Origin of the sequence: Pseudomonas sp. 13159349 (assembly GCF_013305685.1) — a bacterium.
GTDB classification, from domain to species: Bacteria; Pseudomonadota; Gammaproteobacteria; order Pseudomonadales; family Pseudomonadaceae; genus Aquipseudomonas; species Aquipseudomonas asiatica.
Window position 1 is genome coordinate 260172 of record NZ_CP045553.1, and the last position, 227889, is coordinate 488060.

Annotated in this window: 200 protein-coding genes, 3 tRNA genes and 2 pseudogenes (2 of these 205 running past the window's edge); 105 read left to right on the forward strand and 100 right to left on the reverse strand. The window is 62.8% G+C overall.

Translation table 11 applies throughout. The annotated features are described in order from the left end of the window. Positions 1-384 carry the 3' portion of a disulfide bond formation protein B gene (locus GEV38_RS01155; RefSeq protein ID WP_015268544.1) on the forward strand. Its footprint begins 123 nt before the window's first position, so the window shows 384 of its 507 coding nt (coding positions 124-507); its start codon lies off the left edge, out of view; it ends in the stop codon at positions 382-384. A gap of 230 nt (positions 385-614) precedes the next feature. Continuing rightward, positions 615-1085 (forward strand): Rsd/AlgQ family anti-sigma factor, encoded by a 471-nt coding sequence (locus GEV38_RS01160; RefSeq protein WP_015268545.1) that lies wholly within the window; start codon positions 615-617, stop codon positions 1083-1085. 9 nt (positions 1086-1094) lie between these two features. Here GEV38_RS01160 and GEV38_RS01165 read toward each other — a convergent pair whose 3' ends face one another. After that, complete coding sequence (locus GEV38_RS01165) at positions 1095-1733, reverse strand: FKBP-type peptidyl-prolyl cis-trans isomerase (RefSeq protein WP_015268546.1); 639 nt, start codon at positions 1731-1733, stop codon at positions 1095-1097. Between the two features lie 380 nt (positions 1734-2113). On the opposite strand from GEV38_RS01165, the gene GEV38_RS01170 reads away from it, so the two are divergent. Further along, positions 2114-3232, forward strand: a complete 1119-nt coding sequence (locus GEV38_RS01170) for an AlgP family protein (protein WP_015268547.1) — start codon at positions 2114-2116, stop codon at positions 3230-3232. Here GEV38_RS01170 and GEV38_RS01175 read toward each other — a convergent pair. Then, positions 3208-3690, reverse strand: coding sequence for a TIGR02444 family protein (locus GEV38_RS01175; protein ID WP_015268548.1), 483 nt, complete (start codon positions 3688-3690; stop codon positions 3208-3210). The two genes, GEV38_RS01170 and GEV38_RS01175, sit on opposite strands and share 25 nt — an antisense overlap. A 50-nt stretch (positions 3691-3740) precedes the next feature. Here GEV38_RS01175 and GEV38_RS01180 point away from each other — a divergent pair, with 50 nt between their 5' ends. From GEV38_RS01180 to GEV38_RS01190, 3 genes are all read left to right on the forward strand, one after another. Then, positions 3741-5651, forward strand: coding sequence for an ATP-binding cassette domain-containing protein (locus GEV38_RS01180; protein ID WP_015268549.1), 1911 nt, complete (start codon positions 3741-3743; stop codon positions 5649-5651). Continuing rightward, on the forward strand, positions 5651-6238 hold the full coding sequence (locus GEV38_RS01185) for a mechanosensitive ion channel family protein (protein ID WP_015268550.1): 588 nt from the start codon (positions 5651-5653) through the stop codon (positions 6236-6238). Before GEV38_RS01180 ends, GEV38_RS01185 begins: the two co-directional genes overlap by 1 nt. Positions 6239-6441: 203 nt before the next feature. Then, positions 6442-7074, forward strand: a complete 633-nt coding sequence (locus GEV38_RS01190; protein WP_015268551.1) for a LysE family transporter — start codon at positions 6442-6444, stop codon at positions 7072-7074. A gap of 48 nt (positions 7075-7122) precedes the next feature. Here GEV38_RS01190 and GEV38_RS01195 read toward each other — a convergent pair whose 3' ends face one another. Together GEV38_RS01195 and GEV38_RS01200 are read right to left on the reverse strand one after the other, a co-directional pair. Continuing rightward, positions 7123-7875: a slipin family protein gene (locus GEV38_RS01195; protein ID WP_015268552.1), complete on the reverse strand. Its 753-nt coding sequence runs from the start codon at positions 7873-7875 to the stop codon at positions 7123-7125. Positions 7876-7877: 2 nt separating this feature from the next. Next, positions 7878-9224: a nodulation protein NfeD gene (locus GEV38_RS01200; protein ID WP_015268553.1), complete on the reverse strand. Its 1347-nt coding sequence runs from the start codon at positions 9222-9224 to the stop codon at positions 7878-7880. 98 nt (positions 9225-9322) lie between these two features. On the opposite strand from GEV38_RS01200, the gene GEV38_RS01205 reads away from it, so the two are divergent. The 3 genes from GEV38_RS01205 to GEV38_RS01215 all read left to right on the forward strand — a co-directional run bounded on the left by GEV38_RS01205 (position 9323) and on the right by GEV38_RS01215 (position 10793). Then, the gene (locus tag GEV38_RS01205; protein WP_015268554.1) at positions 9323-9781 is read left to right on the forward strand and encodes an aminoacyl-tRNA deacylase; all 459 of its coding nucleotides are present in this window, start codon (positions 9323-9325) and stop codon (positions 9779-9781) included. A gap of 61 nt (positions 9782-9842) precedes the next feature. Beyond that, positions 9843-10085, forward strand: a complete 243-nt coding sequence (locus GEV38_RS01210) for a DUF2789 domain-containing protein (protein WP_015268555.1) — start codon at positions 9843-9845, stop codon at positions 10083-10085. Positions 10086-10154: 69 nt separating this feature from the next. Beyond that, positions 10155-10793: a hypothetical protein gene (locus tag GEV38_RS01215; protein WP_015268556.1), complete on the forward strand. Its 639-nt coding sequence runs from the start codon at positions 10155-10157 to the stop codon at positions 10791-10793. 6 nt (positions 10794-10799) lie between these two features. Here the strand turns inward: GEV38_RS01215 and GEV38_RS01220 are convergent, their stop codons facing one another. The 6 genes from GEV38_RS01220 to GEV38_RS01245 form a co-directional block, all read right to left on the reverse strand. Then, positions 10800-11237 carry a CBS domain-containing protein gene (locus GEV38_RS01220; RefSeq protein WP_054573371.1) on the reverse strand — a complete coding sequence of 146 codons (438 nt, stop codon included), beginning with the start codon at positions 11235-11237 and terminating at the stop codon, positions 10800-10802. A 230-nt stretch (positions 11238-11467) separates the two neighbouring features. Continuing rightward, entirely contained in the window at positions 11468-13198 is a 1731-nt protein-coding gene (locus GEV38_RS01225) for a dipeptidase (RefSeq protein WP_015268558.1), read from the reverse strand. Between the two features lie 174 nt (positions 13199-13372). Further along, entirely contained in the window at positions 13373-13696 is a 324-nt protein-coding gene (locus GEV38_RS01230; protein ID WP_015268559.1) for a hypothetical protein, read from the reverse strand. 57 nt (positions 13697-13753) lie between these two features. Then, a complete protein-coding gene (locus tag GEV38_RS01235) occupies positions 13754-14284 on the reverse strand; it encodes a DUF5384 family protein (RefSeq protein WP_015268560.1) in 531 nt (176 codons plus the stop codon). Positions 14285-14295: 11 nt separating this feature from the next. Then, positions 14296-14799: a hypothetical protein gene (locus GEV38_RS01240; RefSeq protein WP_015268561.1), complete on the reverse strand. Its 504-nt coding sequence runs from the start codon at positions 14797-14799 to the stop codon at positions 14296-14298. Positions 14800-15015: 216 nt separating this feature from the next. After that, a tRNA-Arg gene (locus GEV38_RS01245) sits at positions 15016-15092 on the reverse strand. 208 nt (positions 15093-15300) lie between these two features. Here GEV38_RS01245 and GEV38_RS01250 point away from each other — a divergent pair. The 8 genes from GEV38_RS01250 (at position 15301) to GEV38_RS01285 (ending at position 22497) form a co-directional block, all read left to right on the forward strand. Then, on the forward strand, positions 15301-16050 hold the full coding sequence (locus GEV38_RS01250; protein ID WP_015268562.1) for a GntR family transcriptional regulator: 750 nt from the start codon (positions 15301-15303) through the stop codon (positions 16048-16050). Beyond that, positions 16047-17771 carry a fumarate reductase/succinate dehydrogenase flavoprotein subunit gene (locus GEV38_RS01255; protein WP_015268563.1) on the forward strand — a complete coding sequence of 575 codons (1725 nt, stop codon included), beginning with the start codon at positions 16047-16049 and terminating at the stop codon, positions 17769-17771. The genes GEV38_RS01250 and GEV38_RS01255 overlap by 4 nt, the downstream gene beginning before the upstream one ends. A gap of 63 nt (positions 17772-17834) precedes the next feature. Continuing rightward, positions 17835-18080: a ferredoxin family protein gene (locus tag GEV38_RS01260; RefSeq protein ID WP_008096634.1), complete on the forward strand. Its 246-nt coding sequence runs from the start codon at positions 17835-17837 to the stop codon at positions 18078-18080. Positions 18081-18198: 118 nt separating this feature from the next. Further along, the gene (locus GEV38_RS01265) at positions 18199-19605 is read left to right on the forward strand and encodes an ABC transporter substrate-binding protein (protein ID WP_054573372.1); all 1407 of its coding nucleotides are present in this window, start codon (positions 18199-18201) and stop codon (positions 19603-19605) included. Between the two features lie 15 nt (positions 19606-19620). After that, positions 19621-20403: an ABC transporter permease gene (locus GEV38_RS01270; RefSeq protein ID WP_054573373.1), complete on the forward strand. Its 783-nt coding sequence runs from the start codon at positions 19621-19623 to the stop codon at positions 20401-20403. Beyond that, complete coding sequence (locus GEV38_RS01275) at positions 20403-21254, forward strand: ABC transporter ATP-binding protein (RefSeq protein WP_054573374.1); 852 nt, start codon at positions 20403-20405, stop codon at positions 21252-21254. The genes GEV38_RS01270 and GEV38_RS01275 overlap by 1 nt, the downstream gene beginning before the upstream one ends. Beyond that, positions 21251-22216: a HEAT repeat domain-containing protein gene (locus GEV38_RS01280; protein ID WP_054573375.1), complete on the forward strand. Its 966-nt coding sequence runs from the start codon at positions 21251-21253 to the stop codon at positions 22214-22216. Before GEV38_RS01275 ends, GEV38_RS01280 begins: the two co-directional genes overlap by 4 nt. Next, positions 22216-22497 carry a gamma-butyrobetaine hydroxylase-like domain-containing protein gene (locus tag GEV38_RS01285; protein ID WP_054573376.1) on the forward strand — a complete coding sequence of 94 codons (282 nt, stop codon included), beginning with the start codon at positions 22216-22218 and terminating at the stop codon, positions 22495-22497. Before GEV38_RS01280 ends, GEV38_RS01285 begins: the two co-directional genes overlap by 1 nt. 189 nt (positions 22498-22686) lie before the next feature. Here GEV38_RS01285 and GEV38_RS01290 read toward each other — a convergent pair whose 3' ends face one another. Together GEV38_RS01290 and GEV38_RS01295 are read right to left on the reverse strand one after the other, a co-directional pair. Then, complete coding sequence (locus GEV38_RS01290; RefSeq protein ID WP_015268569.1) at positions 22687-23550, reverse strand: ABC transporter ATP-binding protein; 864 nt, start codon at positions 23548-23550, stop codon at positions 22687-22689. Continuing rightward, positions 23547-25136 (reverse strand): ABC transporter permease, encoded by a 1590-nt coding sequence (locus GEV38_RS01295; RefSeq protein WP_225903914.1) that lies wholly within the window; start codon positions 25134-25136, stop codon positions 23547-23549. The genes GEV38_RS01290 and GEV38_RS01295 overlap by 4 nt, the downstream gene beginning before the upstream one ends. Positions 25137-25433: 297 nt before the next feature. Between GEV38_RS01295 and GEV38_RS01300 the strand changes: the two genes are divergently transcribed. Then, on the forward strand, positions 25434-26471 hold the full coding sequence (locus GEV38_RS01300) for an ABC transporter substrate-binding protein (protein ID WP_054573378.1): 1038 nt from the start codon (positions 25434-25436) through the stop codon (positions 26469-26471). A gap of 37 nt (positions 26472-26508) precedes the next feature. Next, positions 26509-27414, forward strand: coding sequence for a TauD/TfdA family dioxygenase (locus GEV38_RS01305; RefSeq protein WP_015268572.1), 906 nt, complete (start codon positions 26509-26511; stop codon positions 27412-27414). Between the two features lie 129 nt (positions 27415-27543). Here the strand turns inward: GEV38_RS01305 and GEV38_RS01310 are convergent, their stop codons facing one another. Next, positions 27544-28458, reverse strand: coding sequence for a LysR family transcriptional regulator (locus tag GEV38_RS01310; protein WP_015268573.1), 915 nt, complete (start codon positions 28456-28458; stop codon positions 27544-27546). 156 nt (positions 28459-28614) lie between these two features. On the opposite strand from GEV38_RS01310, the gene GEV38_RS01315 reads away from it, so the two are divergent. The 5 genes from GEV38_RS01315 to GEV38_RS01335 all read left to right on the forward strand — a co-directional run bounded on the left by GEV38_RS01315 (position 28615) and on the right by GEV38_RS01335 (position 37321). Then, positions 28615-30987 (forward strand): TonB-dependent receptor, encoded by a 2373-nt coding sequence (locus tag GEV38_RS01315; RefSeq protein ID WP_371929273.1) that lies wholly within the window; start codon positions 28615-28617, stop codon positions 30985-30987. Positions 30988-31004: 17 nt separating this feature from the next. Beyond that, complete coding sequence (locus tag GEV38_RS01320; RefSeq protein WP_015268575.1) at positions 31005-32681, forward strand: aryl-sulfate sulfotransferase; 1677 nt, start codon at positions 31005-31007, stop codon at positions 32679-32681. A gap of 338 nt (positions 32682-33019) precedes the next feature. Beyond that, complete coding sequence (gene gabD, locus GEV38_RS01325; RefSeq protein ID WP_015268576.1) at positions 33020-34462, forward strand: NADP-dependent succinate-semialdehyde dehydrogenase; 1443 nt, start codon at positions 33020-33022, stop codon at positions 34460-34462. Between the two features lie 183 nt (positions 34463-34645). After that, positions 34646-35923, forward strand: coding sequence for a 4-aminobutyrate--2-oxoglutarate transaminase (gene gabT / locus GEV38_RS01330; RefSeq protein ID WP_015268577.1), 1278 nt, complete (start codon positions 34646-34648; stop codon positions 35921-35923). Between the two features lie 135 nt (positions 35924-36058). Continuing rightward, positions 36059-37321 carry a response regulator gene (locus tag GEV38_RS01335; RefSeq protein WP_054573380.1) on the forward strand — a complete coding sequence of 421 codons (1263 nt, stop codon included), beginning with the start codon at positions 36059-36061 and terminating at the stop codon, positions 37319-37321. 115 nt (positions 37322-37436) lie between these two features. Here GEV38_RS01335 and GEV38_RS01340 read toward each other — a convergent pair whose 3' ends face one another. Together GEV38_RS01340 and desA are read right to left on the reverse strand one after the other, a co-directional pair. Then, positions 37437-38465, reverse strand: coding sequence for a sensor domain-containing diguanylate cyclase (locus GEV38_RS01340; protein WP_015268579.1), 1029 nt, complete (start codon positions 38463-38465; stop codon positions 37437-37439). Between the two features lie 100 nt (positions 38466-38565). Continuing rightward, positions 38566-39750 (reverse strand): delta-9 fatty acid desaturase DesA, encoded by a 1185-nt coding sequence (desA, locus tag GEV38_RS01345; RefSeq protein ID WP_015268580.1) that lies wholly within the window; start codon positions 39748-39750, stop codon positions 38566-38568. A 146-nt stretch (positions 39751-39896) separates the two neighbouring features. Here desA and dibA point away from each other — a divergent pair, with 146 nt between their 5' ends. After that, positions 39897-41792, forward strand: coding sequence for a phosphodiesterase DibA (dibA, locus tag GEV38_RS01350; RefSeq protein WP_043935215.1), 1896 nt, complete (start codon positions 39897-39899; stop codon positions 41790-41792). A gap of 93 nt (positions 41793-41885) precedes the next feature. Here the strand turns inward: dibA and GEV38_RS01355 are convergent, their stop codons facing one another. From GEV38_RS01355 to tcyJ, 9 genes are all read right to left on the reverse strand, one after another. Then, positions 41886-42530 (reverse strand): methionine ABC transporter permease, encoded by a 645-nt coding sequence (locus tag GEV38_RS01355; RefSeq protein WP_008096606.1) that lies wholly within the window; start codon positions 42528-42530, stop codon positions 41886-41888. Next, positions 42520-43629: a methionine ABC transporter ATP-binding protein gene (locus GEV38_RS01360; protein WP_015268582.1), complete on the reverse strand. Its 1110-nt coding sequence runs from the start codon at positions 43627-43629 to the stop codon at positions 42520-42522. Before GEV38_RS01360 ends, GEV38_RS01355 begins: the two co-directional genes overlap by 11 nt. A 1-nt stretch (position 43630) precedes the next feature. Further along, entirely contained in the window at positions 43631-44431 is an 801-nt protein-coding gene (locus tag GEV38_RS01365) for a MetQ/NlpA family ABC transporter substrate-binding protein (protein WP_054573381.1), read from the reverse strand. Further along, positions 44424-45815 carry an LLM class flavin-dependent oxidoreductase gene (locus GEV38_RS01370; RefSeq protein WP_015268584.1) on the reverse strand — a complete coding sequence of 464 codons (1392 nt, stop codon included), beginning with the start codon at positions 45813-45815 and terminating at the stop codon, positions 44424-44426. Before GEV38_RS01370 ends, GEV38_RS01365 begins: the two co-directional genes overlap by 8 nt. Then, complete coding sequence (locus GEV38_RS01375; RefSeq protein ID WP_015268585.1) at positions 45815-46996, reverse strand: SfnB family sulfur acquisition oxidoreductase; 1182 nt, start codon at positions 46994-46996, stop codon at positions 45815-45817. Before GEV38_RS01375 ends, GEV38_RS01370 begins: the two co-directional genes overlap by 1 nt. A gap of 134 nt (positions 46997-47130) precedes the next feature. Then, complete coding sequence (locus GEV38_RS01380; protein ID WP_015268586.1) at positions 47131-48372, reverse strand: SfnB family sulfur acquisition oxidoreductase; 1242 nt, start codon at positions 48370-48372, stop codon at positions 47131-47133. A 326-nt stretch (positions 48373-48698) separates the two neighbouring features. Beyond that, positions 48699-49457, reverse strand: coding sequence for an L-cystine ABC transporter ATP-binding protein TcyN (gene tcyN / locus GEV38_RS01385; protein ID WP_013970435.1), 759 nt, complete (start codon positions 49455-49457; stop codon positions 48699-48701). Between the two features lie 2 nt (positions 49458-49459). Beyond that, positions 49460-50128: a cystine ABC transporter permease gene (gene tcyL / locus GEV38_RS01390; protein ID WP_003255849.1), complete on the reverse strand. Its 669-nt coding sequence runs from the start codon at positions 50126-50128 to the stop codon at positions 49460-49462. After that, positions 50125-50919, reverse strand: a complete 795-nt coding sequence (gene tcyJ / locus GEV38_RS01395; protein ID WP_054573382.1) for a cystine ABC transporter substrate-binding protein — start codon at positions 50917-50919, stop codon at positions 50125-50127. Before tcyJ ends, tcyL begins: the two co-directional genes overlap by 4 nt. Positions 50920-51311: 392 nt before the next feature. Here tcyJ and epsC point away from each other — a divergent pair, with 392 nt between their 5' ends. Both epsC and betT read left to right on the forward strand, forming a co-directional pair. Further along, positions 51312-52244, forward strand: coding sequence for a serine O-acetyltransferase EpsC (gene epsC / locus GEV38_RS01400; protein ID WP_015268588.1), 933 nt, complete (start codon positions 51312-51314; stop codon positions 52242-52244). Between the two features lie 333 nt (positions 52245-52577). After that, positions 52578-54539, forward strand: coding sequence for a choline transporter BetT (gene betT, locus GEV38_RS01405; RefSeq protein WP_173896059.1), 1962 nt, complete (start codon positions 52578-52580; stop codon positions 54537-54539). Between the two features lie 114 nt (positions 54540-54653). Here the strand turns inward: betT and tauD are convergent, their stop codons facing one another. The 4 genes from tauD to tauA are packed head-to-tail and all read right to left on the reverse strand — an operon-like array spanning position 54654 to position 58159. Beyond that, entirely contained in the window at positions 54654-55487 is an 834-nt protein-coding gene (gene tauD, locus GEV38_RS01410) for a taurine dioxygenase (RefSeq protein WP_015268590.1), read from the reverse strand. A 48-nt stretch (positions 55488-55535) separates the two neighbouring features. Then, the gene (gene tauC, locus GEV38_RS01415) at positions 55536-56375 is read right to left on the reverse strand and encodes a taurine ABC transporter permease TauC (protein WP_023660882.1); all 840 of its coding nucleotides are present in this window, start codon (positions 56373-56375) and stop codon (positions 55536-55538) included. Continuing rightward, on the reverse strand, positions 56372-57160 hold the full coding sequence (tauB, locus tag GEV38_RS01420; RefSeq protein ID WP_023660883.1) for a taurine ABC transporter ATP-binding subunit: 789 nt from the start codon (positions 57158-57160) through the stop codon (positions 56372-56374). Before tauB ends, tauC begins: the two co-directional genes overlap by 4 nt. A gap of 27 nt (positions 57161-57187) precedes the next feature. Further along, a complete protein-coding gene (tauA, locus tag GEV38_RS01425) occupies positions 57188-58159 on the reverse strand; it encodes a taurine ABC transporter substrate-binding protein (protein ID WP_041506346.1) in 972 nt (323 codons plus the stop codon). A 508-nt stretch (positions 58160-58667) separates the two neighbouring features. Here tauA and GEV38_RS01430 point away from each other — a divergent pair. From GEV38_RS01430 to GEV38_RS01465, 8 genes are all read left to right on the forward strand, one after another. Further along, on the forward strand, positions 58668-60002 hold the full coding sequence (locus GEV38_RS01430; RefSeq protein WP_015268593.1) for an OprD family porin: 1335 nt from the start codon (positions 58668-58670) through the stop codon (positions 60000-60002). A 165-nt stretch (positions 60003-60167) separates the two neighbouring features. Then, positions 60168-60806 (forward strand): peroxiredoxin, encoded by a 639-nt coding sequence (locus GEV38_RS01435; protein ID WP_013970445.1) that lies wholly within the window; start codon positions 60168-60170, stop codon positions 60804-60806. Positions 60807-61095: 289 nt separating this feature from the next. Further along, a complete protein-coding gene (ssuE, locus tag GEV38_RS01440; RefSeq protein ID WP_054573384.1) occupies positions 61096-61689 on the forward strand; it encodes an NADPH-dependent FMN reductase in 594 nt (197 codons plus the stop codon). A gap of 84 nt (positions 61690-61773) precedes the next feature. Then, complete coding sequence (locus tag GEV38_RS01445) at positions 61774-62739, forward strand: sulfonate ABC transporter substrate-binding protein (protein ID WP_054573385.1); 966 nt, start codon at positions 61774-61776, stop codon at positions 62737-62739. Positions 62740-62798: 59 nt separating this feature from the next. Beyond that, on the forward strand, positions 62799-63947 hold the full coding sequence (gene ssuD, locus GEV38_RS01450; RefSeq protein ID WP_054573386.1) for an FMNH2-dependent alkanesulfonate monooxygenase: 1149 nt from the start codon (positions 62799-62801) through the stop codon (positions 63945-63947). 10 nt (positions 63948-63957) lie between these two features. Next, positions 63958-64755: an aliphatic sulfonate ABC transporter permease SsuC gene (gene ssuC / locus GEV38_RS01455; RefSeq protein WP_039614250.1), complete on the forward strand. Its 798-nt coding sequence runs from the start codon at positions 63958-63960 to the stop codon at positions 64753-64755. After that, the gene (gene ssuB, locus GEV38_RS01460; protein WP_013970450.1) at positions 64752-65564 is read left to right on the forward strand and encodes an aliphatic sulfonates ABC transporter ATP-binding protein; all 813 of its coding nucleotides are present in this window, start codon (positions 64752-64754) and stop codon (positions 65562-65564) included. The genes ssuC and ssuB overlap by 4 nt, the downstream gene beginning before the upstream one ends. A 40-nt stretch (positions 65565-65604) precedes the next feature. Continuing rightward, positions 65605-65820, forward strand: coding sequence for a molybdopterin-binding protein (locus GEV38_RS01465; RefSeq protein WP_003255829.1), 216 nt, complete (start codon positions 65605-65607; stop codon positions 65818-65820). A gap of 127 nt (positions 65821-65947) precedes the next feature. Here the strand turns inward: GEV38_RS01465 and GEV38_RS01470 are convergent, their stop codons facing one another. The 4 genes from GEV38_RS01470 to GEV38_RS01485 form a co-directional block, all read right to left on the reverse strand. After that, positions 65948-66574 (reverse strand): TetR/AcrR family transcriptional regulator, encoded by a 627-nt coding sequence (locus tag GEV38_RS01470; RefSeq protein WP_054573387.1) that lies wholly within the window; start codon positions 66572-66574, stop codon positions 65948-65950. Next, a complete protein-coding gene (gene gshA, locus GEV38_RS01475) occupies positions 66574-68151 on the reverse strand; it encodes a glutamate--cysteine ligase (RefSeq protein WP_015268600.1) in 1578 nt (525 codons plus the stop codon). The genes GEV38_RS01470 and gshA overlap by 1 nt, the downstream gene beginning before the upstream one ends. Positions 68152-68304: 153 nt before the next feature. Then, positions 68305-68688, reverse strand: coding sequence for a PaaI family thioesterase (locus GEV38_RS01480; protein WP_003257433.1), 384 nt, complete (start codon positions 68686-68688; stop codon positions 68305-68307). Further along, positions 68688-71012, reverse strand: a complete 2325-nt coding sequence (locus GEV38_RS01485) for a Tex family protein (protein WP_015268601.1) — start codon at positions 71010-71012, stop codon at positions 68688-68690. The genes GEV38_RS01480 and GEV38_RS01485 overlap by 1 nt, the downstream gene beginning before the upstream one ends. A 217-nt stretch (positions 71013-71229) precedes the next feature. Here GEV38_RS01485 and ompR point away from each other — a divergent pair, with 217 nt between their 5' ends. Continuing rightward, a complete protein-coding gene (gene ompR, locus GEV38_RS01490) occupies positions 71230-71970 on the forward strand; it encodes a two-component system response regulator OmpR (protein WP_012270052.1) in 741 nt (246 codons plus the stop codon). 13 nt (positions 71971-71983) lie between these two features. Continuing rightward, positions 71984-73297: an ATP-binding protein gene (locus tag GEV38_RS01495; RefSeq protein ID WP_013970454.1), complete on the forward strand. Its 1314-nt coding sequence runs from the start codon at positions 71984-71986 to the stop codon at positions 73295-73297. Positions 73298-73411: 114 nt separating this feature from the next. Here GEV38_RS01495 and rimK read toward each other — a convergent pair whose 3' ends face one another. After that, a complete protein-coding gene (rimK, locus tag GEV38_RS01500; RefSeq protein WP_015268602.1) occupies positions 73412-74317 on the reverse strand; it encodes a 30S ribosomal protein S6--L-glutamate ligase in 906 nt (301 codons plus the stop codon). Further along, positions 74314-74796, reverse strand: coding sequence for an ATP-dependent zinc protease (locus GEV38_RS01505; protein WP_003257436.1), 483 nt, complete (start codon positions 74794-74796; stop codon positions 74314-74316). Before GEV38_RS01505 ends, rimK begins: the two co-directional genes overlap by 4 nt. A 109-nt stretch (positions 74797-74905) precedes the next feature. Between GEV38_RS01505 and GEV38_RS01510 the strand changes: the two genes are divergently transcribed. After that, on the forward strand, positions 74906-75307 hold the full coding sequence (locus tag GEV38_RS01510) for an RNA-binding S4 domain-containing protein (protein ID WP_013970457.1): 402 nt from the start codon (positions 74906-74908) through the stop codon (positions 75305-75307). Between the two features lie 194 nt (positions 75308-75501). Here the strand turns inward: GEV38_RS01510 and GEV38_RS01515 are convergent, their stop codons facing one another. Further along, positions 75502-76296, reverse strand: a complete 795-nt coding sequence (locus GEV38_RS01515) for a phosphatase PAP2 family protein (RefSeq protein WP_015268603.1) — start codon at positions 76294-76296, stop codon at positions 75502-75504. A 122-nt stretch (positions 76297-76418) separates the two neighbouring features. Here GEV38_RS01515 and hslO point away from each other — a divergent pair, with 122 nt between their 5' ends. The 3 genes from hslO (at position 76419) to GEV38_RS01530 (ending at position 79656) form a co-directional block, all read left to right on the forward strand. Beyond that, a complete protein-coding gene (gene hslO / locus GEV38_RS01520) occupies positions 76419-77318 on the forward strand; it encodes an Hsp33 family molecular chaperone HslO (protein ID WP_015268604.1) in 900 nt (299 codons plus the stop codon). Between the two features lie 179 nt (positions 77319-77497). After that, a complete protein-coding gene (locus GEV38_RS01525; RefSeq protein WP_015268605.1) occupies positions 77498-79039 on the forward strand; it encodes a phosphoenolpyruvate carboxykinase in 1542 nt (513 codons plus the stop codon). 176 nt (positions 79040-79215) lie between these two features. Further along, positions 79216-79656 (forward strand): thioesterase family protein, encoded by a 441-nt coding sequence (locus tag GEV38_RS01530; RefSeq protein WP_015268606.1) that lies wholly within the window; start codon positions 79216-79218, stop codon positions 79654-79656. A 55-nt stretch (positions 79657-79711) separates the two neighbouring features. On the opposite strand, the gene GEV38_RS01535 is transcribed toward GEV38_RS01530, so the two are convergent. The 3 genes from GEV38_RS01535 to fdhD form a co-directional block, all read right to left on the reverse strand. Then, positions 79712-80194: a glycine zipper domain-containing protein gene (locus GEV38_RS01535; RefSeq protein WP_015268607.1), complete on the reverse strand. Its 483-nt coding sequence runs from the start codon at positions 80192-80194 to the stop codon at positions 79712-79714. A gap of 317 nt (positions 80195-80511) precedes the next feature. Then, positions 80512-82857: an FdhF/YdeP family oxidoreductase gene (locus GEV38_RS01540; RefSeq protein ID WP_015268608.1), complete on the reverse strand. Its 2346-nt coding sequence runs from the start codon at positions 82855-82857 to the stop codon at positions 80512-80514. A gap of 5 nt (positions 82858-82862) precedes the next feature. Beyond that, positions 82863-83693 carry a formate dehydrogenase accessory sulfurtransferase FdhD gene (gene fdhD, locus GEV38_RS01545; protein ID WP_015268609.1) on the reverse strand — a complete coding sequence of 277 codons (831 nt, stop codon included), beginning with the start codon at positions 83691-83693 and terminating at the stop codon, positions 82863-82865. Between the two features lie 185 nt (positions 83694-83878). Here fdhD and lysM point away from each other — a divergent pair, with 185 nt between their 5' ends. Further along, on the forward strand, positions 83879-84319 hold the full coding sequence (gene lysM, locus GEV38_RS01550; protein WP_054573391.1) for a peptidoglycan-binding protein LysM: 441 nt from the start codon (positions 83879-83881) through the stop codon (positions 84317-84319). Positions 84320-84431: 112 nt separating this feature from the next. Here the strand turns inward: lysM and yrfG are convergent, their stop codons facing one another. Then, complete coding sequence (gene yrfG / locus GEV38_RS01555) at positions 84432-85094, reverse strand: GMP/IMP nucleotidase (RefSeq protein WP_054573392.1); 663 nt, start codon at positions 85092-85094, stop codon at positions 84432-84434. Between the two features lie 64 nt (positions 85095-85158). On the opposite strand from yrfG, the gene nudE reads away from it, so the two are divergent. Next, positions 85159-85725: an ADP compounds hydrolase NudE gene (nudE, locus tag GEV38_RS01560; protein ID WP_015268611.1), complete on the forward strand. Its 567-nt coding sequence runs from the start codon at positions 85159-85161 to the stop codon at positions 85723-85725. Continuing rightward, the gene (gene cysQ / locus GEV38_RS01565; protein WP_054573393.1) at positions 85722-86540 is read left to right on the forward strand and encodes a 3'(2'),5'-bisphosphate nucleotidase CysQ; all 819 of its coding nucleotides are present in this window, start codon (positions 85722-85724) and stop codon (positions 86538-86540) included. The genes nudE and cysQ overlap by 4 nt, the downstream gene beginning before the upstream one ends. A gap of 213 nt (positions 86541-86753) precedes the next feature. Here cysQ and GEV38_RS01570 read toward each other — a convergent pair whose 3' ends face one another. The 4 genes from GEV38_RS01570 to rfbC are packed head-to-tail and all read right to left on the reverse strand — an operon-like array spanning position 86754 to position 91014. Next, positions 86754-87209 (reverse strand): YiiD C-terminal domain-containing protein, encoded by a 456-nt coding sequence (locus GEV38_RS01570; protein WP_015268613.1) that lies wholly within the window; start codon positions 87207-87209, stop codon positions 86754-86756. Then, positions 87209-88615, reverse strand: coding sequence for a sigma-54 dependent transcriptional regulator (locus GEV38_RS01575; protein ID WP_015268614.1), 1407 nt, complete (start codon positions 88613-88615; stop codon positions 87209-87211). The genes GEV38_RS01570 and GEV38_RS01575 overlap by 1 nt, the downstream gene beginning before the upstream one ends. After that, positions 88612-90426, reverse strand: a complete 1815-nt coding sequence (locus GEV38_RS01580) for an ATP-binding protein (RefSeq protein WP_054573394.1) — start codon at positions 90424-90426, stop codon at positions 88612-88614. Before GEV38_RS01580 ends, GEV38_RS01575 begins: the two co-directional genes overlap by 4 nt. Before the next feature lie 42 nt (positions 90427-90468). Beyond that, positions 90469-91014, reverse strand: coding sequence for a dTDP-4-dehydrorhamnose 3,5-epimerase (gene rfbC / locus GEV38_RS01585; RefSeq protein ID WP_015268616.1), 546 nt, complete (start codon positions 91012-91014; stop codon positions 90469-90471). Between the two features lie 279 nt (positions 91015-91293). Between rfbC and aguA the strand changes: the two genes are divergently transcribed. Both aguA and GEV38_RS27520 read left to right on the forward strand, forming a co-directional pair. Beyond that, positions 91294-92400 carry an agmatine deiminase gene (gene aguA / locus GEV38_RS01590; RefSeq protein WP_054573395.1) on the forward strand — a complete coding sequence of 369 codons (1107 nt, stop codon included), beginning with the start codon at positions 91294-91296 and terminating at the stop codon, positions 92398-92400. Between the two features lie 186 nt (positions 92401-92586). After that, the gene (locus GEV38_RS27520; RefSeq protein ID WP_080563721.1) at positions 92587-92784 is read left to right on the forward strand and encodes a hypothetical protein; all 198 of its coding nucleotides are present in this window, start codon (positions 92587-92589) and stop codon (positions 92782-92784) included. A 132-nt stretch (positions 92785-92916) separates the two neighbouring features. Here the strand turns inward: GEV38_RS27520 and GEV38_RS01595 are convergent, their stop codons facing one another. Next, positions 92917-94995, reverse strand: a complete 2079-nt coding sequence (locus GEV38_RS01595) for a TonB-dependent siderophore receptor (protein ID WP_054573662.1) — start codon at positions 94993-94995, stop codon at positions 92917-92919. A gap of 502 nt (positions 94996-95497) precedes the next feature. Between GEV38_RS01595 and GEV38_RS01600 the strand changes: the two genes are divergently transcribed. Continuing rightward, positions 95498-96817 (forward strand): OprD family porin, encoded by a 1320-nt coding sequence (locus tag GEV38_RS01600; RefSeq protein WP_015268619.1) that lies wholly within the window; start codon positions 95498-95500, stop codon positions 96815-96817. 117 nt (positions 96818-96934) lie between these two features. Here the strand turns inward: GEV38_RS01600 and GEV38_RS01605 are convergent, their stop codons facing one another. The 3 genes from GEV38_RS01605 to GEV38_RS01615 all read right to left on the reverse strand — a co-directional run bounded on the left by GEV38_RS01605 (position 96935) and on the right by GEV38_RS01615 (position 100931). Beyond that, positions 96935-98602, reverse strand: a complete 1668-nt coding sequence (locus GEV38_RS01605; protein ID WP_054573663.1) for an FMN-binding glutamate synthase family protein — start codon at positions 98600-98602, stop codon at positions 96935-96937. 240 nt (positions 98603-98842) lie between these two features. After that, a complete protein-coding gene (locus GEV38_RS01610; RefSeq protein WP_054573712.1) occupies positions 98843-100210 on the reverse strand; it encodes an ATP-binding protein in 1368 nt (455 codons plus the stop codon). Between the two features lies 1 nt (position 100211). Then, entirely contained in the window at positions 100212-100931 is a 720-nt protein-coding gene (locus GEV38_RS01615) for a response regulator (protein WP_054573664.1), read from the reverse strand. Positions 100932-101071: 140 nt separating this feature from the next. Between GEV38_RS01615 and GEV38_RS01620 the strand changes: the two genes are divergently transcribed. After that, complete coding sequence (locus GEV38_RS01620; protein ID WP_054573665.1) at positions 101072-103369, forward strand: TonB-dependent siderophore receptor; 2298 nt, start codon at positions 101072-101074, stop codon at positions 103367-103369. A gap of 281 nt (positions 103370-103650) precedes the next feature. Here the strand turns inward: GEV38_RS01620 and GEV38_RS01625 are convergent, their stop codons facing one another. From GEV38_RS01625 to GEV38_RS01635, 3 genes are all read right to left on the reverse strand, one after another. Next, a complete protein-coding gene (locus GEV38_RS01625; RefSeq protein WP_015268624.1) occupies positions 103651-103857 on the reverse strand; it encodes a DUF3079 domain-containing protein in 207 nt (68 codons plus the stop codon). 152 nt (positions 103858-104009) lie between these two features. Next, positions 104010-104085: transfer RNA gene (locus GEV38_RS01630), tRNA-Thr, on the reverse strand. A gap of 98 nt (positions 104086-104183) precedes the next feature. Next, the gene (locus GEV38_RS01635; RefSeq protein WP_015268625.1) at positions 104184-104432 is read right to left on the reverse strand and encodes a hypothetical protein; all 249 of its coding nucleotides are present in this window, start codon (positions 104430-104432) and stop codon (positions 104184-104186) included. Positions 104433-104994: 562 nt separating this feature from the next. Between GEV38_RS01635 and GEV38_RS01640 the strand changes: the two genes are divergently transcribed. Then, a complete protein-coding gene (locus GEV38_RS01640) occupies positions 104995-105270 on the forward strand; it encodes a DUF3077 domain-containing protein (RefSeq protein WP_015268626.1) in 276 nt (91 codons plus the stop codon). A gap of 351 nt (positions 105271-105621) precedes the next feature. On the opposite strand, the gene GEV38_RS01645 is transcribed toward GEV38_RS01640, so the two are convergent. From GEV38_RS01645 to GEV38_RS01665, 5 genes are all read right to left on the reverse strand, one after another. Further along, positions 105622-106827 carry a methyltransferase gene (locus GEV38_RS01645; protein ID WP_054573666.1) on the reverse strand — a complete coding sequence of 402 codons (1206 nt, stop codon included), beginning with the start codon at positions 106825-106827 and terminating at the stop codon, positions 105622-105624. 128 nt (positions 106828-106955) lie between these two features. Further along, entirely contained in the window at positions 106956-107645 is a 690-nt protein-coding gene (locus GEV38_RS01650; protein WP_015268628.1) for an ABC transporter permease, read from the reverse strand. Further along, entirely contained in the window at positions 107645-108337 is a 693-nt protein-coding gene (locus tag GEV38_RS01655) for an ABC transporter permease (RefSeq protein WP_013970485.1), read from the reverse strand. The genes GEV38_RS01650 and GEV38_RS01655 overlap by 1 nt, the downstream gene beginning before the upstream one ends. A 54-nt stretch (positions 108338-108391) precedes the next feature. Next, positions 108392-109147 carry an ABC transporter substrate-binding protein gene (locus GEV38_RS01660; protein WP_015268630.1) on the reverse strand — a complete coding sequence of 252 codons (756 nt, stop codon included), beginning with the start codon at positions 109145-109147 and terminating at the stop codon, positions 108392-108394. 11 nt (positions 109148-109158) lie between these two features. Next, on the reverse strand, positions 109159-109932 hold the full coding sequence (locus GEV38_RS01665) for an ABC transporter ATP-binding protein (RefSeq protein ID WP_003257472.1): 774 nt from the start codon (positions 109930-109932) through the stop codon (positions 109159-109161). A 664-nt stretch (positions 109933-110596) separates the two neighbouring features. Here GEV38_RS01665 and gabP point away from each other — a divergent pair. Further along, on the forward strand, positions 110597-111982 hold the full coding sequence (gene gabP / locus GEV38_RS01670; protein ID WP_013970487.1) for a GABA permease: 1386 nt from the start codon (positions 110597-110599) through the stop codon (positions 111980-111982). 180 nt (positions 111983-112162) lie between these two features. On the opposite strand, the gene GEV38_RS01675 is transcribed toward gabP, so the two are convergent. Beyond that, on the reverse strand, positions 112163-112606 hold the full coding sequence (locus tag GEV38_RS01675; protein WP_013970488.1) for a hypothetical protein: 444 nt from the start codon (positions 112604-112606) through the stop codon (positions 112163-112165). A gap of 57 nt (positions 112607-112663) precedes the next feature. Then, positions 112664-113644, reverse strand: coding sequence for a polyphosphate kinase 2 (gene ppk2, locus GEV38_RS01680; protein ID WP_015268631.1), 981 nt, complete (start codon positions 113642-113644; stop codon positions 112664-112666). Between the two features lie 243 nt (positions 113645-113887). Here ppk2 and GEV38_RS01685 point away from each other — a divergent pair, with 243 nt between their 5' ends. Then, the gene (locus tag GEV38_RS01685) at positions 113888-114190 is read left to right on the forward strand and encodes an addiction module antidote protein (protein WP_054573667.1); all 303 of its coding nucleotides are present in this window, start codon (positions 113888-113890) and stop codon (positions 114188-114190) included. Positions 114191-114328: 138 nt separating this feature from the next. Here the strand turns inward: GEV38_RS01685 and GEV38_RS01690 are convergent. The 4 genes from GEV38_RS01690 to GEV38_RS01705 form a co-directional block, all read right to left on the reverse strand. After that, positions 114329-114404, reverse strand: a tRNA-Phe gene (locus tag GEV38_RS01690). Between the two features lie 90 nt (positions 114405-114494). Continuing rightward, positions 114495-114767: an oxidative damage protection protein gene (locus GEV38_RS01695; protein WP_003257478.1), complete on the reverse strand. Its 273-nt coding sequence runs from the start codon at positions 114765-114767 to the stop codon at positions 114495-114497. Next, on the reverse strand, positions 114764-115831 hold the full coding sequence (gene mutY / locus GEV38_RS01700; protein WP_015268633.1) for an A/G-specific adenine glycosylase: 1068 nt from the start codon (positions 115829-115831) through the stop codon (positions 114764-114766). The genes GEV38_RS01695 and mutY overlap by 4 nt, the downstream gene beginning before the upstream one ends. Beyond that, complete coding sequence (locus GEV38_RS01705) at positions 115828-118074, reverse strand: AsmA family protein (RefSeq protein ID WP_054573668.1); 2247 nt, start codon at positions 118072-118074, stop codon at positions 115828-115830. Before GEV38_RS01705 ends, mutY begins: the two co-directional genes overlap by 4 nt. A 305-nt stretch (positions 118075-118379) precedes the next feature. On the opposite strand from GEV38_RS01705, the gene GEV38_RS01710 reads away from it, so the two are divergent. The 6 genes from GEV38_RS01710 (at position 118380) to hisF (ending at position 123364) form a co-directional block, all read left to right on the forward strand. Next, on the forward strand, positions 118380-120041 hold the full coding sequence (locus tag GEV38_RS01710) for an OFA family MFS transporter (RefSeq protein ID WP_054573669.1): 1662 nt from the start codon (positions 118380-118382) through the stop codon (positions 120039-120041). A 283-nt stretch (positions 120042-120324) separates the two neighbouring features. Continuing rightward, entirely contained in the window at positions 120325-120918 is a 594-nt protein-coding gene (gene hisB / locus GEV38_RS01715) for an imidazoleglycerol-phosphate dehydratase HisB (protein WP_003255736.1), read from the forward strand. Next, positions 120919-121557 carry an imidazole glycerol phosphate synthase subunit HisH gene (hisH, locus tag GEV38_RS01720; protein WP_013970493.1) on the forward strand — a complete coding sequence of 213 codons (639 nt, stop codon included), beginning with the start codon at positions 120919-120921 and terminating at the stop codon, positions 121555-121557. Continuing rightward, a complete protein-coding gene (locus GEV38_RS01725) occupies positions 121558-121818 on the forward strand; it encodes a DUF2164 domain-containing protein (RefSeq protein ID WP_003257483.1) in 261 nt (86 codons plus the stop codon). 27 nt (positions 121819-121845) lie between these two features. Continuing rightward, positions 121846-122583 carry a 1-(5-phosphoribosyl)-5-[(5-phosphoribosylamino)methylideneamino]imidazole-4-carboxamide isomerase gene (gene hisA, locus GEV38_RS01730; RefSeq protein ID WP_015268636.1) on the forward strand — a complete coding sequence of 246 codons (738 nt, stop codon included), beginning with the start codon at positions 121846-121848 and terminating at the stop codon, positions 122581-122583. Between the two features lie 10 nt (positions 122584-122593). Further along, on the forward strand, positions 122594-123364 hold the full coding sequence (gene hisF, locus GEV38_RS01735) for an imidazole glycerol phosphate synthase subunit HisF (RefSeq protein ID WP_013970495.1): 771 nt from the start codon (positions 122594-122596) through the stop codon (positions 123362-123364). A gap of 120 nt (positions 123365-123484) precedes the next feature. Here hisF and choV read toward each other — a convergent pair whose 3' ends face one another. From choV to GEV38_RS01750, 3 genes are all read right to left on the reverse strand, one after another. Further along, entirely contained in the window at positions 123485-124663 is a 1179-nt protein-coding gene (gene choV / locus GEV38_RS01740) for a choline ABC transporter ATP-binding protein (protein ID WP_003257485.1), read from the reverse strand. Then, on the reverse strand, positions 124660-125508 hold the full coding sequence (choW, locus tag GEV38_RS01745; RefSeq protein WP_169774667.1) for a choline ABC transporter permease subunit: 849 nt from the start codon (positions 125506-125508) through the stop codon (positions 124660-124662). The genes choV and choW overlap by 4 nt, the downstream gene beginning before the upstream one ends. 81 nt (positions 125509-125589) lie before the next feature. Next, entirely contained in the window at positions 125590-126537 is a 948-nt protein-coding gene (locus GEV38_RS01750; RefSeq protein WP_015268637.1) for a choline ABC transporter substrate-binding protein, read from the reverse strand. A gap of 453 nt (positions 126538-126990) precedes the next feature. On the opposite strand from GEV38_RS01750, the gene GEV38_RS01755 reads away from it, so the two are divergent. Together GEV38_RS01755 and GEV38_RS01760 are read left to right on the forward strand one after the other, a co-directional pair. Beyond that, positions 126991-128367, forward strand: a complete 1377-nt coding sequence (locus GEV38_RS01755; protein ID WP_015268638.1) for an L-serine ammonia-lyase — start codon at positions 126991-126993, stop codon at positions 128365-128367. 457 nt (positions 128368-128824) lie between these two features. After that, positions 128825-129931, forward strand: a complete 1107-nt coding sequence (locus tag GEV38_RS01760; protein WP_015268639.1) for a GlxA family transcriptional regulator — start codon at positions 128825-128827, stop codon at positions 129929-129931. A gap of 118 nt (positions 129932-130049) precedes the next feature. On the opposite strand, the gene GEV38_RS01765 is transcribed toward GEV38_RS01760, so the two are convergent. From GEV38_RS01765 to choX, 5 genes are all read right to left on the reverse strand, one after another. Continuing rightward, positions 130050-130307: a hypothetical protein gene (locus GEV38_RS01765; RefSeq protein ID WP_003257487.1), complete on the reverse strand. Its 258-nt coding sequence runs from the start codon at positions 130305-130307 to the stop codon at positions 130050-130052. A 367-nt stretch (positions 130308-130674) separates the two neighbouring features. Beyond that, positions 130675-131151, reverse strand: coding sequence for a thioesterase family protein (locus GEV38_RS01770; protein WP_054573671.1), 477 nt, complete (start codon positions 131149-131151; stop codon positions 130675-130677). Positions 131152-131161: 10 nt separating this feature from the next. Beyond that, entirely contained in the window at positions 131162-132127 is a 966-nt protein-coding gene (locus GEV38_RS01775) for an L-carnitine dehydrogenase (RefSeq protein WP_139657352.1), read from the reverse strand. An 18-nt stretch (positions 132128-132145) separates the two neighbouring features. Then, a complete protein-coding gene (locus tag GEV38_RS01780; protein WP_015268642.1) occupies positions 132146-133030 on the reverse strand; it encodes a 3-keto-5-aminohexanoate cleavage protein in 885 nt (294 codons plus the stop codon). A 125-nt stretch (positions 133031-133155) separates the two neighbouring features. Then, positions 133156-134100, reverse strand: coding sequence for a choline ABC transporter substrate-binding protein (choX, locus tag GEV38_RS01785; protein ID WP_015268643.1), 945 nt, complete (start codon positions 134098-134100; stop codon positions 133156-133158). A gap of 147 nt (positions 134101-134247) precedes the next feature. Between choX and GEV38_RS01790 the strand changes: the two genes are divergently transcribed. Further along, positions 134248-135192: a GlxA family transcriptional regulator gene (locus tag GEV38_RS01790; protein ID WP_015268644.1), complete on the forward strand. Its 945-nt coding sequence runs from the start codon at positions 134248-134250 to the stop codon at positions 135190-135192. A 121-nt stretch (positions 135193-135313) separates the two neighbouring features. Here GEV38_RS01790 and GEV38_RS01795 read toward each other — a convergent pair whose 3' ends face one another. The 5 genes from GEV38_RS01795 to GEV38_RS01815 all read right to left on the reverse strand — a co-directional run bounded on the left by GEV38_RS01795 (position 135314) and on the right by GEV38_RS01815 (position 140050). Beyond that, positions 135314-135565, reverse strand: a complete 252-nt coding sequence (locus GEV38_RS01795; protein ID WP_015268645.1) for a bacteriocin immunity protein — start codon at positions 135563-135565, stop codon at positions 135314-135316. 2 nt (positions 135566-135567) lie between these two features. After that, positions 135568-137418, reverse strand: a complete 1851-nt coding sequence (locus GEV38_RS01800; RefSeq protein ID WP_081014017.1) for an S-type pyocin domain-containing protein — start codon at positions 137416-137418, stop codon at positions 135568-135570. A gap of 780 nt (positions 137419-138198) precedes the next feature. Then, a complete protein-coding gene (locus tag GEV38_RS01805; RefSeq protein WP_015268648.1) occupies positions 138199-138750 on the reverse strand; it encodes a hypothetical protein in 552 nt (183 codons plus the stop codon). A gap of 66 nt (positions 138751-138816) precedes the next feature. Continuing rightward, entirely contained in the window at positions 138817-139533 is a 717-nt protein-coding gene (locus tag GEV38_RS01810; protein WP_080958440.1) for a hypothetical protein, read from the reverse strand. A gap of 115 nt (positions 139534-139648) precedes the next feature. Then, positions 139649-140050: a lysozyme inhibitor LprI family protein gene (locus GEV38_RS01815; RefSeq protein WP_003257504.1), complete on the reverse strand. Its 402-nt coding sequence runs from the start codon at positions 140048-140050 to the stop codon at positions 139649-139651. 287 nt (positions 140051-140337) lie between these two features. Between GEV38_RS01815 and GEV38_RS01820 the strand changes: the two genes are divergently transcribed. The 7 genes from GEV38_RS01820 (at position 140338) to GEV38_RS01850 (ending at position 149579) form a co-directional block, all read left to right on the forward strand. Then, complete coding sequence (locus tag GEV38_RS01820) at positions 140338-141315, forward strand: dipeptidase (protein ID WP_003257506.1); 978 nt, start codon at positions 140338-140340, stop codon at positions 141313-141315. A 77-nt stretch (positions 141316-141392) separates the two neighbouring features. Beyond that, on the forward strand, positions 141393-141923 hold the full coding sequence (locus GEV38_RS01825; protein WP_013970507.1) for a DUF5943 domain-containing protein: 531 nt from the start codon (positions 141393-141395) through the stop codon (positions 141921-141923). Positions 141924-141938: 15 nt separating this feature from the next. After that, the gene (gene dgcA, locus GEV38_RS01830; protein ID WP_025337383.1) at positions 141939-143999 is read left to right on the forward strand and encodes a dimethylglycine demethylation protein DgcA; all 2061 of its coding nucleotides are present in this window, start codon (positions 141939-141941) and stop codon (positions 143997-143999) included. A 177-nt stretch (positions 144000-144176) separates the two neighbouring features. Continuing rightward, positions 144177-146129: a dimethylglycine demethylation protein DgcB gene (gene dgcB / locus GEV38_RS01835; protein WP_054573674.1), complete on the forward strand. Its 1953-nt coding sequence runs from the start codon at positions 144177-144179 to the stop codon at positions 146127-146129. Continuing rightward, positions 146129-147361: an electron transfer flavoprotein subunit alpha/FixB family protein gene (locus tag GEV38_RS01840; RefSeq protein WP_015268651.1), complete on the forward strand. Its 1233-nt coding sequence runs from the start codon at positions 146129-146131 to the stop codon at positions 147359-147361. The genes dgcB and GEV38_RS01840 overlap by 1 nt, the downstream gene beginning before the upstream one ends. Positions 147362-147371: 10 nt before the next feature. Continuing rightward, positions 147372-148142, forward strand: coding sequence for an electron transfer flavoprotein subunit beta (locus GEV38_RS01845; protein WP_003257512.1), 771 nt, complete (start codon positions 147372-147374; stop codon positions 148140-148142). Between the two features lie 768 nt (positions 148143-148910). Next, on the forward strand, positions 148911-149579 hold the full coding sequence (locus GEV38_RS01850) for an RHS repeat-associated core domain-containing protein (protein WP_232873974.1): 669 nt from the start codon (positions 148911-148913) through the stop codon (positions 149577-149579). Positions 149580-149612: 33 nt separating this feature from the next. Here the strand turns inward: GEV38_RS01850 and gbcA are convergent, their stop codons facing one another. Continuing rightward, positions 149613-150905, reverse strand: a complete 1293-nt coding sequence (gbcA, locus tag GEV38_RS01855; protein ID WP_015268653.1) for a glycine-betaine demethylase subunit GbcA — start codon at positions 150903-150905, stop codon at positions 149613-149615. Positions 150906-151199: 294 nt separating this feature from the next. Here gbcA and gbcB point away from each other — a divergent pair, with 294 nt between their 5' ends. From gbcB to GEV38_RS27965, 6 genes and pseudogenes are all read left to right on the forward strand, one after another. Further along, a complete protein-coding gene (gene gbcB, locus GEV38_RS01860; protein ID WP_015268654.1) occupies positions 151200-152300 on the forward strand; it encodes a glycine-betaine demethylase subunit GbcB in 1101 nt (366 codons plus the stop codon). 118 nt (positions 152301-152418) lie between these two features. After that, entirely contained in the window at positions 152419-153126 is a 708-nt protein-coding gene (locus GEV38_RS01865) for an RHS repeat-associated core domain-containing protein (RefSeq protein WP_239688303.1), read from the forward strand. 342 nt (positions 153127-153468) lie between these two features. Continuing rightward, positions 153469-153699 carry a hypothetical protein gene (locus GEV38_RS01870; RefSeq protein ID WP_003257514.1) on the forward strand — a complete coding sequence of 77 codons (231 nt, stop codon included), beginning with the start codon at positions 153469-153471 and terminating at the stop codon, positions 153697-153699. Continuing rightward, entirely contained in the window at positions 153696-153998 is a 303-nt protein-coding gene (locus tag GEV38_RS01875) for a cell division protein ZapA (RefSeq protein ID WP_003257516.1), read from the forward strand. The genes GEV38_RS01870 and GEV38_RS01875 overlap by 4 nt, the downstream gene beginning before the upstream one ends. Before the next feature lie 223 nt (positions 153999-154221). Continuing rightward, positions 154222-155250, forward strand: a pseudogene (locus GEV38_RS27960) (cache domain-containing protein); the annotation flags it as partial. Between the two features lie 135 nt (positions 155251-155385). Further along, complete coding sequence (locus GEV38_RS27965) at positions 155386-156114, forward strand: methyl-accepting chemotaxis protein (RefSeq protein WP_371867753.1); 729 nt, start codon at positions 155386-155388, stop codon at positions 156112-156114. A 303-nt stretch (positions 156115-156417) separates the two neighbouring features. Here the strand turns inward: GEV38_RS27965 and GEV38_RS01885 are convergent, their stop codons facing one another. Beyond that, positions 156418-157458: a low specificity L-threonine aldolase gene (locus GEV38_RS01885; protein ID WP_015268657.1), complete on the reverse strand. Its 1041-nt coding sequence runs from the start codon at positions 157456-157458 to the stop codon at positions 156418-156420. Positions 157459-157796: 338 nt separating this feature from the next. Between GEV38_RS01885 and GEV38_RS01890 the strand changes: the two genes are divergently transcribed. The 6 genes from GEV38_RS01890 (at position 157797) to purU (ending at position 165362) form a co-directional block, all read left to right on the forward strand. After that, positions 157797-159050, forward strand: coding sequence for a serine hydroxymethyltransferase (locus GEV38_RS01890; protein WP_013970518.1), 1254 nt, complete (start codon positions 157797-157799; stop codon positions 159048-159050). Positions 159051-159065: 15 nt separating this feature from the next. Beyond that, a complete protein-coding gene (locus tag GEV38_RS01895) occupies positions 159066-160316 on the forward strand; it encodes a sarcosine oxidase subunit beta family protein (protein ID WP_003255680.1) in 1251 nt (416 codons plus the stop codon). 14 nt (positions 160317-160330) lie between these two features. Then, positions 160331-160666 (forward strand): sarcosine oxidase subunit delta, encoded by a 336-nt coding sequence (locus GEV38_RS01900; RefSeq protein WP_013970519.1) that lies wholly within the window; start codon positions 160331-160333, stop codon positions 160664-160666. Further along, positions 160663-163680: a sarcosine oxidase subunit alpha gene (locus GEV38_RS01905; RefSeq protein ID WP_054573676.1), complete on the forward strand. Its 3018-nt coding sequence runs from the start codon at positions 160663-160665 to the stop codon at positions 163678-163680. The genes GEV38_RS01900 and GEV38_RS01905 overlap by 4 nt, the downstream gene beginning before the upstream one ends. Positions 163681-163859: 179 nt before the next feature. Continuing rightward, a complete protein-coding gene (locus tag GEV38_RS01910; protein WP_015268660.1) occupies positions 163860-164492 on the forward strand; it encodes a sarcosine oxidase subunit gamma in 633 nt (210 codons plus the stop codon). 12 nt (positions 164493-164504) lie between these two features. Beyond that, positions 164505-165362 carry a formyltetrahydrofolate deformylase gene (gene purU / locus GEV38_RS01915; RefSeq protein WP_013970522.1) on the forward strand — a complete coding sequence of 286 codons (858 nt, stop codon included), beginning with the start codon at positions 164505-164507 and terminating at the stop codon, positions 165360-165362. Positions 165363-165368: 6 nt separating this feature from the next. Here purU and GEV38_RS01920 read toward each other — a convergent pair whose 3' ends face one another. Further along, positions 165369-165701 (reverse strand): hypothetical protein, encoded by a 333-nt coding sequence (locus tag GEV38_RS01920; protein ID WP_054573677.1) that lies wholly within the window; start codon positions 165699-165701, stop codon positions 165369-165371. A 271-nt stretch (positions 165702-165972) separates the two neighbouring features. On the opposite strand from GEV38_RS01920, the gene fdhA reads away from it, so the two are divergent. After that, complete coding sequence (gene fdhA / locus GEV38_RS01925; RefSeq protein ID WP_015268662.1) at positions 165973-167172, forward strand: formaldehyde dehydrogenase, glutathione-independent; 1200 nt, start codon at positions 165973-165975, stop codon at positions 167170-167172. Between the two features lie 230 nt (positions 167173-167402). On the opposite strand, the pseudogene GEV38_RS01930 reads toward fdhA, so the two are convergent. Both GEV38_RS01930 and GEV38_RS01935 read right to left on the reverse strand, forming a co-directional pair. Then, positions 167403-167528 (reverse strand): annotated as a pseudogene (locus GEV38_RS01930) (DUF3077 domain-containing protein); the annotation flags it as partial. 176 nt (positions 167529-167704) lie between these two features. Further along, positions 167705-168688, reverse strand: coding sequence for an RHS repeat-associated core domain-containing protein (locus tag GEV38_RS01935; protein ID WP_081014018.1), 984 nt, complete (start codon positions 168686-168688; stop codon positions 167705-167707). 262 nt (positions 168689-168950) lie between these two features. Here GEV38_RS01935 and GEV38_RS01940 point away from each other — a divergent pair, with 262 nt between their 5' ends. Next, positions 168951-169931, forward strand: a complete 981-nt coding sequence (locus GEV38_RS01940) for an RHS repeat-associated core domain-containing protein (protein WP_081014019.1) — start codon at positions 168951-168953, stop codon at positions 169929-169931. Between the two features lie 977 nt (positions 169932-170908). Here the strand turns inward: GEV38_RS01940 and GEV38_RS27525 are convergent. Further along, positions 170909-171103: an RHS repeat-associated core domain-containing protein gene (locus tag GEV38_RS27525; protein ID WP_306130903.1), complete on the reverse strand. Its 195-nt coding sequence runs from the start codon at positions 171101-171103 to the stop codon at positions 170909-170911. A gap of 411 nt (positions 171104-171514) precedes the next feature. On the opposite strand from GEV38_RS27525, the gene GEV38_RS01950 reads away from it, so the two are divergent. Continuing rightward, the gene (locus tag GEV38_RS01950) at positions 171515-172096 is read left to right on the forward strand and encodes a DUF2780 domain-containing protein (protein WP_054573678.1); all 582 of its coding nucleotides are present in this window, start codon (positions 171515-171517) and stop codon (positions 172094-172096) included. Between the two features lie 214 nt (positions 172097-172310). On the opposite strand, the gene GEV38_RS01955 is transcribed toward GEV38_RS01950, so the two are convergent. Together GEV38_RS01955 and GEV38_RS01960 are read right to left on the reverse strand one after the other, a co-directional pair. Beyond that, on the reverse strand, positions 172311-173660 hold the full coding sequence (locus GEV38_RS01955; protein WP_003257525.1) for an APC family permease: 1350 nt from the start codon (positions 173658-173660) through the stop codon (positions 172311-172313). Between the two features lie 246 nt (positions 173661-173906). Beyond that, positions 173907-174794, reverse strand: a complete 888-nt coding sequence (locus GEV38_RS01960) for an acyltransferase (RefSeq protein ID WP_025337401.1) — start codon at positions 174792-174794, stop codon at positions 173907-173909. A 182-nt stretch (positions 174795-174976) separates the two neighbouring features. On the opposite strand from GEV38_RS01960, the gene GEV38_RS01965 reads away from it, so the two are divergent. The 4 genes from GEV38_RS01965 (at position 174977) to creD (ending at position 179353) form a co-directional block, all read left to right on the forward strand. Next, positions 174977-175477: an ATP-dependent zinc protease gene (locus GEV38_RS01965; protein ID WP_015268670.1), complete on the forward strand. Its 501-nt coding sequence runs from the start codon at positions 174977-174979 to the stop codon at positions 175475-175477. Between the two features lie 240 nt (positions 175478-175717). After that, positions 175718-176398 carry a two-component system response regulator CreB gene (gene creB, locus GEV38_RS01970; RefSeq protein ID WP_015268671.1) on the forward strand — a complete coding sequence of 227 codons (681 nt, stop codon included), beginning with the start codon at positions 175718-175720 and terminating at the stop codon, positions 176396-176398. Beyond that, on the forward strand, positions 176398-177834 hold the full coding sequence (creC, locus tag GEV38_RS01975; RefSeq protein ID WP_015268672.1) for a two-component system sensor histidine kinase CreC: 1437 nt from the start codon (positions 176398-176400) through the stop codon (positions 177832-177834). The genes creB and creC overlap by 1 nt, the downstream gene beginning before the upstream one ends. A gap of 190 nt (positions 177835-178024) precedes the next feature. Then, positions 178025-179353, forward strand: a complete 1329-nt coding sequence (gene creD / locus GEV38_RS01980; RefSeq protein ID WP_015268673.1) for a cell envelope integrity protein CreD — start codon at positions 178025-178027, stop codon at positions 179351-179353. Positions 179354-179502: 149 nt separating this feature from the next. On the opposite strand, the gene GEV38_RS01985 is transcribed toward creD, so the two are convergent. The 5 genes from GEV38_RS01985 to aceE form a co-directional block, all read right to left on the reverse strand. Next, positions 179503-180126, reverse strand: a complete 624-nt coding sequence (locus GEV38_RS01985; protein WP_015268674.1) for a glutathione S-transferase — start codon at positions 180124-180126, stop codon at positions 179503-179505. Between the two features lie 3 nt (positions 180127-180129). Beyond that, complete coding sequence (gene msrA / locus GEV38_RS01990) at positions 180130-180798, reverse strand: peptide-methionine (S)-S-oxide reductase MsrA (RefSeq protein ID WP_003257532.1); 669 nt, start codon at positions 180796-180798, stop codon at positions 180130-180132. Positions 180799-180966: 168 nt separating this feature from the next. Then, positions 180967-183657 (reverse strand): bifunctional diguanylate cyclase/phosphodiesterase, encoded by a 2691-nt coding sequence (locus GEV38_RS01995; protein WP_015268675.1) that lies wholly within the window; start codon positions 183655-183657, stop codon positions 180967-180969. 282 nt (positions 183658-183939) lie between these two features. Continuing rightward, positions 183940-185580: a dihydrolipoyllysine-residue acetyltransferase gene (gene aceF / locus GEV38_RS02000; RefSeq protein WP_015268676.1), complete on the reverse strand. Its 1641-nt coding sequence runs from the start codon at positions 185578-185580 to the stop codon at positions 183940-183942. A gap of 13 nt (positions 185581-185593) precedes the next feature. Continuing rightward, positions 185594-188239 (reverse strand): pyruvate dehydrogenase (acetyl-transferring), homodimeric type, encoded by a 2646-nt coding sequence (gene aceE, locus GEV38_RS02005; protein WP_003258640.1) that lies wholly within the window; start codon positions 188237-188239, stop codon positions 185594-185596. Positions 188240-188622: 383 nt separating this feature from the next. Between aceE and glnE the strand changes: the two genes are divergently transcribed. The 8 genes from glnE (at position 188623) to GEV38_RS02045 (ending at position 198741) form a co-directional block, all read left to right on the forward strand. Then, positions 188623-191556 (forward strand): bifunctional [glutamate--ammonia ligase]-adenylyl-L-tyrosine phosphorylase/[glutamate--ammonia-ligase] adenylyltransferase, encoded by a 2934-nt coding sequence (gene glnE, locus GEV38_RS02010; protein WP_054573679.1) that lies wholly within the window; start codon positions 188623-188625, stop codon positions 191554-191556. 224 nt (positions 191557-191780) lie between these two features. After that, positions 191781-192830, forward strand: a complete 1050-nt coding sequence (gene waaF / locus GEV38_RS02015) for a lipopolysaccharide heptosyltransferase II (protein ID WP_013970536.1) — start codon at positions 191781-191783, stop codon at positions 192828-192830. Beyond that, positions 192831-193889: a lipopolysaccharide heptosyltransferase I gene (gene waaC / locus GEV38_RS02020; RefSeq protein ID WP_015268679.1), complete on the forward strand. Its 1059-nt coding sequence runs from the start codon at positions 192831-192833 to the stop codon at positions 193887-193889. Further along, on the forward strand, positions 193889-195013 hold the full coding sequence (locus GEV38_RS02025; protein WP_015268680.1) for a glycosyltransferase family 4 protein: 1125 nt from the start codon (positions 193889-193891) through the stop codon (positions 195011-195013). The genes waaC and GEV38_RS02025 overlap by 1 nt, the downstream gene beginning before the upstream one ends. Further along, a complete protein-coding gene (rfaP, locus tag GEV38_RS02030) occupies positions 195010-195816 on the forward strand; it encodes a lipopolysaccharide core heptose(I) kinase RfaP (RefSeq protein WP_013970539.1) in 807 nt (268 codons plus the stop codon). Before GEV38_RS02025 ends, rfaP begins: the two co-directional genes overlap by 4 nt. Next, positions 195816-196550 carry a lipopolysaccharide kinase InaA family protein gene (locus tag GEV38_RS02035; RefSeq protein WP_015268681.1) on the forward strand — a complete coding sequence of 245 codons (735 nt, stop codon included), beginning with the start codon at positions 195816-195818 and terminating at the stop codon, positions 196548-196550. The genes rfaP and GEV38_RS02035 overlap by 1 nt, the downstream gene beginning before the upstream one ends. After that, the gene (locus GEV38_RS02040) at positions 196547-197299 is read left to right on the forward strand and encodes a lipopolysaccharide kinase InaA family protein (protein ID WP_015268682.1); all 753 of its coding nucleotides are present in this window, start codon (positions 196547-196549) and stop codon (positions 197297-197299) included. Before GEV38_RS02035 ends, GEV38_RS02040 begins: the two co-directional genes overlap by 4 nt. After that, positions 197299-198741 (forward strand): lipopolysaccharide kinase InaA family protein, encoded by a 1443-nt coding sequence (locus tag GEV38_RS02045; protein WP_013970541.1) that lies wholly within the window; start codon positions 197299-197301, stop codon positions 198739-198741. Before GEV38_RS02040 ends, GEV38_RS02045 begins: the two co-directional genes overlap by 1 nt. Here the strand turns inward: GEV38_RS02045 and GEV38_RS02050 are convergent. The 8 genes from GEV38_RS02050 to GEV38_RS02085 form a co-directional block, all read right to left on the reverse strand. Further along, on the reverse strand, positions 198702-201521 hold the full coding sequence (locus GEV38_RS02050) for a dermonecrotic toxin domain-containing protein (protein WP_054573681.1): 2820 nt from the start codon (positions 201519-201521) through the stop codon (positions 198702-198704). The genes GEV38_RS02045 and GEV38_RS02050 overlap by 40 nt on opposite strands. 66 nt (positions 201522-201587) lie before the next feature. Further along, entirely contained in the window at positions 201588-201773 is a 186-nt protein-coding gene (locus tag GEV38_RS02055; protein ID WP_054573682.1) for a hypothetical protein, read from the reverse strand. After that, on the reverse strand, positions 201770-202882 hold the full coding sequence (locus tag GEV38_RS02060; RefSeq protein ID WP_015268684.1) for a PepSY domain-containing protein: 1113 nt from the start codon (positions 202880-202882) through the stop codon (positions 201770-201772). Before GEV38_RS02060 ends, GEV38_RS02055 begins: the two co-directional genes overlap by 4 nt. Positions 202883-203011: 129 nt before the next feature. Beyond that, on the reverse strand, positions 203012-205447 hold the full coding sequence (locus tag GEV38_RS02065; RefSeq protein ID WP_054573683.1) for a TonB-dependent siderophore receptor: 2436 nt from the start codon (positions 205445-205447) through the stop codon (positions 203012-203014). Positions 205448-205666: 219 nt separating this feature from the next. Then, the gene (locus tag GEV38_RS02070; protein ID WP_015268686.1) at positions 205667-206623 is read right to left on the reverse strand and encodes a FecR domain-containing protein; all 957 of its coding nucleotides are present in this window, start codon (positions 206621-206623) and stop codon (positions 205667-205669) included. Then, positions 206620-207138 (reverse strand): RNA polymerase sigma factor, encoded by a 519-nt coding sequence (locus tag GEV38_RS02075; protein ID WP_015268687.1) that lies wholly within the window; start codon positions 207136-207138, stop codon positions 206620-206622. Before GEV38_RS02075 ends, GEV38_RS02070 begins: the two co-directional genes overlap by 4 nt. Before the next feature lie 281 nt (positions 207139-207419). Continuing rightward, positions 207420-208130 (reverse strand): PolC-type DNA polymerase III, encoded by a 711-nt coding sequence (locus tag GEV38_RS02080; protein WP_015268688.1) that lies wholly within the window; start codon positions 208128-208130, stop codon positions 207420-207422. Beyond that, on the reverse strand, positions 208127-210064 hold the full coding sequence (locus tag GEV38_RS02085) for a putative nucleotidyltransferase substrate binding domain-containing protein (RefSeq protein WP_054573684.1): 1938 nt from the start codon (positions 210062-210064) through the stop codon (positions 208127-208129). Before GEV38_RS02085 ends, GEV38_RS02080 begins: the two co-directional genes overlap by 4 nt. Positions 210065-210180: 116 nt before the next feature. Between GEV38_RS02085 and GEV38_RS02090 the strand changes: the two genes are divergently transcribed. Continuing rightward, complete coding sequence (locus tag GEV38_RS02090) at positions 210181-210720, forward strand: response regulator (protein WP_043935237.1); 540 nt, start codon at positions 210181-210183, stop codon at positions 210718-210720. A 139-nt stretch (positions 210721-210859) separates the two neighbouring features. On the opposite strand, the gene GEV38_RS02095 is transcribed toward GEV38_RS02090, so the two are convergent. Next, positions 210860-213037, reverse strand: a complete 2178-nt coding sequence (locus GEV38_RS02095; protein WP_054573685.1) for a malate synthase G — start codon at positions 213035-213037, stop codon at positions 210860-210862. Positions 213038-213487: 450 nt separating this feature from the next. Here GEV38_RS02095 and GEV38_RS02100 point away from each other — a divergent pair, with 450 nt between their 5' ends. Further along, a complete protein-coding gene (locus GEV38_RS02100) occupies positions 213488-214006 on the forward strand; it encodes a glycine cleavage system protein R (RefSeq protein ID WP_013970551.1) in 519 nt (172 codons plus the stop codon). Positions 214007-214338: 332 nt separating this feature from the next. On the opposite strand, the gene rarD is transcribed toward GEV38_RS02100, so the two are convergent. The 4 genes from rarD to GEV38_RS02120 all read right to left on the reverse strand — a co-directional run bounded on the left by rarD (position 214339) and on the right by GEV38_RS02120 (position 218035). Beyond that, positions 214339-215226 carry an EamA family transporter RarD gene (gene rarD / locus GEV38_RS02105; protein ID WP_015268692.1) on the reverse strand — a complete coding sequence of 296 codons (888 nt, stop codon included), beginning with the start codon at positions 215224-215226 and terminating at the stop codon, positions 214339-214341. 64 nt (positions 215227-215290) lie between these two features. Next, the gene (locus GEV38_RS02110) at positions 215291-216265 is read right to left on the reverse strand and encodes a serine/threonine protein kinase (protein WP_013970553.1); all 975 of its coding nucleotides are present in this window, start codon (positions 216263-216265) and stop codon (positions 215291-215293) included. Positions 216266-216366: 101 nt separating this feature from the next. Beyond that, positions 216367-217131, reverse strand: coding sequence for a TOBE domain-containing protein (locus tag GEV38_RS02115; RefSeq protein ID WP_015268694.1), 765 nt, complete (start codon positions 217129-217131; stop codon positions 216367-216369). 172 nt (positions 217132-217303) lie between these two features. Beyond that, positions 217304-218035, reverse strand: a complete 732-nt coding sequence (locus GEV38_RS02120; protein ID WP_015268695.1) for a ComF family protein — start codon at positions 218033-218035, stop codon at positions 217304-217306. Positions 218036-218124: 89 nt separating this feature from the next. Between GEV38_RS02120 and bioB the strand changes: the two genes are divergently transcribed. The 9 genes from bioB to GEV38_RS02165 form a co-directional block, all read left to right on the forward strand. Continuing rightward, positions 218125-219183, forward strand: a complete 1059-nt coding sequence (gene bioB / locus GEV38_RS02125; protein WP_013970556.1) for a biotin synthase BioB — start codon at positions 218125-218127, stop codon at positions 219181-219183. 1 nt (position 219184) lies between these two features. Further along, positions 219185-220357, forward strand: coding sequence for an 8-amino-7-oxononanoate synthase (gene bioF, locus GEV38_RS02130; RefSeq protein ID WP_054573686.1), 1173 nt, complete (start codon positions 219185-219187; stop codon positions 220355-220357). Next, positions 220350-221081: an alpha/beta fold hydrolase gene (locus tag GEV38_RS02135; protein WP_054573687.1), complete on the forward strand. Its 732-nt coding sequence runs from the start codon at positions 220350-220352 to the stop codon at positions 221079-221081. Before bioF ends, GEV38_RS02135 begins: the two co-directional genes overlap by 8 nt. Beyond that, the gene (bioC, locus tag GEV38_RS02140; protein WP_015268699.1) at positions 221074-221892 is read left to right on the forward strand and encodes a malonyl-ACP O-methyltransferase BioC; all 819 of its coding nucleotides are present in this window, start codon (positions 221074-221076) and stop codon (positions 221890-221892) included. Before GEV38_RS02135 ends, bioC begins: the two co-directional genes overlap by 8 nt. Before the next feature lie 10 nt (positions 221893-221902). After that, positions 221903-222583: a dethiobiotin synthase gene (gene bioD, locus GEV38_RS02145; RefSeq protein WP_015268700.1), complete on the forward strand. Its 681-nt coding sequence runs from the start codon at positions 221903-221905 to the stop codon at positions 222581-222583. A 230-nt stretch (positions 222584-222813) separates the two neighbouring features. Beyond that, positions 222814-223110 (forward strand): hypothetical protein, encoded by a 297-nt coding sequence (locus GEV38_RS02150; RefSeq protein ID WP_003258614.1) that lies wholly within the window; start codon positions 222814-222816, stop codon positions 223108-223110. Between the two features lie 286 nt (positions 223111-223396). Then, on the forward strand, positions 223397-225202 hold the full coding sequence (locus GEV38_RS02155; protein WP_054573688.1) for a phenylacyl-CoA dehydrogenase: 1806 nt from the start codon (positions 223397-223399) through the stop codon (positions 225200-225202). A gap of 269 nt (positions 225203-225471) precedes the next feature. Then, positions 225472-226755, forward strand: coding sequence for a diguanylate cyclase (locus GEV38_RS02160; protein WP_039613233.1), 1284 nt, complete (start codon positions 225472-225474; stop codon positions 226753-226755). 123 nt (positions 226756-226878) lie between these two features. Further along, on the forward strand, positions 226879-227889 hold the 5' portion of the coding sequence (locus tag GEV38_RS02165; RefSeq protein WP_054573689.1) for an acyl-CoA dehydrogenase C-terminal domain-containing protein. 768 nt of this gene lie beyond the right edge of the window; the window shows 1011 of its 1779 coding nt (coding positions 1-1011); the start codon lies at positions 226879-226881; its stop codon lies off the right edge, out of view.

Sequence of the window (227889 nt, forward strand, 5' to 3'; positions counted from 1 at the left end):
CAGCGGTTGCTGCTTGGAGTGTACGCAATGCTGTGCCTGGCGGCAGTGCTGCAGGCACCGGGTACGGCGGGCATTCGTTGTTATGCGCGGGCGACGCTGGGCTGTTCGCTGGCCGGGGCGTTGCTGGCAGCGCGACATGTGTGGTTGCAGGGGGATGACGGGGCCATCGCTGTCTGCCCGGTGCCGCTCGGGCGGCTGATCGAGCAATCCTGGGGCGAGGCAGCCCGGCAATTGTTGTTCGGCGGCCCGGATTGCAACTCGCTGACCTGGAGCTTCCTCGACCTGACCCTGCCCGAGTGGAGCCTGTTGGCGTTCCTGCTGCTGGCAATGCTGCCCTTGAGTTGTCTGCTGGCGTATCGTTTCCGCACCCTGGCGAGAACATGACTTGGCGCAAGGTTGCACCATTGGCACGACCAATGGCCGTGTAACTGGGTATTAAACACTTGTATGAACTTTGTCCGCTGCGTACCTTGAAGGGCAGCACGCGCGGGAATAATCTCCCTGCACGCATACCGAAAACACAACTGCTCGATGCCGCCTGCTGATGTCACCTTTGTGCTGCACGGTCGTGGTGCGAGGTGCAGCGGCATCTACCCAGAAGGGAAGAGATCGCCATGCTCGATAGTTGTCAGAACGCTCAGGAACGCTGGGGTGGGGTTCACAAACTGATCGACCGCTGGCTGGAGGAGCGCCAGGAACTGGTGCAGGCTTTCCGCGCGCTGCGCGATGCCAAGCCGGCCTTCGCCGACAAGGACACGAACGGGGACTTTTGCGCGCTCCTCGTTGACTACGTTTCGGCGTGGCATTTCGAAGTCTGCGAGCAGTTGGTCAGTGAGGCCAAGGCCTTCGGCGACGAGAAGGCGCTGAAGCTGGCCGAAGAGATCAACCCACGGATCAACGACAGTACTCAGGTCGCATTGGCCTTCAATGACCATTGCGCCAAGGGTGAGTGCAAAAACACCGAGCGCTTTGCCGAAAAGCTGGGCAAGCTGGGTGGCCTGCTGCACGAGCGCTTCGAACTGGAAGACTGCCTGATCGAAGTGTTGCACAACGCGCACAAGGAAGAAGGCGCATTACCGGCGTGAGTGTTGGCGTCAGTCGCCAACCGCCAGCAGTTCTATCTCGAACACCAGGGGGGTGTAGGGTGCAATCAGGTCGCCCGCACCCTCGGCGCCATACGCTAGCGCCGACGGGATCACCAGGCGCCATTTGGCGCCAGCGTGCATTTTTGGCAAGGCCACCTGCCACCCTTCGATGACTGAGTCCAGGCTGAACCACTGGGGCGTCTGGTTCTGGTCGAACACCGAGCCGTCTGGCAGCCTGCCCACATAGCGCACCTGCACCTTGCCACCGGCTTTGGGCTGCGCGCCCGTGCCTGTTTGCAGTTCGCTGTAGAGCACACCCTCCGGTAGTTCGTGCACGCCATAACGACCACGCTCGTTGGCCATGAAGCGTGTTTCGGCAGCTTGCAGCTTCTGCATGGCGGCATCGCCTTCCTGTGCTTCCTGCTGCTGGAGCAAAGCCTGCATGCGTGCCTTGTCGAGTTTCAGCGGTTGCCCCTGGTAGGACTGGCGCAGGCCTTCTACCAGCGCATCCAACTGCAGGCCCGGCATATCCTGGCGCAGCCGCTCACCCAGGCTGGCGCCGATGCTGTAGGCGAGGTCATGTTCTTCGCTGTCGGCCAGGGCGATGGGTGCCAGCAGGCATAAACCTAAAAGAAGATATCGAGGCATGGTCAGTTCCTGCGCCAATGAGCGGGGAAGTATGCCAGTGTTCCGATTTGTATTGTGTGCTCGCGGTCCCTGTAGGAGCGGCCTTGTGTCGCGACAGGGCTGCAAAGCAGCCCCGGCAATATCTGCGGTGGTGCTGAAATCAAGGGGCTGCTCCGCAGCCCATCGCGACACAAGGCCGCTCCTACAGGAGTGCTGTGCAATACAGATAACTGCCAAATATCAGCAATGATTTATTCAGCAACTACACTTGCTCGGAGCTGCAAGATAACAACTTTGCCCAGGCATGCAACGCGGCGTAAACAATACTGTCAACATGCCCTAGCGGCGGTAGCAGCAGAAGCATAGTATGAGCCGCAATCTCGTCAGCCAGGAGGTAAACCATGTCGGCTAAAAAGAAGCCAGTAAGCACGCCGTTACACCTGCTCCAGCAACTTTCGGGCAGCTTGCTCGAACACTTGGAAGATGCCTGCTCGCAAGCGCTGGCTGATGCGGAAAAACTGCTGGCCAAGTTGGAAAAGCAGCGTGGCAAGGCCCAGGAAAAACTGCACAACGGTCGCCTGAAACTGCAAGACGCGGCCAAGGCAGGTAAAGCCAAGGCGCAGACCAAGGCGCAAAAAGTCATTGGCGAACTTGAAGAACTGCTCGACTCCCTCAAGGAACGTCAAACCCAGACTCGTTCTTATATTCAGCAACTCAAGCGCGATGCCCAGGACAGCCTCAAGCTGGCCCAAGGTGTAGGCAAGGTTCGCGAAGCTGCAGCCAAGGCGCTTGACCAGCGTGCTGCCAAGACCTCCAAACCGGCAGCCGCCAAACCCGTCACCAAGGCTGCTGCGGCCAAACCTGCAGCCAAGCCGGCCGCCAAGGCCACTGCTGCTGCCAAACCTGCAGCCAAGCCAGCCGCCAAGGCCACTGCTGCTGCCAAACCTGCGGCCAAGCCAGCCGCCAAGGCCGCTGCTGCTGCCAAGCCTGCAGCCAAACCAGCTGCCAAAGCCACTGCTGCTGCCAAACCTGCAGCGAAGCCAGCCGCCAAAGCCACTGCTGCTGCCAAGCCTGCAGCGAAGCCAGCCGCCAAGGCCACTGCTGCTGCCAAACCTGCAGCCAAGCCAACTGCCAAGGCTACTGCTGCTGCCAAACCTGCGGCCAAGCCAGCCGCCAAGGCCACTGCTGCTGCCAAACCTGCAGCCAAGCCAGCAGCCAAAGCCACCGCAGCCGCTAAACCTGCAGCCAAGCCAGCGGCGGCCAAAACGCCAGCCAAAGCCGCTGCTGCCAAGCCGGCCGCGAAACCAGCTGCCGCCAAGGCCCCAGCACGTACGGCCGCCAAACCCGCCGCCAAGCCAGCAGCTGCCAAGCCTGTTGCCAGCAAGCCAGCCGAAGCCAAACCGGCTACGCCAGCCGCCAGCAATCTGGCCGCCGCGACCAACTCGGCCACCCCGGCAGCTTCGGTAGCGCCATCGGCACCTGCCAGCACCCCGGCTCAGGCACCGTCTTCGGCGTCCTGAAGCGCTGCCGCCGCGACGCGCAATCCAACCAGCGCGTCGTGGTGGCGGGCCTGGTCCGGCGCCAGCCGGGCCAGCCAGTCGTCCATGGGCTCATGGGCGCTTGCCGGCCATTGTCGCGAACGCTCCTGCAAGCGTTCCAGCAAGGCTTTCTCGGCCTGTAATTCCAACCCTTTAACCTGCTCACGCAACGCCGCCAGCTGCGCATCACTTTGCGCTGCTGCTCGCCACTGTTGGCGCAAGCTACGTAATGGGTTGACCACTTCGCGCTGCCAGGGCTCGGTAACCTCGCGCAATGCGTGTACGCGTTCGTCCCGCACGGCCACGCCACGCGCCTGCAGCCAGGTTGCGCACAGCAGCAGACAGACATCGCCACCCAGCGCCTGCAGTTCAAGGCAGGCGGCTTCCACGCCGGGCCTGGCGTACAGGGCCAGGGCGTGATTCCACAGGTCGGTGTGCATGGTTCCACTCGCGCTATGGGCCGAGGAAGCTGGTAGACTCCGCGACCATCATGATCAGACTATCCAACCTCACTTTACAGCGTGGTCCGCAGCGCTTGCTAGAAGGCGCCGAGATGACCCTGCACACCGGTCACAAGGCCGGCCTGATCGGCGCCAACGGCGCCGGAAAATCCAGCCTGTTCGCCTTGCTGCGCGGTGAGCTGTCGCCCGATGCCGGCGATTGCCAGCTGCCCGGTGACTGGCGCATCGCCCACATGCGCCAGGAGGTCGATACCCTCGACCGCCTGGCCGTGGACTATGTGCTCGACGGTGACGTGCGCCTGCGCAAGGTCCAGGCCGAACTCGCTGCGGCCGAGCAGGCCCACGACGGTACCGCCCTGGCGCGCCTGCACATTGAGCTGGATAGCGCCGACGGCTATACCGCCGACGCCCGCGCACGCAAGTTGCTGGCCGGCCTTGGTTTCACCAACGAACAGATGGACCGCCGCGTCGGCGACTTCTCCGGTGGCTGGCGGATGCGCCTGAACCTGGCCCAGGCCCTGATGTGCCCCTCCGACCTGCTGCTGCTCGACGAGCCCACCAACCACCTGGACCTGGACGCTATCCTGTGGCTGGAGGACTGGCTCAAGGGCTACCCCGGCACGTTGTTGCTGATCTCCCACGACCGCGACTTCCTCGATGCCGTGGTCGACCATGTGCTGCACGTCGAGCAGCGCAAGCTGAACCTGTACAAGGGCGGCTACACTGCCTTCGAGCGCACCCGGGCCGAGCGCCTGGCGCAACAGCAGCAGGCCTACGAGAAACAGCAGGCCCAGCGTGCGCACATGGAAAAGTACATTGCCCGCTTCAAGGCCCAGGCCACCAAGGCCCGCCAGGCACAGAGCCGGATCAAGGCCCTGGAGCGCATGGAGGAGCTATCGGCGGCGCATGTCGATTCGCCGTTCGACTTCGTTTTCCGCGAGTCGCAGAAAATCTCCAGCCCGCTGCTGAGCCTGTCCGAAGGCCGCCTGGGCTACGGTGACAAGGCGATCCTCGACAAGGTCAAGCTGCAGCTCACCCCCGGTGCGCGCATTGGCCTGCTCGGCCCCAACGGCGCTGGCAAGTCGACCCTGATCAAGAACCTCGCTGGCGAGCTCGAGCCACTATCGGGCCGCCTGGTGCGGGGTGAGAACCTGGCCGTGGGCTACTTCGCCCAGCACCAGCTGGACTCTCTGGACGACAAGGCCAGCCCGCTGCTGCACCTGCAGCGCATTGCTCCCACCGAGCGTGAGCAGACCCTGCGCGACTTCCTGGGCGGCTTCGACTTCCATGGCGATCGCGTCGACGAGCCGGTGGTGAACTTCTCCGGTGGTGAGAAGGCCCGCCTGGCGTTGGCCCTGATCGCCTGGGAGCGACCGAACCTGCTGCTGCTCGACGAACCGACCAACCACCTCGACCTGGAAATGCGCCTGGCGCTGACCATGGCCCTGCAGGAGTTTGCCGGTGCCGTGGTGGTGGTGTCGCACGACCGTCACCTGCTCAAGAGCACCACCGACGACTTCCTGCTGGTGGCCGACGGCAAGGTCGACATCTTCGATGGTGACCTGGACGACTACAGCCGCTGGCTGGTCGAGTACCGCCAGCGCAGCGCGCCGGCCAGTACCACCCCGGTCAACCCGGACAAGACCGACAAGAAGGCCCAACGCCAGGCTGCCGCAGCCTTGCGTCAGCAACTGGCCCCGCACAAGAAGGCTGCCGACAAGCTGGAAGCCGAGCTCAACCAGGTGCACGCGCAACTGGCCGAGATCGAGACCGCGCTGGGTGATGGTGGCCTCTACGACGCGTCGCGCAAGGACGAGTTGCGTGACCTGCTGGCGCGCCAGACCAAGCTGAAGCAGCGCGAAGGCGAACTGGAAGAGGCCTGGATGGAAGCGCTGGAAACCCTCGAAAGCATGCAGGCCGAGCTCGAGGCGCTGTCCTGATGGAGGAACTGCGTTCGCTGCTGCCAGGGCAATGGATGGACACCTTCTGGCTGGGCTTGCAGATACTGTTGATCCTGGTAGTGGCCTTCGTCCTGCAGCGCATCGTTGCACGCGGGCTGAGCCGCCTGAGCCAGCGTTACCCGTTGCCGCCGGAGCTGCTGGTGCCGGTGCGTGGTGGCCTGCGCTGGCTGATCATGGGCAGCGCGTTGCTGTTCGTGCTGGAGCGCCTGGGTGTATCGGCGACGGTACTGTGGACAGCACTGTCCGGCTTCGTCGCGGTGGCAGCAGTGGCTTTCTTCGCCATGTGGAGCGTGCTGTCCAACCTGCTGTGCGCGGTGCTGATCTTCACCGTCGGGCCGTTTCGTATTGGTGATGTGGTCGAACTGGTCGACACCCTCGACAAGCCGGGCGTCAAGGGCCGGGTGATTGCCATCAACCTGCTGTTCACCACGCTGATGGAAATGCCCGAGGCGGGCGGGGCGCTGGTGCAGGTGCCCAATAGCCAGTTCTTCCAGAAGTCAGTACGGCGCTGGCGCGGGGCTGAGGTGCAGTCCATGCACAAAGAGTCGTCCGCCGAGGTGGATTGATTAATCCTGTACGGCCCTCTTCGCGGGCTTGCCCGCTCCCACAGGAAATCCATAGCCTTTGAGAGCAGCGCAATACCTGTGGGAGCGGGCAAGCCCGCGAAGAGGCCGGTACTGACGGAGTAAATCCTGCAAAATTTACTGGTTATTTTTTCACCAACACCTTAGCTTAACGTTTTGCAACATATGTCCGAGCGAGGTGTGTGATGTCGATGGAAGTGTGGTTGGGCTTCTTTGCCGCCTGTTGGGTGATCAGCCTTTCACCCGGCGCCGGGGCGATTGCCTCGATGTCCAGTGGCCTGCAATACGGTTTCTGGCGTGGTTACTGGAACGCCCTGGGCCTGCAACTGGGCCTGATCCTGCAGATCGCCATCATCGCCGCCGGCGTCGGTGCTGTTCTGGCTGCCTCGGCCACGGCGTTCCAGATAATCAAATGGTTCGGTGTCGCCTACCTTGTCTACCTGGCCTACAAACAGTGGCGTGCGCTGCCCTTGGACATGAGCGATGAATCCGCCGTGCGTCCGATCGGCAAACCGCTGAGCCTGGTGTTCCGTGGTTTCCTGGTCAACGTCAGCAACCCCAAGGCGCTGGTGTTCATGCTGGCGGTGCTGCCGCAGTTCATCAATCCGCATGAACCGCTGTTGCCCCAGTATGTGGCGATCACCGTGACCATGGTCGCCGTGGATATGCTGGTGATGGCGGGGTATACCGGGTTGGCTGCGCGGGTGTTGCGCTTGCTGCGTACGCCCAAACAGCAGAAGCGTTTGAACCGGACTTTCGCCGGGTTGTTCATTGGCGCGGCCACCTTCCTGGCGACTCTGCGTCGCGCGCCAGTCTGACAGACCGTATGTAGGCCATTCGCGGGCTTGCCCGCGAATGGGCCACCTCTATTTCTGCTTGTCCACCAACCCCTTGAGCAAATCCACCGGCAGCGGAAAGACGATGGTCGAGCTCTTGTCCCCGGCAATCGTCCCCAGCGTCTGCATGTAGCGCAACTGCATCGCCCCTGGCTCCTTGCTCAGCATCTGCGCCGCCTGCATCAACTTCTCCGACGCCTGCAACTCACCTTCGGCATGGATCACCTTGGCCCGACGTTCACGCTCGGCCTCGGCCTGGCGGGCAATGGCGCGCACCATCGATTCGTTGAGATCGACGTGCTTGATCTCGACGTTGGCCACCTTGATACCCCAGGCATCGGTCTGTGCATCAAGCACCTGACGAATGTCCGAGTTCAGTTGCTCGCGTTCGGCCAACAGTTCATCCAGTTCGTGCTTGCCGAGCACCGCGCGCAGCGTGGTCTGGGCCAGCTGGCTGGTCGCCACGAGGAAATCCTCGACCTGGATGATCGCCTTCTGCGGGTCGAGCACTCGGAAGTAGAGCACGGCGTTGACCTTGACCGAGACGTTGTCGCGGGTGATCACATCCTGAGGTGGTACATCCAGCACCACGGTGCGCAGGTCCACCCGCACCATTTGCTGGATTACCGGGATCAGCAGGATCAGCCCCGGCCCCTTCACCTGCCAGAAGCGCCCCAGTTGGAACACCACGCCGCGCTCGTATTCGCGCAGGATGCGGAACGCCGACAGCAACAGCATCGCCAGCACGATCAGCACCGCGCCGAAGCCCAATTGCATGAACATGGTCATTCTCCTTGCGCCGCGGGCGCGGCGGCGCTCACTTCCAGCATGACGCCATGGCGCGCGGTCACCCGCACGTTCTGGCCCGCTTGCAGTGGCGTTGCACACTGCGCTTGCCATTGCTCGCCCTGGGCCAGCACAAAGCCACAGAACGGGTTGCCCGCCATCACCTGTGTGACGGTGACCAGGCTGCCGACCAGGCCGGCGTCACCGCTGACCAGCGCCCGTCGGCGGGCCTTGAGCGCCATGCCCAGCACACCGCCGATCAGCAGCGCCGAGAGCACCGCCAGGATGCCGATCAGGGCCAGCGGGATACCGAAGCCAGGGGCATCGGTGTCGATCAGGATCAGCGCGCCGACCACGAAGGCGACAATGCCGCCAAAGCCGACCACGCCGAAACTGGGCAGGAAGGCTTCGGCGATCATGAAGGCGATGCCGAGCAATATCAGCGCCACCCCGGCGAAGCTCACCGGCAACAGCTGCAGGGCATATAGCGCCAGCAGCAGGCATATACCGCCTACCACGCCGCCGACCGTCGAGCCGGGGTTCATGAATTCGAACAGCAGGCCGTACACACCGATCATGATCAGAATCAGCGCCACGCTGGGGTTGGTGATGACCGCCAACACCCGTGTGCGCCAGTCCGGCAGGTGCTCGACCAGGTTGGCGCCGGCGGTCTGCAGTTGCAGGGGCTGGCCAGCGACAGTGAGCGTTTTGCCATCGAGCTTGTGCAGCAGGTCACGCAGGTCATCGGCCATCAGGTCGATAACGTCAAGCCTCAAGGCCTCGCTGGCGGACAGGCTGACCGCCTCGCGCACGGCCTTCTCCGCCCAGTCGGCATTGCGCCCGCGCAGCTGCGCCAGGCCACGGATGTAGGCCGCCGCATCGTTGACCTGCTTGCGCGCGAGGGTATCGTCATCGCTGCCTTTGGCCTTGTCATCCTTGGGCGTGCCTGGCGGAGCACCGACCTGCACGGGGGTTGCGGCCCCCAGGTTGGTACCGGGCGCCATGGCCGCGACATGGCTGGCATAGAGGATATAAGTGCCGGCGCTGGCGGCGCGGGCTCCGCTGGGGGCGACGAAGGTTGCGACCGGCACTGGGCTGGCGAGAATCGCCTTGATCATCTGGCGCATGGCGCTGTCCAGCCCGCCCGGGGTGTCCATGCGGATAACCACCAGTTGTGCACCCTGTGCCTTGGCCTGGTCGAGGCTGCGCACCAGGTAGTCTGCGCTGGCAGGGCCGATGGCGTCATCGACACCCAGCACCCAGACTGCACCAGGCGCTGCCTGACCGCCTGGCGTAATGCCAAGCAGCAACACCAGCAACAGCCAGCGCCAGCAGCGGGCGATCACCTGTCGTCACCTCGTTTGCCTCTATTGCACAAGTTTAGCCCTGCCTGCTGGTACCCGGCCTAAAATTGGAAATTGGGGGGCGAAACCGGAGGTGCATCATGCGTATGGCAAAGACCCTGCAGGATCGCCTGGACAAGGCCAACTGCGATTACGACATCATTCCCCATCCACATTCGGCCACCAGCCTGGAGTCGGCCCGTACGGCCGGCGTGCCCGCCGAGCGGGTCGCCAAGTCGGTGATGCTCGATGACCGTCATGGCAACTACATCATGGCCGTGCTACCGGCCAACCGGCATCTGGACATGACCAAGGTGCGCATGTCCGGGGCCTGGCAACTGACCCGTGAAAGCGGCCTGCCGAGCCTGTTCGGCGACTGCGAGCGCGGTGCCGTACCGGCCCTTGGCGATGCCTACCAGATAAAAATGCTGGTCGACCCGAGCTTGACCCGCCAGGGCGATGTCTACCTGGAAGCGGGTGACCACGATCACCTGATCCACATGAGCATGGAGCAGTACATGAAACTGGTGCCGCACGCCGAAGTGCGCGAGCTGTGCTGATGTTTTCACACCAATGCCGGGCGGGCGTCGTGGACGGCTTGCCTGGCTCTCAGGAGGAACCATGGAAGCGCCGATTCATCCCTTTGCCGAGCTGTTCAAACAACTGGGCCTGCCTGACGATGCGGTGAGCATCGATCAGTTCATCGCCAGCCACTCGCCACTGAAGAACGACATCAAGTTGGTGGATGCGCCGTTCTGGACCGCTTCCCAGCGCGAGTTTCTCAACGACAGCATCAATGAGGATGCCGACTGGGCGGAGCCATTCGATCAACTCAACGAAGCGTTGCGCCGCCCTCGAAAATAAAGCGCCGAGTGGCACCTGACGAGTGATTGGCCGTTGCTATGCTCAGGAAAACAACAAGGGGATAGCGCGATGAAAGATCCCTACGCACCGGGTTTCTGGTGCTCCGTGACGATCCTGGGCACCCTGACGGCCAGTTACTTCTACGGCATCAGGCAATCGCAACAGATGAACCAGGCAGTGCACTTCCTGTATGCCGCTGCCGCCGTCACCGTGGCGGTTGCACTGGTGGCGCTGGCCTGGATCGCCTGGCAGCAACTGCACCTGAACAAGCGCGAGGTGGTGCAGGGGCGAACGTTGCTGACCATCTGGAACACCAAGGTTGCGCTGCGCCGCGTCGAGACGGTGTTCGACCGCTACTTCTGGGGCAGCTACTGGCATTCGGGGCGCACCTTCGAAGAGGTCATGGGCGAGCTCAAGGGCACGCCGCTGGAGCAGAGCCTGGATGCCCTGAAACGCCAGTGCCGCTTGCTCGACCGCGAAATTCATGACCACCACCACCACTGGCTGGCCAATGCCCGCGACCTGTCCAGCGTGGCCCAGGCCATGGCCCGTGAACGCTACCAGCTGGATCTGGGCGAACCAACCCGCAGCGGCAATGGCAACACTGCCGTGCTCAATCGGGATCTGGAAGTGCTGGTGTACACCTGGTCGGCGCGCCTGCGCAGCTTCGACCATCAGCTGGACGAACTGGAGCGCGCCTACCATTGAGGTGCTTCATTCACCGCGGATGTATTGCTCCAGTTGCAGGATCAGGCTGGCCTGTTCGGCGATGGTTTCCTTGACCAGGTCGCCGATCGACAGCAGGCCGAGCAGCTGGCCATTGTCGACCACCGGCAGGTGGCGCAGGTGGCGGTCGGTCATCAGGTTCATGCAGTAGTCGAGCTTCTGCTTCGGTTCCACGGTGACCACCGGCGCACTCATGATCTCGCGCACAGGGGTGGCGGCGGACGAGCGGCCCTTGAGCACCAGTTTGCGCGCATAGTCCCGTTCACTGACGATACCCACCACCTGGTTGGCCTCGACCACCGGGAGCGCACCGACGTTTTTTTCCGCCAGCATTTTCAGTGCTTCGAGTACCGAGTCATCCGGGCCGATGGTGTACACGGTCTGATGCTGGGACTTGGTCTTGAGGATTTGTTCGACGGTCTTCATACGGGCCTCTGCTGGGGAAAAAGCGATGTCTCGGAGTAAATAAAGCATCCGGCACGGCGCTCTGCACGGCAATGCAGGAAACGGCATCGAGTCGATTGAAAAACGTCATGAGTTGTCGCCTGTGCCGGCCTCTTCGCGGCTAAAGCCACTCCCACAGGGATAGCACCTGGCTCGAGGCCGATGCGGTCGAGGTGGGAGGCTTTAGCCGCGAAGAGGCCGGTAGAGTTGGCTCAGAGCTTCGGCATCTGCCCGATCCGCGCCACCATCTCGCTCACCACCTGCAAGTCCAGCATGAACTGCTCTACGGTCTTGAACTCGTTGTCGTTGTGCCCGGTGTACTTCACATCCGGCATGGCCAGGCCGAACTGCACGCCGTTAGGCAGGTCGTGTACCGAGGTAGCACCCGCCGAGGTGCCGAACTCGTGCTTCATGCCCAGGTTCTCGGTGGCAACGTCCAGCAAGGCCTTGACCCATTCGCCTTCGGGGTTGCGGTACATCGGCTCGTCCAGGCTGTAGTCGAAGGCCACCGAGGTATGGCTCTGCCGGGTCCATTTGCCCAGCTTGTCAGCCAGTTCGTCCTTGATCTTGGCAATGGGCTTGCCCTTCGGAATGCGCAGGTTCACCGCCAGTTTCAGGCCTTTTTCATCCACCCCGACAAAGGTCAGCGAGGCGGTCAGCGGGCCCATGAACGAATCCTTGAAGGCCACGCCGAGCTTGTTGCCCAGGTAGTCCAGGCCCCAGTTGTCGGCGGCATAGCGGGCGGCATCGGTGAAGTGGTTGTGCTTGAGCGGCACATCCTTGCCCAGGCCGTTGATGAAACCAAGCATGCGCGCCACCGGGTTGACCCCGGACTCCGGCTCCGAAGAGTGGGCGGAAACGCCGGTCACGGTGAGCAACACCTGCTTGCCATCGGCCTTGGCAGCGATGCTGAAGTCGCCGCCATTGCGCTTCACGTAATCGGCGCCGGCTTTTTCCAGCTGGCTGGCCAGCTTCGCCGGGTTGTCGGTGACCAGGGTCGCGACCGAGGTTGTCGGGATCTGGTTGGTGGCCAGGCCGCCGGTCAGGTTGACGATCTCGGCACCCTTGCCACTGGCCTGGCGCTTGCTGAAGCTGGCCATGATCGTGCCGTAGCCTTTCTCGGCGATGACCACCGGGTAGCCGCCATCGAGGGCCAGGTTGTAGTCGGGCGTGGGGTTGCGCTCGAAGTAGTAGGGGATGGCATCACCGCTGGTTTCTTCAGTGGTGTCGATCAGCAGCTTGAACTGGCGGGCCAGCGGCAGGTTTTCGTCCTTGGCCACTTTCAGCGCGTACATCGCCACGACAATGCCGTTCTTGTCGTCTTCGGTGCCGCGGCCGTACATGCGGTCACCGACCAGGGTGACCTTGAACGGGTCCAGGCGCGTGCCATCGGCCAGCTTCCAGTTGTCCGGGTTGACCGGCACCACGTCGGCGTGGGCATGGATGCCGACCACTTCCTTACCGCTGCCCAGCGAAATCTCGTACACCCGGTTGTCGATATTGCGGAAAGCCAGGCCGAAGCTGTCGGCCAGGGCCTTGATCTTTTCGGCGATCCTGAGGAACTCGGGGTTCTCGTGCTGCGGCGTGCCTTCGACATTGAAGGTGGGGATGGCCACCAGTTCACGCAGGGTTTCGCTGGCAGCCTTGCCGTACTTGATGCGGGTATACAGGCCGAGCAGGCGGTTGATCTCGTTCTGCTGCTCGGCGGCCAATGGCTTGCCGGCCAGGTAGGCATCCAGGGTTGCCGCGAGGTTGTCGGCCTTGGCCAGGTCGCTGCCTTTGAGCTTGCCGAGGAACTGCTTGAAGTCGCTTGGGTCGCTGCCGTCGAAGGCTTTGACGATGGCCGCGGACTGCTGCTGGGTAAGGTTGGCCTGTGCCGGTTGGGTGAACAGGCCGATGCTGGCCAGCAGCAGGGTGGTGGCGGTAAGTTTTTTCAGGTGCATGGTTGTGCGCATTCCTTCGCCAATCATTGTTGTGGGTTACCCGTCGGGAAACGGGAAGACGCCCACGCTAACACCAATGACCCGTGGCACGGGAGTGCCAGAAACGCGACATGTCGCACAAACGAAAAAGCCCCGGGCGCGTTGCCGGGGCCTTTCCAGTGCTTCCAACGGTGATTACAGCCCGTTGGGCAGGAACCTCGTGGCACCGCTGACATCGTCGATCTTCTTGATGCGGAAGGCCTTGATACAGGTTTCGTTGCGGGTATTGCTGTCCGGGCAGTATTGCTGGACGAAGTCGTTGAAGGCCATGTCCTGGCCATTCACGCTGAGGACGCGCTTGAAGTACTCGCCCTGGATGCCCTGCGCCTGACGCGATGCGGTCATTTCCTGGTCGACGACCAGGCGACCGTGCAGGTCGACGGTGGGGAACTTGGCTTCTTCCTGCAGGCAGCCGCTCAGCAGCAGGCCGGCCGTGGCCAGCATGATCAGACGTAGCATGATGTTGTCTCTGCAACGGGCGGTCACGGCCTGCGGGCCGGGACCGCACCTGGATGGTTACTCGCCGAACAGGCTGCCGGCGCGTTTCACTTCCGCCTTGCCGGCGTCCTCGAGCAGCGACTTGGCGCCCGAGGTGACGTTGCGTGCGGAGTCTGCATTGGACTGGATCACGTCGGTGCGTGCAGCGCTGTCGCGCAGTTCGGCATCGATGTAGTCGTTGGCGCGGGCGACCTTTGCCTTTTTCGCTTGCAGGGCCAGGCGACGCTCTTCCAGCTCCAGCGCACGCAGGTCGTCCTCGTAGGCTTCTTCGCGGGTCTGCACGCGCTTGCGCTCGGCTGCTTGCGCCTGCTGTTTCTCGGCGGCACGCTGCGCGGAGGCACGTTGGGCCGCTGCGCGCTGCTGGCGGGCAGCAGCTTCGCGAGCTTCGGCGCGCTGCTCGGCGGCGGCGGCCTGGCGCAGGCGTTCGGTTTCCAGGGCGGCTTCGGATTGCTTGGTCTGCTGTTCGATCTGGTAGAGCTGATCGAACTGGCCTGCCATGGCAGTGGCGGCAGACAGTGCGAGGGCGGTGCCCAGAACAATGTGCTTCATGTGCTCAGGCCTCAGCTCTTTTTCGGATCTGGGCAGGTCGCATTTGGCTGGATGCGGGTTTCGTTGGAGATGGTCATGACCATCAGGGAGATGCCCCCCACTTCGAAATCGCACGGGCGGCCAACCTGGGCGGAGGTGTAGATCTTGCCGTTTTCCGAGTAGCCGATCAGTACGCCGGGCACCAGCGAGGTATCGCTGACCAGGGACCCTGCCAGTGCGCCGGCGCCACCGCCTGCCACGCCGCCGATGATCGCGGTGTCCTTGTTGTGGCCTGCACCCAGCGCCGCGCCACCCAGCGCACCCAGTACACCACCCACCATCATTGCGGCTTTCTGGTTCTTCTCGTTGCTGACCTTGATCTTGGTCGGCGAGACCGTGATGATTTTCACGGTCTTGGCTTCCTGCTGGGTGTTTACCTGGCTGGCATCGAACACATCGGATTGGTATTGCTCACCGGTCGCCTGGCAACCCACGAGGGTGGCGGCGATGGTCAAGGCCAGACAGTGTTTCAGCATTTTCATTCCTGATTCCCTGGAGGGTATGGTTAACCTTGCGACGATCCATCTGAAGGATGAGGCATAATGCCACTATTCTAAGCAGATGGATCCAACCAGGTAAAGCCATCAGGACTAAAGCCGGCTTCAGTAAGCGCCAAACGAAATAACGCGAGCAGGCCGACACTGTCTTGCAGAAGCGACAAAGCCCGCGCAAGGCGGGCTTTGTGAGGGGTATGGCGCACTCGGCGGGATTCGAACCCACGACCCCTGCCTTCGGAGGGCAGTACTCTATCCAGCTGAGCTACGAGTGCAACGCGCACGCATGATACCCATCTGATCCGATGGCGTCCATCGCCTTGATCTGTAGCTGTTTTTACCTTTCGCCGAGAAGAGGCCGGCAGAAGCAATCACAAACGCATCTATCCATATGCGATATCGATATTTCCACGGCAGTTATTATGCCCTCTATTCTCTGGTCACAACTTGTTATAACAAGTATCCGATCAGCGAAGAGACCCCATGGCCGAACTGCTCCCCCTGTCCCCGGTACCGCTTTACACCCAGCTCAAGGAATTGCTGCGCGAGCGCATCCTCGACGGCACTTATCCATCGCATAGCCGCATGCCCTCGGAAAGCGAACTGGGCAAGGCTTTCGACGTCAGCCGCATCACCGTGCGCCAGGCGCTGGGCGACCTGCAGAAGGAAGGGCTGATTTTCAAGATCCACGGCAAGGGCACCTTCGTCGCCAAGCCCAAGGCTTTCCAGAACGTCAGTACCCTGCAGGGGTTGGGCGAGTCGATGACGCAAATGGGTTACGAGGTGATCAACCGCCTGCGCAGTTTCCGCCATGTGCCAGCCAATGCATTGGTGGCCGCGCGGCTGCAGGTCGAGGAGGGCAGCCTGGTCACCGAGATTCGTCGAGTACGGCTGATCAACCGCGAGCCGGTGTCGCTGGAGCTGACCTGGTTGCCCAAGGCCGTCGGCGAAAAACTGGAAAAGGCCGACCTTGTCACTCGCGACATTTTCCTGCTCCTGGAAAACGACTGCGGCATTGCCCTTGGCCACGCCGACCTGGCCATCGATGCCGTGCTGGCCGACAGCGACCTGACCCAGGCCCTGGATGTTGAAGAAGGCTCGCCGATCATGCGCATCGAGCGCCTGACCCATGCCGCCGATGGTACGCCACTGGACTTCGAACACCTTTACTACCGCGGCGATGCTTTCCAGTACCGCCTGCGCATCGACCGCCAGAAGGGGAGCAAGGCATGAGCATCCAGACCCAGGACTACGACATCATCGTCATCGGTGGCGGTACCGCCGGGCCGATGGCGGCGATCAAGGCCAAGGAGCAGGACAAAAACCTGCGCGTGCTGCTGCTGGACAAAGCCAACGTCAAGCGCAGCGGAGCCATCAGCATGGGCATGGATGGCCTGAACAACGCGATCATCCCAGGCCATGCCACCCCCGAGCAGTACACCAAGGAAATCACCGTGGCCAATGACGGCATCGTCAACCAGGCCACGGTGCATGCCTACGCTACCCACAGCTTTGAAACCATCGAGCAACTCGACCGCTGGGGGGTGAAGTTCGAGAAGGACGAGACCGGCGACTACGCGGTGAAAAAGGTTCACCACATGGGCGCCTACGTGCTGCCCATGCCCGAAGGCCACGACATCAAGAAGGTGCTGTACCGTCAGCTCAAGCGTGCCCGGGTCGAAATCAGCAACCGTATGGTCTGCACCCGTGTGCTGCTCGATGGTGAAGGCGCGGCCGCTGGCGTGCTGGGTTTCGATTGCCGTAGCGGCGAGTTTCGCGTGGTGCGGGCCAAGGCGGTGATCCTTGCCTGCGGCGCGGCCGGGCGCCTGGGCCTGCCGTCGTCGGGTTATCTGATGGGCACCTACGAGAACCCGACCAACGCCGGTGATGGCTACGCCATGGCCTACCATGCAGGTGCCGAACTGGCCAACCTCGAGTGCTTCCAGATCAACCCGCTGATCAAGGACTACAACGGCCCGGCCTGTGCCTACGTCACCGGCCCACTGGGTGGATATACCGCCAACAGCAAGGGTGAGCGCTTTATCGAGTGCGACTACTGGAGCGGCCAGATGATGTGGGAGTTCCATCAGGAACTCGAGGGCGGCAATGGCCCGGTGTTCCTCAAGCTCGATCACTTGGCCGAGGAAACCATCCAGAACATCGAAGAGATCTTGCACAGCAACGAGCGCCCCAGTCGTGGCCAGTTCCACGCCGGGCGTGGCACCGATTATCGCCAGCACATGGTCGAGATGCATATCTCGGAGATCGGTTTCTGCTCGGGGCATTCGGCGTCGGGGGTGTGGGTCAATGAAAAGGCCGAGACCAGCGTCAAAGGGCTGTATGCCGCGGGCGATATGGCAGCGGTGCCGCACAACTACATGCTCGGGGCCTTCACCTATGGCTGGTTTGCCGGTGTGAACGCTGCGCATTACGTGACCGGGCGCGAACTCGCCGAGGTCGATGCCGAACAGGTCGAGCGCGAGCGCGCGCGGGTGTTTGCCCCGCTGCAGCGTCAGCATGGCCTGCCGCCGGCGCAGGTCGAGTACAAGCTCAGACGCATGGTCAACGATTACCTGCAGCCGCCGAAGGTGACCAAAAAGATGGAAATCGGCCTGGAGCGCTTTGCAGAGATCGAACGTGACCTGGACCAGATGAAGGCCAGCAACCCTCATGAACTGATGCGTGCGATGGAAGTTTCGGTGATTCGCGATTGCGCCGAGATGGCGGCGCGGGCCTCGCTGTTCCGCGAGGAAAGCCGCTGGGGGCTGTACCACCACCGGGTGGACTTCCCTGAGCGCAATGATGGCGAGTGGTTCTGCCATTGCCATCTGAAAAAGGGCGAGAACGGTGAAATGACCAGTTTCAGGAAAGCGGTCGAGCCTTACCTGATTGCGTTGGACGCACAAGAGCAGACCGCCTACGACCAGCTGCGGGTAAAGGCCGATGCAGCCTAGGCGACGCTGTGTCCTGTGAACACTTCGAAGAACGAGGGCCGCAGGCCCCGAGGACTCCGTGAAATGGCCTACCAGCCGCAAGAAATCTTCTTCCGCAGCAGCGCCCCCGTCACCATCGACGAAGACAAGTGCATCGCCGAAAAAGGCTGCACCGTCTGCGTGGAGGTTTGCCCCATGGACCTGCTGGCGATCAACCCGGCCACGCAGAAGGCCTACATGGCCTTCGACGAATGCTGGTACTGCATGCCCTGCGAAAAGGACTGCCCCACGGGTGCGGTGAAGGTCGACATCCCATACCTGCTGCGCTGATTCATCCCGCCATCCGGCGCACCACCGGACGCCCTCCTGCTGTGCCCCTCGTTTCCCACCACCCAAGCCGGGCGGCGGAGACGACCCAACTCTTATAACGACTCGAGGGGAAACACCCATGCGCCTTGTTGCAACCGTGGCCGGCCTCGCGCTGGCGCTCACTGGCCTGAATGCCAGCGCCGAAACCATCCGCATCGCCATTGGCACCCAGGACACCACCATCAACTGCGCCACTGGTGGCCTGCTGATACGCGAGCTTGGCCTGCTGGACAAGTACCTGCCGCATGACGGCAAATACAAAGATGCCAAGTATCAGGTGGAGTGGAAGAACTTCACCAGCGGTGCGCCACTGACCAATGAAATGGTCGCTGGCAAACTCGACTTCGGTGCAATGGCCGACTTCCCCGGGTCGTTCAACGGTGTTGCTCACCTGGATGCCGGCAAGCGCAGCCTGTTCATAAGCGTGCTGTCGGGCAGCGTGCACGGCAGCGGCAATGGCATCGTCGTACCGGCGGCGTCCAGCGTGCAGTCGCTGGCTGAACTCAAGGGCAGGACCATTTCCGTGCCGTTCGCCTCCACCGCCCACGGCATGCTGCTGCGTGCCGTAGCAGCCCAGGGCTGGGACCCGCAGAAGGATGTGCGAATCATCGCCCAGGCGCCGGAAATCGCCGGTTCCGCCCTGCGTAGCAACCGCATCGAGGCCCATGCCGACTTCGTGCCGTTCGCCGAACTGTTCCCCAACCGCGGCTTCGCCCGCAAGATCTATGACGGCGCCCAGGCCAACGCACCGACCTTCCATGGCGCTTTGGTCGATGCCGATTATGCGAAGAAATACCCCGAAGTGGTCACCGCCTACCTGCGCGCCAGCCTCGAAGCCGATCGGCTGATCGCTGCGGAACCTGAGAAGTACAGCGAGTTGATCGAGAAAGTCACCGGCATCGAGGCCGAGGTCAATTACCTGTTCCATGGCCCGCTCGGCCTGCAGACCCGCGACCTGACATGGAAGCCTGAATACCGTCAGGCAGTCGCAACCTCCATCGATACGCTCAAGCTGCTTAAAAAGACCGACCGCGGCCTCGACACCGACAAGTTCATCGACGACCAATACATCCGTGCGGCCTTCAATGAGGCTGGCCTGGACTACGACAAGGCGCTGAAAGACTACGATCCGCAGCCACTCAAGGCCAATGACGCGCTGACAGGCAAACCGATCACCGACTTCAGCCGCCTGGCACAGATCTGGGTGCGCGGCGAAGGCAAGGTCCGCCACTACGCTTCGCCGGAGGCCGCGCTTGGCGCCTTGGCCCAGCTGGAGCACGAGGGCAAGGACATCCGCGCCATCTACGCCCAGGCCGCCGACAGCGGAATCAAGTTGCTGGCGAACCAGGCCTGGTTCGTGCGTAACGCCAAGGGTGAACTGGCGGCGTTCCTGCTCAAGGACCAGGCCGAGCAGTATGCCAAGGCCCATGGCGGTGAAGCGCTGGACTTCGTCAGCGCCAACCAGAAGCTGGTCGCCCAGCGCTGACCGGGAGGCACCGACATGACCTGCAACCTCAAGCGCTGGCCGGTGCGCCTGGTTTCGCTGCTGGCCTGCCTGCTGTTCTGGCAGGTCGCGGCGAGCGTGAAGCTGGACCTCGGGCTGCTGACGTTCACCTATGTCCCCACACCGAAGGCGGTGCTGGCAGCTGGCTGGCAGTTGCTGACCTCCAGCACCCTGCTGGCGCACCTGGGCAGTAGCCTGTCACGGGTGTTTGCCGGATATGGCGCCGCGGCGCTGATTGGCGTGGCCCTGGGGTTGTTGATCGGCCGCTCGAAATGGGCCGAGGACACCCTGCTGCCGCCACTCGAAGTGCTGCGGCCGATTCCGGCGGTGGCGTGGATCCCGCTGGCGATCCTGATGTTCCCATCATCGGAACTGTCGATGGTGTTCATAACGTTCACTGGCGCGCTTTTCCCGATCCTGCTGAACACCGTGCACGGCGTCGAGGCCATCGACCCGCGCCTGGTGGCGTCGGCGCGCAGCCTCGGTGCAGAGCGTTGGTCGATCCTGCGCGAAGTGGTGTTGCCTGGAGCGTTGCCAAGCATCGTCACTGGCCTGGCCATCGGCATGGGTACTTCATGGTTCTGCCTGGTCACCGCCGAGATGATTTCCGGACAGTTCGGTATCGGCTACTACACCTGGGAGTCGTACACCTTGCAAAACTACCCGGACATCATCGTCGGCATGCTGCTGATCGGCGTGCTGGGCATGGGCAGCAGCGCCCTGGTCAAGCGCCTTGGGGAGTTGGCCACGCCTTGGTACCGCACGCGGAGGGCCAGTTGATGAACAGTTATCAACCAGCACCAGGGCGTATCGACGGGCGTGGCCTGTCGATACGACTGGGGCATGGCAGCGAAGCATTCGAGGCGGTGCAGCGTCTGGACTTTGCCGTAGAGCCTGGCGAGTTCGTCTGCATCCTTGGCCCCTCCGGTTGCGGCAAGTCGACGTTGCTTGGCGCCCTGGCCGGGCACCTGGTGCCCAGCAGCGGCCAGTTGAGCGTGGATGGCCAGGCCGTTGGCGGGCCGTCACCACAGCGTGGCATGGTGTTTCAGCACCACACCTTGCTGCCTTGGCGTAGCGTGCTCGACAACGTGGCCTTCGGCCTGAAGATGCAGGGCCAGGGCCGCGCCGAACGTCGCCGGCAGGCTCGTGAAATGCTGCAACTGGTGGGGCTGGCCGACTTTGCCGGGCGCTGGCCCAGTCAGTTGTCCGGCGGTATGCAGCAACGGGCCGAGATTGCCCGGGTGCTGATCAACCGACCGCGCCTTTTGCTGATGGACGAACCCTTCGGTGCCCTGGATGCGCAAACCCGTGCACGCATGCAGGAGCTGTTGCTGGATATCTGGGCAAGCATCCGCACCACCGTGGTGTTCGTCACCCACGATATCGACGAGGCGCTGTTCCTGGCCGACCGTATCCTGGTGATGAGCCCGCGACCTGGCCGCTTTATCGAAGACCTGCACCTGGAGTTTCCGCGCCCACGCCGCGCCAGCCTGCTGACCAGCCCTGAATTCACTCACCTCAAGCGTCACTGTCTGGCCTTGCTCCGTCACGAGGAAGGCCGCGAACTCCCGCGCCTGACCCCGCTGGGCCTGCCGGACACTGAGCACCCACCGCTACGGATCGCGCTATGACTGAACGAATGACTGACAACCCCGATATCCTTGCTCTTCTGCCTCGCCTTGGTGCCGCTGATGCAGGCGTGCGCCGCATCGCCCTGATCGAACTGGCCGACCTGGAAGACCCGGATGGCTTGCCATGGCTCACCGATGCACTGCTGGTGGATGTCGCCGACGAGGTGCGTGCCGAGTCCGCGCGCCTGCTCGAGGCCTGGGAAGAACCCGAAGTTGTGCAGGCCCTGTGTGCTGCGCTGGCCGATGCTGCCGAGCCGGTACGGCTGGCTGCCGCCCAGAGCCTCAGCGAACTCAAGAGCCTTGAAAACGGTCAGCTGATCCTGCCATGGGTCAAGCATGCCGATGCCTTCGTCCGTGCAAGCGCCCTGCGTGCCTTGCGCGAGTTGCGCCTGGAAGATGCTGCAGAGCCTGCACTGCTGGCCCTGGCCGATGGCGACGCCGCGGTCCGGCGTGAGGCAGTGGGTATTCTTGGCTGGCTCAAGCACCAGCCGGCATTGCCAGCATTGGCAAAGCTTGCCGCAGACGAGCCGGACACCGAGGTGCGCCGCGCGGCCATTGGTGCGCTGGGCCTCGCCCGCGACAGCGCGGTGGTGCCAGCATTGGTGGCTGCATTGGCTGACAAGGCCTGGCAAGTGCGTGAAGAAGCCGCCACCACGCTAGGCAAGGTGGGCCTGGCCCCAGCAGGCCCGGCACTGGTAAATGCTCTTGCCGATGACTTCTGGCAAGTACGTCTGCGTGCGGCGCGGTCTCTGGGGCGGCTGCGTCACGTTGCGGCCCTGGACGCGCTTGGCGAGTTGCTTGGCCACGGCATTGCCAACCTGCGCAAGGAGGCGGCTCTGGCCCTGGGTGAGCTGGGCCAGGCGCGTGCCTTGCCGGTGCTGCAGGCCGCCGAGGCCGATAGCGATCCCGAGGTGCGCAAGGCTGTGCGGATCGCCATGGCGCAACTGCGCGGGGCCTACTGATGAAAGCCCCGCAAGCTATTCGCAACATGCGCGGGCCCGGGCAACTGGTGCTGCAATGGCAAGACGGCGAACACAGCCTCAGCCATGCCCGCCTGCGCGGTGCTTGCCCCTGTTCACAATGCCGAACGGCACGGCTGCAGGGGAGCATCAGTCTGGTGCGCGATGATGTGCGCGTGGTGCAAATCGAGCCGCAAGGATATGGCGTGCAGCTGGTGTTCAGCGATGGGCATGAACGGGGTATCTACCCTTGGGCTTACCTGCGTGACCTGATTGCCCTGTGAGTCTTCTTCGCGGGCATTCGCTGTCGCATAGAGACCTGAATTCGCAAGCGGTCCGCGTACCCTGTGGGAGCGGCTTTAGCCGCGAAGAATCCAACGCGGTGCATGGCACCGGCTGCGCCGGTGTTCGCGGCTAAAGCCGCTCCCACACGGTGTAGTTCTATGAGGAGGGGCATGCCCGCTCCCACAGGCTCAGAGCGCAATCAGCTCCGGCCTCAACCCTTCGACCCGGCGCACCGGCGGCGTCAGGTAGCCGCCATCCCCGGTGACCTGGTGCAGCACCTTCTCCCGCAGCTCGTGAAGTGCCGCGCCCGTACGCAACCGTGGGTGTGGCAGGTCGATCTCCACCACCGACTTGATCCGCCCCGGGCGCGGTTCCAGAACCACCACCCGGTCGGCCAGGTAGGTGGCCTCTTCGGCGTCATGGGTGACCAGCAGCGTGGTGATGCCTGCACGTTCGCGAATAGCCAGCAGCTCGTCCTGCAGTTGCTGGCGGGTAAGCGCATCCAGCGCGCCGAACGGCTCGTCGAGCAGCAGGATACGCGGGCTGGCTACCAGGCCTCGGGCGATCGCCACGCGCTGGGCCATGCCGCCGGACAGCTGGTGTGGGTAGGCTGACTCGAAGCCGACCAGCCCCACCAGTTGCACGAACTCGTGTACCCGCCGCGCGCGCTCACCCTGGGTGAGCGGTTCGTTGACCAGGCCCAGGGCAATGTTCTGTTCCACGCTCAGCCAGGGGAACAGCCGGTGCTCCTGAAACACGATGCCGCGTTCGCTACCAATGCCGCTGACAGTGTGGCCGTCCACACGGATGTTGCCGCTGTAGTCGGTATCCAGCCCCACCAGCAGGCGCAGCAGAGTAGATTTGCCACAGCCGGAAGCACCAACGATGGCGATGAATTCGCCTTGGTTGATCGACAGGTTGAAGTTGCGGATGGCTTCCAGCGGCTGGCCATCGACGCTGAACACTTTGCCGACCCCCTCGAAGCTGACCAGGGGTGGGGTGGCATCGGGCTGGTTGGCCGCGTGCAGGTGCGAGGTGTTGAAGGCGTTCATGCGGTTCTCCAGCGCGTGGCGCGCGATTCGAGGCGTTGTCCAAGGGTGCCGAGCAGGGCGCCGACCAGGCCGATCAGCAGCATGGCGGCCATTACCTGGTCCATGCGGAACAGCTGCTGGGCGCCGATCATCAGGCTGGCGATGCCTCCGTCCGAGGGCATGAAGTATTCGGCACCGATGGTGCCCAGCCAGGCGTAGATCAGCGACAGGCGCAGGCCGGCAAAAATGGCCGGGGCTGCGCCGGGTAGCACCAGCAGCCGCAGGCGTTGCCACAGGTTCAGGCGCAGGGTGCGCGCCGCTTCGCCCAGCTGTGGCGAGAGGCTGGCGATACCGCGCTGGGTGGCGATCAGCAACGGGAAGAACGCAGCCATGCCGACGAATACCTGCTTGGCCCCTTCACCCAGGCCGAACCAGGCTGTGAGCAGCGGCACCCAGGCAAACAGCGCCACCTGACGCAACGCCGACAGGCTAGGCCCGAAGATACGTTCGGCATTGGCCGAAAGCCCCAACAGCAAACCGGCCAGCAGGCCAGCGCTACCGCCCAGCAGCAAGCCGGCCAAAGCGCGCTGCAGGCTCAGCAGCAAGGCTTGCGGCAGCGAACCATCGGCCAGGCCGGTCAGCAGGGTGCGCAACACTTCAAGTGGTGAGGTCAGGATGTTGCTGTCTACCCAGCCAAAACTGCTACTGAACTGCCACAGGGCCAACAGTGCCAGTGGCAGCAGCAGGCTTTGCCAACCCCGCGGCACGGGGCCACGGTGCTGCTCCCCTGTGGCCGCTTGCGGCCAGTACAGCAGGCGCTTTTCCAGGGCCGAGAAGCCGCGCTCCAGCAGTGCGCCGACCAGGCCGATCACCAGGATGCACAGCAGCACCAGGTCGAGCATGAACAGCTGCCGTCCCCACACCATCAGGTAGCCAATCCCTTCGCTGGAGGCCAGCAGTTCGACCGCCAGCAGCGAGGTCCAGCCGGTGGCCAGGGCGAGGCGTACGCCGGTGAGGAAGGCGGGCAGGGCAGCCGGTAGCAGCAGGCGCAGGAACAGTAGATGGCGAGGCAGGCGCAGCACCGCAGCGGCCTCTCGCAGCTTGGGCTGGGCATCGCGTACACCGACCAGCGTGTGCAAGGTGACGGGGACCACCACGGCTTTCACCAGCACCACCAGCTTGAGCAACTCGCCGATCCCGAAGAACAGCATGAACAACGGGATCCAGGCCAGGGTAGGAATCTGTGCCAGCGCCACGAAGGTCGGCAGCACCAGCGTTTGCGCCCGCCGCGAAGCTCCCAGCCAAACACCCAGCAGCAACCCGCTGCCGATGCCGACCGCCAGCCCCCAGAACAACCGCTGCAAGCTTATCCACAGGTGCCCCCACAGCTCGCCGGAGCCAAACTCCACCGCGCTCTGCCAAACCAATGCTGGCGCCGGCAGAATCTGCTCGCTCATCCAGTGCTCCCGGCTGGCCACTACCCACAGCACGGCAATTGCTGCAGGCACCAGGTATGCGAGGCCTTTGTAGGAGCGGCCTTGTGTCGCGATAGGGCCGCACAGCGGCCCCCGGAGCCACCTCCGATTCCTGCTCAGAATTCCATTCATCGGCCATCTCTCAAGACGTTGTTAGATTATTCATTTATGGAATTAAAAATTCTGAAAAATGACTTTCAAGAGATAAGAGCATGCGTTTCATGCATACGGAAGCCCCCCGCCGTTGCGTTTTCCTCATATTTTCCATGCGCTTTTCGCAAGCCAGTCGCAGGCCCGCATGCCGCCTGATTTATGCCATTCAGTTACTGAAGAATGAATTTTCTGTCTTTGTAGGTTCTAGCCAGACCTGCCTAGCTTCTGGCCAAAGCGCCGGCCATCGCCGGTGGCAGCCTGCCAAGGAGCCTTGCCATGAAAATCCCGCTGCGCCACCTGATCACCGCCCTTGGGCTGGCCTTCACCCTCAGCGCCCACGCAGCTGAACCGGCCAAGCCAGCAAGCATCCGCATCGCCGTGCCCGACCTCAGCGCGGGCAGCAAGCCCAGCGCCGGTGGCGTGGTCGACGTGCTGCGTGACCAGCAACTGCTGGAGAAGGAATTCGCCAAGGACGGCATTCGCATCGACTGGCACTTCTTCAAGGGCGCCGGGCCGGTGGTGAACGAAGCGTTGGCCAACGGCCAGGCCGATTTCGCCTACCTCGGCGACCTGGCCGCCATCGTCGGCAAGGCCAATGGCCTGGATACCCGCGTGCTGTCGGCGGGGGTACGTGGGGTGAAGAGCTACCTGGGCGTGGTGCCCGGTTCCGGCATCAAGACCCTGCACGACCTCAAAGGCAAGCGCGTGGCGGTGTTCCGTGGCACCGCCAACCAGCTGTCGTTCGCCAGCGCCCTGGCCAGCCAGGGGCTTAGCGAGCGCGAGCTGAAGGTGATCAACCTGGACTTCAACGCCGCCAATGCCGCACTGGCCGCCAAGCAGATCGACGCCACCTGGGGCCTGTCCAACCTGCTGTCGCTGCGCGAGCGCGGGCTGGTAGAGCTACCGGTCAACTCGCGTGATCTGGAAGGAGCCGGCAGTACCCAGGCGGTACTGCTGGGCACTGGCGATTTCATCCGCAAATACCCCGAGCTGGTGCAGCGCCTGGTCAATGCCCAGCAACAGGCCAGCGCCTGGCTGCGCGACGAACACAACCGCGAGGCCTATGTCGAGCTGGTGGCCAGCAATGCCAACTGGCCGCGCAGCATCCTCAATGACGACCTGGCCAAGGAAGACCTGGCCCATTACTTCGATCCACGGCTGGACGCCGAATTCGTCGGCCAGTTGCAACAGGGTGTGGACCTGGCCGCCAAGGAGCGCCTGATCCGCCGTGGCTTCCAGGTGGCCGACTGGATCGAACCACGTTTCCTCGATGTTGCGCTGCAACAAAAACAGGCCGTGCAGGCCGCCCGCTGAACCCCGAAAACCCGACAATGACCGCAAGGACACGACCATGAGCAATGCCGCCCTGGCCACCGCGCCACAAACCCTCGAACTCGACATCCACCCGGTTGCCGGCCGCATCGGTGCCGAAATTCGCGGGGTGAAATTGTCCGCCGACCTTGATGCCGCCACCCTCGACGCCATCCAGGCCGCGCTGGTGAAGCACAAGGTGATCTTCTTCCGTGGCCAGACCCACCTGGATGACCAAACCCAGGAAGCTTTCGCCAAGTTGCTCGGTGAGCCGGTCGCCCACCCTACCGTGCCGGTGGTGGATGGCACCAGCTACCTGTTGCAGCTCGATGGTGCCGAAGGTCAGCGGGCCAACTCCTGGCATACCGACGTGACCTTCGTCGACGCCTACCCCAAGGCCTCGATCCTGCGCAGCGTGGTGGCGCCGGCATCCGGTGGTGACACCGTGTGGGCCAACACCGCCACGGCCTACCAGGAGCTGCCCGAGCCGCTGCGCGAGCTGGCCGACAAGCTATGGGCGGTGCACAGCAACGAATACGACTACGCCAGCGTGAAGCCCGATGTGGACCAGGCCAAGCTGGAGCGCTATCGCAAAGTGTTCACCTCCACGGTGTACGAGACCGAGCACCCGGTGGTGCGCGTGCATCCGATCAGTGGCGAGCGGGTGCTGCAGCTGGGGCATTTTGTGAAGCGCATCAAAGGTTATTCGCTGGCGGATTCGCAACACCTGTTCGCGGTGCTGCAAGGGCATGTGACGCGTCTGGAGAACACCGTTCGCTGGCGCTGGCAGGCGGGGGACGTGGCGATCTGGGATAACCGCGCGACGCAGCATTATGCGGTGGATGATTACGGGACCCAGCCGCGGGTGGTGCGGCGGGTGACCCTGGCGGGTGAGGTGCCGGTCGGGGTGGATGGCCAGTTGAGCCGCACCACGCGTAAAGGCTGATATCGCCGGGGCCGCTTTGCGGCCCTATCGCCGGCAAGCCAGCTCCCACAGGTACATCACAGGCCAGAAGGCTGCGGTGATCTTGTGGGAGCTGGCTTGCCGGCGATTCGGGGGCAAAGCCCCCGTCAGCTAAAACTCGGTATCGCAGGCAATCAACTGCCTGACCAGCCCCTGAGCCAACGGCGATAGCCCATACCCCACCCGGCTCACCACCCCATAACGGGTATAGAACGCTTCTTCCTGCTCCACCGTCAGGTCGGCCAGCTGCAATGCCACCAATCCCCCGTCACGCTGATACGGCCGCAAGTTGGCATTGCAGGCAATGCCGATGGTGTCCGAATGCATCACCACATTCAGCAGTGCATAGCCGTGCTCGCACTCTACCGTCGGCAGAAAATCCTGCCGCCCGCTGAGGTCGCTGAGGATCTTGCGGATGTTCGGCGGGCGGAAGGTCGTGGCCAGGGGGTATTCGAACAGGTCACGTGCCCGCACGCTCTCGCGCCCGGTCAACGGGTGCCCGACGCGGCAGCAGAAGTGCCAGCGCTGCGGCGCCAGCCTGTGCACCTGGTAGTCCGGGTCAGACTCGAACTGGCGGGTGTCGGCGACGAAGAACTCGATCTCCTCGGCAACCAGCTTGCGGTTCAGCGCCTGCCAGTTATCCACCTGGAAGCAGGTACGTGCCGCGGGGTATTCGGCGACGAAGCGTGCCACCGCCCGCGGTACCAAACCCCCTGCCGGCGCCGGGCCGGAGCCAAAGCGTACAACGCCGGTAGTGGCACCATTGAACTGGTGGATCTCGTTGACCAGGTTGTGCGCCCCATGCACCAGCCGCCGCGAATGCTCCAGCACCAGCAGGCCCTGGCGAGTCGGCGCCAGCTCCTTGCTGGCGCGGTCGACCAGGCGGCAGCCGATGTTGTGCTCGAGGGTCTGGATGCTGCGGCTGAACGCTGATTGCGACAGGTTCACCGCAGCGGCCGCAGCAACGAAGCTGCGGTGCTCGACAAGGGCGATGTAGTGGCGCAGCTGACGGAGATCGATATGCATTTTTTACATTGAAACTTTCGGTCGAATGCAATTGCTGACAAGGGTTAGCCCCCTTATAAAGGGAGTCACTTATTCCACAAAATATGAATTACAAATATTTATATCGCCTAAAAGAATATAAGCCCGACTGACCGCGATTCGGTTCCGCCAACGGAAATGCTCGCCAGGGCCCATGCCTCAAGGAGCATTTGCATGTCCGGAGTTTCCCGTTGGCCTGCGCGCGCGTCGCGTTTCACCTTGCAACCCCTGGCTGCCGGCGTGCTGCTGGCGGCGTCCTCTGCCAGCTTCGCCGAAGAGCCGGTCAGCGCCACCCCGGCGGTGGAGCAGGAAGCCAAGCTCGGCACTGTCACGGTCAATGCCCGCCGCCGCGAAGAAACCGCGCAAAGCGTGCCCACGCCGATCAGCGTGCTCGACAGCGAAACCCTGGAAACCCAACGCATCTACCGCGTGCAGGACCTGCAGCAACTGGTACCCAGCACCAACGTCGCCTACGTTCATGCCCGCCAGTCGAGCATTTCGATCCGTGGCCTGGGCAACAACCCCGCCAGCGATGGCCTGGAAGGCAGCGTCGGCATCTACCTGGACAACGTCTACCTCGGCCGCCCCGGCATGGCGGTGTTCGACCTGCTGGACGTGGAGCAGCTGGAGGTGCTGCGCGGCCCGCAAGGTACGCTGTTCGGCAAGAACACCACAGCCGGCGTGCTCAACATCACCACGCGCAAGCCCACCTTCCACCGCGAGGGCAGCATCCAGCAGTCGATTGGTGAAGACGGCTATCTGCAAACCCAAGGCAGCTTCTCGGGGCCGATCAGCGACACGCTGGCCGGGCGCATCAGCGCCTATCGCACCGAAGACGACGGCTATGTGAAGAACATCCACAACGGCGACGACCTCAACGGCGGCAAGCGCCAAGGTTTTCGTACCCAGCTGCTGTTCAAACCGAGCGAAACCTTCAACCTGCGCTGGATCGGCGAATACAACGAAGAAGACTCCGACAACGGCATCCTCAGCCTGTACAGCAACGGCCCTACCATCAATGGCGTCAACCGCTACGAAAGCCTGGCCGCCCAGGCCGGCGCGACGTTGGTGTCGGGCAAGCACCGCAAGGTCAACTTCGACGCCGACCAGCAGGTGACGGTGTTCCAGGGCGGCACCTCGGTGGAGGCCAACTGGACCCTGCCCAACGACTTCACCCTGACCTCGATCACCGCCTACCGCTGGTGGGACTTCACCCCGCGCAACGACGACGGCCTCAACGTGCCGGTGTTCTACAGCGCCGGGGTGTCGGTGCGCGACAAGCAGTACTCGCAGGAAATCCGCCTGGCTTCGCCCACCGGTGGTGCCTTCGACTACGTGCTGGGCGCGTACTACTTCAAGCAGGACCTGGACAACAAATCCTTCACTTTCTACGGGCCGCAGGCGGACATCTGGAACCTCACCCCGGCCGGCGCCCTGGCCAACGTCGACACCATTGGTAACGGGCACATCGACACGGACAGCTACGCGCTGTTCGCCCAAGGCACCTGGCACATCACCGACCGCCTGGACTTCACCGCCGGCGTTCGCGGCACCTATGAAGAAAAGAGCGCCTGGGTGACCCGCGATGCACCAACCGGCGGTGCGGCAGTAACCGGGGCCGCCGCAGCAGCACGCCAGGGCCGGGTAGGCGCCTACGATTCAGGCGACCTCAACCAGTACAGCTTCAGCCCCTCTGGCCTGCTGGGCCTGAGCTACCGCTTCAACGAGCAATTGCTGGGCTACGCCACCCTGACCCACGGCGAGAAGTCTGGCGGTATCAACCTTACCGTTGGCGCTGCGCCACGGCTGGGCACCGATTCGCTGCTGGTCGGCACCGAGCGGGTCAACAACGCCGAACTCGGCTTGAAAAGCTCGCTGTTCGACGACCGCCTGCAACTCAATACCAACCTGTTCTGGGCCGAAGTGCATGGCTACCAGGCCAACGTCTACGACCAGATCAACCGCGTGCAGTACCTGGCCAACGCCGGCCGCGTGCGCTCGCGTGGCCTGGAGTTCGAAGCCACGGCACTGCCGCTGCGCGGCCTCACGGTCAACTTCAACGGCTCGTGGAACGACGTGCGCTACACCGAGTACAAGGACGCCCCATGCCCGCCGGAAGTGAGCCTGGCCAATGCCACTGCCACCTGCGATTTGTCCGGCCACCAGGTGGTCGGCGCCTCCAAGTACATCGCCAACCTCAATACCCAGTACAAGTGGCAGGCCAGCGAGCACATCGAACCCTACGTCACCGCCAGCTACGCCTTCCGCTCCAAGGCGGTGGGCACCATCGACGACTCCGATTTCGGCCAGATCCCCAGCTACGCGCTGGTCAACCTCTCCGCCGGTGTGCGCCTGGACCAGGGCGACGGCGTGGTGGACCTGTCGCTGTGGGTGAAGAACGCCGGTGACAAGACCTACTTCACCAGCCTGTGGAACTCCGCCAACGGTGGCTATGCCGGCGTGCTCGGTACCCCGCGCACTTTCGGCGCCACCGCCCGTTACGACTTCTGAGCACAAGGAGCTTTGCCATGAATGCCAAGACCGAAACCCCTGTATTGCCTGAGGGCGCCTGCCTGACCGCCAAGGTCCCCGAACGTGACGAGGCGCTGCTCGGCGACGTGGTGGTCAACCCTTATCGCCTGGCGCCGCTGACCGCGATCATTCGCGACGGTGGGCGCAGCCTGAGTGCCGCGCACGTGCGCGTGCTGGGCCGGGGTGAGCGCGGTGTGGACATCGCCTACGAGGTGTCCGACCGTTCGTTGTGGACCTATGGCGGCATCCCGGTATTCGGCCTGTACCCGGACCACGTCAACCAGGTGGAAGTGACCTACAAGCTCGACGGCGAGCGCATCCGCGAGCAGTACCAGATCTACGCTCCGGCCGTGCGCCTGCCGGTGGTGGCCAGGCAGACCGCTGCCTTGCCTGAAGTGCAGCCAGTCAAGGTAGCGCCAGGTTTTGAACAGCGCCTGTACCTGTTCAACCACCTGCAGGGGGACATCCCGGGCGGGCGCGCCTTCAAGTGGAATGCCCTGGGCGGCGCGGCGGAATGGGACCAGGTGGGTAACAACTGGATCGCCGACAGCAATGGCGACGTGCGCTGGTACCTGGACATCGAGCAGATCCACGACTCCAACCGCCGCGATGGCCTGGGCGGCACCATGGGCTTCCAGCAGACCCGCGATGGCAAGCTGATCTGGGGCCAGGGCCAGACCTACTCCAAGTACGACCTGCTGGGCCGGCGCATCTGGCAGCGCAGCCTGCCCGACAAGTTTGCCGACTTCTCCCATGAAATCCGCGAGACCGCCAATGGCACCTACCTGCTGCGGGTGGGCACCAGCGACTATCGCCGGCCCGACGGCAAGCGCGTGCGCTCGATCCGTGATCACATCATCGAGGTCAACGAGGCCGGTGATGTGCTGGACTTCTGGGACCTCAACCAGATTCTCGACCCGTACCGTGGCGACCTGCTGGAAACCCTGGGCAAGGCAGCCATCCAATTGCCGGCCGGGGTGCAGAAACAGGACGAGCGGCTGGCCAACGAACTGGCCGAAGGTGACCTGCCCTTTGGTGACACCCCGGGCGTGGGCACAGGCCGTAACTGGGCACACGTCAATGCCATCGACTACGACGCCGATGACGACAGCATCATCGTTTCAGCACGGCACCAGGGCGTGGTGAAGATAGGCCGCGACAAGCAGGTGAAGTGGATTCTCGCCTCGCCTCAAGGCTGGCCTGAGCGTCTGCGCGAGAAGGTGCTGACGCCGGTGGCGAGCGAAGGCTTCGACTGGTCGTGGACACAGCACACCGCCTGGCTGACCGGCAAAGGCACGCTGACCGTGTTCGACAACGGCTGGGGCCGCGACTTTGCGCCGACCAGGCTGACGGGCAACTACAGTCGGGCGGTGGAATACCGCATCGACGAGGCCAAGGGCACGGTCGAGCAGGTGTGGGAATACGGCAAGGAGCGCGGCGACGAGTGGTACAGCCCGGTGACCTCGGTGGTGGCCTACCGGCCGGAGACCGACACCCAGTTCATTTACTCGGCGTCGGTGAACTTCCTGACCCCGGAGAAACTGACCACCACCGTGCTCAACGAGGTGCGGCGCGGGACCCAGGAGGTGCTGGTGGAGCTGAAGGTGCACAGCCGGCAGCCGGGCAGCGTGGGTTACCGAGCCTTGGTGATCGACCTGGCCAAGGCCTTCTGACCCATCCCTCCGGGAGGGCCGTCGGTCCTCCCATCACATTTCCTTCAGCTCGTTCGTCTAACCTGTACTGGCCCTATCGCCGGCAAGCCAGCTCCCACAGGGACCCCACAGGTGCTGAATTTTGTGGGGTCCCTGTGGGAGCTGGCTTGCCGGCGATAGGGCCGGTTGCTACGGCACAGAAATGTGAAATTTCCGCCAGGGTGTTCAACCATTCGTTCTTTTTTTCGAACAGCCTATTGTCCAACACCCCAGCAGCCGCTTAGCATTCGTTTGAGATTTCAAACGCTCGATGCCCTGCCTTGGGCGCTTTTCAACAATCAACAATTCGGGAAGCCGACATGCAGCTCAAAGACGCTCAGTTGTTCCGCCAGCAAGCCTACATCAATGGTGAGTGGCTGGATGCGGACAACGGCCAGACCATCAAGGTCACCAACCCGGCCACTGGTGAAGTCATCGGTACCGTGCCGAAGATGGGCACCGCGGAAACCCGCCGCGCCATCGAAGCCGCCGACAAGGCTCTGCCGGCCTGGCGTGCCCTGACCGCCAAGGAGCGTTCGGCCAAGCTGCGTCGCTGGTTCGAACTGATGATCGAGAACCAGGACGACCTGGCTCGCCTGATGACCACCGAACAAGGCAAGCCGCTGGCCGAAGCCAAGGGCGAAATCGCCTATGCTGCCTCGTTCATCGAGTGGTTCGCCGAGGAAGCCAAGCGTGTCTACGGTGACACCATCCCGGGCCACCAGCCAGACAAGCGCCTGATCGTCATCAAGCAGCCAATCGGTGTTACCGCGGCCATCACCCCGTGGAACTTCCCGGCCGCCATGATCACCCGTAAAGCCGGCCCGGCCCTGGCCGCCGGCTGCACCATGGTGCTCAAGCCTGCCTCGCAGACCCCATACTCCGCCCTGGCCCTGGTCGAGCTGGCCCACCGTGCCGGCATCCCGGCTGGCGTGCTGAGCGTGGTTACCGGCAGCGCTGGCGAAGTTGGCGGTGAACTGACCGGCAACTCCCTGGTCCGCAAGCTGTCCTTCACCGGCTCGACCGAAATCGGTCGCCAGCTGATGGAAGAATGCGCCAAGGACATCAAGAAGGTTTCCCTGGAGCTGGGTGGCAACGCCCCGTTCATCGTGTTCGACGACGCCGACCTGGACAAGGCGGTCGAGGGCGCGATCATCTCCAAGTACCGCAACAACGGCCAGACCTGCGTCTGCGCCAACCGTATCTACGTGCAGGACGGCGTCTACGACGCGTTCGCCCAGAAGCTGGCCGCCGCTGTTGCCAAGCTGAAGATCGGTAACGGCCTGGAAGAAGGCACCACCACTGGCCCGCTGATCGACGGCAAGGCTGTCGCCAAGGTCCAGGAACACATCGAAGACGCCGTTGGCAAAGGCGCCAAGGTACTGTCCGGTGGCAAGATCATCGAAGGCAACTTCTTCGAGCCGACCATTCTGGTCGACGTACCGAAGACCGCTGCCGTCGCCAAGGAAGAGACCTTCGGCCCGCTGGCGCCGCTGTTCCGCTTCAAGGACGAGGCCGAAGTGATAGCCATGTCCAACGACACCGAGTTCGGCCTGGCCTCGTACTTCTACGCCCGCGACATGAGCCGTGTGTTCCGTGTTGCCGAAGCCCTGGAATACGGCATGGTAGGTATCAACACCGGCCTGATCTCCAATGAAGTGGCACCGTTCGGTGGCATCAAGGCTTCGGGCCTGGGCCGCGAAGGTTCCAAGTACGGTATCGAGGACTACCTCGAAATCAAATACCTGTGCATCAGCGTCTGATAGCACGGTAAAGGCTTTACCTCTGCCAGCGGGGCGCGAGAGCGACGTCTCGCTGGCCTTTTTTACATCGCAGTACCTGGTGGCCAGGGCGTTCACGGCAGTCGATCAACGAATACTGTTCGCGAGCACTCCCAGCCACCCCCGAATAAAAGCGCCACTCCAGACCGGCGCAATGAGGGCATTATGAGCAAGACCAACGAATCCTTGATGCAACGTCGTGTCGCCGCCGTCCCACGTGGCGTTGGCCAGATCCACCCGATCTTCGTCGATACCGCGAAGAACTCGACCGTGATCGACGTTGAAGGCCGCGAACTGATCGACTTCGCCGGCGGCATCGCAGTACTGAACACCGGCCACCTGCACCCGAAAGTGGTTGCGGCCGTGCAAGACCAGCTGACCAAGGTCAGCCACACCTGCTTCCAGGTGCTGGCCTACGAACCCTATGTAGAGCTGTGCGAAAAGATCAACAAGCTGGTCCCAGGCGACTTCGACAAGAAGACCCTGCTGGTCACCACCGGCTCCGAAGCCGTTGAAAACGCCGTCAAGATCGCCCGTGCCGCCACTGGCCGCGCTGGCGTAATCGCCTTCACCGGCGGCTACCACGGCCGTACCATGATGACCCTGGGCCTGACCGGCAAGGTCGTGCCGTACTCCGCTGGCATGGGCCTGATGCCAGGTGGCATCTTCCGCGCTCTGTTCCCTAGCGAACTGCACGGTATCAGCGTTGACGACGCCATCGCCTCGGTCGAGCGCATCTTCAAGAACGACGCCGAGCCGCGCGACATCGCCGCGATCATCCTCGAGCCGGTACAAGGCGAAGGCGGCTTCCTGCCAGCGCCGAAAGAGCTGATGAAGCGCCTGCGCGCCCTGTGCGACCAGCACGGCATCCTGCTCATCGCCGACGAAGTACAGACCGGCGCTGGCCGTACTGGCACCTTCTTCGCCATGGAACAGATGGGCGTTGCGCCTGACCTGACCACCTTCGCCAAATCCATCGCTGGCGGCTTCCCGCTGGCCGGTGTGTGCGGCAAGGCCGAATACATGGACGCCATCGCTCCTGGCGGCCTGGGTGGTACCTACGCCGGTTCGCCGATCGCTTGCGCCGCGGCCCTGGCCGTGATCGAAGTGTTCGAAGAAGAGAAACTGCTGGACCGCAGCAAAGCTGTGGGTGAGCGCCTGACCACCGGCCTGCGCGAAATCCAGAAGAAGTACCCGATCATCGGCGACGTCCGTGGTCTGGGCTCGATGATCGCTGTCGAAGTCTTCGAGAAAGGCACTCACACCCCGAACGCAGCTGCCGTTGGCCAGGTTGTCGCCAAGGCTCGCGAGAAGGGCCTGATCCTGCTGTCCTGCGGTACCTACGGCAACGTTCTGCGTATCCTGGTTCCGCTGACCGCAGAAGATGCTCTGCTGGACAAAGGCCTGGCTATCATCGAAGAGTGCTTCGCTGAAATCGCCTGATGTGACCTGCTTCAGAAAAAACCCGCTTCGGCGGGTTTTTTTGTGCCCAGGAAAGCCTTGGGGCGCTATCGTTGTCGGAGGATTTGCTCAGGAAGCTGCGACGGACTGTGTGGCAGGGCTATTCAGGAGTTGGCGATGAACGCTGCAGACCCCACCCCACCAAGCGTACTTATTGTCGAGGGCGACCCCTGGGTACGTGACATGCTCAGCGAAATGCTGCTGAGCGTGCGCTGTGATGCCCGCCTGCAGCTCTGCGCCGACGGCTCGCAGGCCTTGAGCGCGCTGTCGAGCAAGCCCGACCTGATCATTGCCGCGCGCGAACTGGCAGGTGTCGATGGGCTCGACCTGTTGCGCAAGGTACGCGCGAAAGACTCGAGGTTGCCGTTCATCCTCATGAGCAACCGCATTGACAGTGCCAGTGTGCATGAGGCGTTGCCCCTGCACCCTACTGCCTACCTGAGCAAGCCGCTGAACCTGGAAACTCTTCGCAAGCGCCTGGAAGAGCTGCTGCTGGCGGTTGGCGAAGAAATCGCCTGCCCGGTGCCGGCCTTGCAGCCAGGTGCCAGCCTGCCGGCCTACCTCGAGCAGCGTCGCGCTACCGCCGATGGCGGGCCGCTGCTGGCCGATGTGCAGGTGGCGATCAAGCGCGCGCTAAACCCCCAGGGCCTGAACCTGAGAGTGCTCGAAGAGGAAGTGCAGGGCGACCCGCAGATCACCGCTGTGCTGATTGCGGCGGCCAACAGCGCAGCGCTGCACCGCGAAGCACCAGTGCAGACGCTGCTGCAGGCCTTGAACAAGCTTGGCAGCACCCAGAGCATGAACCTGATCCTGGGCATGACCCTCAAGCGCAGCGCTCGCCTCAGCGACCCGCTGCTGGCGGAGCATGCTTCCCGCTACTGGGAGTTGTCGCTGCACGCTGCCGAATATGGCCGCACCTTGGCACGCATGCTCGAGCTGGACGAAGGGCGTTGTTATTGCGCGGGGTTGCTGCATTGCCTGGGCGACCTGGCGGTGCTGCGCTGCCTGCAGGAGTGGCGGCTGGCCGGGGGCGAGCTGGATGAGGATCAGGTGCAGCTGTCGCTCAATGAGTTCGGTGCGGCGTTCGGCTCGGCGCTGCGTACGCGCTGGCGGTTGCCGCTGGGGTTGCGAGAGTTGATCGCGGCGATCTACCAGCTGGGCGGCGGGGTGTACTCGCGGGAGATCCTGGCCATGAACCTGGCCGGGCAGTTGTCGCGGCTGTCGGCCGAGCAGGGGCTGGAGAAGGTGGCCAGCAGCAAGACCGCGCGCCTGCTCAAGCTTGGCCTGCCGGAGCTGAGGCGGTTGCGTAAGGTGGAGAACCCGGAGGTGAAGCCGCAGCAGGAAGAACCGCCTTTAGCTGAGGGTGAAGTTTCGGGCTGAGGTCTTGGGGCCGCTTTGCGGCCCATCGCGACACAAGGCCGCTCCTACACGGGTACGCGGTTGCCGGTAGGAGCGGCCTTGTGTCGCGATAGGGGGGCAAAGCCCCCCCCAAGGCTCAGCCGCGGACGATCTGGTTCTTGCCCTGGCGCTTGGCCTGGTACATCGCCGCATCGGCCCGGGCATACAGGCTGTCCAGCGCCACATCCTCGTCAGTCAGCCCGGTCACCCCCTGGCTCACCGTCACCCCGTAGGTCTGCTCCCCATGGCTGAAGCTCAGCCGCTGGATCTGCCGCTGCAAGCGCTCGGCAATCTGCTCCGCGACCTGGGCACTACAGCCGGGGAACACTGCCGCGAACTCCTCGCCACCAATGCGCCCGAACAGGTCACCTCGGCGTAGCACGGCCTTGCCGCTGTCGGCGATCTGCTGCAACACCTGGTCGCCTTCCTGGTGACCGTAGCTGTCGTTGATGCGCTTGAAGTCGTCGATGTCCAGCAGCAGGAAGGCCAGTGGTGTACCGTCTTCGCGGGCGCTGTCGAAGGCTTGCTGGGCGCATTCGAAAAAGTGCCGGCGGTTGCTGCTCTGGGTCAGCACGTCGGTGGTGGCCAGGCGCTGCAGTTCACCTTCGAGCTGCTTCTTCTCGGTGATGTCTTCTGCGATGCCGACGATGATCACCCGGTCGCCATCGCGTTGCTGGTTGATGTAGCACTTGTCGCTCAGCCAGCGCAACTGGCCGTCGGCATTGAGGATGCGGTACTCGCGGTCTTCCACCGAGCCCTTGAGCAGTACCTGGGCCAGGCTGCGTTCGGCGAACTCCAGGTCGTCGGGGTAGATGCTGTCTCGCCACTCGTTGTAGTCGGCCAGCACCAGGCTGGCCGAGCGGCCGAAGATGCGTTCGTAGGCGGGGCTGACGTAAAGCACCTGACGGGTTTCCCAGTCGAAGGCCCATAGCACCGCATTGACGCTATCGAGCAGCGAGCTGAACAGCTGTTCGCGCTCGCTCAGGCGGGCAACCTCGCCTTGGGCGTGGAGTAGCGCAAGCAAGGTCTGGGCGGCTTCCGGAGGCGGGGTGCCGGGCAGTGTCGTCGGAATGTTCTTGGCCATGTGCACGGAGCAGATCTCGGCGTGAAAGCGTGCGGCCAGCATCTGGCCCGCCACGCGGGCGATGTGCCAGATATGAGTGTAAACGAGAGGGCGAAGTTCCGGGCGGCACGCCCAGCCAAAGGGGCGTGCCGATCAACGGCGGTCAGGCGCCGGTCGGGCGCAGGGAGTACGTCTTCAGCTGTGCCGCGAAGTCCCGCAGGGCGTGGATGCCGCTGGTTTCCGCCTCATGTACCCAGTCCTTCATGGCGGCCAGCATGTCGTGGCCGTTGGCGCTGGTGCGCGCCCAGATCTGCTGCAGGGCCAGGCGTTTTTCGTAGATGGTCTTCAGCGCCTGGCTGTGGGCGAGCATCGACTCGATGCGCACATGGTGACGGTCTTCCAGCAGGCTGGTCTCGCGCGACAACAGGCGCTTGGCGCGGCGGAAGTGATGGCGCAGCGAAGCATCGACGCGGGCCAGCTCCTGCTTGACCAGCGGGCCGATCACCAGCTTGCGGTACTGGGCCATGATCTGGAAGCGGTTGTTGAGGATGGCCATGGCGGTGTCCATGTCCAGGCTGGCCTTGCCTGCCACCCGGTGGGCGATGGGCGCCACGCGCTGTACCTTGGCCAGGCGCAGCAGGCAGAACAGGCGGATCCACGCCCAACCCATGTCGAACTCCCAGCGCTTGACCGACAGCTTGGCCGAGTTGGGGTAGGTGTGGTGGTTGTTGTGCAGCTCTTCGCCACCGATGACGATGCCCCACGGCACCAGGTTGGTCGCGGCGTCGCGGCACTCGAAGTTGCGGTAGCCGAGAGCGTGGCCCAGGCCGTTGACCACGCCGGCGGCCCAGAACGGAATCCACATCATCTGCACTGCCCAGATGGTGATGCCGATGGTGCCGAACAGCAGCAGGTCGATTACCGCCATCAGCGCGATGCCGCCCAGCTTGTAGCGCGAGTAGAGGTTGCGCTCGATCCAGTCGTCCGGGCAGTTCTTGCCATAGATGCGCAGGGTTTCAGGGTTGCGCGCCTCTTCCCGGTAAAGCTCGGCACCCTTGCGCAGCACCGTGCCCAGGCCCTTGTACAGCGGGCTGTGCGGGTCGTCGGGGGTTTCGCATTTGGCGTGGTGCTTGCGGTGGACGGCGGTCCATTCGCGGGTGTTCTGCGCCGTGGTCAGCCACAGCCAGAAACGGAAGAAGTGCTTGAGCGCGCCATTGAGCTCCAGGGCCCGGTGCGCGGAGTAGCGGTGCAGGTAGACCGTGACGCTGACGATGGTCACGTGGGTCATCAACAGTGTAATGCCGACCAGTTGCCAGGCCGAGAAGTCGAGCAGGCCGTTGTACCACATAGGTGTAAATACCCTCGGAATGCAGGAGGAGGGGCTGATTATCCCTTGGGCAGGAAATAAATACAGTTACCCGTTCAGATAGGAAGTCACGACATGTTTCAGCCTTTATAATGCCCCATCATTTTTCATGGGCAATTGCACCCGACATGTCTGTTTCCGTTCGCGACGCCTTGCGCATGGCCGCGCTGTATGTGGTGCTCTCGATCCTCTGGCTGACGCTGGCCGAGGTGGTGTTGCACGGCATGACCGACGACCCCCTGGCACTGACCGTGGGCCGGCAGATCAACGTGGTGGTCTGGGTGCTGCTCAGCGCCTTTCTGATCTATGTGTCGCGGGTGCGGCTGCTCGACTTCATCGGTGTTGGCGCGCGTATGCGTGGTGAAGACCGTGAACGCCTGCGCATGGCTGCGGCAGTGTTCGACAGCACCCTCGAAGGCGTGCTGGTGACAGACCGCCATGGCCTGATCGTGCACGTCAACCGTGCCTTCATGCGTATCACCGGCTACCAGCAGGACGAGGTCATCGGCCAGCGCCCGAACAAGTTCAAGTCGGGCCGCCATGGCCTGGCGTTCTACCAGCAGATCTTCGCCACTCTGGCGGAAAAGGGCGAGTGGAGCGGCGAAATATGGAATCGGCGCAAGAGCGGTGAAATCTACCCGCAATGGCAGACCATTTGCGCCATCCGCGACGATCAAGGCGAGCTCAGCCATTACGTGGCGGTGTTCAGCGACATCAGCGCGATCAAGCATTCTGAACAGGAACTGGCCTACCTGGCTCACCACGACCCGCTGACCGACCTGCCCAACCGCCTGCTGTTCAACGACCGGGTCGAGCAGGCGCTGGCCGCAGCCCAGGCGAACAAGCGTGGTTGTGCCCTGCTGTTGCTGGACCTGGACCATTTCCAGAGCATCAACGACGGCCTTGGCCACACCATTGGCGACCAGTTGCTGAAGCTGGTGGGCGAGCGCCTGGCAGAGGTGCTGCGCAGCGGCGTGACCCTGGCGCGCCTGGGGGGCGACGAATTTGGCGTGCTGGCGGAAAACTGCCATGAGGTTGGCCAGGCGGGCAAGCTGGCGCAGGGCATCATCGAGCGCATGCGCGAGCCGTTCCAGTTCGACGGTCACCGCCTGTTCATCAGCGTCAGCGTGGGCATCAGCCTGTTCCCCAGCGATGCCTTGAGTGCCGAGCAGTTGCTGCGCAATGCCGACTCGGCGTTGTACAAGGCCAAGAGCAACGGGCGGGCCTGCTATGCGCTGTACACCGAAGAACTGACCGCTCACGCCCAACACCGGGTCGAAACCGCCGGCGAGCTGCGCCGAGCCTTGGAGCAGGACGAGCTGCGGGTGTTCTACCAGCCGGTGCACGACCTGGCGACCGGCCGCCAGGTCGGCGTCGAAGCCTTGGTGCGTTGGCAGCACCCTGAGCGCGGCCTGGTTCCACCGGGCGAATTCATCCCGATTGCCGAGCGTACCGGGCTGATTGCCGAGATCGACGCCTGGGTACTACGCCAGGCGTGTCGGCAGATGGTGCGATGGCAGGGTGAAGGGCGGCAGTTGGCATTCGTGGCGGTGAACATTTCCAGCCGCCTGTTTGGCCAGCACGAGCTGTACCAGCAGGTGGCCGAGGTGCTGGACGACACCGGCCTGGCCCCGGCCTTGCTGGAGCTGGAGGTGACCGAGAGCGCAGTGATGGAGGACCCGGAGGTGGCGCTGGAGCAGTTGCATCGCCTGCGCGAGCTGGGGGTGACCTTGGCTATCGACGACTTTGGCACCGGTTATTCATCGCTGCTGCGGCTCAAGCGCTTGCCGGTGCAGAAGCTGAAGATCGACCAAGGCTTCGTTGCCGGGTTGCCGCTGGATGAGGACGATATCGCGATCGTCCGGGTGATCATCGCCCTGGCCCGCAGCATGGGTATGCAAGTGCATGCAGAGGGCATCGAGCAGGCCGAGCAGGCCAGCTTCCTGCTGCATGAGCAGTGTCAGCTTGGGCAGGGGTACTGGTTCGGGCGGCCGGTGCCTGCCGGGGATTTGTGCTGGGGTTGAAGGCCCCTTCGCGGGCATGCCCGCTCCCACAGGGATATCGTTGTATTCAAGCCCTGTGCAGTACCTGTGGGAGCGGGCGTGCCCGCGAAGAATTCAGCGCTTGTTCAAGCCTTTCGCCAACCGGTCTCCACCCAGTTGGATCAACGCCACCAACGCCACCAGCATGGCAATCACGGTCAGCATGATCTGGCTGTCGAAGCGCTGGTAGCCATAGCGGTAGGCGATGTCCCCCAGTCCCCCGGCACCGATCGCTCCGGCCATGGCCGAGGAGTTGATCAGGGTCACCAGGGTGATGGTGAAGCCCCCGACAATCCCCGGCAGCGCCTCTGGCAGCAGTACGTGCCAGACAATGTGCCAGCGCCGGCAGCCCATGGCCTGTGCAGCCTCCACCAGGCCGTGGTCGACTTCGCGCAGGCTGACCTCGGCAATCCGCGCGAAGAACGGAGTGGCGGCAATGGTCAGTGGCACCACTGCCGCCCACACGCCATACGTGGTACCCACTACCAAGCGGGTGAAGGGGATCAGCGCGACCATCAGGATCAGGAACGGGATCGAGCGGAACAGGTTGACGAATGCACCCAGCACCCGGTTCAGCAGCGGCGCCTCGAAGATCCCGCCCTTGTCGCTGGTGACCAGCAGCACCGCCATCGGTACCCCCACCAGCAGGGCGATCAGCGACGACACGCCGACCATCAGCAGGGTATCGAGCAAACCTTCCAGCAGGCGATCAAACCACATGGCCCAGTACCTCCACGTCCTCGGCCCAGCGGCGGGCGCGCTCCAGCAATTGATGGGTGTCGTGCGGCGAGTGCTGCACCGACAGGATCAGCTGCCCCAGGGCATGCTCGCCAATGGTTTCCACACCACCCTGCAGCAGGCGTACGCGGCCGCCAAGGTCGTTGAACAGGGCGGACAGTTCGGGCTCGCCGAGCAGGGTCAGCCTCAGCACCACGGCACTGTCGCGGCTTGCCGGGTTGGCCCGCAGGCTGGCTTGCAGCGCGGCTGGCAACCTGGCTTGCAACGGTGCCAGCAGGGTACGGGTGACTTCGTGGCGTGGTGAGCCAAACACCCGCCAGACCTCACCCTGCTCGACCACTTCTCCACGTTCCAGCACCACCACCCGGTGGCAGATATCGCGGATTACCGCCATCTCGTGGGTGATCAGCACGATGGTCAGGCCCAGGCGCTGGTTGATGTCGCGCAGCAGTTCGAGAATGGAAGCAGTGGTCTCCGGGTCCAGCGCCGAGGTGGCCTCGTCGCACAGCAGGATCTCGGGGTCATGCACCAACGCCCTGGCAATGCCCACGCGCTGCTTCTGCCCGCCGGACAGCTGCGCCGGGTACACGTGGTGCTTTTCCCGCAGGCCCACCAGCTCAAGCAGTTCGCGTACCTTGCGCTGGCGCTCCGCCTTGGCCACGCCGGCCACCTTGAGGGGCAGCTCGACGTTCTGCCACACGGTCTTGGCCGACATCAGGTTGAAGTGCTGGAAGATCATGCCGATACGCCGGCGCAGGGCTACCAGGTGGTCCTCGTCGAAGGGCGCGATGTCCACCTGGTCGATCAGCACCCGGCCCTGGCTGGGTTGCTCCAGGCGGTTGATGGTGCGCAGCAGCGATGACTTGCCGGCGCCGCTGCGGCCGATGATGCCGAAGATCTCGCCATGGCAGATGTTCAGGTCGATGCCTTGCAAGGCCGGTTGCGCCTGGCCCGGGTAGGTCTTGCCCAGGCCGATGAAGCGCACATGGGCTTCATTGACCTCCGGGCGCAGGGCCTGCTCCCTGGCCGTTGGCGGCAGTGGTTGTGTGGTGGGCGCCCGCAGCGCGCTGGCCTGGCTCATGTCAGCCCTCCCAACCGGCCTGGTAGAGCTTGCCGTGGGCTTTGTCCAAGGCTGCGCGCACCACTGGCGAGTGCTGGTAGATGTCGACGAACTTGGCCAGGCGTGGGTCGTCCTTGCTTTGCGGTCGAATGACGAACTGGATCACGTACTCCTTGTTCTCCAGGCCGTCGAACAGCAGTGCGGAGCCGGCGTCGAAGCTGTTGGCCAGGCGGATGTAGGCCGGGTAGCCCTGCACCAGGTCGGCGTCGTCATAGGCGCGAACCAGCTGTACGGCCTCGACCTGAAGGATTTTCAGTTTTTTCGGGTTGGCGACGATATCGTCCTCGGTGGCCTTGTAGCCGACCCCCGGCTTGAGGGTGATCAGCCCGGCCTTGGCCAGCAGCTGCAGGCCACGGCCGCTGTTGATCGGGTCGTTGGCGATGGCCACGCTGGCGCCTTCGGGCAGGTCGGCGAAGCTCTTGTACTTTTTCGAGTACAGGCCGACGTTGTTGATGATGCCCGGGGCGTAGGGCACCAGGTTGAAGCCTGCGGCTGCCTTGGCGTTTTCCAGGAACGGGATGTGCTGGAAGTAGTTCACGTCGATGTCGCCGCTATTGAGGCTGACATTGGGTGCGATCCAGTCGCTGAACTCGACCAGCTTCACTTCAAGGCCTTGCTTGTGCGCTTCTTCCACTGCGGCTTCCAGCGGGATGGCAAAGGCCGAGGTGGTGCCGATCTTCAGCGGTTCGGCAGCCAGCGCGCTGGCGGACAGACCGAGGGAGAGGGCAATGGCCGCGACGGGCCGGAACAATTTATCAAGCATGGTGCAGGGCTCCAGTCGGGGCAGGGGTAGAGGTAAAGCGGTAGGCCGAGCCAGGGTGGTCGGCGGGCAAATGCGGGTGGTCGGCCTGGAACAGTTTTTCGCGCAGGGTGCCTTCGGCATAGGCGGTCTTGTAGCGGCCACGCTGTTGCAACTGCGGGATGACCAGGTCGATGAAGTCCTCGAAGCTTTCCGGGGTTACGGTGCGGGTCAGGTTGAAACCGTCCAGACCGGTTTCATCGACCCAGGCGATCAGCTGTTCGGCCACCTGCTCGGGCGCGCCGACCAGGGTCACGTAACGGCCACCCAGGGCGTGCTGCTGCAGCAGGCGCCGGCGGGTCCAGACGTTGTCCTGCAACTGGCGCGTGGCCGACTGGATGGCGTTGCCCTGGCTGAAGGCAATCGGCTCGTCCAGGGCGTAGGCGGCGAAGTCGATGCCGGTGGACGCTGCGAAGTGCGCGACCCCGGCCTCGGCGCTGGCATGGCGCAGGTACTCGGCATGCTTGGCCTGGGCCTGCTGCTCGGTGGCGGCGACGATCACCGTGATGCCCATGAACACCTTGACCGCTTGCGGGTCGCGGCCAGCGGCTTGGGCGGCGGCGCGCACCTTGTCGACCTGGGCGCGGGTGGCGGCCTTGTCCTGGCCACTGATGAACACGCATTCGGCATGGTTGCCGGCGAAGGCCAGGCCACGCTGCGAGCTGCCGGCCTGGAACAGTACCGGTGTACGCTGCGGTGAGGGTTCGCACAGGTGGTAGCCGTCGACCTTGTAGAACTCGCCCTGGTGGTTGACCTTGCGCACCCTGTCGGGCCTGGCATAGACGCGCTGCTGGCGGTCGGCGACCACGGCATCTTCAGCCCAGCTGCCTTCCAGCAGCTTGTACAGCACCTGCAGGTACTCGTCGGCCTGGTCGTAGCGGCGGTCATGCTCGGGTTGCTGCGCCAGGCCCATGGCCCGGGCGGCGCTGTCGAGGTAGCCGGTGACGATGTTCCAGCCCACTCGGCCATGGCTCAGGTGGTCCAGGGTGGAAAGGCGGCGAGCGAACAGGTACGGCGCTTCGTAGGTGAGGTTGGCGGTAAGGCCGAAGCCCAGGTGGCGGGTGACGGCGGCCATGGCCGAGACCAGCAGCAGCGGGTCGTTGACCGGCAGCTGGATCGACTCCTTGAGGGTGACGTCCAGCGACTGGCCGTAGATGTCGTAGGTGCCGACGATGTCGGCGATGAAAAGCCCGTCGAACAAGCCGCGCTCCAGCAGCCGCGCCAGACTGGTCCAGTAGTCCAGGGTCTTGTACTGGGTCGAGGTGTCCCGTGGGTGGGTCCACAGGCCGTGGTTGATGTGCCCGATGCAATTCATGTTGAAAGCATTGAGCAGGATCTGCTTGGCCATCAGATGGTCCCCCGGCGTGGTGGGTTGGCATCATTGAGGTAGTAGTTGCCGATGGCGTGGTACTTCCAGCGCACCGGGTCGTGCAGGGTGTGCACGCGGGCGTTGCGCCAGTGGCGGTCAAGGTTGTGTTCGGCCAGTGTGGCCTGGCTGCCGCCCAGTTCGAACAGGGTGGTGCCGGCCGCGAGGGAAATCTCGGTGCTGATGGCGCGGGCCTCGGCCACCGCGATGGACGCGGCGGCCACGTTTTCGGCAGTGCTGTCGTCGCGGGCGCGGTCCAGATATTCGCCCGCGCGCTCCAGCAAGGCTTCGGCGGCGTGCAGACGGATCGCCAGATGGCCGAAACTCTTCAGCGTAAGCGGGTCATCGCTGGCCTTGTCCAGGCCGGAGTCGACCCAGGGGCGGCTGCGGGTGCGCACGAAGTGCAGGGCATCTTCGTATGCGGCGCGGGCGATGCCGGTGTCGATGGCGGCATGAAGGATCTGCGCCAGCGGGCCGACCGGGGTGGGGCGTTCGAAGGCGCTCTGGAACGGCACCACGTCGGCGGCACTGACATACACGTTATCGAACACCACCGAGCCGCTGCCGGTGGTGCGCTGGCCGAAGCCGCTCCAGTCGTCGATCACCTGCAGGCCCTGGCTGTCGGCCGGGACGAAGGCCAGGTGCTGCACGCCCTGCTCATCGACCACCGAAGTGGGAATGCGCTGGGCGTATATGGCGCCGGTGGAGTAGAACTTGCGGCCGTTGATGCGAAAACCATCGCCGTCGCGGGACAGGCGCGTGGTGCGGTCGTTGGCGGTCTTGGTGCCCAGTTCGGCCAGGGCGTTGCCGAAGCGGTTGCCCGCCAGTACTTCGGCGTAAAAGCGCTGTTGCTGTTCGGGTGTGCCGTTTACCCGCAGGACTTCCAGGCCGTAGAAATGGTTTTGCGGAATCTGCCCTAGCGAGCCGTCGGCCTGGGCGATGCGGGCGATTACCTTGGCCAGGGTGATGTTGGACACGCCGGCGCCGCCGAAGGCCTTGGGTACGCTGATGGCCCACAGGCCGGAGCGAGTGAACAGTTCCAGTTCGGCGTGCGGCAGACGGCGCTCGCGGTCGCGCAGGGCGCTGTCGCGGCGCAGGTGTCGGGCGACTTCTTCGGCAACTTTCAGGGCCTGGGTGTCGCTGGTGATGATGTTTGTAGTCATGGTGTTTCTCCGGGGCCTCGGGGCCGCTCTGCGGCCCATCGCGACACAAGGCCGCTCCTACAGGAGGTACGCGATCCCTTGTAGGAGCGGCCTTGTGTCGCGATGGGCTGCAAAGCAGCCCCAAGGCCCTTAAATCAGATCCAGGAATGCCGTGCAGGCAAGGTGCCGTTGAGGTGGTAAGCGCCAACTGCGTGGTACTTCCAGCGCACAGGGTCATGCAGGGTGTGCACCCGGGCATTGCGCCAGTGGCGGTCGAGGTTGAACTCGGCGAGGGTGGCGCGGCTGCCGGCCAGCTCGAACAGCTTTTCGCTGGCCTGCAGGGCAATCTCGGTAGTCAGCACCTTGGCCTCGGCCACCGCGATCGAGGCCCGCGCTGCGCTTGCTGCATCGATCGGCTCGGCGTTGACCTCGTCGAGGACCCGCGCGGCCTTGCGCAGCAGGGCTTCGGCGGCGTGCAGCTCGAGCTTCAGGCGGCCGATGTCGGCGATTACGTAAGGGTCGTCGCTGGCGCGGTCGACCTTGGCTTCGATCCATGGCCGGGCCTTTTCGCGCACGAAGCTGATGGCGTCCTCGATCGCTGCTTCGGCAATGCCAGCATCGATCGCCGCCTGGATCAGCTGCGAGGCAGCGCCCTGGATGTTGGGAATGTCGCGCTGGCGCCAGTTGTCGATCACCAGGTCGGCATCCACCGGGACCTGGTCGAGTAGCACGGTGCCGCTTGCAGTGGTGCGCTGCCCGAAACCGGACCAGTCATCGACGATGCGCAGCCCCGGGCTGCCTCGGCGGACGAATGCCAGGCGCTGGCGACCTTCGTCGTCCAGTGCCTTGACCGCCACCCAGTGGGCGAACAGGGCGCCGGTGGAATAGAACTTCTCGCCGCTGATGCGATAGCTGTCGCCGACGCGGGTGATCCTGGCCTTGAGGGTCAGGGTGTCCTTGGTGCCGCGTTCGGGGCCGGCATTGCCGATGCGCCAGCCATCAAGCACACTGCGGAAGATCACCGCCTGCTGCGCCTCGGTGGCAGTCAGGCGCAACAGTTGCAGCATGCCGAACTGGTTCTGCGGGATCTGCCCCAGGGCCGGGTCGGCGGCGCTGATGAGGCGGAACACTTCAGCCACGGTCTCGAACGACACCTCCGGGCCGCCATGTGCCTTGGGTACGCTGATGCTGCCAAGGCCGCTGCGGGTGAACAGTTCGATCTCGGCCCATGGCAGTTTGCGTTGCTGGTCGCGGCGGGCGGCCTGCTCGCGGGCGACCTCGGCCAGTTCGCGGGCTGCTTGCAGGGCTTCGGTGTCGTTGCGTAGAACCTTGGCCGGCAGCAGCAGGGGCGAGCTGTCGAGATCGCTGTGGAATTGGGTATCGGGTTGGCTGGACATCAGTACCGCTCCTTGGCTGCACTCAATGCCCTGGCGTTCCGCACTGGGGTGATCGTGATCCTGACCATTCCTGACCTCACAAATGAATTATGTCGCTAACAGCTGATCGCGACAGATGTGTGCTGGTCCGGTGGTCCGGTTTATATACCCTAATGCTTTATAAAAAGTTTATGAACTAACTCTTTGGAATATATATAGAAGGAGGGATTTGCTGTGGATGTACTGGCCCTATCGCCGGCAAGCCAGCTCCCACAGGACGCCACAGGTCTTGATTACTGTGGGGTATCTGTGGGAGCTGGCTTGCCGGCGATAGGGCCAGTGCAGGTTTACTCGGAGGCAGCAGTCCCCAGGAACTTGCGCAAGAACTGCCGGGTACGCTCTTCCTTCGGCGCCGCAAACAGCGCCTTGGCCTCGCCCTGCTCAACGATCACGCCCTTGTCGAAGAAGATCACCCGGTTCGCCACATCGCGGGCAAAGCTCATCTCGTGGGTAACGATGATCATGGTGCGCTTCTCCTCGGCCAGGCCGCGGATGGTCGCCAGCACTTCACCCACCAGTTCGGGGTCCAGCGCCGAGGTCGGCTCGTCGAACAGGATCACCTCCGGCTCCATGGCCAAGGCGCGGGCGATGGCCACCCGTTGTTGCTGGCCACCGGACAGGCGCCGCGGGTAGGCGTCTTCCTTGCCGGCCAGGCCGACCTTGGCCAGCAGGCGCCGGCCCAGTTCGATCGCCTGCTCGCGGGGTGTCTTCTTGACGATCACCGGCCCCTCGATCACGTTTTCCAGGGCGGTGCGATGAGGGAACAGGTTGAAGTTCTGGAACACGAACCCGGCCTGCTGGCGCAAGCGGCGAATCGCACTTTGCTGCCCACCCAGCGGGCGGTTGGCGTCGATGCTGATATCGCCAATCTGGATCTGCCCGGCATCGGGTGTTTCCAGCAGGTTCAGGCAACGCAGGAAGGTTGTCTTGCCCGAGCCGCTGGGGCCGATGATGGCCACCACTTCGCCGGGTTGTACTGTCAGGTCGATACCGTTGAGCACGGTCTGGCCTTTGAACCGCTTGGTCAGGCCTTTGACTTCAATCATGCTCAATGCTCCTGGTCATGCTGGTTGACTCGCGCTTCCATGCGGTTCTGGAAGTGCGCGAGGATGCTGCACAACACCCAGTAGATGACCGCCACCGCCACGTACATGGTGAACACTTCGAAGGTGCGTGCGGTGATCAGCTGGGCCTGGCGGAACAGCTCGGGCACCTGGATGGTTGCCGCCAGGGCAGTGTCCTTGACCAGCGAGATGAAGCTGTTGCCCAACGGCGGCAGTGCGGTGCGCAAGGCCTGGGGCAGGATCGCCCGGCGCATGGCCTGGACGCGGGTCATGCCGATACTGGCTGCAGCTTCCCACTGGCCACGGTCGATCGAGGAAATCGCCGCGCGCAGGATTTCGCAGATGTAGGCGGCCATGTTCAGCGACAGGCCGATCAGCGAAGCCGGGATCGGGTCGAGTTCGATGCCGATCTGCGGCATGCCGAAGTAGATGACGAACAGCTGCACCAGCAGCGGCGTGCCGCGGAAGAACGACACGTAGACCCGCGCCAGCCAGTTCAGGGGCAATATCTTCGACAACCGCATCAGTGCCAGGGCAAAGCCCAGCACCAGGCCGAAGAACATGCCGCCAACACTGAGCAGCACTGTATAGCCCGCGCCCTTCAGCAGGAAGGGCGCGGAGTCGACAACGAGTTGCAGGCTTTCAGCGATCATTTGGTGACATCGGCACCGAAGTATTTCTCGGACAGCTTGGCCAGCGTGCCGTCAGCCTTGAACTTGTCCAGCGCCTTGTTGATCGCTGCCAGCAGTTCCGGTTCACCCTTGCGCAGGGCCACGCCGCTTTCCAGGCGCGAGAAGGCATCGCCGGCCAGTTCGGTGTCCTTGGCTTTTTGCGCGTATTCCAGCGCGGCCAGGCGGTCGATCAGGATGGCGTCGATGCGGCCGTTGCGCAGGTCGGCGAACTTGCTCGGGTCGTCTTCATAGGTGCGTACATCGGCTTGCGGCACGTCCTTCTTGACCCATTGCTCGTAGTTGGTGCCCAGGCCTACACCGACCTTCTTGCCTGCCAGGTCTGCGGCCTTGTGGATGTTCAGCTGCTCGGCCTTCTTCTTCAGGATCAGCGCCTGGATGCCGGAGATAGTGTAAGGCTCGGAGAAGTCATACTTCTTCTTGCGCTCTTCGGAAATGGTTACCTGGTTGATCACCACGTCCAGGCGCTTGGATTCCAGTGCGGCGAGGATGCCGTCCCACTTGGTCGGCTGCACCTTGGCCTTTACCCCCAGCTCCTTGGCCAGCAGCTCGGACAGTTCCACTTCGAAGCCGGTCAGCTTGCCGTTTTCGTCCTGGAAGCTGAACGGTGGGTAGGTGCCTTCGAGGCCGACGTTGATCACGCCTTTTTCCTGGATGGTCTTCAGCTGCTCGCCAGCGAAGGCCTGACTGAGCAGGCCGGCACCCAGCAGGAGTGCCAGGCTGGCGTTGAGTAGCGGTTTGGCGAATTTCGACATTTCAGAGCCCCGCGCTTGTTGTGTAAGTAGTGGGTGGCGACTATAGGGTCGGCTGCTTAGGCCAGGAAATACTAAAAAATTATTTTGTTATTTCCTTTTGGTTTTTGCCAGGTGCTGGCTGCATTGAGGGTAGGCGAGGTTGCCTGCTCCGTCATCGCGGCTTATGCCTGACTTAGCGCAGGATGGAATAAAGCGTTGTTTTTTCCAAGGGATGGATTTGCCGTAGAGTGAATTGCATGTAGGCAGGTCCGGCCCTTTCGCGGGCTCGCCCGCTCCCACAGGTACTGCACAGGGCTTGGAATTTGTGCGGTCCCTGTGGGAGCGGGCGAGCCCGCGAAGAGGCCGGACCTGCAAATAAAAATGAGTTTGGCCTACTCAGGCAGGAGAAAACCGTGAGCGAACAATCTTCATCCGGGCACTGGCAGTTGCAGAGCATCGTCACCGGCCTGCGCGGCGCCCGTGAACAATGGCGCACCCGCAATGGCCGCAGCAGCGGCGAGCAGGGCGGGCGTGAGCTGCCTTCGCGCGAAGCGATGCGGCACATCCTGGAGCAACTGTGCGGCGCACTGTTCCCCATGCGCCTTGGCCCGGTCGACCTGCGCGAAGAAAGCGAAGACTTCTACGTCGGCCATACGCTGGATGCCGCCCTGACCGCCCTGCTGGCCCAGGCCCGCCTGGAGCTGCGCTACGCCGCACGACAAAGCAAGGGCGAACTGGCCGGCGTCGATGCTCATGCGCTGAGCCTGGTGCAGGGATTCGCCGCCGCCCTGCCGGGCCTGCGCGTGCTGCTGGACACCGACGTTCTGGCCGCCTATCACGGCGACCCGGCTGCGCGCAGTGTCGATGAAGTGCTGCTGTGCTACCCGGGCATCCTGGCGATCATCCACCATCGCCTGGCGCACCATCTGTACCAGGCCGGCCTGCCGCTGCTGGCGCGGATCAGCTCGGAGCTGGCGCATTCGGCCACGGGGATCGACATTCACCCCGGGGCGCAGATCGGCCCGAGCTTCTTCATCGACCACGGTACCGGCGTGGTGATTGGCGAAACCGCGATCATCGGCGAGCGTGTGCGCATCTACCAGGCGGTGACCCTGGGCGCCAAGCGCTTCCCCAGCGATGAATCGGGCACCTTGCACAAGGGGCTGCCACGCCACCCGATCGTTGAGGACGATGTGGTGATCTATGCGGGGGCCACGGTGCTGGGGCGGATCACCATCGGCAAAGGCTCGACCATTGGCGGTAATGTGTGGCTGACTCGCAGTGTGCCGGCCGAGAGCAACATTACCCAGGCCAACCTGCAGCTGGATTGCCAGGACAAGAACTGATCTGGCATTTCATTGGCCTGTACCGGCCACTTCGCGGGCTTGCCCGCTCCCACAGCTACTGCACAAAATTCAATGTTCGTGCGGTCCCTGTGGGAGTGGGCGAGCCCGCGAAGAGGTCAGTGCAGGAGGGCACCAATCAGCGCCCCAATTCGCATTGAAATCCGATCCATGTTTAACTTGAACGCTTGTTCAATGAAAAAACGCTGGTCCGCTGCCGGTGTTCAACAGGAGGATTCCTTTGCTGAACCCGTTCATTCCGAGCCTTACGTCATTCGACGAGGTGCGCCCCCAATGAGTGCACCGAACCCTTCCCTTGCCAATGGCAAGATCCGCATGAACCCCCCGGTGTTCTATTTCGCGGCAAGTTTCATCCTCATCTTCGGCCTCGTGGTCATTTCCTATCCACAAGCAGCAGGCGATTGGTTGCTGGCGGCGCAGAACTGGGCGGCCAACACGGTCGGCTGGTACTACATGCTGGCGATGACGCTGTACCTGGTCTTCGTGGTGGTCACCGCCTTGTCCGGCTACGGCAAGATCAAGCTCGGTGCCGACCACGACGAACCCGAGTTCAGCTACCTGTCATGGGCCGGTATGCTGTTCGCCGCCGGCATCAGTATCACCTTGTTCTTCTTTTGCGTGTCCGAACCCCTGACCCACATGCTGCAGCCGCCCCAGGGCGAAGCGGGCACGGCCGAGGCCGGGCGCCAGGCGATGCAGATCCTGTTCCTGCACTGGGGCCTGCATGGCTGGGGCGTGTTCGCCTTCGTCGGCATGGCCCTAGCCTACTTCGCCTATCGGCACAACCTGCCGCTGGCCTTGCGATCGGCGTTGTACCCGCTGATCGGCAAGCGCATCAACGGGCCGATCGGTTATGCGGTGGACGGTTTCGGCATCATCGCCACGGTGTTCGGCCTGGGTGCCGACATGGGTTTTGGCGTGCTGCACCTGAACGCCGGCCTCGACTACCTGTTCGGCATCGACCACAGCCAGTGGGTGCAAGTGCTGCTCATCACCCTGATGATGGGCGCGGCGGTGGCCGTGGCGGTCGCCGGGGTGGAGAAGGGCGTGCGGGTTATGAGCGACATCAACCTGTTCCTGGCCTGCGCGCTGTTGCTGTTCGTGTTGTTCGCCGGGCCTACCCAGCACCTGTTCAACACGCTGATCCAGAACCTCGGCGACTACCTGGGTGCCTTGCCGCGCAAGAGCTTCGACGTTTATGCCTACGGCGAGAACCGTGACTGGCTGGGCGGTTGGACGGTGTTCTACTGGGCCTGGTGGATTGCCTGGGCGCCGTTCGTGGGCCTGTTCATCGCCCGCATCTCCCGTGGCCGCACCATCCGCGAGTTCGTCTTTGGTGTGCTGTTGATTCCGCTGGGCTTCACCTTGGCGTGGATGTCGATCTTCGGCAACAGTGCCCTGGACCAAGTCATCAACCACGGCATGACAGCGTTGGACCAGTCGGCGCTGGATAACCCGTCGATGAGCCTGTACCTGCTGCTGGAGACCTACCCTTGGAGCAAGACGGTGATCGCCGTGACGGTGTTCATCAGCTTTGTGTTCTTCGTCACCTCGGCCGACTCGGGCACCGTGGTGCTGTCGACCTTGTCGGCCAAGGGCGGTGATGCGGACGAGGATGGGCCGAACTGGCTGCGTATCTTCTGGGGGGCGATGACCGCGCTGATCACCAGCGCGCTGCTGTTCGCCGGCAGCATCGACTCGCTGAAGTCGGCGGTGGTGCTGACCTCGTTGCCGTTCTCGCTGATCCTGCTGTGCATGATGTGGGGGCTGCACAAGGCGTTCTACCTGGAGTCGCAACGGCAGATCGCACAGATGCATTCGCTGGCCCCGTTCGCCCAGTCACGCCGCGGCCGTGGCGGCTGGCGCCAGCGCCTGAGCCAGGCGGTGCACTTCCCGTCGCGTGATGAGGTATACCGCTTCATGGACGACGTGGTCCGCCCGGCAATTGCCGATGTGCGTGAAGTGTTCGAGCAGAAGGGCCTGGTGCTGATTACCCAGGACGACCCGAGCCACGACAACGTCAGCCTGAAGATTGGCCATGGCGAGGAACAGCCGTTCATTTACCAGGTGCAGATGCGTGGTTACTTCACGCCATCGTTCGCCCTGGGTGGGCTGGGTACGCAAGAGTTGAAGAACCGCCGTTACTACCGGGCGGAGGTGCACCTGAGCGAAGGCAGCCAGAACTATGACCTGGTGGGCTACAGCAAGGAGCAGATCATCAACGACATCCTCGACCAGTACGAACGGCACATGCAGTACCTGCATCTGGTCCGCTAGATCGCTGGGGCCGCTTTGCGGCCCATTCGCAGCACAAGGCTGCTCCTACAAGGGATCGCGCTTCCCTGTAGGAGCAGCCTTGTGCTGCGAATGGAGGCCAAAGGCCTCCCAGTTTCAGAAGGGCGCATCCCCAAGGATGGTCGCCCGATGCATCACCCGCCGGTTCGGCCGGTAGTCATCCACCGCAAAATGCTGGGTCACGCGGTTGTCCCAGAACGCCACGTCATTCTCCTGCCACCGCCAGCGAATGCTGAACTCCGGCCGCGTCGCATGGGCGAACAGCAGTTTCAACAGTGCCTCGCTTTCCAGTTCGCCCAGCTCATTGATGCGCGTGGTGAACCCCTCATTGACGAACAGCGCCTTGCGCCCGCTCACCGGATGCGTGCGCACCACCGGGTGCGACAGCGGCGGGTTGTTCCGCCGGGTTGCTTCCCAGCGCGCCAGGTCTTCCGGCGTGGTACCAAAGCGCTCCAGCGGGAACGACTTGGTGAAGTCATGGGTGGCTGTCAGCCCGTCGAGCATCTCGCGCAGCGGCGCCGACAAGGCTTCGAAGGCAGCGATGCCGCTGGCCCAAAGGGTGTCGCCGCCGTAGGCCGGCAACTGCTTGGCGCTGAGTACCGCGCCCAGGGCCGGGGTCGGCAGGAAGGTCACATCGGTGTGCCACACGGCGTTGTCGCGCACATCGGTCACCGCCGTGTCGAGGATAAGCACCTGCGGGGTTTCCGGCACGTTGGGATAGATAGGGTGGATGTGCAGGTCGCCGAAGCGGGCGGCAAACCGCGCCTGCTGCTGCGGGTTGATCGGCTGGTCGCGGAAGAACAGCACCTGGTGCTGCAGCAGCGCCTGCTCGATGGCGTCTCGTTCTTCGACGGTGATATCGCGGCTGATGTCCACGCCGCTGATCTGGGCGCCGAGCGCCGGGCTGAGGGGGGTGATGGTCAGGCTCATGTCGGTCTCTTCAATCAGGCGCCAGGCTGCTGGCGTGGTCAACAGGATTCAGTGGCTCTGCCCGTGCCAAGGCACCAGTTTGCGTTGCAGGGCACGCAGGCTCATTTCCAGTGCGAAGGCGATCAGGGCGATCAGCAAAATCCCCAGCACCACCACATCGGTGACCAGGAACTGCGCCGCCGACTGCACCATGAAGCCCAGGCCGCTGGTGGCGGCGATCAGCTCGGCAGCCACCAGGGTCGACCAGCCAACCCCCAGGCCAATGCGGATGCCGGTGAGGATGTCGGGCAGGGCGCTGGGCAGGATCACGTGGCGGATCAGCTGGGCCTTGGTCGCGCCCAGCGACTGCGCGGCACGCAGCTTGGCCGGGTCGACCGTGCGCACGCCGGTGGCAGTGGCAATGGCAATGGGGGCGAAGATTGCCAGGTAGATCAGCAGCACCTTGGACAGCTCGCCGATGCCGCACCAGATGACGATCAGCGGCAGGTAGGCCAGCGGCGGGATCGGCCGGTAGAACTCGATCAGCGGGTCGAGAATGCCTCGGGCCACGCGGTTGTAGCCGATGGCGATACCCACCGGGATGGCGGTGAGGGTGGCGGCAAGCAGGGCCACGCCGATGCGCCCCAGGCTGGCACCCAGATGCTGCCACAGGCTGGCATCCATATAGCCTTGGGTCAGCAGGGTCCCGGCCTTGGCCAGGATGTCGGCGGGCGAGGGCAGGAATAGCGGCTCGATCCAGCCGGCCGCGGTCACCAGCCACCAGGCCAACAGCAGGCTGGCCAGGGTCAGGGTGCTGATCCAGCGGGTGGGCAGGGGGCGGCGCAGCTTGGTGGCTGGCCGGGGTTGGGTGTTGCGCTTGCCGGTGACCGGCAGGTCCAGGCTGCTCATGCGCGCTCCTGCAGGCTTTGGCGTTGAGAGAACACCCGCGCAAGTACGTGCTCGCGGGTTTCGATAAAAGCCGGGTCGGACTTGATAGCCCGCGCCGATTCACCCGCTGCGTAGCGCTGGCCGAAGTCCAGTTGCAGGCGCTCCACCACGCGCCCCGGGTTGGGCGCCAGCAGTACCAGTTCACTGGCGAGGAACACGGCTTCTTCGATGTCGTGGGTAATCAGGAACACCGGCTTGGCGGTGCGTTGCCATACCTGCAGCAACAACTCCTGCATCTGCTCGCGGGTGAAGGCATCAAGTGCGCCGAACGGTTCGTCCATCAGCAACACTCGTGGATCGGCTGCCAACGCCCGGGCCAGGCCAACACGCTGCTTTTGGCCACCGGACAATTGCCAGATACGCCGTTCGCCAAAGCCGTCGAGGTCGACCAGGGCCAGCATTTCGCGGGCCTTGGCCTCACGCTCGGCGCGTGGCACGCCGGCCAGTTCCAGGCCGAATGCGACGTTGCCCAGCACGTTCTGCCAGGGCAGCAGCGCATCGTCCTGGAACACTACGCCGCGCTCGGCGCCGGGGCCCTGGACGGGCACGCCGTCCAAGGTGATGCGCCCGCCGCTGGGGGCGACGAAGCCTGCGATGAGGTTGAGCAGCGAGGTCTTGCCACTGCCGGAAGGACCCAGGGCCACCAGCAGTTGGCGCGGCCCCAGGCTCAGGTTGATGTCGGCCAGTACCGGGGTTTCGGCACCAGGGTACTGTGCGCTGATGCGCTCCAGTTCGAGCAAGGCCATGGCAGGCTCCGGTCGGTTTCTACAGGCTTAGTTGGGGAGGTACTTGGCGCTGACGTAGGGCGAGTAGTCCGGCAGCACCGCGTCGACCTTGCCTTGCTGCTTGAGGAAGGTGGCCGTGTCGGTCAGCGCCTGGGTGGTCGGTGCGCCCAGTGCATTGGCCTGGTCGGCGGCCAGCGGGTAGACGTTGCCCTGCAGCAGCACCGGGATGTCGGCAGGCTTGGCGCCCGAAAGTTTGGCCAGCTTGCTCACGTTGTCGGGGTTTGCCAGCCAGGCTTGCGGGTTCTTGCGGTAGTCGGCGTAGGCGTCGAGGGTGACCTTGGCGAAGGCCTTGACCACGTCGGGGTGCTTGGCGGCGAAGTCCTTGCGCACGATCCATGCGTCGAAGGTCGGTGCGCCTTTCTCGGCCAGCTCGCCGGAGGTGATCAGCACCTTGCCGTTTTCCTTGGCCACACCCAGGGCCGGGTCCCAGACGTAGGTGGCATCGATGTCGCCGCGCTTCCAGGCGGCAATGATTGCCGGTGGCGCCAGGTTGAGGATCTGCACCTTGGCCGGGTCGATGTTCCAGCTCTTCAGCGCGGCCAGCAGGCTGTAGTGGCCGGTGGAGACGAAAGGCACGGCGACTTTCTTGCCGACCAGGTCTTGCGGAGTCTTGATGCTGTCGCGGGCGACCAGTGCTTCACCGGCGCCAATCTGCGTGGCGATCAGGAAGGTCTCGACCGGCAGCTTGCGGGAGGCTGCGGCGGCCAGCGGGCTGGAGCCCAGGTAGCCGATCTGTACATCGCCGCTGGCTACGGCGGTGATCACGTCGGCGCCGTTATCGAATTTGCGCCAGTCGATGCTGGCCTTGCTGGCTTTTTCGTAATCGCCATCGACCTGCGCCACCTTGGCCGGGTCGACGGTGGTCTGGTAGGCCACGGTCAGGTCAGCAGCTTGGGCCAACCAGCTGGCGCTGGCGAGGGTCAGGGCGGCGAACAGGCGCAGCGGGGCGTGCGGGATCATGGTGAACCTCTCGTCAGGCAATCGGTGTGGTGGATGACGAGAAGGCTAATTGATCTAAGAAATGTAAAATAAATAACTTTTTTGCATTAGCTTAGGAGCCAATGGTTTGAGACGCGTTAACAGGGAAACGCTGTGATTTCGCTCAATGGTGAAATCCGAGAGTGCTGCTAGGCTTTTTCGTCCCGATAGAACGATACGGAATTAGGTTATGAGCAAACGTTTGCAAATAACTATTGGTTATGAAAAGAATGCTGCTTCTAACGAATAGCAGTAATAATTCCTAACATATTCCTTAAAAATCTTACCAATTCATAAAACGGTCATTTTGGATTTATAGGATTGTCATTATCCTGTAGCGCAGCTGGCGTCTTAGACCAAAGTCGCGAAACGTTTAGAAACGATTGACTTTACGGTCACGCTTTGGGACTAAATCGCCAATCCACGGTGAGCGGGGCAGCAGATCCCGCCACCAGAGATACACAAGAATTAGAACGTAGAGGAGCAAAACATGTACAAGTCCAGCCTGGCCCTGGCCGTGGCACTGGGGGTTCTCGCCCAACAAGCAGGCGCTGCCGGTTTCGTTGAAGACAGCAAGCTGTCGCTCAGCTCGCGCACCATGTACTTCAACGATGACAACCGCGAAAGCGGTATCGACCAGAAAGAAAGCGGTCAGGGCTTCAAGCTCGACTACCTGTCTGGTTTCACCGAAGGCACCGTAGGTTTTGGTGTCGACGTCCAGGCTTTGTGGGGCATTCACCTGGATGGTGGCCGTGGTAGCCGTCCAGATGCCAACAACACCTTCTTCCCAAGCGACTCCGATGGTTCGGCAGTTCACGACTGGGCACGCATTGGTGGTAACGCCAAGGCTCGCTTCTCCAAGACCGAGGTCCACTACGGTAGCGCCCTGGCGCCTATGCTGCCGATCCTGGTCTCCAACGACGGCCGTCTGCTGCCGCAGACCTTCGAGGGTGGCACCCTCCAGTCGAAGGAAATCGACAACCTGACCTTCAACGCAGGTCAACTGACCCACGCCATGGGTCGTGCTTCGAGCAACCGTACCGGTCTTTCCGTTTCTGGCGCCTTCCGCGACAGCAACAAGTTCCAGTTCGCCGGTGGTGACTACAAGCTCACTCCCGACCTGACCCTGCAGTACTACTACTCGAACCTGGAAGACTTCTACAAGCAGCACTTCCTGGGTGCTACCCACGTCTTCAAGATCGCCGACAACCAGTCGTTCAAGACCGACCTGCGCTACTTCGATAGCCGCAGCGACGGCAAGAATGGCGAGACCGGTTACGCCTTCGACAACAACGGTGGCTACGCGAAGAACGGGGGCGAGGTCGACAACAAGACCTGGAGCGCCATGTTCACCTACACCCTGGGTGGCCATGCGCTGATGCTCGGTCACCAGCAAGTGGGTGACGATGGTGGTTTCGTCTGGCTGAACCAAGGTAGCGTCCGCAAGGACGGCGCCACTTCCTCGCTGGAAGGCAATGGCGGCGCAAGCTTCTACCTGTTCACCGACAGCATGATCAACCAGTTCGCTCGTGCCGGTGAGAACACCACCTTCGGTCAGTACTCCTATGACTTCGCGTCCCTGGGCGTTCCAGGCCTGAAGGCTTCGGTGGCCTACCTGCGTGGTGACGACATCCGCAACAAGTCGGGCGACGGCAGCTACAACGAATGGGAACGTGACGCACGCGTCGACTACACCATTCAGCAAGGCTCCCTCAAAGGCCTGGGCTTCAGCCTGCGTCAGGGTGTTTACCGTGGTAGCGGCGAAAGCATCGGGGACAAAGACCAGACTCGCTTCATCGTGAACTACACTTACAACTTCCTGTAAGCCGTAGCTGAACAAGAAGCCTCGCCTAGTGCGAGGCTTTTTTGTGTCTGCAATTTCGTATGTTTTTTGGTTATAAACAAATCAGTATTTATTCTTTTTGTTTTTAATCGAATGCAGGCACATTGAACCCACACGGTACAGAACCCAGCACAGGAGCCGCAGCCCATGAGCCTAAAACTCGGCGATATCGCCCCCGATTTCGAACAGGATTCCAGCGAAGGCAAGATCCGCTTCCACGAGTGGCTGGGCAACAGCTGGGGGGTGTTGTTCTCTCACCCAGCCGACTTTACCCCGGTGTGCACCACCGAGCTGGGCCTGACCGCCAAGCTGAAGGACGATTTCGCCAAACGCGGGGTCAAGGCCATCGCCCTGTCGGTGGACCCGGTCGATTCACACCACCGCTGGATCGATGACATCAACGAAACCCAGAACACCGTGGTCAACTTCCCGATCATTGCCGACGCCGACCGCAAGGTGTCCGACTTGTACGACCTGATCCACCCGAATGCCAGCGACACCCTGACCGTGCGCTCGCTGTTCGTCATCGACCCGAACAAGAAGGTGCGCCTGACCATCACCTACCCGGCCAGTACCGGGCGCAACTTCAACGAAATCTTGCGGGTGATCGACTCGCTGCAGCTGACCGACAACCACAAGGTCGCCACGCCAGGTAACTGGCAGGACGGTGACGACGTGGTAATCGTGCCCTCGCTGAAGGACGAGGAAGAGATCAAGCAGCGTTTCCCCAAAGGTTACCGGGCGGTCAAACCCTATCTGCGGCTGACTCCGCAGCCCAATCGTTAAAGGTTTCCTCGTTGCATTGCTCTTAGCCAAAGCAGGGATATTCGGGCCGTTTCGACGGCCCTTTTTTATGCCTGCTGAAACTGCGTGGGCTTCTTCGCGGGTAAACCCGCTCCCACAGGAATAGTGCAAGTCCCAGGCCTTGTGCGATCCCTGTGGGAGCGAGTTTACCCGCGAAAGGGCCAAAACAGGAGATTGATAAAAATGGAATAAACAAATGAAAAAATATGATTTCTAGATATATGCGGTGACTGTTAATGTCACCTCCAACAAAACACAAGGAAGCGCTGCAATGCTGGTCGTCTCAATCGGTGGTAGCCCCAGTACCCGTTCACGCTCCGGCGTGCTGCTGGAGCGTTCTCGCCAGTGGCTGCAGGACCGTGGCGTCGAGGTAGTAACGTTCCAGGTACGTGACTTTCCCGCCGAAGACTTGCTGCACGCCCGTTTCGACAGCCCGCAGGTGCAGCACTTCCAGCAGCTGGTGGCCCAGGCCGATGGCCTGATCGTCGCCACGCCGGTGTACAAGGCCTCGTTCGCCGGTGCCCTGAAAACCTTGCTCGACCTGCTGCCCGAACGCGCCCTGGCACACAAGATCGTGTTGCCGATCGCCACCGGCGGCAGCATCGCCCACATGCTGGCGGTGGATTACGCGCTGAAACCCGTGCTGTCGGCACTCAAGGCGCAAGAGACCCTGCAAGGGATCTTCGCCGACGACAGCCAGGTCGCCTACGCAGAAGGCTCCAGGCCCGCGCAGCTGGTAGCGGCGCTGGAAGAACGCCTGCAGGACGCGCTGGAAACCTTCCACGTTGCACTAGCCCGCCGGCCGCGCCCCGTGGCGCCCGGCATATTGAACGAACGCCTGATCAGCGCTCGCTGGAGCATCTGACCGGCCCAACCCGCTTCATCACCTTACTCGCCCGACAACGAGGCAAGCAGGTGCAACCCGAACCCACTCGCACAGGAGAGCGCCATGCGCACAGTCTTCTTGCGTCGCGGTCTGGTCGCCCTGTTTGCGGCGGCTGTGTCCTTCGGCGCCATCACCCAAGCCCAGGCCGAGAGCCTGCGTATCGGTTACCAGAAATACGGCACCCTGGTGCTGCTAAAGGCCAAGGGCACGCTGGAAAAGCGCCTGGCCGAGCAGGGCGTGCAGGTGCAATGGACCGAGTTCCCCGGCGGCCCGCAACTGCTTGAGGGGCTGAACGTCGGCTCCATCGATTTTGGCGTCACCGGTGAAACCCCGCCGGTGTTCGCCCAGGCCGCCGGTGCCGACCTGCTGTACGTCGCCTACGAGCCGCCAGCACCGCACAGCGAGGCGATCCTGGTGCCGAATGGCTCGCCGATCCAGTCGGTCAAGGACCTCAAGGGCAAGAAAGTCGCCCTCAACAAAGGCTCCAACGTTCACTACCTGCTGGTTCGCGCCCTGGAAGACGCCGGCCTGAAATACAGCGACATCCAGCCGGTGTACCTGCCCCCGGCCGACGCCCGCGCCGCCTTCGAGCGCGGCAGCGTGGACGCCTGGGTGATCTGGGACCCGTACCAGGCTGCCGCCGAGAAACAGCTGCAGGCTCATACCCTGCGTGACGGCAAGGGCCTGGTCGACAACCATCAGTTCTACCTGGCCACCCGCAACTACGCGACCCAGCACCCGGCGGTGATCAACACCCTGATCGAAGAAGTGCGTGCCGTAGGTGAATGGTCCCAGGCCAACCCGCAGGAAGTGACCGACCAGGTCGCGCCGCTGCTCGGCCTGCCCGCCGATATCACCCTGACTTCGGTCAAGCGCCAAGGCTACGGTGCCGCGCCGCTCACCCCGGAAGTGGTGGCCGCGCAACAGAAGATCGCCGACACGTTCCAGGCACTGAAGCTGATTCCCAAGCCGCTGAGCATCAAGGACGTGATCTGGACACCCCCGGCCAAGGTCGCCAGTGCGCCTTGATTGATTCGCCTGCGCCGGGGCGCCGCCCTGGCTGAGCCCCCCTTGAGGAGACAACTCCAATGAGCCTTGACATCTTCTGGTTTCTTCCTACCCACGGTGACGGCAAGTACCTGGGCACCTCCGATGGCGCGCGCGCCGTCGACCATGGCTACCTGCAGCAGATCGCCCAGGCGGCCGACCGGCTCGGCTTTGGTGGCGTGCTGATCCCTACCGGGCGCTCCTGCGAGGACTCCTGGCTGGTCGCGGCATCGCTGATCCCGGTGACCCAGCGGCTGAAGTTCCTGGTCGCCCTGCGCCCCGGGATCATTTCGCCGACCGTGGCGGCACGCCAGGCAGCAACCCTTGATCGCCTGTCCAACGGCCGCGCGCTGTTCAACCTGGTGACCGGTGGCGACCCGGACGAGTTGGCCGGTGACGGCCTGCACCTGAACCATCAGGAACGTTATGAAGCCTCGGTAGAGTTCACCCGTATCTGGCGCAAGGTGCTGGAAGGCGAGGTGGTCGACTACGACGGCAAGCACATCCAGGTGAAGGGCGCCAAGCTGCTCTACCCGCCGATCCAGCAACCACGCCCGCCACTGTATTTCGGTGGTTCCTCCGAAGCCGCACAGGACCTGGCCGCCGAGCAGGTCGAGCTGTACCTGACCTGGGGCGAGCCGCCGAGTGCGGTCGCTGAAAAAATCGCCCAGGTGCGTGAGAAAGCCGCTGCTCAGGGCCGCGAAGTGCGCTTCGGCATCCGCCTGCACGTGATCGTGCGGGAAACCAACGAAGAAGCCTGGGCCGCTGCCGACAAGCTCATCTCGCACCTGGACGACGACACCATCGCTCGTGCACAGGCCTCGCTGGCGCGCTTCGACTCGGTCGGCCAGCAACGCATGGCCGCCCTGCACAACGGTAACCGTGACAAGCTGGAGGTCAGCCCCAACCTGTGGGCCGGTGTCGGCCTGGTGCGTGGCGGTGCCGGTACCGCGCTGGTGGGGGATGGCCGGACCGTCGCGGCACGCGTCAAGGAATACGCCGAGCTGGGCATCGATACCTTCATCTTCTCCGGCTACCCGCACCTGGAAGAGTCGTACCGGGTGGCCGAGCTGCTGTTCCCGCACCTGGATGTGCAACGCCCGGAGCAAGCCAAGGCCGGCGGCTATGTGAGCCCGTTTGGCGAAATGGTGGCCAACGACATCCTGCCCAAGTCCGTTGCGCAGAGCTGAGGGCCAGGCCATGAGTCGTGCAACTTCCAACAACCTTGGCCAGCGCCTGGCGCCATGGGCGCTGCCGGTACTGCTGCTGGCTGCCTGGCAACTGGCGGTCAGCGCCGGCTGGCTGTCGACGCGCATCCTGCCCGCGCCCAGCGCCGTGGTCAGCGCCGGCGTCGAGCTGGTGCGCAGCGGCGAGATCTGGACCCACCTGGCCATCAGTGGCTGGCGTGCCGGGCTGGGCTTCGTCATCGGTGGCAGCATCGGCCTGGTGCTGGGCTTCATCACCGGCCTGTCGAACTGGGGCGAACGCCTGCTCGACAGCTCGGTGCAGATGATCCGCAACGTGCCGCACCTGGCGCTGATCCCGCTGGTGATCCTGTGGTTCGGTATCGACGAGTCGGCAAAGATCTTCCTGGTGGCGCTGGGCACGCTGTTCCCGATCTACCTGAACACCTATCACGGCATCCGCAACGTCGACCCGGCGCTGGTGGAAATGGCGCGCAGCTATGGCTTGTCCGGCTTCAGCCTGTTCCGCCAGGTGATCCTGCCCGGGGCATTGCCTTCGATCCTGGTAGGCGTGCGCTTTGCCCTGGGCTTCATGTGGCTGACCCTGATCGTTGCCGAAACCATTTCGGCCAATGCCGGCATCGGTTACCTGGCGATGAACGCCCGTGAGTTCCTGCAGACCGACGTGGTAGTGCTGGCCATCGTCCTGTATGCCGTGCTCGGCAAGCTTGCCGACCTCGCAGCCCGGGGCCTGGAGCGTGTGTGGCTGCGCTGGCACCCGGCCTATCAAGTGGCGAAGAAGGAGGGCGCATGACCGTACTCAAGGAACAGCCGCCACGCCTGCTGCGTGGCATCCCGCTGGCTTCCAGCGGCCTGCGCAAGACCTTTGGCCAGCGCGAAGTGCTGAAGGGGATCGAGCTGCATATTCCTGCCGGCCAGTTCGTGGCGATCGTCGGCCGTAGTGGCTGCGGCAAGAGCACCTTGCTGCGCCTGCTGGCCGGTCTCGACCAGCCCACTGCAGGCCAGTTGCTGGCCGGTGCCGCGCCGCTGGAACAGGCCCGCGAAGAAACCCGCCTGATGTTCCAGGACGCGCGCCTGCTGCCATGGAAGAAGGTGATCGACAACGTTGGCCTGGGCCTGTCTGGCGACTGGCGCCCGCGTGCGCTGGAAGCGTTGGAGTCGGTTGGCCTGGCCGATCGCGCCAATGAATGGCCGGCGGCTCTGTCGGGTGGCCAGAAGCAGCGTGTGGCCCTGGCCCGGGCGCTGATTCACCAGCCGCGCCTGCTGCTGCTGGACGAGCCGCTCGGTGCGCTGGATGCATTGACCCGTATCGAGATGCAGCAACTGATCGAACGCCTGTGGCGTCAGCACGGCTTCACCGTGTTGCTGGTTACCCACGATGTCAGCGAGGCAGTCGCCGTGGCTGACCGGGTGATCCTGATCGAGGACGGCGAAGTCGGGCTCGACCTCACTGTCGACCTGGCACGGCCTCGGGCGCGTGGTTCGCACCGCCTGGCCGCGCTGGAGAGCGAAGTGCTCAACCGTGTTCTGTCGGCCCCGGGCGCTGCGCCCGAGCCGGATCCTGTAGCCCCTTTGCCCACGCAACTGCGTTGGGCGCACTGACTCACTTACCAGACTGAAGCCATAGAGAAGGAATCAAATCATGACCATCAAAGCCATCAACGTTCGCAACCAGTTCAAAGGCACCGTGAAGGAAATCCTGGAAGGCCCGGTACTGTCGGAAATCGACGTGCAGACTGCCTCGGGCATCGTCACTTCGGTCATCACCACCCGCTCCGTGCGTGAGCTGGAGCTGCAGGTGGGCAGTGAAGTGATTGCCTTCGTGAAATCGACTGAAGTGTCCATCGCCAAGCTGTGATGGGTGTTGGCCATGGGGCTGCTTTGCAGCCCAATCGCCGGCAAGCCAGCTCCCATAGGTGCCCACAAGCTTCAGGCCTTGTGCTGTACCTGTGGGAGCTGGCTTGCCGGCGATGAGGCCATCAAATTTAACGCTTGGCCAGAAATGGCGGCAGATACAACCCCAGATACGCCTCGAACACTCGCTTGCCTTCCTCGGCCATGCGCGGGGTGATCGCCTCATGCAGCTGCACCGACCGCGCATACACCCGGTCACTCAATTCCATGGCCAGGGCAAACACGTCCACATCCACCGGCATCACGGGCAGATGAAAATGCTGGTCGAACAACTTGTGCATCAAGTCGCCCAGTTCCATGTCGTGCTGCCGGTCGGCCTGCACCACTTCGCTCAGGCCATGCTGGGCCAGGATCAGCTGCCGCGCCGCCGCGTCCTCGTTATAGATATTCAGCATCCGCTGCTCGATCAGCCGTGACAGCTCGTGCCAGGTGTTGAACGCACTGCTGTCGATCGGCGCGCTCAGCGCTTCCCGAAAGGCCCGGTGCACATCGGCCGTCAACGCCTCCAGCAGCGCCGGCACGCTGGCGAAGAAGTGGTACACCGACGACGGTGGTATCTGTGCGCGCTCGGCCACGCTGTAGATCGACAGGCTCGCCACCCCCAGCTCGGCCAGCAACTCGCGTGCAGCAGCCAGGATCGCCTCGATCCTGGCCTGGCTGCTGGCGCGCGGCTTGCGCGGGGTGGCAGTGCGGGTCATCAGTTGCTGATCGCCAGGATGCTGGCCTGGTAGGCGCCGACGAACAGGTCGAAGTCGCCGACTTCCTGCTGTTCCAGGCGCGACTGCTCGGCCAGCGAGTCGCGGGCGAGGGTTTCGAAGGCCTGCTGGCGTTCGACCGGCAGTGGCTGCTCGCGGAAGGTTTCGGCGTGAATACGACTCTGGCGCAGGGCGAACTTGACGAAGCTTTCGTTATGCTCGGTCATGCGCGCCAGCACTTGGGCCGACGGGGTCAGCGAGGCGTCGTCGACCTTGGCCTGCTGGGCATCCAGGGCATTGCCGTGCTCTGCACCGCCTTGCGCCTGGTCGAGCAGATCGGCCAGTGGCCGGATTCGCTCGATCAGCTCGCTGGCCCAGGTCTTCAGGCCGATCGGCTGGCCATTGCGGCGCAGTTCCAGGCCCGGGCGTCGGCCTTCCTTGACCACTGTCAGGAAGTTGTTGGTGCACTGGCCGCATTCGCCGTTGTCCAGTTGCGGGCTGTCTTCCAGCGCGCAGAACAGCAGGAACGCGTCGAGGAAGCGCGCCTCGGTCAGGTCGATGCCCACCGGCAGGAACGGGTTGATGTCCAGGCAACGCACTTCCACGTACTGCACGCCGCGCGAGGTCAGGGCCTGGATCGGCCGCTCGCCGGTGTAGGTGACGCGCTTGGGGCGAATGTTCGAGTAGTACTCGTTTTCGATCTGCAGGATGTTGGTGTTCAGCTGTACCCACTCGCCATCCACGTGCGTGCCGACTTCGACGTAAGGCGGGTAGGGCGTGCCCACCGCCTTGCGCAGGCTGTCGGTGTAGCTGGCCAGGTTGTTGTAGCACGGCGTGAGGCCGGCCTGGGCGTTGCTCTGGTAGCCAAGGTCGCTCATGCGCAGGCTGGTGGCGTAGGGCAGGTACAGGGTTTCGGCGTCCAGCTCTTCGAGCTGGTGCGGGCGGCCACGCAGGAAGCCTTTGTCCAGGGCCGGCGAGGCGCCGAACAGGTACATCAGCAGCCAGCTGTAGCGGCGGAAATTACGGATCAGCGCGATATAGGCCGACGACTGGTAGTCGCGGTCGCTCTCGCTGCCGCCTTCTGCGGCGCGCAGCAACGGCCACAGCGCTTCGGGCAGCGAGAAGTTGTAATGGATACCGGCGATGCACTGCATGGTGCGGCCGTAGCGCAGGGCCAGGCCCTTGCGGTAGACATGCTTGAGCTTACCGATGTTCGAGCTGCCGTACTCGGCGATCGGGATGTCCTCCTCGGCTGGCAGCGTGCAGGGCATCGACGGGCTCCACAGATATTCGTCGCCCAGCTTGCTGTAGACGAAACGGTGGGTCTCTTCGAGGCTTTCCAGCACCTTGGCCGGGTCGGGAAGGGCCGGGGTGATGAACTCCAGCAGCGACTCGGAATAATCGGTGGTGATCTGCTCGTTGGTCAGCGCCGATCCCAGGGCTTGCGGATGCGGGGTCTGGGCCAGGCGACCTTCGTCGGTCACGCGCAGACATTCGCGCTCAATACCGTGCAGGCACTGCTTGAGCAGGGGAAGATTGGCGCCGAGCAGGCTCAGGCGGCGGTTGAGGAGGTCGCTCAAGATGTATTCCTTCACGCGTCAGTCGCCCCAATATGGGGGTAGAGATAACGGTCTACAAGGGTAGGAAGAAAGGAACTGGCGTTGTCGCCTGGTTAACGCGGATCCAGCAGTGCCAGCGCACTGCTGAAAATACCGCAGATAATGCTTGGTGAGCTAGAGAACCGCGAAGGTTCCTTGCGCTTTCGCCACCAGCTTGTCGCCCTGAACTACGTCGGCGTCGACCACCAGGGTACGCCGCCCGGCGTGCAGCACGCGGGCGGTGCACAGCACCTCGCCGTCACTGACGGCGCGCATGTAGTTGATCTTGCACTCGATGGTGACGCTTTGCTGGTCAAAACCATGGCTGGCCGAGCAGGCCAGGCCCATGGCGATGTCCACCAGGCTGAAGATCGCCCCGCCGTGCAGCTTCTGGCCACGGTTGCGCAAGTGTGGCTCGAGCGCCAGGGCTACCTCGGCAACACCTGTCTCCAGGCGTTGCAGGCGGCAGCCGAGGAGCTGGCTGAAGGCGCTTTCGACGTATTCGCGTGGAACGTCCATCACTTCTTCTTCAGCTGCTTGGCGTTGGCGAACAGGGCTGCCATGGCGTTGTTGGCCGGTGCTGCGGTGGCGGTTTCGCGCTGGCGCGGCGCCTGCTGCTGGCGGTTGCCGCCATTGCCACGGTTACCGCCGCGGTTGCCATCGACCTTCTCGCCAGGGGTGTCGCTCATGCGCATGGACAGGCCGACACGCTTGCGCGGGATGTCCACTTCCATGACCTTGACCTTGACCACGTCGCCGGCCTTGACCGCTTCACGCGGGTCCTTGATGAACTTCTCGGACAGCGCCGAAATGTGCACCAGGCCGTCCTGGTGCACGCCGATGTCGACGAAGGCACCGAAGTTGGTGACGTTGGTCACCACGCCTTCGAGGATCATGCCCGGTTCCAGGTCCTTGAGGTCTTCGACGCCGTCCTGGAAGGTGGCGGTCTTGAACTCGGGGCGTGGGTCGCGGCCAGGCTTGTCCAGTTCTTGCAGGATGTCGGTGACGGTCGGCAGGCCGAAGGTTTCATCGGTAAATTTCTTCGGGTCCAGGCGCTTGAGGAAGCTGCTGTCACCGATCAGCGAGCGGATGTCACGGCCGGTATCGGCGGCAATCCGTTGCACCAGCGGGTAGGCCTCGGGGTGCACCGCGGAGGCATCCAGCGGGTTGTCGCCGTTCATCACACGCAGGAAGCCGGCGGCTTGTTCGAAGGTTTTCTCACCCAGGCGGCTGACCTTTTTCAGTGCCGCGCGAGTGGCGAACGGGCCGTTGGCATCGCGATGGGCGACGATGTTCTGCGCCAGGGTAGCGTTAAGGCCGGAGATGCGCGTCAGCAGGGCCACCGAGGCGGTGTTGACGTCCACGCCCACGGCGTTCACGCAGTCCTCGACCACGGCGTCCAGGCCGCGCGCCAGTTTCAGTTGAGACACGTCATGCTGGTACTGGCCGACACCGATGGATTTCGGGTCGATCTTCACCAGCTCGGCCAGCGGGTCCTGCAGGCGGCGGGCAATCGACACGGCGCCACGGATCGACACGTCCAGGTCCGGGAATTCGCGGGCGGCCAGTTCCGATGCGGAGTACACCGAAGCGCCGGCCTCGGAAACCATGATCTTGGTGATCTTCAGCGCTGGGTACTTCTTGACCAGCTCCGCCACCAGCTTGTCGCTTTCGCGGCTGGCGGTGCCGTTACCGATGGCGATCAGCTCCACCGAGTGCTTGGCGCATAGTGCAGCCATGATCGAAATGGTGCGGTCCCAGTCGTTCTTCGGCGCGTGCGGGTAGACCGTGGTGTGGTCCAGCAACTTGCCTGTGGCATCGACCACGGCGATCTTGCAGCCGGTACGCAGGCCCGGGTCGAAGCCCAGGGTGGCGCGCGGGCCGGCCGGGGCGGCCAGCAGCAGGTCGTGCAGGTTGTGGGCGAACACATTGATCGCCTCGCCTTCGGCGTTGTCGCGCAGCTCGCCGAACAGGTCGGTTTCCAGGTGGGTGTAGAGCTTGACCTTCCAGGTCCAGCGCACCACTTCGCCCAGCCACTTGTCGGCCGGGCGGTTGCGGTTCTCGATGCCGACGTGGTTGCCGATCATCAGTTCGCACGGGTGCAGGGTGCCGGGCAGTTCTTCGCCGACTTTCAGCGAGGCGCTCAGCACGCCTTCGTTACGCCCGCGGAAAATTGCCAGGGCGCGGTGCGACGGCGCGTTGCGCAGCAGTTCGTCATGGGCGAAGTAGTCACGGAACTTGGCGCCTTCCTCTTCCTTGCCAGGCACGACGCGGGCGCTGAGCACCGACTCCTGCTTGAGGAAGCTGCGCAGCTTGTCGAGCAGGGCGGCGTCTTCGGCGAAGCGCTCCATGAGGATGTACTTGGCGCCTTCCAGCGCGGCCTTGACGTCGGCCACGCCCTTGTCGGCGTTGACGAAGCGTGCGGCTTCGCTTTCCGGGGCAAGGTCTGGGTTGTTGAACAGGCCGTCGGCCAGCTCGCCGAGGCCGGCTTCCAGGGCGATCTGGCCCTTGGTGCGGCGCTTCTGCTTGTACGGCAGGTACAGGTCTTCGAGGCGGGTCTTGGTATCGGCCAGCTTGATCTCGCGGGCCAGTTCCGGGGTCAGCTTGCCCTGCTCCTCGATGCTGGCCAGGATGCTGGCACGGCGCTCGTCGAGTTCGCGCAGGTAGCGCAGGCGCTCTTCCAGATGGCGCAGCTGGGTGTCGTCCAGGCTACCGGTCACTTCCTTGCGGTAGCGGGCGATGAAGGGCACGGTCGAGCCTTCGTCCAACAGGCCCACGGCCGCCTCGACCTGCTGGGGGCGTACGCCCAGTTCCTCGGCGATACGGCTGTTGATGCTGTCCATGTAAACCACCTGACATTTGTGAATACGGGGGTCGCCTGTGGGCCTGTCGCCCGGCGGCGCTGGATGAAAGCCGCGCATTATACCCATCGCAAACGGCTTGCGGTGATGGCGCCCGGCCAGCCGGAACTGGCGCCGGGGGAAAAATCTGCTAACAATGCTCACGCAACGTGCAGCAATGGCTACGCCATAATGCGCGGCGATATCAGAGGAGTTATTCATGACCGGCACGCCAAACACCGCTGAAGGTGACAAGATTCTCATCGTCGACGACGACCCGGGGCTGAGCAGCCTGCTGGAACGTTTCTTCACCAGCAAGGGCTACCGTGCCCGCGCGGTGCCCAACACCGAGCAGATGGACCGCCTGCTGCAGCGTGAGGTGTTCAACCTGGTGGTTCTCGACCTGATGCTGCCCGGCGAGGATGGCCTGTCGGCGTGCAAGCGCCTGCGCCAGCAGAACAACCAGATCCCGATCATCATGCTCACCGCCAAGGGCGACGAGCTCAGCCGTATCAAGGGCCTGGAGCTGGGCGCTGACGATTATCTGGGCAAGCCGTTCAACCCCGACGAGCTGATGGCCCGGGTCAAGGCCGTGCTGCGCCGCCAGGCACCGAGCGTGCCGGGTGCGCCGGGTAGCGAAGACGAGTCGGTCACCTTCGGCGACTACGAGCTGTCGCTGGCCACCCGCGAACTCAAGCGTGGCGACGAAGTGCACATGCTCACTACCGGCGAGTTCGCCGTGCTCAAGGCGCTGGTGATGCACGCGCGCGAGCCGCTGACCCGCGACAAGCTGATGAACCTGGCGCGTGGCCGTGAATGGGATGCGCTGGAACGCTCCATCGACGTGCAGATCTCGCGTCTGCGCCGCATGATCGAGCCGGACCCGTCCAAGCCGCGTTATATCCAGACCGTGTGGGGCGTGGGCTACGTGTTCGTGCCGGACGGAAACGCCGGTAAATGATGCCGCGCCGTCGATGAAAACACCGCTCTGGTTTCCGCAAAGTTTCTTCGCCCGCACCCTGTGGCTGGTGTTGATCGTCGTCTTGTTCTCCAAGGCCTTGACCCTGGTCTACCTGCTGATGAACGAGGACGTGCTGGTCGACCGTCAGTACAGCCACGGTGTTGCGCTGACCCTGCGCGCCTATTGGGCAGCCGACGAAGAAAACCGCGACAAGATCGCCGAAGCGGCAGGCCTTATCCGGGTCACCGGCTCGGGCGTGCCCGAGGGTGAGCAGCACTGGCCCTACAGCGAAATCTACCAACGGCAGATGCAGGCCGAGTTGGGCGAAGACACCGAGGTACGGTTGCGCATTCATGCACCGCCGGCGTTGTGGGTCAATGCGCCAAGCCTGGGGCCGGGCTGGTTGAAGGTACCGCTGTACCCGCACCCGCTGCGTGGGCAGAAGATCTGGAACGTGCTGGGTTGGTTCCTGGCCATCGGCCTGTTGTCCACAGCTTCGGCCTGGATCTTCGTGCGCCAGCTGAACCAGCCGCTCAAGCGCCTGGTGTTCGCCGCCCGGCAACTGGGCCAGGGGCGCAGCGTGCGCCTGCCGATCAGCGATACGCCCAGCGAGATGACCGAGGTGTACAAGGCCTTCAACCAGATGGCTGAGGATGTCGAGCAGGCCGGGCGCGAGCGCGAGCTGATGCTGGCCGGGGTTTCCCACGACCTGCGCACACCGCTGACGCGCCTGCGCCTGTCGTTGTCGTTGCTGGACAGCGACAGCGAACTGAGTGACGACATGGTCCGCGATATCGAGGACATGGACGCGATCCTCGACCAGTTCCTGGCCTTTATCCGCGACGGCCGTGACGAGCCGGTTGAGGAGGTCGACCTGGCCGACCTGGTGCGCGAAGTGGTGGCGCCGTACAACCAGCCGGAAGAACGGGTGCGGCTGTGCCTGGAGCCGATCCCACCGTTCCCGCTGCGCCGGGTTTCGCTCAAGCGCATGCTGGGCAACCTGATCGGCAATGCCCTGCACCACGCCGGCAAGGGGGTCGAGGTGGCCGCCTATGTGTCGGGCGACGAGAGTGCGCCGTATGTGGTGCTGAGCGTACTGGACCGCGGGACGGGGATCGACGAGTCGGAGCTGGAGACCATCTTCAACCCGTTCATTCGTGGTGACCGGGCCCGGGGGGGCAAGGGCACCGGGCTGGGGCTGGCGATCGTCAAGCGGATCGCGGCGCAGCATGGCGGGAATGTGGAGTTGCGCAATCGGTCCGGGGGTGGGATCGAGGCGCGGGTACGGTTGCCTTTGGGGCTGTTGCTGCCGCGTAATGCCGTGTGATTGCCGGGGCCGCTTTGCGGCCCTTTCGCGACACAAGGCCGCTCCTACAGGGGGCGAGATCCCTTGTAGCAGCAGCCTTGTGCTGCGAATGGGCTGCGCAGCAGCCCCAAAATCTCAGCCCTTACCCTTGGTCCGAGTCTGATTAGGCCCGCCATTCTTCTCCAGATGCTCGATGATCATGCCGGCCACGTTCTTGCCGGTGGTCACTTCGATGCCTTCCAGCCCCGGCGACGAGTTCACCTCCATCACCAGCGGCCCGTGGTTGGAGCGCAGGATATCCACACCCGCCACACTCAAGCCCATCACCTTGGCCGCGCGAATGGCGGTCATGCGTTCTTCCGGGGTGATCTTGATCAGGCTGGCCACCCCACCGCGGTGCAGGTTGGAGCGAAATTCCCCCGGCTTGGCCTGGCGCTTCATCGACGCGATGACCTTGTCGCCGACCACGAAGCAGCGGATATCCGCGCCACCCGCTTCCTTGATGTATTCCTGCACCATGATGTTCTGCTTCAACCCCATGAACGCCTCGATCACCGATTCGGCGGCCTTGGTGGTTTCGCACAGCACCACGCCGATGCCCTGTGTACCTTCCAGCACCTTGATCACCAGCGGGGCGCCGTTGACCATCTGGATCAGGTCGGGGATGTCGTCCGGCGAGTGGGCGAAGCCGGTAATCGGCAGGCCGATGCCGCGCCGCGACAGCAATTGCAGTGAACGCAGCTTGTCGCGGGAGCGGGCTATCGCTACCGACTCGTTGAGCGGATACACACCCATCATCTCGAACTGGCGCAGCACTGCGCAGCCATAGAAGGTCACCGATGCACCGATGCGCGGGATCACCGCATCGAAGCCTTCCAGCGGCTTGCCGCGGTAGTGGATCTGCGGTTTGTGGCTGGCAATGTTCATGTAGGCCCGCAGGGTGTCGATCACCACCATTTCGTGGCCCCGCTGGGTACCGGCTTCGACCAGGCGGCGGGTGGAATACAGACGCGGATTGCGCGACAGCACAGCGATCTTCATGCAGCACCTGTGGCAGTAGAAAGGGTGGCCGGGAAGGCCGGTTTGTCTTGTACGTATTTGAGGCCAGGGTTGACCACCAGCTGACCATGGATCAGGGCCTTGGAACCCAGCAACAGGCGATAACGCATGTTCTTGCGGCAGGCCAGGGTGAACTCCACTTCCCACACACCGTCGCCCAGGGCCAGTGACGTGCGGATGACATAGCGGGTCTGGGCCTGGCCGTTGGAGCTCTTGATGGTTTTCATGGTCACCAGCGGTGCCTCGCAGCGGCGGTGGCGCAACTGCACCACCGAGCCAAGATGTGCGGTAAAGCGGACCCAGGGCTGGCCGTCGCGCTCGAACGGTTCCACTTCGGTGGCGTGCAGGCTGGAGGTGCTGGCACCGGTGTCGATCTTGGCGCGCAGCCCGGCCACTCCAAGGTCGGGCAGGGCGACCCACTCGCGCAGGCCGATCACAGTCAAATGGTCAAATGTCTTCACGAAACGCACCCTGCGGATGAGGTGGTGAACTGTAAGCACGGCGGGGATTTTTTGCATCCGATCGTTACGGTAGTACAGTTCGATGAAACACAGCGTTCGAGGTAACGGGATGGCACAAAAAGCCGAAGACGACGACAAGGTCCGCCTGGACAAATGGCTGTGGGCGGCACGCTTCTACAAGACTCGCGCGCTGGCCAAGGCTGCGATCGAGAGCGGCAAGGTGCATTGCCGGGGTGAGCGCTGCAAGCCGGGCAAGGAGCCGCGGGTGGGTGACGAGTTCGTGCTGCGCACCGGATTCGACGAGCGCACCGTGGTGGTGAAGGCTCTGTCGGTGGTGCGGCGTGGGGCGCCAGAGGCGCAGACGTTGTACGAAGAGACCGAGGACAGCGTGCGCCGGCGTGAACAGGCGGCGGAACTGCGCAAGGCCGGGGCGATGGGCGTGACCACCGATGGGCGGCCGACCAAGAAGCAGCGGCGGCAGATTCACCAGTTGCATGGGAGCTTCGAATAGCCGGGGCCGTTTTGCGGCCCATCGCCGGCAAGCCAGCTCCCACAGGTACTGCGCAAGCCCTGAAACTTGTGCAATCCCTGTGGGAGCTGGCTTGCCGGCGATGAGGCCACGGCAGCCAGCACAAGGCCTGAGGCCTGCGCCCCCCTGTAGGAGCGGCCTTGTGCCGCGATGGGCTACGCAGTAGCCCCAAGGATCTAGCGGGTCACCGCCAAGCGCCCGACCAACGGTAACTTGGCCGCTATCGCGAACAACGGCGCCGTCCAGCGCAGCAGCACTGCACTCCCCTTGGCCGCCAGCGGCGTATAGCAGCTCCAGCCCAACGCCAGCACCGCCATCAGCAGCCCGCCGATGTAGTCATCCTGCCCCCAGTGGGCACCGGCCACCAGGCGCGGCAACATGAACAATACCGCCAGCCCCCAGACCACCAGGTACTGCACCAGGCGGCGGCTGAACACGCTCATGAACAGCGCCCAGACCAGCAGTACCGAGGCATGATCCCCCGGGAAACTCTTGCTGGAACGGTCCTTGAGCTCCCAGGCCGCCTCCAGGTTCGGATAGTAGTCGCTGAGGTGCACCACCTCGTCGAACATCATCGACGGGCTCTTGTGCTGCCAGCCGGCTGCATCCACCCACTTGGAAAACAGCGCGCGAATCACCACTAAGAGGATTAGCGTGACCAGGAAGCCGAAAAAGGCCTGGCGCACCTGGGTTGCCTTGAACACCCAGTCACCACGGATAAGCACTGCCAGAAGGATCAGGCCGACGACGATGTCGAATGGGCGCAGGCTACCGACGGTCCAGATGTAGCGCCAGGTGGTGTTGTCGGCCAGCGGCGCATTCAGGCTGTGGAACAGCCACTCGTCGAAAGTCAGGCACAAGATCTGGCCAATGGGCCATAACCAGAAACACAGTAGAGCGATAGGAAGCAGCGTACAGGCTGCCAATGGCCCCCAGGACCACCTTGCTTGGAACAGTGGTCGATTGTCCATAAAATACCTCTATTGCAAACAGGAATCGGAGCGCCTTGTGAGCGCTCTGTCACGGGGTTCTCGCATGTTTTCCGACAACCCTTGTAACCATTTTGTCATCATTTTTCAGATAGCCAAAACCTATGAGCGACTTGCCTGATACCGATTTCACCCAACGTTTCATCTTCGACGAGCGCGATGTGCGCGGCGAGTGGGTGTCTCTCGATGACAGCTACGCCGCGGTGCTGGCGCGTCATGAGTACCCGCAGCCGGTGCAGGCACTGCTGGGCGAGCTGATGGCCGCCACCGCCTTGCTGGTGGGGGCGCTGAAGTTCGACGGCCTGCTGATTCTGCAGGCGCGTTCCGCAGGGCCGATCCCGCTGTTGATGGTCGAATGTTCGGGTGACCGGGACATCCGTGGCATGGCCCGTTACGAAGCGGACCAGATCCCGGCGGATGCTACCCTGTCGCAGCTGATGCCCGACGGCCACCTGACCCTGACCATCGATCCCGTCAAGGGCCAGCGCTACCAGGGCACCGTCGACCTCGACGGCGCCACCCTGTCGGAGTGCTTCACCAACTACTTCGTCCAGTCGCAACAGCTCAACACGCGCTTCTGGCTCAACGCCGAAGGCGGCAAGGCCCGTGGTCTGCTGCTGCAGCAACTGCCGCGCGATCGCCAGCCGGACGATGAAGAGCGTGAAGAAAGCTGGCAGCACGTTGTGGCATTGGCCACCACGCTCAAGGCCGATGAGTGGGCGCTGGACAACGAAACCCTGCTGCACCGCCTGTACCACGAAGATGCCGTGCGCCTGTTCGATATCCAGCCGTTGCGCTTCAACTGCAGCTGCTCTCGCGAACGTTCCGGCAATGCGCTGGTCAGTTTGGGCGAGCACGATGCCAAGGCGCTGGTGGAAGAATGCGGCGGGCAGGTGGAGATCGATTGCCAGTTCTGCAACGAGCGCTATTTCTTCGACGCCAGCGATGTGGCGCAACTGTTTGCCGGTGGCGGCACTGACGTAGCCTCAGAAACTCGTCACTGAAACGTTTAACTACAGGACAATCTCCTGTCGAATTGCGCAAAAGCGCAGTTCTGACAGGAGGGGCCTACTTTTTTTGGGCGTTTCTGGCATAATCCGGCCACTTTTTTCGCTGTAGTAGTTTTTTCAAGACAACTACAAAACGTTTGGAGCACTCGGCCTCGGGCCGGATGGGGTATCTCATGACGCAAGCCAACAACACCGTGTACACCGACCTGAGCGTCGATGAGCTGGTAAAAGAAGCGCTGCAACGCGGTGAAGGCGTACTAGCCGATACTGGCGCACTGGTCGTGGAGACCGGTCACCGTACTGGCCGTTCGCCGGCTGACCGTTTCATCGTCGAAGAGCCTTCCACCCAGGACGCCATTGCCTGGGGCCCGATCAACCGCAAGTTCCCGGCCGACAAGTTCGATGCCCTGTGGGACCGCGTCGAGGCGTTCAACAACGCCCAGGATCACTTCGTTTCCTACGTTCACGTAGGGGCGGCCGCCGAGCACTACCTGCCGGTGAAGATGACCACCCAGACTGCCTGGCAGAACCTGTTCGGTCGTTGCCTGTTCATCAACCCGGAGCAGTACAACCCGGCTGGCCGTGGCGAGTGGCAGGTCCTCAACGTCGCCAACTTCGTGTGCGAGCCTGAGCGTGACGGCACCAACTCCGATGGTTGCGTGATCATCAACTTCGCCCAGAAGAAGGTGCTGATCGCTGGCATGCGCTACGCCGGCGAAATGAAGAAAGCCATGTTCTCGGTGCAGAACTTCCTGCTGCCGGCTGCCGACGTGCTGCCGATGCACTGCGCCGCCAACATCGGCGAAGCAGGCGATGTGACCTTGTTCTTCGGCCTGTCCGGCACCGGCAAGACCACCCTGTCGGCCGACGAAAGCCGTTACCTGATCGGTGACGACGAGCACGGCTGGGGCGAGGGCGTGGTCTTCAACATCGAAGGCGGCTGCTACGCCAAGTGCATCGACTTGTCCGAGAAGAACGAGCCGGTCATCTGGAAAGCCATCAAGCATGGCGCCGTGTTGGAAAACGTCGTCCTCGACGCCAACAAGCACGCCGACTACACCGATGTCAGCCTGACCCAGAACAGCCGTGCGGCCTACCCGCTGGAGCACGTTGCCAAGCGTTCCGCAGCGAACCTGGGCGGCGAGCCGAACGCAGTCATCTTCCTGACCTGCGACCTGACTGGTGTTCTGCCTCCGGTTTCGATCCTGAACAACGAGCAGGCTGCCTACCACTTCCTGTCCGGCTACACCGCGCTGGTCGGTTCCACCGAAATGGGTTCGGGCAGCGGCATCAAGTCGACTTTCTCCACCTGCTTCGGCGCCCCGTTCTTCCCGCGCCCGGCTGGCGAGTACGCCGAGCTGCTGATCAAGCGTATCAAGGGCTTCGACTCGAAGGTCTACCTGGTCAACACCGGCTGGACCGGCGGTGGCTACGGCGTTGGCAAGCGCTTCAGCATCCCGACCACACGTGCCGTGATCGCTGCGATCCAGAGCGGCGCGCTGATCGGTGCCGAAACCGAGCACCTGGACATCATCAACCTGGACGTGCCTAAGGCCGTTCCGGGCGTTGATACCGAGCTGCTCAACCCGCGCACCAACTGGGCTGACAAGGCTGCCTACGACGAGGCCGCCAAAGGCCTGGCCAAGCTGTTCATCGAAAACTTCAAGAAGTTCGAAGTTTCCGACGCCATCAAGGCCGCTGGCCCGCAGCTGTAAGCTGCACCCGCCCGCAACGAGAAAGCCGCCCCTTGGGGCGGCTTTTTTGTTTTCTGATTCCCGGCGAGTGCAGTCTCTTGTAGGAGCGTGACCCGCGAAGAGGCCGGCACAAGCAGCGGAAATCCGGTTTTTCTGTTTCACTGTCAGCATTCATTGCGAAGACAAGAGCCAGCCAGATGACCGAATCCCCTCAGCGCACTGCCTTCTCCCACTTCCACCCCATCCTCACTCGCCCCCAGGACAATGACCTGAATGGCCACGTCGCCGGTGCCACCGTGCATGGCTTTTTCGAAACCGCCATCCAAGCGTTCCTCGTCGAACAGGCCGAACTGGACCTGCGTGACGGCGAGCTGGCGGCCTTCGTGGTCAGTTCGGCGGCGGATTTCTACGCGCTGCCAGGGTTCCCGGATGTACTGGAAGTGGGGCTGGGGGTGACGCGCCTGGCGGGCAGCACGGTGGAGTACCGCCTGGCCCTGTTCCGCCCAGGGGAGCCGGAGGCGTGTGCGGCAGGCACGGTGGTGCAGGTGTTCATCGAACGCGCCAGTGGCCGGCCAGTGGCATTGCCAGAGACGCTGCAGGTGATCCTGTCTGGTGTAGTGCTGGAACAGCAGGCATAAAAAAGCCCCGCTGGCAGGGGCGGGGCTTTTGTTGCCGGGGCAGGGCCCTCAGGCGTTAGTCGCGCCAGTGGCGCTTGTGCTTGCGATGGCCGTAATGATGGCCGCGGTCCCAGTGGCGGCGGTCGTCGTCATAACCACGACGGTAACGGCGGCCATCGTGGTAATCGTCTCTGTCGGCCTCTTTACCAAGGTAGTTACCCAGTGCGCCACCGGCACCACCGCCGGCTGCTGCGCCAATGTAGCTACCGGTAGTGCCGCCCACGGAGCGGCCGACCACGTTACCGCCTGCTGCGCCCAGCGCGCCGCCGATTGCGGCTTCCCCACGCTGACGCTTGTCGGCACCCAGGGCACCGCCAGCCGCGCCGCCCAGGCCGGCACCAATGGCGCCGCCGGTGCTACCACCGATGGAGTTGCCCACCACGGAGCCCAGTACCCCACCCAATGCGCCGCCAATGCCGGCCTCGGTGGTGCCGCCTGCCATGGCAACGCCGCTGAGCAAGCTGAAAGACAACAACAGTATCGAGGAGTACTTCTTCATCAAGAGAGCCTCATTAGGATGACGGGGCGATTTTTGAGCCTTACAGGCGCGGCTGGCAACGGAAATCCGACGAGTAACACGAGTTGTACACAATTCTCTAACTTACTGTATTTACTGTGAAACTTTATCGTTTTTTCGCTGTCTGAGACCTTTATGACGAAGCCCTGAACCGCTATGGAACAGGGCTTTTTTGATTTTTGCGCAGGGGCTTCCGGCCTCTTCGCGGGTAAACCCGCTCCCACAGGGATATCACCGCTCTCGGTCCTTGAGTTGCCTCTGTGGGAGCGGGTTTACCCGCGAAGAGGCCAACACCGTTCCTACAGGATGCGCCCGTCGTCCCGCGCCCGCTCCAGTTTGATGGCAATGAACTTCGACGTCGGCGTATGGCTGCCATCGCCAATGCTCTCCAGCGGCACCAGCGGGTTCACCTCCGGGTAGTACGCCGCCGCCTGCCCGGCCGGGATGTCGAAGGCCAGCAGGGTGAAGCCGTGCACACGGCGCACATGCTCATCCCCCCACAACGACACGATGTCGACCTGCTGCCCCGGCTGGAAGCCCAGGCGGATGATGTCGGCTTCGTTGGCGAACAGCACCTCGCGCTGGCCACGCACGCCACGGTAGCGGTCGTCCAGGCCGTAGATGGTGGTGTTGTACTGATCGTGCGAGCGCATTGACTGCATGATCAGGTCTGGCACCTGGCCGCTGGCCCGTACACGCTCGTCGAGCAGCGTGTCGGGCAGCAGGTTGGCCTTGAAGTTCGCGCGGCCGGTGCTGGTATTCCATTCGCGGCTGGCGGCGCTGTTGCCCAGGTAGAAACCGCCCGGCTCGCGCAGGCGCTGGTTGAAGCCGCTGAAGCCGGCGATGGTGTCGCCGATCAGCTCGCGGATACGGTCGTAGTCAGCCACCAGCCAGTGCCAGTCCACGGGCTTCTTGCCCAGGGTGGCGGCGGCGATACCGGCGATGACCGCCGGCTCCGAGCGCATCTGCGTTGACAGCGGCTTCAGCTGGCCATTGGAGGCGTGGACCATGCTGAACGAGTCCTCTACCGTTACCGCCTGTGGCCCTTCTGCCTGCAGGTCGATGTCAGTGCGCCCCAGGCACGGCAGGATCAGTGCCTGCTTGCCGTGCACCAGGTGGCTGCGGTTGAGCTTGGTGCTGATGTGCACGGTCAGCTCGCAGTTGCGCAGTGCCTGGGCGGTGCGCTCGGTGTCCGGCGTTGCCTGGGCGAAGTTGCCGCCCAGGCCGATGAATACCTTGGCCCGGCCGTCGAGCATGGCATGGATCGCCTCGACGGTGTTGTGGCCGTTGTGCCGGGGCACGGGGAAGCCGAAGCGCTGCTCGATGGCGTCCAGCAGGGCCACCGGCGGGCGCTCGTTGATGCCCATGGTGCGGTCACCCTGCACGTTGCTGTGGCCACGCACCGGGCACAGTCCTGCGCCTGGCACGCCGATATTGCCGCGCAGCATCTGCAGGTTGACGATTTCCTGGATGGTCGGCACCGAGTGGCGGTGCTGGGTAATGCCCATCGCCCAGCACATGATCACCCGCTTGCCACGGCAGTACATGCGCGCGGCCAGTTCGATGTCGGCCAGCGCCAGGCCGGACTGGGTCTGGATGTGCTCCCACGGGGTGGCATCCACTACCGCCAGGTAGTCGTCGACGCCATGGCCATGTTCGGCGATGAAGGCGTGGTCGAAGACTGCCGGTTCGCCGTTGGCCTGGGCTTCGCGTTCCCATTGCAGGACGAACTTGGCCATGCCGCGCAGCAGCGCCATGTCGCCGCCCAAGGCCGGGCGGAAGAATGCGGTGTTGGTCGGCCGGTCGCTGTTGGTCAGCATCTCCAGCGGGTTCTGCGGGTGCTGGAAGCGCTCCAGGCCACGCTCCTTGAGCGGGTTGATGCACACCACCTGGGCACCGCGCTTTACCGCATCGCGCAGCGGGTCGAGCATGCGCGGGTGGTTGGTACCGGGGTTCTGGCCCCAGACGAAAATCGCGTCGGCGTGCTCGAAGTCGTCGAAGGTGACGGTGCCCTTGCCGACCCCGACGCTTTGCCCCAGGGCCACGCCGCTGGCCTCGTGGCACATGTTCGAGCAGTCGGGGAAGTTGTTGGTGCCGTAGGCCCGCACGAACAGCTGGTACAGGTACGCTGCTTCGTTGCTGGCGCGCCCCGAAGTGTAGAACTCGGCCTGGTCAGGGCTGGCCAGCTTGTTCAACTCGCGAGCGATCAGGGTGAAGGCGGCTTCCCAGCTGATCGGCCGGTAGCGGTCGCTGGACGCGTCATAGACCATCGGCTCGGTCAGGCGCCCCTGGTACTCCAGCCAGTAGTCGCTCTGCTGCAGCAGCGAAGTGACGCTGTAGCGGGCGAAAAAGGCGGCATCGACGCGGCGCTTGGTCGCCTCCCAGTTCACTGCCTTGGCACCGTTCTCGCAGAACTTGACCATGCCGCTTTCCGGCGAGTCGCCCCAGGCACAGCCGGGGCAATCGAAGCCGCCGTTCTGGTTGGTCTTGAGCAGCGCGCGAATGTTCTTCAGCGCGTTATCGCTGCCAACCCAGGCCTTGGCCACGCTGCGCAGCGCGCCCCAGCCACCGGCGGGGCCGTGGTAGGGCTTGTAACGAGGTGGAGAGGCTGGGGCGTTGTCCGGGAGGTGTTGGTACGAGGTCACGACTGTTACGACTCCGCCGCTGGGCTGTAGACCCGCGGTGCGCTGTGCTTGGGCAGATGGATAAGGTTGAGGTTGTGCTTGCGCGCCCATTGCAGGGCAAGGCCGGTGGGCGCCGACAGGCTGACCAGGGTCTGGATACCGGCCCGCAGCACCTTCTGGATCAGCTCCAGGCTGCAGCGGCTGGTGACGATGGCCAGGCCACCCTGGCTGTCGATGTCTTGGCGCAGCAAGGCGCCGATCAGCTTGTCGAGGGCGTTGTGCCGGCCGATGTCTTCGCGGCCGAGCAGCAGTTCGCCGTGGCGGTCCATGAACAGCGCCGCATGCACCGCGCCGCAGTGTTGGCCGAGGGGCTGGAAGGCATCGATGCGCTCACGCAGGCCGACCAACCATTGCGCGGGTGGCAAAGGTGCGCCAGGCAGCTTGGCCAGCTCTGGCAGTGCCTGCTCCAGCGCTTCGACCCCGCACAGGCCGCAACCACTGGTGCCGGCCAACTGGCGGCGTTGGTTTTTCAGGTTCCAGAACGCACGGCTGGAAATCTCCAGGTCGGCGTACATTGCCGAGCCGCTGCCGGAGAGTTTCAGGTCGTAGATTTCCGTTGTGCCTTCGACTATGCCGCTGCCGACACTGAAGCCGACGGCGAAGTCTTCCAGGTCGGTGGGGCTGACCAGCATCACCGCCTGGTTCAGGCCGTTGTAGGCAATGGCCAGGGCCACTTCTTCGGCCAGGGGCGTGCTGTCGCGTCTGGCATCGTTGAGCTGGACGTAATCGTAGGTGTTGCTGGCGGCGGGCATGGTCAAGGGCGATGAGGCCGCGCAGACCGGAGGCTTGCTGTTCATCGGAGCTGACTGTTCATCGGGCTATCGGCAACTTTCAGATAGCACAAGCCTAGGCGTGCGGGCTGGCGGCGTCTAATCGCTAGGGTCTATGCCTTGATAGACCGCGTCGATTGGTCGCATGGGGCGCCAGGGGAAAAGCTGGCCTAGACTGCTGTGTCCGAGGTTTCGTCAACAAGGAGAGCGTTATGAGCTTGTTCAGTTTCGTCAAGGAAGCGGGCGAGAAGTTGATCGACCTGCTGACCCCCGGCAATGCCAATGCCGAAGAGCAACTGAAGAAACACGTGGAAAGTGTCGGCCTGGGCAACCCGAATATCACGGCCACTGTAGAGGGAGACACGATCATCCTCAAGGGTGAGGTGGCCAGCCAGGAGGAGAAGGAGAAGATCATCCTGGCGGCGGGTAACGTCGCAGGCGTTGCCAGTGTGGATGACCAGATCACCGTGACCGGACCGGTGGCCAAGGCCGCGCGGTTCGTGACGGTGGAAAAGGGTGATACGTTGAGCGCCATTTCGAAGAAGGTGTATGGCGACCCCAACAAGTACCAGAAGATCTTCGAGGCCAATAAACCGATGCTCAAGCACCCGGACAAGATCTATCCGGGGCAGGTGTTGCGTATTCCTGACTGATCTCTGCAGCCTGTACCGGCCCTATCGCCGGCAAGCCAGCTCCCACAGGATTACCACAGGCCTGAGGGCCTGCGAGGTACATGTGGGAGCTGGCTTGCCGGCGAAAGGGCCCTCACAGGCCTACCAATAATTCCCGGTAATCCTCCACCGCCGCAAACTCCTCGGTATCCCGCGGCCCTGCCTGGCTATCCGGCTGGCGCACCGCCAGCAGATGCCCCACGCCAAACCGTCGCGCACTGCGCAGAATCGCCAGGGTGTCATCGATAAAAAGGCAGCGCTCCGGTTCAAAGCCGATGTCCGCCTGCAACGCGTCCCAGAACTGCGGGCTTTCCTTCGGGTAGCCGTAGTCATGCGAGCTGATCAGCCGTTCGAAGTACGGCGCCAGCTCCACCCGCTCCAGCTTCAGTGACAGCGAATCCCGGTGCGCATTGGTGATCATCACCACGCGCTTGCCCGCGTCGCGGATCGCGGCAAGGAAAGTATCGGCATCCGGGCGCAGGGCGATCAGGTCGGCGATTTCCTGTTTCAGCTCACGGATCGGCAGCCGCAATTCGCGGCTCCAGAAGTCCAGGCAATACCAGTTAAGCGTGCCGGCATTGCGTTCGAACAGCGGCTGCAGTTCCATTTCCGCCATGGCACGGCTCACCCCGTGCAGCTCGGCATAGCGCTGGGGCAGGTGGTCCAGCCAGAAGCGGTTGTCGTAATGCAGGTCGAGCAGGGTGCCATCCATGTCCAGCAGGACGGTATCGATGGCGGACCAGGGAAGAACAGGCATGGGAAACTCTCGATCAGTCGGCAAGCCACGGTATAGTAACCCGTTCACGCCAAGGAGCCGCCCCATGCGCCAGAAACCCACCGTCCTCAGCCGCGAAATCGTCGCCAGCAGCCGCCTGTTTCGCGTCGAAGCCGTGCAATTGCGCTTCAGCAATGGCAACGAGCGTACCTACGAGCGCCTGGTGGGCCGGGGTAATGGTTACGGCGCGGTGATGATCGTGGCCATGCTCGATGCCGAGCACGCGGTGCTGGTAGAGGAATACTGCGGCGGCACCGACGAATACGAGCTGTCGTTGCCCAAAGGCCTGATCGAGCCGGGCGAGGACGTGCTGGCGGCAGCCGACCGGGAGCTCAAGGAAGAGGCCGGTTTTGGCGCGCGCCAGCTGGAGCACCTGACCGAGCTGTCGCTGTCGCCGGGCTACATGAGCCAGAAGATCCAGGTGGTGCTGGCCAGCGACCTGTACGAGGAGCGCCTGGAGGGCGATGAGCCGGAGCCGATGCGGGTCGACAAGGTTAACCTGCGCGAACTCTCGGCCCTGGCCATGCACCCACAGTTCACCGAGGGGCGTGCCTTGGCGGCGTTGTATCTGGCGCGTGACCTACTGATTCAGCGGGGGCTGCTGGAAGCATGAACGACCTGCAATTGATGCACGAAGTGGTCAAGCTGGCCCTTGCGGCGGGCGAAGCGATCTTGCCGTTCTGGCGCGCCGATGTGGCCGTGACCAACAAGGCCGACGATTCGCCGGTCACCGCCGCCGACCTGGCGGCGCACCGGGTGATTGCCGATGGCCTGCTGGCGCTGGCGCCGCAGATCCCGGTGCTGTCTGAAGAGGATTGCAACATTCCGCTGGCCGAGCGTCAGGGTTGGAGCCGCTGGTGGCTGGTCGACCCGCTGGACGGCACCAAGGAATTCATCGCCGGCAGCGAGGAGTTCACGGTCAACATCGCCCTGGTCGAAAACGGCGAGGTGGTGTTCGGCGTGGTATCCATGCCGACCAACGGGCGCTGCTACTTCGGTGGGCGTGGGTTGGGCGCCTGGCGTGCGGAAGCGGGTGAGGCTCCGCAGCCGATCCAGGTTCGCGACGCGCCGCCGGCAGGTGGGCGTTTCACCGTGGTTGCCAGCCGTCGCCATTCCAGCCCGGAACAGGAAGCGCTGTTGGCCGGGTTGGGGGCGGCGGTGGGTGAACTGGAGCTGGCCAATATCGGCAGTTCGTTGAAATTCTGCCTGTTGGCCGAGGGTAGCGCTGATTGCTATCCCCGCCTGGCACCGACCTCGCAGTGGGATACCGCGGCGGCGCAGGGCGTGGTGGAAGGGGCCGGTGGCCAGGTAATCGGGTTGGACGGCTTGCCGTTCCGGTACCCGGCGCGTGAGTTGTTGCTCAACCCGCATTTCCTGGCGTTGCCGGCAAATGCTGCTTGGCGCGAAGCCTTCCTGAGCCTGATCTGACGGGTATCATCACACTCTGTTGGAGCTCAGGACTTCAGCTTCGCCGCCTATATCGCCGGGGCCGCTTTGCGGCCCATCGCCGGCAAGCCAGCTCCCACAAGTACTGCGCAGACCTTCAGCATGGCGCTGCACCTGTGGGAGCTGGCTTGCCGGCGATGGGCTGCGCAGCAGACCCAACAGCACTAACTGACTGGCATCAGTACTTGCCCGCGGTCAGCGGTGCAGCACGTATTGGCCGCTGAAGGTAACAGCAGGCTCGTCACTACCGGCATTGCTCACCGTGGTCTCCAGCGTCAACCGTGCCCGCCCGCGCCGCTGGTACATGGTCAGGAACCGCTCCCAGGTCTTCTCATCCGGCGGCGCACAGCGCGCCACCGCCGCCCCGGTAACCGGCAGCGGATAACTGATCTGCCCTTCCTGGATGACGATATGCCCGTCATCGATACCCGACTCGCGCAGGCGCAGGTGCAGCCAGCCCCAACCCACCAGCACCGCGGCGCAGTACAGGCTGCCGCCGAACATGGTGCTCTTGTGGTTGACGTTGGCCGCCAGCGGCAATTGCAGGCGCAGGGTGTGCTGCTGCCAATCGAGCACTTCCAGGCCCATCTCGCGGGTCAGGGGGATGTCGCCGTGCAGGACGGTCTGCAGGTACTGGCTATCGGTGTTCATTAACGGTTGTCCTCTTGATCGTCATGTCCGCCGCTACCGCCATCAAAGCTCAAGCCATGCTTGCGCAGCTTGTCGTGCAAGGTTTTGCGGGGGATGCCCAGCGCCTCGGCCAGGCTGCGCATGGAGCTGTGTGGCTGGGCCAGTTCGGCAGCGATCAGCGAGCGCTCGAACTGCTCGACCTGTTCGCTGAGGTTGCCGCTCGGCATCGGTACCGAAGGCATTGCCGCCGGCGGCGCCTGACCGTCCAGAGCCAGTTCCAGGCCAAGGGCGAAACGCTCGGCGGCGTTCTGCAGCTCGCGTACGTTACCGGGCCAGTCGTGACGCAGCAGCATGGCGCGCTGGGCCGGCTGCAGGGCGTGTGGCGGCAGACCATGGCGCTCGCTGGCGGCGTCGGCGAAGTGCTGGAAAAGCACCAGGATGTCATCGCCGCGTTCGCGCAGCGGTGGAATACGCAGCGGCGCCACGTTCAGGCGGTAATACAAATCGGCGCGGAACCGCCCTTGGTCAGCGGACTGGCGCAGGTCCTCCTTGGTCGCGGCGATGATGCGGATGTCCAGCGGGATCAGCTGGTTGCCACCCAAGCGCTCGACCACCCGTTCCTGAAGCATGCGCAGCAGTTTCACCTGCACATCCAGGCTCATGCTCTCGATTTCGTCGAGGAACAGTGTGCCGCCGTTGGCGAACTCGAACTTGCCGATGCGGCGTTTCTGCGCGCCGGTGAACGCCCCGGGCTCATGGCCGAACAGCTCGCTTTCGACCACCGACTCGGCCAGTGCGCCGGCATTGATCGCCACGAACGGCCCGTCGCGGCGGCTGGACAGGTCGTGCAGGGCGCGGGCCACCACCTCTTTGCCGGCACCGGTCTCACCCAGGATCAGCACATCGGCGCGGGTGCCGGCCAGGGCGCCGATCTGCTCGCGCAGGCGCTGCATGGACGGCGACTGGCCCACCAGGCGGGTGGCCAATTGCTGACGGTCGCTCAGGGCCAGGCGCAAGCTGCGGTTGTCCAGCACCAGGCGGCGCAGGGCCAGGGCGCGGCGCACGCTGTCCAGCAGGGCGTCGCTGGCAAAGGGTTTTTCCAGGAAGTCATAAGCCCCGGCGCGCATTGCCTGCACCGCCAGCGGCACATCACCGTGGCCGGTGATCAGCAATACCGGCAGCTCGTTGTCACGGCCGTGCAGTTGTTCCAGCAGCTGCAGGCCATCGATACCCGGCATGCGGATGTCGCTGACCACCACCCCGGGCCAGTCGGCCTCGATGCGTTCGGCCAGGCCCTGGGCGTCGGCCAGGGCGACCACCTTGAGCCCGGCCAGGTCCAGGGTCTGGCTCAGGGCCTGGCGCAAGTGCGGGTCATCATCGACCAGGATGACCTGGGCTCGGCTGTCGATCAGTGTCTCGGTGGTCATGCCGAGGGGTCCTCCGAATTGGGCAAAGTAGCGCCAGGCGCGGCCACACGCAGCTGCAGGGTCAGTAGTGCGCCACCTTCCGGGTGGTTGGCCAGCAGCAGTTCACCGCCCAGGGCACGCATCAGGCTTTCGCAGATGGCCAGGCCCAGGCCCAGGCCCTGGGTGCGGGTCTTGGTGGTGAAGAACGGCTCCTTGGCGTGCTCCAGGGCCTGGCGGCTGAAGCCGGGGCCGTTGTCGCGAATGTACAGGTAGACGCAGTCATCGCGCTGTTCGGCACTTAGCCACAGGCGGCGCGGGTTGGCTTTTTCGGTCAGGGCGTCGAGGGCATTGGCCAGCAGGTTGCCGAGCACCTGGCGCAGGCGGGTCTCGCCGGCCTGTACCCACAAGGTGGCTTCCGGCAGGTCGCGGATCAGTTCCACGGCCATTGCCCGGCGGCGCTTGGCCAGCAGCGCCAGGGCGTCGTCCAGGGCCGGCTGCAGGGCCACGCTCTCCGGGGCATGGCGGTCACGGCGGGCGAAGGCGCGCAGGTGGGCGATGATCGAGGCCATGCGCCCGGTCAGCTCGCCAATCAGCTTGAGGTTGCCGCGGGCTTCTTCGGTTCGCTGGTGGTCGAGCAGGATCTCGGCGTTTTCCGCGTAGCTGCGGATGGCGGCCAGCGGCTGGTTGAGTTCGTGACTGATGCTGGCCGACATGGTGCCGAGCACCGACAGCTTGCCGGCCTGTACCAGTTCGTCCTGGGCGCGCACGGCCTCCTGTTGGGCGTTCTCACGCTCCAGTACGGCGCTCTTGAGCCGGGTGTTCAGGCCTTCAAGGTCGGCGGTGCGCTCGGCCACGCGTTTTTCCAGTTCCTGGCGGCCGCGTGCCTCGAAGTCGATGCGGTCGATGTAGTGACGGCGCCGCTGCATCACCAGGCCAGCCAGCAGTATCAGCACCAGCAGGGTGCCAGCGCCGATGGCCATGACGGTTTGCACCGAACGGTCGACCAGCATGCGCGGAGCGAGGATGCTGACCTGCCAACCGGTTTCCTTGATGTCGCGGGTCTGGCTGATCCAGGCGTCCGGGTTGAGTACCAGCGGTTGCGGGGCTTGGGTCGGGTAGGGCTGGATGGCGATGATGGCCTGGCGCTCGGCCTCGGTCAGCGCACGGGTCGCGCGGAAGCGCCAGTCGGGCCGCGAGGTCAGGATGACCACGCCATTGTGGTCGGTCAGCAACAGCTGCTCGGGGGTGCGGCCCCACAAGGTTTCGGTGTGGTCGAGGTCGACCTTGACCACCAGTACGCCAACGATGCGTTCACGGTCTCGCACGGCGGCGGCGAAGAAGTAACCGCGCTTGGCCGATGTGGTGCCCTGGCCAAAGAAGCGCCCCAGGCGGCCGGCCATGGCTTCGTTGAAATACGGGCGGAAGGCGAAGTTGCGGCCGACGAAGCTGTCACGCTTGTCCCAGTTGGAGGCGGCCAGGGTGTTGCCGCTGACGTCCATCAGGTACATCACCTCGGCGCCGGTCTGCTGGACGATGTCCTTGAGCAGGCGGTTGGCATTGGTCACCGCTTCCAGGCGGAACGGGTCGGCCAGCACCCCGCGCAGCGCCGGCAGGTCGCCGAGTATCTGCGGCAGGGTTTCATAGCGGTGCAGGGTACCGAGCAGGTTGGCGACATACAGGTCGAGGGTCTGGCGGTTCTGCGAGGCCAGTTCTTCCTGGTAGTAACGTTCGGCCAGGTGATGCAGGGGCCACAATAACGGGACCAGGCACACGGCCAACAGGGCCAGGCTGCGCCAGCGGGGACGGCGTGGGGGCGTGGGTTTTGCAATCATCACGTAAATGCGCCAGAAAAGTCTGCCGCAATTATGCGCTAGTTAAGGTAGCAGTTCCGCCTCTGCCAGCGGCAGGCCGAGCTTGTCCTTGTCCGACAGCACCGGTGGCTGCTGCAGCCCCCAGTCGATGGCCAGCGTCGGGTCATCCCAGCGGATGCAGCGGTCGGCACCCGGGTTGTAGTAGTCGGTGGTCTTGTAGAGGAACTCGGCCGACTCGCTCATCACCGCAAAGCCGTGGGCAAAGCCTGGTGGAATCCATAACTGGCGATGATTGTCGGCCGACAGCTGCACCGCGACCCATTGGCCGAAGGTTGGCGAGCTCTTGCGCACGTCCACGGCAATATCACGGATTTCCCCCTGCACCACGCGCACCAGCTTGCCTTGGGTGTTTTCCACCTGGTAGTGCAGGCCACGCAGCACACCCTTGATGGAGCGCGAGTGGTTGTCCTGGACGAACTCGGCCTTCACGCCGGTTTGCCGGGCGAACTCGCGGGCGTTGAATGCCTCGAAGAAAAAACCACGGCTGTCACCGAAAACCTTCGGCTCGATGATCAGTACTTCAGGGATCGCGGTAGGGATGATGTTCATGGCGGTTCGCTGGCCCGTTCTGCTCATGTATTGACCCTAGCCGGTCTGGCCGTTTTTTCCGCCTCGGGCTTCAACGGCATTCACAAGGGCTGGCTATGGTAGATGTCGTGCCGTTTCGCTCCTCGGCCAAGGTTGGGGTTGTATCGATTCTTATCGATTTAATTTCCTTGATCGCTCATGATTTTCCCGATTATCGGGCTTCAAATATCGATATATATCGGTTATAAATTGACAAACGCCCCAGCACAGTCCGGCTCAGGGCCATCACAGAGGTCAATCATGAAAACCCTCAACTCCACTCCCCGTGCCGATGGTTTCCACATGCCCGCCGAGTGGGCCCCGCAAACCCAGGTGTGGATGGTCTGGCCGGAGCGCCCGGACAACTGGCGCCTGGGCGGCAAGCCGGCGCAGGCTGCCCATGTGACCCTGGCCAAGGCCATTGCCCGCTTCGAGCCGGTAACCGTCGCGGTTTCCGCTGGCCAGTACGAGAATGCCCGCCGCCAGCTCGACCAGCCGAACATTCGCGTGGTCGAGATCAGCAATGACGATGCCTGGGTGCGTGACACCGGTCCGACCTTCGTCATCAACGACCAGGGTGAAGTGCGTGGTGTGGACTGGGGCTTCAATGCCTGGGGCGGCTTCGACGGCGGCCTGTACGCACCGTGGAACCGTGACGAGGAGCTGGCGGCCAAGGTCCTGGAAATGGAGCGCTGCCAGCGCTACCACACCGAAGGCTTCGTGCTCGAGGGCGGCTCGATCCACGTGGACGGCGAAGGCACGGTGATTACTACCGAAGAATGCCTGCTCAATCGCAACCGCAACCCGCACCTGAACCGCGAGCAGATCGAAGCGGTGCTGCGCGATCATCTGGCGGTGGACACCGTGGTCTGGTTGCCGGATGGCCTGTACAACGACGAGACCGATGGCCATGTCGACAACTTCTGCTGTTACGTGCGCCCGGGCGAAGTGTTACTGGCCTGGACCGATGATTCCAACGACCCCAACTATGCACGCTGCCATGCCGCCATGGAGGTGCTGAAGAACACCCGCGATGCCAAGGGCCGCGAGTTCATCGTGCACAAAATGCCGATCCCGGGCCCGCTGTTCGCTACTGCCGAAGAGTGCGCCGGGGTCGATCAGGTGGCAGGCAGCCAGGAGCGTGACCCATCGGTGCGCCTGGCCGGCTCGTACGTGAACTTCCTGATCGTCAACGGCGGCATCATTGCGCCTAGCTTCGACGACCCGGCAGATGCCGAGGCCAGAGCGATCCTGGCGAAGATTTTCCCCGACCACGAGGTGGTGATGATCCCTGGTCGTGAGCTGCTGTTGGGCGGTGGCAACATCCACTGCCTGACACAGCAGCAGCCGGCGCCGTTCAAGCGTTGAGCGCACGGTGAATGAAGAGGCCCGTCACATGACGGGCTTTTTTGTTTCCAGGGGCCGTCCGCAGGCCTGTACTGGCATATGTTTTGTATTGTTTTTCAGACAGATAGCTCGGCCATGCTGAGCTCTCGAATCTGTAACAATCCTTACGTAGATTAGCCGCTCACGGGCCAGGGAGTACGTGTAGAAATGAATGCAGCAAGTGAGTCGGCTTTGCGCCCATCGGCAGTGAATCACCAATCGCTCAGACTTGTGGCGAAGTGGTTGAAACACCATGGAAGCATCAGGGTCAGGACGACCGACCCACGACGTCTGCTTGCCGGACGATACCCCCAAGGGCTGATCAGCGAAGCAGAAATGCAGGCGCTGATGGCGGTGTGGCACTGATCGATTGCTTCAACCTGTGCTGGCCCCTTCGCGGCTAAAGCCGCTCCCACAGGTACCCCACTGGGCTCGATGCATGTGGGGTAGCTGTGGGAGCGGCTTTAGCCGCGAAGGGGCCGGCACAGGCATTAAAGATCAGAAGCTGTAGCTGCCAGTCACCACCAGGCTGCGCGGGTCACCCACCTGGATCTGCGCCGCACTGGTCGCCGAGCTGTAGTAGGTCTTGTCGGCAATGTTGCTCAGCGCCGCCCGCACATCCCAGTCATGCGTGCGGTACCCCGCCAGTGCATCCCAGCGGCCATACCCCGGCAGCACCGTGGTGTTCTGGTTGTCCGCATAACGCTCGCCTACCAACGTCAGGCCGGTTTCGGCGTACCAGCCCAGTTCCGGTTTCCAGGTCACGAACAGGCTGCCGTTGCGCTTGGCCACGTCATTGATGCGGTTGCCTTCCTGGCCGTTGTTGTCCTTGACGATGGTCGCGTCCTGCAGGCCGATGCCACCGCGCACGTACCAGTTGCCAACGATGTTGCCGGTGGCGGTCAGCTCGATACCGCGCGAACGCTGCATGCCGCTGAGCAAGATGTTTTCCGGGACAAGCGGGTCGCGGGTGCGGCGGTTGTACAGCTCCAGCTCGTAGATGGCCAGGGTGGTGGTCAGGCGCTGGTCGAGCCAGTCGCTCTTCACGCCGATTTCCTTCTGACGGGTTTCTTCCGGCTTGGCGTCGTTACCGTTGCCTTTTGCGCCTGGGGTGATGCCGATCAGCCCGCCGCCAACCGGCGAGAAGGTCTTGCTCCACGAGGCGTAGAACGAATGGTCGCGCCACGGTGTATAGACCACACCCAAGCGTGGGCTGGTGCTGTTGCTGTCCTGTGTTTCGCGCACGCCATCCTTGTTGGTGGTCTGCACGTCGAACTGGTCGAAGCGTACACCGGCAAGAACCTGCCACTGATCGTTCAGGCGGATCTGGTCTTGCAGATAAAGGCCGCGGCTATCGACCACGGTATGGTTGTCACTAAACAACGTCATTGGGCCATTGAGCTGCTGGTTGCGGCCGGGCTTGCCCAGGCCCTGGAGTTTCTGGTCGACCGCTTTGTACAGCACCGGGTCGCGCTTCTGGTTGCCGAACTCCAGGCCCAGCAACAGCTTGTGCTCCAGGCCCAAGGTGTCGAAGTCGCCCTCGGCCTCCAGGGTGTTGAACAGGTTTCTGGTGTTCAGGTCCTGCTGCCAGCGCTGGCGGGTCAAGGTGTCGGTGCTGGCGTCGTAGCCCGTGACGTAGGTGTTGTCGAACTCACTGTCGAGCTTGAACAGGCCAAGGGTATGGCGCAACTGCCAGGTTTCGTTCAGCTGATAGTTCAGGCGCGAGCGCAGCGACTGGGCGCGGTCGTCGATATAGTCGCGCTGTGTGTCGCCATAAGTGGTGCTGCGGCCGACATCGGCCGGGCGGCCGTTGACCCCGGGGATGCCTCGGTCCGGGGTGCGGTTGTAGCGGCTGTATTCGTATTGCACCAGCCAGTTCAGGTCGGGGGTGACCTGCCAGCTGATCGACGGGGCGAACAGCTGGCGGTTGCCGTCGATGCCGTCGCGGAAGCTGTTGTTGTCCTGGTTGCCCATGTTCAGGCGCAGGCTGACGGTGTCGCTGGGGTCGGCACTGAGGTCGGCATACAGGCTGCGCAGGTCTTCGCTGCCGGCCTGCGCCTCGATGCTCGAACGGCGGCCGTGCTCCGGCGCCTTGCTCACCCGGTTGACGATACCGCCCTGGCTGCCACGGCCATAAAGCACCGCTGCCGGCCCCTTGAGCACTTCGACCCGCTCGATGTTATGCAGGTCGCGGATGTACTGGCTGTCGTCGCGAATGCCGTCCAGGTAGAAGTCGTTGCTGGCTTCGAAGCCGCGGATGCGCACGCTGTCGAAGCGGGTGTCGGCACCGCTGCTGACGTTGGGGATGCCTTCCAGCGCCTTGCCCAGGGTGTTGCTGCCGTAATCCAGCACGTTGACGGTCTTTACCGTGTCGATGGCCTGCGGCACATAGCGTACCGGCGTCGAGGTGCGGGTCGCGGTGCTTACCTCCTTGACTCGCGGGTTGTCCTCTTCGCGCTCACTGTCGGCGGTTACCGACAGTTCCGGCAGGGTGGTGGTGGCGGCACTGGCCAGGCTGGCGCCGAACAGCAGCGACAGGCCAAGCGTCAGGGGTGAAAGACGGCAGGGTACAAGCATGGGCACATCCGGATCGAGCAGGTGAAAAAGAGATGCGGATGGTAATGCTTGTTATTTGCTATTGCTTGAGTATTTGTAAAGGCTTGTCATTACATCTGTGTCAGTTTGTTACGGTCTCCACCGCGCCGCGTTTCCCTGTAGGAGCAGCCTTGTGCTGCGAAAGCCCTCGCAGGAAATTGTCCATTCGATCAAAAGGCTATTTCTCACACGAGATAAATTGTCCGCTGATAGCGCAAACCTGCATGGAAATGCACCAGGCAAGCGCGCAATTTTGGTTATATCAACCTGCATTTCACGATTTTTTGACATTTGTAATCGCACACGGCTAGGATTCGGCCAACGCCTGCTGGCCATGATCTTGGCCATGCTGCTGCCAGAGGCCGCCGTGTGATTACCGGCAGGCCTTCCAGTCTGGATCCGCATAGCGTCGAACCTACGAAGGGGCGTTGGTTCCTGGCGTCATATTGCAGAGCGTTTTTGATTAAGAAATAAGGAAAACAACATGTTGAAAACCAGGATCAGCCTGGTCGCCCTGGCGATGATCGCCGCGACCCAGGCACAGGCCAATGATCAGGCCGACAGCAAAGGCTTCATCGAGGACAGCCACGCCAACGTCCTGCTGCGTAACGCCTACATCAATCGTGACAAGAAGCACGGCACCGACGACCAGATCGAATGGGGCCAGGGCGTCATCGCCAACTTCTCCTCCGGCTTCACCCAGGGCACCGTCGGTGTCGGCGTCGATGCATTCGGCCTGTACGCCGTGCGTCTGGATGGCGGCAAGGGCCACAACGGTGGCGCCGGTGTCGACTTCTTCAAGCCTTCGGACTTCAAGGACGAGAACGGCAACGCCAACTCGCCGCACAACCTGGCCCGTGGTGGCGCTGCAGTGAAGTTCCGCATCTCCAATACCGTGCTCAAGTACGGTGACCAGATGCCGGCACTGCCAGTGCTGCAGTACGACGACGCCCGTCTGCTGCCAGAAAGCTTCACCGGTACCCTGATCACCTCCAAAGAGATCCAGGGCCTGGAACTGAACGCCGGCCGCTTCACCCAGGAAGCGCGCAAGAGCGCCGAGCGCCGTGACGGTGGTGGCCTGAAGTCGATCAACGTCCTCGGTGGTAGCTACAAGTTCACCGACAACTTCACCGCTTCGCTGTACACCGCCGACAACGAAGACGTGATGAAGAAGCACTACCTGGGCCTGAACTACGTCTTCCCGATTGCCAACGACCAGTCCCTGACCCTGGACTTCAACGGCTACAAGTCGGACATCGACAACAAGTTCGTCAAGAGCGCCAAACTCAACGGCGACTCCAACACCATCTGGAGCCTGGCAGCGACCTACGCGTTCGGTGCGCACTCGTTCACCATCGCCCACCAGCGCAGCACCGGCAGCACCGGCTACAACTACGGCTGGTACCAGAACGAGGGTGGCGTGGGTGACGGTGGTTCGACCATCTACCTGGCCAACTCGTACTGGTCCGACTTCAACGCCGAAGACGAGCGCTCCTGGCAGCTGGGCTACGGCCTGGACTTCGGTGCCTACGGCATTCCGGGCCTGACCTACAAGCTGGCCTACGTGGTGGGTGACAACATCAACACCCGCAACGTCGACAACCCGCAGGGCTTCGGTGAAGGTAAAGAGCGCGAGATCTTCAACCAGATCCGTTACGTGGTGCAGGATGGCCCGGCCAAGGACCTGTCGATCAAGCTGCGTAGCTCGTTCGTGCGGACCAACAACGCCGTGCAGCAGAACGGTTACAACGACGACGGCAACGAAGTCCGCGTATTCGTCGAGTACCCGATCAGCATCTTCTGATCCTGATCTGATGGCCTAGGGGCTGCTTTGCAGCCCATCGCGACACAAGGCCGCTCCCACACGATTCTGTAGGAGCGGCCTTGTGTCGCGAAAGGGCCGCAAAGCGGCCCCCGGCTTTCAAGCCGTCTCCACCACTTCCCTGCGCCGCACACCAACAACCTTCACCTCTCCCTCCCCAGTCTCCGGCGCAAAGCTGTCACTACGCGCCATCCGCCACATCCGCGCATAAAACTCGCTTTCAATCGAGCCACTGAGCAATTCGCCCGGCTTGAGGAACGTGTGCAGGTCCGAGAACAGCCCGATTTCGCTAGGGCTGATACGCCGCGCCAGGTGCTTGGGCTTGAGTTCCGAAGGGTGCTCCAGGCCCGCGGCAGCCAACATTTCGGCCAACGTATGCAGCGTGTTGCGGTGGAAGCTGGCCACCCGCTCGGCCTTGTCCGGCACCACCAGGGCGCGCTGGCGCAGCGGGTCTTGCGTGGCCACGCCGGTCGGGCATTTGTTGGTATGGCAGCTCTGCGACTGGATGCAGCCAATGGCGAACATGAAGCCGCGCGCGGAGTTGACCCAGTCCGCCCCGATGGCCAGCACGCTGGCGATGTCGAAGGCGCTGACGATCTTGCCCGCCGCGCCAATGCGGATGCCGGCGCGCAGGTTCAGGCCGACCAGGGTGTTGTGCACGAACATCAGGCCCTCGCGCATCGGCACGCCCATGTTGTCGCTGAACTCGCGCGGCGCCGCACCGGTGCCGCCCTCCTTGCCATCGACGACGATGAAGTCTGGAGTGATGCCAGTGGCCAGCATGGCCTTGGCAATGCCCATGAACTCCCAAGGGTGGCCCAGGCAGAATTTGAACCCCACCGGCTTGCCGCCCGACAGCTCGCGCAGGCTGGCCACGAACTGCAGCAACTCGACTGGCGTGCGGAAGGCACTGTGCGCCGCTGGCGAGATGCAATCTTCGCCCACGCGCACGCCACGGGTTGCGGCAATTTCGGGGCTGACCTTGTGCCCCGGCAGGATGCCGCCGTGGCCCGGCTTGGCGCCCTGGCTGAGCTTGATCTCGATCATCTTCACCTGTGGCGAGCGCGCCTGCTCGGCGAATCGCTGCGGGTCGAAGCGGCCGTCCTCGGTGCGGCAGCCGAAGTAGCCACTGCCGATTTCCCAGATCAGGTCACCGCCATGTTCGCGGTGATATGGGCTGATGCTGCCTTCGCCGGTGTCATGGGCAAAACGGCCCATGCGTGCACCGCGGTTCAGGGCAGCGATGGCGTTGGCGCTGAGGGCGCCGAAGCTCATGGCCGAGATGTTGAAGATAGATGCCGAATAGGGCAGGCGGCATTGCGGCCCGCCAATGGCGATGCGGAACGATGCCGGGTCTGGCGTGGCCACTGGCAGCATGGAATGGCTGATGAACTCGAAGCCGGGCTTGTAGGCATCGTTGAGGGTGCCGAAGGCCTTCTCGGCGCTTTCGTTCTTGGCCCGGGCGTAGACCAGCGAACGCTGCGAGCGGGAGAACGGCAGCTTGTCGTCGTCGCCCTCGATCAGGTACTGGCGGATTTCCGGGCGGATGGTTTCGATCAGGTAGCGGATGTTGCCCAGGATCGGGTAGTTGCGGCGCACGGCGTGGTGGCTTTGCCGCAGGTCGTTTAGGCCGACCAGGCTGAGCAGCGCGGTGATCAGTGTCAACGGCCACAGCCAGGCATGCTGGGGTAGCAGCGGCAGGCTGGCGAAGGTGAACAGCAGGCAGAGGGCGAGGCAGGCGTAGCGGCTGGGTAGAGAGTGTTTCATGGGTCCATCGCAGGCAGGATGACCGGGCATAGGATAGGCAAAGGCGGGGAGGGGAAAACCTGGGTAATCGGTAAAAGACTGTTACCTGATTGTGGTTGTGTTGCCTGTGCTGGCCTCATCGCCGGCAAGCCTGCTCCCACCTCGACCGCACCGATTTCAAGCCATGCGCAGTTCCGGTGGGAGCTGGCTTGCCGGCGATGAGGCCAGCACAGGCGGCACAGTTCCTCCTCCACAAAAGTGTTAGCGAGGCAGCAACACGCTAACCCGCAACCCACCCCCCTCGCGGTTCGCCAGCAGCAACTCGCCCCCATGGCTGGCAGCAATCCGCTGGGCGATGCTCAACCCCAGCCCATACCCCCCGGACGCCTGATTGCGCGACCCGTCACCGCGCACGAACGGGTCGATGATGGTCGCCAGCAGGCCCGGCGCAATCCCCGGGCCGCGGTCATCGATATGGATGAACACCCCCGTGGTCGCCTGCTCCAGCGTGACCGAAACCTCCTTGGCATAACGCAACGCATTGACCAGCAGGTTCTGCAGGCAGCGCTGCAGCAGCAGGGCATCGGCCTGCAGGCTGCCCGCCTGGCCATGCACCGGCAGTGGCTCTTCGGCAGTGGCCAGCTCCGCGCACTGGCGCACCACCAGCCGGTCCAGGTCTACCTGTTGCAAGTTCTGCTGCTCCCCCGCGCGCAGGTAATCGAGCACCTGGCCGATCATGTTGTCCATCTGCGCGATGTTCTGCCGCAGGCGTTGCCGGTTTTCGTCGTCCGGCAAGCGCTCCAGGCGCAGGCGCATGCGCGTCAGCGGGGTGCGCAGGTCGTGGGACACGGCGGCCAGAAAGTAGGCCTTGTCGTTGACCATCGCGATCAGCCGCTGCTGCATGGCGTTGAAGGCTTGGGCCGCCTGGCGCACTTCCTCCGGGCCATCCAGCGCCAAGGGCGGCTGCTCGAGGTTGCTACCCAGGCCGCGCGCGGCATCGGCCAGGCGCCGAAGCGGGCGCAGGCACAGGCGCACGGCTATCAGGCACACCAGCAATACCGCGACGATGCGCAGCGCGTACACCCGCAACAGGTAATCGCTGATCAGCACCCAGGCCGACTCGCCGCTCCAGCCTTGCAGTTCCTGGCCCTCGATGGTCAGCCAGTGCCCATCGGCCAACGGCACCGCAAACTGCAGATGCGCCTGGGCCGTGCGCAGGCCGAACAGGCTGCGCCAGACGATCGGCTGGCCCTGTTCGTCGGTCAACTGCACCTTCATCAGGCGCACGTCCTGGGCATGCCCCAACTCGTACTCGAGGGCCTGGTGCAGCAACAGCTCGACACGCCTGCGCCCGCGGCGCTCGTCCTGCACCGGCGTGGGCAGGGCTTCGCTGCACCGCAGTTGGTAATGCGCTGGCGCCTGCAGTGCACCGGCACGGCAGTCGGCCTGGGCGATCAACGGAGCGCTGCGTGCGGCAATCAGCCGGACAGGGGCCTCGAGAACCTGGGCAAAACGCACATCGAACCAGATGCTGCTGGACATCAACTGGATCAGCACGGTGCCGCTGACCATTATCAGCAGCAACTGGCCGAACAACGTGCGTGGCCACAGCCGGCGCAGCCAGCGCATGTCAGGCATCGGCCCCGTTGGCGGCGATGCTCAGCAAATAGCCTTCGTTGCGGATGGTGAGAATTTGCGCGGCACCCGCCGGCGCGTGGCGCAGGTGCTGGCGCAGGCGGCTGACGCACATGTCCACCGAACGGTCGTCGGGCAGGTGGTCGCGGCCGAACGCACTGCGCGTCAGCTGGTCGCGGGACACCACGCGGTTGTTGGCTTCCAGCAGCTCGCGCAGTACGCGGTAGTCGGAGCGGGGCAGGGTCAGGGTCTCGCCATCGGGGCGGGTGAGCAGGCGTTTCACGTGTTCCAGGCGGAAGCCGGCGAACAGCTGGGCATCTTCTACCGGCTCTTCGGCGGGCGCATCCAGGCGTTGCGGACGACGCAGCACGGCCTTGATCCGGGCGATCAGCTCGCGTGGCTCGAAGGGCTTGGCCAGGTAGTCATCGGCACCCACCTCCAGACCGATGATGCGGTCCAGCGTGCTGCCCTTGGCCGACAGCATGATCACCGCCAGCCCCGGCGTGGCTTGCAGCTGGCGGCACAGGCTCAGGCCGTCTTCGCCCGGCAGCATCAGGTCCAGCACCACCAGCTCAACCTTGTGCCGGGCCAGTTGCTCGCGCATCTGCTCGCCGTCAGCCGCTGCCAGAACGTTATAGCCGGCATCTGTCAGGTAATCACAAAGAAGTTCGCGGATCTCGTCGTCATCGTCGACAACAAGCAAAGTTGTGCTCATGCAGAAAAACACCTGTTCGGTGAGGGCCGGTGGCGCTCGTTACGTTCGATTACATCCCCGTACAAGCCGGGTCTGGAGCCCGGGGGGCCGATCCCTAGAATCCTAACAAAAAATCATCTGCAAATACGAAGCCTTCCCAAATGAACTCCGAGAGCACCTCGAACACCTTCCCCTCCATCAGCCGAGGCGGCACACGCCTTAAACCGCTGGCCCTGTTCATTGCCGTGGCCGTCAGCGGTGGCGCGATGGCTGCCGACAGCAAGCCCCTGGAACTGGAGGCCACGCAGATCGAAGACAGCGCCCTGCTGCCTGCCGACGAAGCTGGTCAGCTGGGTTACACCGTCGAAAGCACCCGCAGCTCCACCGGCCTGGCCCTGACGCCGCGCCAGACGCCGCAGTCGGTCACCACCATTACCCGCCAGCAAATGGATGACCGCGACATCCACACCATCGAGGAAGCGCTGGAAACCACCCCAGGCGTGACCGCGAGCAAGTCCGAAGTGGGCGGGCGTACCGACTACCGTGCCCGTGGTTACTCGATCAGCAACTGGAAGGTCGATGGCCTGCAGTTCCAGGGCGGGTCCGATTTCAGTGGCGGCGGCAACGCACTGAACATGGACCTGTACGAGCGCATCGACATCGTGCGCGGCGCCAACGGCCTGCTGGGCGGTACCGGCGACCCGTCGGCCACCGTCAACCTGATCCGCAAGGCACCGACCAGGACGTTCGGCGGTAGTGCCTATGCCACCTACGGCAGCTGGGACAAGCGCCGCCTGGGCGCCGACCTCAACCTGCCGCTGTCCGAAGACGGCCGCCTGCGTTCGCGCTTCGTGATGACCCAGCAGGACGCCAACTCATTCCGCGACAACCAGTCCGAGCGCTCCCGCGCCGCGCTGGCCAACTTCGAGTTCGACCTGGACGACGCCACCACCCTTGGTGCCGGCTACCAGTACGAGTACAACAAGATTGTTGGCGGTGGCTGGGGTGCGAACATCCCGATCTGGTACAGCGATGGCAGCAAGACCGACCTGCCGCGCAGCACCAACGTGGTACCCAGCTGGAGCTTTGGCGAGTACACCACCCGCACCGCGTTCGGCTCGCTGGAGCACCGCTTCGACAACGACTGGACGCTGGACCTGAAAGCCGCCCAGAGCACCGCCGAAACCCTCAACCACCGCGGCCTGGCCAAGGTCAACTCGGCGGGCCGTGGCAGCTACGGCGGCTACTGGGACCAGGATGGCAGCGGCGCCGTGCTCAACGGCCTGCACAGCTCCACCGACACCACCCAGCAGTCGGCGCAGATCGACCTGTCCGGCCCGTTCCAGCTGTTCGGCCGTACCCACCAGGCGATGGTTGGCTACAACGACAGCCGCACCGTGGCCTGGTCGCCGGAATACACCTGCACCATGGTTGGCGACGGCATGGCCAGTGCGCCTGCGCTGGGTTGCCAGTTCCGCGCCAACAACGGCTTCCCGCTGACCGACTGGCGCAATGGCGTGGATGACGACTACAACATCATCGCCTCGCGCACCGGCCGCCACAGCAAGACCACCACCCGCCTGCAGGGCATGTACGCGGCAACCCGCCTGAGCATCACCGACCCACTGTCGGTCATCCTCGGCGTGCGCACCAGCAACTACTCGGCCACCACCCGCAGCGTGGCTGGCGCACGTACCAGCCAGGAAGAGAACGGCATCGTCACCCCGTACCTGGGCGCCGTGTACGACCTCAACGACAACTACTCGCTGTATGCCAGCTACACCGACATCTTCACCCCGCAAACCGCTGAAACCAGCAGCGGCAGCAAGGTCGAGCCGATTCGCGGGCAAAGCTACGAGACGGGTATCAAGGGAGAGTGGTTCGATGGCCGCCTGAACGCCTCGGCGGCGTACTTCCGCACCAAGCAGGAAAACAAGGCAGTGCTCGACGGCGACCTGACCACGCCCACCGGTGGCGACGCCTACAAAGCCGGCTCCGGCCAGGAAACCGACGGTATCGACCTGGAAATCGCCGGCGCCCTGACCCCCAGCTGGAACGTGTACGCCGGCTACACCTACCTGCACTTCCGCCGCGTCGACAGCGACGGCCGCAGCGACCCATCGCACCTGTTCAAGGCCTCGACCACCTACCGCCTTTCCGGCCCTCTCGACCGCCTGACCCTGGGCGCCGGGGTTACTGCGCAGAGCAACATCCGCGCAATCTCCAGCCCGGCAGGCCAGCCGAGCAATGGTGTGAGCACCGGTGCCACTGACGTGAATTGGTCCGGTTATGCCATCTGGAATGCCATGGCCAAGTACCAGCTGACCGACGACACCAGCGTCAGCCTTAACGCCAACAACCTGTTCGACAAGCACTACTACACCCGCTACGGGTTCTATGCCGGGGCAATTTATGGTGACCCACGCAACCTGTCGCTGACGGTCAGCACAGCGTTCTGATCAACCGCACCTGGGGCTGCTGCGCAGCCCATCGCCGGCAAGCCGGGCTCCCACATATACAGCGCATATCTTGAATCCGGCGCGCCCCGTTGGTAGCAACTGCCGTGCTCAATTTCTAACAGGTGGCGCGATCCCTGTGGGAGCGGGCGCGCCCGCGAACACGGGCGAAGCCCGTGCCATCCACCGCAGCACCTCATTCGCTGGGCCGCATCGGCCTCAAGGCATGCGCTGTACCTGTAGGAGCCCGGCTTGCCGGCTATGGGCCGCAAAGCTGCCCTGTTTCACCTAGGGCCAGTCTCTTGCTGGCGATCAACCGGCTTCTCCAGCCGGTCCTCGAAACTGTCCCAGTCCTCGCCAAACAGTTCCGCTGGGTGCATGGTCCGACTCGCCCCATTGCCACAGGCCAATGACTTGGCCGGGCAGTACAGGTCGCAGCCCCAGCAGATGCGCTCCGGGTGGCTGGGGGTTTTGGGGAATTTCTTGGCCATGGTTTCCTTCCCTCAAGGGCTGACTGATCTCAGGCTAAGCTGCGTGCCGGCGTCAGGCTTGATTGAGATCAATCTTGGAGGAAGGGATCATGCAGAGCGTGCTGGAAACAAAAAAGGCCCACCTTTCGGTGAGCCTTTTTTGATACTGCGTATGGTGCCGGCACCAGGAATCGAACCCGGGACCTACTGATTACAAGTCAGTTGCTCTACCATCTGAGCTATACCGGCAATGGGGCGTCATTATAACGATCGGTTGGCGCCTGTAAACCACTTCGTTGCGAATGTTCGCAAATGACCTAAGTCACCGACCTGAAAGAAGAATTTTCCTACCAGCCGCGATGGATGGTGGTGACGCTCGGCTCGGTTTTGCCCGGGTTGAAGAACAGCTTGTCATTGTCGCAGCCGCGCTTGCGGCAGGGGCTTTCGGTGCGCAGGGGCAGGCCGTTGTCGCCGCCCAGCTGCATGCCGGGGTGGTTCCAGCCCAGGCTGCTGGTGGGGTGGGGAGCGGTGCCGCTGGCGCAGCCGGTCAGGGCCAGGGCGAGGGTCAGCAGGGCGAGGGGCTTGGCTTGGGTCACGATGGTCGGGTCCGTTAGTCCATTGTCGGTTCTGGCGCAACACCAGAAGGTCGCGGGGCTGGCGGGTAGCGCGCGACGTCACTTTTTAATCATTTGGGGGCGGATGATACACCGTTGCGGCGGTCGGGCATTAGCTTTGTGTTGCTTGTGATGGCCTATTCGCGGGCTTGCCCGCTCCCACAGGATCTCCACAAGCCTTGAAACTGTGTAGTACTTGTGGGAACGGGCGCGCCCGCGAATAGGCCATCAGCTGTACGAAGATTCTGAACTTTAGGGCTAACAGCTTCAGGGGTTGGTGGCTTCGGAACTATCCTACGCGCGCCGCCGAAGTATCGCTGTTGTCGGGGAAATGGCTCACGGATACCGTTTTCGGGTCGCTCTGGCGACCGGGTGTGAGAACCCTGATCGAATAAGCGCTACCCATTTATGGTGGCCGTACGCGGGCAGACTTCGGTCTGGCCGGGCTTCCTTATTCGACCGGTTTCTCACCCCGCGTACGGCTGCCACCCAAATCCGTGAGAAAGATTTCTGGCAGTCCCCTCCCCGAGTAAGGATTTATGCCATGAAGAAAACCATCATCGAACCCATCACCACCGCAGGCGTGGAAACCTTCCTCGCAGCCGGCAACCCATCCCTCAATCTGCTACGCGTCGAGCCTGGCGTCCCCGTCGATGCTGCCTATGAGCATGTCTCGATCCTGATGGGCTACATCAAGCATCTGGTGCGCGAGGGGGATATGGAGGATGACCATAAATTCCTGGGCGCCGCCGATTATCTGTGCGACATGGCCAAGGCGCTGATGAACGATATCGAGATTGCCAAGAACAAGGTGCATTGAAAGTCGTAGGAGCGGGTACCGCATCGCATGGCACGGGCTTCGCCCGTGTTCGCGGGCACGCCCGCTCCCACAGGAATCGCGTAAACCTGCAGATTTCTGAGCAAGAAAAAGAACCCACAAAGGCCGTGCAAACAATGCTTGCGCCAACCACAAGAAATGTTTATGCACAAGTGGCATCGGCGACTTGCGCGAAAGGCATGCCGGATCGATACACCGCCGGTCTTTGCGCAAACGCCTGTTTTTACTGGCCTTGACGCGCAAGCCGGAATAAGCCAAACGCTTGAAATAGCGCTTGGATCCAACAGGTAATCACAAGCTTGTTCACAGAGTTATCCACAGGTTGTGCTGCGGCTAACGGTCGCGTTCGGCAAGGATTAGCAGGTTGCGCGGGGTGAGTGGGTAGTCGCAGAACAAGCCAAGGCGCACGTTGTAGCCTTGTTCTTCGAGGAACAGGGCCCGATCGAGTACCAGCCACAGCTCCAGCGGCCGGCGGAACAGGTTGCGCACGCGCTCCAGGTTGCGGACCTCGGCCAGGCGTTGCCAGCCGGCGGCTTCCAGGGCAGCCCAGTCCGGGTTGCCAGTCAGCTGCAATTGCTTGAGTTCGGCCAGGTCGCGGCAGTACTGCTCGAAGGGCTTCTCCAGCCAGGCCACGGGTAGCGACGGTGTCGGCAGGTACTCGTCGGTCTGGCGCTGCTGGCGTTGCAGCAGGTCGAAGCCCAGGCGCCGGGCCATCGAGGTGTCGCGCTGGCGCCGCACACGGGCGCCGGCGGTAACGGTTTCGCTCAGGGGCAGGCCCAGGTCGTCCAGTGACAGCCGCAGGCCGGAGGCTTGGGCGGCTGTGGATAACGCCTGGTATTGCTGCGCCGCGATGCGGTTGTAGCAGCAGGGCGCCACGGCCAGTTGTCGGCAACCTTGCTGGCTGGCCAGTTGCATCAGGCGCACATGCAGGTCGCCACAGGCGTGCAGGGCAACCACGCTTTTGTCGCCAGCCAGGTGGCGGGCGCTGTCGTTGGCCATCACATCCTGGTGCACATGCTGCGCCGGCAAGTGGTGGTGCGCGCTCAGGGCCTGGCCGGCGGCGACCAGTTCGGCGTCGTATTCCAGGCAGGTCAGTTGTTGGCCGGGTTGCAGCAGGCGGCGGCCCAGGTGGCCTTTGCCGGAGCACCAGTCCAGCCAGTGACGGGGCTGTTCGCGGAAGGCCAGGTGGCTGGCGAACGCTTCGATCTGCTGCCATTTGCGGCCGGGGACGGCTACGTCGAGGCGGTGCGCGGCGGGGGGCAGGTCGGTTTCCGGGAGGTTGCCGAGTGCCGAAAGCTGTCGGGCTTGCTGGGCCAGTTGCGGGAATGGGGCGGGCAACGGGGCAGCGGTGGTGTCGGTTTCGGCGTCTGCTAGGGAGCATTGGCGCAGGTGGGCGGCAAGCTCGGGGTGGGCGGTTTCCCAAGCCAGCTTCAGGCTGGTGAAGGGGCGGGGTTTCCACAGCTGCTGGTGCTCGATCAGGAACTGGTCGAGGGCCTGGAAGCGGGTGCTTAGGTGGGGGCTGTGGAGGTGGTTGGGCATGGCAAGGATGTGTGGTGGTTTTGAGGGCCTCTTCGCGGGCACGCCCGCTCCCACAGGTATAGCGCCACATTCAAGGTAGGCGCTACACCTGTGGGAGCGGGCGTGCCCGCGAAGCAGTCAGTGAGGTCTCAGCGGCCCTGGCACGCATCCACGCGCAACCAGCGCTCCAGCAGCTTGAAGCCCTGCACCAGCACGAACGAGATCACCAGGTAGAACACCCCGGCGGCAAAGAAGATCTCTACCGGCAAGTAGGTGCGGGCGATGATGGTACGGGCCATGCCGGTCAGTTCCAGCAGGGTCACGGTACTGGCCAGGGCGCTGGCCTTGAGCATCAGGATCACTTCGTTGCTGTACGCCGGCAGGCCGATGCGCGCGGCGCGTGGCAGCATGATGTAGAACAGCGTCTTGCCCCGCGACATGCCCAGCGCCCGCGCCGCCTCGATCTCACCCTTGGGGATCGACTGCAGCGCTCCGCGCAGGATCTCGGCGATGTAGGCAGCAGTGTGCAGGGTCATGGTCAGCACGGTGCACCAGAACGGGTCGCGCAGGTACGGCCACAGCGAACTCGAACGCACCGCGTCGAACTGCGCCAGGCCGTAGTAGACCAGGAACAGCTGCACCAGCAGCGGCGTGCCACGGAAGAAGAAGATGTAGCTGAACGGCACCGCGCGCACATACCAATGGCGCGAGGAGCGGGCGATGCCCAGCGGGATGGCCAGGATCAACCCGGCAACCACCGCGATGGCTACCAGCTCCAGGGTCAGGGTCGCACCCTGGGCCAGGCGTGGCAGCCATTTGATGATGACTTCCCAATTCATTATTCGGCCCTCGCAAAGCCGCGAGCGGCGCGTTTTTCCATGAAGTGCATGCCGGTCATGGCAATGATGGTCAGGCTCAGGTAGATGCAGGCCGCGACCATGTAGAAGGTGAACGGCTCTTTGGTCACGGTCACGCCGATTTGTGCGTGGCGCATGATTTCTTCCAGGCCGATTACCGACACCAGGGCGGTGTCCTTCATCAGGATCATGAACAGGTTGCCAAGGCCGGGCAGGGCGATGCGCCACATCTGCGGCAGGATGATCCGCGACAGGATGCGGCCCTTGGACAGGCCAAGCGCCAGGCCGGCTTCACGGTGGCCCTTGGGGATCGCCAGGATGGCGCCACGGAACACTTCGGTGGCATAGGCGCCGAAGCACAGGCCCAGGGCGATCACGCCCGCAGCGAACGCGCTGAGCTCCAGGCCCGGCATGTTCAGGGCTTCACCGAGGGCGTTCATCAAGCCGACGGTGCCGAAATAGATAAGCAGTACCCACAGCAGTTCGGGCACGCCGCGAACCAGGGTCGAATAGAAGCCACCAAGCCATTGCAGCGGCTTGATCGCGGAAGTCTTGGCCAGGGCGCCGAGCAGGCCCAGGACCAGGCCCAGCAGCAAGGCGCAAAGCGCCAGTTTTACGGTCATCAGGGTGCCGGCCATCATGGCCGGACCGAATCCGTGCAGGTCGATATTCATGGGCAGGTCATTCTAGGGACTGGCGCGCCGCAAGGGCGCGCCGGTCGGGGCGGATCATTCGATGCTGAACGGGAAGTACTTGTCGTTGATCTTCTTGTACGTGCCGTCGGCCTTGATTTCTGCCAGGGCCTTGTTCAGGTCGTCGCGCAGCTTGGTGTCACCCTTGCGCACGGCAATGCCGATCTTGTCGCTGTCCATCACTGGCTCGCCCTTGAACTCGAAGTTCGAGCCGTCTTTGCTCTTCAGCCACTCGTACTGCACGTACTTGTCGGCCAGGATGCCGTCGATGCGGCCGGAAACCAGGTCGAGGTAGGCGTTTTCCTGGGTGTCGTACAGTTTGATCTCTACGTCGTTACCGTAGTTGTCTTCCAGCCAGGTGCCAGCCAGGGTGGCGCGCTGGGTACCGATCACCTTGCCCTTGAGCGAGGCCTTGTCAGTCTTGAAGTCGACGTTTTTCGGCGCGATGAACTGCAGCTTGTTGGAGTAGTACGGCTCGGTGAAGTCCACGGCCTGTTTGCGCTCGTCGGTGATCGACAGCGACGACACCAGGAAGTCGAACTTCTTGGCGTTCAGGGCCGGGATGATGCCGTCCCAGTCGGAGGTGACGACCGAGCACTCGACTTTCATCTTGGCGCACAGGGCGTCGCCGATGTCTTTGTCGAAGCCGACCACGTTACCGCTGGCATCCTTGTTGTTGAACGGTGGGTAGGCGGCTTCGATACCCATGCGCAGTTTTTCTGCGGCCAGGGCGTTGGCCGACATTACCAGCGTGGCAGCAGCTGCCAGGAGGAACTTCTTGTAAGTGTGCATGTATTGCTCCGTTAGCGGTGGCTGGACATGAATTGCTTGCAACGCGCCGAGGTCGGGTTCTCGAAGACCTGCTGCGGCGATCCCTGCTCTTCGACCAGGCCCTGGTGCAGGAAGACGACTTCACTGGACACATGGCGGGCAAAGCTCATCTCGTGCGTCACCAGCAGCATGGTACGGCCTTCTTCGGCCAATGCGCGGATAACGTTTAGCACTTCCTGGACCATTTCCGGATCGAGCGCCGAAGTTGGCTCGTCGAACAGGATGACCTTGGGCTTCATGGCCAGGGTACGGGCAATGGCGGCGCGCTGTTGCTGGCCACCGGAAAGCTGGGCGGGGTAGCTGTGGCGCTTGTCGTAGATGCCGACCTTGTTCAGCAGGGCTTCGGCGGCTTCGATGGCCTCGGCCTTGCTCTGGCCGAGCACGCGGCGTGGCGCCTCGATGATGTTGTCGAGGATCGACATGTGCGGCCACAGGTTGAAGTTCTGGAAGACGAAACCGATCTCGCTGCGCAGGCGGTTGATCTGGCGGTTGTCGGCGGCGACCAGGTCGCCGTTCTTGGCGGCCTTGAGCTTGAGGGCTTCACCGGCAACCAGGATTTCGCCCTGGTGCGGGTTTTCGAGCAGGTTGATGCAGCGCAGCAGGGTGGATTTGCCGGAGCCGGACGACCCCAGGATGGAGATCACGTCACCGTCGCGTGCGGTCAGCGAAATGCCCTTGAGAATTTCCTGCTCGCCGTAGCGTTTGTGCAGATTGCGGATTTCCAGCGCGGGCGTGGCCTGAGCCATGTGCGGTCCTCATGTGTACGGGTGCGTTCCCAGCTGTTGGCGGCCTTCCTGGCGTGCGCCACGCTAGCATAGCGGCATTATCACGGCCAACAGGGTCGCTGGGGACTCGGGGCGCTGGTGGGGCAGTTTGTCGCATCGTTGCAGCGCAACGTCGCGCGGATGTCCGCGAAGGTGTCGCCCAGCACCAGAGCCTTGATGAAAAAAGGCGCGATGGTGCCAGCTTTGGCCCGCTCATGGAAGCGGTTTTAGACCTTTCGCGGGCACGCCCGCTCCCACAGGTTCTTTAAAAGGCTCAAATGGTTGCACCTGACTTGTGGGAGCGGGCATGCCCGCGAACGGGGGCGGCCAGGTCTTTAGGTTGTACCTCTAGGTTGCACTTTTTTGCATTGCAGCGGTGCACAGGTGTTACCGGGGAGCACCTTTGGTGCGTTTGTAAGTGGGTATTTCAGTAATCCGATGATTTGGTGGTCTTTCGGTCAGCCATTGGCCGAAAGCCCTCCAAACCGCGCGGTAAAAGGCCTGTCGGCATTTCTGACGAATGTATTCTGCACATGGCGCGCTTATTGCCAGCAGGAAACCGCCGATTGCAGCGACGCCCGGGTCAACCCCGGGCGCGCTCCGTAACCGCAGTCGGAGTGGTCCACTCCTTACAAAGGTAGTTTCAATGAGCGGTAACAATTCCAATGACCTCGCTCAGGGGCTCAAACAACGGCATGTGACCATGCTGTCCATCGCTGGCGTCATCGGTGCCGGCCTTTTCGTTGGCTCCGGCCACGCCATCGCTGCTGCCGGCCCAGCCGTGCTGCTGGCTTACGCTGCCGCCGGTACGCTGGTCGTGCTGGTCATGCGCATGTTGGGTGAAATGGCGGTCGCCTCGCCTGACACCGGTTCGTTCTCTACCTATGCCGACCGCGCCATCGGGCGCTGGGCCGGTTTCACCATTGGCTGGCTGTACTGGTGGTTCTGGGTACTGGTGATTCCGCTGGAGGCCAACGCCGCCGCGGCCATCCTGCATGCCTGGTTCCCTGCGGTCGACCTGTGGGCGTTCTCCCTGGTCATCACCTTGGCGCTGACCCTGACCAACCTGTGCAGCGTGAAGAACTACGGCGAGTTCGAGTTCTGGTTCGCTCTGCTCAAGGTTCTGGCGATCATCGGCTTCATCGCTGTGGGTTGTGCTGCCTTGTTCGGCTTTGTGCCGAGCAGCCAGGTAAGCGGTGCCAGCCACCTGTTCGACACCCAGGGCTTCATGCCTAACGGCCTGGGCGCGGTGCTGGCAGCCATGCTGACCACCATGTTCTCGTTCATGGGTACCGAAATCGTTACCATCGCCGCCGCCGAGTCGAAGGACCCGGGCAAGCAGATCAGCCGCGCCACCAACTCGGTGATCTGGCGTATCTGCCTGTTCTACCTGGTGTCGATCTTCCTGGTCGTGGCCCTGGTACCGTGGAACGACCCGGCCCTGGCCGAGACCGGTTCCTACCAGACCGTGCTGAGCCGCATCGGCGTACCGAATGCCAAGCTGATTGTCGACATCGTCGTGCTGATCGCCGTGACCAGCTGCCTGAACTCGGCGCTGTACACCTCGTCGCGCATGCTGTTCTCGCTGAGCAAGCGTGGTGACGCCCCGGCCATTGCCCAGCGCACCACCAAGTCGGCTACCCCGCATGTGGCGGTTCTGCTGTCTACCGCAGCGGCGTTCCTTTGTGTGTTCGCCAACTTCGTGGCCCCGGCCCAGGTGTTCGAGTTCCTGCTGGCCAGCTCTGGTGCCATTGCGCTGCTGGTGTACCTGGTGATTGCCGTATCGCAGCTGCGCATGCGCGCCCAGCGTGAGGCTCGCGGCGAGAAGATCACCTTCAAGATGTGGCTGTTCCCGGGCCTTACCTGGGCGACCATTGCCTTCATCATTGCCATTCTGGTGGTAATGGCGCTGCGTGAGGACCACCGCGCCGAAATCATCGCGACCGCGCTGCTGAGCATTGGTGTGGTGGCGGCTGGCTTGCTGGTGCACCGCAAGCGTGAAGCTGCCGGGCGGGTGGCGCTGGATAACTGATCCGCGCTGGCTGAAATGAAAAGGCCGCGTCCTGTGAAGGGCGCGGCCTTTTTTGTTGCCTGTTCCGGCTCTTTCGCGGGCTTGCCCGCTCCCACAGGGACGGCATTGCCTTTAAGCCTGGGGTGTACCTGTGGGAGCCGGCTTGCCGGCGATAGGGCCCGGGCAGGCTACACAGCCCTGTCAGCCAAATTGCTTCTGCTGCTGTTGCTGCTTGGCAACCAGCTCCGAAGCCGCCACGTAGGCGGCCTGGAACTCATCGCTCTCCAGCCAGGCCATGGTGGCTTCTTCGTCGGCCCCATCCAGCCATTTGCGGTAGGCATTGAACACCAGCACGATGTAATCGGTGGCGTGCTCTTCCTTGTGCCCCTTGAGCACCAGGGCCAGCAGAGGGTCTACCAGGAACACCGAAATCATCGGTACCAGGCCGCCTTCCTGGGCTTCCTTCATCTTCTTGAACAGCGGGTCGTAGCTGCCCGACTCCATGGCCTTGTTGTACACCTGCTCGATGCTGGCGCTGTCACCGGCACTGGCCTTGACCGCCTGGCCGCTGCGTACCATGCGGTTCTGCTTGGCCTTGCTGGCGGCGCGCTTGGCGCGTTTCTGTTGCTTGGTTGGGGTGGCCATGGTGAATCCTTGGTGGGGCGGAAATTGCGCGTATTGAAGCGCAGCAGGCACGCCGATTCAACTGGCCTGCGGCTCTGCCTCATCTTCCTCGAAGCCGTGGGACGCTCGCCCGACCAGTAGCGCATCCGGCGCATGCGCCACGCTGCGGTCCTTGCCCGGGTAGTCCAGCGAATGCAGGAAGTGCCGGATGCAATTGATCCGCGCACGCTTCTTGTCATCGGACTTGATCACCGTCCAAGGTGCATCGGCCGTGTCGGTATGGAAGAACATCGCCTCCTTGGCTGCGGTGTAGTCCTCCCACTTGTCCAGCGACTTGATGTCGATGGGGGACAGCTTCCAGTGTTTGAGCGGGTCGTCCCGGCGCGAGATGAAGCGGCGCAGCTGCTCTTCTCGGTTCACCGAGAACCAGTACTTGAACAACAGGATGCCGCTGTTGCACAGCATGCGCTCCAACTCCGGCGCCTGGCGCATGAACTCCAGGTACTGCAGTGGCGAGCAGAAATCCATCACCTTCTCGACACCGGCGCGGTTGTACCAGGAGCGGTCGAAGAACACCATTTCACCTGCCGTGGGCAGATGTTGGATGTAGCGCTGGAAGTACCACTGTCCTTTTTCCTGCTCGGAAGGCTTCTCCAGGGCCACGATGCGCGCGCCGCGTGGGTTGAGGTGCTCCATGAACCGCTTGATGGTGCCGCCCTTGCCTGCGGCATCGCGCCCTTCGAACAGGATCACCACGCGTTGGCCGGTTTCCTTCACCCAGCTCTGTACCTTGAGCAGCTCAATCTGCAGCGCATGCTTGGCCTTCTCGTAGTCCTGGCGACGCATGCGGGTGCGGTACGGGTAGCTGGTGGGCAAGCGGGCCGAGGTGCTGTCTTCGTTGCTGCCCTTGGGGGCGGTGGCGACTTCCAGTGCAGCAGGTTGCTGGCTGATGCTGGTGATCGTCGGCTCCGGCTTGCGCTGGCGTGGGCGGCGCGTGCGGGCTGGGGTGATGGCGGGCTCGCTGGGGGCGGGGAGTAGGAGGGGGGATTCTTCGCTCATGGAGGTCCTTGCGGGTCGGGTCGGATGTCCATCTGGCATTTTAAGTCGAGCGATTGGCGGCACTTTGATATCGGTCAACGGCGCTTCCACAAACAGTTCGAAACAGCGAAAAATTGAATGTAGTGTGAACTGTGGTTCACATTTTTTTATGTGCACACCCTCCTGGCGGGTGGCGATAAAACCCGCCAGGCCAGCGATATCAAATCTGCCCTCAAGCTGGCACGCGACCTTTAGGAGGCCGCCATGACAAATATCAAGCTGACCAAATGGGACGCTGTAGACCATTTGAAGACAGAGGAAGACATGGCCCTCTACCTTGAGGCCTGTCTTGAAGAAAACTATCCAGCACTGCTTGCTGCTGCCCTTGGTGATATCGCTCGTGCCCGGGGTATGGCTCAGTTGGCGCGTGATACCGGCCTGACACGAGAAGGGCTGTATAAGGCGTTGTCTGCGGAGGGTAACCCGAGTTTGGCGACCATCATGAAGGTGATGGCGGCCCTCGGGGTCAGGCTTCATGCCGAGGTGCTGCCGCGCGCGGCGGGGTAAGGTTTAGCGATCGGGAAGGGCAGTAACGGCAGGTAACTGCCAAGCCTCCAGCAAAAATGACAGACAACAAAAAACCCGCACTAGGCGGGTTTCTTGTTGTCGCTTCGGGTAACTTTGCAACCACCAGAAGCTTGAAGGTGGTGCCCAGAGACGGAGTCGAACCGCCGACACGAGGATTTTCAATCCTCTGCTCTACCGACTGAGCTATCTGGGCGACGAGGTGAATTAAATAGACTTTCAGACCGCTCGTCAACGACTTTTTGAAAAAATTTTAAATTAATTCCGTCGCTTACGTTCCGTGGGGTCATTCCGAGGGTGGAACGTAGCCTTCCGCCTGGGCGTATTCTTCGCCGGCGAAAAACTTGTCCATCTCGCCCTGGAGGAATTTGCGGTCCTCGGCGTTCATCATGTTCAGGCGCTTTTCGTTGATCAGCATGGTCTGGTGCTTCTGCCAGTCGGCCCAGGCTTTCTGCGAGATGTGTTCGAAGATGTCCTGGCCCTTGGCGCCGGGGTAGGGCGGGCGCTCCAGGCCTGGCAGTTCTTCTTTGTACTTGCGGCACATCACGGTGCGGGTCATCGGGCATCTCCTGCAATCAGTTCGTCGGCCGCGCGTTTGAGCAGCTTTTTCACCGGGGCGGCGAGGCCCAGGCGCGGCGGGGTGGCGAGGTTATACCAGAGCCAGTCGGCCTCGGCCACGTGCTGGCCGACCGGGTCGACGCGCACCAGCCAGGGTTCGATCGCCAGCTGGAAGTGGCTGAAGGTATGGGTCAGGCCGTCCATGGCGCGGCTGTCAGCCAGGCGCAGGCCGTGCTGGTAGGCCAGGTCGTCGAGCTGGGCAATGTCGTCCAGTTCCGGCAGGCTCCACAAACCACCCCACAGGCCGCTGGACGGGCGACGGTAAAGCAGGATGGCGCCTTCGTTGTTGGCCAGCAGCGGCATCAGCGTGCGGCGTTGCGGCAGTGCCTTGCGCGGCTTGGGCTCGGGGTAGCGGGTTTCTTCACCGTGCAGGTGCGCTTCGCAGCCGCGCTGCAGCGGGCAGATCAGGCAGCTGGGCTTGCTGCGGGTGCACAGCGTGGCACCCATGTCCATCATCGCCTGGGTGTAGTGGTTGGCGCGCTGCTGTGGGGTAAAGCGTTCGGCCGTGGCCCACAGCTGGTTGGCCACCTTGGGCTCGCCGGGGTAGCCGGCCTGGGCGGTGTAGCGGGCGAGCACGCGCTTGACGTTGCCGTCGAGGATCGGTGCGCGGATGCCCATGCTGATACTGGCGATGGCGCCGGCGGTGGAGCGGCCGATGCCGGGCAGCTCGGTGAGCTGCTCGACACTGCGCGGGAATTCGCCGCCATGCTGTGCGACCACGATCTTGGCGGCCTTTTGCAGGTTGCGTGCCCGGGTGTAGTAGCCCAGGCCCGTCCACAGGTGCAGTACCTCGTCCTCCGGCGCCTCGGCCAGGGCCTGCACGGTCGGTAGGGCCTGCATGAAGCGGTCGAAGTAGTTGAGCACGGTGCTGACCTGGGTCTGCTGCAACATGATTTCCGACACCCATACCCGGTACGGGTTGATGCCCTGTTGCCAGGGCAGGTCGTGCCGGCCGTGTTCGTCATACCAATCCAGCACTGCGCTGGAGAACTGCTCGGGGCTCATCGCTTGAACAGCCCCTTGAGCGCGTCTTTCAATTCCGGGCTCACTTTGTCTCCGAGTTTTTCATCGATCTTGTCTTGCAGACGGTTGCCGGCCACCTTGGCGGCAACCTTGCCCAGGCCGTCCTGGTCCAGACGGCAGGCTTTGGCGCCCAGCTCCAGCGGGCCGCGGCAGCGCAGCGGTATTTCGACACCCACATAGCGTTCGTTGACCTGGCAGGCCGGGTCCGGCATGGCGCGCTGGTCGCCTTCGACGACCACGCCAACGTTGTAGTCCATGCCCAGTACGCGCAGGTCGAGGTCACCATGGCCATTAACGGTAAGGCCCGGAATGCGCGCCTTGAGGTCCGGGTTGTTGGCAACGCCATTGCGTACTACCAGGCTGCCACGCAGTTCCTGGAACGGGGTGTCCTTGCCACGTGGCTCGCCGCTGAGCGACTTGCGGTTCAGCGTGGCGATGGCCTTGCACAGTTGCTGTTCCAGGTTGGCATTGACCAGCACGCCATCATTGATGACAAAGTTGGCGTTGCCGTTGAGGGTGTCGACCAGGGCCTTCTGGCTGTTGCCGGTGGCGGTCAGGTCGCTGGTCAGGGTCAGCAGGCCTTTGACCGGTGGCGTCTGCTCTTTGCCCTCGGTCTTGATGAAGTGTTCCACCGGCACCCGTTGGATGCTGGTGTTGACGCCCAGTTGCGGCACGGCAGGGCGCACATCGACCGTGCCCTTGGCCTCGAAGGTGCCGTTGTACAGTTCACCGCGCAGGGTTTGCAGGGTCAGCAGGCCGCCCTGGCCGATCGCCTTGAGCTGGGCGTCTTCGATCGGCAGTTTGTCCAGGGTCAGCGAGCCGAAGGCCAGGTCGGCTTGCAGGTCGAGGGCGCGCAGGCGGTCGACCGGCAGCAGCTTGTCGTCGCTCCAGGCGACCTGGGTCGGGGCGTTGGGGAGTGGCGTGGTGCCAGGGCCGGCGACCGCGGTGGCTTCCTGTTGCTTGACCTCGGCCTGACGCGCGGCGGTGGCGCCCTTGGCCTCTTCACTCTTGGCCGGCAGGTAGCGGTCGGCGTTGAAGGTGTCACCCTTGAGCTGCAGGCGCAGGGCCTGTTTGGCGAAGTCTTCGACGGCCACGCGGCCAGTGAAGGTGCTGTCGTCCAGCTTCACCGCCAGGTCTTCCAGGGCCAGGCTGTTCGGCGTGCCCTGCAGGCGGGTGACCAGTTCCAGCTTGGCGAAGGCCGCCGGGTCGTTGGTGGCCGGCAGCGGGCGGCCGATGCTGTCGAGGAAGGTGCGCAGGTCGAACTGGGCGATGGACAGGCCGCCGCTCAGCTGCGGTGCCTTGTCCAGGTCTCGCAGGTTCAGCTCGCCCAGGGCGCGCAGCTGGTTGGCCGAGACTTTCAGGCCGTTCCACGAGGCGACATTGGCGGCCAGGTCGACCAGCAATTGGCCTTGGGCGGCGAAGGTCACGGTCTTGCCGCCGGTGGGCTCACCCGAGGTTTCGCCCGACAGGCGCATGTCTTCGAAGTTGTAGCGCTTGAGCTTGCGGTCGAAGCGCAGCTCGCCGGCCAGTTCGGTGCGGGCCTTGATGTTCGGCTGGCTGGCGCTGAGGAAGGCGCTGGCCTTGAGTGGAATGTTCGCCCCTTCGTGGACCGGGCCGGTGCTCAGCTGGATGCTTTCGGCGCTGTAGCTCTGGCCGGTCTTGGCATCGGTGTATTGCACGCGGGCGTTGTTCACGGTCAGGCTGTCGATGTCCAGCTTGACGGCGCGTTCATTGCTGGCGACTGGTGCCGACGCCTGTTCGGCCGGTGCCTGGGCTGGAGCACTGGCCTGCCCATCGGCACTGGCGCCGTTCTGCGTGGGCAGCGGCTTGCCGATGTCTTCCCAGTTGCCATGGCCCTGTTCGTCACGGGCCAGGGTCAGGTTCAGGCCCTCGACGCGCACGTCGCTCATCTGCACTTCGCGGCGCAGCAGTGGCAGTACACGTACAGAAAGCCCGAGCATCTGCAGGTCGGCGAACGGCTCCTTGGGTTTGTTCAAGGTGGCGATGCTCGCGTCGTGCAACTCCAGGCCCAGCCACGGGAACAGACTCCAGCCAATGTCACCGTTGAGGGTCAGCTCGACGTGAGCCTTGTCACGTGCCAGCTGGCGAATCTCGTCTTTGTAGTCGTTGGGATCGAAGAGGTGGGTCAGGGCGAAGCCCAGCGCCACGATGATCAGCAGCAACCCGAGAAGCCCAAGTCCCAGGATTTTGCCGAACGCTTTCATGGGCGAGTCCTTGTAGTCCGTTTTTGAAATTCAAGCGCCAGAGTATAGCGCCGCAGTGGTTACCCCTGCGTATTCGACTAGAGATACGGGGCATTTCCTACGCGTACAGCAGATGGTACGGCTTTCGACAGCCATGATTTTGTCAGTTCCGAATGTGTGGCCTGTACCGGCCCTATCGCCGGTATAGGCAACATGACCGTTTCAGCCGAGCAAAAATTAACGATGTCAGATTGCTTTCACGCTACTTGATGCTGCTACCCTTGCGCCGCTTTGCCTGCACCCTCCCTATAAGAAGGATCTGATCCATGAGCAGTACCGTCGCGGCGGGGACCTTGGCCAGTGCGCCGGGCTTCCTGTCGAAGGAGCACATCATCGCCCGTCCGGGCTTCAACCGCTGGCTGGTCCCACCGGCCGCCCTTGCCATCCACCTGTGCATCGGCATGGCCTATGGCTTCTCGGTGTTCTGGCTGCCGCTGTCGCAAGCCCTAGGCATCACCGCCCCGGTCGCCTGCGCGGCGGACATGGGCTTCATGGCCCGTATGTTCAGCGCCGAATGCGATTGGCCGATTTCCATGCTGAGCTGGATCTACACCCTGTTCTTCGTCTTCCTCGGTTGCTCGGCGGCCGTGCTGGGTGGTTGGCTGGAACACGCCGGCCCGCGCAAGGCCGGCCTGGTGTCGGCGCTGTGCTGGTGCGGTGGCATGCTGATTTCGGCGATTGGCGTGAAAACCCATCAGCTGTGGCTGATGTGGCTGGGTTCCGGCGTAATCGGGGGTATCGGCCTGGGCCTGGGCTACATCTCGCCGGTGTCGACCTTGATCAAGTGGTTCCCGGACAAGCGCGGCATGGCCACCGGCATGGCGATCATGGGCTTCGGTGGCGGGGCCATGGTCGGTGCACCACTGGCCACCGCGCTGATGGGCCATTTCGGCAATGCGCAGGAAGTGGGCGTGTGGCAGAGCTTCGTCGTCATGGCGGCGATCTACTTCGTGTTCATGACCGCCGGTGCCCTGGCGTATCGCGTACCGCCAACCGGCTGGAAGCCCGAAGGCTGGAGCGCCCCAGTGAAGAAAGCTGGCAACACCATGGTCACCGACCGCCACGTGCACGTCAGCGTGGCCTGGAAGACCCCGCAGTTCGCGCTGATCTGGCTGGTGCTGTGCCTGAACGTGTCAGCGGGTATCGGCATCCTCGGCATGGCTTCGCCGTTGCTGCAGGAAGTGTTCGCCGGCAAGCTGCTGGGCAACGGGCTGAGCTTCAGCGAGCTGAACAGCGCCCAGCTGGCGCAGATTGCCGCGATCGCCGCCGGCTTCACCGGCCTGCTGAGCCTGTTCAACATCGGCGGCCGGTTCTTCTGGGCGTCGTTCTCGGACTACATTGGCCGCAAGAACACCTATTTCGCCTTCTTTGCCTTGGGCGTGGGCTTGTACAGCCTGGTGCCGAACATGGGGCACCTGGGTAACGTGGCGCTGTTCGTGGCGGCGTTCTGCATCATCCTGTCGATGTACGGTGGTGGTTTTGCCACGGTACCGGCCTACCTGGCCGACCTGTTCGGCACGCAGATGGTCGGCGCCATTCATGGCCGCCTGCTGACCGCCTGGGCGGCGGCGGGGGTGCTGGGGCCGGTGCTTATCACCTACCTGCGCGAGTACCAGTTGGCGGCCGGGGTGGAGCGTGCGGCTGCTTATGACATGACCCTGTACATCCTCGCCGGCCTGCTGGTGCTGGGCTTTGTCTGCAACATGCTGGTGCGACCGGTGGCCGACAAGCATTTCATGAGCGATGCCGAACTGGCTGCCGAGCGGGCGTTGAGCCATGACAAGGGCGCCGACGGGGCGCGCTCGCTGGAGTGGAAGGCGGCGCCGGGTAGCCTGCCGCTGGTGCTGCTGGCCTGGGCAGTGGTGGTCGTGCCGTTGGCCTGGGGCGTTTGGATTACCCTGCAGAAGACGGCTGTGCTGTTCCATTGATCAGTGGTAAAACCGGCTGACTTTGCTGGCTGTACTAGCCCTATCGCCGGCAAGCCAGCTCCCACAGGTATGCCACAGGCCTGGAAGATTGTGAGGCCCCTGTGGGAGCTGGCTTGCCGGCGATGGGCTGCAAAGCAGCCCCAAGCCATGCGGTTGTATAGACCTGTAACGGTATCCAGCCTGCGTAATTCCGCGTTTTGCCATATGTCATCCGCGTTTCAAGCCGGCGCGTTCTAGGCCTATAATAAAGCCCTTTTCGCCTAATGATTTTGCGGAGCTGGTGATGGTCGAACGTAAGGCTTCCGTCGAGCGCAATACCCTGGAAACCCAGGTCAAGTGCTCGATCAACCTCGATGGCAGTGGCAAGGCCCGATTCGATATCGGTGTGCCTTTCCTTGAACACATGCTGGACCAGATTGCCCGCCATGGGCTGATCGATCTGGATATCGAGTGCAAGGGTGACACGCATATCGACGATCACCATACCGTCGAAGACGTCGGCATCACCCTGGGCATGGCATTTGCCCAGGCCATCGGTGACAAGAAGGGCATCTTCCGCTACGGCCACGCCTATGTGCCGCTGGACGAAGCGCTGTCGCGCGTGGTTATCGACTTCTCCGGTCGCCCGGGCCTGCAGATGCATGTGCCGTACACCCGCGCCAGCGTCGGTGGCTTCGATGTCGACCTGTTCCAGGAGTTCTTCCAGGGCTTCGTCAACCACGCCCTGGTCACCCTGCACATCGACAACCTGCGTGGCCACAACACCCACCACCAGATCGAGACCGTGTTCAAGGCTTTCGGCCGCGCCCTGCGCATGGCCATTACCCTCGACGAGCGCATGGCCGGGCAGATGCCTTCCACCAAAGGGTGCCTGTAAATGCAGACGGTAGCCGTAATCGACTATGGCATGGGCAACCTGCACTCGGTGGCCAAGGCGCTCGAGCATGTAGGTGCCGGCAAGGTACTGGTCACCAGTGATGCCACGGTCATCCGCGAAGCCGACCGCGTGGTATTTCCGGGCGTGGGCGCGATTCGCGACTGCATGGCAGAAATCCGCCGCCTGGGCTTCGACAGCCTGGTGCGTGAAGTCAGCCAGGACCGCCCGTTCCTCGGCATCTGCGTGGGTATGCAGGCACTGCTCGACCACAGCGAAGAAAACGACGGTGTCGACTGTATCGGCCTGTTCCCCGGCCAAGTTCGCTTCTTCGGCAAAGACCTGCAGGAAGACGGCGAGCACCTGAAGGTGCCGCACATGGGCTGGAACGAAGTCGGCCAGACCAACGACCACCCGCTGTGGCACGACATCCCCGACCGTGCGCGGTTCTACTTCGTGCACAGCTATTACATCAATGCCGGCAAGCCGGCCCAGGTGGTCGGCCGCGGCCATTACGGTGTCGATTTCGCCGCTGCACTGGCCGATGGCTCGCGCTTTGCCGTGCAGTTCCACCCGGAGAAGAGCCATACCCATGGCCTGCAGCTGCTGCAGAACTTCGTCGCCTGGGACGGGCGCTGGTAAATGAGCAGGTCGAAGACCAAGGCCCCGGTCATCACCCTGGCCCCCGAGCAGGAGCGCGAAGCGCTGCACACGCTCAAGCGCTTCCTCGAAGATCGTTTCGAGCTGGAGCTGGGGTCGTTCGAAGTGGCCGAAGTCCTCGAACTGTTCAGCAAAGAAATTGCACCCCTTTACTACAACAGGGCGATTGCCGATGTTCAGCTGCACCTCAAGGAGCGGTTCGAGAGCATCGAAAGCGATCTGTGGGCGCTCGAGAAGCCCTGAAACCCCAAGAACAGACAGGTTCCCAAGATGCTGATTATCCCCGCTATCGATCTGAAGGACGGTGCCTGCGTGCGCCTGCGCCAGGGCCGCATGGAAGACTCCACGGTATTTTCCGACGACCCGGTGAGCATGGCCGCCAAGTGGGTCGAGGGTGGCTGCCGCCGCCTGCACCTGGTCGACCTCAACGGCGCCTTCGAAGGCCAGCCGGTCAACGGTGAAGTGGTCACTGCCATCGCCAAGCGCTACCCGACCCTGCCGATCCAGATCGGCGGTGGCATCCGCTCGCTGGAAACCATCGAGCACTACGTCAAGGCTGGCGTCAGCTACGTGATCATTGGCACCAAGGCGGTCAAGCAGCCGGAGTTCGTCGCCGAAGCCTGCAAGGCCTTCCCGGGCAAGGTCATCGTTGGCCTGGACGCCAAGGACGGCTTCGTCGCCACCGACGGCTGGGCTGAAGTGAGCTCGGTGCAGGTCATCGACCTGGCCAAGCGTTTCGAGGCTGATGGCGTCTCGGCGATCGTCTACACCGACATCGCCAAGGACGGCATGATGCAGGGCTGCAACGTGCCGTTCACCAAGGCGCTGGCAGAAGCCACCTCGATTCCGGTGATCGCCTCGGGCGGCATCCACAACCTGGGCGACATCAAGGCCCTGCTGGACGCCAAGGCGCCGGGCATCATCGGCGCCATCACCGGCCGTGCCATCTACGAAGGCACCCTCGATGTCGCCGAGGCCCAGACCTTCTGCGACAACTACCAAGGCTGAGGACTGAACCATGGCACTGGCCAAGCGCATCATCCCTTGCCTGGACGTGGACAACGGCCGGGTGGTCAAGGGCGTCAAGTTCGAGAACATCCGTGATGCTGGCGACCCGGTGGAAATCGCCCGTCGCTACGACGAGCAAGGTGCCGACGAAATCACCTTCCTCGACATCACTGCCAGCGTCGACGGCCGCGACACTACCCTGCATACCGTCGAGCGCATGGCCAGCCAGGTGTTCATCCCGCTGACCGTGGGCGGTGGCGTGCGCACCGTGCAGGACATCCGCAACCTGCTCAATGCCGGTGCCGACAAGGTCTCGATCAACACGGCCGCGGTGTTCAACCCAGAGTTTGTCGGCGAGGCCGCGGACCGTTTCGGTTCGCAGTGCATCGTCGTCGCCATTGATGCCAAGAAGGTGTCCGGGCCTGGCGAAGAACCACGCTGGGAAATCTTCACCCACGGCGGGCGCAAGCCGACCGGGCTGGATGCCGTTGAATGGGCGAAGAAGATGGAAGGCCTGGGTGCTGGCGAGATCCTGCTGACCAGCATGGATCAGGACGGCATGAAGAACGGCTTCGACCTGGGTGTTACCCGTGCGATCAGTGATGCGCTGGGTATTCCGGTGATTGCTTCGGGCGGTGTGGGTAACCTGCAGCACTTGGCTGACGGCATTCTGGAAGGGCATGCCAGTGCGGTGCTGGCTGCCAGTATCTTCCACTTCGGTGAGTACACGGTGCCGGAAGCCAAGGCCTACATGGCTTCGCGCGGGATCGTCGTTCGCTGACCCATTGTTGGGAGGGCTTTGCCCTCCTTTCGCGACACAAGGCCGCCCCTACAGGGATATGCGTTCCCCTGTAGGAGCGGCCTTGTGTCGCGAAAGGGCCGCAAAGCGGCCCCAATGGCATCAGCCGTGGTTCTTGCCGAGCAATGCGTGATAAAGCTCGGTATCCCCAAGTATCCCCACCACCTTGTCGTTATCCTGCAACACCAGCTTGTTGCCGGTCTGATAACGAATCTGCAGCGCCTCGCGCATTCCGATATCGGCATTTACCAACGTTGGGCGGCGGCCCAGCAGCTCCACATCCTGCCCTGGTGCCCAGTTCTGCAGGTCAAGCCCGTTCTGCCCCTGGCGTGCGCGCTTGATCGAGCCACCTTCGCCAAGGTCCAGCCACGAGTCGATGCCCGGGTCCAGGCACACCGAACCGTTCACCCGCTTGCAGTTGTCCAGGCTGCGCATCAGGCTGCGCCCGCACAGCACGTTCAGTGGGTTGGTATGGGCGACAAATGTACGCACATACTCGTCGGCCGGGTTGAGCACGATCTCTTCCGGCTTGCTGTACTGGATGATCCGCCCGTCCTTCATGATCGCGATGCGGCTACCCAGCTTCAGCGCCTCGTCCAGGTCGTGGCTGACGAAAACGATGGTCTTGCTCAGCTTGGCCTGCAGGCCAAGCAGCTCGTCCTGCAGGCCTTGGCGGATCAGCGGGTCAAGTGCCGAGAACGGTTCGTCCATCAGCAGGATGTCGGCATCCATCGCCAGTGCCCGGGCCAGGCCCACGCGTTGCTGCATGCCGCCAGACAGCTCGTCCGGCTTCTTGTTGCGCCACTGGGTCAGGCCCACCAGCTCAAGCTTTTCGTCGACCAGCTTGCGGCGTTCCTTTTCCGGGCGGCCCTGCATTTCCAGGCCAAAGCTGATGTTCTCGCGCACCGTCAACCACGGCATAAGGGCGAACTTCTGGAATACCATGGCAATGCGCTTGGTGCGCATCATCTTCAGCTCGGCCGGGGTGCAGTGGGCAATGTCGATGTGCTTGCCTTCATGCTCGACGAACAGCTTGCCGCGGCTGACGGTGTTGAGGCCGTTGATGCAGCGCAGCAAACTCGACTTGCCCGAACCGGACAGGCCCATCAGCACACAGATCTCGCCCTTCTGGATATCCAGGTTGGCCTTCTCGACACCCACCACCAGGCCGGTCTGCTTGAGAATCTGCTCGCGGGTCTGGCCTTGGTCGAGCAGCGCCAGCGCTTCGCGCGGCTTGTTGGAGAAGATGACGTCGACGTCTTCGAAACGAATGATGCTCATGCTTCACCCCTTACCGGCAGGTCCGGTTGCTTGCAGATACGGTCGAGCATGATCGCCAGCAGCACGATCGCCAGGCCCGCTTCGAAGCCCAGGGAAATATCGGCGGTGTTCAGTGCGTTGACCACAGGTTTGCCCAGGCCGTCAGCGCCGACCAGGGCGGCGATCACCACCATCGATAGCGACAGCATGATGCACTGGGTAACGCCGGCGGCGATGCTTGGCATCGCGTGCGGCAGTTCGATACGGGTGAGCAGCTGGCGCCGTGAGCAGCCAAAGGCCTTGCCGGCATCCATCAGCTCCTGCGGGACGTCGCAGATGCCCAGATAGGTGAGACGGATCGGGGCGGCGATGGCAAACACCACTGTCGAGATCAGCCCCGGCACCACACCCAGGCCGAACAGGGTCAGGGTGGGGATCAGGTAGACGAAGGTAGGTACCGTCTGCATCAGGTCGAGTACCGGGCGCATGGCGGTATAGAACATCGGTTTGTGCGCGGCGACGATGCCCAGTGGCACGCCGATGGCCACGCAAACCACCGTGGCGAAGGTGACTTGCGCCAGGGTTTCCATGGTTTCCTGCCAGTAACCAAGGTTGAGGATCAGCAGGAACGACAGGGCGACGAATGCGGTCAGCGCCCACTTGCGCTGGATGAAATGCGCCAGGGCGGCGAACAGAGCGATGAGCACGAACGGATTGAAGAAAGTCAGGGCACTGGTTACGCCATGGATCATGAACTCCAGGCCTTGCGCGATGGCGTCGAAGTAATTCGCGCCGTTCTGGGTCAGCCACTCGACGAACGACGCGATGTACTGGCCCAGGGGTATTTTCTGATCGATAAGCATGATAGCGAGCTTCCACCTGCATAGATTGAACTCAACCCGGGGCAGGCACGGTCCTGCCCCGAGGTAGCGCTATTGCGTATTTCGTTATTGCGTCAGCTTGGCCTTGGCCGCCTCAAGGCCGGGTTTGCCATCCACGGTGGTTACGCCGGCCAGCCAGGCATCCAGTTTGCCAGGGTTGTCCTTGAGCCACTTCTTGGCAGCCGCCTCGGGTTTCATCTTGTCGTCCAGGACATAGCCCATCATGGTGCTTTCATCCTTGAGCTCGAACGACAGGTTCTTCAACAGCTGGCCAACGTTGCTGCATTCCTGCACATAGCCCTTGCGGGTGTTGGTCAATACGGTCGCCTTGCCGAAGTCGGGGCCGAAGAATTCGTCTCCGCCGGTCAGGTACTGCATCTTGAAGCGGGTGTTCATCGGGTGCGGTTCCCAGCCGAGGAACACGATGGCCTCGCCGCGTTTCTGCGCGCGGTCGACCTGCGACAGCATGCCGGCCTCGCTGGACTGAACGATCTTGAATCCGGCGTCCTTCAGGCCGAAGGCGTTCTTGTCGATCATGCTCTGGATGGTGCGGTTGCCATCGTTGCCGGGCTCGATGCCGTAGATCTTGCCGTCCAGTTCCTGCTTGAACTTGGGAATGTCGCTGAAATCCTTCAGGCCCTTGTCATAAAGCGCCTGGGGCACGGCCAGGGTGTACTTGGCGTTTTCCAGGTTGGCGCGCACGGTTTCCACGGTGCCGGCGTCGCGATACTGCTTGATGTCGTTCTCCATGGTCGGCATCCAGTTGCCGAGAAACACGTCCAGGTCCTTGCCGGTGGCCAGCGACTTGTAGGTCACCGGTACCGAGATCATGGTGGTGTGGGTCTTGTAACCCAGTGCTTCGAGCACAACGCTGGTGGTCGCGGTGGTGACCGTGATGTCGGTCCAGCCGACATCCGAGAACCGTACCGTCTTGCATTGCTCGGGTTCGGCGGCCTGGGCCAGCAAAGGCGCGGACAGCAACGCAACCAGCAACAGCGAGGGTGAACCTTTCATGGATGGACTCCTGTGATTTTGTCTTCGGGTTCGCGTGGGTCGCCGGGCTTTCTCAGGGTCCGGTCGACCAGGCCTGCAGAGGGCAGGATGCGTGGCCGTGCTTTACGAGTCGCTTTCGATAATCCTCCAGCGCCGTGCAATCGCCTACTGGTGGGGTCGTAACCAGTACGGAACGGGTCGTATCCAGTATGGGCGATGTCGTTTATGGATTTTTCCACCCCCTCAGCCGCATTTTTACGTCACCAGGCCGCCGTAAAGCGGCGTGGCAAGGGCAGCTCCCCGGTTGAAAACAGCGCGGCGCTGCTGGACAAAAGTACGTCGGTTGCAGACGGCGAGGGGGTTGGTAAAAGCCCGATGATGCGTGCATTCAAGGCGGCCCGCTGCTTCAGCCTAGCAGTTACCCCGCCCTGCGCATGGCGCGCAGAGACAAGCCCAGCAAGAGGTGATTCGACAATGGCCATCAGCGTGTTCGACCTGTTCAAGATCGGTGTCGGGCCCTCCAGCTCCCACACCGTAGGCCCCATGCGTGCTGGCGCCCTGTTCGTCCAGGGCCTGCGCGAACGCGGCGAGCTGGAACGTGTGAAGCGGATCGAAGTGCGCCTGTATGGCTCGCTGTCGGCCACAGGTGTGGGGCACGGCACCGACAATGCCACCATCATGGGCTTGATGGGTGAATGGCCTGACGCCATCGACCCGACCCAGATCGCGCCGCGTATAGCCGACCTGCGCGAAACCAACACCCTGCAGCTGGACAGCCGCCTGCCCATCGAATTCGTCTGGGCCCGCGACATGCTGTTGCTGGACGAGAATTTGCCGTACCACCCCAACGCCATGACCCTGGTTGCCGAAGGCGAACAGGGCGAGCTGCACCGCGACACCTACTACTCGGTGGGTGGCGGCTTCGTGGTCGATGCCGCCCAGGCCGCCAGCGGCGTGCTGGATGCTGACCAGACGGTGCTGCCGTACGATTTCAATAGCGCTGCCGAACTGCTGCGCCTGTGCAAGCAAAACGACCTCAGCGTGTCGCAATTGATGATGGCCAACGAGAAGGTCTGGCGCAGCGAGGAAGAGATCCGCGCCGGCCTGCACAAGCTCTGGGAAGCCATGCAGGAATGCGTCAACAACGGCCTCAAGTACGAAGGCACGCTGCCCGGCGGATTGAACGTGCGCCGCCGCGCCGCCAAGCTGCACCGCAGCCTGCAGGAAATCGGCAAACCCAACGTGATCGGCTCGACCATGAGCGCCATGGAGTGGGTCAACCTGTTCGCCTTGGCGGTCAATGAAGAAAACGCTGCCGGGGGGCGTATGGTTACCGCACCGACCAACGGTGCGGCGGGCATCATCCCGGCGGTGTTGCACTACTACATGCGCTTCAGCGATGCGGTGGACGAGTCCAGCGTGGTCGACTTCTTCCTCGGTGCTGCCGCGGTGGGCATCCTGTGCAAGAAGAACGCCTCGATCTCTGGTGCCGAAGTGGGTTGCCAGGGGGAAGTCGGCTCGGCTTGCGCCATGGCAGCGGCGGGTCTTGCCGAAGTGCTGGGCGCGACCCCGCCACAGGTGGAGAACGCTGCCGAGATCGCCCTGGAGCACAACCTGGGCCTGACCTGCGACCCGGTTGGCGGATTGGTGCAGGTGCCGTGCATCGAGCGCAACGCTATTGCTGCGGTCAAGGCCATCAACGCAGTGCAGATGGCCCTGCGTGGTGACGGCGAGCACTTCATTTCCCTCGACCAGGTGATCCGCACCATGCGCGATACCGGGGCCGACATGCACGACAAGTATAAAGAGACTTCGCGCGGTGGTTTGGCGGTCAGCGCGATCGAGTGCTGATAGCTTGACCGGAACTCAAGGGCCTCTTCGCGGGTGAAACCGTGAAGAGGCCCTTGAGTTTGACGCAGGTGCAGCACAGCCCCCCCAATGCATCCTTATGGTGCAGCGCGACGCATACCAATCGTCGGGTGTCGTAATCAGTGCGGGCATTGTCGGTGACACTCAAGAGTGTCGTTTCTGGGCATCCTACACTGCGCGTGTCACCAAATTGCTCAGCCATTCCACGCACACCGCCTAGCACGCCCGTTCTACGATGATTGACCAACTCGATCAAAGCACCTGATTTGCCTAACAAAGGCGTCGTTTTCAGGTTTTTTTGGATGGCCGTTCAACTTCAGGCACGGCGTTTGCGTAGAGATTGGTACCAAGGCCCCCACACATGAAACCGGGGCCATACATAACAAGAAATCAGTGCTCGCCTGAGGCACCCCCTGCATTTGTGTGAGGAGAAATCGCGATGACGTCGTACACCTCCGGGAACCCAACCCAGAACCGCACAGCCCCCCAGTCCATCGGGTTTCTCCTATTGGACAATTTCACCCTGATTTCCCTGGCGTCGGCCGTCGAGCCGCTGCGCATGGCCAACCAGCTGTCCGGCCGCGAGCTGTACCGCTGGCACACCCTAACCGCCGATGGTGGACAGGTGTGGGCCAGCGATGGCTTGCAGATAACCCCTGACGCCGCGATGCACAGTGCGCCTCCCATCGATACCGTGATTGTTTGCGGCGGCGTGGGCATCCAGCGCAGTGTCACCCGCGAGCATGTCACCTGGTTGCAAACCCAGGCCCGCCAGTCGCGCCGCCTGGGCGCGGTATGCACCGGCAGCTGGGCCTTGGCCTGTGCCGGGCTGCTGGATGGTTTCGATTGCAGTGTGCACTGGGAGTGCCTGGCCGCGATGCAAGAGGCTTTCCCGCGCGTCAACATGAGCACCCGCCTGTTCACCCTCGACCGTAACCGCTTCACCAGCTCCGGCGGTACTGCGCCGCTGGACATGATGCTGCACCTGATCAGCCGCGACCACGGCCGTGAACTGTCGGCGGCGATCTCCGAAATGTTCGTCTACGAGCGCATCCGCAACGAGCAGGATCACCAGCGCGTGCCGCTCAAGCACATGCTTGGCACCAACCAGCCGAAGCTGCAGGAAATCGTTGCGCTGATGGAGGCCAACCTCGAAGAGCCGATCGACCTGGACGAACTGGCGGTATACGTGTCGGTATCGCGCCGGCAGCTCGAGCGCCTGTTCCAGAAGTACCTGCACTGTTCGCCGTCGCGTTACTACCTGAAGCTGCGCCTGATCCGCGCCCGGCAGTTGCTGAAGCAGACGCCGATGTCGATCATCGAAGTGGCGTCGGTGTGCGGCTTCGTGTCTACCCCGCACTTCTCCAAATGCTACCGCGAGTATTTCGGCATTCCGCCGCGTGACGAGCGCGTGGGCTCCAACACCGCGCAGCAGGTGGCGATGATGCCGATCCCGCAGGCCATGACCCTGTCGCCGCACAGCGGGCCGATGGCGGCCCTGAGCCAGGCGCGCAATGAGTCGACCTTTGCCAGTGTAAGGCTCTGAAACGGAGCCGGCCTCTTCGCGGGCTTGCCCGCTCCCAGGAGGTGCACAGTATTTGAACTCTGTGCAATCCCTGTGGGAGCGGGCAAGCCCGCGAAGAGGCCGGTGCAGGAAAACTCTGTCAGCCGCGCTTGTTGAACTGCGCCAACGCCGGCAACAGCTGTTTGTCGATGGCCTGGCGCACCGCCGGCAGGATCGTCGCACTACCGGTATACATCTGCTCCACCATCCCCTTCAGCGCCCGTGCATTGGGCTCGGTCAGCCCACGCACCACCGCTTCGCACGCCTGCTCGGCAGTAGCGCCGGCCGGAATCTCGAACCCGCGCGCGCGCAGGTGGCCTGCCAGATCGTCCTGGTCAATCAAATCCGCATGCATCATGGCTGTTGTCCCTTTTATCGCTAAGAGAGTGCTGCTGTGATTTACGACCGATTCTGTGACGCCGGCGACATGCCCGCAACAACAGAATGGCGCCATGGCTGCTTTGGCTAAGAACAGGTCGTTTACGGCTAAATCCAGTGTTCGGTAAGTGCGCAAACTCAAGCCATCTGCCGCAACGGAGGGTTTGGTCACCCTCGTTCGTGTACAGTGGATGTTGCTCGCTCTTGGCCCCGGATGCTCACGGCTTTCCGGGGTTATTTTTTGCCTGAATACATGACCTGTGGGAGCGGGCGTGCCCGCGAATGCGATGGTGGATTTACCGCCGCATTCGCGGGCACGCCCGCTCCCACAGGTTATATGTTGCTGCTCAGTTTGGTGTAGGCAGGGCTATCACACGGCCGACGAACTCAGCCGGGGGCACATCCTGCTGCTCATCCACCAACCCTTGCAGCAACCCGACACTACGCTCACTGAACGGCGCCGACCTCGGCCCCGCCAGGTCCACATGCAGCAGCATCTGCTCACTGGCCGCCAGCGCTTCGGCGAACCCTGCCCGGTGCAGGCTGTGGTACGCATGCAGGCGCTTGCGATCAAAGCCGATGATCTGCGTCTGCACCCATACCTCGGTGCCCAGCTTCACTTCATGCAGGTAGTTGATGTGCGCCTCCAGGGTGAACAGCGAGTTACCGCTCTGGCCGCGGCTGTCGGCATCCAGGCCGATGCGCTCCATCAGCGCGTCGGTGGCGTAGCTGAAGATCAGCAGGTAGTAGGCATCGCGCAGGTGCCCGTTGTAGTCGACCCAGTCCTCCTGGACCGGGGTGCGGTAGGTGATCAGTGCGGGCATCGCGGTCTCCTCAGTCGCCGAAAGCCATACCGTGGCTGGCCTTGCTGGTCTTTACCGCTTCCAGCACTGCCAACAGGGTGTCATCACGATAGCGCTCCAGCGCGGCGATGCTGCGATCCGCCAGTTGCTCGGAGGTCCCTTCGACCACATCGTCGATCAACTTGTCGGTGAGTTCCGGCGCCGGCAGGTAGGTCCAGGGCAGTTTCAACGCCGGGCCGAACTGGGCCATGAAGTGACGCATGCCCGCATCACCACCGGCCAGGGTGTAGGTGAGGAACGTGCCCATGAACGACCAGCGCAGGCCGGCGCCGAAGCGGATTGCATCGTCGATCTCGCCGGTGCTGGCCACGCCGTCGTTGACCAAGTGCAGTGCTTCGCGCCACAGCGCTTCGAGCAGGCGGTCGGCGATGAACCCGGGCACTTCCTTGCGTACGTGTAGCGGGCGCATGCCCAGGGCGGTGTAGATGGTCCGGGCCGCTTCGATGGCCTCGGGAGCGGTGCGGTTGCCGCCGACGATTTCCACCAGCGGCAGCAGGTACACCGGGTTGAACGGGTGGCCGACCACGCAGCGCTCGGGGTGGGTGGCCGACTCGTAGAACTCGCTGGGCAGCAGGCCCGAGGTGCTGGAACCGATGATCGTGTCGGGTTTGGCGGCGGCGCTGATCTTTGCGTGCAGGTCGAGCTTCAGGTCCAGGCGTTCAGGGGCGCTTTCCTGGATGAAATCGGCATCGCGGACGCATTCCTCGATGGTGGCGACGAACTTCAGGCGGTCTTGTGAGGCGCCTGGTGCCAGGCCTTGCTTTTCCAGTGCCGGCCAGGCGTTGGCGATGCGCTTGCGCAAGGCCTGCTCGGCGCCTGGCGCCGGGTCCCAGGCGACCACGTCCAGGCCGTGGGCCAGGGCGCGCGCGACCCAGCCGCTGCCGATCACGCCACTACCCAGCGCGGCGAAGGTCTTGATCTCGGTGATGAAGGTCATGTTGGGCTCCTGAAAGTGTCAGCGGCGTTTGAGGTTCATCTTTTCCCGGCCTTCGGCCGGGGTCAGCACACGGGCGCCAAGGCGCGAAATGATTTCCACCGCGCGCTCGACCAACTGGCCGTTGCTGGCCAGCACGCCACGGTCCAGGTAAAGGTTGTCCTCCAGGCCCACCCGCACGTTGCCGCCCAGCAGCACCGCCTGTGCGGCCATCGGCATCTGCATGCGACCGATACCGAACCCGGCCCAGGTGACGTTTGGCGGCAAGTTGTCGGCCATCGCCTTCATGGTGGTGGTATCGGCCGGAGCGCCCCACGGGATACCCAGGCACAGCTGGAACAGCGGGTCTTCGAGCAGGCCTTCCTTCATCATCTGCTTGGCAAACCACAGGTGGCCGGTGTCGAAGATTTCCAGCTCGGCTTTTACCCCCAGCTCGGTAATGCGCTTGGCGCCGGCGCGTAGTTGTGCCGGGGTGGAGACGTAGATCGAGTTGCCGTCGCCGAAGTTGAGGGTGCCGCAGTCGAGGGTGCAGATTTCCGGCAGCAGCGCTTCGACATGGGCCAGACGCTCCAGTGGGCCGATCAGGTCGGTACCCGCGCCGAATTCCAGTGGTGTTTCACCCGGGCCGATTTCCAGGTCGCCACCCATGCCCGCGGTAAGGTTGACGATGATGTCCACGTCGGCTTCGCGGATGCGCTCCATGACTTCTCGATACAGCGCCACGTCACGGCTGAAGCGGCCGGTTTGCGGGTCGCGCACGTGGCAGTGGACCACGGTGGCGCCGGCTTTGGCGGCCTCTACGGCAGACTCGGCGATCTGCTTGGGGGTGACTGGAACAAGGTGGCTTTTCGAGGCGGTGTCGCCGGCGCCGGTGAGGGCGCAGGTGATGATGACGTCGTGGTTCATGTCGGGGTTCCTTGAGAGAGCTGTGGTGGCCTTTTCGCGGGCATGCCCGCTCCCACAGGGTCTGCGCAGACCTTGTTCTATGCGCTGTACCTGTAGGAGCAGCCTTGTGCTGCGAAGGGGGGGTGTCAGTTGGCAGTGAGCTTGAGGTTGTCAGCAGCCGGCTTGCCATCGAAGGTGGTCACACCCTCCAGCCAGCGGGCCTTGTCCTCGGGGTGGTCCTTGAGCCACTGGCGGGCCGACTCCAGCGCATCCTTGTGGTCGAGCAGCGGCTGCATCATGCGGCTCTCGTCCTCGGCGCTGAAGTTCAGGTTGGCCAGCAGGCGGTGGGCATTGGGGCAGCGTTCGGCGTAGTCCGGCGCGGTCACCGTCCACACTGTCGCGCGGCCTTCGTCAGGGCCCAGGGCGTCCTGGCTGTCGCCCAGGTAGACCATGTCGATATTCACGTTCATCGGGTGCGGCGCCCAGCCAAAGAACACCACGGCTTCGTTGCGCCGCACCGCGCGATCGACGGCGGCGAGCATGCCGGCCTCGCTGGACTCGACCAGCTGGAACTTGCCCAGGCCGAACTGGTTCTTGGCGATCATCGCCTTGATCTGGGTGTTGGCGCCGGAACCCGGTTCGATGCCGTAGATTTTCCCGCCCAGTTCCTTTTCGAACTTGTGGATGTCGGCGAAGGTCTTCAGGCCCTTGTCGGCCAGGTACTTGGGCACCGCCAGGGTGGCGCGGGCGTCTTCCAGGCTGGGTTTGTCGAGCACCTTGACCTGCTTGGCGTCGACGAACGGGGTGATGGTCTGGGTCATGATCGGGTTCCAGTAACCCAGGAACATGTCCAGGCGTTTGTCGCGGATGCCGGCGAAGATGATCTGCTGCGAGGCGCTGGTCTGTTTGGTCTGGTAGCCAAGGCCATCGAGCAGCACCTGGGCCATGGCGCTGGTGGCGATGACGTCGGTCCAGTTGACCACGCCCAGACGGACGTTCTTGCAAGCCGCGGGCTCGGCGGCGAATAGTGGGGAAGTGGCGATGCTGCTCAGGGCAAGGGTCAACAGGCTGCGGCGGATCAAGCTGTGCATGGTGGCTCTCCATCGGCAGTGCATATTGTTATTGGGGTTCGACCTCTCTGGGTCGTATGAAGAAGCTACGCTGCTGTCAGGGTGGAAAATCGCACCCTGGCGACCAACATTTGCACGGAGGCGACCACCTTTGCCGTGGAGCATGCAATGCCGCAAATCATTCACTTCCTGTTGTTGCCCGGGTTCTCGGCCATGGGTTTCATCAGTGCCCTGGAACCACTGCGGGTGGCCAACCGCTTCAAGGGCCCATTGTATCGCTGGCAGGTGTTGAGCCTGGACGGCGGGGCGGTGCTGGCCAGCAATGGCATGTCGGTGAACGCCGATGCAGCGCTGGCGGCGGGCGAGCCTGGTGGCATCCTGCTGATCGTCGCCGGTTTCGAGCCATTGGCCTGTTATGGGCCGGCGCTGCAGCAGGCGCTACGCCGCCTGGACCATGAGGGGGTGGTTCTGGGTGGCATCGATACCGGCGCGGTGGTGCTGGCCGAGGCCGGCCTGCTCGACGGCCACCGCGCCACCGTGCACTGGGAGGCGCTGGAGGCGTTCAAGGAGCGCTATCCACGCTTGCAGGTGACCCAGGAGCTGTTCGAGATCGATCGGCGTCGCATCACCTGCGCAGGCGGTACCGCGTCAATCGACCTGATGCTTGACCTGATCGGCCAGGCCCATGGCAGCGAGCTGGCGGTGCAGGTGTCCGAGCAGTTCGTGCTCGGGCGTATTCGCCAGCGCCAGGACCACCAGCGCATGCAGATCGCCAGCCGTTACTGCATCAGCAACAAGAAGCTCGTAAAGGTGATCGGCGAGATGGAGCGAAATATCGAGCAGCCGCTCAACACCCAGGTGCTGGCCGATGCAGTGCAGGTGACTCGGCGGCAACTGGAGCGCCTGTTCCGCTTGCATCTGGACGACACGCCCAGTGGCTTCTATCTGCGATTGCGACTGGACAAGGCTCGGCAGCTATTGCGCCAGACCGACATGAGTGTGCTGGAGGTGGCGGTGGCGTGCGGGTTCGAGTCGGCGTCGTATTTCACACGCAGCTACCGGGCACGGTTCGAGCGGTGTCCGCGGGAGGATCGGTTGGCCCGGGTGGTGTGACTGGTCCTCGTGAGCCATTGAGGTTCAACTCTCGCCTCCTTGGAAAACTTGTTTGGTTAGACGAGGTGGGAGCCCCGATCAGTTATTTGACCGCCTTTACAACTGATCGGGGGGGCACATATTAGGGTTGAGCAAATCCTGGTTTGCCGTTTGCAGCACGCCAAGCCTTCACCTCGGCCACAATTTGCTCAGGGCTATCTTTCCCTTCCTCTGGGTAAAAAAGAAGATCTGATCCAGCAGGGTGCTCTGACAGTTGCTCAAATTTCTCCACAGCGCTACGGTGCGCTTCGTCGCTAGGGTAGTCAACTATGTATATTTTTTTTACAAACTCCAAAAAATCTGTTTCTTTAATATCGCTAATAGAATCATTCATTTTTAATTGCCTTGGTGAATTTGGATATGGAGGTCGGGAGTCGTAAGGAAAATGTTCTCTGCGTTGTACACTTCTCCGCCCCGAGAAATCAATGTTTTATGATGCAGTTCCACCACAACTCGTTTCCCGACACGAGCATTTTTGGGAACGTACGGAGCGAGCCCTTTTCTCATCCTAGAAATGTTCACCCGACTGAATTGTTTTGAAAGCATTTCGTCATTGCCAATTGCTTTCCAGATCGCTTCCCTCATGGACCGCCAATTTGGGAAGTTTCTCCCCCGCAGCAAGTCAGCAACCTGCATTGGAATGGGGGCTCCTTCACCTGTCGAAGCGCCTCTAGACCACGATTCGTCAACTTGAGGGCCGTACCCACTTGCCGTACCAGGATCTTCTCGCCGATCCCTGAACATTGTGTAGATTGGCGGCAGCCCCGAGTCTGCAGGAAAAACAACGATGTAGTCATCAAGGTTGGCGTCAGCAATACCTGGGTAGCTGTCAATCCTGATTTCAACCGGTAGCAATTCAGCTCCGGGATAAATCTTCGGAGGTTTTTGCTCAGAGGGCAGGCTGGTAGAGGAGTCTCCTGGTTTGTCGATAGGAGTCCAGGTGAGGGTCCGCGGCGGTGAGTCTGCGGTGGTCGCGGTATAGATGTTGCGTTGTGCGTCGAATGAAGCGGTAAGTACACGTACCTCAAATGGAACGGGGCCGCCGTTAGCTTTGACTACGAAAATTTCCGAGGCGCCCTCGGCCGTGGTCCGGGAGCTGAAACGGTAGGGCATCTCAGCTGTGCTGCTTATGCCTTCATTGGTTGCCAATGCTATGCTTACTTGGGGAGCTAGATCTGACAGCGGCGTTTGCAGGCTGTAGCGATCAGGGAGCTCACCATTACCGAGCCGAGGCGAGTAGAGCAAAGCCGAAACACCGACGATGAAACCCGAGCCTACAGCGACCGCATAACCTTCTAGTGCTCCAATCGCAGTTCCTAATACTGTGCGAAGTGAGAACAGGGGGGTATTACTCGACACTGTGCCTGCAGCCGTAAGCACGACCGAGCTGATTTGTGCAATGGAACCAGATGTAGAGTATGTATTTGCTGCTCGGACTGTGGCAGTTTCGGCGGCGATACGCTCGGCTTCGGCCTTCGCGGCAGCCTCGGCGGCGATACGCTCGGCTTCGGCCTTCGCGGCAGCCTCAGCGGCGATACGCTCTGCTTCGGCATTTGCGGCAGCTCTGGCTGCCATACGCGCGGCTTCTCGGGCTTGGACGCGGGCCCGTACTTGCTCTGTAGTGCTGCCCTGCAATTGTTGCGATAGATGATAAATCTGGAGTGCAATAAAGTCCCTAGTCTTAGAGTGGGCGTAGCTCTGTGTGGCTCTCTGAACGAAAAGGTCTGGGTTGTCGCTTATTTTTCCATATTTTTGCTCGTAACTGGAGATGACGGATGCAGAAGACCTCCATGTAGGATTGAAACCTAATAGTTGTCTGGCATTAGTGTCGAGAAGCGGTATCTCATCTAGTTTTTGTAGAATTAGGTCCTCCATTGCATATTTTCGCGCATTGATGTCATTTGCGTAGAGAGTGGCTGCCAGTTCCTCAACTTCTTCAGTTACTGATTGAATAATGTTGCCTAATTCAAATTTGCTGGTGTTCTCACTTCTGATTGCATCCAGCAGTTGCTCTGGTTTCGGGAGTGCCGTTGGAGAAGGAGTGGCAGGTGGTATATCAGAGATGAATGGGCCAGGCGCGGCATATGGCCAGTGAGGTAACCCAAAGGGATAAAGTGTGGGGAGTATTACTGGGATTCTATTTGTAGGATAGACATACTGGTCAGGTAGAACTAAAGGGCCCTGCATGTGACGCTCCAATTGAAAAGCAGCAGTTAGCTGCGGAGCTTGGAATCTTCGGCATTTGGCAGGGTTTAATGGAGAGAGATATAGTTCCCGGCTATCTGGTGTTTCTTGACTTAGCTTGGATTTCACGGCGCATCTAATGACCGTATTATTAGCTGTGTTGGGCTAGGGCGGCAGCCAATACTGAGATCGAGAGCTGAATTTCGCTTTTTAAGTCATCTCATGATGGTTGTTTTGATTTTTTACAATGTAAGTGAGGAGCGGTGCGTGATGACTGCTGCCCCATGGACTGCAGGTATTCCGAGCGGTCATTGCTGCGTTACGTAAAGCAAGTATCCCAGACCGCCTGAAGCGCCTTGTTGCCAGGCTTGTCGGCATAGGGCTCGACCTCTCGGTCAGCATCCCGCAGCTGCGCCAAGAGCTTTTCGGCTGCGTCCATGCGCCGACCAAGGCAGTGTCCTTGTCGCTTTGATCGGCATACTGGTCGAGAATGTGCTGGATTAGGTCGCGCAGCGCACCGCAATTATCGGGGCGGCGATGAAGGGGCTTTCATCGTCTCAGATATGGATCAGGAGTATCCGCTGTCTGAGGGGCTGAGCATGGCGCAATCGGTAGGAGGTATCGAGCGAATCGGCCAAGTTACCTACCGAACAGAAGCCAAACTGGGAAAAAGTAACTGAAATCTTTCGCGCGGCCCATGGAGGCTCTGTGCCGTGCGTTCTGGCGACCAATATTTGCACGGTGGCGACCACCCTCAGCCTTGGAGCGTGCAATGCCGCCTGGTTAGAACTGATCGAGGTCAGAAAGCGCCTGGAGGCGGTTTTCGACCTGTACTCGCCGCGCCTCGAAAGCCCGGGCGTCGAGTTTCGCGCCCATGTGGTCCAGTTGCAGGGCAAGGCGCGTACGTGGGGCATCCGGGTCGGTCGAACAGCACAGGTTGAAGACGATCGCCAGCGGGCTTCCGCTATCATCCAGGTCAAATTCGATGCGCAGGTGCGAGCTGGCCGAGGTGCTGCGCAGCAGGGCGAGGTCTGGCTGTTTCAAGCCATTAAGTATGTCGTTGGCAACCCGCTCGAACTTGAGGTTGCGACGCTGGGGCGCTGGAATCCAGCCGTTGAAGACGTCTTGAAACACAGCATCCGTGGGTACGCAGTTGATGCTTTTCGTTGTCCGCTCGATCAGTTCGACACCGCTGTTTTCCAGGCCCTGCAGAAAACGGTTGAACCAGCGCTGGCCATCCTGTTGGCGATCGTGAACCTGGTTGGCTTCCAGTTGCGCCAGGCGCAAGCAGGCATGAAGGTCTTCCCAGGGTTGGGTGGCAGGTTTGGTGGGCATGCTTCTGGCCCTCGCCGTAGGCGTAGGAAGGGGAACCTGGCGCCGCATGGCGGCGCCAGGCGCAGGTCAGATGTCCAGCGCCAGGATGTCGAACGCTTGGCTGGCCAGCTTCATCCTGACGGCTTCGCGCATGGCGTCGAAGTGGCGAACACTGAACGAGCCCTGCTGCGAGGCCCGGTATACCCTGGTGTTCGACTTGTCGATGATGCGGCCAGCGGAACCTGCGGTTTTCTCAGCCTTGTCATAGCTCAGCTGAACGCTGGTCATGTGCATGATCGGCAGGCCTTGCGGTGTCATCTCGCAGGCCGAAATCTGAATGGTGCTGGATTTGCCCGAAACGCTCACGCTGCTTTCTTCGAGCAGTTGCTGCGCCTTGGGTGTTTGCACGATCACTTCGAAGGAGCGTTTTACACAGCGGCTCAGGCGGTGGCTGGCGCCGATCTGGACGGTGACGATCTGCGGCACCAGGGTGGCCAGCGTGTGGGTGTCCTTGTCGATTGCCTCCTCGACATGGGCGGCGCCGGTCAGCGTCCAGCCGAACTTGCCCAGGCCGTCGTTGTAGAAGTTGTACCACTCGCGCTGCTGGGTTTCCTTGTCGAACTTCTTGTTTGCCGACAGGTTCATCAAGCGCATGCCATCGAGCACGTCTTCGGCAACGCTGGCAGGTACATCCGGGGCAAAGATGCAGACGGTGTTGGCAACCATGACGGCGCGTTCTTCGCCTTCTTTCTTCAGGGCGGCAATGGCGCTGTTCATGTCGGTCTTGCTGATAGTAGAGGTCATGTCTTGGTTTCCGATCGAGTTCATCATCGGCACCTCGGGTGAGGCGCCGGGGACGCACTTTGGTTCGGATCGTCAAGACAGATAAGCCGAAAGCCTTTCCTGCCGAGGAACTCCCTTACTGCTGGCCGATGGACTGCAGGTACTCCGAGCGGTCATCGCTGCGTTGTGCCACGCAGGTGTTCCACGCTGCTTCGAACGCCTTGCTGCCCGGTTTCTCGGCATAGGTTTCGACCTTGCAGTCGGCATCGCGCAGTTGCGTCCACAGTTTCTCGGCCGCCTCCATGCGCCCTGCCAAGGCGTCTGCCTTGTCGCCTTCGTCGGCGTACTGGTCGCGAATGCGCTGTATCAGGTCGTCATACGCCGACTTAAGTTCACGCTCGGCCGTCTGCTTGTTGAACGCCGCGCAAGCGAATGTCTGCTGGTCGGTCTCGACGTTGTCGCACGGGGTGCTTTCTTCCTCGCCGGCCTGGGCGCCCGATACGACAGCCAGCAGTACCAGCCATGCCATTGATTTCATCCGTTTTCTCCTCAACAAGGCTGACGAATCGGCTGGATTCTCGCTCAGCCGCCGACAAGACGATAGCTCCCTGAAGAAATGTTCATGAAACGGTCGGAAATGTCGTTATCGAGACTGTCTCTCATCGCCAGACGGCGCGCCAGAGGGCGCGATGTCGCGCATTGACGCTTTCGGCAAACCCCCTGTCGTTTTTGCATCGGGGCGCCTTTGGGCACAGGCATATGCTGGCCCCAAAGCGCCGGCAATAAGGTTTGGCGCAAACCCATTCAATAAAAGGGGACAGCCTGATGAGCCCAGCCGAACTTCACGCCGACAGCATCGTCATCGACGGCCTGATCATTGCCAAATGGAACCGCGAGCTGTTCGAAGACATGCGCAAAGGCGGGCTGACTGCGGCCAACTGCACGGTGTCGGTCTGGGAAGGCTTCAAGGCTACCGTCGACAACATCGCCGCCAGCCAGAAGCTGATCCGCGATAACAGCGACCTGGTGATGCCGGTACGCACCACCGCCGACATCCGCAAGGCCAAGGAACTGGGCAAGACCGGCATTCTCTTCGGCTTCCAGAACGCCCACGCCTTTGAAGACCAGATCGCCTACGTCGACGTGTTCAAGCAGCTGGGCGTGGGTATCGTGCAGATGTGCTACAACACCCAGAACCTGGTCGGTACCGGTTGCTATGAGCGAGACGGCGGCCTGTCGGGCTTCGGTCGCGAGATCGTTGCCGAAATGAACCGTGTCGGCATCATGTGCGACTTGTCCCACGTGGGCTCCAAGACCTCCGAAGAAGTCATCCTCGAGTCGAAAAAGCCGGTCTGCTACTCGCACTGCCTGCCTTCGGGCCTGAAAGAGCACCCGCGCAACAAGTCGGACGAAGAGCTGAAGTTCATCGCCGACCACGGCGGTTTCGTTGGTGTGACCATGTTCGCGCCGTTCCTGGCCAAGGGCATCGACTCGACCATCGACGACTACGCCGAAGCCATCGAGTACACCATGAACATCGTCGGTGAAGACGCCATCGGTATTGGTACCGACTTCACCCAAGGCCACGGCCAGGACTTCTTCGAATACCTGACCCACGACAAGGGCTACGCCCGTCGGCTGACCAACTTCGGCAAGATCATCAACCCGCTGGGCATCCGCACTGTGGGCGAATTCCCCAACCTCACCGAAACCTTGCTCAAGCGCGGCCACTCCGAGCGCGTGGTGCGCAAGATCATGGGTGAGAACTGGGTCAACGTCCTCAAGGACGTGTGGGGCGAGTAAGCCGCTCTCCAAGCCTGAAAGCCCCTGCCAGCAACGCCGGGGCATCCCGATAAAAAATTTTATGGAGTTGAGTTTCCATGGCCAAGATCGCCCCGCAATTGCCAATCGAAGTAGACAGCGAGACCGGTGTCTGGACCAGCGACGCCTTGCCGATGCTGTATGTGCCGCGCCATTTCTTCGTCAACAACCACATGGGCATCGAAGAAGTCCTGGGCGCCGACAAGTACGCCGAGATCCTCTACAAGGCCGGCTACAAGTCCGCCTGGCACTGGTGTGAAAAAGAAGCCGAGTGCCACGGCCTGGAAGGCGTGGCGGTGTTCGAGCACTACATGAAGCGCCTGAGCCAGCGCGGCTGGGGCCTGTTCGAAATCCAGGACATCGACCTCGACAAGGGCACCTGCAGCGTCAAGCTCAAGCACTCCGCGTTCGTGTACGTCTATGGCAAGTGCGGCCGCAAGGTCGACTACATGTTCACCGGCTGGTTCGCCGGCGCCATGGACCAGATTCTCGCTGCCCGCGGCAGCTCGATCCGCACCGTGGCCGAACAGGTCTATGGCGGGTCGGAAGAAGGCCACGAAGATGGCCTGTTCGTTACAAAGCCGTTGTAAGCCGGAGATAGCGTCATGGCATTCGAAGCAATGTTCCAGCCGATCCAGATCGGTAAACTGACCATCCGCAACCGTGTGCTCAGCACCGCGCACGCCGAGGTCTACGCCACTGACGGCGGCATGACGACCGACCGCTACGTGAAGTACTACGAAGAAAAGGCCAAGGGCGGTATCGGCCTGGCGATCTGCGGCGGCTCGTCGGTGGTGGCCATCGACAGCCCGCAGGAGTGGTGGGCGTCGGTCAACCTGTCGACCGACCGCATCATCCCGCACTTCCAGAACCTGGCCGACGCCATGCACAAGCATGGCGCCAAGATCATGATCCAGATTACCCACATGGGCCGTCGCTCGCGCTGGGACGGCTTCAACTGGCCGACCCTGATGTCGCCGTCGGGTATCCGTGAACCCGTGCACCGCGCCACCTGCAAGACCATCGAGGTGGAAGAGATCTGGCGCGTGATCGGCAACTACGCGCAAGCTGCCCGCCGCGCCAAGGAAGGTGGCCTGGACGGCGTGGAACTGTCGGCCGTGCACCAGCACATGATCGACCAGTTCTGGAGCCCGCGGGTCAACAAGCGTACCGACGAATGGGGCGGTACCTTCGAAGGCCGCATGAAGTTCGGCCTGGAAGTACTGAAGGCTGTGCGCGCCGAGGTCGGTGACGACTTCTGCGTGGGCATGCGTATCTGTGGCGACGAGTTCCACCCCGATGGCCTCAGCCACGAGGACATGAAGCAGATCGCTGCCTACTACGACGCCACTGGCATGCTCGACTTCATCGGCGTGGTCGGTTCGGGTTGCGACACCCACAACACCCTGGCCAACGTAATCCCGAACATGAGCTACCCGCCGGAGCCGTTCCTGCACCTGGCGGCCGGTATCAAGGAAGTGGTCAAGGTCCCGGTGCTGCACGCGCAGAACATCAAGGACCCGAACCAGGCCACGCGTATCCTCGAAGGTGGCTACGTGGACATGGTCGGCATGACCCGTGCGCACATGGCTGACCCGCACCTGATCGCCAAGATCAAGATGGGCCAGATCGACCAGATCAAGCAGTGCGTCGGTGCCAACTACTGCATCGACCGCCAGTACCAGGGCCTGGATGTACTGTGCATCCAGAACGCCGCGACCTCCCGTGAATACATGGGCGTGCCGCATATCATCGAGAAGACCACCGGCGCCAAGCGCAAGGTGGTGGTAGTTGGCGCCGGCCCGGCCGGCATGGAAGCGGCCCGCGTGGCTGCCGAACGTGGCCACGATGTGACCCTGTTCGAGAAGAAGGAGCAGATCGGCGGGCAGATCACCATCGCCGCCAAGGCCCCGCAGCGCGACCAGATCGCCGGTATCACCCGCTGGTACCAGCTGGAGCTGGCGCGCCTGAAGGTCGACCTGCGCCTGGGCACCGCCGCCGACGTGGCTGCCATCCAGGACCTGCGCCCGGACATCATCGTGCTGGCGGTGGGTGGGCATTCCTTCCTGGAGCAGAACGAGCACTGGGGCGCCGCCGAAGGGCTGGTGGTCAGCAGCTGGGACGTGCTCGACGGCAAGGTTGCGCCGGGCAAGAACGTGCTGGTGTACGACACCATCTGCGAGTTCACCGGCATGTCGGTGGCTGACTTCATCGCCGACAAGGGCAGCCAGGTCGAGATCGTCACCGACGACATCAAGCCGGGTGTGGCCATGGGCGGTACTACCTTCCCGACCTACTACCGCAGCATGTACCCGAAAGAAGTGATCATGACCGGCGACATGATGCTGGAAAAGGTCTACCGCGAAGGCGACAAGCTGGTGGCGGTGCTGGAAAACGAATACACCGGCGCCAAGGAAGAGCGCGTGGTCGACCAGGTGGTGGTGGAGAACGGCGTGCGTCCTGACGAGCAGCTGTACTACGCACTGAAGGAAGGTTCGCGCAACAAAGGCCAGATCGACGTGGAGGCACTGTTCGCCATCAAGCCACAGCCGATCCTCAGCCAGCCGGGCGAAGGCTACCTGCTGTACCGCATCGGCGACTGCGTGGCCCAGCGCAACGTGCATGCGGCGATCTACGACGCCTTGCGCCTGTGCAAGGACTTCTGATCGAGAAAAATCGTCGCCACCGGGCGCGGTCCCTGTGGGAGCGGGTTCACCCGCGAAAGCGTCAGCACAAGCAACAGAGTTGTCTGATCTGACGCATTCGCGGGTAAACCCGCTCCCACAAGGGGCCAATCCCACCTTCAGAGTGGCGCAAGAATCCAGCTGTTGTGGGAGCCTCCCATGTTGAACACCCTTCTACCTATCCTGCTGTTCGCTGCCCTTGGCCTGGCAGTGCTCGGCGCCCTGCGCCGGGTGCGCATGTGGCGGCGTGGCCGGCCGTCCAAGGTCAACCTGATCGGCGGCCTGCTGGCCATGCCGCGCCGCTACCTGGTGGACCTGCACCATGTGGTCGAGCGCGACAAGTACATGTCCAAGACCCACGTGGCCACCGCTGGCGGCTTCGTGCTGTCGGCCGTACTGGCGATCCTGGTGCACGGCTTCGGCCTGCAGAGCAAGATCCTCGGCTACGCGTTGCTGGTGGCCACGGTGATCATGTTCAGCGGCGCCATCTTCGTCTTCAAGCGCCGCCTCAACCCGCCTTCGCGCCTGTCCAAGGGCCCGTGGATGCGCCTGCCGAAGAGCCTGCTGGCGTTTGCCGTGAGCTTCTTCATCGCCACCTTGCCGGTCGCCGGCATCCTGCCGGCCAACACCGGTGGCTGGGTGATGGTGGGCATTCTCGGCCTGGGCGTGCTGTGGGGCGTGTCGGAGCTGTTCTTCGGCATGACCTGGGGCGGCCCGATGAAACACGCCTTCGCCGGTGCCCTGCACCTGGCCTGGCACCGTCGCGCCGAACGCTTCGGCGGCGGCCGTTCCACCGGCCTCAAGCCGCTGGACCTGGAAGACCCGAACGCGCCGCTGGGCGTGGAAAAGCCGGTGGACTTCACCTGGAACCAGCTGCTGGGCTTCGACGCCTGCGTGCAGTGCGGTAAATGCGAAGCCATGTGCCCGGCCTTTGCCGCCGGCCAGCCGCTGAACCCGAAAAAGCTCATCCAGGACATGGTCATCGGCCTGGCCGGTGGTACTGACGCGCAGTTTGCCGGCAGCCCATACCCGGGCAAACCGATCGGTGAGCATGGCGGCCACCCGCACCAGCCGATCGTCAATGGCCTGGTCGACGCCGAAACGCTGTGGTCGTGTACCACCTGCCGTGCCTGCGTTGAGGAATGCCCGATGATGATCGAGCACGTCGATGCCATCGTCGACATGCGCCGTCACCTCACCCTGGAAAAAGGCGCCACCCCGAACAAGGGCGCCGAAGTGCTGGACAACCTGATCGCTACCGACAACCCGGGCGGCTTCGCACCTGGCGGGCGCATGAACTGGGCCGCCGACCTCAACCTGCAACTGCTGTCGGAGGTGAAAACCACCGAGGTGCTGTTCTGGGTCGGTGACGGCGCCTTCGACATGCGCAACCAGCGCACCCTGCGCTCGTTCGTCAAAGTGCTCAAGGCGTCGGGCGTGGACTTTGCCGTGCTCGGCCTGGAAGAGCGCGACAGCGGCGACGTGGCGCGTCGTCTGGGCGATGAAGCGACCTTCCAGCAACTGGCCAAACGCAATATCCAGACCCTGGCCAAGTACAAGTTCCAGCGCATCGTCACCTGCGACCCGCACAGCTTCCACGTGCTGAAGAACGAGTACGGCGCCCTGGGCGGCGACTACCAGGTGCAGCACCACAGCACCTACATCGCCGAACTGATTGCGGCCAACAAGCTCAACCTCGGCCAGCACAAGGGTGGCAGCGTCACTTACCACGACCCGTGCTACCTGGGTCGTTACAACGGTGAGTACGAAGCTCCGCGTACCGTGCTCAAGGCCCTGGGTATCGAAGTGCGCGAGATGCAGCGCTCGGGCTTCCGTTCCCGTTGCTGCGGCGGTGGTGGCGGTGCGCCGATCACCGACATCCCTGGCAAGCAGCGTATCCCGGACATGCGCATGGACGACATCCGCGAGACCGAGGCCGAGCTGGTAGCTGTGGGTTGCCCACAGTGCACCGCCATGCTCGAAGGTGTGGTCGAACCGCGCCCGCAGATCAAGGACCTGGCCGAACTGGTGGCCGACGTGCTGATCGAAGAGGACGCGCCCTCTGCCCCAAAGCCGCAAACGGCCAAACGTGAACCTGCGGAGGTGCACTGATGAGCGACATTATCCGCCGCGACCCACGCGCCGAGTGGATCGCCCGTAACCGTCTGCACCCGCTGCATGCAGCGATGCAGACGCAGCAGACCAGCTGGATGGGGCCCAACGGCCTCATCCGCAAGAACCCCCATGCGATTGCCGCAGGCTTCATCGGCCCGGCCGGCATCAAGCGCATCGACCGCAGCGGCGCCCAGCAGGGCACCGCCGTGGGCGGGCGACGCACGGCGGCGGCCGAGGTCAAGCTGCCGCTGCACCAGGTGCCGGCGCCGGCGTTCTACATCGCCGTGGTGCCAGACATGGTCGGCGGCCGCCTGAGCAGCCACGACCGCGACCTGCTCGGCCTGGCCCACAGTCTGGCCGGCAGCGACGGTGCGGTGCTGGCAGTGGTGTTTGGCGAGCACAAGGAAAGCAACTTTTCCACAGCCGGGGTAGACCGCCTGCTGGTCATCGAAGGCGAGGCTTTCGAAGGTTATGCACCGGAGCAACTGGTACAAGGCTTGCGGGCTGTGGATAACCAGTTCACCCCGCGCCACTGGCTGCTGCCCGACAGCCGCACCGGTGGCGGCGAACTGGGCCGGCGCCTGGGCGCGGCACTGGGCGAGCGCCCGGCGACGCGGGTATGGCAGGTCAAGGACGGCCAGTGCATCGGCCGTGCCGGTGCCGGCCACCAAGACCTGCAGCGCGCCGTACCACGCTTGATCCTGGCGGCGGCCGAGTGCGCCGAGCCAGTCAGCGAAACCCGTCACGAAGCGCTGCCGGTGGAGTTGTCCACAAGCGTGGCGCGCAGCCTGTCGCGCATCGAAGACCTCGGCTCGGTGGCCGTGGACCCGGCCACCATTGCCATGGCCGAAGCCGAGTTCATCGTCTCGGGCGGCAACGGGGTCAAGGACTGGGACCTGTATCACAAGGCCACCGCGGCCCTCGGCGCCACCGAAGGCGCCTCGCGGGTGGCGGTGGACGATGGCTTCATGCCGCGCAACCGCCAGGTGGGTGCCACCGGTACCTGGGTTACCGCGCGGGTCTACGTGGCTGTGGGTATCTCGGGCGCGATCCAGCACCTGCAGGGCATCGGCGCCTGCGACAAGGTGGTGGCGATCAACATGGACCCGGGCTGCGACATGATCAAACGGGCCGACCTGTCGGTAATTGGCGACAGTTCGGCGATTCTCCAGGCACTGATCGAGGCTGTGGACAACTACCGCAGCGGCGGCCAGCGCGACGCGGCATAAGGGCACGAGCATGAGTACGAAAGTGATCAGCCTGGTTTCCATCGGTGCCCACCCCAGCTCCGGCCGCGCTCGCCGCGCCGAGCAGGATGCGCGCGCCGTGGAGCTGGGTTTGCAGCTGGCTGGGGATAACTTGCAGGTGGTGCATGCCGGCGACCCACGGGAAGAGGCGCTGCGCGCCTACCTGGGGATGGGCCTGGACCATCTGGATGTGCTGGAGCAGCCGGCTGGTGCCGACGTGCTGGGCGTGCTCGGGGATTACCTGCGCGATGCCGGGGCACAGCTGGTGCTGACTGGTAGCCAGGCCGAGACCGGCGAAGGGTCGGGCATGTTGCCGTTCCTGCTGGCCGAAAAGCTCGGCTGGCCGCTGATTGTGGGGTTGGCTGAAGTGGAGTCGATCGACAACGGCACCGCCCAGGTATTGCAGGCGCTGCCGCGCGGTCAGCGGCGTCGGCTGAAGGTGCGTCTGCCGTTGCTGGCGACTGTGGATAACGCTGCGCCCAAGCCGCGCCAGAGCGCTTTCGGGCCGGCGCGTCGGGGTGTGTTGGCGGCACGCAACGTGGCTATCGTCGAGGACGAACTGCTGGCCGAAGCCGAACTGCAGCCAGCCCGCCCACGGCCCAAGCGGCTTAAGGTGATCAAGGCCAAGAGCGGTGCCGACCGGATGAAGGCGGCGACGGCCAAGGCCAGTGGTGGCGGTGGCAAGGTATTGAAGGACGTTTCTCCACAGGAAGGCGCCGAGGCCATCCTCAAGCTGCTGGTGGAAGAAGGCGTGCTGCGCTAGAGCCTCACGCGGTCCCGGTGTAGGAGCGGCCTTGTGTCGCGATGGGCTGCGCAGCAGCTCCGGTTATCTTGATTCGTAGTCGAGATCCTGGGGCCGCGCTGCGGCCCATCGCGACACAAGGCCGCTCCTACATTCCATACACAGCCTCGATCGGTCGCTTTTGCCCACCGAATCTGTTCGCCAAGGTGTGGATAAAGTGTTGGCGCATGGCCGCAGCCCTTGTATGACGTGACCTCCAAGCTTTTGATCAAAAAACGATCAGTATTATCCCTGCCTTCGCATGCAAAGCACGGCAGCACCCTGCTGATTTGGCCCACAATCGCTGTTAGCCGGTCTGTGGATAATCTGTTCGGCATCACCTGTAAGCGGCGTAGTCAAAGGCTTTGGCAGATCTGTTCAAAAATTGAACAATCCCGCCCGGATGCTACGCGATGCCTGAAAATCAAGCCCTTGGGTCACTTATCAACAGGGCGATAGCAAAAAGCTCATTGGTTGCCCACAAAGTCTGTTGGTGTTTCTGTGGACAAGATGTATGAACTCCGCTGTAGCCCAGTTAATACGCGACCTTGGCTGATATGGTCAAATAATGATCAAGGTCCTACCTGACATTTTTGCCAGTACGCAAATGTTCAACCGACCATTACCGTATCCACAGGTCTTCGTATTTGTGAATAACTCATGGCGACATACCTGCTAAATGCCGATCGGCAGCACTCTGTACTGGGTACGTATCCCGGCGGCCCCCGTGCTTATGCGCCTTATGGAGTCATGAGCGCCGCCTGCGCACCAGGGCTGGCATTTTGTGGAGAGTATCGGGACCCAGTGACTGGGAATTACCCACTAGGAAATGGCCATCGTACCTACACACCCTCGCTCATGCGTTTCCAGTCACCCGACACGCAAAGCCCGTTCGGCGAGGGCGGGCTCAATGCTTATTTGTACTGCCTTGGTGACCCGGTCAACCACCGCGATCCCACAGGGCAGAAGGCAGAGGATTATGTACTGCCAGTGCTGAGTATCCTTACCAACGTGCTAGGTCTGTTTATCAGCGGGCTACGATTCAGAGCTTTCGTCAAGCAGGTGGGTGCTAGTCGAAGAATTGCCGTGGAAAGCCTTTCACCGTCGATTATGCCGCCAACACGACAGGATTGGGCTTTGTCCAGCGTGAGTGCGGTCGCTGGCGTTGCGGGGTTGACCATTGGTGTTGTGAGAACGGCCGATCCTGAAAACAACTGGCAGACATGGGCCTTGGCTACGCTGACCGTTGTGTCGCTCGCAACGACGGGCTATGAGGCATGGGGGCTGGCTCAGGAGAAGCCATGGAAACCGGATACGCCTGTCGCTGTGAGGCGGCGAGAATCTCCGCCTACCGCAGATGATGTGAACACTTCAGCGGCCGAGATCAGAGGCATGACCCCATCCCAGAAATACGGATAGCGACATCTGTCGCTATCCGCTTATCCCGGGCAGTTACTGCGCCTGCACTTCTTTCAGGTAAGGCGCAGGTTCCGCGCCCAGATTGTTCAGCAAGCGCTGGCTATACCAGTCAATGAAGTTGACCACGCCAAACTCGTAGGTCTTCGAGTAAGGCCCAGGCTGATAAGCAGTGGAGTTGATCCCACGCTGGTTCTCTTCAGCCAAACGACGGTCCTGATCGTTGGTTGCGTCCCAGACCTTGCGCATCTGCTCAGGGTCGTAGTCCACGCCTTCCACGGCATCCTTGTGTACCAGCCACTTGGTGGTGACCATGGTTTCCTGGGCGCTGATCGGCCACACGGTGAACACGATCATGTGGTCGCCCATGCAGTGGTTCCAGGAGTGTGGCAGGTGCAGGATGCGCATCGAGCCCAGGTCGGGGTTCTTGATGCGGCCCATCAGCTTCTTGCATGCCTGCTTGCCATCCATGGTCATCGACACGGTCCCCTTGAGCAGCGGCATGCGCACGATACGGTTACGCAGGCCATGGCTCTTGTGCAGGTACGGGATCTTCTCGGCTTCCCAGGCAGCGGCGGAGGCGGCTACGTGGTCCTTGAAGGCCTGGTCGGCGCGAGGGTCGTTGGTGTCGTCCCACTCCAGCAGGGTTTTCAGCAGTTCAGGGTGCGACCCATTGCAGTGGTAGCACTCGCGGTTGTTTTCCAGCACCAGTTTCCAGTTGGCCTTTTCCATCAAGGTGGTTTGTACCGCCACCTTGGTGTTTTCCATATCGTACGGTTCCATGTAGTGGTCCAGGGTGGCCAGGAACTCGTCGATGGCGGGCGGGTTTTCCGCCAGGCTGATGAAGATGTAGCCGCCAGCGACCTTCACGTTCACCGGCTTCAGGCCATACTGGTTCATGTCGAAGTCGGCGCCCATTTCAGTGCCGGCGAACAGCAAGCGGCCGTCCAGCTCGTAGGTCCACTGGTGGTAAGGGCAGACCAGCTTGGCCACCTTGCCTTTTTCGCTGGTGCACAGACGCGAGCCGCGGTGGCGGCAGACGTTATGGAAGGCATGCACCTTACCCTCGGCACCACGGATCACGATGATCGGGTTCTTGCCGATCTGCAGGGTCAGGAAGTTGCCCTTTGTCGGAATCTCGCTTACCAGCCCCGCGATCAGCCACTCCTTGTGGAAGATCTCCTGCATGTCGATCTGGAACAGACGCTCGTCGGTGTAGAAAGGCTGGGGCAGCGAGTAGGTGCGCTCGCGGGTCTGCAGCATCTCGGCGGTGGCCTTGCGTGCAGGTTCCAGTGGATCGCCCAGGCTCAGGGTTGCGGTGACGTCCATCGTGTATTCCTCGGGGCCGTGTGCGGCCGGCAAAAGGTGGCTAATCGTTGTTGTGGTGCCGCAAGGCTGCTCATCAGAAACAGCTAGTTGTTTTGCCGTGGAGTGTGCGTCCGAAGGCGTCATGAACCGTATCCATGGGCGACATGGCCGATTTGAATTACGACGCGCCAGCCCTTGCAGTGCGGGGCTGGTCGCGATAAGCACGCCGATGTCGCTGGCAGGAATGTACGTCGTCTTCAGCTTGCGCATTATCCAAGCCATAAAACGGCCAATAGTCGGCTGCTGGAGATGAACATGTCCGATACCTTCCTCAATCCGGTCACTACCCAGACCTGGGCCAACGGCCGCCACATCGTGCGCTGCGTCAAGGTCATCCAGGAGACCTGGGACGTGCGCACCTTCTGCTTCATGGCCGATCAACCGATCATGTTCTTCTTCAAGCCGGGGCAGTTCGTCACCCTGGAGCTGGAGATCGAAGGCAAGCCGGTGATGCGCTCCTACACCATCTCCAGTTCACCCTCGGTGCCCTACAGCTTCTCGATCACGGTCAAGCGCGTACCGGGCGGCCTGGTGTCCAACTTCCTTCACGACACCATGCACGAAGGCGCCGAGCTGCCGGTGCATGGCCCGGTGGGGCTGTTCAACGCCATCGATTTCCCGGCGCAAAAGGTGCTGTACCTCTCGGGCGGTGTCGGGATCACCCCGGTCATGTCGATGGCGCGCTGGTTCTACGACACCAACGGCAATGTCGACATGGTGTTCGTGCACAGCGCCCGTTCGCCGAAGGACATCATCTACCATCGTGAACTGGAGCAGATGGCCTCGCGCATCCCCAATTTCAGCCTGCACATCATTTGTGAAAAGCATGGCCTGGGTGAGCCGTGGGCGGGTTATCGCGGTTACCTCAACCAGCGCCTGATGGAGCTGATCGCGCCGGACTACATGGACCGTGTGGTGTTCTGCTGCGGCCCGACGCCATACATGACTGCGGTCAAGCGCATGCTCGAAGCGGTCGGCTTCGACATGAAGAACTATCACGAGGAATCGTTCGGTGCGACGCCGCCTGAGGCCAAGGCCGATGCGGTGGAGCATGCCGAGCAGGCTGCCGACGCGCCGGAACTGGATGCGGCCGACCTCAACCTGGTGGAGTTCATCGGCAGCGAGAAGAGCATCCGCATCGCCCCGGGCGAGACCGTGCACGCGGCGGCGGCCAAGGTTGGCCTGATGATCCCGAAAGCCTGCGGTATGGGCATTTGCGGCACCTGCAAGGTGCTCAAGCTGGGCGGCGAAGTGGAGATGGAGCACAACGGCGGCATTACCGAAGAGGACGAAGCCGAGGGCTACATCCTGTCGTGCTGCAGTGTGCCGAAAGGGGATGTGCGGATCGATTACTGATCCTGTGTTCCCAGGGCCGCAAAGCGGCCCTGTTCTGTTTCACAACTGGTATTTCCGACAGTTCCAGATTACCCGAGGTACCAAATAGAATTGCCTCAGTCCTCTTTGAGTATTGAGCATGAACCGTTGCCATTTGCTAGTTGTGGATATGAGCGGTTCAGTGTTTTACCGCAGCCACTGCAGAACACACGGCGCATATGACCCCTATGGTGCACATCCAGGCAATGCTGCTTGGGTACTCGCATTTAATGGCGAGCGCCGAGATAACCTCACAGGCTTTTATCTGCTCGGCAATGGCAGAAGAGCATATAGCTCCGCATCAAGGCGATTCTTGTCTGCAGACCAGCTGAGCCCATTTTCCAAGGGGGGTATCAATGCTTATGCCTATTGCTTGGGAGATCCGGTTAACAGGCAAGATCCGAGCGGAGCATTCAGCATTCTCTCGTTTCTCAAAAGCGCGATATGGCTAGGCTCGCGGATTAAAGCAGCTTGGGCTCGTCCAGCTGGATTGAAGGTGTTGGCTGAAGCGGCTAAATGGACGGCCGGTATCGGAGGCAGCCTGGCTTTTTACGGAGTACCTGGTGGTAAAGAGTTGGCGACTGCTGGGAGTATTGTGAAGGCCGGGTTAAAAGGATTTTCAGTCGGCAGGGCGCTGCAGAAAGAGGTTGAGAATAGTTTTGGGCCTCTCATGATGGATTTGGCTGGGGCTGAATTTTCGCCCTTCGTTGGCCCTACCACCGCCAGCGAGTCTCCAAGCCCCTTGGCGCTTGCTGAACAGATCAGGGCTGCATCTCGCCAACCCATTAAAGTCCAAGGCAAGGCGTGACAATTCTGCAATCACCGCACGGGCCTGTTGCGCCCCGGTAGCACTCTGCACCGACAGCTCATTGATGTTCGCCAGGTTGCGTCCACTTTCCGCGCCACTTCTTCCACAGCGCTGATCATCTCGATGAGGGGGCTGGCCGCCTGTTCGATTTCGTTGTTCTGCTGCTGGCCACGGGCGCTTTCGTCAGTCCTTTTCCTGACCGGCGGTTGATCCAGGTCGGAACAAGGGGCCGGCTACCCTGTCAATCTGCGGGTTAGACACTTTGTGAATCCGATATTTAATGGCGATGGGCCGCACTTTTCTTTATCGTGTGCGCCCCTCGCAACAACCTGAGATAGACCCATGCTGGAAGCTTCCCTGAATCAAATCGAGCAACTGGTCAGCGACCTGATGCAGAAGAACGCTCAACTCACCGAGCAGAACGCCGCCCTCGGTCAGGAACTGGCCCAGGCCAAGGAAGAGAACGAAACCCTGCAGCTGTCGCTGATGGAGCAGGAAGAGAAGAACGGCAGCACCGCCGCACGCCTGCAGGCCCTGCTCGAGCGCGCCAACGCCGGCGTCGTAGGCGCATGACACTGCGAGCGCAGCCGATCAATGTCGTGTCGATCCTCGGCAACGACTATTCGATCAAGGCGCCTGAAGGCCAGGAAGCGACCCTGGCCCAGGCGGTGCAGATGCTCAACACCGCCCTGGCCCAGACCAAGCGTCAGTACCCGACCCTGATCGGCGACAAGCTGCTGGTGCTGGCCGCGCTGAACCTGTGTTCGCGGCAGATCGAGCTGCAGGATGAGCACCGCAAGACGCTGGAGCGTACACAGGCGCAGATCGATGCCACGGTGGACGCCATCGTGCGGACCATAGCCGAACAATAAGGTCTTACATTGACCTCTGTGGGAGCGGATTCACCCGTGAATGCGTCAGTGCATTCAGCATCGCATTCGCGGGTAAACCCGCTCCCACAGGGTATCTGATTGCTTCAGGTCACTGGATTAACTGGATACGCAAGTGTATACACTTTCCGCAAAACAATAATTATGCGGGGAGTAGGGCATGCGTATCTGGCGTAAAAGCATCCAGTGGCAGTTGATTTCCAGCATGGGCGCAGCCCTGCTGGCGAGCATCCTGGTGGTGGTCATCATTTTCACGGTGGCGCTCAACCGTCTCACCGAACGCTACCTGGTCGATACCGCGCTGCCCGCCAGCATCGAGGCCATCCGCAACGACATCGAGCGCATGCTCGGACAGCCGCTGGTGGCGGCGGCAGATATTGCCGGCAACACCCTGCTGCGCGACTGGCTTGCCGCCGGTGAAGACCCCGCCCATGCCGCTCCATTCATCGAATACCTGACCGCCGCCAAGCAGCGCAACCAGGCCTTCACCACTTTGTTCGTCTCGACCGACACCGGCCACTACTACAACGAGAATGGCCTGGACCGTACCCTCAGCCGCAGCAATCCCAAGGACAAATGGTTCTACGGCTACATCGACAGCGGTGCCGAACGCCTGATCAACATCGACATCGACGGTGCCACCGGCGAGCTCGCGCTGTTCATCGATTATCGCGTGGAAAAGAATGGCCAACTGGTCGGTGTGGCCGGTATGGGCCTGCGCATGACCGAACTGTCGAAGCTGATCCATGACTTCAAATTTGGCGAGCACGGGAAGGTGTTCCTGGTGCGTAACGATGGCCTGATCCAGGTTCATCCGGACGCTGCCTTCAGCGGCAAACGCCAGCTCACCGAACAGCTCGGCGCGGATGCCGCCAAGGTGCTGATGACTGGCGGCGAAGGCCTGCGCAGCAGCCGCTTCAGCCGTGACGGCGAAAGCTACCTGGCGCTCGGACTGCCCCTTCGCGACCTCAACTGGACCCTGGTGGCCGAGGTGCCCGAGGAGGAAATCTACGCGCCAATGCACCAGGCGGTATGGCTGACCAGCCTGATCGGTGGTGCCGTGGCCCTGGTGTCGCTGCTGCTGGTGGTGCTGCTGGCGCGTGGCCTGGTGCGGCCGATCCGCCGCGTGACAGCGGCGCTGGTGCAGATTGGCAGCGGCGCGGGTGACCTCAGCCACCGGCTGGACGATTCACGCCAGAACGAACTGGGCGACCTGGCGCGTGGTTTCAACCGCTTCCTCGACAGCCAGCGCCGGTTGATCGGCGAGGTATTGCACACTTCCGAGCGGCTGCACCTGGCGGTCGAGCAGGTGACACAGGTGGTGGACAACACCGCCGAGCGTTCCGGGCGCCAGCAGGAAATGACCGAAATGGTCGCTACCGCCGTGCACGAAATGGGTTTGACCGTGCAGGACATTGCCCGCAATGCCGGTGATGCGGCCCAGGCCTCGCAGTCGGCGAGGGACGAAGCCCTGCAGGCGCGTGAAGTGGTGCAACGCTCGATCCGTGGTATCGAGGGGATGTCGGGTGATATCGGCAAGGCGGCCGATGCAGTCAGCCAGCTGGCCGAGGAAGTAGCTTCGATCGACGAAGTTCTTGCGGTTATCCGTAGTATTTCCGAGCAAACCAACCTGCTGGCGCTGAATGCCGCCATCGAGGCGGCCAGGGCAGGGGAGATGGGCCGTGGGTTTGCCGTGGTGGCCGATGAGGTGCGTACCTTGGCCCGGCGCACGCAGCTGTCCACCGACGAAGTGCAGCAGATGATCCAGCGCTTGAAGCAGGGCGCGGGTTCGGCTGTGAGTTCGATGCAGGCTGGGCAGCAGGCGACGGGTAGCGGGGTGGAGTCGAGCCAGCGCACCGGAGCGTCATTGGGGGCGATCACTGACCAGGTCGAGCACATCAGCGACATGAACCATCAGGTAGCTACTGCGACCGAAGAGCAGTCGGCGGTGACCGAGGAGATCAATCGTACGGTGCAGGGGATTTCCGACCTGGCGCGGGAGACCGCGGCGGAGGTGCAGGGCTGTCGTGAAGAGTGCCAGGCGCTGCGTGGCTTGGCGGATGACCTGGCGCGGCAGATGGGTGGGTTCAGGCTTTAGATCAGGGCTTCTTCGCGGGCTTGCCCGCTCCCACAGGTACTGCACAGCTCTCGACGGCTGCGATGTTCCTGTGGGAGATTGCCCAACCCTTTGGGCTGCGCTGTCGCGCAGAGAACCAATATCGCTCGTCTGACGCGTCCTTTGTAGGAGCAGCCTTGTGCTGCGAAGAGGCCGGTACAGCCAATAGACAGGCTTTGTCAGCCCCGGCCTCTTCGCAGCACAAGGCTGCTCCTACAGGGCCTCGCCGAACCAATGAGTCATGTGTTGCTCTATGAGAGCGGGCATGCCCGCGAATGCGGGCTGTCAGGCGCCGATGATGCTGCGGATATCCGCCGCCAGCTCGCGCACCCGCTCTTGCTCGGTATCCCACGAGCACATGAACCGCGCCCCGCCGCTACCAATGAAGGTATAGAACCGCCACCCCTTGGCGCGCAGTGCGTCGATCGCGTGCTCTGGCATCTGCAGAAACACCCCGTTGGCCTCGACCGGGAACATCAGCTCCACCCCCGGCAAGTCACTCACCAGCGAGGCGAGCAACTGCGCGCAATGGTTGGCATGCGTGCCATGGCGAAGCCAGGCGCCATCTTCCAGCAGGCCCACCCAAGGCGCCGACAGGAAGCGCATCTTCGATGCCAGTTGCCCGGCCTGCTTGCAGCGGTAGTCGAAGTCCTCGGCCAGTTGGCGGTTGAAGAACAGGATCGCCTCGCCCACCGCCATGCCGTTCTTGGTGCCGCCAAAGCACAGTACATCGACACCGGCCTTCCAGGTCAGCTCTGCCGGGCTGCAGCCCAGGAACGAGCAGGCATTGCTGAAGCGTGCGCCGTCCATGTGCAGGTTCAGCCCCAGCTCCTTGCAGGTGGCGCTGATCGCCTTCAGCTCGTCGGGGCGATAGACGGTGCCCACCTCGGTGGCCTGGGTAATGGTCACCACCCGTGGCTTGGGGTAGTGGATGTCCTGACGCTTCAGCGCCACTTCGCGGATCGACTGTGGTGTCAGCTTGCCGTTGACGCTGGGCGCGGTCAGCAGCTTGGAGCCGTTGGAGAAGAACTCCGGCGCACCGCACTCGTCGGTTTCGACGTGGGCGGTCTCGGAGCAGATCACGCTGTGGTAGCTCTGGCACAGCGAGGCCAGGGCCAGGGAGTTGGCGGCGGTGCCGTTGAAGGCGAAGAACACCTCGCAGTCGGTTTCGAACAGCTTGCGGAAGTATTCCGCGGCGCGTTCGGTCCACTGGTCGTCGCCGTAGGCGCGGTCGTGGCCATGGTTGGCCTTTTCCATCGCTGCCCAGGCTTCGGGGCAGATGCCGGAATAGTTGTCGCTGGCGAATTGTTGGCTCTTATCTGTCATGACACTGTCCTGTGAACGACGCAGAACAGCACTCTAAACCATCGATTCAGCAGTTGCCTATACAAGCGGTGCATCGGCTGATTTCAGCGGTGCCTGTACTGGGCCTATCGCCGGCAAGCTGGCTCCCACAGGTACTCCACAGGGCTTGAGAGCAATGTCATTCCTGTGGGAGCCGGCTTGCCGGCGATGAGGCCAGAGAGGCCAGTGCAAAACGAATGTCGTAAACGCGCCATTGCAAGGCGTGCGCAGGCATCTGACCCGCCCCGGCCAGTCATAACATCGCCACAAAGGGCCACAGTGCCCCACGACAAAAAACGATCGCTGCCGGGAGATACACGATGTTCAGCAAGCAAGACCAGATTCAGGGTTACGACGATGCACTGCTGGCGGCGATGAATGCCGAAGAACAGCGCCAGGAAGACCACATCGAGCTGATCGCCTCGGAAAACTACACCTCCAAGCGCGTGATGCAGGCCCAAGGCAGCGGCCTGACCAACAAGTACGCCGAAGGCTACCCGGGCAAGCGCTACTACGGCGGCTGCGAGCACGTGGACAAGGTAGAGGCCCTGGCCATCGAGCGCGCCAAGCAGCTGTTCGGTGCCGACTACGCCAACGTCCAGCCGCACTCCGGCTCCTCGGCCAATGCTGCGGTCTACCTGGCCCTGCTGCAGGCTGGTGACACCATCCTCGGCATGAGCCTGGCCCACGGCGGCCACCTGACCCACGGTGCCAAGGTGTCGTCTTCGGGCAAACTGTACAACGCTGTGCAATACGGCATCGACACCAACACCGGCCTGATCGACTACGACGAAGTCGAGCGCCTGGCTGTCGAGCACAAGCCGAAAATGATCGTTGCCGGCTTCTCGGCCTACTCCAAGACGCTCGATTTCCCACGCTTCCGCGCCATCGCCGACAAGGTCGGCGCGCTGCTGTTCGTCGACATGGCCCACGTAGCCGGCCTGGTTGCCGCTGGCCTGTACCCGAACCCGATCCCGTTCGCCGATGTGGTTACCACCACCACTCACAAGACCCTGCGCGGCCCACGTGGCGGCCTGATCCTTGCCAAGTCGAACGAAGAGATCGAGAAGAAGCTGAACGCCGCGGTGTTCCCAGGCGCCCAGGGCGGCCCGCTGATGCACGTGATCGCCGCCAAGGCCGTTTGCTTCAAGGAAGCGCTGGAGCCTGAATTCAAGGCCTACCAGCAACAAGTGATCGAAAACGCCCAGGCCATGGCCCAGGTGTTCATCGACCGCGGCTACGACGTGGTTTCCGGCGGCACCGACAACCACCTGTTCCTGGTCAGCCTGATCCGCCAGGGCCTCACCGGCAAAGATGCCGACGCCGCCCTGGGCCGCGCGCACATCACCGTCAACAAGAACGCCGTGCCGAATGACCCGCAGTCGCCATTCGTCACCTCGGGCCTGCGCATCGGTACCCCGGCCGTTACCACCCGCGGCTTCAAGGTCGCTCAGTGCGTGGCCCTGGCCGGCTGGATCTGCGACATCCTCGACAACCTCGGTGACGCAGACGTCGAAGCCGATGTGGCGAAGAACGTCGCGGCCCTGTGCGCAGATTTCCCTGTTTACCGCTGAGTGGAGTCACACACCATGCAACGTTACTCGGGCTTCGGCCTTTTCAAGCACTCCCTCAGCCACCACGAGAACTGGCAGCGCATGTGGCGCACGCCAACCCCTAAAAAGGTCTACGACGTGGTTATCGTTGGCGGTGGCGGCCATGGCCTGGCCACGGCCTACTACCTGGCCAAGGAGCACGGCATCACCAACGTCGCCGTGATCGAGAAGGGCTACCTGGGCGGCGGCAACACCGCCCGTAACACCACCATCGTGCGTTCCAACTACCTGTGGGACGAGTCGGCGCACCTGTACGAGCACGCCATGAAGCTGTGGGAGGGCCTGTCCCAGGACCTCAACTACAACGTGATGTTCTCCCAGCGCGGCGTGTACAACCTGTGCCACACCCTGCAGGACATGCGTGACTCCGAGCGCCGGGTCAGCGCCAACCGCCTGAACGGCGTGGATGGCGAGCTGCTCAACACTGCCCAGGTCGCGGCCGAGATCCCTTACCTGGACTGCTCGAAGAACACCCGCTACCCGATCCTCGGTGCCACCGTGCAGCGCCGTGGCGGCGTGGCGCGTCACGACGCCGTGGCCTGGGGCTTTGCCCGTGCCGCCGACGCCCTGGGCGTGGACCTGATCCAGCAGACCGAAGTGATCGGCTTCCGCAAGGAAAACGGCGCGGTCATCGGTGTGGAAACCAACAAAGGCTTCATCGGCGCCAAGCGCGTCGGCGTGGTCACCGCCGGTAACTCCGGGCACATGGCCAAGCTGGCCGGCTTCCGCCTGCCGCTGGAATCGCACCCGCTGCAAGCACTGGTATCCGAGCCGATCAAGCCGATCATCGACAGCGTGATCATGTCCAACGCCGTGCACGGCTACATCAGCCAGTCCGACAAGGGCGACCTGGTGATCGGTGCCGGTATCGACGGCTGGGTCGGCTATGGCCAGCGCGGTTCGTACCCGGTGATCGAGCACACCCTGCAGGCCATCGTCGAGATGTTCCCCAACCTCTCGCGCGTGCGCATGAACCGCCAGTGGGGCGGCATCGTCGATACCTCGCCGGACGCTTGCCCGATCATCACCAAGACCCCGGTCAAGAACATGTTCTTCAACTGCGGTTGGGGTACTGGCGGCTTCAAGGCGACCCCGGGTTCGGGCAACGTCTTCGCCGCGAGCCTGGCCAAGGGCGAAATGCACCCACTGGCCGCGCCGTTCTCCATGGACCGTTTCTACAACGGCGCACTGATCGACGAACACGGCGCCGCCGCCGTCGCCCACTAACCGGAGACACCGTCATGTTGCATATTTTCTGTCCCCACTGCGGCGAGCTGCGCTCCGAAGAAGAGTTCCACGCCTCTGGCCAGGCGCACATCGCCCGCCCGCTGGACCCTAACGCCTGCTCCGACGAGGAGTGGGGTACCTACATGTTCTACCGTGACAACCCACGCGGTATTCACCACGAACTGTGGGACCACGTTGCCGGCTGCCGCCAGTATTTCAACGTCACCCGCGACACCGTGACCTACGAAATTCTGGAAACCTACAAGATTGGCGAGAAGCCGCAAGTGACCGCCAGCGGCAAGCAGAACAGCGCCGCGTCGACCGTCAAAGGCCAAGGGGAAAAAGTATGAGCCAGACCTATCGCCTCGCCAGCGGCGGCCGTATCGACCGCAGCAAGGTCCTGAACTTCACTTTCAACGGCAAGACCTACCAGGGTTATGCCGGTGACAGCCTGGCTGCCGCATTGCTGGCCAACGGCGTCGACATCGTCGGCCGCAGCTTCAAGTATTCGCGCCCACGCGGCATCATCGCCGCCGGTACCGAAGAGCCGAACGCCATCCTGCAGATCGGCTCCAGCGAAGCCACCCAGATCCCCAACGTGCGTGCCACCCAGCAGGCGCTGTACGCAGGTCTTGTAGCTACCAGCACCAACGGCTGGCCGAACGTCAACAACGACGTCATGGGCATCCTGGGCAAGGTGGGCGGCAGCATGATGCCGCCGGGCTTCTACTACAAAACCTTCATGTACCCGAAATCGTTCTGGATGACTTACGAGAAGTACATCCGCAAAGCCGCCGGCCTTGGCCGCGCGCCGCTGCAGAACGACCCGGACAGCTACGACTACATGAACCAGCACTGCGACGTGCTGATCGTCGGCGCCGGCCCTGCTGGCCTGGCCGCCGCACTGGCCGCTGCCCGCAGCGGTGCCCGCGTGATCCTGGCTGACGAGCAGGAAGAGTTCGGCGGCAGCCTGCTCGACACCCGCGAAACCCTCGACGGCAAGCCTGCTACCGATTGGGTCAACGCCGTGGTCAAGGAGCTGGAAAGCCTGCCGGAAGTGACCCTGCTGCCACGTGCCACGGTCAACGGCTACCACGACCATAACTTCCTGACCATCCACGAGCGCCTCACCGACCACCTCGGCGACCGCGCCCCGATCGGCCAGGTTCGCCACCGCGTGCACCGCGTGCGTGCCAAGCGCGTAGTGCTGGCTGCCGGCGCCCACGAGCGCCCGCTGGTGTACGGCAACAACGACGTGCCGGGCAACATGCTGGCTGGTGCCGTTTCCACCTACGTACGCCGTTACGGCGTGGCCCCGGGCCGCAAGCTGGTGCTGTCGACCAACAACGACCACGCCTACCGCGCCGCGCTGGACTGGCACGACGCCGGCCTGCAAGTGGTCGCCATCGCCGACGCCCGTCACAACCCGCGTGGCTCGCTGGTCGAAGAAGCGCGTGCCAAAGGCATCCGCATCCTCACCTCCAGCGCCGTGATCGAGGCCAAGGGCAGCAAGCATGTTACCGGCGCCCGTGTGGCCGCCATCGACGTGCAGGCACACAAGGTCACCAGCCCTGGCGAAACCCTCGAGTGCGACCTGATCGCCACCTCCGGCGGTTACAGCCCGATCGTGCACCTGGCTTCGCACCTGGGCGGTCGCCCGGTATGGCGTGAAGACATCCTCGGCTTCGTGCCGGGCGATGCTCCGCAGAAACGCGAATGCGTGGGTGGCATCAACGGCGTCTACGCCCTGGGCGACGTGATCGCCGATGGCTTCGAGGGCGGCGTTCGCGCAGCCACCGAAGCGGGCTTCAAGGCCACCGTTGGCAGCCTGCCGAAAACCGTTGCACGCAAGGAAGAGGCCACTGTGGCGCTGTTCCAGGTGCCGCACGACAAAGGCACTGCCCGTGCACCCAAGCAGTTCGTTGACCAGCAGAACGACGTCACCGCAGCCGCCATCGAACTGGCCACCCGCGAAGGCTTCGAGTCGGTCGAGCACGTGAAACGCTACACCGCGCTGGGCTTCGGTACCGACCAGGGCAAACTGGGCAACATCAACGGCCTGGCCATTGCCGCCCGTTCGATCGGCATCACCATCCCGGAAATGGGCACCACCATGTTCCGTCCCAACTACACGCCGGTTACCTTCGGCGCGGTAGCGGGCCGTCACTGTGGTCACCTGTTCGAGCCCATACGCTTCACCGCCCTGCATGCCTGGCACGTGAAGAACGGCGCCGAGTTCGAAGATGTCGGCCAGTGGAAGCGCCCATGGTACTTCCCGAAAGCCGGTGAAGACATCCACGCCGCCGTGGCCCGTGAATGCAAGGCCGTGCGCGACAGCGTGGGCCTGCTGGACGCCTCGACCCTGGGCAAGATCGACATCCAGGGCCCGGACGCGCGTGAGTTCCTCAACCGCATCTACACCAACGCCTGGACCAAGCTCGACGTGGGCAAGGCCCGCTATGGCCTGATGTGCAAGGAAGACGGCATGGTCTTCGACGACGGCGTAACCGCCTGCGTCGGCGACAACCACTTCATCATGACCACCACCACTGGTGGCGCCGCCCGCGTGCTGCAGTGGATGGAGCTGTACCACCAGACCGAATGGCCGGAACTGAAGGTGTACTTCACCTCGGTCACCGACCACTGGGCCACCATGACCCTGTCCGGCCCGAACAGCCGCAAGCTGCTCAGCGAGCTGACCGACATCGACATGGACAAGGAAGCCTTCCCGTTCATGACCTGGAAAGAAGGCAACGTCGGCGGCGTACCGGCCCGGGTGTTCCGTATCTCGTTCACCGGCGAGCTGTCGTACGAAGTCAACGTACAGGCCAACTACGCCATGGGCGTGCTGGAACAGATCATCGAGGCAGGCAAGAAGTACAACCTGACCCCGTACGGCACCGAGACCATGCACGTACTGCGTGCCGAGAAGGGCTTCATCATCGTTGGCCAGGACACTGACGGCTCGATGACCCCGGATGACCTGAACATGAGCTGGTGCGTGGGCCGCAACAAGCCGTATTCGTGGATCGGCCTGCGTGGCATGAACCGCGAAGACTGCGTGCGCGAAAACCGCAAGCAGCTGGTGGGCCTGAAGCCGGTCGACCCGACCAAGTGGCTGCCGGAAGGCGCCCAGCTGGTGTTCGACCCGAAACAGCCGATCCCGATGGACATGGTTGGCCACGTCACCTCCAGCTATGCGTCCAACTCCCTGGGCTATTCGTTCGCCATGGGTGTGGTCAAAGGCGGCCTTAAGCGCATGGGCGAGCGCGTCTACTCGCCGCAGGCGGATGGCAGCGTGATCGAGGCGGAGATCGTGTCTTCGGTGTTCTTCGATCCGAAGGGTGAGCGGCAGAACGTTTGACTCCGGGCCCTGTGGGGGCAGGCCAGGCCCAATCGCCGGCAAGCCAGCTCCCACAGGATCGATGCAGCTTTGAAGGTTGGCGAGCTCCCTGTGGGAGCTGGCTTGCCGGCGATGAGGCCGGTAGCCCCAACACACAAGCTGCGTCGCATCGACGAACAAGAATTCAAGGCAGGTAAGAAATGAGCGCTATCAACGTCTTCCAGCAAAACCCCGGCGCCGAGGCCAAGGCCCAGTCGCCACTGCACCACGCCGACCTGGCCAGCCTGGTTGGCAAAGGCCGCAAGAACGCAGGCGTGACCCTGCGTGAACGCAAGTTCCTCGGCCACCTGACCCTCCGTGGCGACGGCCACGACCCGGAATTTGCCGCCGGCGTGCACAAGGCCCTGGGCCTGGAGCTGCCAGTGGCCCTGACCGTGGTCGCCAACAACGAAATGTCGCTGCAATGGATGGGGCCGGACGAGTGGCTGCTGATCGTCCCGGGGGGCCAGGAGTTTGCCGTCGAGCAGAAGCTGCGCGCGGCCCTCGAAGGCCAGCACATCCAGGTGGTCAATGTCAGCGGCGGGCAGAGCCTGCTGGAACTGCGCGGCCCGAACGTGCGCGAAGTGCTGATGAAGTCCACCAGCTATGATGTTCATCCGAACAACTTCCCGGTGGGCAAGGCAGTCGGCACTGTCTTCGCCAAGTCGCAACTGGTGATCCGCCGCACCGCCGAAGATACCTGGGAGCTGGTGATTCGCCGCAGCTTCGCCGACTACTGGTGGCTGTGGCTGCAGGACGCTTCGGCCGAGTACGGCCTGAGCATCGAGGCTTAAGGAGAACAGAACATGAGTCGGGCACCGGATACCTGGATTCTCACCGCCGACTGCCCGAGCATGCTCGGCACCGTCGACGTGGTGACGCGTTACCTCTTCGAGCAGCGCTGCTACGTGACGGAGCACCACTCCTTCGATGACCGGCTGTCGGGGCGTTTCTTCATTCGCGTGGAGTTCCGCCAGCCGGATGATTTCGATGAAGCCGGCTTCCGGGCCGGCCTTGCCGAGCGCAGCGAGGCGTTCGGCATGACCTTCGAGCTGACCGCACCTAACCATCGCCCCAAGGTGGTGATCATGGTGTCCAAGGCCGACCACTGCCTTAACGACCTGCTGTATCGCCAGCGTATCGGTCAGCTGGCCATGGACGTGGTCGCGGTGGTATCCAACCACCCTGATCTCGAACCCCTGGCACACTGGCACAAGATTCCTTACTACCACTTTGCCCTCGACCCCAAGGACAAGCCCGGGCAAGAGCGCAAGGTACTTCAGGTGATCGAGGAAACCGGCGCCGAACTGGTGATTCTTGCGCGCTACATGCAGGTGCTGTCACCGGAGCTGTGCCGGCGCCTGGATGGTTGGGCGATCAACATTCACCACTCGTTGCTGCCAGGGTTCAAAGGCGCCAAGCCTTATCACCAGGCGTACAACAAGGGCGTGAAGATGGTTGGCGCTACCGCGCACTACATCAACAACGACCTGGACGAAGGCCCGATCATCGCCCAGGGTGTGGAGGTAGTCGACCACAGTCATTACCCCGAAGACCTGATTGCCAAAGGGCGCGACATCGAGTGCCTGACCCTGGCGCGAGCTGTGGGGTATCACATCGAGCGACGAGTGTTCCTCAATGCGAACAGGACTGTGGTGCTCTGACCGCGTCTAGCTTTTATCGCGGGCATGGGCTTTCAGGGTTTCGCGGATGGCTGTAACGAACCTCTGGCGCATGTCCGCACCCAGTTTGTTACCTGGGATTGGTTCGCCGTCGCGGTCCACCCAGCCTGCTTTGAACTCATGAAGATCCATGCCTTCGGCTTCTTCGTCGAAGTCGTAGCCTGGACCATAAGCCGCGTAATAGAAGATCTTGTCGGCGTCCAGAAAGTACCGCTGTTTGCCGAACAATGCTGCTTCGATGTCTGGGTCGAAGCCCTGCTGCCTGGCAGCCTCGACCCAGTATGGCCAGAAGGCGTCCTCGGGGCGTTCAGTATCCGTCATGGTGGTTCTCCAGTTTGATAGACGATGGGTTACTGCATCCCTATCGAATCACTCGGTCGCCAACGTATTGCGGTAGATATTCATCGCCCCGGGCATGCGCTCGACCACCACCTGGCCGATTGCCGTTCAGAGGTATTTGCCTGTCGTTTCCAGTCAGCGCATCCGTCCCCATCAGGCCCACAATTCCCTGCATTCCAGTAACACATGCCGCCCACGGATGGCGGCGCGTTCAACCACCGCTGCATAAATATAAATCAAGCGAGGTAAGAGCATGTCTGGCAATCGTGGAGTGGTATATCTCGGCGCCGGCAAGGTCGAGGTGCAGAAGATCGACTACCCGAAAATGCAGGACCCACGCGGCAAGAAGATCGAGCACGGCGTGATCCTGAAGGTGGTCTCCACCAACATCTGCGGCTCCGACCAGCACATGGTCCGCGGTCGCACCACTGCCCAGGTCGGCCTGGTCCTGGGCCACGAAATCACCGGCGAGATCGTCGAGAAGGGCCGTGACGTCGAGCGCATGCAGATTGGCGACCTGGTCTCGGTGCCATTCAACGTCGCCTGTGGCCGCTGCCGCTCCTGCAAGGAAATGCACACCGGTGTCTGCCTCACCGTCAACCCTGCCCGCGCTGGCGGTGCCTATGGTTACGTCGACATGGGCGACTGGACCGGCGGCCAGGCCGAGTACGTGCTGGTGCCGTACGCCGACTTCAACCTGCTGAAACTGCCCGAGCGCGACAAGGCCATGGAAAAGATCCGTGACCTGACCTGCCTGTCTGACATCCTGCCTACTGGTTACCACGGTGCCGTGACTGCCGGCGTTGGCCCAGGCAGCACCGTCTACGTTGCCGGTGCCGGCCCGGTCGGTTTGGCTGCCGCTGCCTCGGCACGTCTGCTGGGCGCTGCTTGCGTCATCGTTGGCGACCTCAACCCAGCCCGCCTGGCTCACGCCAAGTCCCAGGGTTTCGAAGTGGTCGACCTGTCCAAGGACACCCCGCTGCACGAGCAGATCGTCGATATCCTCGGCGAGCCTGAAGTGGACTGCGCCATCGACGCCGTTGGCTTCGAGGCCCGCGGCCATGGCCACGAAGGTGCCAAGCATGAAGCGCCAGCTACCGTGCTGAACTCGCTGATGCAGGTTACCCGCGTTGCCGGCAACATCGGTATCCCGGGCCTGTACGTGACCGAAGACCCGGGTGCGGTGGATGCTGCCGCCAAGATCGGCGCGCTGAGCATTCGCTTCGGCCTGGGCTGGGCAAAATCGCACAGCTTCCACACCGGCCAGACCCCGACCATGAAGTACAACCGCCAGCTGATGCAGGCGATCATGTGGGATCGAATCAACATCGCTGAAGTGGTTGGTGTGCAGGTGATCAACCTGGATCAGGCGCCGGAAGGTTATGGCGAGTTCGATGCGGGTGTGCCGAAGAAGTTCGTTATTGACCCGCACAAGATGTGGGGGGCGGCGTAATCAGCGCCGATTAACAAGAGCCCCTCGAATCGAGGGGCTTTTTTGTGGCTGTTGCACTGATCTCAAGCCTGCACTGCCCTGTAGGAGCGGCCTTGTGTCGCGAAAGGGCTGCCAAGCAGCCCCAGGGTTTTGGCGCAAATGCACAAATTGCCGGGGCTGCTGCGCAGCCCTTTCGCGACACAAGGCCGCTCCTACAGCTGACCGCGCTAACCGGCCAAGCTATACAAGGCTCAGCGCATCATCCCCAGCTCGGCATCATCCATCAGCGCCTTGGCCAACGCGCTCAGGTAATGTGAAGCCCAAAGCAACTGCGGCTTGTTGTCCATCAGTCCGTCAATGGTCATATCCCGCACATACCGCTACGGCTTTCTGACCGTGCAACCGAAGTCCACTTAAATTAGGTGGACAGCATGGCCTTCGGCGGTTGCGGCAGGAAGATCTATTGGCCGGACGAATACAATAAATATGAGAAATGTATTGAACATTCAAAGCCGCTTGTAGAGGGCGGCTTTGAAGTGTTCGCTCTCATAATTTAATCAGCATCGAAGATGAGGTTCTCAAGGCTACCAGGTCGCTCTCTCCGGGCGTCTCGACGAGCTTGCTGTCGGCCATATCTGATCTCTCTCAAATAAATTCTTGCACCACCAAGAGATTCTATGCTGTTTATATCTTCTAATAGGTCAAGCCTTGCTACAGCGCTTCTGCTGAAATTACCCGGTACGCCGGAGAGTGTTCCCGCCCTCGCAGCGCTCATTGTTTGATCGCTTGTGGTTATTGCTTTTATGTATCTTTGAATGATTGGGGTGGTATAGCTATTAATGGATCTAGAAGTTTTTGAGAGTGCGGCTGCCTCTTGGGGGAGTAGATTGCTAATAATGGACTCGAATATATCGGGCTCCCTTATTTTATCAAAGTGATTAATGGGTTCAGGTGTGGCAGAGTAGCGTGGGGCGTTTGGACGCAATGCACTGGCATGCGAGGTGGTACGCTTGAGCGTGGAGGGCTTGAATCTATGAAACGCTACGGCAGCGTTCTTGCTCACCTTCATGACCTGGCCATTTTCCAAATGTACGAGTACATGACCTGTCGGGTCTGTATAGTTGACTGGATCTCCGCCGCAGTATGCGTAACAGTTCGTTCCACCCTTTCCAAAGGGGCTGAGGCTATCAGGTGATTGAAAACGCATTAGATCCGGGGAGTATGCTCTATACCCCAATCCAAGGTGATAGACTCCTAATAGTATATCTATGAATTCGCCATTGAATCCTTGCAACGTCCGTTTGGACGGTAGGTTTCTAGAATGCCCAAAAGCGGCATATGCATACTCTTCTTTTTTTGCACTGTCATGGGTGTACATTATTGAGTTTTTCGTATCTGTCGCTAACAGTTCAAGTTTTCGGGCGCTATCATTAGAGGATTCAGCGAAAATATGTTTGGTGGACCGGAAAGTCGAACGGTAATGATCGCCTATTTTTAAAGTGATGAGATTACCGCTTTGGTAGAAGAGGTGTGCCATGATAGTCCTCCAACAAATTGATTGAGCTAGCCTCGTGGCGCTTGGCGGTACGATGGCGGAGTCGCGGAAGTATAAATTAGACTAACTTCATCTATGTCGATTCTGCTACTGGCAAATTTGACAGTTGCTTTTTTGGAGCGACATGGCTCTCCGGCCCTTCTCTGAGGAAATGTCCGATTGCGCTGTGAGTAGCGCCATCAACTGATATTTTTGCTAGTAGACGGCATAACCTGATTGGGCGAGTGTATGGATAGAGGTGATCATGATGCTGGAGGTGATATCTATGCCTATTAAACCTGTACCTGAACAAGGAATGTCTGAAAAATATGATTCCAAGTTGGAACTGGCCTTCGCTCAGTATTTCTATCAAGGTGATAATCTACATGCAAAAATTCAAAGCTATAAATGCCAATCGATTTATAGGTTCGAGCACGGCGTGCTTGCCCAGCGTGAAATTCATGACGGTCGATACGAGATAGGACTGCTTTATCATGATGAAAAACTATCTGTTTCGCGTGTGCCGAAATATGGAGCGAAATTTGGAGTCGCCTACGCGCCCTATGGTTGTGCATCCTTAGAAAATTTAAAGGATGCTTTGCTTGGGTTCAGTGGTGAGCGATTTGATGAAGTCGCAGTTCGTTACTTATTAGGTAATGGATATCGTGCGTATAGTCCCAGTCTGATGCGATTTACCAGTCCGGATAACTTGAGCCCATTTGGTAGAGGGGGAGCGAATTCGTACGTGTACTGCATTGGTGACCCTGTAAACTTTACCGATCCGACAGGTCATGGGCGGATTTTCAACTTTTTTAGGAGTCTTCTTTGGTCCTCTAAAAGCCCTGGCGGAAAGCAGGCAGACCAAGACGTCCGGATTGGTTATCATGGTACAAGTAAGGCCGCAGCAAAGAAGATTTTGAAGGAAGGTTTTAAAAGCCCAACTGGCACATTGTTTGTGACCGATACGTACGAGAATGCGCTCAACTATGCAGGTTTAAAGAAAAAAGGTGCTGTGTTAGCGGTAAGTACAGTTGATTTTGCAGTGGTTAAGAAAGAATCCTCACGGGGAGTGGTACGGAGCAAAGGTATAAATGAACTGAGGATTCCTGGGGCGGCGCACCACGTACTTACGTTCAAGCGAGTTTCAAGTCCAGGCGAACCCACAGATTTTAGCAGGTTTATAACTTTGGAAGAGCAAATGGCGCGCGATATCAAGGCGCTCCGGCAAAGGATGGGGGACATCTGACTGTGCGGTGTCATCTCTTCCTTCACTGTGGGCAAAGCCGGCGCCTTTGGTTCAGCCTTCAGTCTGAAATTTTTGGACGTGTAGTGCAGGCCCTATCACCAGCGGCCGGCAGTTTTATCAGGTAGCGGGTGATTAGGGGCCGAGTCCTTTGAGTATCTGGATATCTGCTTTAAAAGTGAAACCATCGGAGTTGATCAGTCCCGAGTTGTTGGCGGATCTCTTCTGCTCTCCTTCCAATACGCTCAAAATAATTGCTGTATTCCTGAAATATCTCGGTGCCCGTCGCGACGTAACGTCGGTGTCTGCTGAAGGTTTGAATATGCCCGTCGGCGATCATCACTAGGCGTACTCCATGGTCTGGAGGATGCCGCCTTCAAGGGAGTGGGGATTATGGGGCGGATCAGAAACAGTTTTCAGCATGGTGTAACCCTCAATTTGCGATGAAGCCGCCGCCATTTGCTGTCAAACAAAGGGCGGCAGTTGTGCAATGGGTTGACAGACCGGTCAAATTGAGGGGCCCGGCGCACCCGAAGGTGCCCCACGCACAGTCGCCATGAAAGGCAGGGCATAGCTGGTAAATTTTCAATTTTCTGTATGACACTATTATGAAGGGCGCACTTACGTTTTGTGTTAATTGGAAGAATTCCCTCAACTTTTCCTTGGATTGCCGCAGGTACTATGTTTGCATCTAGTTTTTTGACATTTTTTATGGTTAATTCCCCAATCTCCAAGTGGAATGCCTTTGATGTGGAGGCAAGGTTCCCCAGGTCTTTTGCTGGAAGTTGACTGAATATTTTATCTCGTACACCTGGTTCATTGATGATGCTTAAGGTACCCCCTGGGTTGGATGAAGGCTTCCTCAATCCCGTAATATTACCGATCCACTTGGCAACGCTACGTAAATAATGGGGAATGTTCCCCGAGGGGGCTACTTTATTGATAGGGTCGTTCTGGCAGTAAGCGTAAGCATTCACACCTCATCTGTCGAAGGGGCTGAACGTGTCCGGACTGCCGAACCGCATCAGGCATGTGATGTATAGTCGGTGCCCATTGCCCAGTAGATATCCTTGAGTCAAAAGGTCTCGCCGCTGCCCATTAAATCCAAGCAGTGCTGCCGTTTTTTCAATATTTAGATAGCCATAGGGGGAGTACGACATTGTGTCACTCCGCATGCCAAGGACTGTATTGGCTTCATCGACTCTAAAAAGTTAGGCTCCTGAGTCTGGTCAAACTGAGCCATATGGGTGGCTTGCGCCCCGGAAACATGACAATAGCCTTGCGCAGATATCTCGGTAGTAAGTTTGCCATTTTTATAGAAGGTCATGGCGCTTCTATCTGAGACCTTTTGGGAGTGCGGGCTGATTGATGTTGAAACCAATTCTCTTCTATTTCCGGTGTTGTCCATCATAAATTTCTTCCTGGGCGCTTGCGATTTTGCGATGGCGCTTTACATTGCGCGCCATGTTTAGGTGGTGACAACTAGCAATTCTGCTAGGTAACGAACGGCTGGAACAAACCCCAAAACCATGAGTCAAACCCCTCGTTTCCCACGCCATCCCGGCCCACGAGGTCCCCCCCCCCCGATGAAAGCATTCACCCTGGCAACCCTGATGACCCTGGCCGCAAGCCCGGTGTTTGCCTTCAACCTCAGCGACGCCGCCAACGCCGTGTCGGCCATGCAGAACCAGAATCATAGCCAGCAAGGCCAGGTGCAGGCACCCGAGGCGCAGGCAAACCTGCTCAATACCTTGGGCAGCCAATTGAATATCACCCCGGAGCAAGCCGTGGGTGGTGCTGGGGCCATGCTTGGGCTGGCGCGCAACAACCTGAGCAGCGACGACTACGGCCAATTGACCAAGGCCGTGCCAGGGCTGGACCTGCTTGCCGGGGCCAATGCACTGGGTGGCTTGAGTGGCCTGGGTGAGTTGCTGGGCAAGAACAGCGAGAGCCAGTCGGCTTTGAGCAATGCGCTGGGCAACAATGTGGAAAACCGCAGCGACCTGGACAATGCGTTCAAGGCGCTGGGGATGGATACCGGGATGATCGGGCAGTTTGCGCCGTTGCTGCTGCAGTACCTGGGGCAGCAGGGGATTGCTGGGTCGTTGTTGCAGAACCTGGGGAGTTTGTGGACCACTCCTGCTCCATTGACTCGACCTTCGGTCTGAGGGTTTTGCCAGCATCACAGCCTTGAAGGCTTACGCTGTACCTGTAGGAGCGGCCTTGCGTCGCGAAAGAGGCGCGAAGCGGCCCCGGCAATCTGTGTGGTGACGCTGAAATCCTGGGGCCGCTTTGCGGCCCTTCGCGACACAAGGCCGCTCCTACAAAGGCCAGCGCAGGCCATGAGAATGGTGTATCCCGCAAACACGGAATCGCGTCCTGTCAGGTCGCTTCCGTAAAGTCTACCAGGCGTACCGGGCGGCGGAAGCCGGCGGTCAGTACTGCCAGGTACGCAAGACCCAGCGCAAACCAGCACAGGCCAATCACCAAGGTAAGCGCCGACAGGCTGGTCCACAGCCACAGTGTCAACCCCAACCCCACCAGCGGCACCAGGCCATAGCTCAGCAGCCCTTTGAGGCTGCGCTGCGAGGCATCGTCCACCAGGTGGGTCTTCACCACCGCCAGGTTCACCGCCGAAAACGCCACCAGCGCACCAAAGCTGATCAGCGAGGCAAGGGTCGCCAGGTCGATCACCAACGCCAGCAACGAGAACGCCGAAACCAGCAGAATGGCGAACACCGGCGTGCCAAAGCGCGGTGACAGGTAGCCGAACGTTCGCTGCGGCAGCACCTTGTCACGACCCATGGTGAATAGAATGCGCGACACAGCCGCCTGCGAGGCCAGCGCCGAGCCCAAGCTGCCAGCCACATAGGCCGCAGTGAAGAAGTTGGCCAGGAACTGCCCGCCCGCCTTGAACATCACCTCGTTGGCCGCCGCATCGGCATTGGCAAAGGTGGTGCCGGGTAGTACCAGTTGGCTGACATAGGCCAGCACGGTGAACAGCACGCCGGCGAACAGGGTGGTGAGGATGATTGCCCGTGGCACATCGCGGCGGGCATCGCGGCATTCTTCGGCCAAGGTCGAGACAGCGTCAAAGCCGAGGAACGACAGGCACAGCACCGCCGCACCAGCCATCAGCGCGCCGAAGCCCGGCTGCGAACCGTCGCCCAGCAGTGGTGAAAGCAGGTCGAGCGGTTGGCCGGCCAGGGACTGGCAGGACAGGGCGACGAACACCACGATGAAGACGATCTGTGCACCGACGATCAGGTTGCTGGTCTTGGCCACAGAGTGAATACCGACCACGTTGAGCACCGTGACCAGGGCGATAGAGGCCAGCGCGATCGACCACGCGGGGATGGCCGGAAAGGCGATGTTCAGGAACAAGCCGATCAGCAGGTAGTTGATCATCGGCAGGAACAGGTAGTCGAGCAGCAGCGACCAGCCGGCCAGGAAGCCAACGTTCGGGCCGAAGGCCATGTTGGTGTAGGAGTACGCCGAGCCCGCGACCGGGAAGCGTTTGACCATGAAGCTGTAGGAGGTGGCGGTGAACAGCATGGCCACCAGGGTGACGATATAGGCGCCGGCCGTGCGACCACCAGTAAGTTCGGTGACGATGCCGTAAGTGGTGAAGATGGTCAGCGGGACCATGTACACCAGGCCGAAGAACACCAGGGCGGGCAGGCCGAGGACACGGCGGAGCTGGACGGGGGTGGAGCTGGGGGGGTTGGCCATCGTTCGATCCAGAGCATTTTTTGTAGTTGTGCTTTGGTCGATTTTTATCCACTTAGGTGGGGTGTGACAAAGAAGTAATCCTAATGCTGATTATTAGCCAGGTTTTTAATCGGATTCTTGTAATGCCTGTACCTGCCTCTTCGCGGGCTCGCCCGCTCCCACAGGACCTGCACAGAATTCAAAAACTGTGGAGATCCTGTGGGAGCGGGCATGCCCGCGAAGAGGCCGGATCAGGCAGTAAAGATCTCAGCCCATCTCCACCCGCAGCTGCTCGATCCGCAAGTCCTTCTCCACCCACAACTGGTTCACCCAGGCCTGCACGGTCTGCCTGAACTCAGCATCATTCTCGTAATCCCCCGCCCACAGCATCGGGTCCAGTTCACGCACACGAATGTCGATAATCACCCGGCTGATGCTGCCATTGAGCAAATCCCAGAAACCAGGCGCCTTGTTGCCGGGGTAGACGATGGTCACATCCAGCAAGGCATCCAGTTGCTCGCCCAATGCCGCCAGCACGAACGCCACACCACCAGCCTTGGGCTTGAGCAGGTAGCGATACGGCGATTGCTGCTGCTGACGCTTGGCTTCGGTGAAGCGGGTGCCTTCCAGGTAGTTCACCACGGTCACCGGCTGGCGCTTGAACAGTTCACAGGCAGCCTTGGTGATTTCCAGGTCCTTGCCTTTCAGCTCGGGGTGCTTCTCCAGGAAGGCCTTGCTGTAGCGCTTCATGAACGGGTAATCCAGCCCCCACCAGGCCAGGCCCAGCAGTGGTACCCAGATCAGCTCCTTCTTCAGGAAGAACTTGAAGAACGGTGTACGGCGGTTGAGGCTCTCGATCAGCGCCGGGATATCGACCCAGGTCTGGTGGTTGCTGACGGCCAGGTACGAAGTGTCCTTGCGCAGGTTCTCGACGCCGCGGATATCCCACTGGGTAGGAATGCACAGGGCAAAGATGGCCTTGTCGATCTCCGACCAGGTCTCGGCCACCCACATCACCGCCCAGGAAGCATAGTCACGCCCACGCCCCGGAAGCACCAGTTTGAGCAGGGCGAAGACCAGCAGCGGGCAGATCAACACCAGGGTGTTGAGCAGCAGCAGGGTGGTAGTGAGGATGCCGGTCAGCAGGCGACGCATAAAGAGACTCTTGTTGTAGGAGATAAACGGTTGGCAATGATAAGCAGGGCCGTGCCCTACGCCAAATTTCCAGTGCCCTGCGGCGAGGACAAATGTTTCACATTATGTTGGATAGGCTTGTGACAGCGAACCTATCCTGCCAGTGCAGTCTAAGCACTGACCCTCCTCAAGGAAGCTTGCCTGTGAAACCTCTGCTTGCCCTGTTGTCGTTGTTGGCGCTGCCGGTCATGGCCGCCGAGCCCACAATCTATGGCCGTTACGAGAACATAGCCCTGCCCGAACTGGGCGAAACCCTGAAAGCCAAGATGGATACCGGTGCCTTCACCGCGTCGCTGTCGGCCAAGGATATCGAGCTGTTCACCCGTGATGGCGACGAGTGGGTGCGCTTCCGCCTGGCCACCAAGGACTCGGACGGCAAGGTGTACGAGCACAAGGTCTCGCGCATCAGCAAGATCAAGGGCCGTGCCGATGAAGAGGAGGAAGGCGATGCGCCGGAAATCTCCAAGCGCCCGGTGGTCGACCTGGAGCTGTGCCTGGGGGACGTGAAGCGCACCGTCGAGGTCAACCTGGTGGACCGCAGCAGCTTCAACTACCCGCTGCTGGTGGGTTCCAAGGCTTTGCGCGAGTTCAAGGCGGCGGTCAATCCGGCCAAGAAGTTCACCGCTGGCAAGCCAGGCTGCTGATCGCAAGCCACCTGTACCGGCCTCTTCGCGGGCACGCCCGCTCCCACAGGGATGGCGCGTGTCCTTGTGGGCTGCGCGGTACCTGTGGGAGCTGGCTTGCCTGCGATGGGGCGCATAGCGGCCCCACGATCTCAGCGCTGATGCAGAAATCGCCGGGGCCGCTCTGCGGCCCTTTCGCGACACAAGGCCGCTCCTACACAATAGTGCGTCGCCATAGATATCTGCACAGGCCCGGACGCCATGCCCCACATCCTCATCGTCGAAGACGAAGCCGCCATCGCCGACACCTTGGTCTATGCCCTGCAGGCCGACGGCCATAGCACCGAATGGGTAACCCTGGGCAGCGCCGCCCTCGACCAGCAGCGCCAGCGCCCGGCCGACCTGGTCATCCTCGATATCGGCCTGCCCGATATCAGTGGCTTCGAAACCTGCCGTCAGCTGCGCCGCTTCAGCGAAGTACCGGTAATGTTCCTCAGCGCCCGCGACGGCGAAATCGACCGGGTGGTGGGACTGGAAATCGGCGCAGACGATTATGTGGTCAAACCCTTCAGCCCGCGTGAAGTGGCGGCGCGAGTACGGGCGATCCTCAAGCGCATGGGCCCCAGGGTCGAGCCAGCTGTCGAGACCGCGCTGTTCCAGCTCGACACCTTGCGCATGCAGATCACCTACCGCGGCCAGCCACTCCCCCTTACCCGCCACGAATTCCGCCTGCTGCAATGCCTGCTCGAGCAACCGCACCGGGTATTCAGCCGCGAACAGCTGCTGGACGCCGTGGGCGTGGCCTCTGACGTTGGCTACGAGCGCACCATCGACAGCCATATCAAGAGCCTGCGCGCCAAGCTGCGCCAGGTGGCCAGCGACGCCGAACCGATCCAGACCCACCGTGGCCTCGGCTACAGCTACAGCCCGGACCATGCTTGATGCGCCTGGGCATCCGGATCTTCCTGGTGTACTTCCTGTTCGTCGGGCTGGCGGGCTACTTTCTGCTCAACACGGTGCGTGAACAGATCCGTCCGGTAGTGCGACAGTCCTCGGAAGAAACGCTGGTGGACACCGCCAACCTGCTGGCCGAGATCCTGCACGATGACGTCAAGGCCGGCACCCTGAACCAGAGCCGCTTGCCCGAAGTGCTCAAGGCCTACGGCTCGCGCAGCCCGGGTGCGCAGATCTGGGGGCTGGCCAAGAACCAGGTCAGCCACCGCATCTACGTCACCGATGCCAAGGGCACCGTACTGCTGGACTCCAGCGGCGAGGACCTGGGCAAGGACTACTCGAAGTGGAATGACGTGTACCTGACCCTACGTGGCCAGTATGGCGCCCGTTCCACCCGCAGCGACCCCGAAGATGAAAGCACCTCGGTGATGCATGTAGGCGCGCCGATCATCGACGATGGCAAGATCATCGGCGTGGTCACCGTGGCCAAGCCCAACAGCTCGCTGCAACCGTACATCGACCGCTCAGAACGGCGCTTGCTCACCTTGGGGCTGGGGCTGATCGGCCTGGGCCTGCTGATCGGTGCCGCGTTGTCGTGGTGGCTGGCGCGCTCGCTGCGCCGGCTGGCCCGCTACGCTCAGGCGGTCAGCGAGGGCGAGCGCGCCGCCCTGCCGCATTACAAGGGTGGTGAACTGGCTCACCTGGCCCAGGCGGTCGAGCACATGCGCACCCAACTGGAAGGCAAGGCTTATGTCGAGCGGTATGTGCATACCCTGACACACGAGCTGAAAAGCCCGCTGGCGGCCATTCGTGGCGCTTCCGAGCTGTTGCAGGGCGATGACATGCCGGCTGACCAGCGGGCGCGCTTTGCCGGCAACATCGAGCGCGAGAGCGAGCGTTTGCAGCAGATGATCGAACGCCTGCTCAACCTGGCCCGGGTCGAGCAGATGCAGGCGCTGGAGGATGAGCAGCAGGTGGCGCTGGCGGCATTGGTGGACGAGTTGCTGTTGGCCCATGCGGCGCGTATCGAAGGTGCCGATTTGCAGGTGCGTCAGCGGGTGCCGGCTGGTTTGCGCCTGTTGTGTGACCCGTTTCTGATGCGCCAGGCGCTGGCCAACCTGCTCGACAACGCGTTGGACTTCACCCCGGAGGGCGGCGCGCTGCTGTTCGACCTGGAGCGCGATGGCGAGCGGGTGGCGCTGAGTGTGTTCAACCAGGGGCAGGCGATACCTGCCTATGCCATTGGGCGGGTGAGCGAGCGGTTCTACTCGCTGCCGCGGCCGGGGAGTGGGCGCAAGAGTACCGGGCTGGGGCTGAATTTCGTGGCCGAGGTGATGCAGCTGCATGGCGGGGCGTTGGCGGTGGATAACGTCGATGGTGGGGTGCGGGTGAGGTTGTGGCTGCCGGTGCGGCGTATCAGCTGACATTGCCGGGGCTGCTGCGCAGCCCATCGCGACACAAGGCCGCTCCTACAAGAGCGCGCGTCCTCCTGTAGGAGCGGCCTTGTGTCGCGATGGGCCGCAAAGCGGCCCCAAAAACACACAATCTCCACACCATCTCCCCGAGGCCTCCACGCAAGGCGCAGACACTGCGCCCACTGCCACAGGAGGCCCCATGAACAAGACCCTCGGTTTCAAACTCGGCATGATCGCCGTATTGATCTTGCTGCTGCTCGTCCCGCTACTGCTGATCAGCGGCCTGATCGGTGAACGCCAGGCCCTGCGCGACACTGTGCTGCGCGATATCGCCCAGAGCGCTAGCTTCGACCAGCAACTCAGCGGCCCGCTGCTGGTGGTGCCCTACCGCAAGTACCAGCGCCGCTGGATCGAAAAGGACGGCGAGCGCACGCAAGAAACCAGCACCATTGCCGGTCACCTGTACTTCCTGCCGGAAACCTTCGACGCCGACCTGGGCGTGGACACCGAACTGCGCGCCCGTGGCATCTACCAGGCCCGGCTGTTCCACGCCAAGGGCCGTATCAGTGGCCGCTTCAAGCTCCCGGAACGCTGGGGCATCGACAAGGACTTCGACGACTACCGCTTCGACAAGCCGTTCCTGGTGGTGGGCATCAGCGATATCCGCGGCATCGAGAACGGCCTTGAGCTGAGCATCGGCGAGCAGAAAGTACCGTTCGAAGCCGGTACCCGGCTCGACTGGATGCGCGGCGGCGTGCACGCCAGCCTGCCGGGGCTGGACGGCTTGCAGGCGCGTGAATTCAGCTATGGTTTCGATCTCGCACTGCAAGGCACCGGCCAGCTGCACGTAGTGCCGGTGGGCCGCACCAGTGCCGTGGACCTGCGTGCCAACTGGCCGCACCCGAGCTTCGTCGGCAACTACCTGCCCAGTCGCCGCGATATCGACGCCCAAGGCTTCAGTGCCCACTGGCAGACCTCGTTCTTTGCCACCAACCTCGAAGACGCCCTGCGCCAGTGCGCTACCGCCGGGCAGTGTGCGGACTTCAGCGAGCGCAGCTTCGGTGTCAGCTTCGTCGACCCGGTGGACCAGTACCTGAAGAGCGAGCGGGCGATCAAGTACGCCTTGCTGTTCATCGCCCTGACCTTCGCCGGCTTCTTCCTGTTCGAAGTGCTTAAGAACCTCAGCGTACACCCGGTGCAGTACATCCTGGTGGGGGTGGCGCTGGCTTTCTTCTACCTGCTGTTGCTGTCGTTGTCCGAGCACATCGGCTTTGGTTTGGCGTATGGGTTGTCAGCTTCGGCGTGTGTGCTGCTGATCGGCTTCTACCTGAGCCATGTGCTGCGCAGCCTGGGGCGTGGGGTGGGCTTTGCGGTGGGGTTGGCGGCGTTGTATGCGCTGCTGTACGGGCTGCTGAGTGCCGAGGACTATGCGCTGTTGATGGGCTCGTTGCTGTGCTTTGGCCTGCTGGGGGTATTCATGGTGCTGACCCGGCGGCTGGATTGGGCCCGGGTGGGGAGGGTGGCATGAGGGAGGACAGAGAGATCGGGCGGTGGTTGGCCCTCAGGATCGGGCAGTTGTTTCCTGTGATACCGAGGTGAGGCATTCGCAGCACAAGGCTGCTCCTACAGGGGAGCACGAGTGCCTGTAGGAGCAGCCTTGTGCTGCGAATGGGCCTGTCAGGCTGCCGGTGCTGTTGCCACCATCGACGGCCGCTTGGCCACCTCGGCATACCACGCCGCCAATCCAGGCTGGTGTTCACGCCAGCCAAACTCGGGCTGGCGCAAATCCAGATACCCCAGCGCACAGGCCACGCCAATCGCTGCCAGGTCGAACCCGGACATCAACTCGGGCAAATGCTCCTGCTCCAGATTGGCCAGGCTACGGCGGATCTTGTCGCCCTGTGCCTGCAGCCAACCATCCCAGCGCTTGTCTTCAGGGCGCAGGAAACTCTCGTAGCGGCTCGATACCGCCGCATCCATGATGGCATCGGCCTGCGACACCAGCGTCATGCGCCGCCAGCGTGCCGAGCCTTCGCGCGGCAGCAGCGGCAGGCCGACGTGCTGCAGGTCGAGGTACTCGCAGATCACCCGGCTGTCATGCAGAACGGTGCCGTCTTCCAGGCGCAGGGCCGGGATCTTGCCGATCGGGTTGTCCTGGTTGAGCTGTGGGTCGCCGCTGACCGGGCTGATGTTCACCGGCTGCAGCTGCACGCGCTCAAGTTGGCCGGTCTCGTGCAACACCACCATGACCTTGCGCACGAAAGGCGACAACGGCGAGTGGAACAGAGTCATCGTGCTCATGCTTCAGTTACCCTGCAGGCTCGGTGGCAGGCACACGCCGGTACCGCCGATACCGCAGTAGCCGTCCGGGTTCTTGGCCAGGTACTGCTGGTGGTAGGCCTCGGCGAAGTACACGGTCGGTGCCTGGTCGATTTCGGTGGTGATCTCACCGAAGCCGGCCTTGCTCAGTTCGGCCTGGAAGGCGTCGCGGCTGGCCTTGGCCTGTTCCAGCTGTTCAGGGCTGGTGCAGTAGATGGCCGAGCGGTACTGGGTGCCGATGTCGTTGCCCTGGCGCATGCCCTGGGTCGGGTTGTGCAGCTCCCAGAACATCGCCAGCAGCTCGCGGTAGCTGACTCTGTCCTTGTCGAACACCACCAGCACCACTTCGGTGTGGCCGGTCAGGCCCGAGCAGACTTCTTCGTAAGTGGGGTGGGGGGTGAAGCCGCCTGCGTAGCCGACCACGGTGCTTACTACGCCTTCACGTTGCCAGAAGCGACGCTCGGCGCCCCAGAAGCAACCGAGGCCGAAGATGGCGAAGTCGATGGCGCCTTCGAAGAAAGGGCCGAGCAGCGGCGTGTCTTTGAACACGTAGTGGAACTCGGGCAGGCTCATTGGCGTTTCGCGGCCAGGCAGGGCCTGTTCCGCGGTTGGCATGACGTTTTTGTTCACCAGGATTTCCGAACGCAGGACCATGGCCGTTCCTCTGTGTTTATTCAGTTGGATAGGTGGTGGGGCCATCGCCGGCAAGCCAGCTCCCACAGGGATATCACAGATTTTGAGATATGAGCGGTCCCTGTGGGAGCTGGCTTGCCGGCGATAGGGCCCGAATGGGTTCTATAGTGCCCGAGGTTTGCGCGGCTGTCAGGCCACTGGGCCACGCGGATAGCGCTTCAGCCGTTCAGCCAGCTCGCGCCCCGGAATCGGCCGGTCGAACAGGTAGCCCTGGCCCACGTCGCAGCGGTGCCGGCGCAGGAACGCCAGCTGCTCCGGCGTCTCGATACCCTCGGCTACCACCTTCAGCTTGAGGTTGTGAGCCATGGCTACCACCGCCGAGGTGATTTCCATGTCGTCCTGGTTGTCCGGGATCTCGTTGATGAAGCTGCGGTCGATCTTGAGGATGTCGATCGGAAACTTCTTCAGGTAGCTCAGCGACGAATAACCGGTGCCGAAATCGTCCATGGCCAGGGTCAGGCCCAGGGCCTTCAGTTCATCCAGCTGGCGGTGGGTATCTTCTGTGGCTTCCAGCAGCAGGCCTTCGGTCAGCTCCAGCTCCAGCAGGTGCGGGGGCAGGGCTTCTTCCTCTAGGATCGTGCTGATCGATGCCACCAGGTCCGGGTCGGAGAACTGCTTGGGGGACAGGTTGATGGCCACATGCAGGTTGCCCATGCCGGCTTCGCGCAGTTGCTGGCTCATGCGGCACGACTGGCGCACCACCCATTTGCCGATGGGGATGATCAGGCCGGTTTCTTCCGCCACGCTGATGAACTGGTCCGGGCGGATCATCCCGCGCTCAGGGTGGTTCCAGCGCAGCAGCGCTTCCAGCCCCAACAGGCGGCCGCTGCGCAGGCACAGCTTGGGCTGGTAGAACACCTCCAGCTCGTTCTGGGTCAGGGCACGACGGAGGTTGTTCTCGACGAACAGCTTGTAGCTGGCTTCGGCATTGAGCACTTCGGTAAACACCTGCACCTGATGCTTGCCGTTGGCCTTGGCCTTGTGCAGCGCCAGGCCGGCGTTCTTCATCAGGCTGGCCGGGTCGGCGCCATGCAGTGGCGCGCAGGCCAGGCCCACCGAGGCGGTGACGTTGATCAGCTGGTTGTCGACGAACATCGGTTTGTCGAGGGTGCGCAGCAATTGCTGGGCGACCCCCTGGCCATCTTCAAGGCTTGTATCGTCGAGCAGTACCGCGAACTCGTTACTGGCAAAGCGCGCCAGGATACCGCCCGAGTGCAGGCTGTTGCGCAGGCGCCGGGCCAGGCTGATCAGCAGCTTGTCGCCGGTCTGGTGGCCGAGGCTGTCGTTGATGCGCTTGAAGTTGTCGATGTCCACCAGCAGCAGACACATCGAGTATTCGCCATCACGGGCAAAGCGCTCGTCCAGGCTGCGAATGAACGCCGGGCGGTTGCCCAGGTTGGTCAGGTTGTCGGTATAGGCCAGGCGCTCGATGCGCTGCTGGGCCAGCTTGGTCTGGGTGACGTCTTCGTAGATGCCGATGTAGTGGGTCAGCTCACGGTTGTCGCCATATACCTTGGAAATCGAAAGCTGGCCCCAGTAGGGTTCGAGGTTCTTGCGCCGGCTCTTGAACTCGCCCTGCCAGCTGTTACCCATGGCCAGGCTCGACGGAGAGTCGAACAGCAGCTCGCTCAGGTTCTCCAGCGCTGGCAGCTCAGCCAGGTGGCGGCCTTGCACTTCTTCGGTGCTGTACTGGGTGATGGCAGTAAAGCTGGGGTTGACGTATTCCACCACACCGTCGCGGTTGACCAGCAGGAAGGCGCTGGCGCTTTGCTCGACTGCGCGCTGGAACAGGTGCAGGGCGCTGGCGGCGGTGCGCCGGTTGTGGTTGGTGATGACCTGGGCGAACTGGTCGGCCAGTTCGCCGGCAAAAGCGATTTCGTCCGACTGCCAGGCCCGTGTCTGGCCGGTCTGCTCCAGGCACAGCACGCCGACGACCTGGCCATCGACACGGATACTGGCATCGAGCATGGCCTTGTTATCCGGGCACAGGCTTTGTGTCAGGGCTCGGGTCCGCGGGTCGTGGCCGGCATTGTGGGCGTCGATGGCGCGGCTGGCGTGCAACGCGTCAAGGTAGTCGGGGAAGCGGCTGGCATCGATGGCTTCGGGCTGGCGGTGTTCTTGCGCGTCCCGGTACCAGGCGATGATCGGCTCCAGGCGCTGGTCTTCAAGGTGCCAGATACTCGCAATATCGACCTTGTAGATTTCGCAGGCGCTCTGGGTAATCAGCTGGGCGGCTTCCCGCAGAGAGTTGCCTGCGCTGTAGCGCTGGCGGGCCAGGCGCAGGATCAGGTCTTGCTGGCCACGTACCCGTTCCAGGTGTTCGAGTTGTTCCTGCTGCGCGCGCTGGTTCAGTTGCAGGGCTAGTTGCAGGCGGTTGTTGCGCGATTCCAGGTCGCTGGCACCGGCCTCGCTGGTTTCTTCGGCCTGGTCGTCGAGCACGCTCAGGTAGCCGCGCAACAGATGGCGGTTGTGCTGCTTGTAGGCTTCCCCAGCCTCCAGCAGGCGTAGCGAAGCAGTTGGCGTGTGCAAGGTGTAGCGCACGCGGTAGTACCCGCGCTGGGCCAGTTGCAGCTGGATCTCGTCGTGTAGCCGGTAGCGGGCCTCGGGTTCCATCAGGCTGGCGTAGGGTGCGTCTACCAGGGCGCAGAGGTCGCCAGCGTGCAGGCCGAACTGGCGCTCGCAGGCCGGGTCGAGGTAGAGCATGGCCCAAGTGGCTTCGTTGAGCCTTTCGAAGCGCAGCATGCCGAGCCGCGAGGGCACGGGTAACTGCGTGACGACCTCGGCCGCCACACGGCTGGCGGCATCGGGTTGGCTTTTCATCGAAGACTCGCTTGAAGAGGAAACGCGGCCTTTGGGGGCGGCAGGTCTGGCAAGGTTGCATCATGTCCCGGGGGCTGGCAAGCAGCCATGCGTGATGCTGTGGACGGGTTATCGGCTGGTGGGTGGGAATCTGTAGTCTGGCTGATATTTCCGGGGCCGCTTTGCGGCCCCAATGTGCCTTATGCGAGGCAAAAAAAAGCCCCGCCAATCGACGGGGTTGAGGTACGAGCGTGGCAGCTCGAAAAGCATACTGCCCCTCGCAGGGAGGGGCAGCGGGCTGCCTTACAGCAGCATGGTGCGGATATCGCCCAGCACGTCGCCCAGGCGCTTGGTGAAGCGCGCGGCGGCAGCGCCGTTGATCACACGGTGATCGTAGGACAGCGACAGCGGCAGCATCAGCTTCGGCTGGAAGGCCTTGCCATCCCAGACTGGCTGCATGGTCGCCTTGGAGACGCCCAGGATCGCCACTTCCGGCGCGTTGACGATCGGCGTGAAGCCGGTGCCGCCAATGTGGCCGAGGCTGGAGATGGTGAAGCAGGCGCCTTGCATCTCGTCGGCCGACAGCTTCTTGGTGCGGGCTTTCTCGGCCAGCGCAGCCGCTTCGGCAGCCAGTTGCAGCAGGCTCTTCTGGTCGACGTTCTTGATCACAGGGACCAGCAGGCCGTCCGGGGTGTCCACGGCAAAGCCGATGTGCACGTACTTCTTGCGGATGATGGCCTTGCCGCTTGGCGCCAGCGAGCTGTTGAAGTCTGGCAGTTCCTTGAGCAGGAAGGCGCAGGCCTTGAGCAGCAGGGGCAGCACGGTCAGCTTAACGCCAGCCTTCTCGGCCACGGCCTTCTGCGCAACGCGGAAGGCTTCCAGCTCGGTGATGTCGGCGGAGTCGAACTGGGTCACGTGCGGCACGTTCAGCCAGCTGCGGTGCAGGTTGGCAGCACCGACCTGCATCAGGCGGGTCAGGGCCACTTCTTCCACTTCACCGAACTTGCTGAAGTCCACGGCAGGGATTGGCGGGATGCCGGCGCCACCGGTTGCGCCGGCGGCTGCCGGTGCCTCCTTGGCTTTCTGCATCATCGCCTTGACGTAGACCTGCACGTCTTCTTTCAGGATGCGGCCGTGCGGACCGGTCGCGGCAACCGCGCCCAGGTCGACGCCGAATTCACGGGCCAGCTGACGAACCGCCGGGCCTGCGTGAACCTTGGCGTTGCTACCGGCAGCCGGTGCGGTAGCAACCGGTGCAGGGGCAGCAGCCGGGGCTGCAGCGGCAGGTGCGGCGGCCGGAGCCGCTTCAGCCTTGGCCGGGGCAGCAGCGGCAGGTGCCGGAGCAGCAGCCGGGGCAGCGCCCGCGACTTTCAGCTTGAAGATCAGGTCGCCAGTGCCGACTTCGTCTTCCAGCTTGCACAGGACTTCTTCGACCACGCCGGCAGCCGGCGACGGGATTTCCATGGAGGCCTTGTCGGACTCCAGGGTAATCAGCGACTGGTCGGCTTCGACGGTGTCGCCGACCTTTACCAGCACTTCGATGATCTTGGCCTTGCCCGACGAACCGATGTCCGGCACGTGGATGTCCTGCACGCTGGCGGCAGCCGGGGCTGCTGCCGGAGCTGGGGCAGGGGCGGCTTCGGCGGCCGGAGCCGGCGCAGCAGCCTGGGCCGGAGCGGCGGCCGGAGCCTCAGGGGCCGCTGCAGCGGCGCCCTCGGCTTCCAGGACCAGCAGCTCGTCGCCTTCTTTCAGGCGGTCGCCCAGCTTGACCTTCAGTTCCTTGATGACGCCGGCTTTCGGGGCCGGGATCTCCATGGAGGCCTTGTCGGACTCCAGGGTCAGCAGGCTCTGGTCAGCCTCGATACGATCACCGACCTTGACGAACAGCTCGATGATTTCACCTTCACCGCTGCCGATGTCAGGTACGCGAATGAGTTCGCTCACTTAAAAATACTCCTCAGCAGTCCAGTGGGTTGCGCTTGTCCGGGTCGATACCGAACTTGACGATAGCGTCTGCAACAACCTTTGGTTCGATCTCGCCGCGGTCAGCCAGGGCTTCCAGGGCAGCCAGCACCACGAAGTGGCGGTCGACTTCGAAGAAGTGACGCAGCTTCTTGCGGCTGTCGCTGCGACCGTAACCGTCGGTACCCAGGACCTTGAACTCTTTGCTCGGTACCCACTGGCGAATCTGCTCGGCGAACAGCTTCATGTAGTCGGTGGAGGCGATGACCGGGCCCTTGCGACCGTTCAGGCACTGCTCGACATAGGTCTGCTGTGGCTTCTGGCCAGGCTTCAGGCGGTTGGCGCGTTCCACGGCCAGGCCGTCGCGACGCAGTTCGTTGAAGCTGGTGACGCTCCACACGTCGGCACCGACGTTGAACTCTTCACGCAGGATCTTCGCTGCTTCGCGGACTTCGCGCAGGATGGTGCCGGAGCCCATCAGCTGTACGTGGTGCGCGGCTTCGCGGGTGTCTTCTTCCAGCAGGTACATGCCCTTGATGATGCCTTCCTCGACACCGGCCGGCATGGCTGGCTGCTGGTAGGATTCGTTCATCACGGTGATGTAGTAGAAGATGTCCTGTTGCTCTTCGGTCATCTTCTTCATGCCGTCCTGGATGATCACCGCCAGCTCGTAGCCGTAGGTTGGATCATAGGTGCGGCAGTTCGGGATGGTGCCCGCCATCATGTGGCTGTGACCGTCTTCGTGCTGCAGGCCTTCACCGTTGAGGGTGGTACGGCCGGCAGTACCGCCGATCAGGAAGCCACGGGTGCGGCTGTCGCCAGCGGCCCAGGCCAGGTCGCCAATACGCTGGAAGCCGAACATCGAGTAGAAGATGTAGAACGGCAGCATCGGCTGGTTGTGGCAGCTGTACGAGGTACCGGCAGCGATGAACGACGACATGGCGCCGGCTTCGTTGATGCCTTCCTCGAGGATCTGGCCCTTCTTGTCTTCGCGGTAGAACATCACCTGGTCTTTATCGACTGGCTCGTAGAGCTGGCCGACCGACGAGTAGATGCCCAGCTGGCGGAACATGCCTTCCATACCGAAGGTACGGGCTTCGTCCGGGATGATCGGGACGATGCGCTGGCCGATTTCCTTGTCCTTGACCAGCTGCGCCAGAATACGCACGAAGGCCATGGTGGTGGAGATTTCGCGGTCACCCGAGCCGTCCAGGATCGCTTTCAGCGTTTCCAGTGGCGGGGTCGGTACGCTGAAGCTCTTGGCGCGGCGCTGTGGCACGAAACCGCCCAGGGCAGCACGGCGCTCGGCCAGGTACTTGGCTTCGGCAGAACCTTCTTCCGGCTTGAAGAACGGCAGGTTCTCCAGGTCGGCATCCTTGACCGGGATGTCGAAGCGGTCACGGAAGTGACGCAGGCTGTCGACGTCGACCTTCTTGGTGTTGTGCGCGGTGTTCTTGGCTTCGCCGGCACCGGTACCGTAACCCTTGATGGTCTTGGCCAGGATGACGGTAGGCTGGTCCTTGTGGTTGACCGCCTGGTGGTACGCCGCGTAGACCTTGTACGGGTCGTGGCCGCCACGGTTGAGCTTCCAGATCTCTTCGTCGGACAGGTCTTCGACCATGGCCTTGAGCTCTGGGGTGTTGAAGAAGTTCTCACGAACGTACGCGCCGTCTTTGGCTTTGTAGTTCTGGTACTCGCCGTCGATGACTTCGTCCATGCGGCGCTGCAGGGCACCGTTGGTGTCCTTGGCGAACAGTGGGTCCCAGAAGCGGCCCCACACGACCTTGTTGACGTTCCAGCCACCGCCACGGAACACGCCTTCGAGTTCCTGGATGATCTTGCCGTTGCCGCGAACCGGGCCGTCGAGGCGCTGCAGGTTGCAGTTGATGACGAAGATCAGGTTGTCCAGCTTCTCGCGGCCGGCCAGCGCGATTGCGCCCAGGGATTCCGGCTCGTCGCACTCGCCGTCGCCCATGAAGCACCAGACCTTCTGCTTGCCGGCCGGGATGAAGCCACGGGCTTCCAGGTACTTCATGAAACGTGCCTGGTAGATGGCCTGGATCGGGCCCAGACCCATCGAAACGGTCGGGAACTGCCAGAAGTCAGGCATCAGCCATGGGTGCGGGTACGAAGACAGGCCGTTGCCGTCCACTTCCTGACGGAAGTTGTTCATCTGGTCTTCGCTGATGCGGCCTTCCATGAACGCACGGGCGTAGATGCCTGGCGAAGCATGGCCCTGGAAGAAGATCAGGTCGCCGCCGTGTTCTTCGGTCGGGGCCTGGAAGAAGTAGTTGAAGCCGATGTCGTACAGGGTGGCGCTGGAGGCGAAGCTGGAGATGTGTCCGCCCAGGTCCGAGTCTTTCAGGTTGGTACGCATGACCATGGCCAGGGCGTTCCAACGCACCATCGAGCGAATGCGGCGTTCCATGAACAGGTCGCCAGGCATGCGTGCTTCGTGGGTGACAGGGATGGTGTTGCGGTATGGCGTGGTGATCGCATACGGCAGCTGGGAGCCACTACGGGTGGCCAGCTCGCCCATACGGGTCATCAGGTAATGAGCGCGGTCTTCGCCTTCTTTGTCGAGGACCGACTCCAGGGCATCCAGCCATTCCTGGGTTTCGATTGGATCGAGGTCTTGCATGGCTTGCTCCAGGGCGGAAAGGCAACCAGAATCGATTGCCTGAGATTGCGACTGGCCTTATGGGCAGACGTCGTGAATTCTTGGATTACCGGGGTGTCCTCCGGCGCCGTGTAGTTTTACTACATTTGCTTTCGCATTTCATGCTTTTACACGACACGAGTAGTAGTAAAACTACATTTGTGCGACGTTTCGTCGCATGTTGGCTTGTGAGGAAAAACGTTCATGTTGGTTGGAATTGTGTCGCGAACGGGTAATTCTTGATGTTTGTTGCCATTTTTTCGCTTCTTTCAGCTATTTCCAACTTTTGTACGACAGTCCAACCGTGGTCCGGCTTCCCCTTGGCCGCTTCTTCCCCTCTATTTCACGCCGATCAAGGATAGACCATGCGCCTACCTTTGCCGTCCGATCTGCCCGCTTCCCTGCAGCCACTGGTCGCTCGCAACCAGCAATTCATCAGCGATGCCGTGGCTGCCCACCCGGAACTCGACCCCCAGGCCTGGAGCCCTCTGCACCGGCAACAGTTCGACCAGGTAGCCGCCGCCAGCGACTTCGTGCTCGGCCTGGTCCGACGCGAGCCAGCGATGCTGTTCGGCCTGCTGGCCAGTGGCGAGCTGGATCGGAGTTACGCCGCGGGTGAACTGTGCGGGCACATCGCTGCAGCCGCCCAGGCGGCGCAAAGCGAGGAGGAGCTGGCGCGCAACCTGCGCCGCGAGCGCAACCGCCAACAGCTGCGCATCATCTGGCGCGACATCACCCGCCAGGCCGCGCTGGGCGAAACCTGCCGCGACCTGTCCGACCTGGCCGACGCCGCCATCGACGAAGCCTACCAATGGCTGTACCCGCGCCACTGTCAGCAGTTCGGCACGCCTGTCGGCAACCGCAGCGGCCAGCCGCAGCACATGGTGGTGCTGGGCATGGGCAAGCTGGGCGCGGTGGAGCTGAACCTGTCGTCGGACATCGACCTGATCTTCGCCTTCCCCGAAGGCGGCGAAACCGAAGGGGTGAAGCGCTCGCTGGACAACCAGGAGTTCTTCACCCGCCTGGGCCAGCGCCTGATCAAGGCGCTGGACCCGGTCACCGTCGACGGTTTCGTTTTCCGCGTCGACATGCGCCTGCGCCCGTATGGTTCGGCCGGCGCGCTGGTGCTCAGCTTCAATGCCCTGGAGCAGTACTACCAGGACCAGGGCCGTGACTGGGAACGCTACGCGATGATCAAGGCGCGGGTTGTGGCCGGCGACCAGGCGACCGGGGCACAGTTGCAGGAGATGCTGCGGCCGTTCGTGTACCGCCGCTACCTGGACTTTTCCGCGATCGAAGCGCTGCGCAGCATGAAGCAGCTGATCCAGCAGGAAGTGCGGCGCAAGGGCATGGCCGACAACATAAAGCTGGGTGCCGGGGGGATTCGTGAGGTGGAATTCATCGCTCAGGCTTTCCAGCTGATCCACGGCGGGCGCGACCTCAGCCTGCAACAGCGGCCGCTGCTTAAAGTGCTGGCCACCCTCGAGGGCCAGGGCTACCTACCGCCAGCCGTGGTCGCCGAGCTGCGCGAGGGTTATGAGTTCCTGCGTTATACCGAACACGCCATCCAGGCCATCGCCGACCGCCAGACGCAGATGCTGCCGGACAACGAGATCGATCAGGCGCGGGTGGCCTACATGCTTGGCTATGCCGACTGGCAAAGCTTCCATGACCAGCTGACGCACTGGCGTGGCCGTATTGACTGGCACTTCCGCCAAGTGATCGCCGACCCGGATGATGAAGACGGCGAGGGCGAGCTGGTGGTGGGGGGGGAATGGTCACCGCTGTGGGAGCAGGCACAGGATGAAGATGCGGCTGGCCGTCAGCTGCAAGAGGCTGGTTTCCAGCAGCCTGCCGAAGCCCTGCGGCGCCTGGCCGCGCTGCGCTCCAGCCCGCAGCTGCGTTCGATGCAGCGGATTGGCCGTGAGCGCCTGGACGCCTTTATCCCACGGTTGCTGGCCCAGGCTGTGGAACATGACAACCCCGACCTGGTGCTCGAGCGCGTGCTGCCGCTGGTCGAGGCCGTGGCACGGCGTTCCGCCTACCTGGTGCTGCTCACCGAAAACCCCGGGGCCTTGCGCCGCTTGCTGACACTGTGCGCCGCCAGCCCGTGGATTGCCGAGCAGATTGCCCGCTACCCGCTGCTGCTCGACGAGCTACTTAACGAAGGCCGCCTGTTCAGCCCGCCACTGGCGCCGGAGCTGGCCAGCGAACTGCGCGAACGCCTGACACGCATTCCCGAGGACGACCTGGAACAGCAAATGGAGGCGCTGCGCCACTTCAAGCTGGCCCACAGCCTGCGCGTGGCCGCTTCGGAAATCAGCGGCAACCTGCCGCTGATGAAAGTCAGCGACTACCTGACCTGGCTGGCCGAGGCCATCCTCGACCAGGTACTGGCCCTGGCCTGGCGCCAGACCGTGGCCCGCCACGGCCAGCCCAAGCGCAGCGACGGCAGCCTGTGCGACCCGGGCTTCATCATCATCGGCTACGGCAAGGTAGGTGGCCTGGAGCTGGGTCACGGATCGGACCTGGACCTGGTATTCATCCATGACGGCGACCCGCAGGCGGAAACCGACGGCGCCAAGCCGATCGACAGTGCGCAGTTCTTCACGCGCCTCGGCCAGCGCATCATTCACCTGCTGACCACCCAGACCAACTCGGGCCAGCTGTATGACGTGGACATGCGCCTGCGCCCGTCGGGTGCCTCGGGCCTGCTGGTGAGCTCGCTGGGAGCGTTCGAGCGCTACCAGCAGAACGAGGCCTGGACCTGGGAGCACCAGGCCCTGGTGCGGGCCCGGGTGCTGGTGGGCTGCAAGCAGGTGGGCACGGCATTCGAAGGCGTGCGCGCCAAGGTGTTGGGCCAGGCCCGCGACCTGGAAAAACTGCGCAGCGAAGTGAGCGAAATGCGCGCCAAGATGCGCGACAACCTCGGCACCAAGGCCACCGCTGCCGGTACCGCAGCCAACGCCTTCGAGGCCGGTGTGCCGTTCGATATCAAGCAGGATGCCGGCGGTATCGTCGATATCGAATTTATGGTGCAATACGCCGCTTTGGCCTGGTCCCACGACCACCCGGCCATACTCCGATGGACCGATAACATCCGCATTCTGGAAGAGCTGCAGCAGGCGGGTTTGATGCCGGCCAGTGACGCGGTGCTGTTGCGTGAAGTGTACAAGGCGTTCCGCTCGGCCTCGCACCGCCAGGCCCTGCAGAAGCAGGCCGGGGTTATCGATGCGGCGCAGTTTGCCGATGAACGCCGCGAAGTGCGGCGGATCTGGGGTGAATTGGGTTTGACTTGAGATTGCTGGGGCCGCTTTGCGGCCCATCGCGACACAAGGCCGCTCCTACAGGAGATCGCATTCCCTTGTAGGAGCGGCCTTGTGTCGCGATGGGCTGCAAAGCAGCCCCAAAGGCTCATGCCTCACCACCGGTGGTACACTGTCCGCCACATAGCCTGAATATAAAGAGGGGAGGCCAGGCTGTACCGCAGCCTGTAGCCTCCCCGAGCGTTTCTGGACTAAGCATGAGAATACTGATCATTGGCCCCAGCTGGGTCGGCGACATGGTGATGGCGCAGACCCTGTTCCAGTGCCTGAAACAGCAGCATCCCGACTGCGTGATCGATGTGCTGGCCCCCGAGTGGAGCCGGCCGATCCTCGAACGCATGCCCGAGGTCCGTCAGGCCCTGAGCTTCCCGCTCGGCCACGGCGCACTGGAACTGGCCACGCGGCGACGCATCGGCAAGTCCTTGGCCGGCCAGTACGACCAGGCCATCCTGCTGCCCAACTCGCTGAAGTCGGCGCTGGTGCCGTTCTTTGCCGGTATCCCCAAGCGCACCGGCTGGCGCGGCGAAATGCGCTTCGGCCTGCTCAACGACGTGCGCAAGCTGGACAAGGCCCGTTACCCGCTGATGATCGAGCGCTTCATGGCCCTGGCTTACGCACCCGGCGCCGAGCTGCCGCAGCCGTACCCGCGCCCCAGCCTGCAGATCGAAGCGCAAAGCCGCGACGCCGCCCTGGCCAAGTTCGGCCTGGAGCTGGACCGCCCGGTGCTGGCGCTGTGCCCCGGTGCCGAGTTCGGCGAGGCCAAGCGCTGGCCGGCCGAGCACTACGCCACCGTGGCCGATGCGATGATCCGCCAGGGCTGGCAGGTGTGGCTGTTCGGCTCGAAGAACGATCACCCGGTCGGTGAGCAGATTCGCGATCGGCTGATCCCGGGCTTGCGTGAAGAGTCGTCCAACCTGGCCGGCGAAACCTCGCTGGCCGAGGCCATCGACCTGATGTCCTGCGCCCATGCCGTGGTGTCCAACGACTCGGGCCTGATGCACGTGGCCGCCGCGCTGAACCGCCCGCTGGTGGCGGTGTACGGCTCGACCTCGCCGGGCTTTACCCCGCCGCTGGCCGAGCACGTGGAAGTGGTGCGCACCGGCATCGAGTGCAGCCCGTGCTTCGACCGCACCTGCCGCTTCGGCCACTACAACTGCCTGCGCCTGCTGGAACCGGGCAAAGTCATCGCTGCCCTGCACAGCCTGACCGGGCCGGACCTGATCGATACCGTGGCCGAGGTCGACTAAGTGCGGGTACTGATCATCAAGACTTCGTCGCTGGGTGATGTGATCCACACCTTGCCGGCGCTTACCGATGCCGCCCACGCCATCCCGGGCATCCGCTTCGACTGGGTGGTGGAAGAAGGCTTCGCCGAAATCCCCAGCTGGCACCCGGCGGTCGACCAGGTGATCCCGGTGGCCATTCGCCGCTGGCGCAAGAACCTCTGGCAAACCATCAAGAGCGGCGAGTGGAAGGCGTTCAAGCAACGTGTACGCGAGCGCAAGTACGACCTGGTGATCGACGCCCAGGGCCTGGTCAAATCGGCCTGGCTGACCCGCTACGTGAAGGCTCCGGTGGCCGGCCTGGACCGCTATTCGGCCCGCGAAGGCTGGGCCAGCCGCTTCTATGACCGGCGCCTGTCGGTTGCCACCGGCCAGCACGCGGTGGAGCGGGTGCGCCAGCTGTTCGCCATGGCCCTGGCCTACGACCTGCCGGAAGGCATCGGCAACTACGGCCTGGACCTCGAGCGCCTGCAACTGCCGCCGGCCGCCCCCTATGTGGTGTTCCTGCATGGCACCACCTGGGCGACCAAGCACTGGCCCGAAGCCTACTGGCGCGAACTGGCCGAGCGCATGGGCCGGCGCAAGCTGGAGGTGCGCCTGCCGTGGGGCAACCCGGCCGAGAAGGCGCGGGCCGAGCGCATCGCCCAGGGCTTGAACAACTGCCAGGTGCTCCCCAAATTGAACCTTGCCGGCGTCGCACGCGTGTTGGCGGCGGCAAAAGCCTGCGTGGCGGTCGATACCGGCCTCGGCCACCTGGCGGCGGCACTCGATGTGCCCACCATTTCGCTGTTCGGCCCTACCAACCCGGGCCTGACTGGCGCCTACGGACGGACCCAGATTCACCAGGCCAGTGACTGGCCCTGCGCGCCCTGCCTGCAGAAGAAGTGCACCTACAAACCGAGCGCCGACGACCTGCGCCGGTTCGATCTGAAACGCGAGTGGCCATTGTGCTTCACTCGCCTGAATCCCGAGCATGTGGCGAGCCGCTTGAGCGCGTTGCTGCTGGCTGAGGATGTCCGTTGATGCAACTGGCTTTCGTGCTTTACAAATATTTCCCCTTCGGCGGGCTGCAGCGCGACTTCATGCGCATTGCCCTGGAATGCCAGAAGCGGGGCCACCAGATCCGTGTGTACACGTTGATCTGGGAGGGTGACATTCCGCCGGGCTTCGAAGTGCTGGTGGCGCCGGTGAAGGCGATTTTCAACCACCGCCGCAACGAGAAGCTCAGCGCCTGGATGGCCGCCGACCTGGCCAAGCGCCCGGTCGACCGCCTGATCGGCTTCAACAAGATGCCTGGGCTGGATGTGTACTACGCCGCCGACGGCTGCTTCGAGGACAAGGCGCAGACCCTGCGTGGCGGCCTGTACCGCCGCTGGGGTCGTTACCGGCACTTTGCCGAATACGAACGCGCGGTGTTCGCCAAGGACGCCCATACCGAAGTGCTGATGATTTCCGAAGTGCAGCAGCCGCTGTTCATCAAGCACTACGGCACCCCGGTGGAGCGTTTCCACCTGCTGCCGCCGGGCATTTCCCAGGACCGCCGCGCGCCGGCCAATGCCGGCGAAATCCGCACCGAGTTCCGCAAGGAATTCAACCTGGGCAATGACGACCTGCTGCTGGTGCAGATTGGCTCGGGCTTCAAGACCAAGGGTGTTGACCGCAGCCTGAAGGCCCTGGCCGCACTGCCGTCGACCCTGCGCAAACGCACCAGGCTGATGGTGATCGGCCAGGATGACCCCAAGGTGTTCCAGCTGCAAAGCGCTACCTTGGGCCTGGGCGAGCAGGTGCAGTTCCTCAAGGGCCGCAGCGACATCCCGCGCTTTCTGCTTGGCGCCGACCTGCTGATCCACCCGGCGTACAACGAGAACACCGGCACGGTGCTGCTCGAGGCACTGGTGGCCGGCCTGCCGGTGCTGGTCTCCAAAGTATGCGGCTACGCCCACTATATCGCTGAGGCCGACAGTGGCCTGGTGCTGGACGAGCCGTTCGAGCAGGAACAGCTCAATGGCTACCTGCAGCGCATGCTCGAAGACCAGCAGGCCCGCGCCAGTTGGTCGCGCAACGGCCTGGCGTTTGCTGAAACCGCCGATCTGTACAGCATGCCGCAGCATGCCGCCGACGTGATCCTGGGGCAGGAGTCCGCATGAAGCTGATACTGGCCGAACCGTTCAAGCGCCTGTGGGCCGGGCGTGATGCCTTCGATGCCGTGGAGGCGCTGCAAGGCGAGGTCTATCGCGAACTGGAAGGGCGCCGCACGCTGCGCACCGAAGTCGCTGGCGAGGGCTTTTTCGTCAAGATCCACCGCGGCATCGGCTGGGGCGAGATCTTCAAGAACCTGCTCACCGCCAAGCTGCCGGTACTCGGCGCCGGCCAGGAATGGCAGGCCATACAGCGCCTGCACCAGGTTGGCGTGCCGACCATGACAGCCGTCGCCTATGGCGAGCGTGGCAGCAACCCGGCCGCGCAGCACTCGTTCATCATCACCGAAGAGCTGGCGCCGACCATCAGCCTGGAAGACTTCAGCATCGACTGGGTCAGGCAGCCGCCCGAGCCGCGCCTGAAGCGCGCGCTGATCGCCGAAGTGGCGAAGATGACCGGCGGCATGCACCGCGCCGGGGTCAACCACCGCGACTGCTACATCTGCCACTTCCTGCTGCACACCGACCGCCCGGTGACGGCGGAAGACTTCAAACTGTCGGTAATCGACCTGCACCGCGCGCAGACCCGGGCGAAAATCAGCCGCCGCTGGCGCGACAAGGACCTGGCCGCGCTGTACTTCTCGGCGCTGGACATCGGCCTGACCCAGCGCGACAAGCTGCGCTTCCTGCGCGGTTACTTCCAGCGCCCGCTGCGGCAAGTCCTGAAGGATGAAGCCGCGCTGCTCGCCTGGCTGGAGCGCAAGGCGCAGAAACTCTACGATCGCAAGCAACGCTATGGGGATGCACTCTGATGGCGGGGTGGACACTGGCGCCGGGCTACGAACACCTGGCGGCGGACTTCGGCAGCCTCGATGCTGTATTTGCCCTGCAAGGCGAGCGCCTGACCCGCGACCCGCTCAGTGAGGTGGTGCGTATCACGCGTGACGGGGTCAATTATTACGTCAAGCGCTACACCGGGGCCGGCAAGCACATGCGCCGTTACCTGGGCCGGCCGCGGATCAAGGCCGAATGGCAGAACCTCAAGCAGTTCGCCAAGTGGGACATCCCCACTGCCGAAGTGGTGGCCTGGGGCCTGGAGCGCAATGGCCTGGCCTTTGGCCGGGGGGCCATGATCACCCGCGAACTGCCGCATACCGAAGACTTGTCGGCGCTGGCCGAGCGCAACGATGCACGCCTGGCCGATCGCGCCTGGGTCGGGCATGTCAGCAGCCAGCTGGCGCGCCACACCCGGGTCATGCACCAGCACCACTTCGCCCATAACGACCTGAAATGGCGCAACTTGCTGGTCGACGACCAGGGCACGCTATTCTTCATCGACTGCCCCACCGGCGATTTCTGGCGCGGCTTCATGTGGCGGCACCGGATGATCAAGGACCTTGCATGCCTGGACAAAGTGGCCAAATACCATCTGTCGGCGACCCAGCGCCTGCGTTTCTACCTGCAATATCGTGGCCGCGATCGGCTGAATGTGCGTGACAAGAAGCGCATTCGCCAGGTGGTGAGCTTTTTCGAGGGAAGGGAATGACCGATTACCTGGCCAGCGCGGACCTCGCGCTGCTCAAGCGCCATGGCCTGGACGACTTCGAGGCGCTGTGGGCGCTGCAACTGGATGCCGTGGACGAACCGAACACCGGCCGCGGTGGCTGGAGCAGCGTGTACCGCCTGGAACTCGAGGGCAAGGGCTACTACCTCAAGCGCCAGAGCGACTACCTGACCCGTACCCTGCACCGGCCATTCGGCGAGCCGACCTTCGCCCGCGAATTCCGCAACATCAGCCGTTACCAGAAACTGCAGATTCCGGCCTTGCAGGCGGTGTTCTACGGCGAGCGCAAGAAAGGCGGCACGCACCGGGCGATCCTGATGACTCGTGCTCTGGACGAATGGGCCGACCTCGACAGCTTGTTGGCCCGGTGGCCACAACTGAGCGATGCCGAACGCAATGGTGTCCTGCAGGCCTGCGGCCAGCTGGCGCGCACCCTGCACCGTGCCGGCCAGGTGCATGGTTGCTTCTACCCCAAGCACATCTTCCTGCGTCAGCGCCGCGAAGGCTGGGACGCGCAACTGATCGACCTGGAGAAGACCCGACCCCTGCTGTTCGGCATGCGTGACCGCCTCAAGGACCTGGAGCCGTTGCTGCGCCGCGCACCGGTCTGGGGCGAGCGCGATGTACGTACCTTGCTGGCCAGCTACCTGGCGCAGCCTGCCGATGGCACGCTGGTCGATACCTGGCTGCAACGCCTGACGCAACGCCGTCGTGAAAAAGAGGCCCGCTGATGCGTTTGTCTGAATTGAAAGAGGCCGGGCGCAGCCCCTCGTTGCCCCTGAGCATCACCCTGGCCGATGCCGCCGGCACGGCCGACCTGCAATTGCTCAGCCTGCTGCGCGTGCTGCCGGGCCAGCGCTATGTGGGTGCCGGCGTGTGGCGCGGTACCCCGGTGCTGGCCAAGCTGCTGGTCGGTGGTAACGCTGCACGGCATTTCCAGCGCGAATTGCAAGGCGTGAAACTGCTGGCCGAGCAGGGCCTGACCACGCCGAAGCTGCTGGCTGACGGCCTCAAGGAAGGCGAGGGCGGCTGGCTGCTGTTCGAATTCCTCGACGGCGCCGAGAGCCTGGCCGATGCCTGGGCGGCAGTGGAGAGCTTGCCGGTACTGGCCGACGAGCAGCACCTGGTGCTGGGCGAGGCGCTCACCGCAGTGGCGCACATGCACGCCCGGGGCCTGTGGCAGGAAGACCTGCACCTGGACAACCTGCTGCGCCACGGCGGCAAGCTGTACCTGATCGACGGCGCCGGCATCAAGGCCGAAACGCCTGGCCAGCAGCTGTCACGCCCGCGTGTGCTGGAAAACCTGGGGGTGTTCTTCGCTCAGCTCCCCAAGCGCCTGGAGCCTTTCATCGAAGAATTGCTGGTGCACTATCTGCTGGCCAACGCCGAGCATGCGCTGCCGCTGGAAGCCCTGCAGAAGCAGGTAGACAAGGTGCGCAGCTGGCGCCAGAAGGATTACCTGGAAAAGGCTGGTCGTGAATGCAGCCTGTTCAGTGTCGAGCGCAGCCTTTCGGGCTTGCGGGCAATCCGCCGCGACGAGGTCGAAGCCATGCTGCCGGTACTGGAGCAGGCCGATGCGTTGATCGACCAGGGTCACCTGTACAAGACCGGTGGTGCGGCCAGTGTGGCGCGCATCGAGGTTGGCGGCCGCACGCTGGTGCTCAAGCGCTACAACATCAAAAACACCGCGCACTGGTTCAAGCGCTTCTGGCGCCCGAGCCGGGCCTGGCATTCCTGGATCGAAGGCCATCGCCTGGAGTTCCTCGACATTGCCACGCCGCGTCCACTCGCGGTGCTGGAGCAACGGGTGATGGGGCTGCGAAGCCGTGCCTACCTGGTCACCGAGTATATCGATGGCCCAGATCTGGCCGAATGCTTCGCGCCCTACGTGGATAACGGCGATGCGCCCGAGGAGCAGGTGGATGCCCTGGTGCATGTGATGCAGCAGCTGATTCGCGAGCGTATCAGCCATGGTGACTTCAAGGGCCACAACCTGTTCTGGCACAACGGCCAATGGTCGCTGATCGACCTCGACGCCATGTGCCAGCACGCCACCCAGCTCAGCTTCGCCCCGGCCTACGCCCGTGATCGAGCGCGGCTGCTGCGCAACTGGCCGAGTGGCAGTGCCTTGCATCAGCGGCTGGACCGGCTGCTGCCCAAGCTGGCCGAGTAATCCGCCGGTAGTGCCAGCCAGTCGCTGCTGCGGCCTGGCTGGCGCACGCGAATGCGCCATTGGCCGCCCTGTTGGCGCAATACTGCCCAGGCGTGGACTGCGCCCAGTGCCTTCTCGGGCAGCAGCAAATGGTATTGCCCGGCAAGCAGGTGCCGTCGAACCGGCAACTGATGGTTACCCAACTGCAGATAGAGTTGCCCCCCAGCGTCGTGCAGGTCGGCGTCCCCTGCCACCGGTTCGCCCGCTAATGGTTGTTGCAGGCGTACCTCTTCCAACAGGTGGGCTATGTCAGGTAACCCGTCATGCCAAAGCACGATGGAATCGACCACCCAATTGCCGTTGCGCAGCCGTTTGATCGGCAGTTGCGCATAGGCATCCGGCTGCCTGGGGTCGAGTACCCGCCACCGATAGCCGTCGAAGTGGACGTTGTACAACCTCCCCTGGCTGTCCTTGACGAAGTACCGGTCCGGGCCTGGCACGCTGTTGATCTGTTCGTACACTTCCTCGCCATGAACGCCGTCGATCCGGTAGCGCAGCTTGCTCACATCCACGGCCGCTTCGTGGGTATTCGGCAGTGGGCGCGGAGGTTGCGGCGGCAGGCCGCGCATCGCCCGGCGCATGAGGGGCGAACCAGCGAAACTGGACAACCCGTCGGCGCTGTGGCTCAAAGCAGCCATGGCGTGGTGGAAGGTCGCTGCATAATCCTCTTTTTCCAGGGCTTCGAAGCCGTCCCACAGCGAAATCGACATACGGCCGAAGGCCAGGGCTGACATTGTCGGGGCCGGTAGCACGAGGCTGATCATGTCGAGAACCAGGCGCAGCGTCGACAGCCCGTACTCGCCGAGCAGCTCGCGGTTGCTGCGGCTGTTGGTATCGGCCTCGGCGATCATGGCGTGGACCTGGGCCTTGTAAAGGGCATCGAAGAGGTTGCCGTTGATCATTGGTCTTTGCACATATGGCCCGAGGCGGCCTTTGCGCACCAACTTGTCGAGCCGCTTGCCATCAGCCAGAGGCGCGCGCTGGATCAGGTACTTTCGCAAGGACGGCGTGCTGCGAAGGGTTCTGAGCAGCGCCCGGGTATCGGGGTATTCACGCCATGCGCGCCGGTCGGGAGCGTCCGGCGTATACAGCACCAGCGACGGCTGGTTGTCGCTCTCGGCATTGAGCAGCAGTACCCCTTGCAGCGTGTGCCCGTCGATGATCAGTTGGCGCACCGCGATACGATGCTCGTCGATGGTAGGGCGCCAATTGTTGTCGGGGTGGTCGGTGACGGCTTTGACCCAGCGATAGCCCCGCTCGTGGGTATCGTTCAGAAAGTGCCTGGCATAGCGGGCCTTGGCCGCCTCGGCGCGCATGCGGGCGCGGTTCATGTTGCCGTGGCATTGCATGCGCCAGCGCGCACCTGGAGACTCCAGCAGGTGGGTTCGCAGGTAGCGGATGTAGCCACTGCCGGCGTCTAGCTCACGCACCAGGCGCTTTACCCCTTCCGCGGATATTGATTCCAGCGTGGAGCCGTCTTCGTGGTGTATTCGGGCAGTCAGCCAGTAATCGACGTCGAACCAGCCGATGTTCAACAGGGCCAGCTCGTCCAGGCGGTAGGTGGTGGTTACCAGCTCGATGGTGTCACCGACATGGCGACGGTTGGCAACGGCCACGTAACCCGAAGGTGCCAGCGGGTTGATCAGCGGGCCGGTGCGGTGTGCAAGCGTGACGGTTATGCAGATTTTTTCGGCAGGCAATTCGATGGAGAATTCGCGCCGCAGCGCCTTGCCGAGGCGTTCGCGCACCCATGCCAGCAGGTGGTGGCGACTGCCGAACGCCTCAAGGGTCAAAAGGCCGGGTGCAGCGGCCTGTGTGATGGCCCCGGCGAGCTCCTGGATCGTTTGCATGATGTGCGTCAGGCTTTGCGTGGAGCTCTGGCGCAGCCAGGCGGGCAGGTGTTTTTCCAGCAGCAGCGCATAACGGGTGGACAACGCATATTGGCTGCCCATGAGATCGGTCAGTGACTGCTGTTTGGACAGGGTGCTTTTCAGTGCCGGTAGATCCGGGTTCTGGTCAAGCACCCAGGCGGCATGCCAGGCGATGGTAAGCCGTTGATGCTGCGCGTCGATCACGTCAGTGGCCTGTTGTTCGACCAGGTCGCCGGTAAACCACTCGTAGCGCAGCCGGTCGGCACACCGGACCAGTTGCTGGTCCTGCAGGCGGGGGAGCAGTTGCAGCATTGGCCGGCTTTGCATGGGGTCGTCCAGGCGCTCGCACAGCTCCCTATGCAGTTCAGCCAGGTTGGCGAAGCCTTCAACGCCATGAGAAACGCTGCACAGCAGTGCCTGGCCTGTGGCTGTTGCAGGCTCGGCAACGGCCCCTTCCGGTGCGTCTGCCACCAATACCAGCACGCCGGGTAACGGCAACCGGCCATGGGGGCTTGAACGGTTGAATACCGGCCGATAAACCTGGGCCCGGTGGGTGTCTGGCAGGTGGTTGCGCTGCCAGGGTAGCGGCAGCTCCAGTGAGGTGCGCAGCAGGCTAATGTGGCTGTAGTCCAGGGTCTGGTCGGCGAGGCGCAGTTCCAGTTCGGCCAGAAGTTGCTCATGACGCAGTTCGCGCAGTTGCCGGACGCGGCTGTGGCCTGTTTCGACAGGGTCGTTCCAGAACGCTGCCAGGTCACCAAAAAAACGCTGGCGCAGGGCGGCCGGTTCCGTTTCGCTCGCCAGTTCGGGTTTGCCTTGCTCAAGGGCGATGAGTTGTTGATCGAGCGCTTCGAGGCGCTGCAAAGGTGTCATGGTATGGCTCCTTGGAAAATGGCAGCCAACCATGTCGCGGCAAAAGAGGGTGCGGGTATTATCCGGTTACTGCCGTGGACGAGGGTAGAAACCTTGCAGGCCGAGAGCCGTCGACACCCCCAGGCCGAGCCAGGCCAGGCTGTCCCAGACCCCGTCCCCCAGCAAGGCGGCAAACAGCCCCACGGCAGTGAGCAAGGCCACGACCATCGGCCAGATGAAGATGCGCCAGGTCGGCTGTGACTTGTGGCTCATGCCCGCGCCTCCCGCTTCGTGCGTTGTTTGCCCCACCACAGGTACAAGCCGCTGCCGAGGACGATGATGGTCAGCACATCGAGTAGCGCCCACAGGATTTGCATTGGCCGGCCGCCGTAGTCGCCGAAGTGCAGTGGTTGCGACAGGCCCATGGCATCCATGTACCAGGGGCGTTCGCCGACGGCGGTCACCGCCAGTGTTCGCGCATCGATCAGCACGGGCGTGAGCAAGTGCGAGGTCAGGTGCGTGGCGCCCTTCATGAACACCGCATAGTGGTGCTCACTGGAAAAGCGGGTGCCGGGGAAGGCGATGAAGTCCGGGCGCATGCCGGGGGCGGCCTGTTCGGCGATGGTCAGCAGGTGGGTGGCCGGGGCGCGCTCGGTGAGCGGTGGGGCATCACGGTATGGGGCAACCATGGCGGCCAGGCTGTCGTTGCGCCAGGCGGCGATGACCAGGTCCGACAGCGCGCTGATGACACCGGTCACGCCTACCGTCAGTGCCCAGGCCAAGGTGACCACGCCGATCAGGTTGTGCAGGTCGAGCCAGCGCAGGCGACGGGATTTGCCGTGGCGCACCGTGCCGAAGTCCAGACGGCGCATGAACGGTGCATAGAGCACGGTGCCGGAGATGATCGCCACGACGAACAGCACGCCCATGAAGGCGAGCAGCAGCTTGCCGGGCAGGCCGGCGAACATGTCAACGTGCAGGCGCAGCATGGTCATCATGAAGCCGCCGTTGGCGGCCGGCATGGCCACGGCTTCACCGGTGCGTGCGTCGAGCATGAAGGTGTGCGACGAATTGGGTTCGGTGCCGGCGGTGGCGGCGGTGATGGCCACTACGCCGTTGGCTTCGTCCTCGTCGTAGCCGAAGTACTGCATGACCTCGCCGGGGCGGTGCTGCTCGGCCTTGATCACCAACTGCTGCAGGTCCAGGTGTGGGGTATTGGCCGGCATTTCCCGCAGTTCAGGGGCATCGCCCAGCAGGTGTTCGAGTTCGTGGTTGAAGATCAGCGGCAGGCCGGTGACTGCCAGCAATAGCAGGAACAGGGTGCAGACCAGGCTGCTCCAGGTGTGGATCACCGACCAGCGGCGGATGGTTGGGCTTTTCATCACGGTACCGATTTTTGCCTGTTGGAAGCTGGGGCTGCTGCGCAGCCCTTTCGCAGCGCAAGGCTGCTCCTACAGGGACCGCGTTGGCCGTTGTAGGGGCAGCCTTGTGCGGCGAATGGCCCGGCTCACTCAGAACTTGTAATTGACACTGGCCACCACGTTGCGCTCGTCGCCGTAGTAGCAGTAGTACCCGTCACAGGTAGACAAGTAGTCCTTGTTGAACAGGTTCTTCGCATCCACGGCTACGGTCACCCCCTTGAGGGTGCTGTTCAGGCGGCCCAGGTCGTAGTGCACCGATGCGTCGTAGACGGTGTATGACCCCACATGGCCCCAATCGGTATTAGTGGTATTACCGTAGGTATCGCCCACGTAGCGCACGCCAACGCCGACCCCGAACCCATCCAGTGGTCCGCTGTGCCAGGTGTAGTCAGCCCAGGCAGTAGCCTGGTTGCGCGGCACCTGCGCCATGCGCTTGCCTTTCTCGTCACTGGTGCCTTTGATGATTTCGCTGTCGTTGTAGGTGTACGAACCCACCAGTTTGAGGTTCTCGGTCACATCCGAGGTAGCCTCCAGCTCCAGGCCTTTGACACGCACTTCGCCTACCTGGCGGGTGACACCACCCTCGGTCACCGACATGTTCTCCTGTGTCAGGTCGAACACAGCAGCGGTGAACAGGCTATTGCTGCCTGGAGGCTGGTACTTGATGCCCAGTTCGTATTGCTTGCCTTCGGTCGGTTTGAAGGTATCGGTGCTGTTGACGGTGGAACCGGTGGCAGCCTGGAACGACTCGGCATAGGAGATGTAAGGAGTCAGGCCGTTATCGAATACATAGCTGAGAGCTGCGTTACCACTGAACTTCTTGTCGCGTTGGGTGTTGGTTGCGTCGCCTTGGTTGTGGAAGGTGGTGCCGGTGTGCACCCAGTCCTCACGGCCACCAAGGGTAAGGCGCCAGTTGTCCAACGCCATCTGGTCCTGGATATACAGGCCGGTCTGCTGGGTTTTCTGGTCGTAGTCGTACATGTCGAAGTACTGAACGTTCGAGAAATCCTGACCGTAGATGGGGTTGTGGATATTGCTCGGTGGCACACCCGCCGAGCCCCAGCGCCAGCGGGCATTACTGTCCGAGCGCTGGTGGTCTAGCCCCAGCAGCAGGGTATGGGCAACCTGCCCGGTCTGGAAGTCGGCCTGGAAGTTGTTGTCCAGGGCGAACTGTGAGATGTCCTCCTCGACGATACCGGCGGTGCGTTGCACGGTGCCATCGGCGCTGACAGCTTCGTCCGGGCCGGCTGGCCAGATCGAACCACCGGCGGTAATGCCCTTGAAGTCCAGTTCGTTACGCGCGTAGCGCAGGTTCTGACGGAACTGCCAGGTGTCGTTCAGGCGTGTTTCGAACGCATAGCCCAGGTGGTAGTAGGTGCGGTCGTAGGACTCCCAATCCGGGTCGCCCAGGTTCTTGTGGTGCGAAATCTTGCCTGCGGGGCTATCCAGTTTGGTGCCCTGCAGTGGCAGGAACTGGCCGGTGATGCCGGTGTCATCGCGGGTGTACTGGCTGATGAAAGTCAGCTTGGTGTCGTCGTTGATGTTCCAGGTCAGACTGGGCGCGATGTTGTAGCGCTTGTCCGGGATGTGATCGACCGGCGAACCGCTGTCACGCACGGTGCCGCTCACTCGGTACAGGAACTGGCCTGCATCGTCGAGCTTGCCGGTGCTGTCGAAGTTGATCTGCTTGTGGTTGTTGCTGCCAACCTGGGCTTCGACTTCGTGGCTGCTTTCCAATTGCGGCCGACGGCTGGTCATGTCAAGCAGGCCGCCTGGTGGAGTCTGGCCGTAGACCGAAGAGGCCGGGCCACGCAGTACGGCGATGCGCTCCAGGTTCCAGGGCTCGATCTTGGGGGTGGCGTAGTTGCCCTTGGGCAATGGCAGGCCATCGAGGAACTGGGTAGGCACAAAACCCCGTACCAGCAACCAGTCGCTGCGCGAGTCGGATCCATAGCCGCTGCTCTGCACGCCAGCGGTGTAGCGAAGGGCGTCGTTCAGGCTGAGCACCGGCCGGTCTTCCATCTGCTGGCGGGTGATCACGCTTACCGAGCGGGGAAGTTCGGCGATGGCGGTGTCGGTCTTGGTGCCTGCTGCTGTCCGGGTAGCGGTGTAACCCTCTACCGGTCCCCAGGCGCTTTCATAGCTGGAAGTCGCATTGATCGCAGTCTCCGGCAACGCCAGTGTCCCTTCCGGCGTAGCCACCAGGCTGTAGCTGCCCACGCTGCTTTGCTGCAGTTGCAGGCCGGTGCCGCGCAGGGCGGCCTGCAGGGCACCAAGGCCATCGTACTGCCCGCTCACCGGGGCCGAGGTGCGACCGCTGACCAGTGCCGGGTCGATGGCCAGGGTGATGCCGGCCTGGCTGGCGATCTGGTTGAGAGTGGTGGCCAGCGGGGCGCTGGGCAGGTCGTAGGCGCGCTGAGCGGATTGCTCGGCGGCGAACAGGGCAGGGCTGGCCAATGGTGCGGTCACGGCGATGGCCAGGGCCATCAGGCTGGGGCGCAGGATACGATCAACAGCACGGGACATGCAGAGGCTCCTCGACGGATAAGTGCTTTCTGCTTCCTTGCCGAGCGAGATTTGAAAAGTGACAGGGCGAATCTGAAAAAAATTGAGAATTATTTGAAGTTGGCTTTTGCCTGTACCGGCCCTTTCGCGGGTAAACCCGCTCCCACAGGGATCGCGGGGGCTTTGAGGCTGGTGCAATCCTGTGGGAGCGGGTTTACCCGCGAAGAGGCCAGTGCAGGCCTACTTGGGACCGACGGTCACCCACCACTGGGTATGCCGCTCGACCTTCACCGGCAGTGCCGGCACCAGCGACGACAGCGCCAGGTCGGTATCGTTCAGCGGGAAGCTGCCGGTCACCCGCAGGTCGGCGACCTGGTCGTCTACCCCAAGGTAACCGCTGCGGTACTGGCCAAGCGTGGCCAGCAGGTCAGCCAGGCGCACGTTGTCCACCACCAGCATGCCGCGGGTCCAGGCGTCGGCACCGGCTGGCACCGTGCCGATCCGGCCAAGGCCGTTGGCGTTCATCAGAACCTGCTGGCCTTCGCGCAGCACCTGTTCGTCGCCGCTGTTCAGCGGCATGGCGGCGACCGAAGCTTGCAGCACTTCCAGGCGCGTGCCGTCGTCCTCGCGGCGCACCAGGAAGCGCGTGCCCAACGGGCGCAGGCGGCCATCGTCGGTGCGCACCAGCAGCGGGCGCGGGTCCTGATGGCCGGTTTCGACCGAAATCTCGCCTTGGTGCAGCACGATCACCCGTTGCTTGCCGGCGTAGTCGATATCCACGGCCGTGTGGCTGTTCAGGCTCAACAAGGTGCCGTCTTCCAGGCGCAGGGTACGCAGTTCGCCGGTGGCGGTACGCTGGTCGGCCAGCCAGTAGCTCGGTGCCAGCGATGGTGCGCCGACCCAGGCCAGCAGCGAGCTCAGCAGAAACATGCCGGCCAGCCCGCCGCCGACCTTGCCGATACGTCGGCGCAGCCCGGCGCGCGATTGCAGCAGGGCCTGGCGTGCCGGGCCGGCAGCGGCGCTCACGCGCTGGTCCATGGCACCGAGTTGGTGCCAGGCGCGGGCATGCTCCTCGCTGGCGGCATGCCAGCGCATGAATTCGCTGCGCTCGTCAGGTGTGCCGCTGCCGTTGTCGAGGCTGAGCTTCCAGGCAATGGCGGCTTCCAGCACCCGGGACGAAACCGGTGAACTGCTCACGTCGGCTCCCCGTACAGGGCCACGTAGCACTGGCGCATGCCCTGGGCGATGTACTGGCGCACCCGCGAAACCGAAACCCCCATGCGCTCGGCGATTTCGGCATGGCTCATACCGTCCAGGCGATTGTGCAGGAATGCTGCGCGGGCCTTGCTCGACAGCTTGCCTAGCAGGCGGTCGATGGCCTTGAGGTCCTCGAGGATCAGGTGTTGCACTTCCGGGGAAGGTTGTTCGGCTTCCGGCATCAGGGCCAGTTCAGCCAGGTAGGCTTGTTCTAGCGCGGCGCGGCGGAAGTGGTCGAACATCAGGCCCTTGGCCACGGCGGCCAGGAACGCGCGGGGTTCGCGGGGCGTATCCAGTTGCGCACGGCCGAGCAGGCGCACGAAGGTGTCCTGGCTCAGGTCTTCGGCACGTTGGCGGCAGGCCATGCTGCGTTGCAGCCAGGCGAGCAGCCAGCCGCGATGGTCGCGGTACAGCGCACCGACCAGATCGGCGTGTGGGCTCTGTGCAGAAGACAAGCAGCGTCCCCCCGGAACGAATGCATTAACTAACGATAATTATTCGCGATTGTTGCAGAGGGGAGGGGGTGGGTGCAATGGACGCTTATCGGATGGCCATCATGGAAAAGGCAGGTGGCCGTTCAGCAACTCGGTCGTTGTAGGAGCGGCCTTGCGTCGCGAAAGGGCTGCATAGCAGCCCCGGCCATATCTGCGGCGAAGCTGAAAATGTGGGGCCGCTGCGCGCCCCTTTCGCGACACAAGGCCGCTCCTACAAGATCTTCACCCGTGCTGGCGGAATGTTACAGGCCGTGGTTGTGCACCTTGCGCCTGCGCCACCCGCGCAAGCGCTGCTCCAGCTGCAGCGGGCTGTCCAGCTGCTGGCGCCGGGCCTGGCTGAACAGGATCAGCGCCAGTTCGGCGGTAACCAGCGCATCGGCGCTGGCGTGATGGCGCTCCTCTACCTGCAGGCCAAACCGCGCCACCCAGTCATCCAGCCCGGCCTCGCGCAGCACTGTGTCGGGGTTGAGCATCGGCGCCAGCTCGGCAACATCCAGGAAAGGTGACTGCAAGCGATAGCCCAGGCTTTCCTTCAGCGCGCGGGCGAGCATGCGCTGGTCGAACGGCGCATGGAATGCCAACACCGGGCTGTTGCCAATGAAGTCGAGCAGATCGAGCAAGGCCTCGGCCGGGTCGCAACCGGCAGCCAGGGCACTCGGGCCCAGGCCGTGGATCAGCACGCTGGCGTTGGTCTTCTGCAAAGGCCGGTGCAAGGTGCGTTCGAATTGCTGGGCAAAGTCGATGGCGCCGTCTTCGATGGCGACGGCACCAACCGATAACACCTGGTCACGGTTGGTGTTCAGGCCGCTGGTCTCCAGGTCAAGCACCACCCAGCGCTGCTCGCGCAGGGTACACACCCCCAATGGCGCTGACTTGGGCAGCCGGGCCAGGCGCTGGCGCGTGGCGTGGTCCAGTTCCGGCGCGCTGGGGCGCAGCCAGGCGAACAGGCTCATAGCTGGTACCGCAAGGCCAGGCTGCTTTGCAGGCGCTGGGCCTGGCGCAGGGACTCGCGCAGGATGCGCCGGTCCAGGTGGTTGAGGCTGTCCGGGTCCAGGCGGTTGGAATAGGGCAGGTTGTCGCGGGTCTGGCGCTGGTGCTGCTGCATGCGGGTTTGCTGGATGAAGTGGTAGGCCTCTTCATACGCTGCGCCATCCAGTGCCTCGATCACGCCCTTGGCCACGAGCTGGCGCAGGCGCTCCAAGGTATTGCAGGCACCGATGCCGTTGGCCAGGGCCAGCAGCCGCGCACCATCGACGAAGGGCGTCAGGCCCTGGACCTTGAGGTCGAGGGTGGCGGCCTTGTCGTTACCCTGGCGGGTCAGCACGAACTCGCGCAGGCGGCCCACCGGCGGGCGCTGGCGCAGGGCGTTGTCAGCCATCATGCGCTGGAAGATGCGGTTGTCGGCCACCTGCTCCAGCAGGCCCTGGCGCAGTTGCTCGCAACCTTGCTCGTCGCCCCACACCACACGCAGGTCGAAATAGATGCTCGAGCTCAGCAGGTTCTCCGGGCTGGCTTCACGGACAAAACTGGCAAAACGCCGCGCCCATTCAATGCGCGACAGGCACAGCTCGGGGTTGCCGGCCATGACGTTGCCCTTGCACAGGGTGAAGCCGCACTGGGCCAGGCACTGGTTTATGTATTGCGCCAGCGGCAGCAGGCGTGCGCGGATGGCGTCTGCTTCGATGCTGTCGGCGGCTTCGAAGAGGATGCCGTTGTCCTGGTCAGTGTGCAGGGTTTGTTCTTGTCGCCCCTCGCTGCCAAAGCACAGCCAGCTGAACGGCACGCCCGGGTCACCGCGCTCGGCCAGCGCCAGTTCGATCACCCGGCACACGGTGTGGTCGTTGAGCAGGGTGATGATCTGGGTAATCTGCGTGGAGGATGCGCCATGGGCCAGCATTCGCTCGACCAGCTGGCTGATTTCGCCGCGCAGCGAGACCAGGGTATCCAGGCGTGGCGCATGGCGGATGGTGCGTGCCAGGTGCACCAGGTCGACCCGTTGCAGGGAGAACAGGTCGCGCTCCGAAACCACACCGCACAGGCGCTGGTTTTCCACCAGGCATACGTGGGCGATGTGCCGCTCGGTCATCGCCATGGCTGCGTCGAAGGCGCTGGCCTGGGGGCTGAGGTAGAACGGCTGGGCGGTCATGTGGCGCGCGATGGGTGCACCCAGGTCGGCATCGGCCGCAGCCACCACCTGGCGCAAGTCGCGCAGTGTGAAGATACCGGTGGGGTAACGCTGCTGGTCGACCACTACGATACTGCCGACCTGCTGCTCGTGCATCAGTCGCACGGCGTCTCGCAGAGGCGTTTCGGGGCTGCACACCACCGGATGGCGCATGGCCAGTTCACCCAGCGGCGTGTTCAGCGAATACTGGGTGCCGAGGGTTTCCACCGCGCGCTGGCGTACCTGCTGGTTGACCTGGTCGAGCAGGCTGCTGACCCCGCGCAGGGCAAAATCCCGAAACACTTCCGACATCGAGAACACGCGGATGAACGCGGCCTTGTTCAACTGCAGGCAGAAGGTGTCCTCACCTGCCAGATGCTCGGTGCGGGTCGCCCGCTCGCCGAGCAGGGCAGCCAGCGGGAAGCATTCGCCGCTGGTGATCTCGAAGGTAGTCTCCACACCAGGTTTGACCAGATGCTGGCGTTCGCCGACCACGCGGCCCTGCTTGACGATGTAGAAGTGCTCGACCGGCCCATCGGCAGGTTTGACGATGCTTTCGCCGCTGGCATAGAAGCGCAGCTGGCACTGTTCGACCAGGTAGGCCAGGTGGCTGTGTTCCATCTGGTTGAACGGCGGAAAACGCTGCAGGAACTGCAGGGTGCCCTGGATGTTCTGCAGCACTGCTGTCCTGCCCGCCTGGGTGTAGGCGTCCTTTTTGCTCATGAAACTGACCGTATCGCTATGCCGAACTATATATCTATATATATAGGTGCCGGCCATGTTGTTCTCTGCCTCCATGGTCGGCTTGCGGCGGGATGGTGCCCATTGGACGTAAGTCTATGAGCGCCCCTGTCAAAGACCCGACGAAAGGCCAACCGGGTTACGCAAGTTCTGCGGTCCTAATGCTGAAGCGGAATTTTTTTGACGAGATGAGCATGCCTGAGCAACACGACATCCTGAGTGACGCCGAGCGCGAGGCATTGGCCCTCGTAAGTGCGCCCGTGGTTGCCAAGCCCCTGGTGCTGGTGGTGGATGACAATGCGGTGAATCGTGAGGCGCTGATCCTGTACCTGAAAAGCCGGGGGATTGACTGTGTCGGGGCGGATGGGGCCGAGGAGGCCAGGCTGTACCTGCACTACCAGCAAAGAATCGGCTTGATGATCACGGATTTGCGCATGCAGCCCGAGGATGGCCTGGACCTGATCCGCAAGGTTCGCGAATCAGAGCGGGCGGCGTTGTCGATCATCGTGGTGTCGGGCGATACCGACGTGAAAGAGGCGGTGGACGTGATGCACCTGGGGGTTGTGGATTTTCTTCTGAAGCCGGTCGACCTGGACAGGCTGCTGGAGCTGGTGAAGAAAGAACTGCAGATCGGTTAGCTGAGGAGCCTGTTCCGGCCTCATCGCCGGCAAGCCAGCTCCCACAGGGACCGCACAGCGTTTGGGGCCTGTGCAGTCCCTGTGGGAGCTGGCTTGCCGGCGATTGGGCCGCAAAGCGGCCCCCTGTCGCAGATGTCGCTTACAGCCCGTTACGCGCCTTGAACTCGCGGCGACGGCGGTGCAGTACCGGCTCGGTATAGCCGTTCGGCTGCTTGCCACCTTCCACCACCAGTTCTACCGCCGCCTGGAACGCGACGTTGTCGTCGAAGTTCGGTGCCATCGGGCGGTACAGAGGGTCGCTGGCGTTCTGCTGGTCCACCACCACGGCCATGCGCTTGAGGCTTTCCAGCACCTGCTCCAGGCTGACCACGCCATGGCGCAGCCAGTTGGCCAGCAGCTGGGCCGAGATGCGCAGGGTGGCGCGGTCTTCCATCAGGCCGACGTTGTTGATGTCCGGCACCTTCGAGCAACCTACGCCCTGGTCGATCCAGCGCACCACGTAGCCGAGGATGCCCTGAGCGTTGTTGTCCAGTTCGTTGCGGATCTCTTCGGCCGACCAGTTGGTGTCGGCGGCCAGCGGGATGGTGAGGATGTCATCCACCGACGCGGGTGTGCGCGAAGCCAGTTCACGCTGACGCGCCTGTACGTCCACCTTGTGGTAGTGCAGGGCATGCAGGGTGGCTGCAGTCGGCGACGGCACCCAGGCGGTGTTGGCGCCAGCCAACGGGTGGGCGATCTTCTGCTCGAGCATGGCTGCCATCAGATCGGGCATGGCCCACATGCCTTTGCCGATCTGCGCACGGCCTTGCAGGCCGGTGGCCAGGCCAACGTCGACGTTGTTGTTCTCGTAGGCACCGATCCACTTCTCGTTTTTCATGGCGCCCTTGCGCACCACGGCGCCGGCTTCCATCGAGGTGTGGATTTCATCGCCGGTGCGATCGAGGAAGCCGGTGTTGATGAACACCACGCGCTCGGCTGCGGCCTTGATGCACGACTTGAGGTTGACCGTGGTACGGCGCTCCTCGTCCATGATGCCGACCTTGACGGTATTGCGCTTCATGCCCAGCAGGTCTTCGACCTGGCTGAAGATTTCGGCGGCGAAGGCTACTTCCTCCGGGCCGTGCATCTTCGGCTTGACGATGTACACGCTGCCGGTGCGGGTGTTCTTGCGGCTGGTGTTGCCATTGAGGTTGTGCAGGGCGATCAGGTTGGTGAACAGGCCGTCCTGAATACCTTCGGGGATTTCGTTGCCTTGGGCGTCGAGGATCGCCGGGTTGGTCATCAGGTGGCCAACGTTGCGCACGAACAGCAGCGAACGGCCATGCAGGGTCACGCTACCGCCGTTGGGCGCGGCGTACTCGCGGTCCGGGTTCATGGTGCGGGTGAAGGTTTTGCCACCCTTGCTAACGCTTTCTGCCAGGTCGCCTTTCATCAGGCCCAGCCAGTTGCGGTAGACGATCACCTTGTCGTCGGCGTCAACGGCTGCAACCGAGTCTTCGCAGTCCATGATGGTGGTCAGCGCCGATTCCATCAGGATGTCTTTCACGCCGGCGGCGTCGGTGCTGCCGACCGGGGTGCTGGCGTCGACCTGGATTTCGAAGTGCAGGCCGTTGTGCTTGAGCAGCACGGCGGTCGGCGCAGCGGCATCGCCATGGAAGCCGATCAGCTGGGCATCGTCACGCAGGCCGCTGTTGCTGCCGCCTTTCAGGGCAACTACCAGCTTGCCGCCTTCGATGCGGTAGCCGGTGGAGTCGACGTGCGAGCCGGCCGCCAGTGGCGCGGCTTCGTCGAGGAAGGCGCGGGCGAAGGCGATGACCTTGTCGCCACGTACCTTGTTGTAGCCCTGGCCTTTCTCGGCGCCGCCTTCATCGCTGATGGCATCGGTGCCATACAGCGCGTCGTACAGCGAACCCCAACGGGCGTTGGCGGCGTTCAGGGCGAAGCGGGCGTTCATCACCGGTACGACCAGCTGCGGGCCGGCCATGTGGGCGATTTCTTCGTCCACGTTCTGGGTGGTTGCCTGGAAATCGTCGGCTTGTGGCAGCAGGTAGCCGATTTCCTGGAGGAATGCTTTGTAGGCTACGGCGTCGTGGGCCTGGCCTTTGCGTGCCTGGTGCCAGGCGTCGATCTTGGCTTGCAGCTCGTCGCGCTTGGCGAGCAGGGCTTTGTTCTTTGGAGCGAGGTCATTGATGATCTTCTCTGCACCGGCCCAGAACTGCTCGGCGACGATGCCGGTCCCTGGGATGGCTTCGTTGTTCACGAAGTCGTACAGGACCTTGGCGACCTGAAGGCCACCGACTTGAACGTATCCAGTCATTGCTTGCCTCACTCTGCTCAGCTATTTCGCTCTTCTGTATTAAGCCTGTAGCGCTTCTCTAAACACGGCACCAGTGCATGCCCCCGAGTAAACCCCGAGCGCGGCTGGGTGCGGCCTGCCAGACCGGCTGGCAGACAGTGTGCGTATTTTCACAGGCGCCTTGGCAGACATCCAAACGACGTTTTGTAGTCCGCGCCACGGGATACTACATGAAGCAGTAGGCGGGGCAAAATCAGACTAAAAGCGCCGTTATGCGACCCGTTGGTCGCGTATGGTCACGCTGGGAGTGAGTATGTTCGCAAAAAACAGGTGGATTGTTCCAGATAAATCTTGAAACAGTACACGATTCGTTGTGCGGATTGCCCTGCGGCAGGTTGCCGCGCCTTGCCTATACTGAGTCGATCCCCCGATTTTCTGCCGCACGGCGCGGTCCGACACGAGGAAGGGCTTGTGGATCATCTTGTACTGACTGTGATTGCCCCTGACAAGGCCGGCCAGGTCGAGCGCATTGCCCAGTGCATCGCCGACCACAGTGGCAACTGGCTGGAAAGCCGCATGTCGCGCATGGCCGGGCAGTTTGCCGGCATCCTGCGGGTGGCGGTGCCGGCGGAAAACTACGACGAGCTGGTGGCTTCGCTGCAGGGGTTGGTCCGATATGACATTCGCGTGCTGATCGCCGAGAGTGGCATCGAGCCTTCGTGTACCTGGAAACCGATTGCCATGGAGCTGGTAGGGAATGACCGGCCGGGGATCGTGCGTGATATCACCCGTTTGCTGGCTGAATTGCAGGTGAACGTCGAGCGGTTTTCAACAGAAGTGCGGCCGGCGCCGATGAGCAGCGAGCCGTTGTTTCATGCAGATGCGTTGTTGGCTTTGCCGCTGACTCTACCGCTCGAAGAACTGCAGCAGCGACTGGAGAGTCTGGCGGATGACTTGATGGTGGAGTTGAAGCTGCGGCCGGAGGATTGATCCGAGATTGCCGGGGCCGCTTCGCGGCCCATCGCGACACAAGGCCGCTCCTACAAGGGTTACGCGTTCCCCTGTAGGAGCGGCCTTGTGTCGCGATGGGCTGCAAAGCAGCCCCCTGCGGTTATCCCGATATCACGGGGAAGGCCCTGTGGATAACCTGGGGGTTCCCCTCTCCAGCCCAGGCCGCGCGCGCCTTACACGGCTTTGATCAAAAAACACCCAAAAATCAGCAGCTTGTGCACAAAGCACGGGGACGAGGGTGTGGATAACCTTTGGAGATGTCTCTGCAGGCCATGAACTACAGGGGCCGCAGAGTTGTGATCATTTTTTGATCAGCTGCGCTTGCGCAAACTGACCCACGCATCGACGCTGTAAATCGCCAAACCCGCCCAGATGAACATGAACGCCACCAAGGTGCTCGGCGACAAATGCTCATCGAACAGCAGCACCGCCTGCAGCAGCACCAGGGTCGGCGCCAGGTACTGCAGGAAGCCCAGCGTGGTGTACGGCAAGTGCCGCGCAGCAGCGTTGAAGCACACCAGCGGCACCAGTGTCACCGGCCCCGCAGCCATCAGCCACAACGCTTCGCTGCTGGTGTAGAACGCGCCTTGGGCACTTGTCGCCGCCGGATGCAGCAATAGCCAGCCAAGCGCCAGCGGTACCAGCATCCAGGTTTCCACCACCAGGCCCGGCAGCGCCGCCACCGGTGCCTGCTTGCGAATCAGCCCGTAGAAGCCGAAGCTCAGCGCCAGTACCAGCGACACCCACGGCAGGCTGCCCACCTGCCACACCTGCTGAGCCACACCCACCGCGGCCATGGCCACGGCCAGCCACTGAAGCCGACGCAGGCGCTCGCCAAGAATCAGCATGCCCAGCAGCACGTTGATCAGCGGGTTGATGTAGTAACCCAGGCTGGCCTCGAGCATGCGCCCGTTGTTCACCGACCATACGTAGGTCAGCCAATTGCCGGCGATCAGCGCCCCGCTCAGGGCCAGGATGCCCAACCGGCGCGGGTTGTCACGCAGTTCACGCCACCAGCCGGGGTGTTTCCACACCAGTAGCAACAGCGAGCCGAACAGTGCCGACCACAGCACCCGGTGGACAATGATCTCCACCGCCGGAACGCTCTGGATTGCCTTGAAGTACAGGGGGAAAAGACCCCAGATGATGTAGGCGCTGAGGCCCAGTAGGTACCCGCGACGCGGGTTTGCGGCGTGCATGCAGAATCCTTGCTTAGGTAGCTAAATAAAGCGACGCCTATTGTAGACAGAGGCGGGCGTGCTTCTAGAACAATTTCAGCGGCGCTTCATCCAGTGCGGCCATTTGCTCGCGCAGGGCGAGGATCTGGTCTCCCCAGTAGCGTGGCTGGCCGAACCAGGGGAAGCTCGGCGGAAATGCCGGATCGTCCCAGCGCCGCGCCAGCCAGGCGCTGTAGTGCAACTGGCGCAGGGCGCGCAGGGGCTCGATCAGGGCCAGCTCGCGCGGGTCGAAGTCGTGGAACTCGTTGTAGCCGTCGATCAGTTCGGCCAGTTGCCCCAGGCGCTCCTCGCGGCTGCCGGCCAGCATCATCCACAAGTCCTGCACCGCCGGGCCCATGCGGCAGTCGTCGAGGTCGACCACGTGGTACACCTCGTCGCGGTGCATCAGGTTGCCGGGGTGCAGGTCGCCATGCAGGCGGATGAGCTTGTGCGGGGTGCGGGCATAGATGTCCTCCACTCGCTTGAGCAGGTCGCGGGCCACCGATTCGAACGCCGGCAGCAGTTCGCGAGGGACGAAATCGCCTTCCAGCAGGGTATTCAGCGAGGCGTGGCCGAAGTTGTCCACAGCCAGCGCTTCGCGGTGCTCGAACGGTTTGCTGGCACCCACGGCATGCAGGCGGCCGAGCAACTGGCCAAGACGGTAGAGCTGGTCGAGGTTACCCGGCTCTGGCGCGTGGCCGCCGCGGCGGGGGAACAGGGTGAAGCGGAAGCCCTGGTGTTCGAACAGGGTGCGGCCGTCGTGCTGCAGCGGGGCGACCACCGGCACTTCGCATTCGGCCAGTTCGGCAGTGAAGCTGTGCTCTTCGAGGATGGCCGCGTCGCTCCAGCGGCCTGGGCGGTAGAACTTGGCGATCAGCGGTTGCGCGCCCTCGATGCCCACCTGGTAGACGCGGTTTTCGTAGCTGTTCAGCGCCAGCACCCGGGCATCGCTGAGAAAGCCCAGGCTTTCCACGGCGTCCAGGACCAGGTCGGGGGTGAGGGTATCGAAGGGGTGGGACATGGGGGCTCCGGGGATAGGCGGCGTGGGGACCATGGTAACGCGTTATGCCTGTACCGGCCTCTTCGCGGGTAAACCCGCGAACCGCGCAAAGCGCGGCCAGGCTATGCAGGAATCCCAAGCAATACATAAGAGGGATGAAATTGAACCCGCACCGAACTGCCTGCTGCCACCCGCTGCCCAGCCAACCAATCCGTCTCGGCAAACGCACACAACGTCTGCCCATTCCCCAACGCCAACCGGACCTCACCAGGCCCATCAGCCTCCGCCAGCACCTCCTCCACCGTCGCCCGTAGGCAATTGCTATCCGCTTCGGCCTGTTCCTCGTCGGCCAGCAACCTCACCCACCCCGCCTTGAGCAGCGCCACTACCGTCGTCCCCAGCGTCAGTTCCAGCCGTGCGGTGCTGTCGTGGGTGATCAACGCCTCGATCTCCAACCCTCCGCCCAACGCCAGGCTGACGCGATCATGCCGTCCCTCGCGGCGCAGGCCGCTGACCTGGCCCTGCAACTGGTTGCGCGCGCTGGTACGCAGCATCAGCCGGCCGAGCAGGTCGAGGTCGCTGGACTCTTCGGCCGCTTCGAGGATTTGCGCCTGAAGGGCCTGCAGCCTCTGGTACAGGCGCAGCACCCGCTGGCCTTCCGGCGACAGACGGGCACCACCGCCACCACGCCCGCCGGTACTGCGCTCGACAAGGGGCTGGCTGGCCAGGTTGTTGAGTTCGTCGATGGCGTCCCAGGCGGCCTTGTAGCTGATGCCCGCAGCCTTGGCGGCGCGGGTGATCGAACCTTCTTCGGCAATGTACTGCAGCAGCGCGATGCGTTGGGGGCGGCGAGCGATGTGCTGGGTAAGGTGGGGGGGCAGGGGCATGGGCATTCGGTCTTGTGGGGGCCTGAGGGTGGATAGTGTGTAGGAGCGGCCTTGTGTCGCGAAAGGGGCGCGAAGCGGCCCCACGATTCATGCCTTGGCAAATATCGCTGGGGCTGCTGCGCAGCCCGATCGCGACACAGGGCCGCTCCTACACCGGGCAATTCGCGCTTGCTCATACGTACCCCGGCTTGGGCGTACGCGCCAGGCAATACACATCCACCCGCCGCGCACCGGCCTTGCGCAGCACTTCGGCAACCGCTTGCGCGGTCGCACCGGTGGTCAACACGTCATCGACAATGGCGACATGCTTGCCCGTCAGCTTGCCCGTGACGGTAAACGCCTGGCGCAAGTTGCGTCGCCTGGCCTTGGCGTCCAGTTGTTGCTGCGCAGGTGTCTCCCGTGTGCGCAGCAGCAACCGCTCGTCGCAACGTACCCCCACGTGCGACGACAGCCAGCGCCCGAGCATCCCCGCCTGGTTGAACCCCCGCTCCCGTAGTCGACGTTTGGCCAAGGGTACAGGCAACAACAGGTCGGGGCGCGGCAGCCCTTCGGTAAAGCGGTGCAGCAGCCCATGCGCGAGCAATTCGGCCATCAGGCGCCCCAAGGGCCACTGGCGGTTGTGCTTGAAACGGCTGATCAGCGTGTCCACCGGAAAGCCGAAATGCCACAGTGCAAGCACCTGCTCGAAGGCCGGTGCGCGGCGCTGGCATTGAGCGCAAGTCAGGCCGGCTATCGGCAATGGCAGGGCGCAGCGCAGGCAATGATCGCCCAGCCAGGGCAGTTCCTGCTCGCAGGCGACGCACAGCGGGTAGGCCTGCTCGGCAGGTTCATCGCACAGCAAACACAATTGATTAATAAGTGAGCACTTGTAAACCAGTCTTTTCCAGTGTGGTTGACAGTTCATAGGCCTTCCATGACTATGCGAGCTATCCGTGATGCGCTGGCGGGCTTTCCTGTCCCGGCGCCTGCTTCAGCCTAAACAAGGAAACGCCAATGAGCGCCAGCACAACTGCAACAACACGTCACGACTGGTCCCTGGCCGAGGTCAAGGCGCTGTTCCAGCAACCGTTCAATGACCTGCTGTTCCAGGCGCAGACCGTGCACCGCGCGCATTTCGACCCGAACCGCGTGCAGGTTTCGACCCTGTTGTCGATCAAGACCGGCGCCTGCCCGGAAGATTGCAAATATTGTCCACAGTCCGGCCACTACAACACCGGGCTGGAAAAACAGAAGCTGATGGAAGTGCAGAAGGTGCTGGAAGAAGCCGCCCGCGCCAAAGCCATTGGTTCTACCCGCTTCTGCATGGGCGCGGCGTGGAAGCACCCGTCGGCCAAAGACATGCCCTACGTGCTGGAGATGGTCAAAGGCGTGAAGGCCATGGGCCTGGAAACCTGCATGACCCTCGGCAAGCTCGACCAGGAGCAGACCAAGGCCCTGGCTCAGGCCGGCCTGGACTACTACAACCACAACCTCGACACCTCGCCTGAGTTCTACGGCAGCATCATCACCACCCGCACCTACAGCGAGCGCCTGCAGACCCTGGCCTACGTGCGCGATGCCGGGATGAAGATCTGCTCCGGCGGCATCCTCGGCATGGGTGAGTCGCTGGACGACCGCGCCGGCCTGCTGATCCAGCTGGCCAACCTGCCCGAACACCCGGAGTCGGTTCCAATCAACATGCTGGTCAAGGTGGCCGGCACGCCGCTGGCCGAGGAAGAGGACGTCGACCCGTTCGACTTCATCCGCATGCTGGCCGTGGCCCGTATCCTCATGCCTAAGTCGCACGTGCGCCTGTCCGCCGGCCGCGAGCAGATGAACGAGCAGATGCAGGCCCTGGCCTTCATGGCTGGTGCCAACTCGATCTTCTACGGCGAAAAACTGCTGACCACCGCCAACCCGCAGGCCGACAAGGACATGCAGCTGTTCGCACGCCTGGGCATCAAGCCCGAAGCGCGTGAAGAGCACGCCGACGAAGTGCACCAGGCGGCCATCGAGCAGGCGCTGGTCGAGCAGCGCAGCAGCGAGATGTTCTACAACGCCGCGACAGCCTGAAATGGCCTTCGACTTGGCAGCGCGCCTGGCCGAACGGCGCGCCGCAGACCTGTATCGGCAGCGGCCACTGCTGGAAAGCCCGCAGGGGCCGGAAGTGGTGGTCGATGGCCAGTGTTTGCTGGCCTTCTGCAGCAATGACTACCTGGGCTTGGCCAACCACCCCGAGGTGATTGCCGCCTGGCAGGCCGGCGCCGAGCGCTGGGGTGTCGGTGGCGGTGCCTCGCACCTGGTGATCGGCCACAGTACGCCGCACCACCAGGTGGAAGAGGCCCTGGCCGAACTCACCGGGCGCCCGCGCGCGCTGCTGTTCTCCACCGGCTACATGGCCAACCTGGGCGCCATCACCGCGCTGGTGGGGCAGGGCGACACGGTGCTGCAGGACCGCCTGAACCACGCTTCGCTGCTGGATGGCGGGTTGCTCAGTGGTGCCCGTTTCAACCGCTACCTGCACAACGACCCGGCCAGCCTGGCCAGCCGCCTGGACAAGGCCGTAGGCAATACCCTGGTAGTGACCGATGGCGTGTTCAGCATGGACGGCGACCTGGCCGACCTGCCGGCGCTGGCCGATGTCGCCCGCGCTCGCGGTGCCTGGCTGATGGTTGACGATGCCCATGGCTTGGGCACCCTCGGCACCCGGGGCGGCGGTATCGTCGAGCACTTCGGCCTGGGCGTTGAGGATGTGCCGGTGTTGATCGGTACGCTGGGCAAGGCTTGTGGTACCGCCGGTGCCTTTGTGGCCGGCAGCGAAGAGCTGATCGAGGCGCTGGTGCAGTTCGCCCGCCCGTACATCTATACAACCAGCCAGCCACCGGCGCTGGCCTGCGCCACCCTCAAGAGCCTGGAATTGCTGCGCCGCGAAACCTGGCGCCGCGAGCACCTGGCCGCGCTGATCCGCCAGTTCCGTGAAGGTGCGCAGCAGATCGGCCTGGAATTGATGGACAGCCCGACGCCGATCCAGCCCATCGTCATCGGCGACAGCGCAAAGGCCCTGCGCCTGTCACGCATGCTGCGCGAACGCGGTTTGCTGGTGACGGCCATCCGCCCGCCCACCGTGCCGGCGGGCAGCGCACGCCTGCGGGTGACATTGAGCGCCGCGCACAGCGGGGCGCAGGTGCAGCTATTGTTGAATGCATTGGCCGAGTGTTATCCACAGTTGGAGAGCGCCGATGCGTAATCGACTTGTTCTGTTGCCTGGCTGGGGCTTGGGCACTGCTTCCCTGGAGCCGCTGGCCGCCAGCCTGCGTGCCCAGGACGCCCGCCTGCAGGTAGAGCTGATGCCCTTGCCGGAACTGGCCCATAGCGATGTGCAGGCCTGGGTCGACCACCTCGACCGCAAGCTGCCGAGCGATGTCTGGCTGGGTGGCTGGTCGTTAGGCGGCATGCTGGCCAGCGCGCTGGCGCACAAGCGCGGCGACCATTGCTGCGGCCTGCTGACTCTGGCCAGCAACCCCAGTTTCGTGGCCCGCCCCGACTGGCCCCACGGCATGGCCGAAGACACTTTCGGCACCTTCCTCGACGGCTGCCGCAGCCATACCCAGGTCACCCTGAAGCGCTTCCGTACCTTGTGCAGCGACGGTGCCCTGCAACCGCGCACCCTGCTGCGCCAGCTGGGTGTCGGCGTGCCGGACACCGACCCGTTGTACCTGGCCACGGGCCTTGAGGTGCTGGCCAAGCTGGATACCCGCGAAGCACTGCAGGCCTATGGTGGCCCGCAGCTGCACCTGTTCGCCGGCAGCGATGCGCTGGTGCCGGCAGAGGCGGCAAAAGCGCTGAGCGAGCTGCTGCCCGATGTAGAAGTGGGCTTGGTCGAAGACAGTTCCCACGCGTTCCTGCTGGAGTACCCGCAGGAACTGGCGGCGGGCATCAAGAGTTTCCTGCATGAGAGTGGCGATGACTGACCTTTCCCGTCCGACCCTGCCCGGCGCGCTGCCCGACAAGCGCCAGGTAGCAGCCTCGTTCTCCCGCGCCGCAGCCAGCTACGACAGCGTGGCAGCCTTGCAGCGTGCGGTGGGTTCGAGCTTGCTGGAACAGTTGCCGGAAGGCCTGCAGCCGTCACGCTGGCTGGACCTGGGCAGCGGCACCGGTCATTTCAGCAGGGCGTTGGCCGAGCGGTTCACCCAGGCCAGCGGCGTTGCGGTGGATATTGCCGAAGGCATGTTGTGCCATGCCCGCAACGAGCAAGGCGGGGCGCTCTATCACGTGGCCGGTGACGCCGAGCGTTTGCCGCTGCGTGATGCCAGCGTCGACCTGGTGTTCACCAGCCTGGCCGTGCAGTGGTGCGGCCAGTTCGCCAGCGTGCTGGCAGAAGCGCTGCGAGTGCTGCGCCCGGGCGGCGTGCTGGCTTTCAGCAGCCTGTGTGTGGGTACCCTCGATGAACTGCGCGCCAGTTGGCAGGCGGTGGATGGCCTGGTGCATGTGAACCGCTTCCGCCGTTTCGAGGACTATCAGCGCCTGTGCGCAGCCAGCGGCTTCGAACAGCTTGGTCTGCAGCGTTGTCCGCACGTGCTGCACTACCCGGATGTACGCAGCCTTACCCATGAACTCAAGGCTCTCGGCGCCCACAACCTGAACCCCGGCCGACCTTCCGGGCTTACCGGCCGGGCGCGCATGCAGGGCCTGTTGCAGGCGTATGAGGCGTTTCGCCAGCCCGAGGGGCTGCCAGCCACCTACCAGGTGGTCTATGGTGTGTTGCGCAAGCCACAGGCTTAAGGGGAGCGAGATGAGCCAGGCCTATTTCATTGCCGGTACCGATACCGATGTCGGCAAAACCACCATCGCTGCCGGCCTGCTGCATGCGGCACGGTTGCAGGGCATGAGCACGTTGGGAGCCAAGCCGGTGGCCTCCGGTTGCACGATGACGCCCAAAGGCTTGCGCAACAGCGACGCTCAGGCGCTGATCGATGAAAGCACGATCAAGATGCCCTACGAACAGGTCAACCCGTTTGCCTTCGAGCCTGCGATTGCGCCGCATGTGGCAGCACGTGAGGCCGGGGTGACGCTGGCCGTGTCGGACCTGCTGGCTGCGATGCGGAATGTGCTGCAACAAAATGCCGATTTCACCCTGATCGAGGGAGCCGGAGGCTGGCGCGTGCCGTTGTCGGGGCTGGAAAACCTGTCCGACCTTGCGGTGGCCCTGCGGCTGCCGGTGATTCTGGTGGTCGGGGTGCGGCTCGGCTGTATCAGCCATGCCTTGTTAAGCGCTGAGGCGATCGAGCGTGACGGGCTGCAACTGGCTGGATGGGTGGCGAACATCATCGAGCCGCGTACTTCGCGCCTGGAAGAGAACCTGGCCAGCCTGGCCGAGCGTTTGCCGGCGCCATGCCTGGGGCGGGTGCCCAAATTGAAGCAGGCCAGTGCCGACATGGTGGCTGAACACCTTCAGCTGGATCTGCTGGATTAGCCGTTTCCAGGCTTGGCCCTTTCGCGGGCTTGCCCGCTCCCACAGGTACAGCGCAGGGTTCAGGTATCGCGCGGTCCCCTGTAGGAGCGGGCAAGCCCGCGAAGAGGCCGGTACAGGAATACCCAAGGCCTATCAAATGGCACGAGGCCATTAGGGATTTAAACGGGCCTTTTCGCCCCTGGCCTGCTTTAATGGGCCTGTTCGCCATCCAGCGTCAATGGAGTCCTGACATGGAAATCACCGGTAGCTCCGCCTATTACGCGGGCCTGAGCGCAATCCAGACCGGCCAGAACCGCGTCGATCAGGCTGCCAGCCAGATCGCCAGCACCACCGCCGAACGTAGCGCCACCAGCCAGTCCAGCGATTTTCAGGCCGAACGCCTGCGCGCGGTCGACCGCAGCCAGCAAATGGACCTGGCCACCAGCACCGTGCAGCTGGCCGTGGGCAAACTCGAAGTCGAGCTTGGCGCAAAGGTCGCCAAGGCTTCCGACGAAATGCTCGGCCGGATCATCGACACCTACGCCTGACACGGCGGCCTTTCCCGAACATAACGCTATCCCTGTGGGAGCGGGTTTACCCGCGAATGCGTCCGCCCGGAAACCTCTGTTTTCCGGGCTGGCCCATTCGCGGGTAAACCCGCTCCCACAGGGGGACTTATCATGGCTTGACGCTTTTGCCATTTTTCGTGGCGTAAATGGCACCATAGTCCATCCTTGACATAAGGCGGAGCTAAACGTAAGTTTCAAACAACTGTTTGATCGACGGCCGCCACGTGCTGGTCACCCCACAGAACTCACCTAGAGGTTCATCGCAATGCCTGATTACAAAGCCCCCTTGCGTGATATCCGCTTCGTTCGCGACGAGCTGCTCGGCTATGAGGCGCACTATCAGAGCCTGCCGGGTTGCCAGGACGCCACGCCCGACATGGTCGACGCGATCCTCGAAGAAGGCGCGAAGTTCTGTGAGCAGGTGCTGTCGCCGCTGAACCGCGTGGGTGACCAGGAGGGCTGCACCTGGAGCGAGTCGGGCGTTAAAACCCCGACCGGCTTCAAAGCGGCCTACGAACAGTTCGTAGAAGGCGGCTGGCCGAGCCTGGCGCATGACGTCGAGCACGGCGGCCAGGGCCTGCCGGAGTCGCTGGGCCTGGCGCTGAGCGAAATGGTCGGCGGTGCGAACTGGTCGTGGGGCATGTACCCGGGCCTGTCCCATGGCGCGATGAACACCATCTCTGCGCACGGCACCCCCGAGCAGCAGCACACCTACCTGACCAAGCTGGTATCCGGCGAGTGGACCGGTACCATGTGCCTGACCGAGCCGCACTGCGGTACCGACCTGGGCATGCTGCGCACCAAGGCCGAGCCACAGGCCGACGGCAGCTACAAGGTGTCGGGCACCAAGATCTTCATTTCGGCCGGTGAGCACGACATGGCCGACAACATCGTCCATATCGTCCTGGCCCGCCTGCCGGACGCACCGACTGGCACCAAGGGCATCTCGCTGTTCATCGTGCCGAAGTTCCTGCCCAACGCCGAAGGCGGTGTGGGCGAGCGCAACGGCGTGAGCTGCGGCTCGATCGAACACAAGATGGGTATCCACGGCAACGCCACCTGCGTGATGAACTTCGACGGCGCTACCGGCTACCTGATCGGCCCGGCTAACAAAGGTCTGAACTGCATGTTCACCTTCATGAACACCGCTCGCCTGGGTACCGCGCTGCAAGGCCTGGCCCACGCCGAAGTCGCGTTCCAGGGTGGCCTGAAGTACGCCCGTGAGCGCCTGCAGATGCGCTCCCTGACTGGCCCGAAAGCACCGGACAAGGCTGCTGACCCGATCATCGTCCACCCGGACGTGCGTCGCATGCTGCTGACCATGAAGGCCTTCGCCGAAGGCAACCGCGCGATGGTGTACTTCACTGCCAAGCAGGTGGACATCGTCAAGTACAGCCAGGATGAAGAAGAGCGCAAGAAGGCCGATGCCCTGCTGGCGTTCCTGACCCCGATCGCCAAGGCGTTCATGACCGAGGTCGGCTTCGAAGCCGCCAACCATGGCGTGCAGATCTACGGTGGCCACGGCTTCATCGCCGAATGGGGCATGGAGCAGAACGTACGGGACAGCCGCATTTCCATGTTGTACGAAGGCACCACCGGCATCCAGGCCCTGGACCTGCTCGGCCGCAAGGTGCTGATGACCCAAGGCGAAGCGCTGAAGGGCTTCACCAAGATCGTGCACAAGTTCTGCCAGGCGCAGGAAGGCAACGAAGCGGTCAAGGAGTTCGTCGAACCGCTGGCGGCGCTGAACAAGGAATGGGGCGAGCTGACCATGAAAGTGGGTATGGCCGCCATGAAGGACCGCGAAGAAGTGGGTGCGGCCTCGGTCGATTACCTGATGTATTCCGGCTACGCCTGCCTGGCCTACTTCTGGGCTGACATCGCCCGCCTGGCGGCGGAGAAACTGGCTGCCGGCACCAGCGAAGAAGCCTTCTACACCGCCAAGTTGCAGACCGCGCGCTTCTACTTCCAGCGCATCCTGCCGCGTACCCGTACCCATGTGGCGACCATGCTGTCGGGTGCCAACAACCTGATGGCGATGGACGAAGAACACTTCGGCCTGTCGTACTGATCCTGCCGCTGTACACGAAACCCGTCTGCCTTCACCGGCAGGCGGGTTTTTTCATTCTGCGGCCTGATGCCTATCTCTTTGTAGGAGCAGCCTTGTGCTGCGAAGAGGCCATAGCTGCCACAGAAAATCTTTTGTCATTGCGGCCTTTTCGCAGCACAAGGCTGCTCCTACAAGGAAAAGCGTCTGATTCGATATTCAACTGTTCATGTGCACTGCCGATGAAGTAAGGGCACAATGCCACCATTGATCTGCCGGGTTGGAGATTACCCTTGTTTCGTTTTAACGCTGTTCGCGCGAGTCACTTCCTGCCTTCGCTGATTCTTTTGCTGGCAGGACTCGCCGCGGCCTATGTGAGAGACCTCAGTGTCTTTTTCACATCGCTGTTCAACGTCCTGCCCACCTTGGTCCTGCTGCTGGGTGGCGCCTACTGTGCGGTGTACCGTCGCCAGCGCGAGCTGTTCCTGATGCTCACGGTGTACATCGCCTACTACCTGCTCGACACCCAGACCGACTTCTACCGTGACCATGGCCGCGTTCGCGAGGACGCGGCGGTGATCTTCCACCTCGTGTGCCTGCTGCTACCCGCCCTGTTCGGGCTGTATGGTGCCTGGCAGGAGCGCACCCACCTGCTGCAGGACCTGGTCGCCCGTGGCGCCGTGCTGTTCGCCGTGGGTAGCGTGGCGGTGGCCCTGGAGCAAAGCTACCCCCAAGCACTACTGACCTGGTTGGCGGAAATCCGCTGGCCAACCTTGCATGGCCAGTGGATGAGCCTGATCCAGATGGTCTATCCGCTGTTCCTCGGCGTGTTCATCCTGCTGGTGGTGCAATACCTGCGTGCACCACGGCCGCTGCACGCTGCGCAGGTGATGGGCCTGCTGGGCATCTTCTGGATGTTGCCGCAAACCTTCATCCTGCCGTTTACCCTGAACATCATGTGCAGCCAGGTCATGCTGATGATCGCCGCAGCGGTGGCGCACGAGGCCTACCAGATGGCTTTCCGCGACGAACTGACCGGCCTGCCGGGGCGCCGTGCGCTGAACGAGCGCATGCAGCGCCTGGGACGCAACTATGTGATCGCCATGACCGATGTCGACCACTTCAAGAAATTCAACGACACCCACGGCCACGATGTCGGCGACCAGGTGCTGCGCCTGGTTGCCAGCCGCCTGTCCAAGGTTACCGGGGGGGGCCGTGCCTACCGCTATGGCGGCGAGGAGTTCGCTCTGGTGTTTGCCGGCAAGACCGCCGAGGAATGCGTGCCCCATGTGGAAGCCGTGCGCGAAATGATCGCCAACTACGTGATGCACCTGCGCGACCAGCACAACCGCCCGCAGGACGATACCGCCGGGCGCCAGCGGCGGGCGGGCAGCAGTGGGGGTACGGTTTCGGTCACCATCAGCATCGGTGTGGCGGAGCGCCAGGCCGATCATCGTAACCCCGAAGCGGTGCTGAAATCCGCTGACCAGGCGCTGTACAGCGCCAAGGGCGCAGGGCGCAATTGTGTCATGGTACATGGGCAACAAGCGCAGCGAGGGGCGGTGCGCACGGCGTGACCGAGTTAGACTATACGGTCTATTGATGACCCTATGTCTCGTAAAAGTTGTTCGGTTACACTGGCTGCAACCCAGTGTCGCGGTTCCCCGAGACCGCTCCGACCCGACTAGCGAGAGGTTGTCATGGCTGAATATAAAGCGCCCCTGCGCGACATGCGCTTCGTACTGAATGAAGTCTTCAACGTGGCCGAGCAGTGGGCGCAGTTGCCCGGGTTGGCCGAGGTTGTCGATGCCGACACAGCCATGGCCGTGCTGGAAGAAGCCGGCAAGGTCACCGCCAAGTCCATCGCACCGCTCAGCCGTGCCGCCGACGAAGAGGGCTGTCACTGGGAAAACGGCGCAGTAAGTACCCCAGCCGGTTTCATCGAGGCGTACAAAACCTACGCCGAAGGCGGTTGGGTGGGTGTGGGTGGCGACCCGTTGTTCGGCGGTATGGGCATGCCCAAGGTCATCTCGGCCCAGGTCGAGGAAATGGTCAACGCCTCCAGCCTGTCCTTCGGCCTGTACCCGATGCTGACTGCTGGCGCCTGTCTGTCGATTAACGCCCACGCCAGTGAAGCGCTGAAGGAAAAGTACCTGCCAAACATGTACGCCGGCGTGTGGGCCGGCTCCATGTGCCTGACCGAGCCGCACGCCGGTACCGATCTGGGCATCATCCGCACCAAGGCCGAGCCCCAGGCCGACGGCAGCTACAAGGTCAGCGGCACCAAGATCTTCATCACCGGCGGCGAGCACGACCTGACCGAGAACATCATCCACCTGGTGCTGGCCAAGCTGCCGGACGCACCAGCGGGGCCGAAAGGCATTTCGCTGTTCCTGGTGCCGAAGTTCCTGGTCAATGAAGACGGCAGCCTGGGGGCGCGCAACCCGGCCACCTGCGGCTCGATCGAGCACAAGATGGGTATCCAGGCCTCGGCCACCTGCGTGATGAACTTCGATCAAGCGGTCGGCTATATCGTCGGTGAGCCGAACAAGGGCCTGGCGGCCATGTTCACCATGATGAACTACGAGCGCCTTGGCGTTGGTATCCAGGGCCTGGCCTCGGCCGAGCGCTCCTACCAGAATGCCGTGGAGTACGCCCGCGACCGCCTGCAGAGCCGCGCCCCGACCGGGCCACAAGCCAAGGACAAGGCC

Excerpts from the sequence above, each read along its gene's own strand:
- GEV38_RS01160 (WP_015268545.1), top strand. The coding sequence starts at position 615 with ATGCTCGATAGTTGTCAGAACGCTCAGGAACGCTGGGGTGGGGTTCAC.
- GEV38_RS01165 (WP_015268546.1), bottom strand. The coding sequence starts at position 1,733 with ATGCCTCGATATCTTCTTTTAGGTTTATGCCTGCTGGCACCCATCGCC.
- GEV38_RS01170 (WP_015268547.1), top strand. The coding sequence starts at position 2,114 with ATGTCGGCTAAAAAGAAGCCAGTAAGCACGCCGTTACACCTGCTCCAG.
- GEV38_RS01175 (WP_015268548.1), bottom strand. The coding sequence starts at position 3,690 with ATGCACACCGACCTGTGGAATCACGCCCTGGCCCTGTACGCCAGGCCC.
- GEV38_RS01180 (WP_015268549.1), top strand. The coding sequence starts at position 3,741 with ATGATCAGACTATCCAACCTCACTTTACAGCGTGGTCCGCAGCGCTTG.
- GEV38_RS01185 (WP_015268550.1), top strand. The coding sequence starts at position 5,651 with ATGGAGGAACTGCGTTCGCTGCTGCCAGGGCAATGGATGGACACCTTC.
- GEV38_RS01190 (WP_015268551.1), top strand. The coding sequence starts at position 6,442 with ATGTCGATGGAAGTGTGGTTGGGCTTCTTTGCCGCCTGTTGGGTGATC.
- GEV38_RS01195 (WP_015268552.1), bottom strand. The coding sequence starts at position 7,875 with ATGTTCATGCAATTGGGCTTCGGCGCGGTGCTGATCGTGCTGGCGATG.
- GEV38_RS01205 (WP_015268554.1), top strand. The coding sequence starts at position 9,323 with ATGCGTATGGCAAAGACCCTGCAGGATCGCCTGGACAAGGCCAACTGC.
- GEV38_RS01210 (WP_015268555.1), top strand. The coding sequence starts at position 9,843 with ATGGAAGCGCCGATTCATCCCTTTGCCGAGCTGTTCAAACAACTGGGC.
- GEV38_RS01215 (WP_015268556.1), top strand. The coding sequence starts at position 10,155 with ATGAAAGATCCCTACGCACCGGGTTTCTGGTGCTCCGTGACGATCCTG.
- GEV38_RS01220 (WP_054573371.1), bottom strand. The coding sequence starts at position 11,237 with ATGAAGACCGTCGAACAAATCCTCAAGACCAAGTCCCAGCATCAGACC.
- GEV38_RS01225 (WP_015268558.1), bottom strand. The coding sequence starts at position 13,198 with ATGCACCTGAAAAAACTTACCGCCACCACCCTGCTGCTGGCCAGCATC.
- GEV38_RS01230 (WP_015268559.1), bottom strand. The coding sequence starts at position 13,696 with ATGCTACGTCTGATCATGCTGGCCACGGCCGGCCTGCTGCTGAGCGGC.
- GEV38_RS01235 (WP_015268560.1), bottom strand. The coding sequence starts at position 14,284 with ATGAAGCACATTGTTCTGGGCACCGCCCTCGCACTGTCTGCCGCCACT.
- GEV38_RS01240 (WP_015268561.1), bottom strand. The coding sequence starts at position 14,799 with ATGCTGAAACACTGTCTGGCCTTGACCATCGCCGCCACCCTCGTGGGT.
- GEV38_RS01250 (WP_015268562.1), top strand. The coding sequence starts at position 15,301 with ATGGCCGAACTGCTCCCCCTGTCCCCGGTACCGCTTTACACCCAGCTC.
- GEV38_RS01255 (WP_015268563.1), top strand. The coding sequence starts at position 16,047 with ATGAGCATCCAGACCCAGGACTACGACATCATCGTCATCGGTGGCGGT.
- GEV38_RS01260 (WP_008096634.1), top strand. The coding sequence starts at position 17,835 with ATGGCCTACCAGCCGCAAGAAATCTTCTTCCGCAGCAGCGCCCCCGTC.
- GEV38_RS01265 (WP_054573372.1), top strand. The coding sequence starts at position 18,199 with ATGCGCCTTGTTGCAACCGTGGCCGGCCTCGCGCTGGCGCTCACTGGC.
- GEV38_RS01270 (WP_054573373.1), top strand. The coding sequence starts at position 19,621 with ATGACCTGCAACCTCAAGCGCTGGCCGGTGCGCCTGGTTTCGCTGCTG.
- GEV38_RS01275 (WP_054573374.1), top strand. The coding sequence starts at position 20,403 with ATGAACAGTTATCAACCAGCACCAGGGCGTATCGACGGGCGTGGCCTG.
- GEV38_RS01280 (WP_054573375.1), top strand. The coding sequence starts at position 21,251 with ATGACTGAACGAATGACTGACAACCCCGATATCCTTGCTCTTCTGCCT.
- GEV38_RS01285 (WP_054573376.1), top strand. The coding sequence starts at position 22,216 with ATGAAAGCCCCGCAAGCTATTCGCAACATGCGCGGGCCCGGGCAACTG.
- GEV38_RS01290 (WP_015268569.1), bottom strand. The coding sequence starts at position 23,550 with ATGAACGCCTTCAACACCTCGCACCTGCACGCGGCCAACCAGCCCGAT.
- GEV38_RS01295 (WP_225903914.1), bottom strand. The coding sequence starts at position 25,136 with ATGAATGGAATTCTGAGCAGGAATCGGAGGTGGCTCCGGGGGCCGCTG.
- GEV38_RS01300 (WP_054573378.1), top strand. The coding sequence starts at position 25,434 with ATGAAAATCCCGCTGCGCCACCTGATCACCGCCCTTGGGCTGGCCTTC.
- GEV38_RS01305 (WP_015268572.1), top strand. The coding sequence starts at position 26,509 with ATGAGCAATGCCGCCCTGGCCACCGCGCCACAAACCCTCGAACTCGAC.
- GEV38_RS01310 (WP_015268573.1), bottom strand. The coding sequence starts at position 28,458 with ATGCATATCGATCTCCGTCAGCTGCGCCACTACATCGCCCTTGTCGAG.
- GEV38_RS01315 (WP_371929273.1), top strand. The coding sequence starts at position 28,615 with ATGCTCGCCAGGGCCCATGCCTCAAGGAGCATTTGCATGTCCGGAGTT.
- GEV38_RS01320 (WP_015268575.1), top strand. The coding sequence starts at position 31,005 with ATGAATGCCAAGACCGAAACCCCTGTATTGCCTGAGGGCGCCTGCCTG.
- gabD (WP_015268576.1), top strand. The coding sequence starts at position 33,020 with ATGCAGCTCAAAGACGCTCAGTTGTTCCGCCAGCAAGCCTACATCAAT.
- gabT (WP_015268577.1), top strand. The coding sequence starts at position 34,646 with ATGAGCAAGACCAACGAATCCTTGATGCAACGTCGTGTCGCCGCCGTC.
- GEV38_RS01335 (WP_054573380.1), top strand. The coding sequence starts at position 36,059 with ATGAACGCTGCAGACCCCACCCCACCAAGCGTACTTATTGTCGAGGGC.
- GEV38_RS01340 (WP_015268579.1), bottom strand. The coding sequence starts at position 38,465 with ATGCTGGCCGCACGCTTTCACGCCGAGATCTGCTCCGTGCACATGGCC.
- desA (WP_015268580.1), bottom strand. The coding sequence starts at position 39,750 with ATGTGGTACAACGGCCTGCTCGACTTCTCGGCCTGGCAACTGGTCGGC.
- dibA (WP_043935215.1), top strand. The coding sequence starts at position 39,897 with ATGTCTGTTTCCGTTCGCGACGCCTTGCGCATGGCCGCGCTGTATGTG.
- GEV38_RS01355 (WP_008096606.1), bottom strand. The coding sequence starts at position 42,530 with ATGTGGTTTGATCGCCTGCTGGAAGGTTTGCTCGATACCCTGCTGATG.
- GEV38_RS01360 (WP_015268582.1), bottom strand. The coding sequence starts at position 43,629 with ATGAGCCAGGCCAGCGCGCTGCGGGCGCCCACCACACAACCACTGCCG.
- GEV38_RS01365 (WP_054573381.1), bottom strand. The coding sequence starts at position 44,431 with ATGCTTGATAAATTGTTCCGGCCCGTCGCGGCCATTGCCCTCTCCCTC.
- GEV38_RS01370 (WP_015268584.1), bottom strand. The coding sequence starts at position 45,815 with ATGGCCAAGCAGATCCTGCTCAATGCTTTCAACATGAATTGCATCGGG.
- GEV38_RS01375 (WP_015268585.1), bottom strand. The coding sequence starts at position 46,996 with ATGACTACAAACATCATCACCAGCGACACCCAGGCCCTGAAAGTTGCC.
- GEV38_RS01380 (WP_015268586.1), bottom strand. The coding sequence starts at position 48,372 with ATGTCCAGCCAACCCGATACCCAATTCCACAGCGATCTCGACAGCTCG.
- tcyN (WP_013970435.1), bottom strand. The coding sequence starts at position 49,457 with ATGATTGAAGTCAAAGGCCTGACCAAGCGGTTCAAAGGCCAGACCGTG.
- tcyL (WP_003255849.1), bottom strand. The coding sequence starts at position 50,128 with ATGATCGCTGAAAGCCTGCAACTCGTTGTCGACTCCGCGCCCTTCCTG.
- tcyJ (WP_054573382.1), bottom strand. The coding sequence starts at position 50,919 with ATGTCGAAATTCGCCAAACCGCTACTCAACGCCAGCCTGGCACTCCTG.
- betT (WP_173896059.1), top strand. The coding sequence starts at position 52,578 with ATGAACCCCCCGGTGTTCTATTTCGCGGCAAGTTTCATCCTCATCTTC.
- tauD (WP_015268590.1), bottom strand. The coding sequence starts at position 55,487 with ATGAGCCTGACCATCACCCCCCTCAGCCCGGCGCTCGGCGCCCAGATC.
- tauC (WP_023660882.1), bottom strand. The coding sequence starts at position 56,375 with ATGAGCAGCCTGGACCTGCCGGTCACCGGCAAGCGCAACACCCAACCC.
- tauB (WP_023660883.1), bottom strand. The coding sequence starts at position 57,160 with ATGGCCTTGCTCGAACTGGAGCGCATCAGCGCACAGTACCCTGGTGCC.
- tauA (WP_041506346.1), bottom strand. The coding sequence starts at position 58,159 with ATGATCCCGCACGCCCCGCTGCGCCTGTTCGCCGCCCTGACCCTCGCC.
- GEV38_RS01430 (WP_015268593.1), top strand. The coding sequence starts at position 58,668 with ATGTACAAGTCCAGCCTGGCCCTGGCCGTGGCACTGGGGGTTCTCGCC.
- GEV38_RS01435 (WP_013970445.1), top strand. The coding sequence starts at position 60,168 with ATGAGCCTAAAACTCGGCGATATCGCCCCCGATTTCGAACAGGATTCC.
- ssuE (WP_054573384.1), top strand. The coding sequence starts at position 61,096 with ATGCTGGTCGTCTCAATCGGTGGTAGCCCCAGTACCCGTTCACGCTCC.
- GEV38_RS01445 (WP_054573385.1), top strand. The coding sequence starts at position 61,774 with ATGCGCACAGTCTTCTTGCGTCGCGGTCTGGTCGCCCTGTTTGCGGCG.
- ssuD (WP_054573386.1), top strand. The coding sequence starts at position 62,799 with ATGAGCCTTGACATCTTCTGGTTTCTTCCTACCCACGGTGACGGCAAG.
- ssuC (WP_039614250.1), top strand. The coding sequence starts at position 63,958 with ATGAGTCGTGCAACTTCCAACAACCTTGGCCAGCGCCTGGCGCCATGG.
- ssuB (WP_013970450.1), top strand. The coding sequence starts at position 64,752 with ATGACCGTACTCAAGGAACAGCCGCCACGCCTGCTGCGTGGCATCCCG.
- GEV38_RS01465 (WP_003255829.1), top strand. The coding sequence starts at position 65,605 with ATGACCATCAAAGCCATCAACGTTCGCAACCAGTTCAAAGGCACCGTG.
- GEV38_RS01470 (WP_054573387.1), bottom strand. The coding sequence starts at position 66,574 with ATGACCCGCACTGCCACCCCGCGCAAGCCGCGCGCCAGCAGCCAGGCC.
- GEV38_RS01480 (WP_003257433.1), bottom strand. The coding sequence starts at position 68,688 with ATGGACGTTCCACGCGAATACGTCGAAAGCGCCTTCAGCCAGCTCCTC.
- GEV38_RS01485 (WP_015268601.1), bottom strand. The coding sequence starts at position 71,012 with ATGGACAGCATCAACAGCCGTATCGCCGAGGAACTGGGCGTACGCCCC.
- ompR (WP_012270052.1), top strand. The coding sequence starts at position 71,230 with ATGACCGGCACGCCAAACACCGCTGAAGGTGACAAGATTCTCATCGTC.
- GEV38_RS01495 (WP_013970454.1), top strand. The coding sequence starts at position 71,984 with ATGAAAACACCGCTCTGGTTTCCGCAAAGTTTCTTCGCCCGCACCCTG.
- rimK (WP_015268602.1), bottom strand. The coding sequence starts at position 74,317 with ATGAAGATCGCTGTGCTGTCGCGCAATCCGCGTCTGTATTCCACCCGC.
- GEV38_RS01510 (WP_013970457.1), top strand. The coding sequence starts at position 74,906 with ATGGCACAAAAAGCCGAAGACGACGACAAGGTCCGCCTGGACAAATGG.
- GEV38_RS01515 (WP_015268603.1), bottom strand. The coding sequence starts at position 76,296 with ATGGACAATCGACCACTGTTCCAAGCAAGGTGGTCCTGGGGGCCATTG.
- hslO (WP_015268604.1), top strand. The coding sequence starts at position 76,419 with ATGAGCGACTTGCCTGATACCGATTTCACCCAACGTTTCATCTTCGAC.
- GEV38_RS01525 (WP_015268605.1), top strand. The coding sequence starts at position 77,498 with ATGACGCAAGCCAACAACACCGTGTACACCGACCTGAGCGTCGATGAG.
- GEV38_RS01530 (WP_015268606.1), top strand. The coding sequence starts at position 79,216 with ATGACCGAATCCCCTCAGCGCACTGCCTTCTCCCACTTCCACCCCATC.
- GEV38_RS01535 (WP_015268607.1), bottom strand. The coding sequence starts at position 80,194 with ATGAAGAAGTACTCCTCGATACTGTTGTTGTCTTTCAGCTTGCTCAGC.
- fdhD (WP_015268609.1), bottom strand. The coding sequence starts at position 83,693 with ATGAACAGCAAGCCTCCGGTCTGCGCGGCCTCATCGCCCTTGACCATG.
- lysM (WP_054573391.1), top strand. The coding sequence starts at position 83,879 with ATGAGCTTGTTCAGTTTCGTCAAGGAAGCGGGCGAGAAGTTGATCGAC.
- yrfG (WP_054573392.1), bottom strand. The coding sequence starts at position 85,094 with ATGCCTGTTCTTCCCTGGTCCGCCATCGATACCGTCCTGCTGGACATG.
- nudE (WP_015268611.1), top strand. The coding sequence starts at position 85,159 with ATGCGCCAGAAACCCACCGTCCTCAGCCGCGAAATCGTCGCCAGCAGC.
- cysQ (WP_054573393.1), top strand. The coding sequence starts at position 85,722 with ATGAACGACCTGCAATTGATGCACGAAGTGGTCAAGCTGGCCCTTGCG.
- GEV38_RS01570 (WP_015268613.1), bottom strand. The coding sequence starts at position 87,209 with ATGAACACCGATAGCCAGTACCTGCAGACCGTCCTGCACGGCGACATC.
- GEV38_RS01575 (WP_015268614.1), bottom strand. The coding sequence starts at position 88,615 with ATGACCACCGAGACACTGATCGACAGCCGAGCCCAGGTCATCCTGGTC.
- GEV38_RS01580 (WP_054573394.1), bottom strand. The coding sequence starts at position 90,426 with ATGATTGCAAAACCCACGCCCCCACGCCGTCCCCGCTGGCGCAGCCTG.
- rfbC (WP_015268616.1), bottom strand. The coding sequence starts at position 91,014 with ATGAACATCATCCCTACCGCGATCCCTGAAGTACTGATCATCGAGCCG.
- aguA (WP_054573395.1), top strand. The coding sequence starts at position 91,294 with ATGAAAACCCTCAACTCCACTCCCCGTGCCGATGGTTTCCACATGCCC.
- GEV38_RS27520 (WP_080563721.1), top strand. The coding sequence starts at position 92,587 with ATGAATGCAGCAAGTGAGTCGGCTTTGCGCCCATCGGCAGTGAATCAC.
- GEV38_RS01595 (WP_054573662.1), bottom strand. The coding sequence starts at position 94,995 with ATGCTTGTACCCTGCCGTCTTTCACCCCTGACGCTTGGCCTGTCGCTG.
- GEV38_RS01600 (WP_015268619.1), top strand. The coding sequence starts at position 95,498 with ATGTTGAAAACCAGGATCAGCCTGGTCGCCCTGGCGATGATCGCCGCG.
- GEV38_RS01605 (WP_054573663.1), bottom strand. The coding sequence starts at position 98,602 with ATGAAACACTCTCTACCCAGCCGCTACGCCTGCCTCGCCCTCTGCCTG.
- GEV38_RS01610 (WP_054573712.1), bottom strand. The coding sequence starts at position 100,210 with ATGCGCTGGCTGCGCCGGCTGTGGCCACGCACGTTGTTCGGCCAGTTG.
- GEV38_RS01615 (WP_054573664.1), bottom strand. The coding sequence starts at position 100,931 with ATGAGCACAACTTTGCTTGTTGTCGACGATGACGACGAGATCCGCGAA.
- GEV38_RS01620 (WP_054573665.1), top strand. The coding sequence starts at position 101,072 with ATGAACTCCGAGAGCACCTCGAACACCTTCCCCTCCATCAGCCGAGGC.
- GEV38_RS01625 (WP_015268624.1), bottom strand. The coding sequence starts at position 103,857 with ATGGCCAAGAAATTCCCCAAAACCCCCAGCCACCCGGAGCGCATCTGC.
- GEV38_RS01640 (WP_015268626.1), top strand. The coding sequence starts at position 104,995 with ATGAAGAAAACCATCATCGAACCCATCACCACCGCAGGCGTGGAAACC.
- GEV38_RS01645 (WP_054573666.1), bottom strand. The coding sequence starts at position 106,827 with ATGCCCAACCACCTCCACAGCCCCCACCTAAGCACCCGCTTCCAGGCC.
- GEV38_RS01650 (WP_015268628.1), bottom strand. The coding sequence starts at position 107,645 with ATGAATTGGGAAGTCATCATCAAATGGCTGCCACGCCTGGCCCAGGGT.
- GEV38_RS01655 (WP_013970485.1), bottom strand. The coding sequence starts at position 108,337 with ATGAATATCGACCTGCACGGATTCGGTCCGGCCATGATGGCCGGCACC.
- GEV38_RS01660 (WP_015268630.1), bottom strand. The coding sequence starts at position 109,147 with ATGCACACTTACAAGAAGTTCCTCCTGGCAGCTGCTGCCACGCTGGTA.
- GEV38_RS01665 (WP_003257472.1), bottom strand. The coding sequence starts at position 109,932 with ATGGCTCAGGCCACGCCCGCGCTGGAAATCCGCAATCTGCACAAACGC.
- gabP (WP_013970487.1), top strand. The coding sequence starts at position 110,597 with ATGAGCGGTAACAATTCCAATGACCTCGCTCAGGGGCTCAAACAACGG.
- GEV38_RS01675 (WP_013970488.1), bottom strand. The coding sequence starts at position 112,606 with ATGGCCACCCCAACCAAGCAACAGAAACGCGCCAAGCGCGCCGCCAGC.
- ppk2 (WP_015268631.1), bottom strand. The coding sequence starts at position 113,644 with ATGAGCGAAGAATCCCCCCTCCTACTCCCCGCCCCCAGCGAGCCCGCC.
- GEV38_RS01685 (WP_054573667.1), top strand. The coding sequence starts at position 113,888 with ATGACAAATATCAAGCTGACCAAATGGGACGCTGTAGACCATTTGAAG.
- GEV38_RS01695 (WP_003257478.1), bottom strand. The coding sequence starts at position 114,767 with ATGACCCGCACCGTGATGTGCCGCAAGTACAAAGAAGAACTGCCAGGC.
- mutY (WP_015268633.1), bottom strand. The coding sequence starts at position 115,831 with ATGAGCCCCGAGCAGTTCTCCAGCGCAGTGCTGGATTGGTATGACGAA.
- GEV38_RS01705 (WP_054573668.1), bottom strand. The coding sequence starts at position 118,074 with ATGAAAGCGTTCGGCAAAATCCTGGGACTTGGGCTTCTCGGGTTGCTG.
- GEV38_RS01710 (WP_054573669.1), top strand. The coding sequence starts at position 118,380 with ATGAGCAGTACCGTCGCGGCGGGGACCTTGGCCAGTGCGCCGGGCTTC.
- hisB (WP_003255736.1), top strand. The coding sequence starts at position 120,325 with ATGGTCGAACGTAAGGCTTCCGTCGAGCGCAATACCCTGGAAACCCAG.
- hisH (WP_013970493.1), top strand. The coding sequence starts at position 120,919 with ATGCAGACGGTAGCCGTAATCGACTATGGCATGGGCAACCTGCACTCG.
- GEV38_RS01725 (WP_003257483.1), top strand. The coding sequence starts at position 121,558 with ATGAGCAGGTCGAAGACCAAGGCCCCGGTCATCACCCTGGCCCCCGAG.
- hisA (WP_015268636.1), top strand. The coding sequence starts at position 121,846 with ATGCTGATTATCCCCGCTATCGATCTGAAGGACGGTGCCTGCGTGCGC.
- hisF (WP_013970495.1), top strand. The coding sequence starts at position 122,594 with ATGGCACTGGCCAAGCGCATCATCCCTTGCCTGGACGTGGACAACGGC.
- choV (WP_003257485.1), bottom strand. The coding sequence starts at position 124,663 with ATGAGCATCATTCGTTTCGAAGACGTCGACGTCATCTTCTCCAACAAG.
- GEV38_RS01750 (WP_015268637.1), bottom strand. The coding sequence starts at position 126,537 with ATGAAAGGTTCACCCTCGCTGTTGCTGGTTGCGTTGCTGTCCGCGCCT.
- GEV38_RS01755 (WP_015268638.1), top strand. The coding sequence starts at position 126,991 with ATGGCCATCAGCGTGTTCGACCTGTTCAAGATCGGTGTCGGGCCCTCC.
- GEV38_RS01760 (WP_015268639.1), top strand. The coding sequence starts at position 128,825 with ATGACGTCGTACACCTCCGGGAACCCAACCCAGAACCGCACAGCCCCC.
- GEV38_RS01765 (WP_003257487.1), bottom strand. The coding sequence starts at position 130,307 with ATGATGCATGCGGATTTGATTGACCAGGACGATCTGGCAGGCCACCTG.
- GEV38_RS01770 (WP_054573671.1), bottom strand. The coding sequence starts at position 131,151 with ATGCCCGCACTGATCACCTACCGCACCCCGGTCCAGGAGGACTGGGTC.
- GEV38_RS01775 (WP_139657352.1), bottom strand. The coding sequence starts at position 132,127 with ATGACCTTCATCACCGAGATCAAGACCTTCGCCGCGCTGGGTAGTGGC.
- GEV38_RS01780 (WP_015268642.1), bottom strand. The coding sequence starts at position 133,030 with ATGAACCACGACGTCATCATCACCTGCGCCCTCACCGGCGCCGGCGAC.
- choX (WP_015268643.1), bottom strand. The coding sequence starts at position 134,100 with ATGCACAGCTTGATCCGCCGCAGCCTGTTGACCCTTGCCCTGAGCAGC.
- GEV38_RS01790 (WP_015268644.1), top strand. The coding sequence starts at position 134,248 with ATGCCGCAAATCATTCACTTCCTGTTGTTGCCCGGGTTCTCGGCCATG.
- GEV38_RS01795 (WP_015268645.1), bottom strand. The coding sequence starts at position 135,565 with ATGAATGATTCTATTAGCGATATTAAAGAAACAGATTTTTTGGAGTTT.
- GEV38_RS01800 (WP_081014017.1), bottom strand. The coding sequence starts at position 137,418 with ATGCAGGGCCCTTTAGTTCTACCTGACCAGTATGTCTATCCTACAAAT.
- GEV38_RS01805 (WP_015268648.1), bottom strand. The coding sequence starts at position 138,750 with ATGCCCACCAAACCTGCCACCCAACCCTGGGAAGACCTTCATGCCTGC.
- GEV38_RS01810 (WP_080958440.1), bottom strand. The coding sequence starts at position 139,533 with ATGACCTCTACTATCAGCAAGACCGACATGAACAGCGCCATTGCCGCC.
- GEV38_RS01815 (WP_003257504.1), bottom strand. The coding sequence starts at position 140,050 with ATGAAATCAATGGCATGGCTGGTACTGCTGGCTGTCGTATCGGGCGCC.
- GEV38_RS01820 (WP_003257506.1), top strand. The coding sequence starts at position 140,338 with ATGAGCCCAGCCGAACTTCACGCCGACAGCATCGTCATCGACGGCCTG.
- GEV38_RS01825 (WP_013970507.1), top strand. The coding sequence starts at position 141,393 with ATGGCCAAGATCGCCCCGCAATTGCCAATCGAAGTAGACAGCGAGACC.
- dgcA (WP_025337383.1), top strand. The coding sequence starts at position 141,939 with ATGGCATTCGAAGCAATGTTCCAGCCGATCCAGATCGGTAAACTGACC.
- dgcB (WP_054573674.1), top strand. The coding sequence starts at position 144,177 with ATGTTGAACACCCTTCTACCTATCCTGCTGTTCGCTGCCCTTGGCCTG.
- GEV38_RS01840 (WP_015268651.1), top strand. The coding sequence starts at position 146,129 with ATGAGCGACATTATCCGCCGCGACCCACGCGCCGAGTGGATCGCCCGT.
- GEV38_RS01845 (WP_003257512.1), top strand. The coding sequence starts at position 147,372 with ATGAGTACGAAAGTGATCAGCCTGGTTTCCATCGGTGCCCACCCCAGC.
- GEV38_RS01850 (WP_232873974.1), top strand. The coding sequence starts at position 148,911 with ATGAGCGCCGCCTGCGCACCAGGGCTGGCATTTTGTGGAGAGTATCGG.
- gbcA (WP_015268653.1), bottom strand. The coding sequence starts at position 150,905 with ATGGACGTCACCGCAACCCTGAGCCTGGGCGATCCACTGGAACCTGCA.
- gbcB (WP_015268654.1), top strand. The coding sequence starts at position 151,200 with ATGTCCGATACCTTCCTCAATCCGGTCACTACCCAGACCTGGGCCAAC.
- GEV38_RS01865 (WP_239688303.1), top strand. The coding sequence starts at position 152,419 with ATGAACCGTTGCCATTTGCTAGTTGTGGATATGAGCGGTTCAGTGTTT.
- GEV38_RS01870 (WP_003257514.1), top strand. The coding sequence starts at position 153,469 with ATGCTGGAAGCTTCCCTGAATCAAATCGAGCAACTGGTCAGCGACCTG.
- GEV38_RS01875 (WP_003257516.1), top strand. The coding sequence starts at position 153,696 with ATGACACTGCGAGCGCAGCCGATCAATGTCGTGTCGATCCTCGGCAAC.
- GEV38_RS27965 (WP_371867753.1), top strand. The coding sequence starts at position 155,386 with ATGGTCGCTACCGCCGTGCACGAAATGGGTTTGACCGTGCAGGACATT.
- GEV38_RS01885 (WP_015268657.1), bottom strand. The coding sequence starts at position 157,458 with ATGACAGATAAGAGCCAACAATTCGCCAGCGACAACTATTCCGGCATC.
- GEV38_RS01890 (WP_013970518.1), top strand. The coding sequence starts at position 157,797 with ATGTTCAGCAAGCAAGACCAGATTCAGGGTTACGACGATGCACTGCTG.
- GEV38_RS01895 (WP_003255680.1), top strand. The coding sequence starts at position 159,066 with ATGCAACGTTACTCGGGCTTCGGCCTTTTCAAGCACTCCCTCAGCCAC.
- GEV38_RS01900 (WP_013970519.1), top strand. The coding sequence starts at position 160,331 with ATGTTGCATATTTTCTGTCCCCACTGCGGCGAGCTGCGCTCCGAAGAA.
- GEV38_RS01905 (WP_054573676.1), top strand. The coding sequence starts at position 160,663 with ATGAGCCAGACCTATCGCCTCGCCAGCGGCGGCCGTATCGACCGCAGC.
- GEV38_RS01910 (WP_015268660.1), top strand. The coding sequence starts at position 163,860 with ATGAGCGCTATCAACGTCTTCCAGCAAAACCCCGGCGCCGAGGCCAAG.
- purU (WP_013970522.1), top strand. The coding sequence starts at position 164,505 with ATGAGTCGGGCACCGGATACCTGGATTCTCACCGCCGACTGCCCGAGC.
- GEV38_RS01920 (WP_054573677.1), bottom strand. The coding sequence starts at position 165,701 with ATGACGGATACTGAACGCCCCGAGGACGCCTTCTGGCCATACTGGGTC.
- fdhA (WP_015268662.1), top strand. The coding sequence starts at position 165,973 with ATGTCTGGCAATCGTGGAGTGGTATATCTCGGCGCCGGCAAGGTCGAG.
- GEV38_RS01935 (WP_081014018.1), bottom strand. The coding sequence starts at position 168,688 with ATGGCACACCTCTTCTACCAAAGCGGTAATCTCATCACTTTAAAAATA.
- GEV38_RS01940 (WP_081014019.1), top strand. The coding sequence starts at position 168,951 with ATGATGCTGGAGGTGATATCTATGCCTATTAAACCTGTACCTGAACAA.
- GEV38_RS27525 (WP_306130903.1), bottom strand. The coding sequence starts at position 171,103 with ATGCGGAGTGACACAATGTCGTACTCCCCCTATGGCTATCTAAATATT.
- GEV38_RS01950 (WP_054573678.1), top strand. The coding sequence starts at position 171,515 with ATGAAAGCATTCACCCTGGCAACCCTGATGACCCTGGCCGCAAGCCCG.
- GEV38_RS01955 (WP_003257525.1), bottom strand. The coding sequence starts at position 173,660 with ATGGCCAACCCCCCCAGCTCCACCCCCGTCCAGCTCCGCCGTGTCCTC.
- GEV38_RS01960 (WP_025337401.1), bottom strand. The coding sequence starts at position 174,794 with ATGCGTCGCCTGCTGACCGGCATCCTCACTACCACCCTGCTGCTGCTC.
- creB (WP_015268671.1), top strand. The coding sequence starts at position 175,718 with ATGCCCCACATCCTCATCGTCGAAGACGAAGCCGCCATCGCCGACACC.
- creC (WP_015268672.1), top strand. The coding sequence starts at position 176,398 with ATGCGCCTGGGCATCCGGATCTTCCTGGTGTACTTCCTGTTCGTCGGG.
- creD (WP_015268673.1), top strand. The coding sequence starts at position 178,025 with ATGAACAAGACCCTCGGTTTCAAACTCGGCATGATCGCCGTATTGATC.
- GEV38_RS01985 (WP_015268674.1), bottom strand. The coding sequence starts at position 180,126 with ATGAGCACGATGACTCTGTTCCACTCGCCGTTGTCGCCTTTCGTGCGC.
- msrA (WP_003257532.1), bottom strand. The coding sequence starts at position 180,798 with ATGGTCCTGCGTTCGGAAATCCTGGTGAACAAAAACGTCATGCCAACC.
- GEV38_RS01995 (WP_015268675.1), bottom strand. The coding sequence starts at position 183,657 with ATGAAAAGCCAACCCGATGCCGCCAGCCGTGTGGCGGCCGAGGTCGTC.
- aceE (WP_003258640.1), bottom strand. The coding sequence starts at position 188,239 with ATGCAAGACCTCGATCCAATCGAAACCCAGGAATGGCTGGATGCCCTG.
- glnE (WP_054573679.1), top strand. The coding sequence starts at position 188,623 with ATGCGCCTACCTTTGCCGTCCGATCTGCCCGCTTCCCTGCAGCCACTG.
- waaF (WP_013970536.1), top strand. The coding sequence starts at position 191,781 with ATGAGAATACTGATCATTGGCCCCAGCTGGGTCGGCGACATGGTGATG.
- GEV38_RS02025 (WP_015268680.1), top strand. The coding sequence starts at position 193,889 with ATGCAACTGGCTTTCGTGCTTTACAAATATTTCCCCTTCGGCGGGCTG.
- rfaP (WP_013970539.1), top strand. The coding sequence starts at position 195,010 with ATGAAGCTGATACTGGCCGAACCGTTCAAGCGCCTGTGGGCCGGGCGT.
- GEV38_RS02035 (WP_015268681.1), top strand. The coding sequence starts at position 195,816 with ATGGCGGGGTGGACACTGGCGCCGGGCTACGAACACCTGGCGGCGGAC.
- GEV38_RS02040 (WP_015268682.1), top strand. The coding sequence starts at position 196,547 with ATGACCGATTACCTGGCCAGCGCGGACCTCGCGCTGCTCAAGCGCCAT.
- GEV38_RS02045 (WP_013970541.1), top strand. The coding sequence starts at position 197,299 with ATGCGTTTGTCTGAATTGAAAGAGGCCGGGCGCAGCCCCTCGTTGCCC.
- GEV38_RS02050 (WP_054573681.1), bottom strand. The coding sequence starts at position 201,521 with ATGACACCTTTGCAGCGCCTCGAAGCGCTCGATCAACAACTCATCGCC.
- GEV38_RS02055 (WP_054573682.1), bottom strand. The coding sequence starts at position 201,773 with ATGAGCCACAAGTCACAGCCGACCTGGCGCATCTTCATCTGGCCGATG.
- GEV38_RS02060 (WP_015268684.1), bottom strand. The coding sequence starts at position 202,882 with ATGAAAAGCCCAACCATCCGCCGCTGGTCGGTGATCCACACCTGGAGC.
- GEV38_RS02065 (WP_054573683.1), bottom strand. The coding sequence starts at position 205,447 with ATGTCCCGTGCTGTTGATCGTATCCTGCGCCCCAGCCTGATGGCCCTG.
- GEV38_RS02080 (WP_015268688.1), bottom strand. The coding sequence starts at position 208,130 with ATGAGCCTGTTCGCCTGGCTGCGCCCCAGCGCGCCGGAACTGGACCAC.
- GEV38_RS02085 (WP_054573684.1), bottom strand. The coding sequence starts at position 210,064 with ATGAGCAAAAAGGACGCCTACACCCAGGCGGGCAGGACAGCAGTGCTG.
- GEV38_RS02090 (WP_043935237.1), top strand. The coding sequence starts at position 210,181 with ATGAGCGCCCCTGTCAAAGACCCGACGAAAGGCCAACCGGGTTACGCA.
- GEV38_RS02095 (WP_054573685.1), bottom strand. The coding sequence starts at position 213,037 with ATGACTGGATACGTTCAAGTCGGTGGCCTTCAGGTCGCCAAGGTCCTG.
- rarD (WP_015268692.1), bottom strand. The coding sequence starts at position 215,226 with ATGCACGCCGCAAACCCGCGTCGCGGGTACCTACTGGGCCTCAGCGCC.
- GEV38_RS02110 (WP_013970553.1), bottom strand. The coding sequence starts at position 216,265 with ATGTCCCACCCCTTCGATACCCTCACCCCCGACCTGGTCCTGGACGCC.
- GEV38_RS02115 (WP_015268694.1), bottom strand. The coding sequence starts at position 217,131 with ATGCCCCTGCCCCCCCACCTTACCCAGCACATCGCTCGCCGCCCCCAA.
- GEV38_RS02120 (WP_015268695.1), bottom strand. The coding sequence starts at position 218,035 with ATGAACTGTCAACCACACTGGAAAAGACTGGTTTACAAGTGCTCACTT.
- bioB (WP_013970556.1), top strand. The coding sequence starts at position 218,125 with ATGAGCGCCAGCACAACTGCAACAACACGTCACGACTGGTCCCTGGCC.
- bioF (WP_054573686.1), top strand. The coding sequence starts at position 219,185 with ATGGCCTTCGACTTGGCAGCGCGCCTGGCCGAACGGCGCGCCGCAGAC.
- GEV38_RS02135 (WP_054573687.1), top strand. The coding sequence starts at position 220,350 with ATGCGTAATCGACTTGTTCTGTTGCCTGGCTGGGGCTTGGGCACTGCT.
- bioC (WP_015268699.1), top strand. The coding sequence starts at position 221,074 with ATGACTGACCTTTCCCGTCCGACCCTGCCCGGCGCGCTGCCCGACAAG.
- bioD (WP_015268700.1), top strand. The coding sequence starts at position 221,903 with ATGAGCCAGGCCTATTTCATTGCCGGTACCGATACCGATGTCGGCAAA.
- GEV38_RS02150 (WP_003258614.1), top strand. The coding sequence starts at position 222,814 with ATGGAAATCACCGGTAGCTCCGCCTATTACGCGGGCCTGAGCGCAATC.
- GEV38_RS02155 (WP_054573688.1), top strand. The coding sequence starts at position 223,397 with ATGCCTGATTACAAAGCCCCCTTGCGTGATATCCGCTTCGTTCGCGAC.